The sequence below is a fragment of the Planomonospora parontospora genome, assembly GCA_014647935.1.
In the GTDB taxonomy this organism is placed as follows: Bacteria; Actinomycetota; Actinomycetes; order Streptosporangiales; family Streptosporangiaceae; genus Planomonospora; species Planomonospora parontospora.
Genome location: BMQD01000001.1, coordinates 56,057 through 283,455 on the forward strand (window position 1 = coordinate 56,057; position 227,399 = coordinate 283,455).

The 227,399-nt window shown below is 71.9% G+C and carries 196 protein-coding genes, 4 pseudogenes and 1 riboswitch; of the genes and pseudogenes, 103 read left to right on the top strand and 97 right to left on the bottom strand.

Annotated elements, in window-relative coordinates; genetic code table 11:
* Nucleotides 1–42: 42 nt before the first annotated feature.
* The 3 genes from IEZ07_RS00275 to IEZ07_RS00285 all read right to left on the bottom strand — a co-directional run bounded on the left by IEZ07_RS00275 (nucleotide 43) and on the right by IEZ07_RS00285 (nucleotide 2,741).
* A complete protein-coding gene (locus IEZ07_RS00275; protein ID WP_191892942.1) occupies nucleotides 43–855 on the bottom strand; it encodes an SAM-dependent methyltransferase in 813 nt (270 codons plus the stop codon).
* A gap of 134 nt (nucleotides 856–989) precedes the next feature.
* Nucleotides 990–1,625 (bottom strand): 5,6-dimethylbenzimidazole synthase, encoded by a 636-nt coding sequence (bluB, locus tag IEZ07_RS00280; protein ID WP_239319198.1) that lies wholly within the window; start codon nucleotides 1,623–1,625, stop codon nucleotides 990–992.
* A 35-nt stretch (nucleotides 1,626–1,660) separates the two neighbouring features.
* Nucleotides 1,661–1,859, bottom strand: a riboswitch (cobalamin riboswitch).
* 384 nt (nucleotides 1,860–2,243) lie between these two features.
* Complete coding sequence (locus tag IEZ07_RS00285) at nucleotides 2,244–2,741, bottom strand: ATP-binding protein (protein WP_191892943.1); 498 nt, start codon at nucleotides 2,739–2,741, stop codon at nucleotides 2,244–2,246.
* Between the two features lie 422 nt (nucleotides 2,742–3,163).
* On the opposite strand from IEZ07_RS00285, the gene IEZ07_RS00290 reads away from it, so the two are divergent.
* The 8 genes from IEZ07_RS00290 (at nucleotide 3,164) to IEZ07_RS00325 (ending at nucleotide 13,191) form a co-directional block, all read left to right on the top strand.
* The gene (locus IEZ07_RS00290) at nucleotides 3,164–4,519 is read left to right on the top strand and encodes a helix-turn-helix domain-containing protein (protein WP_204054186.1); all 1,356 of its coding nucleotides are present in this window, start codon (nucleotides 3,164–3,166) and stop codon (nucleotides 4,517–4,519) included.
* Nucleotides 4,516–5,424 (top strand): phosphotransferase enzyme family protein, encoded by a 909-nt coding sequence (locus IEZ07_RS00295; protein ID WP_191892944.1) that lies wholly within the window; start codon nucleotides 4,516–4,518, stop codon nucleotides 5,422–5,424. Before IEZ07_RS00290 ends, IEZ07_RS00295 begins: the two co-directional genes overlap by 4 nt.
* Nucleotides 5,425–5,824: 400 nt before the next feature.
* A complete protein-coding gene (locus IEZ07_RS00300) occupies nucleotides 5,825–6,808 on the top strand; it encodes a hypothetical protein (protein WP_191892945.1) in 984 nt (327 codons plus the stop codon).
* A gap of 167 nt (nucleotides 6,809–6,975) precedes the next feature.
* A complete protein-coding gene (locus tag IEZ07_RS00305; RefSeq protein WP_204054187.1) occupies nucleotides 6,976–8,955 on the top strand; it encodes a DEAD/DEAH box helicase family protein in 1,980 nt (659 codons plus the stop codon).
* Nucleotides 8,956–8,999: 44 nt separating this feature from the next.
* Nucleotides 9,000–9,164, top strand: a complete 165-nt coding sequence (locus IEZ07_RS00310) for a hypothetical protein (protein WP_191892947.1) — start codon at nucleotides 9,000–9,002, stop codon at nucleotides 9,162–9,164.
* Entirely contained in the window at nucleotides 9,161–11,218 is a 2,058-nt protein-coding gene (locus tag IEZ07_RS00315) for an AAA family ATPase (RefSeq protein ID WP_191892948.1), read from the top strand. The genes IEZ07_RS00310 and IEZ07_RS00315 overlap by 4 nt, the downstream gene beginning before the upstream one ends.
* Nucleotides 11,218–11,685 (top strand): DNA phosphorothioation-associated protein 4, encoded by a 468-nt coding sequence (locus IEZ07_RS00320; RefSeq protein WP_191892949.1) that lies wholly within the window; start codon nucleotides 11,218–11,220, stop codon nucleotides 11,683–11,685. Before IEZ07_RS00315 ends, IEZ07_RS00320 begins: the two co-directional genes overlap by 1 nt.
* A gap of 54 nt (nucleotides 11,686–11,739) precedes the next feature.
* Nucleotides 11,740–13,191: a DNA phosphorothioation-associated putative methyltransferase gene (locus IEZ07_RS00325; protein WP_239319203.1), complete on the top strand. Its 1,452-nt coding sequence runs from the start codon at nucleotides 11,740–11,742 to the stop codon at nucleotides 13,189–13,191.
* Here the strand turns inward: IEZ07_RS00325 and dndA are convergent.
* Nucleotides 13,178–14,326 (bottom strand): cysteine desulfurase DndA, encoded by a 1,149-nt coding sequence (gene dndA, locus IEZ07_RS00330; RefSeq protein ID WP_191892950.1) that lies wholly within the window; start codon nucleotides 14,324–14,326, stop codon nucleotides 13,178–13,180. The genes IEZ07_RS00325 and dndA overlap by 14 nt on opposite strands.
* An 82-nt stretch (nucleotides 14,327–14,408) precedes the next feature.
* Between dndA and dndB the strand changes: the two genes are divergently transcribed.
* Genes dndB through dndE form a run of 4 tightly spaced genes read left to right on the top strand, consistent with a single transcriptional unit; the run spans nucleotide 14,409 to nucleotide 19,416 of the window.
* Nucleotides 14,409–15,539, top strand: a complete 1,131-nt coding sequence (gene dndB / locus IEZ07_RS00335; protein ID WP_239319206.1) for a DNA sulfur modification protein DndB — start codon at nucleotides 14,409–14,411, stop codon at nucleotides 15,537–15,539.
* Nucleotides 15,536–17,059 (top strand): DNA phosphorothioation system sulfurtransferase DndC, encoded by a 1,524-nt coding sequence (gene dndC / locus IEZ07_RS00340; protein WP_239319208.1) that lies wholly within the window; start codon nucleotides 15,536–15,538, stop codon nucleotides 17,057–17,059. Before dndB ends, dndC begins: the two co-directional genes overlap by 4 nt.
* Nucleotides 17,046–19,034 carry a DNA sulfur modification protein DndD gene (gene dndD / locus IEZ07_RS00345; RefSeq protein ID WP_191892951.1) on the top strand — a complete coding sequence of 663 codons (1,989 nt, stop codon included), beginning with the start codon at nucleotides 17,046–17,048 and terminating at the stop codon, nucleotides 19,032–19,034. The genes dndC and dndD overlap by 14 nt, the downstream gene beginning before the upstream one ends.
* Complete coding sequence (dndE, locus tag IEZ07_RS00350) at nucleotides 19,024–19,416, top strand: DNA sulfur modification protein DndE (RefSeq protein WP_191892952.1); 393 nt, start codon at nucleotides 19,024–19,026, stop codon at nucleotides 19,414–19,416. The genes dndD and dndE overlap by 11 nt, the downstream gene beginning before the upstream one ends.
* Nucleotides 19,417–19,552: 136 nt before the next feature.
* Here dndE and IEZ07_RS00355 read toward each other — a convergent pair whose 3' ends face one another.
* Nucleotides 19,553–21,712: a ParB N-terminal domain-containing protein gene (locus IEZ07_RS00355; protein WP_239319220.1), complete on the bottom strand. Its 2,160-nt coding sequence runs from the start codon at nucleotides 21,710–21,712 to the stop codon at nucleotides 19,553–19,555.
* A gap of 1,113 nt (nucleotides 21,713–22,825) precedes the next feature.
* Here IEZ07_RS00355 and IEZ07_RS00360 point away from each other — a divergent pair.
* Nucleotides 22,826–24,198 (top strand): annotated as a pseudogene (locus IEZ07_RS00360) (IS1380 family transposase).
* 348 nt (nucleotides 24,199–24,546) lie between these two features.
* On the opposite strand, the gene IEZ07_RS35375 reads toward IEZ07_RS00360, so the two are convergent.
* The 5 genes from IEZ07_RS35375 to IEZ07_RS00380 form a co-directional block, all read right to left on the bottom strand.
* A complete protein-coding gene (locus IEZ07_RS35375) occupies nucleotides 24,547–24,921 on the bottom strand; it encodes a siderophore-interacting protein (protein ID WP_204054188.1) in 375 nt (124 codons plus the stop codon).
* A 48-nt stretch (nucleotides 24,922–24,969) separates the two neighbouring features.
* Nucleotides 24,970–25,380 (bottom strand): siderophore-interacting protein, encoded by a 411-nt coding sequence (locus IEZ07_RS35380; protein WP_204054189.1) that lies wholly within the window; start codon nucleotides 25,378–25,380, stop codon nucleotides 24,970–24,972.
* 82 nt (nucleotides 25,381–25,462) lie between these two features.
* Nucleotides 25,463–27,535: an iron ABC transporter permease gene (locus tag IEZ07_RS00370; protein ID WP_191892953.1), complete on the bottom strand. Its 2,073-nt coding sequence runs from the start codon at nucleotides 27,533–27,535 to the stop codon at nucleotides 25,463–25,465.
* Nucleotides 27,532–28,524 (bottom strand): ABC transporter substrate-binding protein, encoded by a 993-nt coding sequence (locus IEZ07_RS00375; protein WP_191892954.1) that lies wholly within the window; start codon nucleotides 28,522–28,524, stop codon nucleotides 27,532–27,534. Before IEZ07_RS00375 ends, IEZ07_RS00370 begins: the two co-directional genes overlap by 4 nt.
* A gap of 10 nt (nucleotides 28,525–28,534) precedes the next feature.
* Nucleotides 28,535–29,353 carry an ABC transporter ATP-binding protein gene (locus IEZ07_RS00380; protein ID WP_084008251.1) on the bottom strand — a complete coding sequence of 273 codons (819 nt, stop codon included), beginning with the start codon at nucleotides 29,351–29,353 and terminating at the stop codon, nucleotides 28,535–28,537.
* A gap of 120 nt (nucleotides 29,354–29,473) precedes the next feature.
* Here IEZ07_RS00380 and IEZ07_RS00385 point away from each other — a divergent pair, with 120 nt between their 5' ends.
* Complete coding sequence (locus tag IEZ07_RS00385) at nucleotides 29,474–29,824, top strand: zinc ribbon domain-containing protein YjdM (protein ID WP_191892955.1); 351 nt, start codon at nucleotides 29,474–29,476, stop codon at nucleotides 29,822–29,824.
* A 37-nt stretch (nucleotides 29,825–29,861) separates the two neighbouring features.
* On the opposite strand, the gene IEZ07_RS00390 is transcribed toward IEZ07_RS00385, so the two are convergent.
* The 4 genes from IEZ07_RS00390 to IEZ07_RS00405 form a co-directional block, all read right to left on the bottom strand.
* Nucleotides 29,862–32,792 (bottom strand): DUF7824 domain-containing protein, encoded by a 2,931-nt coding sequence (locus IEZ07_RS00390; protein WP_191892956.1) that lies wholly within the window; start codon nucleotides 32,790–32,792, stop codon nucleotides 29,862–29,864.
* Nucleotides 32,793–32,924: 132 nt separating this feature from the next.
* Nucleotides 32,925–34,088 (bottom strand): phospholipase D-like domain-containing protein, encoded by a 1,164-nt coding sequence (locus tag IEZ07_RS00395; protein ID WP_191892957.1) that lies wholly within the window; start codon nucleotides 34,086–34,088, stop codon nucleotides 32,925–32,927.
* A 50-nt stretch (nucleotides 34,089–34,138) separates the two neighbouring features.
* The gene (locus IEZ07_RS00400) at nucleotides 34,139–34,891 is read right to left on the bottom strand and encodes an MBL fold metallo-hydrolase (RefSeq protein WP_191892958.1); all 753 of its coding nucleotides are present in this window, start codon (nucleotides 34,889–34,891) and stop codon (nucleotides 34,139–34,141) included.
* 62 nt (nucleotides 34,892–34,953) lie between these two features.
* Entirely contained in the window at nucleotides 34,954–35,955 is a 1,002-nt protein-coding gene (locus tag IEZ07_RS00405) for a GlxA family transcriptional regulator (RefSeq protein WP_191892959.1), read from the bottom strand.
* A 290-nt stretch (nucleotides 35,956–36,245) separates the two neighbouring features.
* On the opposite strand from IEZ07_RS00405, the gene IEZ07_RS00410 reads away from it, so the two are divergent.
* Entirely contained in the window at nucleotides 36,246–37,847 is a 1,602-nt protein-coding gene (locus IEZ07_RS00410; RefSeq protein WP_239319221.1) for an RICIN domain-containing protein, read from the top strand.
* 191 nt (nucleotides 37,848–38,038) lie between these two features.
* On the top strand, nucleotides 38,039–39,178 hold the full coding sequence (locus IEZ07_RS00415) for an aromatic ring-hydroxylating oxygenase subunit alpha (protein WP_204054190.1): 1,140 nt from the start codon (nucleotides 38,039–38,041) through the stop codon (nucleotides 39,176–39,178).
* A gap of 101 nt (nucleotides 39,179–39,279) precedes the next feature.
* On the opposite strand, the gene IEZ07_RS00420 is transcribed toward IEZ07_RS00415, so the two are convergent.
* Nucleotides 39,280–40,119 carry an IclR family transcriptional regulator gene (locus tag IEZ07_RS00420; RefSeq protein ID WP_239319222.1) on the bottom strand — a complete coding sequence of 280 codons (840 nt, stop codon included), beginning with the start codon at nucleotides 40,117–40,119 and terminating at the stop codon, nucleotides 39,280–39,282.
* Between the two features lie 146 nt (nucleotides 40,120–40,265).
* On the opposite strand from IEZ07_RS00420, the gene IEZ07_RS00425 reads away from it, so the two are divergent.
* The 5 genes from IEZ07_RS00425 (at nucleotide 40,266) to IEZ07_RS35385 (ending at nucleotide 48,081) form a co-directional block, all read left to right on the top strand.
* Nucleotides 40,266–42,698 carry a GcvT family protein gene (locus IEZ07_RS00425; protein WP_204054191.1) on the top strand — a complete coding sequence of 811 codons (2,433 nt, stop codon included), beginning with the start codon at nucleotides 40,266–40,268 and terminating at the stop codon, nucleotides 42,696–42,698.
* 25 nt (nucleotides 42,699–42,723) lie between these two features.
* Nucleotides 42,724–43,938, top strand: coding sequence for a sarcosine oxidase subunit beta family protein (locus tag IEZ07_RS00430; RefSeq protein WP_301549294.1), 1,215 nt, complete (start codon nucleotides 42,724–42,726; stop codon nucleotides 43,936–43,938).
* 144 nt (nucleotides 43,939–44,082) lie between these two features.
* The gene (locus IEZ07_RS00435) at nucleotides 44,083–44,361 is read left to right on the top strand and encodes a sarcosine oxidase subunit delta (protein ID WP_191892962.1); all 279 of its coding nucleotides are present in this window, start codon (nucleotides 44,083–44,085) and stop codon (nucleotides 44,359–44,361) included.
* Nucleotides 44,358–47,318, top strand: a complete 2,961-nt coding sequence (locus tag IEZ07_RS00440; RefSeq protein WP_191892963.1) for a 2Fe-2S iron-sulfur cluster-binding protein — start codon at nucleotides 44,358–44,360, stop codon at nucleotides 47,316–47,318. Before IEZ07_RS00435 ends, IEZ07_RS00440 begins: the two co-directional genes overlap by 4 nt.
* Nucleotides 47,311–48,081 (top strand): sarcosine oxidase subunit gamma, encoded by a 771-nt coding sequence (locus tag IEZ07_RS35385; protein WP_239319224.1) that lies wholly within the window; start codon nucleotides 47,311–47,313, stop codon nucleotides 48,079–48,081. Before IEZ07_RS00440 ends, IEZ07_RS35385 begins: the two co-directional genes overlap by 8 nt.
* A 29-nt stretch (nucleotides 48,082–48,110) precedes the next feature.
* On the opposite strand, the gene IEZ07_RS00450 is transcribed toward IEZ07_RS35385, so the two are convergent.
* Nucleotides 48,111–48,641, bottom strand: coding sequence for an O-acetyl-ADP-ribose deacetylase (locus tag IEZ07_RS00450; protein ID WP_191892964.1), 531 nt, complete (start codon nucleotides 48,639–48,641; stop codon nucleotides 48,111–48,113).
* Nucleotides 48,642–48,892: 251 nt separating this feature from the next.
* On the opposite strand from IEZ07_RS00450, the gene chvE (IEZ07_RS00455) reads away from it, so the two are divergent.
* Nucleotides 48,893–49,984 (top strand): multiple monosaccharide ABC transporter substrate-binding protein, encoded by a 1,092-nt coding sequence (gene chvE / locus IEZ07_RS00455; RefSeq protein ID WP_239319225.1) that lies wholly within the window; start codon nucleotides 48,893–48,895, stop codon nucleotides 49,982–49,984.
* 94 nt (nucleotides 49,985–50,078) lie between these two features.
* Complete coding sequence (locus tag IEZ07_RS00460; protein ID WP_204054192.1) at nucleotides 50,079–51,692, top strand: methyl-accepting chemotaxis protein; 1,614 nt, start codon at nucleotides 50,079–50,081, stop codon at nucleotides 51,690–51,692.
* Nucleotides 51,693–51,791: 99 nt separating this feature from the next.
* Here the strand turns inward: IEZ07_RS00460 and IEZ07_RS00465 are convergent, their stop codons facing one another.
* Nucleotides 51,792–52,331 carry a GNAT family N-acetyltransferase gene (locus IEZ07_RS00465; protein WP_239319227.1) on the bottom strand — a complete coding sequence of 180 codons (540 nt, stop codon included), beginning with the start codon at nucleotides 52,329–52,331 and terminating at the stop codon, nucleotides 51,792–51,794.
* Nucleotides 52,332–52,465: 134 nt separating this feature from the next.
* On the opposite strand from IEZ07_RS00465, the gene IEZ07_RS00470 reads away from it, so the two are divergent.
* Nucleotides 52,466–53,113 carry a TetR/AcrR family transcriptional regulator gene (locus tag IEZ07_RS00470; RefSeq protein ID WP_191892965.1) on the top strand — a complete coding sequence of 216 codons (648 nt, stop codon included), beginning with the start codon at nucleotides 52,466–52,468 and terminating at the stop codon, nucleotides 53,111–53,113.
* Between the two features lie 187 nt (nucleotides 53,114–53,300).
* Nucleotides 53,301–55,076 carry an alpha/beta hydrolase gene (locus IEZ07_RS00475; protein WP_191892966.1) on the top strand — a complete coding sequence of 592 codons (1,776 nt, stop codon included), beginning with the start codon at nucleotides 53,301–53,303 and terminating at the stop codon, nucleotides 55,074–55,076.
* Between the two features lie 63 nt (nucleotides 55,077–55,139).
* Here the strand turns inward: IEZ07_RS00475 and IEZ07_RS00480 are convergent, their stop codons facing one another.
* Nucleotides 55,140–55,610, bottom strand: coding sequence for a nuclear transport factor 2 family protein (locus tag IEZ07_RS00480; RefSeq protein WP_239319229.1), 471 nt, complete (start codon nucleotides 55,608–55,610; stop codon nucleotides 55,140–55,142).
* A 60-nt stretch (nucleotides 55,611–55,670) separates the two neighbouring features.
* Between IEZ07_RS00480 and IEZ07_RS00485 the strand changes: the two genes are divergently transcribed.
* On the top strand, nucleotides 55,671–55,940 hold the full coding sequence (locus tag IEZ07_RS00485) for a TetR/AcrR family transcriptional regulator C-terminal domain-containing protein (protein WP_191892967.1): 270 nt from the start codon (nucleotides 55,671–55,673) through the stop codon (nucleotides 55,938–55,940).
* Nucleotides 55,941–56,160: 220 nt separating this feature from the next.
* Here IEZ07_RS00485 and IEZ07_RS00490 read toward each other — a convergent pair whose 3' ends face one another.
* Nucleotides 56,161–56,487: an ArsR/SmtB family transcription factor gene (locus IEZ07_RS00490; protein WP_204054193.1), complete on the bottom strand. Its 327-nt coding sequence runs from the start codon at nucleotides 56,485–56,487 to the stop codon at nucleotides 56,161–56,163.
* Between the two features lie 138 nt (nucleotides 56,488–56,625).
* Between IEZ07_RS00490 and IEZ07_RS00495 the strand changes: the two genes are divergently transcribed.
* The 3 genes from IEZ07_RS00495 to IEZ07_RS00505 are packed head-to-tail and all read left to right on the top strand — an operon-like array spanning nucleotide 56,626 to nucleotide 58,348.
* Nucleotides 56,626–57,717 (top strand): NADH:flavin oxidoreductase/NADH oxidase, encoded by a 1,092-nt coding sequence (locus IEZ07_RS00495; protein ID WP_191892969.1) that lies wholly within the window; start codon nucleotides 56,626–56,628, stop codon nucleotides 57,715–57,717.
* 35 nt (nucleotides 57,718–57,752) lie between these two features.
* Nucleotides 57,753–57,896, top strand: a complete 144-nt coding sequence (locus IEZ07_RS00500; RefSeq protein ID WP_191892970.1) for a hypothetical protein — start codon at nucleotides 57,753–57,755, stop codon at nucleotides 57,894–57,896.
* On the top strand, nucleotides 57,893–58,348 hold the full coding sequence (locus IEZ07_RS00505) for a carbon-nitrogen hydrolase family protein (RefSeq protein ID WP_191892971.1): 456 nt from the start codon (nucleotides 57,893–57,895) through the stop codon (nucleotides 58,346–58,348). The genes IEZ07_RS00500 and IEZ07_RS00505 overlap by 4 nt, the downstream gene beginning before the upstream one ends.
* On the opposite strand, the gene IEZ07_RS00510 is transcribed toward IEZ07_RS00505, so the two are convergent.
* The gene (locus IEZ07_RS00510) at nucleotides 58,313–59,107 is read right to left on the bottom strand and encodes a DUF2306 domain-containing protein (protein ID WP_191892972.1); all 795 of its coding nucleotides are present in this window, start codon (nucleotides 59,105–59,107) and stop codon (nucleotides 58,313–58,315) included. The genes IEZ07_RS00505 and IEZ07_RS00510 overlap by 36 nt on opposite strands.
* Nucleotides 59,108–59,184: 77 nt before the next feature.
* Between IEZ07_RS00510 and IEZ07_RS00515 the strand changes: the two genes are divergently transcribed.
* Nucleotides 59,185–59,784, top strand: a complete 600-nt coding sequence (locus IEZ07_RS00515) for a TetR/AcrR family transcriptional regulator (protein WP_191892973.1) — start codon at nucleotides 59,185–59,187, stop codon at nucleotides 59,782–59,784.
* 86 nt (nucleotides 59,785–59,870) lie between these two features.
* On the opposite strand, the gene mmsB is transcribed toward IEZ07_RS00515, so the two are convergent.
* The 3 genes from mmsB to chvE (IEZ07_RS00530) all read right to left on the bottom strand — a co-directional run bounded on the left by mmsB (nucleotide 59,871) and on the right by chvE (IEZ07_RS00530) (nucleotide 63,872).
* On the bottom strand, nucleotides 59,871–61,136 hold the full coding sequence (mmsB, locus tag IEZ07_RS00520; protein WP_191892974.1) for a multiple monosaccharide ABC transporter permease: 1,266 nt from the start codon (nucleotides 61,134–61,136) through the stop codon (nucleotides 59,871–59,873).
* A complete protein-coding gene (gene mmsA, locus IEZ07_RS00525) occupies nucleotides 61,136–62,665 on the bottom strand; it encodes a multiple monosaccharide ABC transporter ATP-binding protein (protein WP_191892975.1) in 1,530 nt (509 codons plus the stop codon). The genes mmsB and mmsA overlap by 1 nt, the downstream gene beginning before the upstream one ends.
* 76 nt (nucleotides 62,666–62,741) lie before the next feature.
* On the bottom strand, nucleotides 62,742–63,872 hold the full coding sequence (gene chvE, locus IEZ07_RS00530; protein WP_191892976.1) for a multiple monosaccharide ABC transporter substrate-binding protein: 1,131 nt from the start codon (nucleotides 63,870–63,872) through the stop codon (nucleotides 62,742–62,744).
* A 269-nt stretch (nucleotides 63,873–64,141) separates the two neighbouring features.
* Here chvE (IEZ07_RS00530) and IEZ07_RS00535 point away from each other — a divergent pair, with 269 nt between their 5' ends.
* Both IEZ07_RS00535 and IEZ07_RS00540 read left to right on the top strand, forming a co-directional pair.
* Nucleotides 64,142–65,554 carry an aldehyde dehydrogenase family protein gene (locus IEZ07_RS00535; protein ID WP_191892977.1) on the top strand — a complete coding sequence of 471 codons (1,413 nt, stop codon included), beginning with the start codon at nucleotides 64,142–64,144 and terminating at the stop codon, nucleotides 65,552–65,554.
* Nucleotides 65,555–65,695: 141 nt separating this feature from the next.
* Nucleotides 65,696–65,950, top strand: a complete 255-nt coding sequence (locus IEZ07_RS00540; RefSeq protein WP_191892978.1) for a hypothetical protein — start codon at nucleotides 65,696–65,698, stop codon at nucleotides 65,948–65,950.
* Between the two features lie 96 nt (nucleotides 65,951–66,046).
* Here IEZ07_RS00540 and IEZ07_RS00545 read toward each other — a convergent pair whose 3' ends face one another.
* Both IEZ07_RS00545 and IEZ07_RS00550 read right to left on the bottom strand, forming a co-directional pair.
* Nucleotides 66,047–67,042, bottom strand: a complete 996-nt coding sequence (locus IEZ07_RS00545) for a LacI family DNA-binding transcriptional regulator (protein WP_191892979.1) — start codon at nucleotides 67,040–67,042, stop codon at nucleotides 66,047–66,049.
* Nucleotides 67,039–68,478 carry a GH1 family beta-glucosidase gene (locus IEZ07_RS00550; protein WP_191892980.1) on the bottom strand — a complete coding sequence of 480 codons (1,440 nt, stop codon included), beginning with the start codon at nucleotides 68,476–68,478 and terminating at the stop codon, nucleotides 67,039–67,041. The genes IEZ07_RS00545 and IEZ07_RS00550 overlap by 4 nt, the downstream gene beginning before the upstream one ends.
* A 100-nt stretch (nucleotides 68,479–68,578) precedes the next feature.
* Here IEZ07_RS00550 and IEZ07_RS00555 point away from each other — a divergent pair.
* Nucleotides 68,579–68,812: pseudogene (locus IEZ07_RS00555) on the top strand (zinc ribbon domain-containing protein); the annotation flags it as partial.
* A 14-nt stretch (nucleotides 68,813–68,826) separates the two neighbouring features.
* Here the strand turns inward: IEZ07_RS00555 and IEZ07_RS00560 are convergent.
* From IEZ07_RS00560 to IEZ07_RS00570, 3 genes are read right to left on the bottom strand one after another with little or no spacing between them, the layout of a single operon-like run.
* Complete coding sequence (locus tag IEZ07_RS00560; RefSeq protein ID WP_231647290.1) at nucleotides 68,827–69,735, bottom strand: carbohydrate ABC transporter permease; 909 nt, start codon at nucleotides 69,733–69,735, stop codon at nucleotides 68,827–68,829.
* Nucleotides 69,732–70,703 (bottom strand): carbohydrate ABC transporter permease, encoded by a 972-nt coding sequence (locus IEZ07_RS00565; protein WP_191892981.1) that lies wholly within the window; start codon nucleotides 70,701–70,703, stop codon nucleotides 69,732–69,734. Before IEZ07_RS00565 ends, IEZ07_RS00560 begins: the two co-directional genes overlap by 4 nt.
* A gap of 30 nt (nucleotides 70,704–70,733) precedes the next feature.
* Nucleotides 70,734–72,026, bottom strand: coding sequence for an ABC transporter substrate-binding protein (locus IEZ07_RS00570; RefSeq protein ID WP_191892982.1), 1,293 nt, complete (start codon nucleotides 72,024–72,026; stop codon nucleotides 70,734–70,736).
* A gap of 555 nt (nucleotides 72,027–72,581) precedes the next feature.
* Between IEZ07_RS00570 and IEZ07_RS00575 the strand changes: the two genes are divergently transcribed.
* Together IEZ07_RS00575 and IEZ07_RS00580 are read left to right on the top strand one after the other, a co-directional pair.
* Nucleotides 72,582–73,319, top strand: coding sequence for a maleylpyruvate isomerase family mycothiol-dependent enzyme (locus IEZ07_RS00575; RefSeq protein WP_191892983.1), 738 nt, complete (start codon nucleotides 72,582–72,584; stop codon nucleotides 73,317–73,319).
* Nucleotides 73,320–73,437: 118 nt separating this feature from the next.
* A complete protein-coding gene (locus tag IEZ07_RS00580; RefSeq protein ID WP_191892984.1) occupies nucleotides 73,438–73,686 on the top strand; it encodes a hypothetical protein in 249 nt (82 codons plus the stop codon).
* Between the two features lie 126 nt (nucleotides 73,687–73,812).
* Here the strand turns inward: IEZ07_RS00580 and IEZ07_RS00585 are convergent, their stop codons facing one another.
* Nucleotides 73,813–75,006 carry an ROK family protein gene (locus IEZ07_RS00585; protein WP_191892985.1) on the bottom strand — a complete coding sequence of 398 codons (1,194 nt, stop codon included), beginning with the start codon at nucleotides 75,004–75,006 and terminating at the stop codon, nucleotides 73,813–73,815.
* Between the two features lie 274 nt (nucleotides 75,007–75,280).
* Here IEZ07_RS00585 and IEZ07_RS00590 point away from each other — a divergent pair, with 274 nt between their 5' ends.
* The 6 genes from IEZ07_RS00590 to IEZ07_RS00615 all read left to right on the top strand — a co-directional run bounded on the left by IEZ07_RS00590 (nucleotide 75,281) and on the right by IEZ07_RS00615 (nucleotide 82,276).
* Nucleotides 75,281–76,495: an ABC transporter substrate-binding protein gene (locus tag IEZ07_RS00590; RefSeq protein ID WP_191892986.1), complete on the top strand. Its 1,215-nt coding sequence runs from the start codon at nucleotides 75,281–75,283 to the stop codon at nucleotides 76,493–76,495.
* A 40-nt stretch (nucleotides 76,496–76,535) separates the two neighbouring features.
* On the top strand, nucleotides 76,536–77,504 hold the full coding sequence (locus IEZ07_RS00595; RefSeq protein ID WP_191892987.1) for a carbohydrate ABC transporter permease: 969 nt from the start codon (nucleotides 76,536–76,538) through the stop codon (nucleotides 77,502–77,504).
* 173 nt (nucleotides 77,505–77,677) lie between these two features.
* Nucleotides 77,678–78,478 (top strand): carbohydrate ABC transporter permease, encoded by an 801-nt coding sequence (locus tag IEZ07_RS00600; protein ID WP_191892988.1) that lies wholly within the window; start codon nucleotides 77,678–77,680, stop codon nucleotides 78,476–78,478.
* A 205-nt stretch (nucleotides 78,479–78,683) separates the two neighbouring features.
* A complete protein-coding gene (locus IEZ07_RS00605) occupies nucleotides 78,684–80,828 on the top strand; it encodes a beta-galactosidase (protein WP_191892989.1) in 2,145 nt (714 codons plus the stop codon).
* A gap of 103 nt (nucleotides 80,829–80,931) precedes the next feature.
* Nucleotides 80,932–81,531 (top strand): Ohr family peroxiredoxin, encoded by a 600-nt coding sequence (locus tag IEZ07_RS00610; protein ID WP_191892990.1) that lies wholly within the window; start codon nucleotides 80,932–80,934, stop codon nucleotides 81,529–81,531.
* A gap of 190 nt (nucleotides 81,532–81,721) precedes the next feature.
* The gene (locus IEZ07_RS00615; RefSeq protein WP_191892991.1) at nucleotides 81,722–82,276 is read left to right on the top strand and encodes a hypothetical protein; all 555 of its coding nucleotides are present in this window, start codon (nucleotides 81,722–81,724) and stop codon (nucleotides 82,274–82,276) included.
* A 191-nt stretch (nucleotides 82,277–82,467) separates the two neighbouring features.
* Here IEZ07_RS00615 and IEZ07_RS00620 read toward each other — a convergent pair whose 3' ends face one another.
* The 4 genes from IEZ07_RS00620 to ctaD all read right to left on the bottom strand — a co-directional run bounded on the left by IEZ07_RS00620 (nucleotide 82,468) and on the right by ctaD (nucleotide 86,153).
* Complete coding sequence (locus IEZ07_RS00620; RefSeq protein WP_068896788.1) at nucleotides 82,468–82,806, bottom strand: DUF3040 domain-containing protein; 339 nt, start codon at nucleotides 82,804–82,806, stop codon at nucleotides 82,468–82,470.
* Nucleotides 82,807–83,208: 402 nt separating this feature from the next.
* Nucleotides 83,209–83,769, bottom strand: a complete 561-nt coding sequence (locus tag IEZ07_RS00625; RefSeq protein WP_191892992.1) for a hypothetical protein — start codon at nucleotides 83,767–83,769, stop codon at nucleotides 83,209–83,211.
* A 23-nt stretch (nucleotides 83,770–83,792) separates the two neighbouring features.
* The gene (locus tag IEZ07_RS00630) at nucleotides 83,793–84,371 is read right to left on the bottom strand and encodes a DUF5709 domain-containing protein (RefSeq protein ID WP_191892993.1); all 579 of its coding nucleotides are present in this window, start codon (nucleotides 84,369–84,371) and stop codon (nucleotides 83,793–83,795) included.
* Between the two features lie 75 nt (nucleotides 84,372–84,446).
* On the bottom strand, nucleotides 84,447–86,153 hold the full coding sequence (gene ctaD / locus IEZ07_RS00635) for an aa3-type cytochrome oxidase subunit I (RefSeq protein ID WP_191892994.1): 1,707 nt from the start codon (nucleotides 86,151–86,153) through the stop codon (nucleotides 84,447–84,449).
* Between the two features lie 228 nt (nucleotides 86,154–86,381).
* Between ctaD and IEZ07_RS00640 the strand changes: the two genes are divergently transcribed.
* Entirely contained in the window at nucleotides 86,382–86,567 is a 186-nt protein-coding gene (locus IEZ07_RS00640) for a hypothetical protein (protein ID WP_191892995.1), read from the top strand.
* Between the two features lie 267 nt (nucleotides 86,568–86,834).
* Nucleotides 86,835–87,404, top strand: coding sequence for a hemerythrin domain-containing protein (locus IEZ07_RS00645; RefSeq protein ID WP_068896783.1), 570 nt, complete (start codon nucleotides 86,835–86,837; stop codon nucleotides 87,402–87,404).
* Nucleotides 87,405–87,491: 87 nt separating this feature from the next.
* Here IEZ07_RS00645 and IEZ07_RS00650 read toward each other — a convergent pair whose 3' ends face one another.
* The 3 genes from IEZ07_RS00650 to IEZ07_RS00660 form a co-directional block, all read right to left on the bottom strand.
* Nucleotides 87,492–87,695, bottom strand: coding sequence for a hypothetical protein (locus IEZ07_RS00650; protein WP_191892996.1), 204 nt, complete (start codon nucleotides 87,693–87,695; stop codon nucleotides 87,492–87,494).
* A 187-nt stretch (nucleotides 87,696–87,882) separates the two neighbouring features.
* Complete coding sequence (locus IEZ07_RS00655; RefSeq protein ID WP_191892997.1) at nucleotides 87,883–89,064, bottom strand: ROK family transcriptional regulator; 1,182 nt, start codon at nucleotides 89,062–89,064, stop codon at nucleotides 87,883–87,885.
* A 281-nt stretch (nucleotides 89,065–89,345) separates the two neighbouring features.
* Nucleotides 89,346–91,220 carry a sensor histidine kinase gene (locus IEZ07_RS00660; protein WP_191892998.1) on the bottom strand — a complete coding sequence of 625 codons (1,875 nt, stop codon included), beginning with the start codon at nucleotides 91,218–91,220 and terminating at the stop codon, nucleotides 89,346–89,348.
* Between the two features lie 118 nt (nucleotides 91,221–91,338).
* Between IEZ07_RS00660 and IEZ07_RS00665 the strand changes: the two genes are divergently transcribed.
* The gene (locus tag IEZ07_RS00665; RefSeq protein WP_239319231.1) at nucleotides 91,339–91,758 is read left to right on the top strand and encodes a hypothetical protein; all 420 of its coding nucleotides are present in this window, start codon (nucleotides 91,339–91,341) and stop codon (nucleotides 91,756–91,758) included.
* On the opposite strand, the gene IEZ07_RS00670 is transcribed toward IEZ07_RS00665, so the two are convergent.
* From IEZ07_RS00670 to IEZ07_RS00680, 3 genes are all read right to left on the bottom strand, one after another.
* Nucleotides 91,700–92,560, bottom strand: coding sequence for a hypothetical protein (locus tag IEZ07_RS00670; protein WP_191892999.1), 861 nt, complete (start codon nucleotides 92,558–92,560; stop codon nucleotides 91,700–91,702). The genes IEZ07_RS00665 and IEZ07_RS00670 overlap by 59 nt on opposite strands.
* 188 nt (nucleotides 92,561–92,748) lie before the next feature.
* On the bottom strand, nucleotides 92,749–94,284 hold the full coding sequence (locus IEZ07_RS00675; protein WP_191893000.1) for a S1 family peptidase: 1,536 nt from the start codon (nucleotides 94,282–94,284) through the stop codon (nucleotides 92,749–92,751).
* Nucleotides 94,285–94,362: 78 nt separating this feature from the next.
* Complete coding sequence (locus IEZ07_RS00680; protein ID WP_191893001.1) at nucleotides 94,363–95,382, bottom strand: LysR family transcriptional regulator; 1,020 nt, start codon at nucleotides 95,380–95,382, stop codon at nucleotides 94,363–94,365.
* Nucleotides 95,383–95,524: 142 nt separating this feature from the next.
* Here IEZ07_RS00680 and IEZ07_RS00685 point away from each other — a divergent pair, with 142 nt between their 5' ends.
* Complete coding sequence (locus IEZ07_RS00685) at nucleotides 95,525–95,740, top strand: DUF6158 family protein (protein ID WP_229797686.1); 216 nt, start codon at nucleotides 95,525–95,527, stop codon at nucleotides 95,738–95,740.
* A gap of 48 nt (nucleotides 95,741–95,788) precedes the next feature.
* On the top strand, nucleotides 95,789–96,028 hold the full coding sequence (locus IEZ07_RS00690; RefSeq protein ID WP_191893002.1) for a helix-turn-helix domain-containing protein: 240 nt from the start codon (nucleotides 95,789–95,791) through the stop codon (nucleotides 96,026–96,028).
* Nucleotides 96,029–96,146: 118 nt separating this feature from the next.
* Here IEZ07_RS00690 and IEZ07_RS00695 read toward each other — a convergent pair whose 3' ends face one another.
* The 5 genes from IEZ07_RS00695 to arfA all read right to left on the bottom strand — a co-directional run bounded on the left by IEZ07_RS00695 (nucleotide 96,147) and on the right by arfA (nucleotide 101,807).
* Nucleotides 96,147–96,968, bottom strand: a complete 822-nt coding sequence (locus IEZ07_RS00695; protein ID WP_191893003.1) for a patatin-like phospholipase family protein — start codon at nucleotides 96,966–96,968, stop codon at nucleotides 96,147–96,149.
* A 90-nt stretch (nucleotides 96,969–97,058) separates the two neighbouring features.
* Nucleotides 97,059–97,913 carry a carbohydrate ABC transporter permease gene (locus IEZ07_RS00700; protein WP_068896771.1) on the bottom strand — a complete coding sequence of 285 codons (855 nt, stop codon included), beginning with the start codon at nucleotides 97,911–97,913 and terminating at the stop codon, nucleotides 97,059–97,061.
* Nucleotides 97,914–97,962: 49 nt separating this feature from the next.
* On the bottom strand, nucleotides 97,963–98,898 hold the full coding sequence (locus IEZ07_RS00705; protein ID WP_204054194.1) for a carbohydrate ABC transporter permease: 936 nt from the start codon (nucleotides 98,896–98,898) through the stop codon (nucleotides 97,963–97,965).
* Between the two features lie 56 nt (nucleotides 98,899–98,954).
* Nucleotides 98,955–100,295, bottom strand: coding sequence for an ABC transporter substrate-binding protein (locus IEZ07_RS00710; RefSeq protein WP_191893004.1), 1,341 nt, complete (start codon nucleotides 100,293–100,295; stop codon nucleotides 98,955–98,957).
* 3 nt (nucleotides 100,296–100,298) lie between these two features.
* Nucleotides 100,299–101,807 carry an arabinosylfuranosidase ArfA gene (gene arfA / locus IEZ07_RS00715; RefSeq protein WP_191893005.1) on the bottom strand — a complete coding sequence of 503 codons (1,509 nt, stop codon included), beginning with the start codon at nucleotides 101,805–101,807 and terminating at the stop codon, nucleotides 100,299–100,301.
* A gap of 162 nt (nucleotides 101,808–101,969) precedes the next feature.
* Here arfA and IEZ07_RS00720 point away from each other — a divergent pair, with 162 nt between their 5' ends.
* Nucleotides 101,970–102,971 (top strand): LacI family DNA-binding transcriptional regulator, encoded by a 1,002-nt coding sequence (locus tag IEZ07_RS00720; RefSeq protein ID WP_191893006.1) that lies wholly within the window; start codon nucleotides 101,970–101,972, stop codon nucleotides 102,969–102,971.
* Between the two features lie 172 nt (nucleotides 102,972–103,143).
* On the opposite strand, the gene IEZ07_RS00725 is transcribed toward IEZ07_RS00720, so the two are convergent.
* Entirely contained in the window at nucleotides 103,144–103,566 is a 423-nt protein-coding gene (locus IEZ07_RS00725; RefSeq protein WP_068896767.1) for a PPOX class F420-dependent oxidoreductase, read from the bottom strand.
* Between the two features lie 51 nt (nucleotides 103,567–103,617).
* On the opposite strand from IEZ07_RS00725, the pseudogene soxR reads away from it, so the two are divergent.
* The 3 genes and pseudogenes from soxR to IEZ07_RS00740 form a co-directional block, all read left to right on the top strand.
* Nucleotides 103,618–104,061: pseudogene (gene soxR / locus IEZ07_RS00730) on the top strand (redox-sensitive transcriptional activator SoxR); the annotation flags it as partial.
* A gap of 372 nt (nucleotides 104,062–104,433) precedes the next feature.
* Entirely contained in the window at nucleotides 104,434–107,385 is a 2,952-nt protein-coding gene (locus IEZ07_RS00735; protein ID WP_191893008.1) for a cellulose binding domain-containing protein, read from the top strand.
* 230 nt (nucleotides 107,386–107,615) lie between these two features.
* Nucleotides 107,616–108,179 (top strand): TIGR02611 family protein, encoded by a 564-nt coding sequence (locus tag IEZ07_RS00740; protein WP_239319236.1) that lies wholly within the window; start codon nucleotides 107,616–107,618, stop codon nucleotides 108,177–108,179.
* Nucleotides 108,180–108,293: 114 nt separating this feature from the next.
* On the opposite strand, the gene IEZ07_RS00745 is transcribed toward IEZ07_RS00740, so the two are convergent.
* Nucleotides 108,294–108,809 (bottom strand): GNAT family N-acetyltransferase, encoded by a 516-nt coding sequence (locus IEZ07_RS00745; RefSeq protein ID WP_239319244.1) that lies wholly within the window; start codon nucleotides 108,807–108,809, stop codon nucleotides 108,294–108,296.
* A gap of 143 nt (nucleotides 108,810–108,952) precedes the next feature.
* Between IEZ07_RS00745 and IEZ07_RS00750 the strand changes: the two genes are divergently transcribed.
* A complete protein-coding gene (locus tag IEZ07_RS00750) occupies nucleotides 108,953–109,924 on the top strand; it encodes a WD40 repeat domain-containing protein (protein ID WP_191893010.1) in 972 nt (323 codons plus the stop codon).
* 34 nt (nucleotides 109,925–109,958) lie between these two features.
* On the opposite strand, the gene IEZ07_RS00755 is transcribed toward IEZ07_RS00750, so the two are convergent.
* A complete protein-coding gene (locus IEZ07_RS00755) occupies nucleotides 109,959–111,611 on the bottom strand; it encodes a methyl-accepting chemotaxis protein (RefSeq protein WP_191893011.1) in 1,653 nt (550 codons plus the stop codon).
* 237 nt (nucleotides 111,612–111,848) lie between these two features.
* On the opposite strand from IEZ07_RS00755, the gene IEZ07_RS00760 reads away from it, so the two are divergent.
* Nucleotides 111,849–113,153 carry an ABC transporter substrate-binding protein gene (locus tag IEZ07_RS00760; protein WP_191893012.1) on the top strand — a complete coding sequence of 435 codons (1,305 nt, stop codon included), beginning with the start codon at nucleotides 111,849–111,851 and terminating at the stop codon, nucleotides 113,151–113,153.
* Between the two features lie 69 nt (nucleotides 113,154–113,222).
* Here IEZ07_RS00760 and IEZ07_RS00765 read toward each other — a convergent pair whose 3' ends face one another.
* Nucleotides 113,223–113,543 (bottom strand): GroES family chaperonin, encoded by a 321-nt coding sequence (locus tag IEZ07_RS00765; protein WP_068896762.1) that lies wholly within the window; start codon nucleotides 113,541–113,543, stop codon nucleotides 113,223–113,225.
* A 129-nt stretch (nucleotides 113,544–113,672) separates the two neighbouring features.
* On the opposite strand from IEZ07_RS00765, the gene IEZ07_RS00770 reads away from it, so the two are divergent.
* Nucleotides 113,673–115,343, top strand: a complete 1,671-nt coding sequence (locus tag IEZ07_RS00770; protein ID WP_191893013.1) for a DUF885 domain-containing protein — start codon at nucleotides 113,673–113,675, stop codon at nucleotides 115,341–115,343.
* An 89-nt stretch (nucleotides 115,344–115,432) separates the two neighbouring features.
* Here IEZ07_RS00770 and IEZ07_RS00775 read toward each other — a convergent pair whose 3' ends face one another.
* Nucleotides 115,433–116,788: a pentapeptide repeat-containing protein gene (locus IEZ07_RS00775; protein ID WP_191893014.1), complete on the bottom strand. Its 1,356-nt coding sequence runs from the start codon at nucleotides 116,786–116,788 to the stop codon at nucleotides 115,433–115,435.
* Between the two features lie 226 nt (nucleotides 116,789–117,014).
* Here IEZ07_RS00775 and IEZ07_RS00780 point away from each other — a divergent pair, with 226 nt between their 5' ends.
* Complete coding sequence (locus IEZ07_RS00780) at nucleotides 117,015–119,537, top strand: penicillin acylase family protein (RefSeq protein ID WP_191893015.1); 2,523 nt, start codon at nucleotides 117,015–117,017, stop codon at nucleotides 119,535–119,537.
* Nucleotides 119,538–119,753: 216 nt separating this feature from the next.
* Entirely contained in the window at nucleotides 119,754–120,188 is a 435-nt protein-coding gene (locus IEZ07_RS00785; RefSeq protein WP_191893016.1) for a hypothetical protein, read from the top strand.
* Nucleotides 120,189–120,268: 80 nt separating this feature from the next.
* Here IEZ07_RS00785 and IEZ07_RS00790 read toward each other — a convergent pair whose 3' ends face one another.
* From IEZ07_RS00790 to IEZ07_RS00800, 3 genes are read right to left on the bottom strand one after another with little or no spacing between them, the layout of a single operon-like run.
* The gene (locus tag IEZ07_RS00790) at nucleotides 120,269–121,069 is read right to left on the bottom strand and encodes an ABC transporter ATP-binding protein (protein WP_191893017.1); all 801 of its coding nucleotides are present in this window, start codon (nucleotides 121,067–121,069) and stop codon (nucleotides 120,269–120,271) included.
* Nucleotides 121,066–122,076, bottom strand: coding sequence for a FecCD family ABC transporter permease (locus IEZ07_RS00795; protein ID WP_191893018.1), 1,011 nt, complete (start codon nucleotides 122,074–122,076; stop codon nucleotides 121,066–121,068). The genes IEZ07_RS00790 and IEZ07_RS00795 overlap by 4 nt, the downstream gene beginning before the upstream one ends.
* A gap of 35 nt (nucleotides 122,077–122,111) precedes the next feature.
* Nucleotides 122,112–123,167, bottom strand: coding sequence for a FecCD family ABC transporter permease (locus tag IEZ07_RS00800; protein ID WP_191893019.1), 1,056 nt, complete (start codon nucleotides 123,165–123,167; stop codon nucleotides 122,112–122,114).
* A gap of 84 nt (nucleotides 123,168–123,251) precedes the next feature.
* On the opposite strand from IEZ07_RS00800, the gene IEZ07_RS00805 reads away from it, so the two are divergent.
* Complete coding sequence (locus tag IEZ07_RS00805; protein WP_191893020.1) at nucleotides 123,252–124,280, top strand: ABC transporter substrate-binding protein; 1,029 nt, start codon at nucleotides 123,252–123,254, stop codon at nucleotides 124,278–124,280.
* Between the two features lie 137 nt (nucleotides 124,281–124,417).
* Here the strand turns inward: IEZ07_RS00805 and IEZ07_RS00810 are convergent, their stop codons facing one another.
* Nucleotides 124,418–126,817: a helicase-associated domain-containing protein gene (locus IEZ07_RS00810; protein WP_191893021.1), complete on the bottom strand. Its 2,400-nt coding sequence runs from the start codon at nucleotides 126,815–126,817 to the stop codon at nucleotides 124,418–124,420.
* 389 nt (nucleotides 126,818–127,206) lie between these two features.
* On the bottom strand, nucleotides 127,207–127,761 hold the full coding sequence (locus tag IEZ07_RS00815) for an ATP-binding protein (protein WP_191893022.1): 555 nt from the start codon (nucleotides 127,759–127,761) through the stop codon (nucleotides 127,207–127,209).
* A gap of 177 nt (nucleotides 127,762–127,938) precedes the next feature.
* Between IEZ07_RS00815 and IEZ07_RS00820 the strand changes: the two genes are divergently transcribed.
* The 3 genes from IEZ07_RS00820 (at nucleotide 127,939) to IEZ07_RS00830 (ending at nucleotide 129,422) form a co-directional block, all read left to right on the top strand.
* Nucleotides 127,939–128,805: a Sco1979 family transcriptional regulator gene (locus IEZ07_RS00820; protein ID WP_191893023.1), complete on the top strand. Its 867-nt coding sequence runs from the start codon at nucleotides 127,939–127,941 to the stop codon at nucleotides 128,803–128,805.
* A complete protein-coding gene (locus tag IEZ07_RS00825; RefSeq protein ID WP_191893024.1) occupies nucleotides 128,806–129,042 on the top strand; it encodes a DUF397 domain-containing protein in 237 nt (78 codons plus the stop codon).
* Between the two features lie 122 nt (nucleotides 129,043–129,164).
* Nucleotides 129,165–129,422, top strand: a complete 258-nt coding sequence (locus tag IEZ07_RS00830) for a hypothetical protein (protein ID WP_230880827.1) — start codon at nucleotides 129,165–129,167, stop codon at nucleotides 129,420–129,422.
* Nucleotides 129,423–129,474: 52 nt separating this feature from the next.
* Here the strand turns inward: IEZ07_RS00830 and IEZ07_RS00835 are convergent, their stop codons facing one another.
* Together IEZ07_RS00835 and IEZ07_RS00840 are read right to left on the bottom strand one after the other, a co-directional pair.
* Complete coding sequence (locus tag IEZ07_RS00835; protein WP_191893025.1) at nucleotides 129,475–129,906, bottom strand: hypothetical protein; 432 nt, start codon at nucleotides 129,904–129,906, stop codon at nucleotides 129,475–129,477.
* A 135-nt stretch (nucleotides 129,907–130,041) separates the two neighbouring features.
* Nucleotides 130,042–130,623 (bottom strand): histidine phosphatase family protein, encoded by a 582-nt coding sequence (locus tag IEZ07_RS00840; protein WP_068896751.1) that lies wholly within the window; start codon nucleotides 130,621–130,623, stop codon nucleotides 130,042–130,044.
* A 112-nt stretch (nucleotides 130,624–130,735) separates the two neighbouring features.
* Between IEZ07_RS00840 and IEZ07_RS00845 the strand changes: the two genes are divergently transcribed.
* The 5 genes from IEZ07_RS00845 to IEZ07_RS00865 all read left to right on the top strand — a co-directional run bounded on the left by IEZ07_RS00845 (nucleotide 130,736) and on the right by IEZ07_RS00865 (nucleotide 135,459).
* On the top strand, nucleotides 130,736–131,587 hold the full coding sequence (locus tag IEZ07_RS00845; protein ID WP_191893026.1) for a Gfo/Idh/MocA family protein: 852 nt from the start codon (nucleotides 130,736–130,738) through the stop codon (nucleotides 131,585–131,587).
* 278 nt (nucleotides 131,588–131,865) lie between these two features.
* Nucleotides 131,866–132,819, top strand: a complete 954-nt coding sequence (locus IEZ07_RS00850) for an ABC transporter substrate-binding protein (protein ID WP_068896749.1) — start codon at nucleotides 131,866–131,868, stop codon at nucleotides 132,817–132,819.
* On the top strand, nucleotides 132,820–133,851 hold the full coding sequence (locus IEZ07_RS00855; protein ID WP_068896748.1) for a FecCD family ABC transporter permease: 1,032 nt from the start codon (nucleotides 132,820–132,822) through the stop codon (nucleotides 133,849–133,851).
* Nucleotides 133,848–134,651: an ABC transporter ATP-binding protein gene (locus IEZ07_RS00860; protein WP_068896747.1), complete on the top strand. Its 804-nt coding sequence runs from the start codon at nucleotides 133,848–133,850 to the stop codon at nucleotides 134,649–134,651. The genes IEZ07_RS00855 and IEZ07_RS00860 overlap by 4 nt, the downstream gene beginning before the upstream one ends.
* The gene (locus IEZ07_RS00865) at nucleotides 134,620–135,459 is read left to right on the top strand and encodes an adenosylcobinamide amidohydrolase (protein WP_239319239.1); all 840 of its coding nucleotides are present in this window, start codon (nucleotides 134,620–134,622) and stop codon (nucleotides 135,457–135,459) included. The genes IEZ07_RS00860 and IEZ07_RS00865 overlap by 32 nt, the downstream gene beginning before the upstream one ends.
* Nucleotides 135,460–135,702: 243 nt before the next feature.
* On the opposite strand, the gene IEZ07_RS00870 is transcribed toward IEZ07_RS00865, so the two are convergent.
* Nucleotides 135,703–135,885 (bottom strand): type II toxin-antitoxin system Phd/YefM family antitoxin, encoded by a 183-nt coding sequence (locus tag IEZ07_RS00870; protein ID WP_191893027.1) that lies wholly within the window; start codon nucleotides 135,883–135,885, stop codon nucleotides 135,703–135,705.
* Nucleotides 135,886–135,909: 24 nt separating this feature from the next.
* Between IEZ07_RS00870 and IEZ07_RS00875 the strand changes: the two genes are divergently transcribed.
* From IEZ07_RS00875 to IEZ07_RS00890, 4 genes are all read left to right on the top strand, one after another.
* A complete protein-coding gene (locus IEZ07_RS00875; RefSeq protein ID WP_191893028.1) occupies nucleotides 135,910–136,875 on the top strand; it encodes an RNA-guided endonuclease InsQ/TnpB family protein in 966 nt (321 codons plus the stop codon).
* A gap of 121 nt (nucleotides 136,876–136,996) precedes the next feature.
* Nucleotides 136,997–137,404 carry a Uma2 family endonuclease gene (locus IEZ07_RS00880; RefSeq protein WP_275413734.1) on the top strand — a complete coding sequence of 136 codons (408 nt, stop codon included), beginning with the start codon at nucleotides 136,997–136,999 and terminating at the stop codon, nucleotides 137,402–137,404.
* 131 nt (nucleotides 137,405–137,535) lie between these two features.
* Nucleotides 137,536–139,218 carry a tetratricopeptide repeat protein gene (locus IEZ07_RS00885; protein ID WP_191893030.1) on the top strand — a complete coding sequence of 561 codons (1,683 nt, stop codon included), beginning with the start codon at nucleotides 137,536–137,538 and terminating at the stop codon, nucleotides 139,216–139,218.
* An 8-nt stretch (nucleotides 139,219–139,226) separates the two neighbouring features.
* Nucleotides 139,227–140,747 (top strand): serine/threonine-protein kinase, encoded by a 1,521-nt coding sequence (locus tag IEZ07_RS00890; protein WP_239319241.1) that lies wholly within the window; start codon nucleotides 139,227–139,229, stop codon nucleotides 140,745–140,747.
* 89 nt (nucleotides 140,748–140,836) lie between these two features.
* Here IEZ07_RS00890 and IEZ07_RS00895 read toward each other — a convergent pair whose 3' ends face one another.
* The 3 genes from IEZ07_RS00895 to IEZ07_RS00905 form a co-directional block, all read right to left on the bottom strand.
* Nucleotides 140,837–141,505 (bottom strand): response regulator, encoded by a 669-nt coding sequence (locus IEZ07_RS00895; protein WP_068894356.1) that lies wholly within the window; start codon nucleotides 141,503–141,505, stop codon nucleotides 140,837–140,839.
* On the bottom strand, nucleotides 141,502–142,665 hold the full coding sequence (locus tag IEZ07_RS00900) for a sensor histidine kinase (protein ID WP_191893032.1): 1,164 nt from the start codon (nucleotides 142,663–142,665) through the stop codon (nucleotides 141,502–141,504). The genes IEZ07_RS00895 and IEZ07_RS00900 overlap by 4 nt, the downstream gene beginning before the upstream one ends.
* 264 nt (nucleotides 142,666–142,929) lie before the next feature.
* Nucleotides 142,930–143,631, bottom strand: a complete 702-nt coding sequence (locus tag IEZ07_RS00905; protein WP_191893033.1) for a hypothetical protein — start codon at nucleotides 143,629–143,631, stop codon at nucleotides 142,930–142,932.
* Nucleotides 143,632–144,343: 712 nt separating this feature from the next.
* Between IEZ07_RS00905 and gdhA the strand changes: the two genes are divergently transcribed.
* On the top strand, nucleotides 144,344–145,687 hold the full coding sequence (gdhA, locus tag IEZ07_RS00910) for an NADP-specific glutamate dehydrogenase (protein ID WP_191893034.1): 1,344 nt from the start codon (nucleotides 144,344–144,346) through the stop codon (nucleotides 145,685–145,687).
* A gap of 29 nt (nucleotides 145,688–145,716) precedes the next feature.
* On the opposite strand, the gene IEZ07_RS00915 is transcribed toward gdhA, so the two are convergent.
* The 3 genes from IEZ07_RS00915 to IEZ07_RS00925 all read right to left on the bottom strand — a co-directional run bounded on the left by IEZ07_RS00915 (nucleotide 145,717) and on the right by IEZ07_RS00925 (nucleotide 148,955).
* A complete protein-coding gene (locus tag IEZ07_RS00915; protein ID WP_191893035.1) occupies nucleotides 145,717–146,706 on the bottom strand; it encodes a phosphotransferase in 990 nt (329 codons plus the stop codon).
* Nucleotides 146,707–146,925: 219 nt separating this feature from the next.
* Nucleotides 146,926–147,291, bottom strand: a complete 366-nt coding sequence (locus IEZ07_RS00920) for a DUF2267 domain-containing protein (protein ID WP_191893036.1) — start codon at nucleotides 147,289–147,291, stop codon at nucleotides 146,926–146,928.
* A 194-nt stretch (nucleotides 147,292–147,485) separates the two neighbouring features.
* On the bottom strand, nucleotides 147,486–148,955 hold the full coding sequence (locus IEZ07_RS00925) for a UvrD-helicase domain-containing protein (RefSeq protein ID WP_191893037.1): 1,470 nt from the start codon (nucleotides 148,953–148,955) through the stop codon (nucleotides 147,486–147,488).
* Nucleotides 148,956–149,116: 161 nt separating this feature from the next.
* Here IEZ07_RS00925 and IEZ07_RS00930 point away from each other — a divergent pair, with 161 nt between their 5' ends.
* From IEZ07_RS00930 to trpS, 4 genes are all read left to right on the top strand, one after another.
* On the top strand, nucleotides 149,117–151,288 hold the full coding sequence (locus IEZ07_RS00930; protein ID WP_191893038.1) for a DUF6421 family protein: 2,172 nt from the start codon (nucleotides 149,117–149,119) through the stop codon (nucleotides 151,286–151,288).
* Nucleotides 151,285–151,923 (top strand): SDR family NAD(P)-dependent oxidoreductase, encoded by a 639-nt coding sequence (locus tag IEZ07_RS00935; RefSeq protein ID WP_191893039.1) that lies wholly within the window; start codon nucleotides 151,285–151,287, stop codon nucleotides 151,921–151,923. Before IEZ07_RS00930 ends, IEZ07_RS00935 begins: the two co-directional genes overlap by 4 nt.
* On the top strand, nucleotides 151,920–153,122 hold the full coding sequence (locus IEZ07_RS00940) for a threonine aldolase family protein (protein WP_301549295.1): 1,203 nt from the start codon (nucleotides 151,920–151,922) through the stop codon (nucleotides 153,120–153,122). Before IEZ07_RS00935 ends, IEZ07_RS00940 begins: the two co-directional genes overlap by 4 nt.
* Nucleotides 153,123–153,280: 158 nt before the next feature.
* Nucleotides 153,281–154,246: a tryptophan--tRNA ligase gene (gene trpS / locus IEZ07_RS00945; RefSeq protein ID WP_191893040.1), complete on the top strand. Its 966-nt coding sequence runs from the start codon at nucleotides 153,281–153,283 to the stop codon at nucleotides 154,244–154,246.
* A 154-nt stretch (nucleotides 154,247–154,400) separates the two neighbouring features.
* Here the strand turns inward: trpS and IEZ07_RS00950 are convergent, their stop codons facing one another.
* Both IEZ07_RS00950 and IEZ07_RS00955 read right to left on the bottom strand, forming a co-directional pair.
* Complete coding sequence (locus tag IEZ07_RS00950) at nucleotides 154,401–154,700, bottom strand: DUF3467 domain-containing protein (protein WP_196452586.1); 300 nt, start codon at nucleotides 154,698–154,700, stop codon at nucleotides 154,401–154,403.
* Between the two features lie 97 nt (nucleotides 154,701–154,797).
* On the bottom strand, nucleotides 154,798–155,448 hold the full coding sequence (locus tag IEZ07_RS00955; RefSeq protein ID WP_191893041.1) for a DUF305 domain-containing protein: 651 nt from the start codon (nucleotides 155,446–155,448) through the stop codon (nucleotides 154,798–154,800).
* A 121-nt stretch (nucleotides 155,449–155,569) separates the two neighbouring features.
* Here IEZ07_RS00955 and IEZ07_RS00960 point away from each other — a divergent pair, with 121 nt between their 5' ends.
* Nucleotides 155,570–156,271, top strand: coding sequence for a thioredoxin-like domain-containing protein (locus tag IEZ07_RS00960; protein ID WP_191893042.1), 702 nt, complete (start codon nucleotides 155,570–155,572; stop codon nucleotides 156,269–156,271).
* A gap of 713 nt (nucleotides 156,272–156,984) precedes the next feature.
* Nucleotides 156,985–158,010 carry a TerC/Alx family metal homeostasis membrane protein gene (locus IEZ07_RS00965; protein WP_191893043.1) on the top strand — a complete coding sequence of 342 codons (1,026 nt, stop codon included), beginning with the start codon at nucleotides 156,985–156,987 and terminating at the stop codon, nucleotides 158,008–158,010.
* 54 nt (nucleotides 158,011–158,064) lie between these two features.
* Here IEZ07_RS00965 and ald read toward each other — a convergent pair whose 3' ends face one another.
* Nucleotides 158,065–159,183, bottom strand: coding sequence for an alanine dehydrogenase (gene ald / locus IEZ07_RS00970; protein ID WP_191893044.1), 1,119 nt, complete (start codon nucleotides 159,181–159,183; stop codon nucleotides 158,065–158,067).
* 481 nt (nucleotides 159,184–159,664) lie between these two features.
* On the opposite strand from ald, the gene IEZ07_RS00975 reads away from it, so the two are divergent.
* Nucleotides 159,665–160,615 carry an excalibur calcium-binding domain-containing protein gene (locus IEZ07_RS00975; RefSeq protein ID WP_191893045.1) on the top strand — a complete coding sequence of 317 codons (951 nt, stop codon included), beginning with the start codon at nucleotides 159,665–159,667 and terminating at the stop codon, nucleotides 160,613–160,615.
* Nucleotides 160,616–160,785: 170 nt separating this feature from the next.
* On the opposite strand, the gene IEZ07_RS00980 is transcribed toward IEZ07_RS00975, so the two are convergent.
* The 3 genes from IEZ07_RS00980 to IEZ07_RS00990 form a co-directional block, all read right to left on the bottom strand.
* Nucleotides 160,786–162,162: an NCS2 family permease gene (locus IEZ07_RS00980; protein ID WP_191893046.1), complete on the bottom strand. Its 1,377-nt coding sequence runs from the start codon at nucleotides 162,160–162,162 to the stop codon at nucleotides 160,786–160,788.
* Nucleotides 162,163–162,198: 36 nt separating this feature from the next.
* The gene (locus IEZ07_RS00985) at nucleotides 162,199–164,436 is read right to left on the bottom strand and encodes a molybdopterin cofactor-binding domain-containing protein (RefSeq protein WP_204054205.1); all 2,238 of its coding nucleotides are present in this window, start codon (nucleotides 164,434–164,436) and stop codon (nucleotides 162,199–162,201) included.
* Nucleotides 164,437–164,523: 87 nt separating this feature from the next.
* Complete coding sequence (locus IEZ07_RS00990) at nucleotides 164,524–167,418, bottom strand: AfsR/SARP family transcriptional regulator (RefSeq protein ID WP_191893047.1); 2,895 nt, start codon at nucleotides 167,416–167,418, stop codon at nucleotides 164,524–164,526.
* 865 nt (nucleotides 167,419–168,283) lie between these two features.
* On the opposite strand from IEZ07_RS00990, the gene IEZ07_RS00995 reads away from it, so the two are divergent.
* From IEZ07_RS00995 to IEZ07_RS01010, 4 genes are all read left to right on the top strand, one after another.
* On the top strand, nucleotides 168,284–169,576 hold the full coding sequence (locus IEZ07_RS00995; protein WP_191893048.1) for a helix-turn-helix domain-containing protein: 1,293 nt from the start codon (nucleotides 168,284–168,286) through the stop codon (nucleotides 169,574–169,576).
* Between the two features lie 53 nt (nucleotides 169,577–169,629).
* On the top strand, nucleotides 169,630–170,262 hold the full coding sequence (locus tag IEZ07_RS01000; RefSeq protein ID WP_191893049.1) for a copper resistance CopC family protein: 633 nt from the start codon (nucleotides 169,630–169,632) through the stop codon (nucleotides 170,260–170,262).
* Entirely contained in the window at nucleotides 170,259–172,301 is a 2,043-nt protein-coding gene (locus IEZ07_RS01005) for a bifunctional copper resistance protein CopD/cytochrome c oxidase assembly protein (protein WP_204054206.1), read from the top strand. The genes IEZ07_RS01000 and IEZ07_RS01005 overlap by 4 nt, the downstream gene beginning before the upstream one ends.
* Before the next feature lie 181 nt (nucleotides 172,302–172,482).
* Nucleotides 172,483–172,893, top strand: coding sequence for a sensor histidine kinase (locus IEZ07_RS01010; protein ID WP_191893050.1), 411 nt, complete (start codon nucleotides 172,483–172,485; stop codon nucleotides 172,891–172,893).
* A 183-nt stretch (nucleotides 172,894–173,076) separates the two neighbouring features.
* Here IEZ07_RS01010 and map read toward each other — a convergent pair whose 3' ends face one another.
* Nucleotides 173,077–173,925, bottom strand: a complete 849-nt coding sequence (gene map, locus IEZ07_RS01015) for a type I methionyl aminopeptidase (protein ID WP_191893051.1) — start codon at nucleotides 173,923–173,925, stop codon at nucleotides 173,077–173,079.
* 45 nt (nucleotides 173,926–173,970) lie between these two features.
* Here map and IEZ07_RS01020 point away from each other — a divergent pair, with 45 nt between their 5' ends.
* Nucleotides 173,971–174,150 (top strand): hypothetical protein, encoded by a 180-nt coding sequence (locus IEZ07_RS01020; RefSeq protein ID WP_068894333.1) that lies wholly within the window; start codon nucleotides 173,971–173,973, stop codon nucleotides 174,148–174,150.
* 126 nt (nucleotides 174,151–174,276) lie between these two features.
* Here IEZ07_RS01020 and IEZ07_RS01025 read toward each other — a convergent pair whose 3' ends face one another.
* Nucleotides 174,277–174,942 carry a cyclase family protein gene (locus tag IEZ07_RS01025; protein WP_068894332.1) on the bottom strand — a complete coding sequence of 222 codons (666 nt, stop codon included), beginning with the start codon at nucleotides 174,940–174,942 and terminating at the stop codon, nucleotides 174,277–174,279.
* Nucleotides 174,943–175,070: 128 nt separating this feature from the next.
* Between IEZ07_RS01025 and IEZ07_RS01030 the strand changes: the two genes are divergently transcribed.
* Nucleotides 175,071–176,096: a LysR family transcriptional regulator gene (locus IEZ07_RS01030; protein WP_191893052.1), complete on the top strand. Its 1,026-nt coding sequence runs from the start codon at nucleotides 175,071–175,073 to the stop codon at nucleotides 176,094–176,096.
* Between the two features lie 24 nt (nucleotides 176,097–176,120).
* Here the strand turns inward: IEZ07_RS01030 and IEZ07_RS01035 are convergent, their stop codons facing one another.
* Nucleotides 176,121–176,711 (bottom strand): hypothetical protein, encoded by a 591-nt coding sequence (locus IEZ07_RS01035; protein ID WP_191893053.1) that lies wholly within the window; start codon nucleotides 176,709–176,711, stop codon nucleotides 176,121–176,123.
* Nucleotides 176,712–176,887: 176 nt separating this feature from the next.
* Here IEZ07_RS01035 and npdG point away from each other — a divergent pair, with 176 nt between their 5' ends.
* Entirely contained in the window at nucleotides 176,888–177,553 is a 666-nt protein-coding gene (gene npdG / locus IEZ07_RS01040) for an NADPH-dependent F420 reductase (RefSeq protein WP_191893054.1), read from the top strand.
* Between the two features lie 4 nt (nucleotides 177,554–177,557).
* Here npdG and IEZ07_RS01045 read toward each other — a convergent pair whose 3' ends face one another.
* The 5 genes from IEZ07_RS01045 to IEZ07_RS01065 all read right to left on the bottom strand — a co-directional run bounded on the left by IEZ07_RS01045 (nucleotide 177,558) and on the right by IEZ07_RS01065 (nucleotide 181,337).
* Complete coding sequence (locus tag IEZ07_RS01045) at nucleotides 177,558–178,163, bottom strand: response regulator transcription factor (protein ID WP_191893055.1); 606 nt, start codon at nucleotides 178,161–178,163, stop codon at nucleotides 177,558–177,560.
* Nucleotides 178,160–179,380: a sensor histidine kinase gene (locus tag IEZ07_RS01050; protein ID WP_191893056.1), complete on the bottom strand. Its 1,221-nt coding sequence runs from the start codon at nucleotides 179,378–179,380 to the stop codon at nucleotides 178,160–178,162. The genes IEZ07_RS01045 and IEZ07_RS01050 overlap by 4 nt, the downstream gene beginning before the upstream one ends.
* Before the next feature lie 28 nt (nucleotides 179,381–179,408).
* Nucleotides 179,409–180,176, bottom strand: a complete 768-nt coding sequence (locus IEZ07_RS01055; protein WP_191893057.1) for an ABC transporter permease — start codon at nucleotides 180,174–180,176, stop codon at nucleotides 179,409–179,411.
* Nucleotides 180,177–180,178: 2 nt separating this feature from the next.
* On the bottom strand, nucleotides 180,179–181,093 hold the full coding sequence (locus IEZ07_RS01060) for an ABC transporter ATP-binding protein (protein WP_191893058.1): 915 nt from the start codon (nucleotides 181,091–181,093) through the stop codon (nucleotides 180,179–180,181).
* 103 nt (nucleotides 181,094–181,196) lie between these two features.
* Complete coding sequence (locus IEZ07_RS01065; protein ID WP_196468264.1) at nucleotides 181,197–181,337, bottom strand: FitA-like ribbon-helix-helix domain-containing protein; 141 nt, start codon at nucleotides 181,335–181,337, stop codon at nucleotides 181,197–181,199.
* 50 nt (nucleotides 181,338–181,387) lie between these two features.
* Between IEZ07_RS01065 and IEZ07_RS01070 the strand changes: the two genes are divergently transcribed.
* The 4 genes from IEZ07_RS01070 (at nucleotide 181,388) to IEZ07_RS01085 (ending at nucleotide 186,276) form a co-directional block, all read left to right on the top strand.
* Nucleotides 181,388–182,584: an RNA-guided endonuclease InsQ/TnpB family protein gene (locus tag IEZ07_RS01070; protein WP_191893059.1), complete on the top strand. Its 1,197-nt coding sequence runs from the start codon at nucleotides 181,388–181,390 to the stop codon at nucleotides 182,582–182,584.
* Nucleotides 182,585–182,897: 313 nt separating this feature from the next.
* Complete coding sequence (locus IEZ07_RS01075) at nucleotides 182,898–184,076, top strand: trans-sulfuration enzyme family protein (protein ID WP_191893060.1); 1,179 nt, start codon at nucleotides 182,898–182,900, stop codon at nucleotides 184,074–184,076.
* 236 nt (nucleotides 184,077–184,312) lie between these two features.
* On the top strand, nucleotides 184,313–185,320 hold the full coding sequence (locus IEZ07_RS01080) for a DUF2278 family protein (protein WP_191893061.1): 1,008 nt from the start codon (nucleotides 184,313–184,315) through the stop codon (nucleotides 185,318–185,320).
* 35 nt (nucleotides 185,321–185,355) lie between these two features.
* Nucleotides 185,356–186,276, top strand: a complete 921-nt coding sequence (locus IEZ07_RS01085) for a threonine/serine dehydratase (RefSeq protein ID WP_191893062.1) — start codon at nucleotides 185,356–185,358, stop codon at nucleotides 186,274–186,276.
* 159 nt (nucleotides 186,277–186,435) lie between these two features.
* Here IEZ07_RS01085 and panB read toward each other — a convergent pair whose 3' ends face one another.
* On the bottom strand, nucleotides 186,436–187,296 hold the full coding sequence (gene panB / locus IEZ07_RS01090; RefSeq protein ID WP_191893063.1) for a 3-methyl-2-oxobutanoate hydroxymethyltransferase: 861 nt from the start codon (nucleotides 187,294–187,296) through the stop codon (nucleotides 186,436–186,438).
* Nucleotides 187,297–187,457: 161 nt separating this feature from the next.
* On the opposite strand from panB, the gene IEZ07_RS01095 reads away from it, so the two are divergent.
* The 3 genes from IEZ07_RS01095 to IEZ07_RS01105 all read left to right on the top strand — a co-directional run bounded on the left by IEZ07_RS01095 (nucleotide 187,458) and on the right by IEZ07_RS01105 (nucleotide 190,969).
* Nucleotides 187,458–188,666 (top strand): MFS transporter, encoded by a 1,209-nt coding sequence (locus IEZ07_RS01095; RefSeq protein WP_191893064.1) that lies wholly within the window; start codon nucleotides 187,458–187,460, stop codon nucleotides 188,664–188,666.
* Between the two features lie 118 nt (nucleotides 188,667–188,784).
* The gene (locus IEZ07_RS01100) at nucleotides 188,785–190,344 is read left to right on the top strand and encodes an MFS transporter (RefSeq protein ID WP_191893065.1); all 1,560 of its coding nucleotides are present in this window, start codon (nucleotides 188,785–188,787) and stop codon (nucleotides 190,342–190,344) included.
* A gap of 7 nt (nucleotides 190,345–190,351) precedes the next feature.
* Entirely contained in the window at nucleotides 190,352–190,969 is a 618-nt protein-coding gene (locus tag IEZ07_RS01105) for a TetR/AcrR family transcriptional regulator (protein ID WP_191893066.1), read from the top strand.
* Nucleotides 190,970–191,047: 78 nt separating this feature from the next.
* On the opposite strand, the gene IEZ07_RS01110 is transcribed toward IEZ07_RS01105, so the two are convergent.
* From IEZ07_RS01110 to IEZ07_RS01140, 7 genes are all read right to left on the bottom strand, one after another.
* Complete coding sequence (locus IEZ07_RS01110; RefSeq protein ID WP_191893067.1) at nucleotides 191,048–191,314, bottom strand: PDDEXK family nuclease; 267 nt, start codon at nucleotides 191,312–191,314, stop codon at nucleotides 191,048–191,050.
* Between the two features lie 41 nt (nucleotides 191,315–191,355).
* On the bottom strand, nucleotides 191,356–193,140 hold the full coding sequence (locus IEZ07_RS01115; protein WP_191893068.1) for an NAD+ synthase: 1,785 nt from the start codon (nucleotides 193,138–193,140) through the stop codon (nucleotides 191,356–191,358).
* 204 nt (nucleotides 193,141–193,344) lie between these two features.
* Nucleotides 193,345–193,620, bottom strand: a complete 276-nt coding sequence (locus tag IEZ07_RS01120) for a hypothetical protein (RefSeq protein ID WP_068894317.1) — start codon at nucleotides 193,618–193,620, stop codon at nucleotides 193,345–193,347.
* A 282-nt stretch (nucleotides 193,621–193,902) separates the two neighbouring features.
* Nucleotides 193,903–196,077, bottom strand: coding sequence for a sensor histidine kinase (locus tag IEZ07_RS01125; protein WP_239319254.1), 2,175 nt, complete (start codon nucleotides 196,075–196,077; stop codon nucleotides 193,903–193,905).
* Nucleotides 196,078–196,079: 2 nt separating this feature from the next.
* Nucleotides 196,080–197,588, bottom strand: a complete 1,509-nt coding sequence (locus tag IEZ07_RS36160; protein WP_191893069.1) for a BTAD domain-containing putative transcriptional regulator — start codon at nucleotides 197,586–197,588, stop codon at nucleotides 196,080–196,082.
* Nucleotides 197,589–197,667: 79 nt separating this feature from the next.
* Entirely contained in the window at nucleotides 197,668–199,677 is a 2,010-nt protein-coding gene (locus tag IEZ07_RS01135) for a sensor histidine kinase (protein ID WP_191893070.1), read from the bottom strand.
* A gap of 94 nt (nucleotides 199,678–199,771) precedes the next feature.
* Complete coding sequence (locus IEZ07_RS01140; protein WP_191893071.1) at nucleotides 199,772–201,022, bottom strand: MDR family MFS transporter; 1,251 nt, start codon at nucleotides 201,020–201,022, stop codon at nucleotides 199,772–199,774.
* A gap of 47 nt (nucleotides 201,023–201,069) precedes the next feature.
* On the opposite strand from IEZ07_RS01140, the gene IEZ07_RS01145 reads away from it, so the two are divergent.
* The gene (locus IEZ07_RS01145) at nucleotides 201,070–202,068 is read left to right on the top strand and encodes an ArsR/SmtB family transcription factor (RefSeq protein ID WP_191893072.1); all 999 of its coding nucleotides are present in this window, start codon (nucleotides 201,070–201,072) and stop codon (nucleotides 202,066–202,068) included.
* Here IEZ07_RS01145 and IEZ07_RS01150 read toward each other — a convergent pair.
* The gene (locus tag IEZ07_RS01150; protein WP_191893073.1) at nucleotides 202,023–203,090 is read right to left on the bottom strand and encodes a terpene synthase family protein; all 1,068 of its coding nucleotides are present in this window, start codon (nucleotides 203,088–203,090) and stop codon (nucleotides 202,023–202,025) included. The genes IEZ07_RS01145 and IEZ07_RS01150 overlap by 46 nt on opposite strands.
* A 430-nt stretch (nucleotides 203,091–203,520) precedes the next feature.
* Between IEZ07_RS01150 and glnA2 the strand changes: the two genes are divergently transcribed.
* The 5 genes from glnA2 to IEZ07_RS01175 all read left to right on the top strand — a co-directional run bounded on the left by glnA2 (nucleotide 203,521) and on the right by IEZ07_RS01175 (nucleotide 211,462).
* Entirely contained in the window at nucleotides 203,521–204,882 is a 1,362-nt protein-coding gene (gene glnA2 / locus IEZ07_RS01155; protein ID WP_068894311.1) for a gamma-glutamylpolyamine synthetase GlnA2, read from the top strand.
* A 216-nt stretch (nucleotides 204,883–205,098) separates the two neighbouring features.
* A complete protein-coding gene (locus IEZ07_RS01160) occupies nucleotides 205,099–205,974 on the top strand; it encodes a serine/threonine-protein kinase (RefSeq protein WP_191893074.1) in 876 nt (291 codons plus the stop codon).
* A gap of 254 nt (nucleotides 205,975–206,228) precedes the next feature.
* A complete protein-coding gene (locus IEZ07_RS01165; protein WP_191893075.1) occupies nucleotides 206,229–206,954 on the top strand; it encodes a PaaI family thioesterase in 726 nt (241 codons plus the stop codon).
* A 193-nt stretch (nucleotides 206,955–207,147) separates the two neighbouring features.
* On the top strand, nucleotides 207,148–210,135 hold the full coding sequence (locus IEZ07_RS01170; protein WP_191893076.1) for a bifunctional [glutamine synthetase] adenylyltransferase/[glutamine synthetase]-adenylyl-L-tyrosine phosphorylase: 2,988 nt from the start codon (nucleotides 207,148–207,150) through the stop codon (nucleotides 210,133–210,135).
* 253 nt (nucleotides 210,136–210,388) lie between these two features.
* Complete coding sequence (locus IEZ07_RS01175; RefSeq protein WP_191893077.1) at nucleotides 210,389–211,462, top strand: hypothetical protein; 1,074 nt, start codon at nucleotides 210,389–210,391, stop codon at nucleotides 211,460–211,462.
* 41 nt (nucleotides 211,463–211,503) lie between these two features.
* Here IEZ07_RS01175 and IEZ07_RS01180 read toward each other — a convergent pair whose 3' ends face one another.
* The gene (locus IEZ07_RS01180; protein WP_191893078.1) at nucleotides 211,504–212,364 is read right to left on the bottom strand and encodes an LLM class flavin-dependent oxidoreductase; all 861 of its coding nucleotides are present in this window, start codon (nucleotides 212,362–212,364) and stop codon (nucleotides 211,504–211,506) included.
* 335 nt (nucleotides 212,365–212,699) lie between these two features.
* On the opposite strand from IEZ07_RS01180, the gene IEZ07_RS01185 reads away from it, so the two are divergent.
* On the top strand, nucleotides 212,700–213,236 hold the full coding sequence (locus IEZ07_RS01185) for a hypothetical protein (protein ID WP_191893079.1): 537 nt from the start codon (nucleotides 212,700–212,702) through the stop codon (nucleotides 213,234–213,236).
* Nucleotides 213,237–213,766: 530 nt separating this feature from the next.
* On the opposite strand, the gene IEZ07_RS01190 is transcribed toward IEZ07_RS01185, so the two are convergent.
* From IEZ07_RS01190 to IEZ07_RS01200, 3 genes are all read right to left on the bottom strand, one after another.
* On the bottom strand, nucleotides 213,767–214,504 hold the full coding sequence (locus tag IEZ07_RS01190; RefSeq protein ID WP_191893080.1) for a hypothetical protein: 738 nt from the start codon (nucleotides 214,502–214,504) through the stop codon (nucleotides 213,767–213,769).
* Between the two features lie 6 nt (nucleotides 214,505–214,510).
* The gene (locus tag IEZ07_RS01195) at nucleotides 214,511–215,086 is read right to left on the bottom strand and encodes a signal peptidase I (RefSeq protein WP_191893081.1); all 576 of its coding nucleotides are present in this window, start codon (nucleotides 215,084–215,086) and stop codon (nucleotides 214,511–214,513) included.
* 360 nt (nucleotides 215,087–215,446) lie between these two features.
* Nucleotides 215,447–216,865 carry an FG-GAP repeat domain-containing protein gene (locus IEZ07_RS01200; RefSeq protein WP_191893082.1) on the bottom strand — a complete coding sequence of 473 codons (1,419 nt, stop codon included), beginning with the start codon at nucleotides 216,863–216,865 and terminating at the stop codon, nucleotides 215,447–215,449.
* A 417-nt stretch (nucleotides 216,866–217,282) separates the two neighbouring features.
* Between IEZ07_RS01200 and IEZ07_RS01205 the strand changes: the two genes are divergently transcribed.
* Nucleotides 217,283–217,921, top strand: a complete 639-nt coding sequence (locus tag IEZ07_RS01205; RefSeq protein ID WP_239319257.1) for a class I SAM-dependent methyltransferase — start codon at nucleotides 217,283–217,285, stop codon at nucleotides 217,919–217,921.
* Nucleotides 217,922–218,370: 449 nt separating this feature from the next.
* On the opposite strand, the gene IEZ07_RS01210 is transcribed toward IEZ07_RS01205, so the two are convergent.
* Nucleotides 218,371–219,099, bottom strand: coding sequence for a PilZ domain-containing protein (locus IEZ07_RS01210; RefSeq protein ID WP_191893083.1), 729 nt, complete (start codon nucleotides 219,097–219,099; stop codon nucleotides 218,371–218,373).
* Between the two features lie 300 nt (nucleotides 219,100–219,399).
* Here IEZ07_RS01210 and IEZ07_RS01215 point away from each other — a divergent pair, with 300 nt between their 5' ends.
* Entirely contained in the window at nucleotides 219,400–220,239 is an 840-nt protein-coding gene (locus IEZ07_RS01215; RefSeq protein ID WP_191893084.1) for an ABC transporter substrate-binding protein, read from the top strand.
* A 151-nt stretch (nucleotides 220,240–220,390) separates the two neighbouring features.
* Here the strand turns inward: IEZ07_RS01215 and IEZ07_RS01220 are convergent, their stop codons facing one another.
* Nucleotides 220,391–220,798 carry an STAS domain-containing protein gene (locus tag IEZ07_RS01220; protein ID WP_191893085.1) on the bottom strand — a complete coding sequence of 136 codons (408 nt, stop codon included), beginning with the start codon at nucleotides 220,796–220,798 and terminating at the stop codon, nucleotides 220,391–220,393.
* A 244-nt stretch (nucleotides 220,799–221,042) separates the two neighbouring features.
* Between IEZ07_RS01220 and IEZ07_RS01225 the strand changes: the two genes are divergently transcribed.
* Nucleotides 221,043–221,432, top strand: coding sequence for a helix-turn-helix transcriptional regulator (locus IEZ07_RS01225; RefSeq protein ID WP_191893086.1), 390 nt, complete (start codon nucleotides 221,043–221,045; stop codon nucleotides 221,430–221,432).
* 166 nt (nucleotides 221,433–221,598) lie between these two features.
* On the opposite strand, the gene IEZ07_RS01230 is transcribed toward IEZ07_RS01225, so the two are convergent.
* Entirely contained in the window at nucleotides 221,599–222,819 is a 1,221-nt protein-coding gene (locus IEZ07_RS01230; protein ID WP_191893087.1) for an MFS transporter, read from the bottom strand.
* A 96-nt stretch (nucleotides 222,820–222,915) separates the two neighbouring features.
* On the opposite strand from IEZ07_RS01230, the gene IEZ07_RS01235 reads away from it, so the two are divergent.
* Together IEZ07_RS01235 and IEZ07_RS01240 are read left to right on the top strand one after the other, a co-directional pair.
* Nucleotides 222,916–223,752, top strand: a complete 837-nt coding sequence (locus IEZ07_RS01235; RefSeq protein ID WP_191893088.1) for a GAF domain-containing protein — start codon at nucleotides 222,916–222,918, stop codon at nucleotides 223,750–223,752.
* A gap of 55 nt (nucleotides 223,753–223,807) precedes the next feature.
* A pseudogene (locus IEZ07_RS01240) lies at nucleotides 223,808–223,963 on the top strand (recombinase family protein); the annotation flags it as partial.
* Nucleotides 223,964–224,014: 51 nt separating this feature from the next.
* Here the strand turns inward: IEZ07_RS01240 and IEZ07_RS01245 are convergent.
* The 3 genes from IEZ07_RS01245 to IEZ07_RS01255 all read right to left on the bottom strand — a co-directional run bounded on the left by IEZ07_RS01245 (nucleotide 224,015) and on the right by IEZ07_RS01255 (nucleotide 225,743).
* Complete coding sequence (locus tag IEZ07_RS01245; protein WP_191893089.1) at nucleotides 224,015–224,611, bottom strand: C40 family peptidase; 597 nt, start codon at nucleotides 224,609–224,611, stop codon at nucleotides 224,015–224,017.
* A gap of 155 nt (nucleotides 224,612–224,766) precedes the next feature.
* On the bottom strand, nucleotides 224,767–224,982 hold the full coding sequence (locus IEZ07_RS01250) for a hypothetical protein (RefSeq protein ID WP_191893090.1): 216 nt from the start codon (nucleotides 224,980–224,982) through the stop codon (nucleotides 224,767–224,769).
* A 191-nt stretch (nucleotides 224,983–225,173) separates the two neighbouring features.
* A complete protein-coding gene (locus tag IEZ07_RS01255) occupies nucleotides 225,174–225,743 on the bottom strand; it encodes a TetR/AcrR family transcriptional regulator (RefSeq protein WP_191893091.1) in 570 nt (189 codons plus the stop codon).
* 67 nt (nucleotides 225,744–225,810) lie between these two features.
* On the opposite strand from IEZ07_RS01255, the gene IEZ07_RS01260 reads away from it, so the two are divergent.
* A complete protein-coding gene (locus tag IEZ07_RS01260; RefSeq protein ID WP_191893092.1) occupies nucleotides 225,811–226,314 on the top strand; it encodes an FBP domain-containing protein in 504 nt (167 codons plus the stop codon).
* 81 nt (nucleotides 226,315–226,395) lie between these two features.
* On the opposite strand, the gene IEZ07_RS01265 is transcribed toward IEZ07_RS01260, so the two are convergent.
* The gene (locus tag IEZ07_RS01265) at nucleotides 226,396–226,680 is read right to left on the bottom strand and encodes a CPCC family cysteine-rich protein (RefSeq protein WP_191893375.1); all 285 of its coding nucleotides are present in this window, start codon (nucleotides 226,678–226,680) and stop codon (nucleotides 226,396–226,398) included.
* Nucleotides 226,681–227,399: the final 719 nt, after the last annotated feature.

Here is a 227,399-nt window from a genome sequence, read left to right on the forward strand (position 1 = left end):
CGGCGGTGACCCGTCGTGTCCGCACCTGGGAAGTGCGGGTCTTCACGGCTTGCGGGCGACCCCGCAGAACTGGGACACCTCTTCGGGCTCACCCCACGGGTCGGCCTCGGCGCGCCAGCGCGAACAGGACACCACGCCGGGTTCCAGGAGCTCCAGCCCGTCGAAGAACGTCGCGAGATGGCGGCGGTCGCGGGCCACGATCGGGGTGCCGCCCACCTCCATGAACCGCCGCATCGCCTCGTGCATGGCCTCACCGTGGACCTCGGCCGTGGCGTGCGCGATCGCCAGGTGACTGCCGGAGGGCAGGGCGTCGACCAGTTCCCGTACGACCTTCCCCGCCTCGGCGTCGTCGACGAGGTGGTGCAGGATGCCCAGCAGCATCAGCGCGACGGGCCGGGTGAAGTCGAGCGTCTGCGCGGCGACCCGCAGGATGTGCTGCGGGTCGCGCAGGTCGGCCTCGATGTACTGGGTGCGGCCCTCGGGCGTGCCGGCGAGCAGGGCGCGGGCGTGCGCCAGGACGATCGGGTCGTTGTCGACGTAGACGATCCGAGCCTCCGGGGCGATCCGCTGCGCGACCTCGTGGGTGTTGTCGGCGGTGGGCAGGCCCGTGCCGATGTCGAGGAACTGGCGGATGCCCGCCTCTCCCGCCAGGTGCCGTACGGCCCGGCCCAGGAACGCCCGGTCGGCGCGGGCCGCCTCGACGATGCCGGGGATGAGCTGCTTGACCATCTCCCCGGCCTCGCGGTCGGCCGGGTGGTGGTCCTTGCCGCCCAGCCAGTAGTTCCAGATGCGGGCCGAGTGCGGCCGGTCGAGGCCGAGGTCACGCGGGGCGCCGGATTCGCGGGGGGTGTCCATGGGCCAGGTCCATTCATGCGGGGGTTCGCGCCGAATACGACCGTCTCAGTTGATCATGTTCACGCGTGCCGCGGCAAGCCCCGTACGCCTTCCGCCTTCCGCCTTCCGCGCCCCGGGCCGGTCCGTGCCCCGCGTCACCACCGTTCGTGCCGGACCGCGGCGCTCAGCGGGGCGCGGCGGCGCCAGCCGTGCCGTTCCAGGTCGGGGGCCGGTTCGACGTGGGTGACCGGTCCCAGGCAGAGCCAGGCCACCGGGCGGATCCCGGACGGGATGCCGAGCAGGTGCCGGACGAACGGCTCGCGGTAGAACGAGACCCAGCCGACGCCCAGGTCCTCGGCGGTGGCCGCCAGCCACAGGTTCTGGATGGCCAGGCAGACCGAGTACAGACCGGTGTCGGCGATGGCGTGCCGGCCCAGGACCGCGGGGCCGGCGCGCTCGGCGTCGTAGGTGACGACCACCGAGAGGCTCGACTCCAGCACGCCGTCGACCTTGATCCGGGCGAACCGCTCGGCCTCGTCCCCGCTGAGGGACGCCGCGAAGACGGCGCGCTCCCGCTGGACGTGGTCGTGGAAGGCGTGGCGGGTACCGGGATCGCGCACGAGGACGAAGTCCCAGGGCTGGGAGAGCCCCACACTGGGCGCCGCGTGGGCGGCGGCCAGCACGCGGTCGAGGACGTCGCTGGGCACAGGTCCGCCGTTGAACTGGGACCGTACGTCGCGGCGGCGGTGGATGACGTCGTAGAGGCCGGTGTTCACAGGGACGTCGTTCACAGGGCAGGCTCCCGCTGCTCGTGCCGCCCCTCGGAGGCGGCGGGTGGAGCGAGGCCGGTCTTCGGACTCTCGGATCAACGCCTGCGCCGTCCGCCTTCCCAGCCTCAAGGCCAGTGGCCGCACACCTGTGCGTGGACGGCAGCTCCCCGATCACCGCGGCGGGCCCGTGCCGGAGTCACACCGGCTTCCCGATTCTCCTCCCCGCGGGGAGGCACCTCGCGTCAGTTCGTGCCGGACGCGACTGTAGCGCAGTCCGAGGACACGGGGGCGGGAGGGCCTGTTGGGCAGGGAGCGGGTGCCCCCGGTGTTGAGGCGGGCCGTCGTGATCACGCGGAATCCCGCCGTCCAGCTCGCCGACGCCGTTGTTGGCGACCAGGATGTCGCCGAGCGCGAATCCGCGCACGGCGTCGATCTCGTGGATGCGCCTGGCCGCTGGCGCCGAAGTATGGGTCGTACCCCCAACGCTAGGAAGCAGGCAGGTGGCGCACATCGAACTTCGGACGCGTGTCCCGCGACCAAAGTCGGTGCGCTCCGGGACGGATAGGAAGCTCCTTCACGTCTTTGGCGGCGCCCCGAAGGGACTGAGCTCTCTGGTCAGCCCAGGCAGTCACAGGGCTATCACCTTCGATCCATCTTCCGCGGGACCGGTAGGTCGAACCAGACGCTGGTTCCGGTCTGGCCGGTGCCGCACAGCCGGGTCCACTGGGCACCGCAGCGTCCGTAGGTGAGTTCGGTGACGATGCGCAGTCCACGCCCACCGAGTTCCAGCTCGTCGATGTGGTCCGGGACGACGACTGGGCGGTCGAGAAGATGTTCGATCAGCTCGGCTCCCGCACCGGTGTCGACCACTTCCACCCTGACCGGCACGCCATGGTCGTGCAGGATCCGCAGCTCGTAGGGCCCTGGAGCGTAGCTGACCGCGTTGGTGGCCAGCTCGGTGGTCACGACCTCCAGATCGGCCAGTACATCGGCGGTGGTGGAGAACCGGGATAGGTGGTCGCGCAGCAGTTCGCGGGCGCGGCGGGCCGCGCTATCAGGCGGCAGGCACCAGGCGATCATCCGGAAGCGTTCACCAGGTCTGCCGGGAGCCGGGGCGGGAGCGCGCTCGGTGAACATCGTTGTTCCTATCCGTAGAGGACGAGAGCGGTTCTGCGGCTCCGAGGGTGGCGGGGCCTGCTGGGACTGGTGCCAGGGCCGGTGGCGAAGACCCGTGCTTTTCGCCACTGGCCCTGGGCTGCGGAGGCCGGTGTCCGTGAGGAAGGAACCGAAGCCCGGACACCGGCCGCAGGAGTGTCCACGCCAGGCACGGGGGAGCGCTGGACGCGGACGGGCCAGCAGGGTGGGAACTGGCCTGGCTGCAATCCTGCGGCAGAAGGTCTATGTACGGAGAGTCGTGTAGCGCATACCCTCCGCATGTCGGATGGATGATCGGCTGAGCCGATCACTTTGACCGATGGGGCACGCCGATACCGCTTCGATCGCGGCGGGCCACTGGTTACCGTGGAGCCAACGGACACTCAGCCGTGGAGGGGGGCTGCATGAACGTCAGCCACGCCAATGAGCGGGCCATCGACCCCGTGGTCTGGGAAAGCCCGCAGATGCGCCAGGCCTTGTCCGTCCGGGACATGGCCACGGTCTACCGGCTGCTGCAGAGGATCGGGATCTCCCAGCACCGCATCGCCGCGCTCACCGCCCAGTCGCAGTCGGAGATCTCGGAGATCCTCAAGGGCCGTCAGGTGATGGCTTACGAGGTGCTGGCCCGCATTGCCGACGGATTGGGCATTCCCCGCGGCTTCATGGGTCTCGCCTACGACGCGTGTGCGGGCAGTCTCGCCGGGCCGGTGGCAGAGCCACCGGGTGATGGTGACGAGGACGAGAAGGTACGGCGCCTGCTCGCCCGTGCCGCGCAGGTGAGCATCGGTGCGGCGGTGGAGGACACCGAGGGGTGGACGCAGCCCCTGCCCCTGGTGCAGACGCCTGTGCCGCAAAAGATCGGCCTGGCTGATGTTGAGCAGATCGAGGCGGTGACCCGCACGCTTCGCGCGCTGGACTACCAGCACGGGGGCGGTATCTGCCGGGATGCGGTGGTGGCGCAGCTGGCCTGGTCACAACAGCTACTGCACGCCACCTGCTCACCACAGGTCGCTCTGCGGCTGCATCAGGCGCTGGCGGACCAGCACAACCTGGCGGGCTGGACCTCCTTCGACGTCGGCCTGTACGGCCCGGCTAGGAATCACCTGGCTCGCGCGCTGGAGCAGGCTAAGCACGCTGGAAACCCTTCCCTGGCGGCCAATGTCCTCTATCGGATGGGCCGTGTTCACCTGCACTGCGATCGTCTCCGGGACGCGCTGCGGTTCTTCCAGCTCGGCCAGATCTGTGCGCAGGACGCCAGCTGCGAGCGGACGGTGGCGATGCTGTGCGCCAACGAGGCATGGGCTTATGCGCTGCTGGGAGATGCCGAGCTCGCGCTGAAGTCACTCCACAGGGCACAGGATGAGTTCGCCCGCTCCTGCGACCACCCGTTCCCCGTCTGGGTGAGCTTTTTCGGCCCGGCCGACCTGGACGCTCTGAGCGGCATGGTCCATGCCGGCCTCACCGATGACCATCTCGATGTCGCCGTGGAGTTCCTCACCACCGCTCTTCGGCAGCGCGAGGCGAGCATGACGAGAAGCAGAGCCTTCGAGCTGACCGCCCTGGCGACAGTACAGCTACGCGCTGGCGAGATGGGCAGCGGAATCGGCAACGGCCACCACGCTGTCGTCCTGGCGACCCAGATCCGTTCGAAGAGGATCATCGATCGTCTCGCGCCTCTGCACGCAACCGCCACCAATCTGGTATCCGATTCCGATGCCCGGGACCTCGCCCAGCGCATCACGACGGTGCGCGCGGCATGACAACGACCACCGACGACGCGGGCGGCCTTACCCTCGATCGGCTCCGCACGCTGCTAGCAGCAGCCTGTGAGCAGGCAGCTCTACCGTCTAACGGTGCCGAGCTGATCAAGTTCACCAACAACGCCGTCTTCCGCCTCCACCAGGCCCCCGTCGTGGTGCGCATCGCCGGATCCACCGCCGCACGCGTCCGCGTGCCAACGGTGGTGCAGGTCGCCCGCTGGCTGGAGCAACATGACTTCCCGGCGGTACGGCTCCTGCCCGATGCCGAACAGCCGCTGCAGGTAGAGGGTCACCTGATCACCTTCTGGCAGTACGTACCGGAAGTGAGGCCGCGCCCCGGCGGTGCCGACCTGGCCGCACTGCTCCGGCGCCTGCACACCTTGCCCGATCCGTTGCAGAGCCTGCCACGGTGGCGGCCGATGACCGAGATTCGCCAGCGGCTGGCCGAACCCGAAGACCTTTCTTCCAGCGACCACGCCTTTCTCCTGGACGAGTGCGACACGCTCGAAGCGCAACTCGCCGCGCTCTGCTACGCGCTTGCGCCGGGGGTCATCCACGGGGACGCGTTCCTTGGCAACGTCATCGCTGGCCTCGAAGGCCCCGTACTGTGCGACTTCGACAGCACGACGATCGGCCCACGCGAATGGGACCTGGCCCCGGTAGCAGTCGGCAGCCTCCGGATGGACTACCCCGTGGGTGAGCACAGCGCACTCGCCGAGAGCTACGGCTTCGACGTGACTCAGTGGGAGGGATTCCCTGTCCTGCGGAGGCTCCGTGAGCTGAAGCTGGTGACCAGTGTCCTACCCGTCCTCCGGAGCAACCCACGGATACGGCCACAGTGGGAACACCGCATGCGCAGTTTCAAGGCTCGAGACATGATTGCCCGATGGCAGCCATATCGGTGATTACGCTGCCTCCGATAGCCTGATGTTTGCCCGGACAGCATCAGCTTGCACCAGTCGAAGCAACGACATCACTGACGGTAATCAACCGGAAGTGCTTGATCCATAGATCTTGACGATCTCTCGGCGAACAGGTTCGCCATCTGTAGAGCTTGTACTACCGAGCTTCTCCGCTGTCCGGAGGCCACCCATCACCTCGACACCCAGTATGAACTGGGAAGGTCGCTGGGACCGGACGCTGCCGCATGACTGTGGACATCACGGCTTAAAGATCAGCGGGTGTCTACATACGAACTTAGTGATCGTTTACCAGGCCACTAGACATAGCTGGTAGAACTGAGTTCACAGAAGAGTGCATGACCGGTGTCTCCAGGAGCCGGCTCTGTTCTGGAGGACCCTTGCCTTGAGGTACCGCTACGTAGTCGACGATGTAGCTTGCGGACGTGATCCGCAGCGGCGGAGAGAGACCGCCGTGATCTGGGCGCGTATAGTCGCGGCCTCCGAATCCGGAGATCCCCTCCGAGAACTTCTGGCCTGGTCTGGCGACGGGGTCTGTGATATCCGCGCCTACTACGCCAATGAAGGGTTCCTGGAACGCTTCAAGAGCCACAATGCTCTGGAGCTGCTGTCTGTGGTCATGGGATGGACGATCAGAGAGCTGCATGCTCAGGTGGGGGCAAGGTCCGAAGCTATCGAGATCATCCGGGCTGTTCTTCTGACGCTAGCGGATGAAAAGAGCGAGAGGCCCTCGAGGAGCGTAACGCGAGAAGCTGGAGTCTCAATATCGGGGGCGCCCTACCATGATCGTATTGGGAAGCCTCGAATGGAGATCATCTCGTTCGTCGATGTCCAGAGATCGGAAATCCTTAATATCGGCAATGTTGATCGCAGCCCGACGCGAAATCTGGAGTCGGAGGGAAACATCATGGACAGGATTGTCCGTGCCCTTGCAGACGCGGGATACCCGATGGGGATCTCATTGCTGGTAGAGAAAGTTGGCGGCGGAATTGACTCGGCGGACCTAAAGCGAAAAATCGGCATCGATGCAAGGTTCATCCGAAGTGATGTGGATATGTGGGCGTTGGCCGAATGGGGAATGCCAGCATATAAACCGATTAGAGATCTCATAGCCGATTTGGTGGATGGACATGGAGGGGCTATCTCCTCTAATGAGGTCGTAAGAGTGCTCACTCGAGACTTCTCCATAAAGGAATCGAGCCTGCGGCAAGCTATGTCGTCTCCGCCTTTTGGCGTGCGCGACGGAATGGTTAGACGCCTTTCCGACGTTGAAAATGGAAAATCCCACTACTCTCATGCCATACACGATGGCAGTGGCGACGAAGATGGGCCGTCCGCAGATGATCTCATCGGGTTGATGGGACTTTAATGCAGGGGAAGCAGGCTCTTCGAAATGCGGACCTTCGAGATGAGTATCGTAGCGACCGCGGTGATGTAGTCAGAGCGTTCTATATGCCGGCTCTAGCTGTAGCGCGGCAATACGATCGAGCGGTCGGGTACTTTACTGCTTCAAGTCTTGCTGTTCTCGGTAAAGGTATGGACGACTTCATTCAGCGCGGAGGTACGATGCGTATCGTTGCCTCACCTTACCTCGAACCAGACGACGTGGCTGATATTGAAGCCGGATACGAACTTCGTTCAGTGCTGGAACGCGCAGCTATCCGTGATCTGGAGCGTGCAGCAGAGAGCCGTCAAGCTGCGGTAGGTCTCGGCAAACTCGGCCGCCTGGTTAGTGAGGGCAGGCTTGATATCAAGCTGGCGTATGTATCATCCGGCAATCGCGTTGGAATGTATCACGAGAAAATCGGCATCTTCCGTGATGATAATGATCTTGTGGCCTTTAAAGGCAGCGCCAACGAGACTCTGTCTGGGATGGTCGGTAATTTTGAGTCCATAGAAGTATTTCGCAGCTGGGATGATCGGGACGCAGAGCGGGCGCTCCGTATCAGTAGAGATTTTGAGGCTCTATGGCAAGACAGAACCAACTTCCTTCGCGTTATCAACTTCACTGAGGCCGTCAGAGTTGTCACCGAGAGGTATCCCTCGGGTCTGGCGAGTGTCGGCGATATAGACGAGATTCCTGCCGATGGGGCCCCCATCTCTATTCCCAGGCAGGATGTCCCTGGGCTGTTGAGGATTCCCGAGAATTTGAACGTTCGGGACTATCAGAAGACGGCTGTAAGAAACTGGCTCAGCGAAAAAGGGCGCGGAATCTTCCGCATGGCAACGGGCACAGGTAAGACACTTACTGCGCTTACGGCAGCAGCCCAACTTGCGAAGGCTATGCAGAAAACCAATCAGTCGCTGCTCACTGTGGTAATCGTCCCCTACCAGCATCTAGTTGATCAATGGTCAAAGGACATCAGCTGGTTTGGAGTCGCACCGATCCGTGCGTATGAGTCAACGGCTGCTTGGTACCGTCATGCTTCGAACCTCCTCGACACCCTTATGCTCGGCTCTGCGAGCTGCGGGGTCATCGTCACAACGAACAAGACTTTTGGGGAAACGCACTTTCAGAACATCCTAGATCGCTACAGTGGGCAGCTACTAGTTATCGCGGATGAAGTACATAACCTTGGGGCAAAACACCTCCGGACGAAACTTCCCCTTCGGGCGAACTATCGCCTTGGCCTATCTGCCACGCCAGAGCGATGGTTTGACGATATGGGCAGCGCCGCGCTCACCGAATACTTCGGCAACATGGTATTCGAGATGGGGATAGGAGATGCGATCAAAGCTGGAGCACTGTGTCGTTACACCTATACGCCGGTTCTCGTAGAGCTGGATATTGAGGAAACCGAGCTATACGCCGACGTCACAGAGAAGATCGCAAAGATCCTTGCCTCGCAACAGTTTACTGAAGACGTAGATGATGACAGCCCGCTTGGTGCGCTACTCCGGAAACGTTCCAATATTCTTGGCCATGCGCGCGCAAAACTGCCGGCACTGAGAAGCCAGATTGAGAAGCGGCAGGATAGTTGGTATCAGCTGTTGTACTGCGCTGAAGGCCGACATCCGCTCGCGTACGAGGAGGGGGCACGGGAGGAGGATACGCAGCTAGACCAGGTGATGAATCTTCTGGGCAACGAACTCCGTATGCCAGCAGCGAGATACATTGCTGAAACTAAACGTGCGGAGCGGCAAGAGGTTTTGCGGCGATTCGGCGCGGGAGATGATCTCCAGATTTTAGCGTCCATGCGCTGTCTGGATGAGGGTGTCGATGTTCCCGCTGCGCGTACCGCTTACCTGCTTGCCAGTTCGTCCAACCCCCGCCAGTTCATTCAGCGCCGGGGACGTGTCCTCAGAAAAGCAGCAGGTAAGAGCATGGCTGATATCGTCGACTTCATTGTCATGCCGCCTGAAGGATCTGGCATCGTCCACTACGAGACCGAACGGCGCATGGTTGCTCGAGAGCTAACGAGGGTTACCGAGTTTGCGCACCTTGCGGAGAACGAAGCTGAAACGCTCGATATCCTACGGCCATTGCGGATCCGCTATGGGCTGCTTGATACTTAGGAAAAACCAACTGTTTGGTATGGCATCAGATATTAGGAGTTGCTATGGATGACGGTAAGACGGCTCAGGAGATCCTAGATGAGCTTTCGCCGGAGGCTAAGAAGCTTGCTCAACGCGTTCTAGAGCTTGAGCGAGAGTTTCTGCACATCAAGAATCCTACGATGATCGTTTCTAAGATCGCGGATGCTGCGAAGGAGCTGGTGAAGTGAAGCTGCTCAAGCTCACCCTAAACAACTTCCGTACCTTCTATGGACAGCAGGTCCTCGATCTGAGAGTGGATGACGACAAGCCTGCCATCCTCATCTTCGGTACTAACGGTGCTGGTAAAACAACACTGCTAAACGCCTTCACTTGGGCTCTTTATGGAGCTTACTCCCATGATGTGGAACAGCAGCAGCGTGTTATTCACGATCGCGCCTGGACAGACGCACCCTTTGGAACACCTGTCAGCGCGTCCGTGAAGCTGGAGTTCGAACATGAGGGCACGGTGTTCAGCGTATTGCGTGAAGTGGCGGTGGTAAAGGACTCCAGCGAGCAGAGCCTCGTGTCGGCTCGCCTTGTCGTTACCGAGATTCGGCACGGTGAAAGCGTCAAGGTCGAAAACGGTCAGGACCGGATCGAGAAGATCCTTCCTGAAGGTCTCCGCCGCTTCTTCTTCTTTAATGGTGAACGCATGGAGAAAATGTTCACCGACAATGAGAATAATAGTGAAGTTAAGCAGGCAATCAAGACTCTGCTGGGACTGGAGTCCATCGAACGCGCTATAGCTGACCACTTGCCTGCGGCAGTGAAGAGACTGGGCCGCGATATCAGCAAGGAGGGAGGCGGACGACTTAAGGCTCTTCACGATGAGAAGGAGAGCCTGGAGAAGAAGCAGATGGCAGCTCATGATGAGGCTCTTAAGCTCTCTAGTGATATAAGCAGCTATCAGGCTGAAGTCGATGCAGCTGAGCGGGCGCTACGCGCAAATAGTGAGACCGCGCCTATGCAGAAAGAGCGCCAAGAGATCGGCAAGCGGATCGACCTCGAGTTGCAGAAACTTCAGGAGCGGCAAAATCGTAAGCGAGATCTCATCTCTAAGAGCGGCTTCCTTGCCTTCACCGGCGGTATCGATGAAACCGTCATCGCTCTTGCGGAAGGAATGCGCCGCCGTCGAGAGCTTCCTGCTGGTATCCAGCGTGACTTCATTGATGCGCTTCTGGATGAGGGCGTCTGCATGTGCGGCACGCCTGTCTCAGTAGGTACGCCTGCCTACGATGAGCTGGAAAAGCGTCGTTATAACGCAGGTCTCGCCGATGTAGAGAGTCGGTGGATGTATGTCAGCGGTCAGGTAAAGCATCTATGTGACGAGCGCCATAACCTATCCGAGCAGCTGAAAGAGGTTACTCAGGATATTCAGGAGATTGAGAGCGCGATCACCCGACTTGATGAACAAAAGAGCGAGATCGACCGCAAGCTCGAAGGGGTCGACATTCTGGATGTCCAGCGCTTGGAGCGGCGCCGCAAGGAATTTGATGATAAACGAATCGATGCGCTCGCGGCACACCGGCGCAAGCAGGAGGAAATCGCGGAAATCGACAAAAGCATCGAGACCGTCAAGCGACGTTTTCACTCTGCCGAGGTCCAGGACGAGGCGTCACGTCGTGTTCAGCGCCAGATCAGACTCGTCAATGAGGTATTGGATTCCTTCCGCAAGATCCTCGAGCTCAAGACCGATGAGGTGCGCCGGCAACTTGATGCGAAAATCAAAGAGGTTTTCTCCCGCATTTTCTTTAAAACGTACACGCCGGAGCTCACCGACGGCTTTGAGCTACTGCTGAAGCAGTCTGACGCAGGTGACGCTATCCGTAGTACAGGGGAGAACCAGGTCCTTGGCCTCTCGTTCGTCGGTGCAGTCTCCGAGGTCGCAAAGCAAATGCACGATCGAAAAGCTAAGGGCGATAAGGAGAGCCTTACTGAGGGCGGCATTTACCCGGTCGTCATGGATGCACCATTTGGTAGCCTCGATCTGACCTACCAGGGGAAGGTTTCCGGTGCGCTGCCACGACTGACTTCGCAGATCGTCACTCTGCTCTCACAATCACAGTCTCGAGGCAAGGTCATGGAGAACCTCCAGGGCGCGGCAACTCGCCTGTATGTTCTCCGTGCGGTAACGCCGAATCGTGACGCCGCCGAGGAGACTATCGAGATTAACCATAGAGCCGTTCCATATGTAGTACATGGCGAATTCGAGCACACCGTTCTGGAAGAGGTAGCTATCTAATGGCGGCGGATGAGCGCTTCCGGAGGCCTGCCGAGCATGAGCGGCTGCTGAACGATCTCACGGCCAAGGATGGTCCTTTCCGTGCAATGGTTGACGCACTAATGTTCGCGGCGGCACTTGGCTGTCGAAAAGGTCGGCGAGAGCCTTTTGAGAAGGCTGGCGAAGCGATCCGGCTGTCCCTGATGGAAGGCCGCCAGTATGGTGATGTGCTTATAGACATGGTCGCGGCTTCCGAAGTCCAAGATGATCCGAAGATCCTCGCCGATGACCGGCTAAGTGAGCGCATTAAGATCTTTGAGGATTATGCCAACGGAGGCCTGTACTACCTCCAGGGTGAGATCAACGCGAGAGGTAGCAACGACCTCACCGCGATCGTCAGTAGCTTGGTAGTGGACGCTTTGGCCGCTCCGCCGAAACAAGAGATCACTGGCTCAGATCTGCTGGAGCTAGCTGAGCTCGATTACTGAACGCCATCGCGAGATTTCATGATCCACTGAGTGTGGCGGCATTATGGTGGATCGGTGACTCTGACGGGGCAGCAGACAGGCGGCGCTTGGGAGAGCGAGCGTCGCCTCACGGCGATTGGCAGGACAGCGCTCTCAGTGCCCGCCCGTCAGGCCGTGATTGACCAGCAGATCACTCCTGAGCACTCAGTTCTGGATTACGGGTGCGGGAGAGGGGATGACGTTCGAGCGCTCCAGGGCATGGACATCAGGGCGACCGGGTGGGACCCTCACTTTCATCCCGGTGGGTGCATCGGCCCTGCGGACGTGGTGCTTCTTACCTATGTCCTCAATGTCATCGAGGACCCGGAAGAGCGACGCCGTACTCTCATTGACGCGTGGCGACTCGCAAGCGAGACGCTCGTGGTGTCGACCCGTCTCACCTGGGAAAAGGCCAAGGTCAAAGGCGAGAGCTTCGGCGATGGAGTGATCACTAGCCGGCGAACATTCCAGCACCTGTTTAGCGCGAGTGAGCTTCGCAGCTACGTCGAAGCTGCGGCTGGTGTGCGGTGCGTTTCAGCCTCTCCCGGAGTCGTTTATGCCTTCAAACGAGACGAGGCGCGTCTCAGCTACCTGGCGCGTCGAATTGCTCCCGCAGCCACATGGCTCGCCTCCGATGACGCCGCCTCTGCGATCGCCTCGGTGGTCGACTACACCGAGCAGCGTGGGCGAGTACCGCGGATGGAGGAGATGCCAGCACAGATGGTGGAGCTCCTTGCCCACCTGAGCAGTTCGGAGCTCCATCGACTTGTACGTTCTTCCGCTGACCTCGACAAGGTAGCGGAAGGGGGAAGACGATCGACTCTGACGACGCTGCTCTTCCTTGGCGTGGAACTTTTCAATGGCCGGGGCCCTTTCAGCTGCCTTCCGCTCTCGGTGCAGCTTGATGTGAGAGCGTTCTTCAGCTCCTACAAGGAAGCATGTCAGCGTTCTGATCGGCTGCTGCTCAAACTCCGCGACGATGCCTACGTCCGTGGCGCTATGAACGGGTCCAGAGTTGGAAAGATCACCCCGACGGCTCTGTACGTTCACCGTCGTGCGGTCGATCACATGCCCGTTGTGCTGAGGCTGTACGAACACTGCGCCTCGATTGCGGCGGGCCGCCCCCAAGAGTGGACGATCGCAAAGCTCCGGCACCAGGGCAGAGGAGTGAGCTGGCTGGACTATCCGGAGTTCGACACGGATCCACATCCGCGGTTGCGATCCTCGTACATGGTCGATCTCGCTACGTTCAAGACCTCGTTCGCCTCTTATTGCGAGTCCGAGAACAGACCGCTGCTGCATCGCAAACACGAGTTCCTGCACCCGGATGACCCGAACGTACCGAAGTACCGGCGGCTCACAGAGAGCGAGCTCCGAGTCGGCCTCTACGCCAATCCTCACCTCATCGGAACCGAGCAGGGCTGGGAAGCCGAGCTTCTCCGATGCGGTCGGCAGCTCCGCGGCCACCGATTGATCATGCGGAAATGATGCCGGACTGGTAGTCGGCGATCACGCTCGTGAACTCATCGATGTCCAGCTCGTTCGCCTGGTCGGGAAACCATGAGAGCCGCAGGCCATTACTGGCCTGCTGCTCCGGGAGCCCCATCGCGGCCAGGACGTGGCTGGGGGTGTAGGACGCGCTCGTGCACGCAGACCCCGTGGCTACTGCAGCGTAGCTCTTCAGCTGGAGGATCAAGGCTTCGGTGTCCACATCGTCGAACGACAGGTTGAGGATGTGCGGCACCACGTGATCTTGATCGCCATGGAGATGGAACCGCGTCTTGCCGAGCCCGGTCAGCAGCCGCGAGCGAAACTCTTCGGCCGCCGCCAGCCACTTCGCGCGATCGGCTTCGAACACCTCAAGTGCCTTGGCCAGGCCCATGATGAGGGGGACAGGCAGAGTCCCGGGCCTGAGCTTGCGCTCCTGCCCGCCTCCGAACATCAGTGGAGTCAGCGGAACGGTATCCCGGCCCCGACGGCGGATCAGTAGGCCACCCACCCCCTTGGGTGCACCGACCTTGTGCCCACTGAAGCTGATGAGATCGATCGGGGCGCGGAGGCCGTCCGGTAGCTTCCCGAACCCCTGAGCCGCATCCACATGGAAGTAGGTAGGAGTGGACCGAAGATGCTCGGCGAGCGCGGCGACTGGCTGAATGATGCCGGTCTCGTTGTTCACCTGCATGATCGAGACAAGGAGAGTGTCTGGCCGCAAGCGCTCCAGTACGGCTTCCTCGCTTACTCGACCCGATGGTCCGGGCTCGATCAGCTCCACCTCGAACCCGCGGGACTGCAAGTGCTCGAGCGGCTCAAGAACGGCTTTGTGCTCGATGGCGCTGCTGATGATGTGGCGTCGCCCGTGCTTGCTCCCATGGGCTGCCAGACCGAGGATGGCGATGTTGTTGCTCTCGGTGGCGCCGCTGGTGAAAATCAGCTCATCTGGACGAGCAGCGAGGTGGGCGGCGATGCTTTCGCGGGCGCGGGCGACAGCCTTCTTGGCACGCGTGCCGTACCCATGGGTGCGGGAGCCGGCATTGCCGAAGTCTTCGCTCATCCAGTGCAGGACGACCTCAGCTACCTCGGGCAGCACCCTTGTCGTTGCAGCGGCGTCCAGGTAGGCGACCACGGTCCTCACCAGCTCCCAGGTTGTTGGGTCAGGTCACGTGTGTACGTTAAATCAGTGACGTACATACGCTACCGTGTATCGAGTGGCAACACACGCGCTGGCTCAGCATGGTGGGGAAGCGACCACCGCAGGCTTCGAGTACATCTTCCCGGCGATTCGGGGTGTACAGGCGGGGCGTGAGTATTACGTCTCGATGTGTCCTCTACGCCTGATACCCAAGATCTTTTTGTTCGATGAGGACGAGTTGGCACCGGAAGTCCGGGCACAGCGCATCCTGAACAAGGGACGGGTCCCTGCCCTTGCACGGTACATCCTTGAGAACCCTGATGATTACGTCTTCAGCGCGCTTACCGCCTCTGTCGACGGGGTGATGCGGTTCGTGGGTGTCTCGGCTCAGGGACCCGGCATGCGGGTCGGCCAGCTCCACATACCCATGGCATCACGCTTCCTGATCAACGATGGCCAGCACCGCCGCGCAGCCATCGAGGCCGCGTTGAAGGAGAACCAGGCGCTGGGTGATGAGACCATCGCCGTGGTGTTCTTCCACGATGCCGGGCTTGAGCGCAGCCAGCAGATGTTCGCGGACCTCAACCGCCACGCCGTACGGCCTGCTCGCTCCATCGGAGTCCTCTACGATCATCGAGACGAGTTGTCGCAGCTGACCCGGCTGCTCGCGCTGAAGAGCCCGGTGTTCCGCAACTTCGTTGAGATGGAGAGCAGCAACCTTTCTGCCCGGTCCCGAAAGCTGTTCACCCTCAGCGCTCTGTACTCCGCAACGAGCGCTCTGCTCCAAGGCCTGGAGCTCAACAGCAAAGATGCGGAGCGGCTGTCGTGGGGCTTCTGGGAGGCGGTAGACGAGCTGATCCCGGACTGGGGCGAGGTCCGAAGCCGATCTCTCTCCGCGGCGGAGGTCCGCAGACAGTACCTCCATACGCACGGGATCGCGCTCCACGCGCTAGGACTGCTCGGGAACACGCTGCTCCACGAATCGCCTGATCCGGAGGAGTGGAAGCCTCGTCTGGCGCCGCTCCGAGACGTCGACTGGTCTCGAACCAACCCCGACTGGGAGGGACGAGCGATCATCGGCGGCCGCGTCTCGAAGAATCATCAAAATGTCGTACTGACAGTGAATCATCTGCGGCAGCGACTCGGCCTCGAACTGAATGTCGAAGAGCGACAAGCAGAGGCCGCTTACCAGCGAGGAGAGCGATGAGCACCCCGACGCGCAGCGCCGTCATGCTGAACACGCCGGCTCGGCGAGTGATCCCGTTCGAGGCCCGGGGTGGGCTCGCCGCAGTCGTGAGCGAGCTCACCGCGGAGATTCAGGAGCTCTACCTCGCAGATCATGTGCCGTGGGTGGTGGGGTACAGCGGTGGTAAGGACTCGACCGCGGTGCTGCAGCTCGTCTGGATGGCCTTGCAAGGGCTGAGCGCCGAGCAGCGCACCAAGCCGGTATACGTCATCAGTACGGACACTCTTGTTGAGAACCCTGTCGTGGCCGCTTGGGTTACCCAATCCCTGAAGACCATGGGCAAGGCAGCGGAGGAGCAGCAGCTTCCGATGCAGCCGAACCGCTTGACGCCAGAAGTGAAGGACACGTTCTGGGTCGGGCTCATCGGGAAGGGATACCCAGCTCCTCGGCCTAAGTTCCGCTGGTGCACGGAGCGATTGAAGATCCGTCCGTCCAACTCCTTCATCCGTCGGGTCGTCCACGATCACGGCGAGGCGATCCTGGTGCTGGGCATCCGTAAGGCAGAGAGCCAAGCACGTGCTCGGGTGATGGAGAAGCATGAGAAGCGGCGGGTGCGGGACCGGCTTTCGCCCAACGGCAACCTTCCCAACTCCCTCGTCTACAGCCCCATTGAGGAGTGGAGCAACGACGAGGTCTGGACCTTCCTCATGCAGCAGCCCAACCCGTGGGGACATCCGAACAAGGATCTCCTCACCATGTACCAGGGCGCATCCAGCGATGGCGAGTGCCCGCTGGTCGTCGACAACACCACGCCTTCGTGTGGTGACAGCCGGTTCGGCTGCTGGACGTGCACTCTCGTCGACAAGGATAAATCCATGTCGGCAATGATCCAGAATGACGAGGAGAAGGAGTGGATGCTCCCTCTTCTGGAGCTGCGAGACGAGCTCGATGTCGCTGATGACAGCCATCTTCGTGACTTCCGCAAGATGAACGGAAGCATCCAGCTCTTCCACGACCGTGCGGTTCCCGGTCCGTATACCCAGAAGGCCCGTGAGGACTGGCTGAGCAAGTTGCTCAACGCTCAGACCTGGATCCGTCAGAACGCCCCGGACTATGTCCGCAACATCGAGCTTGTCACCATGGATGAGCTGCACGAGATCCGGCGGATCTGGGTCTTCGAGAAGCACGAGGTGGAAGACTCGCTTCCCCGGATCTACAAGAAGGAGACCGGAGAAGCGTTCCCCGGAGGACCGTTGGACCAGCACCTCGCGGTTGCGGCCGATGAAGTTGAGCTGCTCCGCGAAGTCTGCGATGGGGACGAACTTCACTTCAAGACGATGCGCGAACTGCTCGCGGTCGAGCGCAAGTTCCGCACGATGACCCGGCGCTCGGGGCTCTTCGAAGCGCTGGAGAGCACGATCAAGCGAGGGTACTACGTGGACGCGGACGATGCGTTGGAGCTCGCCCGTCGCAACCACCAGAACAAGATCGCCCCCGAACTCTCGCTCCTGGACGAAGAGAGCACCGATGCTCCTGCATGAGATCACCCTTGAGAACTTCGGCGCCTACAAGGGCAAGCAAGTACTCACTTTGAGTCCCAAGCCTGGTAGGCCGATCATTCTAATCGGGGGACTCAACGGGTGCGGTAAGACCACGCTGCTAGATGCCATCCAGCTGGTTCTTTATGGCTCGCGGGCGCGTTGCAGCAGTAGGGGGACTCGCTCCTACGAGGTGTTCCTTCGCGACAGCGTGAACCGGCAGGCCAGCCCCAAACAGGCGAGCGTCAAGCTCTGGTTCTCCACCACTGTTGAGGGAGAGCAACGCCACTATCGGATCGAGCGCTTCTGGCGGGTCAACGGTAAGAGCGTCCGTGAGTCGCTCATGGTCTTCGTCAACGGTGAGCACGACAAGGCCATCAGCGAGGCATGGGCGGACTATGTCGAGGATCTGCTGCCTCTCGAAGTCGCCTCCTTGTTCTTCTTCGATGGCGAGAAGATCGAGTCGCTCGCCGATCCCGAGCGCGCGGCCCCGGTCATCGAATCAGCAGTTCAGTCGCTCCTTGGGGTCAATACTGTCGAGCAGCTCCGTACGGATCTCCTCGCATTGCAGCGCCGGCAGAAGGTGAGCGATGAGGACAAGGCTGCTCTAGACCTGATCACTTCTATCGAGACTCAGCTCGAAGAGAATGAGGTGGCGAGAGCTGATGCCCACCAGCGGGTGGCATCGGCCAAAGCAACCCTCCTCCACGCTCGGAAAGATCTGAAGGACATCGAGGCGACCTTCGCGAAGGAAGGTGGTGATCTCTTCCGCCGCAGAGCTGAGCTACAGGCGCAGAAGGATCATGCCGAGAAGCGCCTCGTGAGTGTGAATGAGACTCTCTCCAACGTGACAGCAGCAGGTCCGCTTCCTCTTCTTCTGCTTAAGCCCCAACTGGACGCCTTGCAGGCCCAGGTCGCCCGTGAGGAGGAAGCAGCTCGCGAGGAGCAGATCCTCGATGCCCTGCAGGATAGGGACAAGGAGATCATCTCTCTGCTCAGTGACAAGGTCGCCCCTGGACCGCTAGAGCAGGTGATTCGTTTCCTTGATGAAGATCGTCAGAAGCGGGTAGCCAGCGCGGACACCCCCAGAGTGATCCAAATGTCTGTTACTGGGATCCAGCAGCTTCACTCCTTGGACCAGGTCCTCGACAGCGAGTGGCATCGTGCGCAGGAACTCCTCACAGAGGCCTCCGATCTCCGTGACCAGCTGGACTCACTTGATCGCCAGCTTGCCGGGGTCCCGGCGGAGGACGCGATCGCCGATCTCGTGGAGCAGCAAGACAACACACGCCGACGGGTACACGAGCTAGAGCGGGACCTGCACGCCCTCGAGGAAGTCCACGGCGCGCGTGTTCGTGAGCAGGAGAACCTAATGGCTGCCCGGGAGCGGGCGTATGCCAAGCGAGCGAACGACCTGGCGAAGATCGAGCATCGCTCACGCGTCATGTCCTACTCAGACCGCGCACGTAACACGCTCGAGAAGTTCGGCGATCTACTTCTGCGCCGCCATATCAGCCGTCTCGAAGTCGCAGTGCTGGATAGCTTCATGCGCTTGATGCGCAAGGAAGGGCTCATCGAGGACCTGCGCATCGACACGAACAAGTTCACGCTGACCCTAGTGGGCGTGGACGGGGAGGAACTCGACCCCGCACGGCTCAGTGCCGGCGAACGCCAGCTACTCGCAGTGTCCTTGCTCTGGGGCCTGGCTCGAGTGGCAGGCAGCCGGTTGCCTAGCGTGATCGACACCCCGCTCGGGCGCCTCGACAGCCGCCACCGGCAGAACCTGGTTGAGCGCTACTTCCCCCAGGCAAGCCACCAAGTCCTGCTGCTATCTACTGACGAGGAGATCGACGATGAGCTCCTGAACAGACTGATTCCAGCGATCGCTCAGACCTACACACTGGTTCACGACGACAGCACGTTCACAACCATGATCGAGCGCGGATACGGATGGGGGTCAACTAAGTATGTCGCTTGACACGATTCGGTTGTCACAGCCTGCGAAGGACCATCTCGTCAAGCTTAAGCGTGCCACTGGGATTAAGAACTGGAATGTCCTTTGTCGTTGGGCGCTCGCTTTCTCGCTAGCTGACCCGTCGACGCCGTTGGTGAAAGACATCGTGACGGATTCGAATATTGAGATGACATGGAAGACTCTTACCGGGACCTTTGGTGACGTCTATTTATCCCTACTGAAGCAACGCTGTGCGGTCGATGGTGAACCCCTTGCCGAAGAATCTGTTTCTAAAATCTTGAGCATCCATTTGCATCGTGGTATTGGCTATCTGGCCGGCCGTCGCGAGCTTGCAGATGTTAGCGATCTCGTGTCTATGTCTATGGCTGTAGTCAAAAAGAATTAAAAAACAATATTTTTGGTAGTATGCCTATCATGGCTCGATGATTAAATGTAATTGCCACAAAAGTTTAATTTTGCTTATTTAAATCACTGGCGGCGAGACGCCATTGAGAGATAAGTTCTCGCCGTCAGTGATCTGATTATTCGCCGAGTAGATCTTCCAGGCTTGCAGCTGGCACATTTTCGGATGTGCTGTCGTCGTCTTCGGTGATCACCGTGTCAGTATTATCGGAGGATTCCTCGACGGTAGTAAGGGCTTCCGGGGACTTGTCGAGCGAAGAAAGCCACTGCTCATATGAATCCTCGGGCAGATAAAACCAGTCCTTCAGTGCTCGCTTGATCGAGTTGCTTGCCGCCTGCTGAGCCTCCACGCGAAGCTTCGCCTCGGCGGAACCTGGCTTGCTTGTCTTTAGCGCCTTAAGTTGCTGGTCGGTACACAGCTTCAGGTATAGCTCTCGAGCAGAGCTAATCATCTGGTCGAAGCGGGACCGATCGGTGAACCACGACGAGATGTTCTCCCAGGCTGCCGGAGTGTCCAGCGCCTGCATCCAAAAGTATCGGAAGAAAACCGACTGAGCAGTATCCATGTTTGAAATCTGGTTCAACGGATGATTGACCTCAGTCTTGCTGAACGCGAGCCTGCGATCCTTTGCCTTACCTTGGTCTTGAGCGAAATAGGTGTTCCAGCCTTTCACCAACGCCTCAGCGAACGCAGGCAGGGCTTTGATATCCGCGCCGCCAGGCTGTTCTTTGCGAAGTTGCCACAGCGACCCTAGAACCAGCACCAGACCAAGCTGGCAGGCATGTGTGTTGAACACCGCGTAGGCGGCCTTTGACTTCTTAAGAGTTTCGGCTCTGCCGGATTCCAGGAATGCCTGGGCTCGGTAAGTCTCGAAGCTTTCCTCGCGAGCCCGTAGGGCTTCCCATGCCTTTATTACGTCCGACTTGGTTGCCCTTGTCCCGAGTGTCTTATTTTCCTGATAGTGCTCATAGCTGTCCCGTAGCGTCCAGAACACACCGACGCCGCCGAATAGTGCGTCATGGGCGAGGGTCAACCCAGTGTCGTCGACATGCCAGTCATCTTTCAAGAGTGTTAGTGCTTTGGCATGTGCGGCATATGGGGCTGTCTTCGATAGAACCGTTAAAATGCCGCGGCCCCAGGTCTCGGCGAACCGGTCGCTGATCGTATCTGCTTGGCCGATGGGGAATTCGGAGTTTCCGATCCTGTCCCGCTGGTAGGAGAAACCGCCGTCCTCAAACTGGGCTGGGAAGAGGCTGGTTAATTCTAGCTGCTCCCGCATGAAAGCGTCCTGCTCAGTAGGGCTTGGTCGACCCCCAAACCTCAAGGTTACGTCCTTAAGGTATTTCGGCGGACCGAATATGCAGCGGTCCACCGTCGATTTTAAGAGATTGATGTTCGTTAACACCGACCAGCGCGCAGGGCGGCTGGAGTTGACTTCAGGATTGTCGTATTCAACCGCGTACAGGGGCAGATAGGACTCGTCTTGTCCGTTTCGGAGCTCGCTAAGTAGTCGTCGCGTCAGTACATTGCTCAACTCGGCATCGGACAGCAGGATGATGCGAGACTCGGATGGAGGGCGAGCCTCCTTGTTGACGTCCACAAAGAGCTTGCGCGCGGCCTCGTGCGGCTTGGCGCCTTCCCCGGTTTGGTCGGGGAACCAGCAGACTGTCACCGGCACCTCGACCTTGCTCAGGTCCAGTTCGCCATGGTTGAAATCCTGCAGCGCTTGCCTGACCTGATTCTCGTAGAACGATCTGAACCTGGCCCCGGCGGAGTTCTGCCAGCTATTTGTCATTGTGCGCTCAACAGCGAGGAGCGCCATCGCACGGTGTTGTCCGTCCAAGACGACTAGCTGTGACTCAGTCTTGTTCCACCATAGTTTTCCGACACTCGCTGGGTGCAGCCGATCGTTACTACCGAGGAGCCGCTGCACCTGGAACGAGGTCCCCGCCTGTTCCTGTGCCCACCTTGCACCATCGTCCTCGACCACCGTCTGCATATCTAAGTCTGGAAAGTGTGATGGGCGCTTGTGGCGGAATGGAAGCAGCACCGCCACGATCGGAGGGAAGAACGCAGGACCAGTTGCCTGAGGTTTCAACAGATACGGAATAAGGCTGACTGCCACTCTATGGTCGTCTAGGTCACGCTGCAGAAGCTGATTGAAATCAAGATCTCCTGCCTCCATGATTTCCCGTACCGGAGACAAGCTCTTGGTCAGCTGACGTTCTGGGTCGTCAGAGTCCTCACCAAGCCGAGCTTTGGTCATGAGGTAGTCCACTCGGCCAGCTGGCGTAGAGAAGCTTCCCCACGTGCCCTGCACATAATCACGGAACGTAAGCTTGGTACCTGAGCCGAACATCACTATTGCCTTCCCAAAATCGGTGAGTACAGCCGATGTAGAAGCCACTCAGCTGACTCGGCCGTGTTCCGCAAATGCTTCTTCGTCACTTCGTCGTTCTCCTCGTCAGCCAGGTCGATAATCCAAGCTTCGAGGTGTTCCATTGCAATGCTCCGGGCAGCAGCACGCTGACCGAAGTTCTTCCCTCGAGCACGGATTATCTCCGCATCCTCAGGGTGCTCCCGCAGCCAGTCGTGGGTCCGAGTGTAATCCATGCGATGCTTACGAAGCCGCTCCTGTAAGTTCGTTGCAACGCCGATATACAGAGGAGACGAGAACACGGGAGAGGCTCTGTGGAGGATGCTCGACATCACTCGGCGCCTCTCTTCGGTGTCGAGTGATCCCACCAACGTCTCAAGTCGTTGTAGCAAGTCGTCATCCCCAGGTTGAGCACCTTCTGTAGGCTCACGAAGGGGATAGTCTAGCTCTAGAGAGCCCTCCCATTTTGCTCCGTACGATCCTCTGCCACTCAGGTTGATTGGCATTGGCTCATAGTATCCAGCGTACTTGCGTAACAGGTTCAAGAAGCTCCCAATTGCTTGATCGCCATCTGCGCTGGGCTTGGTCTTCCAGTCATGTGGGCCAGCACGAAAACTGACATACCAGGCATAAAGACCTGGTGACTCCGGGGCCTGATCGACATCGAGCATTGAAAAATGGCTGAGTTGGACACTGTCTGTCACTGTGTGCTGCCCTGTCCTTGCCTCGACTCCAGGATGATTTAGAGGTCATGTTCCGTACTCATACCCCACGGCGTTGATCTCCAGACTACGTGCAGACCGCGACAAATGTAGATCAAATCATGGTAGCGGGTGGCTTGTGGCGGCTCTTTGAACATGACGGGAGCGGAAGGCGCCCGCCGGGCCGTTAGCCTCGGACTTTCACGGTGAATTTCGCCGAGCTTGATCGTTTACATGAGAAAAGTGCCTGTGACCTGGAAGGATCGGACTTGTCTAAGGTCCCGTCCCCACCAGTCCACGAGGCACTTTTCACGTGAAGACCACCCCTTCCCACCGCAAGATCACCGTGTCCGCCGACGGCCCCGGCCTCATCTCCCACACCGGCGGCCTGCTCCTGCTCGAGACCCTGCGCACCACCGGCCTGGACCAGGCCCTCTCCGAGCACCTGCAGCCCTGGCGGACCGCCCGCGCGATCCACGACCCCGGCAAGACCATCACCGACCTCGCCCTCCCCTCGCCCTCGGCGGCGACTGCCTGGCCGACCTCGCCCTGCTGCGCACCCAACCGGAACTGTTCGGCCCCGTCGCCTCCGATCCCACCGTCTCCCGGCTCATCGACCGGCTCGCCGCCGACTCCACCCGGGCGTTGAAGGCCATCCGTGCCGCCCGCGCCACCGCTCGTGCCCGCGCCTGGCACCTGGCCGGACCCGCGGCTCCCGGCGCGGACGGCGAGCTGATCCCGATCGATCTGGACGCCACCATCGTCATCGCCCACTCCGACAAACAGCACGCGGCCCCGACCTGGAAGAAGACCTTCGGCTTCCACCCCTTGACCGTCTTCGCCGACCACGGCGCCGCCGGTTCCGGTGAACCCCTGGCCATCATGCTGCGGCCCGGCAACGCCGGCTCCAACACCGCCGCCGACCACATCACCGCCGTCCGCCTGGCCCAGGCCCAACTACCGCAACACCTCCGCCGCCAGGTATTGATCCGCACCGACGCCGGCGGTGGCACCCGCCCGTTCCTGTTCTGGCTGAGCAGGCCCGGCCGATGGCTGAAGTACTCGATCGGCTTCACCCTCACCGACGACATCGGCGCCGCGATCCTCCGCCTCCCGGCCACCGCATGGACACCGGCCTACGACGCAGACGGCCAGGTCCGGGCCGGCGCGTGGGTTGCCGAGATCACCGGCATGCTGGAGCTGGCCGACTGGCCGAAGGGCATGCGCGTCATCGTCCGCAAAGAACGCCCGCATCCAGGCGCGCAGCTGCGCTTCACCGATATCGACGGGCATCGCTTCACCTGCTTCGTCACCAACACCCGCGGCGGCCAGCTCGCCGACCTGGAACTGCGCCACCGCCGCCGGGCACGTTGCGAGGACCGCATCCGCTGCGCCAAGGACACCGGCCTGGCCAACCTGCCGCTGCACGACTTCGCCCAGAACGAGATCTGGTGCGAACTCGTCGCGCTGGCCTGCGAGCTGATCACGTGGATGCAGCTGCTCGCCCTGGACGGGCCGGCCCGCCGATACGAGCCCAAACGTCTGCGGCTGCGCCTGCTGGCGGTGGCCGGGCGGCTGGTCCGCGGGGGGCGCCGTGTCCGTCTGCGCCTCGCCGCACGCTGGCCCTGGGCTGATCAGATCGCCACTGCGGTCGCCCGCCTGCAAGCCTTGCCTGCACCGACCTGACCAGCGGAAACCCGTGTTCACGACGAGCAGGAGGAATCCAACGGGCCAGTAGAGCCCCACCCACCCGGCGCGACAGCCGAGTGATTGCGCTGGTCAGGTCGCGAAAACACACCGTAGCCGAACGCTTCAGCCGACCACACGAAGATCGTGAAAGATCAAGGCTAGTAGGCCTGGCTGGCTGCGGTGGACCGTGCGATCGGCGGGGCCGTCGGTATGAGCTCCGAGGACCTCATCGCCTTCGCTCGGCTCGCCGACGCCGTGATTACCGGCGAGGCGGACCATCAGGGGTCCAGTGGAGCCGGCTCCCGGAGTGACGCCCGCCACCGGTTCCGGTCCCAGGACCCGGGCTTACTTCGCGCCGCCCGCCCGCCAGTAGCCGCAGAACATGATGTGCTCCTTCGGCACGCCCGCGCCGACCCAGTGGCGGCGCAGGGCGACGGGCAGGGCCTGCTCGCCCACCACCCAGCCGAAGAACGGCTCGGCCGGCACCGGCAGCTCCCGGGCGGCGGCCAGCGCCGCCCGGCCGGGCACCTCGTGCGGGTCCTCGCGCGGCAGCCAGGTCACCTCCACCCCGGCGGGCGCGTCGAGGTCCTGCCGGTCCTCCGGGGAGGGCAGCTCGATGAGGGCCCGGCCTTCGGCGTCGCGGGGGAGTGAGCCGAGGATGGCGGCGGCGGCGGGCAGGCCGGTCTCGTCGGTCACCAGCATGACGCGGCGCGTCCCCACCGGGGGGTTGAAGGTGACGCCCTCGTCCAGGATCGCTACCTGATCGCCCTAGCGGCAGGTGAGCGCCCAGGTGGAGGCCGGACCTGCGGTCCCCTCCCCGGGCGAGCCGTGCAGCACGAAGTCCACGTCCAGCTCGGGGCCTCCGGCGCCTCCGGGACGGTAGGCGCGCACCGAGTAGTTGTGCAGGACGGGACGCGAGTGCTTGGGGATGGTGAGGTAGCGGGCGTAGGACAGCATGGTCAGCTTGCCGGGCAGCCGGGACAGGGAGCCGTCGGAGACCGGGAGGAACAGCCGGAACCACTGGTCGTAGCCCATCGGGGTGAAGCGGCCGATGTCCCCCTCCCCGAGGGTGACGCGCACGAAGTGGGGAGAGATCCGCTCGCTCCGCAGCACCCGCAGGGTGAGCAGCTCGGAGACCGCGGGCTTGACGCGCATCGCGTTCACGCTGGACTTCGCCATGGACACTCCTCGGCCTCGCGGAGGCGATCTCGGATAAGGACGATCTTGGTGGGAATCGTGGTCGGTGCCCGGAACCGGCCGGTCAGCCGTCCGCCTGCGCCCGGGAGCGCCACAGCAGCCAGACGAAGTACGGCGTGCCGAGCAGCGCGGTGACGAGCCCGGCGGGCACCTGGGCCGGGGCGATGACGGTGCGCCCGAGCGTGTCGGCCAGGCTCACCAGCAGGGCGCCGAGGAGCACGGCCACCGGGAGGACGCGGGCGTGGCCCGCGCCGACCAGGGCGCGGGCGGCGTGCGGGGCGATCAGGCCGACGAAGCCGACCACGCCCACGGCGGAGACCGCGGTGGCGGTCAGCAGCACCGAGCCGCCCAGGGCGGCCAGCCGTACCGGTTCCAGGGGGACGCCGAGGACGCGGGGGCTGTCCTCGTCCAGGGAGAGCAGGTCCAGGTCGCGGCGGAGCCAGACGATCAGCGGGAGCACCAGGGCCAGGGCCAGCGCGACCGGGATGAGCTGGGCGGGGACGCGGCCGTAGGTGGAACCGGACAGCCAGGTCAGCGCCATGGCGGTGTTCCAGGGGTCCGCCTTGACGATGATCAGCACGGTGACGGCGGTGCAGGCCGCCTGCACGCCGACGCCGATCAGCACCAGCCGGTCGGAGCTCAGCCCGCCGCGCCACGACAGCAGGTACACCGCGGCGGAGGCGGCCAGCGCCCCGGCGATGGCCGCCGCGAACATCGGCCAGATCCCGGCGAGCGGTGCGAGGGCCAGCAGCGAGACGGCGCCCACGCCCGCACCGGCGGTGACGCCGAGCATGCCCGGCTCGGCCAGCGGGTTGCGGCACACCGCCTGGACGGCCGTGCCCGCGGCGGCCAGCGCGGCGCCGGCGAGTACCGCGGCGAGCACCCGCGGATAGCGCTGGTCGAGCACGAAGGTGAGGCCGCGGCCGGTCCGGCCGTTCAGCCAGTTGACCAGGTCGCCGCCCAGGATCCAGGTGTCGCCGCCGAGCATGCCGAGGAAGACCGCTCCGGCGAGCAGGACCGCGCAGGCCGTCACCACGGTCAGGAAGGCGGCGCGCGAGCGGGCCGCGACCCGCACGATCGGCGGCTGGCGGGTCGGCCCGGCGTCCCGGTAGCGGCGGGCCAGCCACACCATCACCGCGGCGCCGAACAGCGAGGTGACCACGCCGGGCGGCACGTCCACGCCCGCCTGCCCGCCGAAGACGGCGCGCAGCCCGATGTCGGAGCCGAGGACGACGAGCACGCCGACGAGGCCCGCCAGCGGAACCGTCGTCCGGTGGCGGTGCACGCCCGGGAGCAGCCTGACGATCACCGGCGCGCACAGGCCCACGAACCCGATGGGGCCCGCGACGGTGACCGCGGCGGCGGCCAGCAGGACGGCCAGGAGCGTGAGCACCAGGCGCAGCCGCCCGACGTTGACGCCGAGCACCGTGGCGGTGTCGTCGCCCAGGGAGAGGATGTCGAGCCTCGGCCCGGCCAGCACGGCGGCGGCCATGGCCAGCAGGATCAGCGGGCCCAGCTGCGTGACGGCCTCGAGGTCGCTCTGCACGAGCGAGCCGCTGCCCCAGGCGAACAGCCCGTTGGTCTCCTCCTCGAAGAGGATCAGCAGCAGGTTGGTGAGCGAGTGGAGCGCCAGCGCGGTCGCCGAGCCCGCCAGGATCAGCCTGGTCGTGCCGGTCCGGCCGCCCGCGGCGAGCGCCATCACCAGGGCGGCCGCGGCCAGGCCGCCCAGCAGCGCGAGCAGGCCCGACATGAACAGCGGCAGCGTCAGGCCGAAGGCCGCCGCCGCGGCGACCGCGAAGTAGGCGCCGGCGCTGACCGCCAGCGTGTCGGGCGAGGCCATGGGGTTGCGGGAGACGGCCTGCAGCAGCGCGCCCGCCACGCCCAGGGCGACGCCGACGGTGATCCCGGCCAGCAGCCGGGGCAGCCGGGAGGCCAGCAGGATCCGGGCGGCCTCGCCGTCGGTGTCGCCGAACGGCAGCCGGATCAGGTCGAGCGCGCCGATCGACGACGTGCCCTGCGTCACGTGGACCGCGGCGGCCACGACGACCGCCGCCAGCGTCAGGAGGAGCACGCCGGCGCTCCCCAGCCGCCGCAGCGGGGTGGGGGGCGCCGGCGGGGCCTGGAGGGTGGTGCTCAACCGGTGTAGGCCTTCACGAGGGCCTCGGCGTACTGCTTGGAGGACAGCGGCCCGCCGAAGGTCCAGATGCCGTCGGGGAGCTTGACGACCTGCTTCTTCTCGACGAACGGCAGCTTCTTCCAGATGGCGTTCGAGGCCAGCCCGTCGGCGAAGACGTCGGTGCCGTCGGAGGCGTTGTAGAAGAAGCGGGTGTCGGGGTCCTTCAGCGCGGTCAGGCCCTCGACGTCGGTGGCGCCCAGGCCCCACACCGGGTCCACCTCGCCCGTCCAGGCGTTGACCAGGCCGAGCTCGGTGGCGACGTCGGAGACCAGCGCGCCCTTGCCGAACATGCGGATGGAGATCTTGCTGCCGTCCTTCCAGCCGTCGGCCATGGCGAACGGCTTGCCGGCGGCGCCCGCGGCGGCGAGCTTGCTCTTGCCGTCGGCCAGTGCGGCGTCGAAGTCGGCGAGGAGCTTGTCCGCCTCGGCGGTCTTGCCCAGCGCGGTGGCGATCAGCTTGAGGTCGCTCCGCATCCGGCCCAGGTTGTCGGTCGCGTCGCTGCCCTTGAAGGTGATGACGGGGACGAACTTCTCCAGCTGCGGCACCAGTGCGGAGTCGCGCTCGGCCTCCATGACGACCAGGTCGGGCTGGAGGGCGGCGATGGAGTCGACGCTCGGCTCCTGGCGGGTGCCGACGTCCTTGACCGAGGGGTCGAGCTTGGCCGCGGTCACCCAGGTGGCGTAGCCCTTGGTGTCGGCCACCCCGACCGGCATGACGCCGAGGCCGACCACCATCTCGGCCTCGCCCCACTCCAGGGCGACCACCTTGGTGGCGGGGCGGTCGAGGGTGACCTGCTTGCCGCGGCTGTCGGTCACCGTGACGGGGGCGGCGGAGGCGGGGGCCGTGCCGCCGGAGGCGGCCGGTTCGGGAGCGGCGGTCTCGGTGGTGCCGCAGGCGGCGAGCACGGCGGCGGCGGCCACGGCCACGAGGGCGGTGCGCAGGGGGTTCATGGTGTTCCTGTCAGGTTGTGGCGGGGACGCTTCTGGTGTGCCGGCCGATCGGCCGGGTGGACACCGTCCCCGTCCTCGGGTCGTGCGTGACCTCGATGCGGATGCCGTACACCTCGGTGAGCAGGTCCTCGGTGAGGACCTCGGCGGGCGGCCCGTCGGCCCGGACGCGGCCTCCGTGCAGCAGGACGACGTGGTCGGCCAGCTCGGCGGCCTGGTTCAGGTCGTGCAGGACGACGCCGACGGCCACGTCGTGGCCGTCGGCCAGGTCGCGCACCAGATCCAGCAGCTCGATCTGGTAGCGCAGGTCCAGGAAGGTGGTGGGCTCGTCCAGGAGCAGGACGCCGGTGTCCTGCGCCAGGCAGGTGGCCAGCCACACGCGCTGCAGCTCGCCGCCGGACAGCTCGTCCGCCGCGCGGTCGGCCATCGCGGTGACGCCGGTGAGCTCCATCGCCCTGGCGACCGCGGCGTCCCCCTCGGGGTCGCCCGCCCGCCACCGGCCCCGGTAGGGGTGCCTGCCGTACCCGATGACGTCCCGGACCCGCACGCCGGAGGGCGTGGGGCGGCTCTGCGCCAGCAGCGTGACCCGCTTGGCGAACTCCCGGGCCGACATGTCCAGCGCGGACACGTCGTCGGCCAGCGTCACCGTGCCCGCCTCCGGCCGGTGCAGCCGGGCCAGCGCCCGCAGCAGGGTGGACTTGCCGCTGCCGTTGGGGCCCACCAGGGCCGTCACGAGTCCGCGCCGCAGGGTGATGCGGCCGTTCTCGACGACGGTGGCGCCGTGGTAGCCCAGACGCAGGTCGGCTCCGCGCAGCGAGATCTTCTCGGTCACGGAGATTAGGTTAGGCTTACCTAGATAAATGTCAACTTTCAACTATTCGATCATGATTTGCCGGTCCGGCGCCGACCACCGACCCGCCGACCATGGGAAGGCCTCCTTTACACTTTTCCGGTGACCGAAACCCTGCCGCCGTGTCCCGAATGCTCCAGCGAGTACACCTATGAGATGGGCTCGCTCCTGGTCTGCCCGGAATGCGCGCACGAGTGGGACCCCGCGGCCGTGTCCGAGGGCACGACCGGTGACGGTGCGATCAGGGACGCGGTCGGCAACGTGCTGGCCGACGGGGACACGGTCACGGTGGTCAAGAGCCTCAAGGTCAAGGGCAGCGCCACCGGGATCAGGGCCGGCACCAAGGTGCGCAACATCCGCCTGGTGAACGGCGTGGACGGCCATGACATCGACTGCAGGATCGACGGCATCGGCGCCATGCAGCTCAAGTCCAGCGTGGTGAAGAAGGCCTGAGCCGGAGTGCTCCCGGTGACGGGAGGCACCCCGTCCCTCAGCGGTCCTCCTCGGCGTGTGCGGGGAAGGCGCCACCGGACACGGGCGGACCGGACTGTACGGAACCGTCGCCGGACGCCAGCAGGTCGCGCAGGGTCCTGGCGTGCGCGAGGATGCGGCTGGAGCCCTTGCGCGCCGCGAAGGCGGACAGGGCGGGGATCTCGCCCCGCGTCCGCGACCAGGGCGCGAGGCGGGCCGCCAGAGCGACCAGGTCGGTGTGGGCGTTGGTGGGGCGGCTGCCCTGGGCCGGCAGGAGCGAGGGCAGCGCCGTGTGGAGCACCGTCCACATGTGGTGGGCGGCCCCGTTCGCCGCCTCGCGTTCCACCCCGCTCACCAGGAGGCGCAGCGTGATCTCACCTCGGAGCACCCGCGCGGCGAGTTCCGCGCCGAGTTCCCCTGCGGGCAGCCCGTCGGAGGCGGCCAGGCTCCGGAGGGCACGGAGCGCGAGTCCGATGCCGTCGGGGAGGAGCGGCCCGGGGATGATCCGGTGCGCGAGCAGGACCGCGACGGCCTGTCCGGCGGGCCCCTCCGCGGCGGCGAGGTCGACCAGACGCAGCGAGTCCATCGCCGCGCTCCAGGCCGGCACCGGCTGGTGCGGCACGAGATGGGCGGCGACCACCTCCCGGTGGGAGGGCAGGACGGCGGCCCACCACTCCATGAGCCCGCCGAGGTGCCCGCCGGCCACCGGGTTGACGTGCCGGGGCTGATCGGCGAGCAGTTCGTCGATCAGCGGCAGGCCGGTGGGTTCGGCCCGCACGGTGGAGGTCATCCAGATCCGCGACCCGAGGCCGTCGTCCTCTCCGGACCGGGCCACCCGCACGACGGGATCGGGCAGTCCGCCGTCGGCCATCCAGCGGGCGGCCCGGCGGCCCTCCTCCGAGCCGAGCGCCGCGGCGCGGGCGGCCACCGCGGGGTCGATCCGCCGGGGCAGCCTGAGCAGCGCCTGCTGGAAGTCGGCGGGCAGCGGTACGGCGCCCGCCGCCTCCAGGGTCTCCAGCCTGGCCACCAGCTCGGCAGGGTCGAGCAGGCCGTTGGACAGGCTGGGTGTGGCGAGCAGCAACGGTGGCAGCGTCCCGGCTCTCAGCGCGGTGAGGACCTCCGCGTGGCGGAGCAGGACGAAACGGTGCAGCGGCGAGACGCGGCGACGCTCGGGCAGCCGATCGGCTGTCCCGGCCGGCACCGGCGGGAGCCCGTGCCCACGCCGGATCCGGTTGCGTTCCGCGGTGAAGGAGTTCTCGTAGGTGCGCCCGGGTCGCGCCAGCTCGGCGGCGAGAGCGGTCATCCAGTCGCCGGGATCCCGCCACTCGTCCGAGAGCAGCCGCTTCTCCCGGCTCTCGGGGATCGGGGCCAGCCGCGCGCGCAGCGACTCCCGGTCCCGTGCGGCGAGCCGGACGAAGGCGGCCAGGCTGCGTTCGGCCGCCTGCCAGTCTCTGCGCGGGTACAGGTCGGCGAGGTGCTCAGGGGTGTCCGGAGGCTCGGCCAGCGGAACCGGGCGGACCGGGGCGGGCAGCGTTCGCGGGACGAACGCCTCCTCCTCGGGAGCGGGTTCGGGACCGGCCTCGGGCTCCTCGACGCGCTCACCGCCGACCGCCGCGACCAGCCGGTTGCGCAGGCCGGGCGGGAGCGGTTCCAGCGCGTCGCGGATGACCTCGGCACCGAGCGGGGTGAAACGTCCGGCGTGCCGTACGGCGAGGCGGACGGCACGTTCCTGTACGGCCCGCGTCGGGTGGCCGAGAGCCATGACCAGCGCCGGAGCCAGCTCGTCGGCCCGGCCGGGCGCCTGCCGTACGGTCTCCTCCCACCAACTCAGCCCGGTGCGGACCAGACCGCCCTCGGGGCGGAAGAGCAGTCCTTCCAGCGCCTCCACCACGTCCACCGGGTCGAGGCCGGTCAGCCTCCGCAGATGCCTCAGGGCCGGTTCGGCCACGGGTCCGGGCGCGGCGGGCAGGAGCCGCAGGTAGTCGACGGCGTGCGGTTCGATCTCGGCGGGAGCGGGGGCGAGCAACTCGTGGAGGCGGGCGAAGAACCGCAGGTCGGGGCCTTCGCCGCCGCGCAGGAAGCGGCGCCGGCAGCCGTCGAGCAGAAGCGCGCGGTCCACCCGGCCCTCGGCCGCGAGCGCGTGGAGGGCGCCGAGCCAGGAGGTCGTGTCGGCCGGGTCCGGCCGCTCGCTCCGCAGCGCCCGGCCGACCCCCTCCGCTTCGAAGACGCGCGGCAGGAGGCGGTCGAGGAGCGGATCGGCCCGCAGTTCGCCGAGCCCGGCCTGCAGGGAGACCCAGCCGACCACGAGAGGATCGTGCTCGGGCGGGGCCGTGCCGGTACGGCGGAGCAGAGCGAGCGCCAGCGGCAGGTTCCCGTTACGGGAACGGCCCCACCGGCGGCCGCCGCGGACCCGGAGCGCGAGTCGCACGGCCAGGTCGGCCTGCCAGGGGACGGGCCGTGCGGTGATCACCTTGAGCAGCGGGTCGATCGCGCCGGTCGCCGGGTCTCCGGCCAGATCCCAGTCGCCGAGGTCCCTGCGATTGATCCAGGTCGCCACGGCCGCCGCGCCGCCGATCACACCCGCGCCCGCGACCCGCATCGCCCCGGTCCAGTTCCCGCCCCCGGGCCTGACCCTCCAGTCGTCGTGCCAGGTCGAGGCCCACGCATGCCGGTACTCCTCCTCGGAGGAGTACCGGCCGGCGGCGTGCAGCCGGTCCACCTCGGCCTGCCGGGCCCGGCGTTCCCGGTCGCGCCGGGCCTCGTGGTCCGCCGTCGCCCGCCACGCCCGATCCCGCGCCACCGCGATGTATCCGGGCAGTTCGCGTGCCGCCTCGCGCCGCCCGGCGTCGTCGAGCGCGGCCACCGCCGTGGCGATCCCGGGCACGTCACCGGTGTCGATGAGCTCTCGTACCCGGTCCCAGCCGGTCGGCTGGACGTCCTTCGGTCGCATGGCGCGGTTCTCCACGGTCAGAGGCTGAAGACGGATGGAGCCGTGATCCTCGCAGGAGCGGCCGACATTTACGGTTCGCCGCATCCCGGGATCTCCTTCCACCGCTCGCCATGACCGGTTCCGGCCGGCTCGCTAGGGCGGGGGAGGACCGCCCGTGAAGCGATCGCCCGCCGCCTCGATGCGGCGGATCTCGGCGCGGAAGAAGCGGGCGAGCTCGGCACAGGCGGCGGGGTCGACCGGGCCGCCCTCACGGGCGGGCAGGTCCGGGTAGGGGCTGCCGATGACGAAGATGTTCTCGTCGTTGTAGTTGTTGGCGGGCGCGGTGTAGTTGAAGGATCCGGCGACGACGACGGCCTCGTCGATGACCATGAGCTTGTGGTGGAGTTTGCCGAAGGCGGGGTCGCGCCTCGGGAAGTACAGCTCGATGCGGGCGCGGTCCAGGTCGTGGGTGGCCGCCCAGCTCTGCGCGCCCTGGCCGGGGTCCATCACGCCGGTGACGGTACGGCCGGCCGCCGCCAGGGCGATCATGGCGTCGTCGATGCCGGACGAGCCGGAGAAGGTGAAGATGGCGAAGTCGACGCGCGCGGTGGCCTTGAGCATCTGCTTCATGATCTCCAGCTCGGGCGCGTGGTCGGGGGCGAACAGCACCTTCACCGGCACGCCGCCGAGGCTGTAGGCGACGGGGACCTTGCCGTGGGCGCCCCGGCCGAACCGCCCCTCGCGCAGCTGGTCGAACTCGGCGGTGTACACCCGGCAGATCCGCGGGTCGTGGAAGACCACGACGTGGTTGAGGTTGCGGTGGCAGTCGGTGCGGGTGAAGTTCGCCGATCCCGACAGGATCGCCGACGTGGGCAGGGCGCGTTCGCGGTGGTCGCGGATGGCGAACTTCTGGTGGAAGATCGCCGGGTTGTAGTCCGCCTTCACGTCGACGTTGCAGCGCAGCAGCGCGGCCAGGATCCTCCGGTTCGGCTCCAGGCTGCGCGCCCCGTCCTCCTCGCCCCACTGGACCCGGCGGCGGGCCGCGGCCTCGTCCTCGCCGGGCCGTACGGTGACGGCCGGCGGCTTCGCGGAGACCAGGTAGTCCTGCTCCAGCACCATGCGGACGTCCACCCCGCGGAAGCGGGCGTCCAGGACGGCCTGGGCGATGGGCTCGGAGTCGAGCTCCTGCACGGCGATGTCCAGGGAGCGCCGGGCGCCGCCGATGAAATCGATGATCACCTGTTCGAGGTCGTCGGCCGCGCCCAGCTCGACCGGGCCGACGAAGGCTTCGATGGCGCCGCCGGCGAACGTCGTCATACTGCGAGCGTTTCACCATTAAAACCGACATACAAGATTAATCGCCTGGATCAGGCGAGGACCTCCGGGACGCCGGGGGTGAGCCAGTGCAGGCGGTCGGCGAGTCCCTCGGCCGCGAAGGCCGCGGTGACCTGGGCGGGGCCCTCGGTGAAGTGCTCCCAGGAGGCGTAGTGGATCGGGCAGACCCTGCGGGCCCCTAGCGAGCGGGTGAGCGCCGCGCCCTGCGCGCCGTCCATGCAGATCAGCTCGCCGCCGCCGAAGTTCTGGATGCGCGGGGCCCCCAGGTGCAGCAGCGCGGTGCCGACGGCGAACCGGCGGCCGATCTCGTCGAGCTCGTCGACGTAGACGGTGTCGCCGGAGATGTAGAGCGCCTCGTCCTCGCCGGGCTCCTCGACGACGAAGCCGGTGACGTCCCCGAAGGGGCCGTGCACGCCGGAGGTGCCGGTGACCCGCAGGGTCCTGCCGCCGGCGGTCAGCTCGCGGGTCTCCCAGGGCTCCAGTCCGGCGGCCCCGCCGCCGAGACGGCCGGCGCCGCTGACGGTGGTCAGCACCGGGCGCCCGTCGAGCAGCGTGCGGCCGACCGTGTCCAGGTTGTCGTAGTGCTCGTCGTGGCTGAGCAGGACGGCGTCCACCGGCGGCAGGTCGCGGGCCGCGATCGCCGGACCCTTGGTGCTGCGCAGGACGACGGGGCCGTAGTCGAACTCCGCCGGGGCGGGGTCGAAGACCGGGTCGGTGAGCAGGCGCAGCCCGCCGATCTCCAGCAGGACGGTCGCGGTGCCGATGTGCGTGACGGTGATCTTCATACGGGGTTCTCTCTCTTCGGTGGGCGCGCCTCGCCGGGGCGGGCGGGAGGCGCGGGGACGGGTCAGGCGGGGGCGGCGGTGCGGAACCTGCTCCGGTACTCGCCCGGAGTGATGCCCAGCCGGTCGCGGAAGACCCGGTGCAGGGTCTCCACCGAGCGGAACCCGCAGGCGCGGGCGATGTCGGACGGCAGGCGGGAGGTGCGCTCCAGCAGCCGGCGGGCGGCCTCCAGCCGCATGCCCTCGACGAACGCGCCCGGCGTGCTGCCGGTCTCGGCGCGGAAGACCCGGGCGAAGTTCCGCTCGCTCATCGCCATCCGCGCGGCCAGCGCGGGCACCGACAGGTCGGCGTCCAGGTGCTCGCCGATCCACAGCCGCAGGCCGCGGATGTCCTGCCTGCCGCCGGGGCGCTGCGCCAGGGGCACGCTGAACTGGCTCTGGCCGCCCGGCCGCTGCAGGTACATGACCATGGCGCGGGCCACCTCGAGCGCGAGCTCGTCGCCGTGGTCCTCGGCGACCAGCGCCAGGGCGAGGTCCATCGAGGAGGTGACGCCCGCGCTGGTCCACATCCGCCCCGAGCGGACGAAGATCGGATCAGGCTCGACCCGGATCCCGGGGTGGTCGGCGGCGAGCCGCCCGGCCGTCGCCCAGTGCGTGGTGGCGCGGTGCCCGTCCAGCAGGCCCGCGGCCGCGGTGACGTGCGCGCCCGCGCAGACCGACGCGACCCGGCCCGCCCGCGGGCCGGCCTCCCGCAGCCACGTCACCACGCCCGCGTCGACCTGCGGGACCGGCCCTTCCGGGCCGAGCAGCATCCGGCCCGGCACCAGCAGCGTGTCGATCGTCCCGCGCTGCTCGGAGAACAGCTCCTCCACGCAGAGCCGCACGCCGGAGAAGGTCGGCACGGGGCCGCGGCGCTCGCCGGCCAGCCGTACCTCGTAACCGGCGCGCCCGCCCAGGAACCGGTCGGCCATCGCGAAGACCTCGGCCGGACCGGTCACGTCCAGCGTGTCGACTCCGGGGAACATCGCGACCACGACCAGGTGGGGGACGGCGGAGGAAGGGCTCATGCCGTCAACTATCGGGGGACCGGCGGCCGTCCGCAATGACAGGTAATTGCAGGATCCCGCCATGATCGGCGGTTCGGGCGCCGCGCTCGTCCGGGATCCGACGGGCGGCAGGAGGTCCTCCGGCCCCGTTCATGAAAGTTTCACGGGCCATTGACGTTGGGAAAACGCTTTCCTACGGTGGGCTCTGTCCTTCACACGGACACGTGCACTCACGTGAGCGGCGCGTACTCGCTGGGGGGAATCCGCCATGCAGGCCGTCCCGGCCTGTCGGACCAGCAAGGAGTTCGGCTGTGAGAAGCAGATTCGACACCAAGGCCGCGGCCGTCGCCGTCATCGGCGCGCTCGCGGTCTCCGGCTGGGCGGCCGGCACCTCCGCCGCCGCCACCGCCCCGGCACCCGGCGCCTACACCCTCGTCAACGACGCCGGCGGTCTGTGCCTGACCGTCCCCGGAGCCAGTGGCTCCGACGGCGTCCAGCTCACCCACACCGGCTGCGGCGCCGCCAGCCAGACCTGGCAGCTGACCACCGCCGGCGGCGGCTTCCAGCTCAAGGCCGCCCACAGCGGCAAGTGCGCCGGCGTCAAGGACGCCTCCACCTCCGCCGGCAAGGCCGTCCAGCAGGAGGGCTGCACCGGCGCCGCCTCCCAGACCTGGAATCTCACCGCCTCCGGCTCCGCCTACCGGGTGGTCAACGCGGGCAGCGGCAAGTGCCTCAACACCAAGGACAACTCCACCGCCTCCGGCGCCCCCGTCCAGCAGAACTCCTGCGACTCGGCCGCCACCAAGCAGTGGCGCCTCGTCCCGGCGGGCGGCACCCCCACCGCCACCCCGACGGTCACCCCCACCGTGACCCCCACCGCCACCCCGACGGCGACTCCGACGGCGACTCCGACGGCGACTCCGACCAGCCCCGGGGGCAACGCGGGCGGCCTGGTCGGCTTCGCCACCCTGAGCAAGTACGGTCGGAACGGCACGAACGGCGGCGCGGGCGGCCAGACGGTGACCGTGACCACCTACGCGCAGCTGGCGGCCGCCGTCGCCGACGACACGCCCCGGATCGTCCGGGTGTCGGGCACGATCACCGGCACCGGCGCCAAGATGCTGGACGTCGGGTCGAACAAGACCGTCATCGGCGTCGGGTCGAACGCGACGATCAACGGCTTCGGCCTCGACGTCAACGGCTGGGGCCCCGAGGAGGTCGCCTGGGGCGGCGACCTCTGCGACCCCGCCGAGAAGGACAGGTTCACGCGCATCCAGAACGTGATCATCCGGAACCTGACCTTCCGGAACTCCGCCGACGACTCGGTCAACGTGCAGTGCTACTCGCACCACGTGTGGGTCGACCACAACACCTTCCACACGTCCGCCGACGGCTCGGTGGACGTCAAGCGCGGCTCCGACCTGGTGACCGTCTCCTACAACCGGTTCATCGGCACGGACAAGTCGATGCTGCTGGGCCACAGCGACAACAACGGCGCGCAGGACACGGGATACCTGAACGTCACCTACCACCACAACTGGTTCGACGGGTCGAACACCCGCCACCCGCGGGTGCGGTTCGGCTACGCCCACGTGTTCGCCAACTACGTGGAGGTCGACGACTACTTCCTCGGCCTGGGCGTCGGCGGCAGGATCTACGCCGAGAGCAACCACGTGAAGAGCGCCAAGACGATCACGCAGGACTTCGGCGACACGAAGCTCACCTGGACGGGCAGCAACTTCTACGACCCGGCCACGATCGGCCGGGCGCAGGACAGCGGCAAGACCGTCGACGACTGGCTGCGCGCCGACGGAAGCGTCGCGGCGCCGCCGTACGCCTACTCGGCCGGGACCGCCTCCGCCACCCCGCCCGCCGCGGGCGCGGGCGTCGCCGGCGCGGACTCGCTGCCGTAGCACCCCGCGGAAGCCGAGGAGCCCGGCCCCGTCGCGGGACCGGGCTCCCGGCGCGGAGGAGGCCTCCGTCTCCGGGACCGCCGACGGGTGCGCGTTCCCCCGAACGCGTCCTTGACACGGTCGGCGGGCGGACTCACCTTGTTGCGTACAGCGGTACCTGTCCCGCCCAGCGAAACGGAGGGCCGCGAACCGTGACGACGCACCTGCCGTCCAGCCCGCCACCGAGCCTGCCGCCGAGTCTGATCGCCACGCTCCCCGGCTCCTTCTACTCCGACGACGCCGTCTTCGCGCTGGAGCAGGAGCGCATCTTCGAGTCCATGTGGTTCTGCGCGGTGCGCGCCGCCGACCTCGCCGGACCGGGGGCGTTCAGGACGGTCCAGGTCGGCCGGGAGAGCGTGCTGGTCGCCAGGGCCGGGGACGGTTCGGTCCGGGCGTTCCTGAACGTCTGCCGCCACCGCGGCGCGCGGCTGTGCACGGAGGAGTCCGGGCGGGTACGGCGGGCCTTCTCCTGCCCCTACCACGCCTGGTCCTACGACCTGACCGGCAGGCTGGTCGCCGCGCCGAACCTGACGGAGATGCCCGACCTCGACCGCGTCGGGTACGGCCTGATCGACGTCCACGTGCGGGAGTGGCTCGGCTACGTGTGGGTCTGCCTGGCCGGCGAGCCGCCGTCGTTCGAGGCCTGCGTGGTCGGCGAGGTGACGGCCCGGCTCGGGGACGGCGACCCGATCGGCAACTACGGCGTCGACGGGCTGGAACTTGGCCGCAGGATCGTCTACGACGTCCGGGCCAACTGGAAGCTCATCGTCGAGAACTTCATGGAGTGCTACCACTGCGCCACGATCCATCCGGAGCTGGTCGGCGTGCTGCCCGAGTTCGCCGGGGGCTACGCGGCGCAGTACTACGTGGGCCACGGCGCGGAGTTCGGCCCGGACATCCGGGGGTTCACCGTCGACGGCTCCGAGGGCGTGGACCGCATCCCCGGTGTGACCGAGGAGCAGGACCGCCGTTACTACGCCGTCACGATCAAGCCGCAGGTCTTCGTCAACCTCGTCCCCGACCACGTGATCCTGCACCGGATGTTCCCCCTCGGCGCCGGGCGCACGGTCGTGGAGTGCGACTGGCTGTTCACCGGGGACGTCGTGGCCGGCGGGCGGGACATCGGACCCTCGGTGGAACTCTTCCACCGGGTCAACCTGCAGGACTTCGAGGCGTGCGAGCGGTGCCAGCCGTCGATGGGCTCGCGCGCGTACGCCCGGGGAGGCGTCCTGGTGCCGAGCGAGCACCACATCGGCGCGTTCCACGAGTGGGTGCGCGACAGGCTGGCCTGAGCGGGACTCCGATCGGTGCGTCCGGCCCGCACCCGCAGGCGGACGGGCCGCCCGGCACCGGCCGGTCGGCGACGCGACCGGGGTCGTTCCGGCAGGAGCCGTCAGCCCGGGTGGCCGAGGCGGTGGCCGATGTCCGCGGCACCGGCGACCAGGACGGGCGCGAGCTCGTGCAGGCGGTCCCCGCTGAACCGGTACGCCGGGCCGGAGGCGCTGACGGCGGCGACGACCTCGCCCTCGTAGGACCGGACGGGCGCGGCTATCGCGTTCAGCCCGATCTCGTACTCCTCGACGGTGACCGCGTAACCGCGTTCGCGCACCTCGCCGAGCTGCGCGTCGAGCGCGGCGGCCGAGGTGATCGTGTGCGGCGTGTACGCGTCGAGGCCCGCGGCGGCCAGCAGGCGCGCCCGGTGCCGGTCGTCGAGGTGGGCCAGGAGGACCTTCCCGCTCGACGTGGCGTGCAGCGGGGTGAGCTGCCCGACCCAGTTGTGCGCGGTGACCGCGGCGGGCCCGCGCACCTGGTCGAGGTTGACCGCGTAGTGGGAGCGGGCGACCGCGAGGTTGACGGTCTCGCCCAGCTCCTGCGCCAGGCGGCGGCAGACCGGGCGGCCCTGCTGGACCAGGTCGAGCCGGGCCGCGACGCCGCCGGCGAGCCGTACGACGCCGAACCCGAGACGGTACTTCCCGCGGTCCTCGGCCTGCTCGACCAGGCCGCGCGACTCGAGTGCGCCGAGCAGGCGGAAGGCGGTGGACCGGTGCACCCCGATCTCCGCGGCGAGCTCGCTCACGCCCGCCTCACCGCGCCGGGAGAGGATCTCCAGGATGCCGATGGCCCGGTCGACCGACTGCACCCCGCCGCCCCCGGTCCCGCCACCGCCCCCGGTCCCGCCGTCGTCCACCGAGTCGTCCACCGAGTCGTCCGCCGAGCCGCCCGCAACGTCCACAACCGCGCACTGTAGTACGGCTCCGCGCCCGGGACCCTTGACGGTCCGATCGGCAGAGGTGATTCTGTTTCTCGATGAGCATCCCGGTGCGTCATGCGCAACGGATCATCCAGCGGGCCGGAAGGCGGCGCTGACCGGAGGTGTGCGTGGCACGCATCGTCATCATCGGCGCCGGAGTGGTCGGAGCCGCCCTCGCCGACGAGCTCTCCGCCAGAGGCCGGAGCCGGTCCCCGGGCGACTCCGTCACCGTCGTCGACCAGGGACCGGTCCCGGCGACCGGCGGCTCCTCCTCCCACGCCCCCGGCCTGGTCTTCCAGACGAACCCGTCGAAGACCATGACCGAACTGGCCCGCTACACGGCCGGGAAGCTGACGGCGCTCGGCTGCTTCCTGCCGGTGGGCGGCCTGGAGGTGGCCACCACGCCCGAACGCCTCGCCGAGCTGCACCGCCGCCGGGGCTGGGCGGTCTCGTGGGGGCTCGACGCCCGCGTGCTGGCGCCCGCCGAATGCGTGGCGCTGCACCCGCTGCTCGACCCGGCCCGCGTGCTCGGCGGGCTGCACGTCCCCTCCGACGGGGTGGCGCAGGCCGTACGCGCGGTCGGGGTCCAGCTCGCGCGCGCCCGGGAGCGGGGGGTGCGCGTGCTGGACCGGCACGAGGTGCTCGACGTGCGGGTGCGGGGCGGCAGGGTGAGCGCCGTCGTCACCGACCGGGGGGACGTCCCCGCCGACGTCGTCGTGTGCTGCGCCGGGATCTGGGGGCCGAAGGTCGCGCGGATGGCCGGGATGGAGCTGCCGCTGACCCCGCTGGCGCACCAGCTCGCCTGGACCGGCCCGGTGCCCGCGCTCGCGGGCCAGGCGCGGGAGTGCGTCCGGCCGATCCTGCGCCACCAGGACGCCGACCTCTACTACCGCGACCGGTTCGACCGGCTCGGCGTCGGCTTCTACGGCCACCGCCCGATGCCGGTGGACCCCGGCGACATCCTCCCGTTCGGTGAGGCCCCGGTGATGCCGTCGGTCCTGGAGTTCACCCCGGAGGACTTCGCCCCGGCCTGGGAGGAGACGCGGTCGCTGCTGCCCGCGACGCGCGAGGCGGAGATCGCGGAGGGCGTGAACGGCCTGTTCTCCTTCACGACGGACAACCTGCCGCTGCTGGGGGAGTCGCCCGAGGTCGCGGGCTTCTGGGTGGCCGAGGCCGTCTGGGTCACCCACTCGGCGGGCGTCGCCAGGGCGGTGGCGGAGTGGCTGACCGACGGCCACTGCTCCTCGTTCGACCTGCACGAGTGCGACGTGAACAGGTTCGAGGCGCACCAGCTCGCTCCGGAGTACGTCCGCACCCGGAGCTGCCGGAACTTCGTCGAGGTCTACGACATCGTCCACCCGCGCCAGCCGCCGGAGGACCTCCGGCCGCTGCGCGTCAGCCCGTTCCACGCCCGGCAGCGCGAGCTCGGCGCGCACTTCCTGGAGGCGGCGGGCTGGGAGCGGCCCCAGTGGTACGACGCGAACGCCCCGCTGCTGGACGGCAGGGAGATCCACCGGCCGGGGGAGTGGGCGGCGCGCCACTGGTCGCCGATCGTCGGGGCGGAGGCCCGGGCGTCCCGCGAGTCGGTCGCGCTCTACGACATGACCCCGCTCAAGCGGATCGAGGTGAGCGGGCCCGGGGCCGCCGCCTTCCTGCGGCGCACGTCCACCGGCGACATCGGCAGGCCGGTCGGCGCGGTGACCTACTGCCTGCTGCTCGGCGAGGACGGCGGCATCCGCGGCGACATCACGGTCGCCAGGCTCGGCCCCGACCTCTTCCAGATCGGCGCGAACGGCGAGCTCGACCTCGACCGGCTGCGCCGGCACCTGCCCGCCGACGGCTCGGTGACCGTGCGCGACGTCACCGCGGGCACCTGCTGCGTCGGCGTCTGGGGGCCGCGCGCCCGCGACCTGGTGGCCCCGCTGGCGGGTCCCGCCTTCGACCGCGGCGGCTTCGGTTACTTCCGCGCCGCCCGCGGCTTCGTCGGCGCGGTCCCGGTCACCGCGCTCCGGCTCTCCTACATCGGGGAGCTCGGCTGGGAGCTCTACACCACGGCGGACCTGGGCGCCAAGCTGTGGGACACGCTCTGGGAGGCCGGGCGGCCGTACGGGATCGTCGCGGGCGGGCGGGGCGCGTTCGACAGCCTCCGGCTGGAGAAGGGCTACCGGTCGTTCGGCACGGACATGACCTTCGAGCACGACCCGTACGAGGCGGGCCTCGGCTTCGCCGTCCGGGAGGGCGGGGACGACTTCGTCGGGCGGGCGGCGCTGGAGGAGCGGCGGCGGGCCGTACGGCGCAGGCTCACCTGCCTGGTGACCGACGGGCCGGACGCGGTGGTGATGGGCGGGGAGCCCGTCCACGACGGGGACCGGCCGGTCGGATACGTCACCAGTGCCGCGTACGGCCACACGATCGGCAGGGGCATCGCCTACGCCTGGCTGCCCGCGGAGCTGGCCGTCCCCGGGCGGGAGATCGGGATCGGCTACTTCGACCGGCGCGTCCCCGCGGTGGTGGCGGACGAGCCGCTCTTCGACCCGGCGATGGAACGGCTGCGCGGGTGAGGCGCGGGTGAGAGGGGAGCACGCGGTGGACGACCTGCCGGACCCTCCCGGCGTGCTGTGGCGCGCTCCGGAGCCCCGCCGCTCGTACGACGTGGTGATCGTGGGAGCGGGCGGCCACGGCCTGGCGACGGCGTACTACCTGGCGAGGAACCACGGGATCACGGACGTCGCCGTCCTGGAGCGGGGGTGGCTCGCGGGCGGCAACATGGCCAGGAACACCGCGATCATCAGGTCCAACTACCTGTGGGACGAGAGCGCGGGCATCTACGAGCACGCGCTGAAGCTCTGGGAGGGGCTGGAGGAGGAGCTCGGCCACCCGCTGCTCTTCAGCCAGCGGGGCGTGCTCAACCTGGCGCACAGCCTCCAGGACGTGCGGGACGGCGTGCGCCGCGTCAACGCCAACCGGCTCAACGGCGTGGACGCCGAGTGGCTCGGCCCGGAGGAGGTCGGGGAGGTCTGCCCGATCGTCGACGTCTCACCGGACGTGCGCCATCCGGTGCTCGGGGCGACCTACCAGCCGCGCGCGGGCATCGCCAAGCACGACCACGTCGCCTGGGGGTTCGCCAGGGCGGCCGCGGAGCTGGGCGTCCACCTGGTCGAGCACTGCGAGGTCACCGGGATCGAGGTCGCGGGCGGGCGGGCCCGGGCCGTGCTGACGGCCGGGGGCCGCATCGCGGCCGGGACCGTCGCGCTCTGCGCGGCGGGGCGCACGTCCGTCGTCGCGGGCACGGCAGGCGTGGAGCTGCCGCTGCAGAGCCACACGCTCCAGGCGCTGGTGTCGGAGCTGCTCGAACCCGTGCATCCGACGGTCGTCATGTCCAACGCCGTGCACGTCTACGTCAGCCAGGCGCACAAGGGGGAGCTGGTCATGGGCGCGGGCATCGACGCGGCCAACTCCTACCGGCAGCGCGGCGCGTTCCACGTCGTCGAGCGGCAGATGGCGGCGGCGCTGGAGCTCTTCCCCGTCTTCGCCCGCGCGCACGTCCTGCGGACCTGGGCCGGCGTGGTCGACGTCAGCCCGGACGCCTCGCCGATCATCGGCCGCACCCCGGTCGACGGGCTGCTGGTCAACTGCGGCTGGGGGACCGGCGGGTTCAAGGCGACCCCGGGGGTGGGCTGGTGCTTCGCCCACACGATCGCGCACGGGGAGCCGCACCCGCTGGCCGCCCCCTTCTCGCTCGACCGCTTCACCACCGGTGCGCTCGTCGACGAGCACGGCGCGGCGGCGGTGGCGCACTAGGCGGGGCCGGGCGCAGGAGCGGTCGCGAGGTCGTGGACGGGACGTGCACAGACGCGGACGGAGGACAGGACGCGGACGGAGGACAGGACGCGGACGGGACCGGCCGCGTGGCCGGGCGCAGGAGCGGAGAGGAGTACCGGGCGGATGCTGCTGATCCCCTGCCCGTGGTGCGGGCCGCGGGACGAGACCGAGTTCCACTACGGCGGGCAGGCGCACGTGGCCTACCCCGCCGATCCGGGCGCGCTCACCGACGAGGAGTGGGCGCGCTACCTGTTCTTCCGCGACAACCCCGAAGGCGCCTTCGCCGAGCGGTGGAGTCACGCCGCCGGATGCCGCCGCTGGTTCAACGCCGTGCGGGACACCGCGACGAACCGGATCCACGCCGTCTACCGTCCCGGCGAGCCCCGGCCGGTGACGGGATGACGCGGGCGGCGGCGGGCGGGCGGATCGACCGGAGCCGGGTGCTGCGCTTCAGGTTCGACGGCCGCGACCTCACCGGCCACCCCGGCGACACCCTGGCCTCCGCGCTGCTCGCGGCGGGGGTCCGGCGGGTGGCGACCAGCGTCAGGTTCGGCCGTCCCCGCGGGATCTTCTCCGCGGGCCCGGAGGAGCCGAACGCGATCGTCCAGATCGAGGAGCCGTTCCCCGAGCCGATGCTGACCGCCACCACGGTCGAGCTGTACGACGGGCTGGTGGCGCGCGGGCTGTCCGGCCGGGGACGGCTGGCGGACAGGCCGGATCCGGCCCGCTACGACGCGGTGCACGCCCACTGCGACGTCCTCGTCGTGGGCGCGGGACCGGCCGGGCTCTCCGCGGCCCGCGCCGCCGCGGCGGACGGCGCCCGCGTCATCGTCGCGGACGAGCAGCCGGAGCCGGGCGGCGTCCTGCTCGGCCTGCCCGGAGGGGTCCCTCCCGGCTCCCTCGCCCCGCCCGGCGCGGTCCCCTCCGGCTCTCTCGGTCTGTCCGGTGCGCTCCCGCTCGTTTCCGGTGAATCGGCCGGCCCACCCGGCGCGGAATGGGCCGCCGCGACGGCGGCGGAGCTCTCGCGCCTCCCGGAGGTGCGGGTCCTGCCCAGGACCACGGTCGTCGGGCACTACGACGGCAACCACCTGGTGGCGGTGGAGCGGCGGACCGCCCATCTAGGCGCGGCGGCTCCGGCCTGGATGGCGCGGGAGCGGGTCTGGCGCATCCGGGCCCGCCGGGTCGTGCTGGCGACCGGTGCGCACGAGCGGCCGATCGCGTTCGCGGGCAACGACCTGCCCGGAGTGATGCTGGCCGGGGCGGCGCGTACCTACGCCAACCGCTACGCGGTGCTCCCGGGCCGCCGGGCCGTGGTCTTCACGACCGATGACGCCGCCTACGCCGCCGCGCTCGACCTCGCCGGCGCGGGCGTGCGGATCCTCGCCGTCGCCGACGCCCGTCCCGGGCCGAACGGGCGATGGCGGGAGCGGGTGCGGGAACACGGCATCGAGGTGCTCGCCGGCGGGGTGGTGGCCGAGGCGAGGGGGACGGGCGAGGTCACCTCCGTCGTCACCGGTGACGGCAGGGAGTTCGAGGCCGACCTGCTGCTGGTCTCCGGCGGCTGGAACCCCGTCGTCCACCTGTTCTGCCAGGTGGGCGGCACGGTCAGGTTCGACGACGGGCTGCAGGCGTTCGTGCCGGACACGCCGCCCCCGGCCGTGGAGGTCGCCGGAGCCGCCCGCGGTCTCACGTCCCTGCACGACTGCCTCGCCGACGGCGCGGCGGCGGGGACCAGGGCGGCCGAGGCGCTCGGCGGAGGGGGGAGCCGGGCGGGTACGGGGCGGCCGGGGACGGGGAGGGACCGTCAGGCGGGCGGCGGGAGCCCGGAGCGCAGAGGCGGGGTCCGGCGGGCGGCGGACGGGGCCCCGCAGGCGAACGGCCACGCGCTGTGGCTGGTGCCCGCCGACGACTGCTCCACGCACTTCGTCGACCTGCAGCGCGACGTGACCGTGGCCGACATCCGGCGGGCGACCGGAGCCGGGCTGCGCTCGGTCGAGCACGTCAAGCGCCACACCACGGCGGGCACGGCCCACGACCAGGGCAAGACCTCGGGGACGCTCGTGCCGGCGATCGTCGCGGGCGAGCTGGGCGTCCACGTGCGGGAGGTGGGCGTCACCTCGTTCCGCCCGCCGTACACGCCGGTGTCGTTCGCCGCGCTCGCCGGCCGCGACCGGGGTGCGCTGCACGACCCGGTACGGGTCACCCCGATGCACGGGTGGCACGTGGAGCGCGGCGCGGTCTTCGAGAACGCCGGGCAGTGGAAGCGGCCCCGCTACTACCCCCGCGAAGGCGAGGACATGGCGGCGGCGGTGCTGCGGGAGTGCCGCGCCGTGCGCGGGGGCGCCGGAGCGATGGACGTCTCCACCCTCGGCAAGATCGAGGTTCGGGGGCCGGACGCCGCCGGGTTCCTCGACAGGCTCTACACGAACCTGATGGGCACGCTGCGGCCCGGCTCGATCCGCTACGGCGTGATGTGCCGGGCCGACGGGATGGTGTTCGACGACGGGACGGTGATCCGCCTGGCGGAGGACCGGTTCCTGGCGACCACGACCACGGGCAACGCCGCCGCGGTGCTCGACTGGATGGAGGAGTGGCTGCAGACCGAGTGGCCGTCGCTGCGGGTGTACTGCACGTCGGTCACCGAGCAGTGGGCCACCGTGGCGCTCGCCGGTCCCGCCGCGCGCGACGTGCTGTCCGGCCTCGCCCCGCGGCTGGCCGCGGACGCGGCGGACTTCCCCTTCATGACCTGGCGGGACACCGAGGTGGCCGGGATGCCCGCCAGGGTGTGCAGGATCAGCTTCAGCGGCGAGCTGGCCTACGAGATCAACGTCGGCGCGTGGCACGGGCCCGCCCTCTGGAGCGCGGTCCTGGACACCGGCCGCGTCACGCCGTACGGGACCGAGGCCATGCACGTGCTGCGCGCGGAGAAGGGGTACCCGATCATCGGGCAGGACACCGACGGCACCGTCACCCCGGCCGATCTGGGCATGGAGTGGATGATCTCGAAGAAGAAGGCCGATTTCGTCGGCAGGCGCTCGCTCACCCGGGCCGACACCGTACGGCGGGACCGCAGGCACCTGGTCGGCCTGCTGCCGGAGGACCCGGGTCTGCTGATCCCCGAAGGGACCCAGCTGGTGGAGCACGAGCGGCTGCCCGCCCCGCCCGTCAGGTCGCTCGGCCACGTCACCTCCTCCTACCTCGGCGCCGGGCTCGGCCGTACCTTCGCGCTCGCGCTGGTGAGCGGCGGCCGGGACCGGATCGGCGACCGGATCTTCGCCGTCCTCGACGGCGGGCAGGCGCCCGTCGCCGTCGCCTCCCCCGTGCTGTACGACCCGGAAGGGGCACGCCGCGATGGCTGAGGGCGCGCCGGAGACGGGGCCGGAGACGGGGCCGGGAACGGTGGCGGGAGCCGGGAGGGCCGTCCGGCGCAGTCCGCTCGGCGGGTTCGCGCCGGTGGCGGGGGAGCGGGTCCGGATGGCGGAGACGCCGTTCCTGGCCCAGGTCGACGTCCGGGCCGACCCGCTGGGCGAGGCCGCGGCCGGGCTCGCCGCGGCCCTGGGCACGCCGCTCCCGGTACGGCCCGGCACGTACACGGGTCCCGTGACCGGTTACCCGCCCTGCTCGGTGTTCTGGCTGGGACCGGACAAGTGGCTGGTCGTCGGGGCGGAGGGCGGCACACCGCAGGAGGGCGGGCCGCCGGGAGGGGGTGCGGCGGCCGGGGGGAGCGGGCCGCCGGGAGGGAGCGGGACCCTGGGAGGGGGTGCCGCGGCCGGGGGGAGCGGGCCGTCCGGAGGGAGCGGGGCCCCGGGGGAGAGCGGGCTCGCCGCCCGGCTGCGGGCGGCCGCGGGCGACGGGCACGCCGCGGTCACCGACGTGTCCGCGCAGCGCACGGTGATCCGCCTGGCCGGACCGGCCGCCCGCGACGTGCTGGCCCACGGCTGCCCGCTCGACCTGCATCCCCGCGTCTTCGGGCCCGGGACGTGCGCCCGGAGCACGCTGGCCAGGGCCGATGTCCTGCTCGCCGCGGGGGAGGACGAGGAGTTCCAGATCTTCGTCCGGTCGTCGTTCGCCGCCTACCTGTGGGCCTGGCTGCTCGACGCGGCGACGGAGTACCTGCGCTGAGGGGCCGCGGGAGCGGTTCAGGGAAGGGGTCAGGAGGCGCCGGCGGGCCCGGTGCCGGCCAGGGCGTTTTCGAAGGCGGTGTACGCGTCCGGGGAGAACAGCACGAACCGCACGTCCGCCACCCGGGCCGGGGTGGCGCGCACGGTGCCGATCGCGATGCGGGCGGCGTCGTCCATCGGCCAGCCGTAGACCCCGGCGGAGACCGCGGGGAACGCGATGCTCGCCGCCCCCAGCTCGTCGGCGACCCTGAGCGACTCGCGGTAGCAGGAGGCGAGCAGCTCCGAGCGGTCCTCCTCGGCGGAGTGGACGGGACCGACGGTGTGGACGATCCAGCGGGCGGGGAGCTCCCCGGCCGTGGTCGCCACGGCCTGGCCGGTCGGCAGCCCTCCGCCGTAGTGCGAGGCGCGCAGTCTCCGGCACTCCGCGAGGATCGCCGGCCCTCCGCGCCGGTGGATCGCCCCGTCGACCCCGCCGCCGCCCAGCAGCGAGGAGTTGGCGGCGTTGACGACGACGTCGGCGTCCTGCTCGGTGATGTCCCCCTGGACCAGCGTGATCCGCATGGGAACGAGTCTGCCAGCGGACCGCGCATCGCGCGCCGTCCGGCGGCCGGGAAAGGGGACCGCCTGGAAGCACGCCCGCTGCGGCACCGCGCATGGCGCGCCGTCCGGCGGCCGTGAGGCCCGCCACCGGGTTTCGTTCAGCTCCCGATCCGGGACGCCGATCTGATGACGAGAGCGGCGGTCGCCGTTCCCCGCCGCCGGAGGACGCCTCCGGCGGGCGGACTCCCCGAACGACCTGCTGGAGGACGAGGGTGCGCAGCACGATTCCGAAGATCGCCGTCGCGATGGGCGCACTGGTGCTGACGGCGGCGGGCTGCGCCGTCGACGGCGCCTCCGCCTCCGAGCCGGCCGACCGCGGCACCGTCGGGATCACCCTGCCGACGACGGCCCGGCCGCGCTGGATCAAGGACGGCGGCAGCATGAGGAAGCAGCTGGAGCTGCTCGGCTACAAGACCGACCTGCGGTACGCCGAAGACGACGCCGCCACCCAGGCCGACCAGGTCGAGGAGATGGTGGACAACGGGGTCAAGGCCCTGGTCATCGGCGCCGTCGACGGTCCCGTCCTGAAGGACGTGCTGGAGAGGGCGGCCGCGGACGACATCCCGGTGATCTCCTACGACCGGCTGCTCCGGGGCACGCCGGACGTCGACTACTACGCCACCTTCGACAACTTCCGGGTCGGCGTGCTGCAGGGCAGGGCCATCGCCGACAGGCTCAAGCTCGCCACGGCCGAGGGACCCTTCAACCTCGAGTTGTTCGGCGGGTCGCCCACCGACAACAACGCCACGTTCTTCTTCAACGGCGCGATGAGCGTGCTGCAGCCCCACATCTCCTCCGGGAAGCTGGTGCTCAGGAGCGGCAAACGCGAGTTCGCCGACATCAGCACCGTCGGCTACGAGACGAAGCTGGCCCAGACCCGCATGACCGAGCTGCTGGAGAAGCACTACCGCTCGGCGTCCGTCCACGCGGTGCTCTCACCACTGGACCGGATGTCCCTGGGGATCGTCGCGGCCCTCCAGGCGGACGGGTACGGCACCGCCGCCAAGCCCATGCCGGTCGTGACCGGGCAGGACGTGGAGGTGGACTCGGTGAAGCTGATCGCCGCGGGCAAGCAGAGCGCGACGGTGTTCAAGGACACCCGCGAGCTGGCCAAGGTCGCGGTGCGGATGACCGACATGCTGCTGCGCGGTGAGACGCCCGAGGTCAACGACACCGAGCAGTACCACAACGGCGCGAAGACCATGTCCACCTTCCTGCTGCAGCCGGTGGACGTCGACGAGTCGAACTACGAGCGCATCCTCATCGACAGCGGCTACTACACCGCCGAGCAGATCAGCGGCTGACCGCCCCGCGGACCGGGGCCCGGCCCGCCCCGGTCGTCGCCCCTGCGGCCACCCCGATCATGACAGCGCCACCGGCGCGTAAGGAGCCCTTCCCGTGAACGTCCCGCCCGGCCACGCCCCCAAGCGCAGAGGAAAGCTGGCGACCGGCTTCCTCAACCGGCCCGTCGCCGTCAAACTCATGGCGCTGGTCGGCGCCAGCCTCCTGGCCCTGACGGCCTGCTTCGCCGTCACCGTCGTCAACAACCGTGCGGTCGACGCGGCGAACGAGCGCCTCAACCGGCTCAACGAGGCCAACGCCATCGTCCTGCAGCTGGACCGGATGGCCGCCGACCTGAAGGTCGGCGGACTGGAGTCGGTGGTCCGCGACGATCCCGCCCGGCAGCGGGAGACGCTCGACGCCCAGATCAAGAGCACCCGGGAGATGCTGGAGCGGCTGAAGGCCGTCGACGTCCCGGCCGGGCAGCGCGCCTCGGTGAGCCGCATCACGACGGTGTTCACCGAGTACATCGACGTCGTCGGGCACTTCGTCGACAACGCGGCGGCCGACCAGGCCCAGGCGCGGCGCAGCTGGCAGCAGGTCGGCGTCGACAACTACCTCACCGGCGCGGTGACCCGTAACGAGCGGGCCTTCTTCGCGCAGAGCATCGACCAGGCGAAGACGGACGCCGCCGCCAGCCGTGAGCGGGCGACGCAGCTGATCCTCGCCACCGTGGTGGTCACCGCCGTCATCCTGGTCCTGCTGGCCCGTGTCGTGGTGATCTCGATCACCCGCCCGCTGCTGCGGGTGCGCCGTTCCCTGGCGGCCATGGCCGACGGTGACATGACGGTCACCAGCGACGTCACCACCACCGACGAGGTGGGCCAGATGGCCCGCGCCATGGACCAGGCGCAGGCCAGCGTCCGGAACGTGGTGGCCTCGGTGTCGGCCTCGGCGCAGGCGGTGGCCGCGGCGGCCCAGGAGATGGCCTCGGCCACCGACGCGGTGGCGGAATCGGCCCGGCGCGCCGCGTCCGAGGCGCAGGCCGTCTCCGACACGGCGGCGTCGGTGTCGGAGAACGTCGAGATGGTCGCCACCGGCTCCGAGGAGATGGGCGCCTCGATCCAGGAGATCGCCGGCAGCGCCCTGGGGGCCGCCCGGGTGGCCGGGCAGGCGGTGGAGGTCGCCGGCCAGACGACCGCGCAGATCGGCAAGCTGGGGGAGTCGTCCAGGGAGATCGCCACCGTGGTGGCGCTCATCACCTCGATCGCCGAGCAGACGAACCTGCTCGCGCTCAACGCGACCATCGAGGCGGCGCGGGCGGGCGAGAGCGGCAAGGGGTTCGCCGTGGTCGCCAGCGAGGTCAAGGAACTGGCCCAGGAGACCGCCCGGGCCACCGAGGACATCTCCCGGCGGGTGCAGGCAATTCAGGACGACACCGCGGGGGCCGTCACCGCGATCGGCCGGATCAGTTCGGTGATCGGGCAGATCAACGACTCCCAGGGCGTCATCGCCAGCGCGGTGGAGGAGCAGACGGCCACCACCAACGAGATGAGCCGCAGTGTCACGGCGGTGGCGGAGGGCTCCCGTGACATCGCGGAGAACATCGCCGAGATCGCGAACGCGTCGCGGACGACCACCGAGAGCGTCGCCCGCTCCCAGCAGGCCGTCGGCGAGCTCAACGCGATGGCCCGCGAACTGCGGGACCTGGTGGCGCACTTCCGCTGCTGACGCGTCCCGGCGTCCGGGCCTCGACCGGTGGAGCTCGGACGTCGGGACGCGCCGCCCGGGCCCCGATCGGCCCGGACTCCGGGACGCGCCGTCCGGGCTCTACCGGTCGAGGCCGTCGCCGAGCGGGCGGGTGGCCGCCGCGAGGCCGTGCAGCACCTCCCCGTCGAGCCGCATGACCTCGATCTCGTCGAGCGCGCGGGCGCGCAGGCGGCGGTAGAAGCGCAGGGCGGGGTCGTTGGTGCGCAGCACCCACCACTCCAGGCGGCCGCAGCCGCGCTCCACCGCGAGCTGTGCGAGGTGGCCGAGCAGCGCCCGGCCCAGTCCGTCTCCCCGGTGCTCGGGGCGGACGTACAGGTCGTCGAGGTGGATGCCGGGCCGGCCGAGGATGGTGCTGTAGGTGGGATAGAACAGGGCGAAGCCGGCCGGTCGCCCGTCGACCGTCGCGACGACGGCCTCGGCCACCGGACGCGGACCGAACAGGGCCTCCGCCAGGTCCTGCGGCCGGGATGTGACCTCTCCTGGGAACTCCTCGACCTCGGCGAGTTCGACGACGAAGCGGTGCAGCACGTCGACGTCACCGGGCTCCGCCGGGCGGATGAGCGGCTTCGTGCGGATCTCGGGGGATTTCAGATCGTCCACCGGGGCATTCTGCCGCACCCTGCCGGAGTCCTCAGCGCCCCAGTCCTCAACGCCCGGATGTCCGGCCTCCACGGGGACCGGCGGCCGGGACCCATGGTCACGCCTCCCTCATTTACGCTACTGTAGTAGCGTAAATGAGGGAGGCAGGAATGAACCAGGCCCGGCGGGGACGGCCGCGTGACGCGCAGGTCGACGAGCGGGTGCTGCGAACGGCGGCCGGACTGCTCCTGGAGCGCGGCTACAACGGCTTGTCCATCGACGAGGTGGCCGAACGGGCCGGCGTCGCCAAGACCACGCTCTACCGCCGCTGGCCGACCAAGGACCACCTGGCCGTCGCGGTGGTGGCCCGGCTCCAGGACGACGACGGCATCGACGACACCGGTGACATCCGGCGGGACCTGACCGACTACATGGAGAAGATCGCCGACGCGCTCAACCGCATGCGCTCGGCCGGGAGGACAGCCGGACGCGACGACCGGTCGGCGGGGGTCGTGGCCGAACTCGTCGCCGCCGGTGCGCGCCACGACGACATCGGGGAGATGGGCCGCCAGGTCTACGCCCGGCGCAACGCGCTGGCCCTCGGGCTCATCGAGCGGGCGCGCCTGCGCGGGGAACTGCGGGCCGACCTCGACGCCGCCGTGCTCCTCGACCAGCTCGCCGGGGCCCTCTACTACCGCGTTCTGGTCACCGGAGCGCCGGTGGACCGCGCCTACGCCGAACGCCTCGTGGCCGCCGCGCTCGACGGCGCGATGAACCGGAAGGAAATCCCCCCGTGTCCGTGAAGGGTCTCGTCATCGGTTCCGTGTCCCTGGCTCTGGCCGCCCTCGCCGCCGGTGCACCGGTGCACCGGTGCCCGGCGCGCCGGCCGCCGCCCCGGCGCACGCCGGACCGCCTCCCCGCCCCGCCGGCGTTTCGTCCGCTGCGCCTTCCTCCGCGTCTTTCTCCCCGTTTTCCTCCGAGCCTTCCCCCGTGTCGTCCGCTGCGCCTTCCTCGGTGCGCGCCGCGCCGGTGCTGGAGGACCACCCGTGTCCCGTGCGGGTCCCGCCGGGCACCCGGTGCGGCTATCTGGTGGTCCCGCAGCGCCGCGACGTGCCGCAGGGGCCCACCGTCAAGGTGGGCTTCGCCGTACACCGCTCGACCGCGCCCGGCCGCGGCGCGGATCCGATCGTCTACACCAGCGGAGGTCCGGCGTCGGGCTCGATCCCCCTCACCGGCTACCTCGCCGACATGTTCCCCGACCGCGACGTGGTCGTGCTGGAGCAGCGCGGCAGCAGGTGGTCGCAGCCCCGGTTGGACTGCCCGGAGACGGTCCGCGCCGTGCTGGACACGCTCGCCACCCCCGGCCAGGCGGGGCAGGAGAGGGGCGTGATCGCCGTCGGAGCGACGGCGTGCCGCGACCGCCTCGGAGTGGACCTGAGGGGATTCCGAACCGGGGAGATCGCCGCCGACGTGGTGGATCTGCGGCAGGCTCTGGGATACGCGCGCTGGAATCTGTTCGGGGTCAGCTACTCGACCCGCTCCATGCTCGCGGCCGCCGCCGCGGACCCGCAGGGCACCCGCTCGGTGGTGCTGGACTCCTTCCTGCCTGCCGGCAAGGACTGGTACGACGACGCCGCCCGCGACCTGACCGAGGCGATCGGGAGGCTCGCCGGTCAGCGCTGGCCGGACCTGCCGGCGCGGTTCGAGCGGATGGTCGACCGGCTGAACCGCGACCCGGCGGTCGTGACGACCGACGACCCCCTGACCGGAAGGACGATCACCGTCCGGCTCACCGGCGACGACGTGGCGACGGTGATCGGCGAGGCCCTGCGCGAGGCCGAGGTGGTCCCGATCGTGCCCGTGCTGATCGACGGGCTGGCGGACGGCCGCGACGACCTGCTCCAGCCGCTGGCCGACGCGGCCGGCTCCGGGCTGACCAGCCACGAGTTCGGCCTCTACCACGCCGTCCAGTGCCAGGACGAGGCGCCCGACAACGCGTTCGCGCCCGCGCGGCCGCAGCTGTTCACCGTGGTGCACGACCAGGCGGTGTGCGACGCCTGGAAGCTGCCCGGCGCACCCGCCGCCGAGGCCGTCACCACGGCGCCCGTCCTGGTGGTGGGAGGCCGGTACGACCCGACGACGCCCACCCGCACCGCGGAGCCCGCCGCCCGGGCACTGCCGAACGCCCGGTTCGTGGAGTTCGCCGGGGTCGGGCACGCGGTGTTCCTGTCCAGCCGGTGCGGCCGGCAGACCATCGCCGCCTTCGTCGCCGATCCCGCGGCGGCCCCGCCCTGCGACCCCGCCCGGGCGGCCCACCGGGTGATCGGGCCGGAGCGGCTCCACCTCACCACGGCGGTGTACCGGGCGCAGCGGGAGCCCTGGACACTGCTGCCCTTCGGCTTGTTCGTCCTGACCGCGCTGGTGCAGCTCGGTGTGGGGCTGGCGCGCCCGCGCCGGCGCCTTCCCGCGCTGGTGGCGGGGGTGTGCGGCCTGACGCTGGCCGGGCTGACGGCCGACGCGCTGTACGGCGTGATCAAGGAGAACGAGGTCGTGCTGGGGATGGGGGTCCCCGCCGCCGTGCCGTGGTACGGCCTGTTGGCCTGGGCCGGTCTGGCCGTCACACTGGCGGCCGCCTGGCGGGCGCGGACCGCCCGCGCCTCCCGGCGGACGGGCGCGGGCGGGCTCCTCCGTGACCCGGCGGCGGCCCACCTCCTCGCCGCGGTGATCGCCGCCGGTTTCCTGGCCTGGTGGCACCTGCACCTGTGAAGGCGGTGGCGGGGCCAGGACGGGGGCGCGGCGTCGGCCGCGGGTGGCGGGCCGGGGACGGCGTCAGCCGCGGGTGGCGGGCGGCCAGCCGTGGCCCCAGCCGCCCTGCACCATGGTCTGGAACGCCCATCCGTCGGCGGTGCGCACCAGCAGATCGGCGTAGCGGGTCGACTGCCGGTTCCCCTCCTCATCGGTCATCGTCGTCTCCGTCTCGACGAGCACGAGGTTGGCGGTGAGGAAGCGCGGGGTCCGGACGGACTCCATCGCCAGGCCGGCCGTGCCGCCGCCCATGACCTCGGTCATCACCTCGACGAACTCCTCGCGGCTCCACTGCCGGACGGCGGCGGAGCCGCCGGGCACGTCGGTGGCCAGGTTGAGCGGGAAGACCGCCAGGCCGGCGATCTCCTCGACCGCGCCCCGCTCGGCCAGCGCGTCGTACCCGGCGAACCACGCCTCGATCGCCGCCACGTCCTCGGCACTCGGTGCGAACACCCCGTTCTCCGTGCCGTCCTGTCTCGCTGCGGTCTGCTCCACTGCCTTCTCCTTACGTCAGAACCTTCTCGTGCAGCGTACCGTACACCGTACGGAAATGGGGTGCGACTTTTCGGCGGGATCACCGTCGCCGGGATGGGGGGCGGCCGGCTCGGCCCGGCTCGCGTCAAGCGGCAGCTGGCCCTGCACCTCGCCGATCTCGACCGGCGCGGGCTGCTGCGGCTGGGCGATCCCGACGTCGCGGCCGTCCACTACTCCGCGCTCACCGGCTCGGCCTGGGGCTCCGCCCTCGAACCCGACCCGTCGGCGGAACGAGCCGCCGAACTCATGAACCTCGCGGTCGCCGCCTTCCTGCACGGATACGCGAGATGACCCCCCGTTCCCGTGCGGGTCGTCTCCTTCCCGCTCCTCCGTCCGCCCCGGCGTCCGCCGGTGTCCCCGGACCTGGTCCCGGCCGGTGCGCCGCCGCCTGACCGGGCGGATGCCGCCGCCTCGGGGGAGGTGGCGAGGCCGGCGGCCGGGCCCTGTCCGCGACCGTGCAGGGATCGCCGTACGGCAGGCCCGAGGTGAACGGAGTCCCCGGCCCGGAGGACTAGACCGCGGACCGTTTGCGGGCCGCGGCGACGACGCTGTCCAGGAGCCCGGGGAAGAGGGTGTCGAGGTCGTCGCGGCGCAGCGAGCTCAGTTTCGAGGTGCCGTGGTAGACCTGTCGGATGACCCCGGCCTCGCGCAGGACGCGGTAGTGGTGGGTGCCGGTGGACTTGCTGACGGCGAGCTCGATCTCCGAGCAGGGGACGCCCCGCCCGGACTCGGCGAGGAAGCGCACGATCCCCAGGCGCATGGGGTCGGCGAGGGCGTGCAGCACCGCCTCCAGCCGGATCTCCTCGATGCTCGGATGCTCCAGGATCCGTGCGGACATCGGCGACCCCCTTCTCCTCGTCCCGGCTCGATCGTACGACATCCATCGTAGTTTGACATTTATCGTAGTACGATGATTATCGTATAAAAGTCGGACTCCGGACGAGCCGTCCCCCCGAACGATCGAGAAGAGGTCCCCATGCTGTTCGAGCCCATCACCCTGCGGTCCCTGACGGTCCCCAACCGGATCTGGATGGCGCCGATGTGCCAGTACTCCGCCGCGACCGACGGCCCGGAGACCGGAGTGCCGCACGACTGGCACCTCTCCCACCTCGCCGCCCGGGCGGTGGGCGGCGCCGGGCTGATCCTCACCGAGGCCACGGCGGTCTCCCCGGAGGGCCGGATCAGCCCGGCCGACCTCGGGCTGTGGAACGGGCGGCAGGAGGAGGCGTTCACCCGGATCACCCGGCTCCTCAAGGAGCACGGAACGGTGCCCGGCATCCAGCTCGCGCACGCCGGGCGCAAGGCCTCCACCGGCCCGACCTGGCGCGGCGGAGGGCCGGTCGGCGAGGCCGACGGCGGCTGGCTGCCGGTCGCGCCGAGCCCGCTCCCGTTCGCGCCCGGCCACCCGGTCCCGCACGAGTTGACGGCGGACGAGATCCAGCGGGTCGTCGGCGACTTCGCCCGGGCGGCGGAGCGCGCGCTGCGGGCCGGCTTCCAGGTCGCGGAGGTGCACGGCGCGCACGGCTACCTGATCGGGGAGTTCCTCTCCCCGCACAGCAACCACCGCACCGACGGCTACGGCGGCTCGTTCGACGGCCGCGTCCGCCTCGCCCTCGAGGTCGTCGACGCCGTGCGGGCCGTCTGGCCCGAGGACCTGCCGGTGTTCTTCCGCGTCTCGGCCACCGACTGGCTCACCGAGAACCCCGAGGACGAGCGGGAGGGCTGGACCGCCGACGACACCGTCCGCCTGGCCAAGGAACTGCTCGCCCGCGGCGTGGACCTGCTCGACACCTCCACCGGCGGCAACGCCCCCGGCGCGCGGATCCCCACCGGCCCCGGCTACCAGGTGCCGTTCGCGGCCCGGGTCCGCGCCGAGACCGACCTGCCGGTCGCCGCCGTCGGCGAGATCACCGAGCCGCGCCAGGCCGAGGAGATCGTCGCCTCCGGCCAGGCCGACGCCGTACTGCTCGGCCGCGAGCTGCTGCGCAACCCCTACTGGCCGAACCTGGCCGCCCGCGAGCTGGGCGCGCAGCCCCGCTGGCCCGACCAGTACCACCGCGCGGTCTGACCCTCCGGGGCGTCCTCCATGGCGAGGCCGGTCCGGTGCCGGCCGACGTCGGCATCGCGGCCTACCGGATCGTGCAGGCGTCGCTGACGAACACCATCCGGCACGCGGGGGCCGCCACCGCGCGGGTACGGCTGCGGTGGTCGTCCGCGACCGGCGCCTGGACATCGTGGCCGGAGTGATCGTCACCGACGCCCGCCGGAACACGGCCGTCTGCCGGGACCTGGACTTCCCCGCCCTGGCGCGCGGATACCGCCGGGACGGCGCCGCGGTCATGTTCGTGCCCGCCCTGGACTTCGGCCGCGACGCCTGGCACCACTCCCGTCCGGCGGTGGTGCGCGGGGTGGAGAACGGCTTCTCGGTCGTGCGCAGCGCGGCGGACGGGCACCTGACGGTGAGCGACCAGTACGGCCGCGTGCTCGCCGAGCGGGCGGCGGGCGGCCGGGAGATCGCGACCGTCGTCACGTCCGTTCCGGTGGGCGGGAGCGCCACCCTCTACACCCGCTGGGGGGACTGGTTCGCCTGGCTCTGCCTCGCATCGGCCGCAGCCGTCGCGGGGCGGGCGGCCGTACGGCGGCGGACGCGGCCGGTGCGGAGGTCAGCGGACGGCCGGAGCCGGGACGGCGGGCCCTGAGCCGGCGGGCGCCGGAGAGGCCGCGGGCCGCCCGTCGCCCTGGAGCCGGTACGACGGCAGGCCGCGCCGCCTGATCAGCCACTCGGCGACGACGATGTTGGGCAGCCAGCACAGGAACGGCACCGCGTGGTAGGCATTGGCGAACACCGCGTCGAACTCGGCGTCCACGTCCGCGAACGGCGTCTGCACCATGATGAGGACGCCCAGCCAGGTCCGCAGGGTCACCGCGGCGTAGGTGAGCGCGTAGTTGCGGATCATCCAGGCCTGGTGGCCGGCCGGATCGCCGGCACGGATCGCCCGGTAGGCGCGCAGGGCGGTGTGCCCCCACAGCAGGGCCAGTGCGCCGAACCCGAAGAAGCCGACCATCCCGGCCGAGTTGAACGGCGCCATGACCAGGGAGGAGACGCTGCCCACCGCGATCGAGCCGAGGTAGATCCGGCCGATGACGCGGTGCGCGGTGCGGAACCGGCCGCGCAGCCGGCGGGAGAACTGCCAGGGCCCCAGCGCGAGGGCGATGGAGGCGCTGACGACGTGGATGTAGAAGGCCGCCTGCACCGCGGGCGGGGCGTCGGCGTAGGCGCTCGCCAGGCCCGCGTCGTCGGCGGCCAGGGTGCGGAGGCTGCCCTGCGCATAGAGGGCGAGCGAGTAGCCGGTGATCGCCAGTGCGGTCAGCAGGACCACGGTCCAGCCGAGGCGGGACCGGGGGCGGGTTCGCGGCCGCGGCGCCGGGCCGGGTGCCGTGGTGGTGACGCCGGGCATGCGTTCTCCCCATCGATGTTTAAAGCATTCACAATGTGAGCGTCTTAAACATAAAGGGCGATGTTAGAGTCGTCAACATGTCCGACGGCGATCGCACCCGAACCTCCTACCACCACGGTGCGCTCCGGCGGGCGCTGCTCGACGGCGCCCGCGACCTGCTCGCCGAGCGGGGCGCCGCCGCGTTCAGCCTCAGCGAGCTGGCCCGCCGGGTGGGGGTGAGCACCGCCGCGCCGTACCGGCACTTCACCGACAAGGACGCGCTGCTGGACGCCCTGGCGGAGGAGGGCTACATGGCCTTCCACGCCGGACTGGAGGCGGCCGCGCGCGCGGCCGCCGGCCCCGGGGACCGCATCGTCCGGCTGGGCGTGGTCTACCTGCGCTTCGCGGAGGAGACCCCCGCGCTCTTCGAGATCATGTTCCGGGACCGGCCGGGCCGCCCGTCCGGTCCCGCGACCTTCGAGCTGCTGGTCACCGCGGTGGGGCAGGCGCAGGACGCGGGCGCGCTGCGGTCCGGGCAGCCGCCGGTGGTCCTGGCCCGGACGATCTGGGCGCTGCTGCACGGGCTCGCGATCCTGGTCGGGCAGGGCGGCTTCGGCAAACTGGGCATCGACGAGCCCCGGGAGCGGCTCGTCGCCGAGAGCATGGCGGCGTTCCTGCGGGTCCGGCCGGAGGTCTGAGGGCGGCCCTTCCGTATACGCCGAGGGCCCGCCGCATCCGCCGGAGGAGACCCCGGCGGCGCGGCGGGCCCGGTGGGGGCGGCCGCTCAGCCGCCCGCGCCGGCGCGGCGCTTGGTCCAGACGTCGAAGGCGACGGCGATGAGCAGCACCAGCCCCTTGAAGAGCATCACCCGCTCGCTCGGCGCGCCGATGAGGGACATGCCGTTGTTGATCACGGCCATGATGAGGCCGCCGGTGATGGCGCCCACCACCTTGCCGACGCCGCCCTGCACGGCGGCGCCGCCGATGAACGCCGCCGCGATGGCGTCCAGCTCGAAGCTGTTGCCCGCGGTGGGACCGGCCTGGTTGAGCCGCCCGGCGAAGATGATGCCGGCCAGCGCCGAGAGCACGCCCATGTTGACGAAGAGCCAGAACGTGACGGACTTGACCTTGATGCCGGACAGGCTCGCGGCGTGCAGGTTGCCGCCGATGGCGTAGATGTGGCGGCCGAAGACGGCGCGGTTGGTCAGCAGCGTGTAGCCCAGCACGAGGACGGCGAGCAGCACCAGGACCCAGGGCAGGTTCTTGAACCGGGCCAGCTGCACGATGACCGTCATCACCACCGCGGCGGCGGCGATCATCTTGAGCGCGAACAGCGGCAGCGCGTCGACCTGCTGCCGGTAGCCGAGGCGCGCCTGGCGGGCCCGCCACTGGGTGCCGACGATCCCGGCCACGATGGCCAGCCCGACGATCAGGGTGAACAGGTCGGCGCCGCCGAGCGGGCCGAGGCCGACGTTGCCGAGGAAGCCGGGCAGGAAGCCGTTGGCCAGGGTCCGGACCTCGTCGGGGAAGGGGCCGATGCCCTGGTTGCCGAGCACGGTGAGGGTCAGCGCCCGGAAGATCAGCATTCCGGCCAGGGTGACGATGAACGCCGGGATGCCGAAGTAGGCGACCCAGTAGCCCTGCCAGGCCCCGATCAGCGCGCCGACCAGGAGCGTGATGAGGAGCGCCGGCGGCCACGGCATGCCCATGTCCACCATCAGCACCGCCGCGACGGCGCCGCTGACCGCCACCACCGAGCCCACCGACAGGTCGATGTGGCCGGCGATGATGATCAGGATCATGCCGATCGCGAGGATCAGGATGTAGGAGTTCTGCACCATGATGTTCGAGATGTTCTGCGGGCTGAGCAGACCACCGTCGGTCAGGATGGAGAACAGGACGATGATCAGCGCGAAGGCGACGTAGATGCCGCTCTCGCGCAGGTTGAAGGAGAACCGGCGGCCCGACGCCTTCGCGGGGGGCGGGCCGCCGCCCACGACCTCGGCCCCGGCGTCGGGGGCCGACGCCTTGCCGCTGCTCGTCTGTGTCATTACTCCTTCTCCCTGGTCATGAACTGCATGAGGCGCTCGGGGGTGGCCTCGGCTCGCGGCACCTCGCCGGTGATGCGCCCGGCCGACATCGCGTAGATGCGGTCGCAGAGACCGAGCAGCTCGGGAAGCTCCGAGGAGATCACGAGCACGGCCCGGCCCTGGTCGGCGAGCTGGTTGATGATGGCGTAGATCTCGTACTTGGCGCCCACGTCGATGCCGCGGGTGGGCTCGTCCAGGATCAGCACGTCGGGGTCAGTGAAGATCCACTTCGAGAGCACGACCTTCTGCTGGTTGCCGCCGCTGAGCTTCCCGGTGACCGCCAGCACGCTGGGAGCCTTGATGTTCATGTCGGCCCGGAAGCCGTCGGCGACCCTGTACTCCTCGTTGCCGTCGATCCAGCCGCGCCTGGCGAGCTTGCCCAGCGCGGCGGCCGAGACGTTGCGCTGGATGTCCTGGATGAGGTTGAGGCCGTACCGCTTGCGGTCCTCGGTGGCGTAGGCGATCTTGTGGGAGATGGCCTCGGTGACCGAGCGGAGCTGGATCTCCCTGCCGTCCTTGTAGACGCGCCCGGAGATGCCGACCCCGTAGCTGCGGCCGAACACGCTCATCGCCAGCTCGGTACGGCCGGCGCCCATGAGCCCGGCCAGGCCGACGATCTCGCCGCGGCGCAGCGTCAGGTTGGCGCCGGAGACGACGGCGCGCTCGGGCTGGGCCGGGCTGTGCACGGTCCAGTCCTCGATCCGCAGCACCTCCTCGCCGATCGTGGGCTCGTGCGGCGGGAACCGGTGCTCCAGGTCGCGGCCGACCATGCCGGAGATGATCCGGTCCTCGGTGACCTCGCCGCCCGACATGTCCAGCGTCTCGATGGTCCGGCCGTCGCGGATGATCGTGGTGGAGTCGGCGATGGCTTTGATCTCGTTCAGCTTGTGCGAGATGATCACCGAGGTGATGCCCTCGTCGCGCAGCCCGCGCAGCAGGTCGAGCAGGTGCGCGGAGTCCTCGTCGTTGAGCGCCGCGGTCGGCTCGTCGAGGATGAGCAGCCGGACCCGCTTCGACAGCGCCTTGGCGATCTCGACGAGCTGCTGCTTGCCCACCCCGATGTCCATCGCCCGCGTCACCGGGTTCTCCCGGAGCCCGACCCGCTCGAGGAGCGCGGCGGCCTCGGCGTTCGTGTGGTTCCAGTCGATCAGGCCGCGCCGGGTCCGCTCGTTGCCGAGGAAGATGTTCTCGGCGATCGACAGGTACGGGCTGAGCGCGAGCTCCTGGTGGATGATGACGATGCCGCGCCGCTCGCTGTCCCGGATGCCGGAGAACCGGCACGGCTCCCCGTCGAAGACGATCTCGCCGTCGTAGGAGCCGTGCGGGTACACCCCCGACAGGACCTTCATCAGCGTCGACTTGCCGGCGCCGTTCTCGCCGCAGACGGCGTGGATCTCGCCGCGCCGTACCGCCAGGTTGACGTCCTGGAGGGCCTTGACGCCCGGGAACGTCTTGGTGATGCCCCGCATCTGAAGTATGTGGTCGGTCATGCCGTCCGTCTCCCCCCTCGCGACCGGCGCCGGGCCGGCCCTTCGGGAGGAAGGACCGGCCCGGCGCCGCGCCGGTCTACTTGAGCTGGTCCTCGGTGTAGTAACCGGAGTCGACGAGGATCTGCTTGTAGTTGTCCTTGTAGACCACGACGGGCTCGAGCAGGTAGGACGGGACGACCTTGTTGCCGTTGTCGTAGTCGGTGGTGTTGTTCACCTCGGGCTTGCCGCCCTTGAGCACGGCGTCGGCCATCTTGACGGTGACCTCGGCGAGCTTGCGGGTGTCCTTGTAGATCGTCGCGTACTGCTCGTCGGCGATGATCGACTTCACCGAGGCGACCTCGGCGTCCTGGCCGGTGACGACCGGGTAGGGCTGGTCGGCGGTGCCGTACCCGCTGCTCTTCAGCGCGGACAGGATGCCGATGGACAGGCCGTCGTACGGCGAGAGCACGCCCTGGACCTTGGCGTCGGAGTAGGCCTTGGTGATCAGGTCCTCCATGCGCTTCTGCGCGGTGGCCGGGTCCCAGCGCAGGATGGCGACGGTCTTGAAGTCCGTCTCACCGCTCTTGACGACCAGGGTGCCCTTGTCGATGTACGGCTTGAGCACCTCCATGGCGCCGTTGTAGAAGAAGGTGGCGTTGTTGTCGTCGGGCGAGCCGGCGAAGATCTCGATGTTGAACGGGCCCTTGGCGTCGCCGTCGGAGCCGTCGGCCTTCTTCAGCCCGAGGCCCACCAGCAGCGAGGTCGCCTGCTGCACGCCGACCTTGTGGTTGTCGAAGGTGGCGTAGTAGTCGACGTTCGGGGTGTTGCGGATGAGCCGGTCGTAGGCGATCACCGGGATCTTGGCGTCGGCCGCCTGCTGCAGCTGCGTGGTGATCGCGGTGCCGTCGATCGAGGCGATGATCAGCAGCTTCGCGCCCTTGGTGATCTGGTTCTCGATCTGGTTGACCTGGGTGGGGATGTCGTTCTCCGCGTACTGCAGGTCGACCTTGTAACCCAGCTTCTCCAGGGAGCTCTTGACGTTGTCGCCGTCGTGGATCCACCGCTCGGACGACTTGGTGGGCATGGTGACGCCGACGAGGGCGCCCGTGGCCGACCCCGCGCTCGGCGCCGCCTCCTGGTCGACCGTCTTGGTGGCCGAGCCGCAGGCGGTCATCGCCAGGGCCATCGCCAGGCCGATCGGCACGGTGGCCAGCTTCGCGAGCCTCATGTTCTCTCCTTCAAGTGACGCGGACGCATTCACGGCCGCTGCGACCACGGCCCCTCCGCCGTGTCGCCCGGGTCTCTTGGTGCTCATCGGCGGTGTTAGCGTTCACATTCAGCGGCGGCGAACATACCGACGAATGTTTCAGGGGTGTGAACAGTTATCAAATGCCCAGGCAGGCCGCTAGTCAAGGTTTGTGACAGCACCGTGACATCACGGTCGGGCAGGGTGATCGGCGGGGGCATCCCGCCGGCCGCACCGGGTAGGGAGCCGCCATGAGGACGCTATGGCTCTTTGCGGACGGCGAGTGGCGGGCGAGCGCGAGCACCGGCACGATCGCCGTGGATGATCCGGCGACCGGCGAGCGCGTGGGCGAGTGCCCGCGCGGCTGCGCCGAGGACGTCGGGACCGCCGTGCGGTCGGCGCGCGCCGCCGCCCCCGGCTGGGCGCGCGTCGCCCCGGCCGAGCGCGGCGCGCGGCTGCGCCGCGCCGCCGCCCGGGTCAGGGAGCACGCCGACGAGCTGGCCCGGCTGGTGACGGCGGAGATGGGCAAGCCGCTGGCGGACGCGCGGGGCGGCGTGGAGGCCGGCGCCGGGACCCTGGAGCAGTACGCCGAGCTGGGGCCCCTGCGCGGCGGGCGCAGCCTCCAGGGCGGCTGGGGCGCGACCGACCTGATGGTCCGCGAGCCGCGCGGAGTGGTCGGCGTCATCACCCCCTGGAACGACCCGGTGGCGATCGCCTGCGGTCTGATCGGCGCCGCCCTGGTCACCGGGAACACCGTGGTGCACAAGCCCTCCGAGCGCACCCCGCACACCGGGGCCCGCCTGGTCGAACTGCTCGCCGACGACCTGCCGCCGGGTGTGCTCACCATGGTCGCGGGGGACCGGAGCGCCGGTGCGCCGCTCGCCGCCCACCCGGATCTGGACCTGCTCGCCCACGTGGGCTCCAGCGCCGCCGGGCGGGAGGTCGCCGCCGCGGCCCGGTGCCGGGTGCTGCGGGAGAACGGCGGCAAGGACCCGCTGATCGTGGACGCGGGGGTCGATCCGAAATGGGCCGCCGAGCAGGCCGCCCTGGGCTGCTTCGCCAACGCGGGCCAGATCTGCGTCTCCGTGGAGCGGATCTACGTCCACCGCTCCGTCGCCGAGCCGTTCACCACCTCCCTCGTCGCCGCGGCGGAGGCGCTGCGCACGGGCCCCGGCCTGGACGAGGCGACCACGCTCGGCCCGCTCGTCGACCGCAGGCAGCGCGAGACCGTGCACGGGCATGTGCGCGCGGCGGTCGCCGCGGGCGCGCGCCTGCTGGTCGGCGGCCGGATCCCCGACGGGCCCGGCGCCTTCTACCCGGCCACCGTGCTGGCCGACTGCACCGACGACATGGCGGTGCTGCGGGAGGAGACGTTCGGGCCGGTCGCGGCGGTCCGCGTGGTCGAGAGCTTCGACGAGGCGCTGGCCCTGGCCAACACGGGGGAGTACGGCCTGGCCGCCACGGTGCTCACCCCCTCGCTCGCCCACGTGCAGCGGGCCTGGCGCGAGCTGCGCGCGGGCACGGTGAAGGTCAACGCGGTCTTCGGAGGCGCGCCGGGCGGCGCGGCGCAGCCCCTCGGGGCGAGCGGGGAGGGCTTCGGGTACGGCCCCGAGCTGCTCGACGAGATGACCCACACCAAGGTCGTGCACATCGCCGTCCCTTGAGCCCTCCCTTGAACCGCCTCTTGAGCCGTCCTTGAACGGTCCGGGCCGTCCGCGGGTTGGGAGATTCCAGTAGCCGGAACGTGACCGCGGGCGTACGGTGAGTGCGCGAAAACCACGCCTCACTCCCCACAGGAGTCGCCCATGGGCACTTCGGACGGCCGGGTCCTCATCATCATCGTGATCGCGTCGATCGCGTTCTTCGTCGGGAGGCGCTTCCAGCGGACACGGGACACGTGGGCGGGCTGGGGGAGTGCGATCAAGGACGCGAAGACGGCGGCGGACAAGATCCCCAAGGCCAAGGCGGACGCCTGGGCCGCGGTCCGGGGCATGCTCGCGGTCGGCGTGGTCGTGCTGATCTTCTTCGCGGTGGTCGTGAACGCGCTGCGGTACGGCTGAGCGCCCCCGGCCCGCGCCGCGGCGAAACCGGCGCTCCGGTGCGGCCGGCCTCTCCGTCCGGGACCCGCCCCGGCCGAGCGCCCCGCCGGGAGCGGGTCAGGCCGACTCGCGCACCACCAGCTCCGCCGGGAGGATCACCGGATCGGCGGGACCGCCCTCCAGCAGGCGGAGCAGCAGGCGGGCGGAGGCCGCCGCCTGCTCGCCCATGGGGCTGCGCACCGTGGTGAGCGGGGGGTCGGTGTAGAGGGCGGCCTCGATGTCGTCGTAGCCCACGACGGCCACGTCGTCGGGGACCCGGCGGCCCGCCTCGCGCAGGGCCCGCAGGGCGCCGACGGCCATGAGGTCGTTGGCGGCGAACACCGCGTCCAGCGCCGGGTCGTCCTGCAGGAGCTGGCGCATGGCCGCCGCCCCGGAGGCCCGGGTGAAGTCGCCGATGGCGACGATCGACCGGCGGCCGGTGCCGCGCAGCGTGTCGCGGTAGGCGGTGAGCCTGTCCTGCGAGGCCGGCATGTCCAGCGGGCCGGAGATCGTGGCGATCCGGCGCCGCCCCCGGTCGAGCAGGTGCCGGATCGCCTGGGTGGCGCCGCCGAGGTTGTCGTTGTCGGCGAAGGGCACGTCCACCGGCGTGCCGAGCCTGCCCTGGGAGACCATCGGCAGCCCCAGCCGGGCCAGCGCGGCGGGCAGCGGGTCGGCGCCGTGCATCGACACGAGCATGACGCCGTCCACGTGCCCGGCCGAGACGAACCGCTGCACGCGCCGGTGGCTCTCGGCCGAGCCCGCGATCATCAGGACGACCTGCTTGCCCGCCGCCTCCAGCTCGCGGCTGGCGGCGCGGACGACCGCGGAGAACATCGGGTCGTCGGAGACGAGCCCGGCCGGCGGATCGGAGACGATCATGGCGATCGCGTCCGTGCGCTGGGTCACCAGGCTGCGGGCCGCGGGGTTGGGCACGTAGCCCAGCTCCTGCACGGCCCGCAGCACGAGCTCCCGGATCTCCGGGGTGACCGTGTCCTGGCCGTTGACGACCCGGGAGACGCTCGACTTGGACACTCCGGCCCGGGCGGCGACCGCCTCCAAGGTGGGTCGTTTCATGCCTTTTCGAGAACTCCGTTCCGCTGGATGACGTCGCGGTACCACAACGCGCTGTCCTTGAGGGTCCGCCGCTGGGTGCCGAAGTCGACGTGCACGATCCCGAACCTCCGGCGGTAGCCCTCGGCCCACTCGAAGTTGTCCAGCAACGACCACACGATATAGCCGCGCAGGTCCGCGCCGCCCTCGATCGCGGCGTGCACGGCGCGCAGGTGGCCGTCCAGGTAGGCGGTCCGGCGGGTGTCGCGGACCCTGCCGTCCTCCTCCACGGTGTCGTCGAAGGCCGCGCCGTTCTCGGTGACGATCAGCCCGACCCCGGGGTAGTCCGCCGAGAGCCGGAGCAGCAGCCGGGAGAGCCCGGTCGGCACGATCGGCCAGCCCATCGCGGTCAGCGGACCCTCGGCCGGGCAGAACCGCACGTCCTCGGTGCCCGGCCAGGCCGGGTTCGCCGGCTCGCCGGGGCCCGACTCCACCACGCAGGGGTTGTAGTAGTTGACCCCGACCAGGTCGATCGGCTGGCGGATGGTCTCCAGGTCGCCGTCGGCGAGATGTGCGAGCCCGCCGTGCCGTTCGACGATCTCCAGCACCTCGGCGGGGTACTCCCCGCGCAGCGCCGGGTCGAGGAACTGCCGGGTGAGCAGCGCGTCCACCCGGCGCACCGCCTCGGCGTCGGCCTCCGCGACCGGGGCCGAGGGGTCGGCCACCTGCGTGGGGGTCAGGACCGGTGCGGAGTTGACCACCAGGGAGATCTCCCGCGCTCCGGCCGCGCGCAGCGCCCGCGCCGCCAGGCCGTGGCCGAGCAGCAGGTGGTGGGCGGCGCGGAAGGCGGCCGCCGGGTCCCGCTCGCCCGGCGCGTGCACGCCGGAGGCGTAGCCCAGGAAGGCCGAGACCCACGGCTCGTTCAGCGTGGTCCAGTGCGCGACGCGGTCGCCCAGCCGGGCGTGCACGCGTTCGGCGTACTCGGCGAACCGGTGGGCGGTGTCGCGGTCGGCCCAGCCGCCGCGCTCCTGGAGGGCCTGCGGCAGGTCCCAGTGGTAGAGCGTCGTGTACGGGGTGATGCCCGCCGCGAGCAGCTCGTCGACGAGCCGGTCGTAGAAGGCGAGCCCCCGCGGATCGGCCGGGCCCGTGCCGTCGGCCTGGATCCGGGGCCAGGCCACCGAGAAGCGGTAGGCGTGCAGGCCCAGCTCGCCCATGAGCCGCACGTCCTCGGCGTAGCGGTGGTAGTGGTCGCAGGCTACGTCGCCGGTGTCGCCGCCGGCCACCTTGCCGGGCGTGTGGGAGAAGGCGTCCCAGATGGACCGGCCGCGGCCGTCCTCCTCCGCCGCCCCCTCGATCTGGTAGGACGCCGTCGCGGCGCCCCAGACGAAGCCTGCGGGGAAGTCCGCCCGCCCTTCGGTGAGGAGCGAAGGCGCGGTCCCCCGAGCGTTGACGACGGTCATCTTGACTCCTTCGTAGATGCCCCGGCCTTCAGGCCGGGACGAAAACGGAACTCCTGCCGAGCAGGGCAGGAAAAGCCGGTCCGCCGCCAGAGCGGACCGCGGAGCCTGCGGCACGGTCCGCGGGAAGCTGCCGTTGAACGTCCGGGAGTGGACGTGCGACTGCGGCGCGGTGCATGACCGTGACGTGAACGCGGCACGCAACATCCTGGCCGCCGGGCTGGCGGCGTCTGCCTGTGGAGATGGTGTGAGACCTCAACGGGAGTCCTCCCGGACGGGGCGGCCGTCGGTGAAGCAGGAACCCCAGCGGGCGACCGCTGGAACCCCCCGCCTTTAGGGCGGGGGAGGAAGTCAACCCTTGACGGCTCCTTGCATGATTCCTCCGATGATCTGCTTGCCGAGCAGGCCGAAGACGATGACCAGCGGCAGCGTGCCGAGCGCGGTGCCGGCCAGGCCGAGCACGTAGTCGTTGACGTAGCCGGCGGCCAGCGTGGACAGGGCGACCTGGACCGTCGGGTTCTCCGGGGTCAGGACGACCAGCGGCCAGAAGTAGTCGTTCCAGGCCGACATGAAGGTGAGCATGCCGAGGACGGCCGCGGCGGGGCGGGCGACGGGGAGCACCACGTGCCAGAACAGGCCCCAGGTGGTGCAGCCGTCGACCCGGCCGGCCTCCAGCAGCTCGGTCGGCAGGGCCCGCGACAGGTACTGCGTCATGAAGAAGACGCCGAACGCGTTGACCAGCGCGGGCACGATCAGCGCGTACAGCGTGCCGGTCCACTCCAGCTTCACCATGAGCATGTAGAGCGGGATGATGCCGAGCTGGGTCGGGACCATCATGGTCGCCACGGTGAGCAGCAGCAGCGCGTTCCTGCCGCGGAAGCGCAGCTTGGCGAAGGCGAACCCGGCCAGGGTGGAGAAGAACATCACCGCCAGGGCGATGGACCCGGCCACGATGACGGAGTTGGCCAGCGCCAGGGCGAAGGGCACGGTGTCGAAGACGCGGGCGACGTTGGCGAAGAAGTTCCCGCCGGGCACCAGCGGAGGCGGCACGTCCGCCAGCGCCGCGTTGTCGCGGGAGGCCACCACGACGCTGTAGTAGAGCGGGAGCGCGGAGAAGAACGCCACCGCCAGCAGGGTGAGGTAGGTGAGCCGGCGGGCGCCGTCGAAGCGGCGGCGGCCCGTTCCGGTCGCGGCGGGCGCCTTGGGCGGCCCGGGTGCCGGGGACGTCGGGGACGCGGGGGACATCGGCTGGGCGGTCACGTCAGACCTCCCTTCGCGCGGCGGGTGAGCAGGTAGTTGACGCCGGCGACCAGGATGATGAAGAGGAACATCATCCAGGAGATGGCCGAGGCGTAGCCGAAGTCGAGCCGGGTGAAGTTCTCGTAGATGAGCAGCGAGAGCGTCTGGTACTGCCGGTCCACGCCGCCGGTGACCATGTAGGAGCCGAACAGCAGCGGCTCGGCCAGGACCTGCATGGCGCCGATCGTCGAGGTGATGACGACGAAGACGATCGTCGGCTTGATCATCGGGATGGTGATCCTGCGCAGCTGGGTGAGCCCGCTCGCGCCGTCGAGGGTGGCGGCCTCGTACAGCTCGCGCGGTACGGCCTGCATCGCGGCCAGGAAGATCAGCGCGTTGTAGCCCGTCCACCGCCACATGATCATGACGGAGATGGCGGCGTGCGAGCTGGCCACGCCCTCGTTCCAGGCGACGCCCCCCACCCCGAACCAGGAGAGCATCCAGTTGATCATGCCGAAGTCCCGGCCGAACAGCTGGCTGAAGATCACCACCACCGCGACCACGCTGGTCACGTTGGGCAGCAGCAGCGTGATGCGCAGGAAGGTCTGCGCCCGCAGCGGCCGGTTGAGCAGGTGGGCCAGCCAGATGGCCAGCAGCAGCTGCGGGACCGTGGACAGCACCCCGATGGACAGGGTGTTGAAGGCGGCGTTCCAGAAGTAGTCGTCGGCGAGCAGCGTCCTGAAGTTCTCCAGGCCGACGAAGGCGTGCTCGTCCTCCAGCAGCGTCCACTCGTGCAGGCTCACCCAGGCGGTGTAGGCCAGGGGGAAGAGCCCGAAGGCGGAGAACAGCAGGAAGAAGGGGGCCACGTAGGCGTAGGGCGAGGCCCTGGTGTCGAGCTGGTGGACCAGGTGGCGGCGGAGGCCGCGGCGGGCCCGCACCGGTCTGCCCGGTGGGGCGGCCGCCGGGCGGTCCGGTGCGCGCGTGGCCATGGCGGCTCCTCTCGGAGACTCGGGTACGGGTTACTTGATCTTCTCGACGTCCCTGAGCGCCTGCGCCCAGGCCTCGTCGGGCTTCTGCTTGCCCTGCTCGATCCGCTGGAGGCCGTCGCCGAACGCCTTGAGGATGTCACCGGCCTTGGGGCCCACCTTCTGCGGCTTGAGCGCCTTGGCCGCGTCGGTGAAGATCTTCCCGATCGGGGCGTTGCCGAAGTACGGGTTGACGAACTCGGCGACGGCCGGGTCGTCGTACAGCTCGGGCAGCGAGGGCAGCGCGCTGGCCTCCTTGAAGAGCTTGATCTGGCTCTCCTTGCCGGTCAGCAGGTCGATCAGCTCGGCGGCCTCCTTGGGGTGCTTGCTCTGCTTGGGCACCATCAGGTGGGTGCCGCCCTGGTTGCCGCCGCCGCCGGGCACCGCGGCGATGTCCCAGGCGCCCTCACCGGGCTTCTGGTCCTTGATCGTGCCGGTCTTCCACGCGGGGCAGACCATGGTGGCGAAGCTGCCCTTGACGATGCCGGTGTTCCACGGCGGGGTGAAGGCGGGGAGCTTGGCGGACAGGCCCGCGTCGATCATCTTGACGGACAGGTCGAAGGCCTTCTTCACCTCCGGGTTGGTCCCGGCGATGACGTTGTACTGGTCGTCGTAGTAGCCGGTCGGGGCCTGGTCGACCATGGCGCGGAAGTGCTCGCCGGGGCCGTCGGTGAACTTGGCGCCGGGCACGTTCGCGGCGGTGAACTTCTTGCCCGCCTCGATGTACTGCTCCCAGGTCGGCCAGAGCGCCGAGACCTCGTCGCGGTCGGTGGGCAGGCCGGCCTTCTCGAACAGGTCGGGGCGGTAGCACATGGCCAGGCCGCCGACGTCGGTGCCCAGGCCCATGAGGGAGGAGCCGTCGTTGGAGACCCCCTGCTGCCACTTCCAGTCGAGGTACTCGCCCTGCCGCTTGTCCAGGCCGAACTGCTTGAGGTCGTGGAACTTGCCGGGGTTGGGGGTGAAGGCGCCGACGTAGCCGCCCTCGACGGCGACGACGTCCGCGGCTCCGGCCCCGGTGGCCAGCTGGGTGATGAGGTTGGTGTGGTGGTCGTTGAACTGCGCGCGCCGCTCCACGATCTCCACGTTGGGGTGGGTCTTCTTGAACTCCTCGTACAGCGGCGCGTAGTGGAAGTCGCTGAACAGCGCGACGGTCAGCTTGATCTTCTCGGCCGGCGCGCCGGAGCCGCCCGCGGAGGCGGTGCCGGTGTCGCCGCTGCCGCAGGCGGCCACGCTCACGGTCAGCGCGACCGCGGCGAGCATCGGGGCGAGGGGGCGGAGCTTGCCCATGGAACCCTCCCAGGGTCCTTATAAATGATCATGAAGAGAGCGCTCCCTGGAGAGGTTGTTCTCTCCCGAGCCCTCTGTCAACGGTCCGGCGCATAACGATCGCCGTTACCGAGCGGCTCCGGAGGGTTCTAGTTGAGAAAACGCTCCCTCGGATTTCTGTGGACAGTCCCAGTTCAAGAGGCGGTTTCGAAGCGGACGTGAGTTATGGGGGAGCGCTCCCACGAGTGCGTGGATCATTTCCAGTGGGAGCGCCGATCATCGCGGGGCGGCCGGCGGCGTACTTGACATCCCGGCGGCCGAGGGGGAACCTCTGCTGCGAGAGCGCTCCCTGATCTGCCGCCCGTCTGCGAGGAGGTGCCGTGCGGCCGCCTCGAGACTCCGGCCGCGTGTCGCTCCCGCTCATCACGTCGGCCTGAGCCGCCGCGCCGCTCCCGGCGCGGATGCCCGCCGGCCGCGTCCGCCGGTGACGGCTCCGGTGGCCGGGCCCTTCCCCGGGCCGCCGGTCCCGCCCCGGGGCGCCGTTCCGCGACGGTGTCCCGGGGTATCACCGTTGATATGACCAGAGAACCGGACGAATTAGCTCATTTCAACCCATTCGATCTACTCGATGCCGAGGCGGAGCGGCTGGACCGCCACTTCTCCCGGCTCGGGGCGGAGGCGTGGAACCTCCCCTCCCGGTGCGAGGGCTGGTCGGTGCGCGACGTCCTGGCCCACCTGGCCGGGGAGGAGCTGTACAACCACGCCTGCCTGGACGACGACGTCGGCGGGTTCTTCGCGATGCTCGCCCGCGAGGGCGTCGAGGGCGGCCTGGCGGGCTTCAACGACTGGTGCGTACGGCGCCGCCGCGGCCTGCCGGTGGAGGACGTGCTCACCGAGTGGCGGCACCGCAACGCGGAGACGCGCCGGCGGATGCGCGCGCTCGGCCGCGACGCGGTGCTGCCGACCGCGGCCGGGCCGTACCCGGTGGGCCTGCAGGCCTTCCACTACGCCTCCGAGTACGCCACCCACGCCGACGACGTGCGGGCGCCCGTGGGGGAGGACGAGACCGACCACCGGATCTGGTGGCGGACCGAGGTGGGCGTGTTCGCGCTCGCCGAACGGGACCCGGCGGTCCAGGTCGAGGTGACCGCCGAGCGCATCTGGGTGTGCGCGCACGGGGTGTGCGCCCAGGTGCCGGCGCCGGTCTTCGTCGAGGCCACGGTCGGCCGGCTGCCGGACGGCCTTCCGCTCGACCGGGGGCTGGGGGACGCGTTCGACCGCGAGCTCCGCTCCGAACTGCGTTGCCTGGCGTGATCGGAGGCGCTTTGCCGAGTCTTATCCGGTTTCGAAGGATCGTTCGGAGGTCGGCGGGAACGAGAACTGTCCGGCAACCGATCGCGCGGCGGGAGATCCCGCGGTGAGGAGGCGTCCCATGGCACTCATCGAACGAGAATGCGTCCGGCAGCTGCTGGAGTCGTCCGACCCGGAAGCGGCGCTGGTCTTCGTCCGCGGGGACTGCGTGGTCCTGCCGGAGGACCGGATCGACGACGAGCACCGCAGGCTGGTCGTCGCGCGCCGCCGCGACCTGGACCGCTTCCTCGGCGGCGGCACGATCACCGAGCAGCAGGTGGACCTGCTGGCCGAGCGGCTCGACAACGCCGTCCGGGACCTCGGCGCCTGAGGACGCCCGGATACGCCCGCGACGGCCGGTACGCCCGGAGGCGCCGGACGGCCGGAGGGCTGCGGAGCCGTTCCGGGGGAGCCGAGGGGGAACCGGCCCGGGCCGGGCGGCCGAGGCGCGGCCGGCTCAGCTCGCCGTGGGCTGCGAGGCGGCCGGGGAGGTGCGGCCGAGCAGGAACTCCTCCATCACGAGGGTGGCCGCCCCCAGCGCCACCGCGTCGGGGCCGAGGCGGCCCAGCACGATGGAGGCGGTCTCGTACGGCTGCGTCAGGGAGTTCTCGGCGGCGGCCTGCCTGATCCTCGTCATCCGGTGCTGCCCCAGCAGGAGCCCGGCCCACCCGCCGATGACGATGCGCTCGGGGTTGAACAGGTTGATCAGGTTGGCCAGGCCCGCTCCGAGGTAGTCGGCCGCCTCGTCGACGACGGGATGGCCCGAGGCGACCAGCTCGGCCAGGGCCGCCTGCTCGTCGACTGTCCCGGCGGGCATCCCGGCGCGCGACAGGATGCTCTCGGCCCCGATGTAGGCCTCCAGGCAGCCCCGGCCCCCGCAGCGGCAGGCCCGGCCCCGGAATTCGATCTTGGTGTGCCCCCACTCGCCGGCGCTGCTGTTGGCGCCGCGGTAGGTGATGCCGTCGGTGATGATGCTGGCCCCGGCCCCGGAGCCGATCAGCGCGACGATGGTGTGGCGGGTCCCGCGCCCGGCGCCGAACCAGAGCTCGGCCTGGCCCATCGTCTTGGCGCCGTTGTCGACGTAGAGGGGGAGCCGGGTGCCCGCGCGCAGGAGCGTGCCCAGGGGCACCGCGTCCCAGCCGAAGGTCTGCGCGTGGATGAGCGCCTCCGGCCCGCTCTCCACGATGCCGGGCACGCCGATGCCCACGCCCAGGACCCGGCCGGGGTCGACGCCGCTGCCGGCCAGGACGGTCTCGATGCCGGACAGGATGTGCTCGGCGACCAGACCGACGTCGTGCCGGGACGGGTGCAGGGGGTGGTCGGCCTTGGCGCGCTCGTTCATGTCGAGGTCGAACAGCTCGACGCGCACGTGGGTCTCGCCGACGTCCACCCCGATGGCGTAGCCGAACTCCGGGTCGACGCGGAGCAGCACCCGGGGGCGCCCGCCGTCGGACTCGACCAGGCCGGCCTCCACGACGACGCCGTCGGCGATGAGGTCGCCGGTCACGTTGCTGACCGAGGCGGCGCTCAGGCCGGTCAGCCGGGTGAGCTCGTGACGGCTGGTGGGCCCGGCGAAGTAGAGCGTCCGCAGCAGCACCGCCCGGTTCCCCTTGCGGAGGTCGCGTACCGTCCTGCGTTCGGGCCTGACCATGGTCTTCCTTCCCCCGGAGCTGCGGCCATGTTAGATCAGGCCGTGAAGTAAGTCATCCGGTGCCTGGCGCGGACGACGCCCCGCCGACTATGCCGGGTCCGGGCTCCCGGCGGCATGCCGCGCGCTGCGTTACCGAAGTGTTCCCAATCACATTCTATCTTTTTTTAAGGTTTGCACTATCTTGTGAGAGGTCTCCAGGAGCGCCTTGAGCTGTGGTGATACGCCACCGTGCGGGCGCGCAGCGCCGCCTCACACCCCCCGAAGGAGAATCACAATGGTCAGGAGAACACGCGGGGCCCTCGTGGCCGCGGCGATGGTGGCGGGGCTCGCCGCCTGCGGGAGCGGCGGCGCCGCGGAGCACGGCAGGACGCTGACGTTCTGGACGTTCCAGCCGCTCACCCCGCAGGGCGGGCAGATCCTGGAGAGGCTCCGGACGGACTTCGAGAAGGCCAACGGCGTCACGGTCAAGCTCGTCCAGATCCCCAAGGACGACTACAACACCAAGCTGGGCACCGCGATCGCCAGCAAGAACGTCCCCGACGGCGGCTACCTCGACCAGCCGCTGGTCTCCCGGTACGCGCTGGACGGCACGATCCTCCAGGTGCCCGCCGGGACGATCGACGAGAAGGAGTTCTACGCCGGAGGCCTGGAGACCAACAAGGTCGGTGGCAGGCTCTACGGCGTCCCCCTCGACATCACCACGGTCGGGCTCTACTACAACAAGAAGCTCGTGCCCACCCCGCCCAGGACCTGGGACGAGCTCAAGCAGGCCGCCGAGAGCGTGCACAGGGCGGACCCGAAGACCGCCGGCATCGTGGTGCCCAAGGGCGACGGCTACGGCGCCTGGATGTGGCCCGGCTTCGTGGCCGGCGCGGGCGGCACCCTCGTCGACGAGAAGGCGAAGAAGGTCACCTTCGACGAGCAGCCCGCCGTCGACGCCCTGCAGCTCTGGGTGGACCTGCTGAAGTCCTCCCCGCGGAGCATCACCGACGCCGACAAGGCGTTCGAGAACGGCCTGGCGGCCATGACGATCAGCGGCCCGTGGGACATCTCCACCATCCGGGACCAGTTCCCGGACCTGGACTTCGGCGTCGCGCCCCTGCCGTACAAGAATGAGCCCGCCAGCAACATCGGCGGCGAGAACGCCGTGGTCTTCACCGGCACGAAGAACGCCGACCTGGCCTGGAAGTGGCTCAAGCACCTGACCGCCCCCGACAGCAGCGTCGCGCTCGCCGAGGCGGTCGGCGGCTACCCGGCCAACATCGAGGGGGCCGGGATCGCGGCGGCCAAGATGGGACCCGAGCACGCGGTCTTCATCGAGGCGCTCAAGGCCACGCGCGCCCGGCCCGCCGTGCCGCAGTGGATCCAGATCAACGACGAGATCATCGCTCCGGCCCTGGAGTCGGCCCTCACCGGCAAGGTCGCGCCCAGGCAGGCGCTGAGCGAGGCGGGTGCCAAGGCCCGCACGCTGCTCGGCTGGAACGGCTGACCGGCCCGCCGGCGGACCCGACGCGAGAGAGGCAGATCCCGTGGCATCTCCGGTGCCGGCCGCAAGGCCCACCGCGGCGCCCGACCCCGGACGGCGCCGGCGCCGCCCGGGGACCGGGCGCCGCGACCATCTCGTCGGATGGCTCCTGGTCACTCCGGCGGTGGTGTACTTCGCCGTCTTCCTGCTCTATCCCGCGCTCTCGGCGCTGTACTACAGCTTCACCGACTGGGACTTGCGCAGCGAGGCGAACTGGGTGGGCCTGGCCAACTACGCCGACCTGTTCACCGACGACGTCAAGTACCCGCACTTCTGGAAGTCGGTGCGGGTCACCCTCCAGTACACGCTGATCGCGGTGCCGCTGACGCTGGGCACCGCCCTGGCACAGGCACTGCTGGTCAACGCGGTCCGCCGCGGCTCCAACGTGTTCCGGCTGCTGCTGTTCCTGCCGGTGGTCACCGCCGAGGCGGCGGTCGGAGCCATCTGGCGCTGGCTCTACGACCCGCAGTACGGCCTGATCAACAGTGTGCTGGGGCTGTTCGGGGTCCCGCCGCAGAACTGGCTCAACACCCCGGAACTGGTCATCCCGGCGCTCGCGTTCATCGCCGCCTGGCAGTGCGGCATCTCGATGATCATCTACCTGGCGGGGCTGAAGGGCATCCCCGCCTCGATCACCGAGGCGGCGACCATCGACGGCGCGGGACCGGTGCAGCGGTTCCGGAAGGTGGTGTTCCCGATGCTCCGGCCCACCACCTTCTACCTGCTGGTCACCGGGGTGATCGCGGCGCTGCAGGTGTTCGGCCTGGTCTACGTGATCTTCTCGGGCGGCGGCGGCAAGGGCGCCGCGGGCGGCCCTGAGCAGTCGGGCCTGGCCTACGTCCTGCACCTGTACCTGTTCGCGTTCCGCTACGACGCGATGGGTGCGGCCTGCGCCATGTCGTTCATCCTGCTCGTCTTCATCATGATCATCACCGCCGTGCAGTTCAGGTTCGTCAAGCAGGAGGCGGCGTGAACGCCGTTACATCAAGGACGCCGGGAACACCGGGAACACCGGGAACACCGGGAACGCCGGGAACGCCGGGGACACAGAGCGCACCGGGGAGGCCGGGACCGCCGGGGAGGTCCGGGACGCCGGCGGGGCCGGTCCGGTCCCGGCTGAGGCTCGCCCCCGTCTACGCGGCCCTCGTGGCGCTCGCGGCCGTCGCGGTCGTCCCGTTCGTCTGGATGCTCGCGACCTCCTTCAAGCACGGCCCGGACATCTACACCAAGGTGCCCAGCCTGCTGCCGCTGGACCGCAGGACGGGGGAGTGGTCCCCCACCCTGGAGAACTACTCCTACGTCCTCGACATCAGCGGCTTCGGCCAGGCGTTCCTCAACAGCCTCTGGGTCTGCCTCGTCCTGGTACCCGGCAAGCTGCTCCTGGACGCCTTCGCCGCCTACGCTTTCGCGCGCATTCCCTTCCCCGGGCGGGACAGGCTCTTCGTCGTCCTGCTCGCCGGGATGATGGTGCCCACGATCACGCTGCTGGTGCCCAGGGTCCACGTCACCCAGCAGCTCGGCATGTTCGACTCGCCCTGGGGCCTGATCGTGCCCAACCTGGTCTCGGTGCTGGACGTCTTCCTGCTCCGGCAGTTCTTCCGCTCCCTGCCGGCCGAGCTGGAGGAGGCCGCGCTCATCGACGGGGCCGGCCGGATGCAGATCTTCTGGCGGATCATCCTGCCGCTCTCCAAGCCGGTGCTCGCGGTCGTCACGATCACCAGCTTCATCTTCCACTGGAACGACCTGGTCTGGCCGCTGGTCGTGCTCAACAGCCCCGACCTGTACACGCTGCCGCTCGCGCTGCAGCAGCTCACCAGCCAGTGGGCGGGCCGCGCCTACTACATCATGGCCGGCGCCTCGCTGGCCGTCGTCCCCGTGGTCATCGTCCTGCTGGTCTTCCAGCGGCGCATCCTGGCCGGCATCGCGTTCACCGGCCTGAAGTCGTAGGCCCCGGTGCCGCCGGATCCGGCGGCACCGGCCCGGCCCGCCGTACCCGCCGGCCCGGGCCCGCCCGCCGACGCTCATCGGCACCCGTCCGCACCCGTTCGCGTCCGTCCGTATCCGCGGCAGACCCGTCCACACCTGTCCGTGTCCGTCCGTATCCGTGCGCACCCGCCGCAGGCCCGTGCGCGCTCGTCAGAAGGAGTCCTGCGTGACCATCGAGGTCCGCGACGGAGTCACCGTCCTCGACGGCGAGCCCCGGTTGCTCGTCACCGCCGACTACCCCTACTACCGCGACCGTCCCTCGGTCTGGGCGGACCGGATCACCGCGATCCGCGACGAACTGGGCATCACCATCGTCACCTGCTACATCCCCTGGCGGCACCACCAGCCGGAGGCCGGATCGCCGCCGGACTTCACCGGCTCCACCCACCCGAGCCGCGACGTCGTCGGCTTCCTCGCCCTGTGCCGCTCGCTCGGGGTCGAGGTCGTCGCCAAGCCGGGGCCGTTCATCCACGCCGAGACCGACTTCGGCGGCCTGCCCGACTGGGTCGACCCGGAGGCCGACGGTCTGATCGAGCCCCTGCTGGACGCGGCGGGAGCCCCCGCGCGCTGGGCCGGCCGGCAGCTGCCCGCCCCGCTCGGCGCGGTCTTCGACGCGCACGCGACCCGGTGGCTGGAGGCGGTCGGTGAGCAGGTCCTCGCGGGCGCCCGCCATCCGGACGGCCCCGTCGTCCTGGTGCAGATCGCCAACGAGGGCGTCTTCACCAACGGGGCGCTGCCCCTGTCGGCCTACGACTACAGCGCCTCGGGCCTGGCCTTCTTCCGGGCCGGGCTGGAGCGGCGGTACGGCACGCCGGAGGAGTACAACCGGGTCCACGCGACGGAGGTCCGCGGCTGGGACGAGATCGAGCCGCCCCGGGAGTGGACGGCGCCCGCGCGTCCGGAGGAGCAGCAGGCGTACGCCGACTGGGGCCGCTTCCACGCCGACTACCTCACCGAGGTCTACCACCGCTGGACCCGCGCGGTGGGCTGCGGCGTCCCGGTCGTGGTCAACCTGAACCCGCCCGCGGGCGACCACCACTCCTTCGACGACTGGCTGGCCCGGGTCCGCCCCGAGATGTGGAAAGGCGTCCACTACGGCTTCACCAACTGGATGGGCGTGGTCTCGGCGGATCCCGACGCGCAGGCCCGCTACGTGCTCGCCGCCAAGCGCGCGCCCGGCCCGAACCTGGAGGAGAACTGGGGGTTCTCCGAGCTCTACGACCGCGCCTACGCCGACGCGGCCACCAGCTTCCACCAGAGCCTGCTCGCCCTGGCCGCCGGGGCGACCGGTTTCAACGTCTACACCGCGGCGGGCACCTCGGGCTGGCCGCCCGGGCTCGACTCCGTGCACGCCGCGCCGTACCCCGACTGCGCGCCCATCGGCGCCGACGGCACGGCCGGTGCGAAGGCGCCCGCGGTGCGCGCGCTGGCGGAGTTCTTCGCCCGGCACGGAGCCGAGTTCCTGGAGTGCGCGCCGGTGCACGGCGGGGCGTTCGGGCTCTACCTGCCGTACGCGGGCATCGCCGCCTGGGCGCCGCCCGGCTCCGGCGCTCCGGAGTGCGGCCGCGCGCTGCGCGCCTTCCACGACCGCATGCGCGCCGCCGGGCTCGACTACCGGGTGCTGGACCTGGAGAGCGCGGACGCGCTGGAACCGGCCTCCTGCCCGCGCCTGACGGTCCCGGGCGGCCCGTTCATGCACCGCCGCGTCCAGCGGCTGCTGGCCGGGTACGTCGCGGGCGGCGGCCTCCTGGACGTCGACGGCGCCCTGCCCGAGCTGGACGAGGACCTGCGCCCGTGCCGGATCCTCGCCGATGCGCTCGGCGGGGCCGCGGTCCCGCAGGGCGGTACGGCGGACGCAGGCGGTGCGGCGGGCGTGGACGGCGTGGACGGCGTGGACGGCGCTCCTGGGACCGGCGGCACCGGGACCGGCGGCACCGAGGCCGGGGGGACGGCGCGCGGGCCCCGGGTGGTCGAGGGCGACGCCGACGCGTTCCTGCGGGTGCACCCGGACCGCGACGTCGCCTACCTGACGGTGCTGGCCATGAGCGGCCACGAAGGTCCCGTACGGATCGACCTGGACGGCCGGGAGACGGAGGTCGTCACCGCACGCGGCGGCGCGGCCGTCCTGCGCCTCGTCGCGGGCGCACTGGACGACTTCCTGGTCAAGGGCGTCAACGGCCACCTCGACTCGGCGGTCGCCGCCGCCGTCCGGACGGGAGGGGCGGTGTACGCGGCGGAGGAGCCCGCCGACCTGGTCCGGATCGAGGGGCCGGTGATCACGAGACCGTGTCAGCTCTCCCCGCTGGGGTAGGTAACCGGCGTTCCCCGCCGTGTCACGCGGATCCGGACCCGGGACGGCAGGACACGGCGGGCGTCGGGCCCGTCCCGGGCGGGGAGATTCGGGGGATCGATCCATGAGCCAGGACACGAGAACCGGCCGGGAGCGGCCGGGAACCGGCACGGCCGGCGCGCCGGGCCGGGTGACGGCCTCGGACTACTCGGGGCCGGGCGTCGAGGCCGAGCTCGGCCCGCACCGCACGGCGGCCGGGCACGACGGGTCCGCGCCCGGTGCGGGCGGCCCGGACGGCCATGGGGACTACGACACCCTCTACACCGCGCGGGCGTCGTCGGCGGGCGGCCGGGGCGGGCGGGTGACCACGGACGACGGGCTGCTCGATCTGGAGATGCGGGCCCCCCGCGAGCTCGGCGGGCCCGGAGGCGCCCCCAACCCGGAGCAGCTCCTGGCCGCGGCCTACGCGACCTGCTTCCACAGCTCCCTCGAACTGGTCGCCGGCCGGGGAGGCGCGGACACCGGCGGCGCCAGTGTCGACGCGGCCGTGGCGCTGCGCAAACGCGGCAAGAGCGACGACTACGCGATCGGCGTCGAGGTGACGGTCCGGATGCCCCGGGTTGACCGGGAGACCGCCGGGCGCCTCGCCGAGCAGGCGCACCGGCACTGCCCGTATTCCAAGGCGCTGCTGGGCTCCGCGGAGGTCGCGGTGCGCGTGGCCTGACCCCGGGTGGCGGGCCCGTGTCAATCTTGTCCCAGGAATCATCCCAGGAACGGGGACGGGCGGGAGCCCGCCGCCGGATCCGGGTAGTCAACCTCCGTCGCGACGACGCCGGCGGAGGTGCCCGCCGGGACGTCGTCGGAGTCCATACCGACGGCAGATCGACGGCAGATCGACGGCAGGGAGAAAGCCCATGCGGCAACGGAACACGGTCGTGCGCGCCGTGCACGACCTCGGGACGGCCATCTGGTTCGGGGGCGCGCTGATGGGCGCCGTCGGCCTCAACGGCGCCTCCTCCGAGGTGAGCGACAGGCGCGAGCGCACGCGGGTGGCGAACGCCGGATGGAACCGGTGGACGCCGGTCAACGCCGTGGGCATCGCGATGAACATCATCGGTTCGTTCGGCCTGCTGGCGGCGAACAAGGGACGGGTGGCCGCCCAGCGGGGCGTGGCCGCCAACTCCGTGGCCAAGGGGATCGTGACCGGTGCGGCGCTGGCCGCGACGGCCTACAGCAGGAAGCTCGGCGCCGAGCTCGACCGGGCCGGCGACGTGCCCGCGGAGGGCGGGGTGAAGCCGGACGAGGACACCCCGCTCGAGATCGCCACGGCGCAGCGGCGGCTGCGCGTCATGCAGTGGGTGGTCCCCGGCCTCACGGGCGTGCTGGTCGTCCTGACCTCCCTGCACGGCGAGCAGCAGCGGCCCGGGGAGGTCGTCCGGGGCGTGGTGCGCGGGGCCTTCTCCCGCTGACAGGGGCCGGCGGAACAGGAGCCACTCGACGAGGTGTCGAGTGGCTCCTGGTCGTCCGGCGGACCGCAGAGCCGTACCCGCTCAGCCCCGCCGGAGCGGTGGTGCCCCGGCGATCCGGGCACGGGCCTCGGCGCCGTCGGCGCCGTGGGACGCGGCGAACGGGGTGGGGACGAGCGGGGCCGAGGCGCCGCTCACGGGCGGCAGGCCGGCCTGCGGACCTCGGCGGGGAGTTCGGAGGAGGGCGGCTCGGAGGTGGTGGGCCCGGCGGAGGCGGGAGAGGAGCGCGGCGTACACGGGCGGTCGGGGAGCGCGAGGGTGAGGACCACCAGCACGGCCGTCAGGATGAACGTGGCGGCGACGACGCAGACGAGTTCCCGCCGGCTGGTGGTGTAGCCGAAGCGGTGGCACACGCCCCTGGCGGGCCGTGCCGCGTTCAGAGCGTCCATACGGCAGGCGAAGGCCCGGTCCTGCCTGCGGAGCGACTGCTCGATCTCCGCCAGGATCTGGCTCTCCCGCCGGGACAGGCTCACGACGTGCCGCCGGCGCGCGGAGGACCGGCTCGGCGGGGAGCCCGGGCGATCAGGTTGACACTGCTCAGAGGTGACATGGCCGTCCAAGAGAGGAGGGGGAGCACCTATCGGCTGTTTCATCCAGCCATCAGGACGAATTCCCCGTCGAGCCGTGATCACGCTGCGCCCGCGCGGAGATCGCAGAACTTTGGCACCGGAACGTCATCGGAGACCTGAATCTCACCTTTTCGTGGCTTTCATCTGGAACCATCCGCCCCGTCATGCGACCGCCCGCCCCGCCGTGCCGAAGGAACCGGCGCGATGGGGCGGGCGGCCGGACCGGCGGCCCGGAGAGTGAACGGCGGGTCACCGGCGGCTTGAAGAGCGGACAGCGGGTCGCCGGCGGCCCGGAGAGCGGGGGGCTCAACGGAAGGGCCGGCCCGTTCCCTCTCCCGGCAGGTAGCCTCCGTCGTCCTCCCCGGTCCGGCCGGACCCTCCGTCGGGATCGTCCTCGTCCCCGGAGACCCAGTCGAGGCCGGCCCCCACGTGCCCGCCCCCGGCCGCGGCCGTACGGTCCGGCCGCGGTCCGTCGTCGTCCGGACCGTCCTCCACCGGGCCCCTCGCCCGCCGGGCGGCGTCCTCCGGACGGTCGTACGGGCCGTCGGTGCCCTCCGGCATGGGGGAGGGGCTGGGCCCGGGGACCGTCTCGACGTGGTCGAGGTCGTCGGTGCGCGCGCCCACCGCCTTGGCGTCCGAGCCGGCCGTGCCCGGCTGCTCGTCGTCGGGGCCGGCCATGTATCCCATCGGTTCGGACCAGCCGCTCCTGGGCGCGGCGTCGTCGTTCGGATCACCGCCGGGCTTGGCGTTGGACCCGCGGATCGAGGCGGGGCCGACGTCGCCGCCCATGTCGTGCAGCTCGGGGTCGAAGGTCGTGCCCTTGAACTTCTCCCGCTCGGCCTCTCTGCGGCGCTCTTCCTCGCTCATCGCGTTCTCTCCTCCTGCCGCGCTCACTCGGGCTCCACCCGCATGGCGGCCTCCTCGGCCGTGTAGCCGCCGCCGTCCGGGCCCACCTCCTCGCCGATCAGATCGGCCTCGGTGTCGGAGCGCCCGCCCTGGTCGGGGTCGACCAGCCGGCCCGCGGGCCGGGGCTCGTCCCACACGGCGCCGGACGGCTCCTCCGGCTGCGCGGGGTAGCCGGCATCGACGCCGGTGTCCGGTTCGTACCCGGTGTCGAGATCGGAGCCCGGCCCCAGGCCGCTCTCGGCGCTCACCCCGCCGTCGAGGTCGTCCGGGATCTCCGGGTCCAGGCGCCGCTCCCCGGGGCCGGTCTCCTCGGACGGGTCGACCCCGAACACCGGCTGCTCCTCGGGCACCTCGCGGGCCAGGCGGCCCTCCAGCGGTTCGCCCTGGATCTGCTCGTCGACCGTGGTCCCGAAGTCGTCGACCGCGATGGGACGGTCGCCGGGAAGCGGCGCCTCCTGCGGATCCACCGCCCACTGCTGCTGCGGAGTGCCGTCCTGCAGGTCCGGGATGCCCTCGTCCTCGAACCGCGAATGCGGGTCGTGCTCCGGAATGTGCTCGCTCACAGCGACTCCTTCCTGCTGTTTCCCCTACCGTCCCCCGCTGCCCCCCGAGTCTCGGCGGTAACGGAGGCGGTGGAGTCAGATCTCCTCGGAGGGCTCGGTCGGGTCGAGCTGGCGCGGCTGGGACTCGGCGGCCACCTTGGGGTGGTGCAGGTCGAAGGCGGGCCGTTCGGAGCGGATGGTGGGGATGGAGGTGAAGTTGTGCCGCGGCGGCGGGCAGGAGGTGGCCCACTCCAGGGAGTTGCCGTACCCCCACGGATCGTCCACGGTCACCCGCGGCGCGTACTTGGCGGTGTGCCAGACGTTGTAGACGAACGGGAGCGTGGACAGGCCGAGGAGGAGGGCGCCGAGGGAGGAGACGATGTTCAGGTCGGTGAAGCCGTCGGCGGTGCTGTAGTCGGCGTAGCGGCGCGGGAAGCCCTCCACGCCGAGCCAGTGCTGGACCAGGAAGGTGGTGTGGAAGCCGATGAACAGCGTCCAGAAGTGCCACTTGCCGAGCGTGTCGTTGAGCATGCGGCCGGTCATCTTCGGCCACCAGAAGTAGAAACCGGCGAACATCGCGAAGACCACGGTGCCGAAGACGACGTAGTGGAAGTGCGCCACCACGAAGTAGGAGTCGTGGACGTGGAAGTCCAGCGGCGGGGAGGCCAGGATGATGCCGGTCAGGCCGCCGAACAGGAAGGTGACCAGGAAGCCGATGGCGAACAGCATCGGCGACTGCAGCACGATGTGCCCCCGCCACATGGTGCCGACCCAGTTGAAGAACTTCACCCCGGTCGGGACCGCGATGAGGAACGTCATGAACGAGAAGAACGGCAGCAGCACCTGGCCGGTCGGGAACATGTGGTGCGCCCAGACCGCCATGGACAGACCGGCGATGGCGATGGTCGCGCCGACCAGGCCGACGTAGCCGAAGATCGGCTTGCGGCTGAAGACCGGGATGACCTCGGTGATGATGCCGAAGAACGGCAGCGCGATGACGTAGACCTCGGGGTGGCCGAAGAACCAGAACAGATGCTGCCAGAGCAGCGGGCCGCCCGTCACCGGGTCGAAGATGTGCGTGCCGAGCTTGCGGTCGGCCAGCAGGCCCAGCAGGGCGGCGGCCAGCACCGGGAACGCCATCAGCACCAGCATCGAGGTGAGCAGCACGTTCCAGGTGAAGATCGGCATCCGGAACATGGTCAGTCCCGGCGCGCGCATGCAGATGATCGTGGTGATGAAGTTGACCGAGCCCAGGATGGTGCCCAGACCGGTCATCACCAGGCCCGAGATCCACAGGTCGCTGCCGGTCTGCGGGGAGAAGGTGTCGAGGGACAGCGTCGTGTAGGCCGTCCAGCCGAAGTCGGCGGCGCCGCCGTTGGTGAAGAAGCCGCTGACCGCGATCAACCCGCCGAACAGGAACAGCCAGTAGCTGACCATGTTCAGCCGGGGGAAGGCCACGTCCGGCGAGCCGATCTGCAGCGGCATGACCACGTTGGCGAACCCGGCGAAGAGGGGGGTGGCGAACAGCAGCAGCATGATCGCGCCGTGCATGGTGAACAGCTGGTTGTACAGCTGCTGGTGCACGATCTGCATGCCGGGCTGGGCGAGCTCGGCGCGGATGACGAGCGCCATGATCCCGCCGACCAGGAAGAATCCGAACGAGGTGATCAGGTAGAGGTAGCCGATCACCTTGTGGTCGGTGGAGGTCAGCCAGTGCACGACAACGGCGCCCCGGCGATGCCGGTGGACCGGGGCCAGCGGTGAGGTGAGCGGCTCCCCGGAGGGCTGTCTGTAGGTCGTCATCACTAGTCTCCACGTGGTCGGTGCCGCACCGGGGACCGGGGAACGCCGGCCCGCGGTCGCTCAGTGTGATCACCTAATTACCCCGCGGAGTCATGCCGAATCTGCTCCTTCCCTCATTCGGGGTGGTCTGTACGGTTTCGGCGGGCTCTCCGGAGGCGGGTGCGCCCGGCATGGACGGGCCGTCCGGGGGCAGACCTCCCGCATCGACGAGACCGACCGGGAGGGAACATGCCGCGATCCGATGAGGACAAGCCGCTCGCCGACCGCAGGGAGAACCCCGAGGTGCACGACGAGCCGGACATCGCCGGGGAGGCCGCGCCGTCCGAGACTGACCCGGCCAACCAGCCCGAGGGCGATCCGGACCGCCGGGTCTACGGACAGGACGAGGGGTACGAGAAGCCGACCGAGGTGTGACGCCGGAGCCCGGCAGGGCCGGGAGGCAGGCGCAAAGGCCGCTCGGAGGTGGATCTCCCGCTTAGGGGACCGAGGTAATCAAGCGGGCATCCCGCGGAAAAGCCTTGTTCGGCGCGGCCGCGTCGGCCGTGCGCGCACCGCTGCGTTTGCGACCTTGGCGGTGGGAGAGTCCCGCCGCGGCACCGGCCGGGGGCGCGGCGACCGGCGACGGCCCGTCGCCGGGCAGGCCCTCGGTGCCGGTCCGCGGGTGCAGAGAGGAAACCGCCGATGAGCACAGTCCAGGAGACCGACGTCGTCGCCGTGCTGACGCACGACCACCGCGAGGTCGAGCAGATGTTCACCGAGCTGGAGCGGCTGAGCCCGAGCGACATGGAGCGGCGCCGCCAGCTGACCGAGAAGGTCATCATCGAGCTGGTCCGCCACGCGGTCGCCGAGGAGGCCTACCTGTACCCGGCCGTCCGCAGGGTCGTGCCCGGTGGCGACCAGCTCGCCGACCGGGAACTGGCCGAGCACGCCGAGGCCGAGAAGACCATGAAGAGGTTGGAGCAGACCGACGTCGCCGATCCCGGCCACGCGGCCCTGCTCAAGCAGCTGATGATGGAGATCCGGACCCACATCCGGGAGGAGGAGGACGAGCTCTTCCCCCAGCTGCGCGCGCACAGCGACGTCTCCCAGCTCGCCGAGCTGGGGCGGAAGGTCCAGGCGATCAAGAAGATCGCCCCCACGCGACCGCACCCGGCCGCGCCGGACAAGCCTCCGGCCAACATGATGGTGGGGCCGCTGACCGGTCTGGTCGACCGGATGCGCGACGCGATCACCGGCCGCGGGAAGGACTAGCGCCCCCGGCCCGGCGCGGCCTCCGCACCGCTCGCGGTCGCCGCGCCCGGCCGCACCCGCCGGCTCCGGCCGCGCACACGGCCGGGCTCAGTCGTCGGAGGGCTCCTCCACGTCGTCGGGGGAGTCCGCTCCGGGCGGATGCGGGTCCACCCAGACCCCGCCCTCGGGGTCCCCTTCGGGCTGGGCGTCCGGCGACTGGGAGAGCGGGCTCTGCAGGTGCCGGGAGCCGCCGGGCGACAGGGTCTCCGGGCTCTCCCCGGTGTCCGGGCCGGACGTTCTCGGTTCCGCCATGGTGTTCCCCCCGTACGGGTCTGTCGGTACGGCCGGGCGCGCCCGGCCGCTGTCTCCCCACGTCAGGTTCTCAAAACCGGGCATACCCGGCAGTCGGGAGACCATGCGCCGCCCGGCCCGAGAAGATGATCAAGGGGATGGGGTCCCGCTCCGCCCCGGCGCGGACGCGAACCGGCGTGACGGCGGTTCAGTCCGGGGCGACGGACCGGTCGACGGTGCCGGGGGACAGCACGTGGTCGACGACCATGACGGCCGCGCCGATCACACCCGCCCGATCGCCCAGCTCGCTGGCGGTGATGGTCAGGTGCTGGGTGGCCAGGGGGAGCGACCTGCTGTAGATGACCTCGCGGAGCCCGGCCAGCACCTGCTCCCCGGCCTCGGAGAGGTCGCCGCCGATCACGATGACCGAGGGGTTGAAGAAGTTCACGATCGAGGCGAGGACGTCGCCGATCTCGCGTCCCGCCTGGCGGATGAGCTGGACGGCCTGGGTGTTGCCGCCCCGCACCAGGCGGACCACGTCACGGCTGTCCGCCGCCTCCACCCCCTGGGCGCGCAGCCGGGCGGCCATCGCGGCCCCCCCGGCGACGGCCTCCAGGCAGCCGGCGTTGCCGCACCGGCAGACGGTGTCGAGGGCCGAGGCGACCCGGATGTGCCCGATGTCCCCGGCCGCGCCCTGGGCGCCGCGGTGCAGGCGGCGGTCGCTGATGATGCCGCAGCCGATGCCGGTGCCGATCTTGACGAAGATGAGGTGGTCGGCCTCCGGGCGGGCGGCCCAGTGCTCGCCGAGGGCCATGATGTTCACGTCGTTGTCGGCGAGCACGGGCACGCCCAGCCGCCCGCCGAGCCACTCGGGGACGGGGAAGCCGTCCCAGCCCGGCATTATCGGCGGGTTGACCGGGCGTCCGGAGCCGTGCTCGACCGGGCCGGGCAGCCCGACGCCGATGCCGCACACCTCGGCCATCGAGTGGCCGGTCTCGGTGAGCATCTCCTCGAAGGTCCGCTGGAGCCAGGTGAGCGTCGGCTCGGGTCCCCGGTCTATCGGCATCTCGGCCGCACGCTCGGCCAGCACCTCGGTCGCCAGGTCGGTGACCGCGATCCTGGCGTGCGTGGCGCCGAGATCGGCGGCGAGGACGACGCGGGCGGAGCGGTTGAAGGTGAAGGCGACGGCGGGGCGCCCGCCCGAGGAGACCGCCTCCTCGGTGGGCACGATCCACTGCTGGCTGACGAGCGCGTCGAGCCGCTGGGCCAGGGTGGACCGGGCCAGACCGGTGAGCTGCACCAGCTCGGCCCGGGTGCGGGCCTGCCCGTCGCGCAGGATGCCCAGGAGCGTCCCCGCGCCGGAGATCGGACCGTCCCCCTCGCTCGGCATGCGCACAGTCAACACCCCTCGTTTCCGCCCGTCAAAGGGACTTGCGTCCGCGACACCCCTTCATTATGCCCATATCGGGGCTATCTTCGGCTGATCCCCGCCATAAGTGATGAGGCTCCCACCGTCCCGGTCCGCGCCCCGCCCGGCGGACCCGCAGACCCGGATGACCATGATCAAGCCGAGCGGTGAGGACCTCCCGGCGGCGGAGAACGGCGCCGCGGCCCGGCTGGACGCCACTGCGCGGCCAGACCCGCGGCCGCGCACCGGCCGGGCGATCCCGGTCACGGGAGCGCGGGGGTCTCCTCCTCGGCCAGCACCGAGGACGGGATCAGGGCGATCGCGCTGATCCCGCCGTAGGGGGAGGGGCGCAGGGTGACCTGGACGCCGTGCCGGGAGGCGAGCATGGCGACCACGAACAGGCCGAGCCGGTCGCTGTCGGCCAGGTCGAACTCCGGCCGCTCGGCCAGGCGGCGGTTGAGCTCGGCCAGCTCCGCGTCCGGGATGCCCAGACCGCGGTCCTCCACCTCGACGGCCAGCCCGGCCGCCGCCCACTCGGCCCGCACGATCACCCGGGTCTGCGGCGGGGAGAACACCGTCGCGTTCTCCACCAGCTCCGCGACCAGGTGGATGAGGTCGGCCACGGCCGCGCCGGTCAGCGAGGCCTGGGGCGCGGGCAGCACCCGCACCCGGGCGTACTCCTCGACCTCCGCCACGGCCGCGCGCAGCACGTCCACCACCGGGACCGGCTTGCGCCAGCCCCGGCCGGGCGCCGCGCCGGACAGGATGATCAGGTTCTCCGCGTGGCGGCGCATCCTGGTGGTCAGGTGGTCCAGGCGGTAGAGGTCGGAGAGCGTCTCCGGCTGCTCCTCCTTGCGCTGCATCGCCTCCAGCTGGGTGAGTTGGCGGTGCAGCAGCGACTGGTTGCGCCGGGCCAGGCTGACGAAGACCTGGCTGACGCCCCTGCGGAGCCTGGCCTGGTCCGCCGCCGCCTCGTAGGCGGTGTGCCGGACCGTGTCGAGCGCCTGCCCGATGTCGCGGATCTCCGGCGTGCCGCCGAGCGGGGGCAGCGCCTCCTCGGGGGCTTCCTGGCCCCGCCGGAGCCGCTCGACCAGCCGGGGCATCCGCACCTCCGCCAGCTGGATGGCCATGTCCCGCAGCTCGCCCAGCTCGGCGGCGAGCCGTGCGGCGAACCGGTGCGCCAGCACCACCGACAGGATCAGCATGATCAGGCCGAGTCCGCCCGCGACCGCGATCTGGACCAGGATGGCGACCGCGGCGGGGATGACCCGGGCCGTCAGCAGCGAGACCACCTCGACCTGCTGGCGCTCCACCTTGACCCAGAGCTGCTCCACCGGCGACAGGTCCGTCGGCAGCGTGCGGAAGGCCAGCGTCCGCGACTCCAGGTCGAGGAAGGCCCGGTAGGACGGGGAGGTGCCGAGCACGTCGTACGGCCCGCGCAGCTCGGTGTCGAGCCGGGCCAGGGCCTGCCGGTACACCAGCCGGCGGGCGGCGGCCATCTCGGCGAACGCGGCGTGCTCGGTGTCGGTCAGCCTCCCCCCGGCGCCCACGGCCGACAGCAGCGCCCGCTCCCTGGCCAGGAGCTCCTTGGCCTCGCCGAGTCCGGTGACCGACCGGGCCTGCTGGTAGATCGAGATGTCGGGGACCAGGATCATCCGGTCGTACATGCGGAACATCGAGTCGATGATGTTGTTGTAGGCGCGGATCACCCGGGTGGTGTCCGCACCGCGGGAGTCGACCAGGGCGCGGGCGGTGGGCAACTGGTCCAGCTCGGCGAAGAGCGTGGTGAGCCGGATGCGCATGTCGTCGCCGACCGCGTCCTGGGTCTCCGCCGACAGGGCGGTCCTGCGGAAGGCGGCGAGGGCCTGGTCGGACTCCAGCCGCTGCTGGACGACCGTCTCCTGGTCGGACCTGTCGCGCAGGTAGCGGGCCGAGTGCAGCCGCTCGTTCTGCAGCTCGACGACCGCCTTCTCCGAGGGCGTGGCCACCCTGTCGACCAGGGTGTTGATCTCCAGGAGCCGCATCCCGTCCCCGGCGGTCAGCGCCGCGGCGAAGCCCCAGAGCAGGACGAGGGAGACGATCGGCACCAGTAGCAGGGCGGTGATCCGGAAGCGGATCGGCCGGCCGGGATTGTCCATACGTCGCCTCGGGGGGAATTTCGTGATGAAATGCGCGATCAGAGATCGCTGCTGAGGCTACACCTCCTGCGGCCGGTCGGTCAGATCCCCCTCGCGTTCCCCACCTCGGAGGCACCCCGTGCGGCTACCGCGCACCCCGTCCGGCTGGACCATCGCCGTCTTCGGCCTGCTGGCCTTCCTCCTCGGCCTGCTCGGGCTCGTCTCACCCGGCACGACGCTGGAGATGCTCGGGTTCGAGGTGCTCCAGACGCGCGCCCCCGGCGACTACACCCTCGTCTACATGGCCGCCTCGTCGATGGCGGCGGTGAACATGGGCGTCTACTACATGCTCGCCTCGGCCGTGGACTTCCGCCCTTTCTTCCTCTGGACGGTCCCGTTCCGCCTGGTCACCTTCACCGTCTTCACCACCCTGGTGGTCACCGGCGAGGCGCCCGCGAAGTTCCTCGGCGTGGGCCTGTGGGAGGGCGCGGGCGCGCTGATCACCGGGGCGGCGCTGTGGTGGGAGAGCCGCCGGACGCCGGCCGTGCGGGCTGCCTGAAGAAGGCCGCGATCGCGGAAGGGTCCACCGGACCGGCGAGCAGGGCGAGCATCTCGTCCCTGCGCGCCGGGTCCACCTTGAACGGGTGGCCGAACACGCGCGGACCGGCCCCGTCGTGCAGCAGCCGGGTCAGCATCAGGTCGCCGGGCAGGGCCTGCTCGGGCAGGAGCTCGTCGGTCAGGGTCACCTCGCCGCCGTCGCCGTCGCCCAGGGTGATCTCCCGCCCGGTGACGCCGAGGACCTCCCAGAGCCGGAGCGGGGTCCGCCGCCACGACTCCAGCAGCGCGACCTCGTCCTTGCGCAGCCACTCGCCCCGCGCGTCCAGGAACTCGCCGACCACGTCGTACTCGAACAACGCCAGGTCGGCCAGGGCGTGCTCGGCCACCCGCACGCTCCGGGCCACCAGGTCGCCGACCAGGTGGCGGCGGGCCGGCCGGTAGAGGTAGGCGGTCAGCCGCCGGAACAGGTGCGCGGCCCGCGCGGGCAGCTCCTGGCCGGGATCGGTACGGCAGGCGGCGTACTCCTCCGCGTCCCGCAGGGCCGGTTCGAGACCGGCGTCGAGGGCGAGGGCCTCCTCGACGAGGCCGGCCGCCTCGAACGAGCGGCCCTCGCCCTCCGCGGACCGGGCGGCCAGCAGCAGCGCGACCGGCTCGGTCCGGGGCAGGGCCTTGACGAGGCCGGGAGGCAGCGGCTCCCGCTCCACCTCGTCGGCGACCCGGGCCAGGACCTCCGCCGACCGCGACAGGGAGGCGATCACCTCGGACAGGTCCGCGCCCTCGCTCAGGGATGGGAACTCGTTCATCCCTCCATTCTCGTACGGCCTCATCCCCTCATTCTCATACGGCCGCCGTACGAGAAGCGGCGCCGCCGCCCCAGCGGAGGGGACGGCGGCGCCGTTCGGGGGGTGCCGCGCCGTGCGCGGGACCGCGGCGGTGCCCGTGAGCAGCCCGGGCACCGCCGCGGAGGTGCTGCGACCGCGCCGCGGTCGTGCTACGGCGTCGTCACGCCGACGGTGAAGGCGCCGGTGCCGCTGTAGGCGTGGACCCGGACCCGGTAGGTGCCCGAGGTGCCGTTGTAGGTGAAGGACTCGTCAGGGCCGGAGCTCGTCCCGCTGGCCACGTTCACCCAGGAGGAGCCGCTCTGCTTCTGCAGGTAGAGGTCGAAGTCGGCGCCGTTCGGGCCGTCCAGGCAGAGCCGGTGGGTGCCCGAGCCGGCGGTGAAGCCGCTGCTGTAGAGGTTCTGGCCGGAGGACGTGGCCGAGCCGCTGAGCGTCCGGCCGTAGCCGGTGCAGCCGGTGGGCGGCGGCGGCTCGGTGCCGCCGTCCGTGGCCAGGGTCAGGCCGTACGCCGAGAGGATCTCGTTGACCGGCTGGTGGTAGGTGGTGCCGCCGGAGCTGCAGTTGCCGGAGCCGCCGGAGGTGACGCCCTGGGCCTGGTCGCCGGAGATGTAGGAGCCGCCGGAGTCGCCGGGCTCGGCGCACACGCTGGTGCGGGTCACGCCGGAGATGGTGCCCTCGGGGTAGGTGACGCTGGTGTTGTGCTGGCCGATGGTGCCGCAGTGGTATCCGGTGGTGGAGCCGGCCCGGCAGATGGAGGAGCCGACCGCCCGCTGCGTGGAGCCGCGGACCGGCAGGATGCCGGAGTTGTAGGCGTTCACGACGCCGGTCGGGGTCCACTGGCTGTTGACCTCGACCCAGGCGTAGTCGTTGCCCGGGAAGGACGAGCCGCGGAAGGTGCCCTGCGCGACCCGGTTGTGGCCCTGCGTGGCGGTGCCGACGTCGCCGCAGTGGCCGGCGGTGACGAAACCGCCCTGGCTGCCGGCCTTGGTCACGGAGAAGCCGACCGAGCAGCGGCCGCCCATGTAGTAGGCGTCGCCGCCGCGCACGTCGTAGAACGGCTGGGGCTGCTCGGCGGTCTGCCGGACGCGGACCAGGGAGGCGTCGGCGCCGCTGGCGTCCACGAAGGCCTGGGCCTCGGCGGTGTCGCGCGCCAGGACGACGACGCTGTTGTCCTGGACGTCGACGTACCAGGAGGCGATCGACCTGGGGGAGCCCTCGGCCTTGGCGTCGAGTGCGCCCTTGGCGGCGTCGAGCGTGGCGAGCGAGTGCCGGACCACCTTGGCCTGCGCCCCGGTCTTGAGGATGGCGGAGACCTTCGTGGAGTCGCTGGTCGCCACGACGAGCTCGGCGGTGGGCCCGGCCACCCAGGCTCCGCCGAACTGCTCGCCGAGCCGGGCGGCGAGCACCGGCTCGACCTTGGCGGCGGCGGCCTCGTTGACCAGACGGGTCTTCGCCTGGCCGGCGTCGATGCCGAGGTCGCGCACCAGGGCGTCGACCAGGCCGGGGGCGGGGGCGGGAGCCTTGGCGGCCATCGCCTTGGCCTCCGTGTACAGGGCGGCGGTCGTGTCGCCGGCGCCGGCCTTGCCCGGGGTGAGGGCGTCGTCCGGTCCGGCTTGGGCGAGGGCGGGGGTGGCCACCAGCGCGAGGGCGAGTGCGAAACCCGCCGTCGCGGCATTCCTGCGGAGCATGTGATCTCTCCTCATGTTCGGGGGGTGCGCCGTCAACGTAACGGCGGGCGCATGAGGCGCGGATCTACCAGTTCGCCCCTACCGCCGCGTTATGGGAGCGGGCGGAAGGGCGGAGGAGGGGGGATGGGCGTCGGGATCCTGCGGCGCGGTGCCGAAACGGGGGTCGCCGTCCAGCCAGGCCGCGTACCGCGCGCTCCGCCGGACGGCGTCGGCGTGGGCCGCCCGCGCGTGTTCGGCGATCACCGGCGCGACCCGGGCGACCGGCGACTCCGGGTGCCAGCCGAGCAGCTGCCGCCACCGCAGCGGGGCGCCCGCGAGCGGCAGCAGCCCCAGCCCGGCCGCGGGCTGGAAGGTCGCCTGGCACAGCGCGACGGCGCGGCCGACGGTGGCCAGGTGCATGCACGTGGCCACGTCGGTCTCGTAGACGGTCTTCGGGGTGAAACCCGCGCGGGCGCAGGCCGCCGCGAAGCAGTCGCTGAAGCAGCCGTCGCCGGGGGTGGCCGTCCACTGCTCGTCGGCCAGCTCGCCCAGCTCGACCTCCCTCCTTCCCGTCAGCCGGTGGTCCTCGCTGAGCAGCACGAAGACCGGATCCATCGCGATGGTCGTCCAGACGACCGGCCCGTCCACCGGCGGCGGGCTCTCCCCGCAGACGCCGATGATCGCGAAGTCCAGCCGCCCGGTGGTGAGCATCGCGTTCAGTTCCCTGGCCGACCAGGAGGTGTGGGTCGTCACCGGCGTCGACGGCCACGCCGTCGCGAGCCGGTCCACCAGCCCTCCGAGGATCGGTCCGTTGGTGGCGCCGAGCCGGTAGCGGGGGATCTCCCCGCACGCGTTGGCGAAGCGCACGGCCTCCTCCTGGAGCTCCCGGGCGGCGGGCAGCAGCACCCTCGCCCGGGCCAGCACCAGCTCTCCGAGAGGCGTGGGCCTGGCACCGTTGTGGTCGCGGTCGAAGAGAGATCCTCCCAGCACCCGCTCTATCCGTTTGAGCTGCGCGGTCAGCGCAGGCTGGGCCAGCCCGAGATGGGTGGCCGCCTTGGTGACGCTCCCGGCCTCGGCGACCGCGCGCACGATCCTGAGGTGTCGGAGCTCGAGATCCATACCGGGAAGGTAAGGCCCCGGCGGTATGGCCGCAATGAGAACAAGTCATGAAATCTGACTCATTTTCGTGGAATCGTTCCAATGGCGTATGCCGTACCGGAGGTGAGGACGGATCGTGACGGGGTAGGCGGATGCCATGACGATGGGAATCGATCCTAAGGACCTGTCAGAGGACGACCTGATCCGCGAGCTGCGCCAGCTGCACGCCACCCGGACGGACACGTTCCTGCACGGCTCGGCCGACGCGCTCGCCAACCACAGCACCCGGACCGAGGAGCTCGAGGAGGAGTACCTGCGCCGCCACCCCGAGCGCCAGGTCGATCCCGAACGGCTGCGCGAGGGCGCCCGGCAGCGCTGAGACCGGCCCGGCCGGGAGACCGGCGGGCCCCACCGAGGAGGTACGGCCATGCGAGACGATCCCCATGATGTCCAGACCCTGTCGACCGACGACATGACCGTCTACGAGGCCGTGGCCTACCTCGCCGTGGACGACCGCGTCGCCGAGACGGCGGACGTCGCCCACGTGGCGGCCCTGCCCGAGGAGACCGTGCGGCGGAGCCTCGCCGTCCTGGCTGAGAAGGGCTGGATCGAGGCCCGGGGCGGGGCCCACGTCCTCGGACCCCACGACTGGTCGGTGGAACGCTGAGTCCGGACGGCGCGGCGGTTCAGCCGCCGCGCCGGACGATCCGCCCGGCCTGCCCGCCGGTCTGCCCCGCCGACCGGGGCGGCGGCCGGCGGCCCGTTGACGATCCACACGTGCGCGTTCAGCACCAGGCCTTCCGTACGGCCTCGGCGACGGCCGGGGCCTGGGCGAGGCCGGCGTCGAAGGCCGGGCGCCACAGGGACGGGTCGAGGACGTTGGCGCCGAAGACGGCGGCGGACGCCTCGTCGGGGACGACGTGGGCGATCTCCGCGTCACCGAGCCGGGCGAGCTCGGCCGCGAAGCGGGCCCTGGGGGACAGGTGCGCCAGCGGTTCCAGGACCACCACGGCCGACGAGCCCTCCGCCAGGTTGGCGTTGGTCGCTGAGCGGACCCCGCCGTCCATGTAGCGGCGACCGCCGATCTCCACCGGCGGGAAGACGCACGGTACGGCGCAGCTGGAGGCGACCGCCGTGACCATGGGCACCCCGGAGCCGCGCTCCCAGACGACGAACTCCCCGGTGCCGCAGTCGACCGCGGTGATCATAAGCCGCCGCTCCGGCCACTCCTTCACCGGGAGCCGCTCGCCGACGGTCTCGATCCTGGCCCCGGTGTCCTCGACCGAGAGCGCCATCGCGCCCACCCGCCGCCGGGCCTCCCGCGGGTCGAGGGACGGGTCGTACAGGATGCCGAAGGCGGCCATCACCGCCTCCATGTCGACCGCCGGGACGGTCGCCCGGGTCTCCGATCCGGCCTGGGCCGCGACCGCGCCCTCCAGGTCCGCGCCGGTGGAGACGAGCGCCCCCACCACCGATCCGGCGGACGTGCCGACCACCAGGTCGGCCTCGCCCAGGTCCACCCCCGCCCGCCGGAGACCGGTGACGACCCCCGCCTCCCAGGCGATCCCCGCGACGCCTCCGCCGCCCAGCACCAGTGCTCTCGTCATGCGCCCATTCTTACCTGATCGCCCCTGGAAGTCCCGAAGGTTCCGCCGGGCGCCGGCCGTCCGCGGAGTCCTGTCCGTCCCGGTGCCCGGTCAGCCCTTGAGCCCGGAGCGCGAGATGCCCTCGATCACCCAGCGCTGGGCGACGAGGTAGAGCGCGATCACCGGCAGGCTGGCGATCACCGCCCCGGCCATCAGCAGGTCGTAGCGGATGCTGTTGGCGCCCTGGAAGTTGCCCAGGCCCGCGGGGAGGGTCAGCGAGTCGGGGCTGAGCAGGACGTAGATCGGCCACAGGAAGTCGTTCCAGTTGGTCAGGAAGGAGAGCAGGAACAGCGTCACCAGCGCCGGCCGGGCCAGGGGCAGGACGACGGCGGTGAAGATCTGCCAGCGGTTGCAGCCGTCCAGCTCGGCGGCCTCCTCCAGCTCACCGGGGAGGGTGAGGAAGAACTGCCGCAGGAAGAACACCCCGAACGCGCCCGCCGCGGCGGGGACGATCACCGCGGGCAGGCTGTCCACCCACGCGAGCTCGTTGACGATCAGGAAGTTGGGGATCAGGAGCACCACCGGCGGCACGAACAGCGTCGCCACGACCGTGGTGAAGATCGCGCCGCGCCCCCTGAACCGGAGCCGGGCCAGCGCGTACGCGGCGGGGGCCGCGGTGACCAGCACCAGCGCGGCGTGCCCGGTGGCGGCGATGAGGCTGTTGGCGAACCAGGTCAGGATCGGGCTGTCGGCGCTGGTGAGGATCTCACGGTAGGCGCCGGTGGAGAAGGGGTCCGGGATCCACTGCGGCTCGGTGGACCCGGAGCCCTCGCGGGTCTTGAAGGAAGTGGAGACCATGTAGACCAGTGGGCTGAGGTACAGCGCCGCCACCAGGGCGAGGACCAGGTGCAGCAGGGCCCGCCGCAGCCCGCGGGTGTCCCGGGGACCGGGGCTCCTGAGGTTCATCGGCTCTCCTTCGGGCGTGGAGGCCCCGCCTTCGGGCGCGGGGAGGGGGTCAACGCGCGCTCCTGTCCCGGAAGGCGCCGAACACCAGGGCGCTGGCCGCCATGAGGCAGGCGGCCAGGATGAAGCTCATGGCCGAGGCGGTGCCCATGTCGAACTGGCGCAGGCCGGTCTCGGCGATGAGGTAGATCGCGGTCTTGGTCTGGTCGGCGGGCGCGCCCGCCGTGATCAGGTAGGACTGCCCGAACATGTTGGCCGAGGCCAGGATGGTGGCGTTGACCACGAACACCGTGACCGGCCGCAGGCCCGGCAGGGTGACCGCGCGGAACCGCCGCCAGGCCGAGGCGCCGTCGACCATCGCGGCCTCGTGCAGCTCGCGCGGGATGTCCTGGAGCCCGGCCAGGAAGATGACCGCGTTCAGGCCCAGGGTCCACCACACGGTCACGCCGACCAGGGCGACCCAGGCGGGCGGCACGTCGGTGGTCCACTGCACGTCGAGGCCGAGGTAGTGGTTGACCAGGCCGATGTTCCCGTCGAGCAGGAACCTCCAGAGGAAGCCGACGACTGCGACCCCCAGCACGTAGGGGGCGAAGTAGACGGCGCGGTAGAGGTTGCGCCCGCGGAAGCGGCCGTTCATCAGCAGCGCCACCAGCAGCGGCAGCACGATCAGCAGCGGCACGGAGAACAGGGTGAAGATCCCGGTGGCCCGCATCGCCAGCCAGAAGCGCCCGCCGTCCACGCTGGACGGGTCGAACAGCTCGGTGTAGTTCTCCAGCCCGACGAACGGCTTGGCGGGCAGGTTGACGTCCCACTCGTGCAGGCTGGTCCAGAACCCGAAGCCGATCGGCAGGACCATGAAGACGGCGAAGAGGGCGAGGTAGGGCGCGAGGAAGGCGTACGGCGTCCACCACCGCATCCGGCGCGTGGCCCCGCCCGCGGCGGGCCCCGCCGCCCCGGACGGGCGCCCCGGCCGCTCCAGCACGGTCACCGGCCGCCCGTCCCCACCGGCCGGGGGCGCTCCCTCCTCCCGCGGCGCCGGGCCGGTCACCGGCCGTACTTCCGCTTGTTGTCGGCGAGCAGTTTGTCGGCCGTCGCCACGCCCTCCTTCAAGGCCTCGGCCGGGCTCGCCTGCTTCAGCACGGCCTTGGCCACCGCCAGCTCCAGCGCCTTGGACTGCACGTCGCCGACGCCGGGCAGGGCGGGCAGGAAGCGGAAGACGCCCACGTCCTTCGCCAGGCCCACCTGGGGCAGGTCCGCGACGGCGGGGTCCTCGCGGACGGAGTTGCGGGCCGGGATCATCCCGGCCTTGGCCCACTCGGTGGACCGGCGGCTGACGGAGTCGATGAAGGCCTTCGCGGCCTGCACCTTGTTCGGGTCCTTGCCCGCCTGGGAGGTGAGCACGAAGTTGTGCGAGGCACTCCACACCGCGGGGGTGCCGCCGATGTTCGGCACCGGGGACAGGCCCCACTGCAGCGACGGCGCGTTCGCCTTGAGGTCGTTGATCTGCCAGATGCCGTCCCAGGTGAGGCTGACCCTGCCGTTCTTGAAGGCGGCGTACTGGGTGTCGATCGCGACCTTGGGCGGGCTGAAGCCCTCGTCGATCTGCTCCACCATCCAGCTCAGCGCCCGGACCCCCTGCTCGGAGCCCCACAGGGCCTTCGCGCCGTCCTCGCTGTAGAGCTCCCCGCCGTGCTGCCAGAGCAGGGACATGAACATCAGGTGGGCCGGCCACTTGTTCGGCATCCAGAACGGGGTGGCGATCCCGGCCTTCTTGAGCTCCGCGAGGGCGTCGGCGTAGGAGGCCTTGTCCGCGGGCGCCTCGGACAGCCCGATCTTCTCCAGGTGCTCGCGGTTCCAGTAGTCGCCCAGGCCGTGCACGTCGAGCGGGACGCTGTAGCGCTTCCCGTCGAAGACCCCGGCGCTCCACACGGCGGGGATGAAGTCGGCCTCGGTCAGCTCCAGCGCCCCGACCACGTCGTCCAGCGGGATGAGGGTCCGCCGGGCGGCGAAGGTGCCGATCCAGTCGTTGTGGATGATCGCCACGTCCGGTCCCTTGCCGGCAGCGATGGCCGTGGGCATGGCCGGGTAGAGGTCCTCCCAGCGGCGGGTGATGTTGCGCACCTCGATCCGGCCGGAGAACTCCTTGTTGAACGCCTCCACCATGGCCCGCATGTGCGGCCCGTCGCCGCCGGTGAAGCCGTTCCAGTAGTCCAGGGTGACCTTGGGGCCGGTGTACTCGCCGCCGGAGAACGACGGAGCGGCCGAGGCGGGTGCGGAGGAGCCCGCGCCGATCTTGGTCCCGCCGCCGCAGGCGGCCAGGGCGGCGGTGAGGCCGGCGGCGCCGGTCAGGCCGAGGAAGGAGCGGCGGGAGAAGGAATCGCTCATGTCTTACTCCTGGGGGGCGAAGCGGACAATACTCCATGAAACTGGCGGGAGGGTGAGGGTGGCCCGGCGGCCGTCGAGGCGGAGCCCGGTGCCCGGGCGGGGGGCGACCCGGTCGGGGGCGGCGGCGGAGTTGACCGCCGAGAGGTCCGGGTCGGCGAGTTCCAGGTGCTCCACCGGGACCAGGCCGGCCGGGAGCGCCACCTCGAGCTCGCAGGGCCCGCGCCGGTCGCGGTTGACCACGAAGAGCGCCGTCTCGCCGGTGGCGTCGTCGAAGGTGGCGGTGGCCCAGACGGCGGGGGCCTCGCCGTACCTGGCGGTGGGGATCGCCGGGCACTCCGGCTCCACCCGGAGCACCTGGCCCCGGGCGTGCCGGGCGGTCAGCGCGAACGGGTGGAAGACGCTCTGCCGCCAGGCCGGGCCGCCCGGCTCCGTCCGGATCGGGGCGATCACGTTGGCCAGCTGGGCCTGGCAGGCGATGCCCACGCGGTCGGCGTTGCGCAGCAGCGTGATGAGCAGGCTGCCGACCACGACGGCGTCGGTGACGTCGTAGTCGTCCTCGATCAGGCGGGGGTGCTCGGCCCAGTCCAGCGCGGACTCGCCGGGGAAGCGGCTCTGGTACCAGACGTTCCACTCGTCGAAGGAGAGCTTGATCCGCCTGCGGCTGCGCAGCTTGGCGCCGACGTGGTCGGCGGTGGCGGCGATCGAGCGGATCATGTGGTCCATGTCGGCGGCGCTGGCCAGGAAGGAGTCGACGTCGCCGTCGGACGGGTCGTAGTAGGCGTGCAGCGAGATGTGGTCGACCATCTCGTAGGTCGCCTCCAGCACCTCGGCCTCCCACGCCCCGAACGTCGGCATGCCGCCGTTGGAGCTGCCGCAGGCCACCAGGGACAGGTCCGGGTCGAAGCGCTTGAGCGCCCGGGCGGTCTCGGCGGCGAGCCTGCCGTACTCGCGGGCGGTCTTGTGGCCCATCTGCCAGGGGCCGTCCAGCTCGTTGCCCAGGCACCACAGCCGCACGCCGTGCGGCTTGTCCACGCCGTGCGCGCGGCGCAGCTCCGACAGGCGGGTGCCGCCGGGGTAGTTGGCGTACTCCACCAGCTCCAGCGCCTCGGCCACGCCGCGGGTGCCCAGGTTGAGCGCCATCATCGGCTCCACCCCGGCCTTCGCCGCCCAGGCCATGAACTCGTTCAGCCCGAAGGCGTTGCCCTCCAGGCTCCGCCAGGCCAGGTCCAGCCGGGCGGGCCGGTCCTCCACCGGCCCGACGCCGTCCTCCCAGCGGTAGTTGGAGACGAAGTTCCCGCCGGGGTAGCGGACCAGGGTCACCCCGAGCTCGCGGGTCAGCTCCAGCACGTCGGTGCGGAAGCCGTCGGCGTCGGCCAGCGGGTGGCCGGGCTCGAAGACGCCGGTGTACACGCAGCGGCCCATGTGCTCGACGAACGAGCCGAACAGGCGGGGCTCCACCGGGGCGATCCGGAAGGCGGGATCCAGGGTGAGACGGGCGCTGGTCGTCGGCAAGACACGACCTCTCTGTCAACGCGGTGTTTCGGTGGTGCGTTTGTACAACGTTGTTCCAACGTTGTAAACAGGGGCGTAGGAGGTCGATACCGGGGCGTTACGATCGACCCCGTCGGATCGTGTACGGCTCGCGCAGCCGTACGGCCAGGGAGGTGGAAGCGGGTGGGGGTGAGCCTGCGCGACGTCGCGGATCTGGCGGGGGTGTCGGTGAAGACCGTCTCCAACGTGGTCAACGGGTACGCGCACGTCGCGCCCGCCACCCGCGCGAAGGTGGAGGAGGCGCTCTCCCGGCTCGACTACCGGCCCAACCTGTCGGCGCGCAACCTGCGGCGGGGGCGCACCGGCGTGATCGCCCTGGCGCTGCCCGAGCTCGACGCGCCCTACTTCGCGGAGCTGTCGAGGTTCGTCATCGACGCCGCGGCCGAGCAGCGGTGGCTGGTGGTCATCGAGCAGACCGACGGGAGCCTGGAGCGCGAGCGGCAGATCCTCGACGGGGTCCGCGACCACCGGGTGGACGGGCTGATCCTCAGCCCCATCGCGATCGGCGCCGACGAGCTCGCCGCCCGCACCGACGAGACGGCGCTGGTCCTGCTGGGCGAGCGCATCCACGACGGCCCGGCCGACCACGTGGCGATCGACAACGTCCGCGCCGCCCGCGACGTCACCGAGCACCTGATCGGCCTGGGCCGCACCCGCGTCGCCGCGCTGGGGGCCCAGGACAGCGCGGTCAGCGGTACGGCCCCGCTCCGGCTGGCCGGCTACCGGGAGGCGCTGGCCGCGCACGGCCTCCCGGAGACGGTGGTGCGGGTGGAGCGCTACCGGCGGGCGGACGGCGCGGCGGCGATGGCCGGGCTGCTCACCGGCGGCGACCGGCCCGACGCGGTCTTCTGCTTCAACGACCTGCTGGCGCTGGGGGCGCTGCGCGCGATCCTCTCCCGCGGCCTGCGGGTGCCCGAGGACATCGCGCTCGCCGGGCTCGACGACATCGAGGACGGCCGCTACAGCACCCCGACCCTGACCACGGTGGCCCCGGACAAGGCCGAACTGGCGCGGATCGCGGTGGACCTGCTGAGGCGGCGGATCGACGGGCGGTCCGGCCACGCGCCGCAGGAGGTCCGGGCCGGCTACCGCCTCATGGCCAGGGAGAGCACCCTGGGCCGTTGAGCCGGTTGAGCCGGTTGAGCCGGTTGAGCCGGTTGAGCCGGTTGAGCCGGTTGAGCCGGTTGAGCCGGTTGAGCCGGTTGAGCCCGTTGAGTGCGCCGGGTCCGCGGTCCGCTGAACGCCCTGGGGCGCCGAGCACCCTGAGCGCCCCGGGCTCGGCGATCCCGGTGAGGGCTCAGACGTCGCGGCCCCGCATCCCCCGCTGCGCCGGGTCGACGCCCCACGAGATGATCCGCTCCGGGCGGATGCGGATGACCTCCCGGCTGAGGTACGGCGAGGGCGGCTCGTGGTCCTCGACCGCCTCGGCCGTGCCCCGGATCTCCACGCCCCGGACGACCCAGGGGTCGGTCGAGGCGAGGTCGTCCACCACGAAGGCCACCCGGCCGTTCGCCCGGACGTTGCGGAACTTCCTGGTCGCGCCCATGGCGCGGCCGTAGATGTCGATCGTGCCCGTCGCGGGGTCGTAGTGGAAGCCGGTGGGGCTGTTCTGCACCGTGCCGTCGGGCGCCACGGTGGCCAGGCGGCCGAGCCGCTGCCCTCCGAGGTAGTCGAGCTCGGCCTGGGTGAACACGTGCGCGGAGGTCTCTGCGGTCGTCATGCGTCCAGGCTGCAACCTCAAGCTACCTTGAGGTCAACTTAGGATGGGCCCGTGTCCCAGACAACGGAACTCAGCGTCGGCCAGCTCTCCGCCCGCAGCGGGGTGGCGATCTCGGCCCTGCACTTCTACGAGGCCAAGGGCCTGATCCGCAGCCGCCGTACGGCGGGCAACCAGCGCCGCTACACCCGCGACACGCTGCGCAGGATCGCTTTCATCCGGGTCTCCCAGCGGGTCGGGATCCCGCTGAAGACGATCCAGCACGCGCTCTCCGCCCTGCCGGACGGGCGCACCCCGAACCGGGAGGACTGGGCCCGGCTCTCCGCGCTGTGGCGGACCGAGCTGGACGACCGGATCCGGCAGCTCCAGCGCCTGCGCGACGGGCTGACCGACTGCATCGGCTGCGGCTGCCTGTCCCTCGACCGCTGCGCGCTGGCCAACCCCGGCGACGTGCTGGCCGCCCGCGGCCCGGGATCGCGGCTGATGGTCGCCCCGGCGGCGGGCTGCGCCGTACCGGGGGAGGCGGCGGGCGCGGGGACGGCGGCCGGCGCCGGGGCGGGCGCCGTACCGGGGGAGGCGGGCACGGAGGCGGGCTTCGGGGTGTGCGCGGGGCCAGGCGGGGAGGCGGACTCCGGGGCGGGCGCGGGGCCGGGCACGGAGGCGGACTCCGGCGCCGCGTGAAAATTACATCGGAGCCGGAGTCTCACCTCGCCTTTGTTGGTTGGGAACTCAAACTAATTGACGATGCGTCCGCGGCCGTGTGAACCTCTGGGCGCTCATGCACGCGCATCACGGGCGGTCGGAGGTCAGGTTCCCGCTCTCTGATCGTGCATGGCGGTTCGTCCATTGCTCCGCGGAGGGAAACCGTACATGCGAAGAAGACTGGTCGGCGTGCTCGCCGCCTCGGCGCTGACATGCGCGGTGGCGGGCACCGCCGTCACGGGCGCGGCCGCGCAGACCGCCCCGGCCGGCGCCCTGTCGGCCGCCGCCACCGCCGTGGCCGCCGAGACCAACGAGTGGAAGAACGTCCGGATCGACGGCGGCGGGTTCGTCCCGGGCATCATCTTCAACCAGAAGGAGAAGAACCTCATCTACGCCCGCACCGACATCGGCGGGGCGTACCGGTGGGAGCAGTCCAGCAGGACCTGGGTCCCGCTGCTCGACTGGGTCGGCTGGGACAAGTGGGGCTACAACGGCGTGGTCAGCCTCGCCACCGACCCCGTGGAGACGAACCGCGTCTACGTCGCGGCCGGGATGTACACCAACGACTGGGACCCCAACAAGGGTGCGATCCTGCGCTCGGCGGACAAGGGGAAGACCTGGCAGGCCACCGAGCTGCCGTTCAAGCTCGGCGGCAACATGCCCGGCCGGGGGATGGGCGAGCGGCTGGTCGTGGACCCGAACGACAACCGCGTGATCTACCTCGGCGCGCCCGACGGCAACGGCCTGTGGCGCAGCACCGACAAGGGCGTCACCTGGGCCAAGGTCGCGAGCTTCCCCAACCCCGGGAACTACGCCGCCGACCCGGACGACCCCAACGGCTACCTGAGCCACCGGCCCGGCGTGGTCTGGGTGACCTTCGACCCGACCTCGGCGACGGCCGGCAAGACCACGCAGAAGATCTACGTCGGGGTGGCCGACAAGGAGAACACGGTCTACGGCTCCTCCGACGGCGGCGCCACCTGGACCCGCGTCGCCGGGCAGCCGACCGGCCACATCGCCCACAAGGGCGTGTTCGACCACACCAGCGGCACCCTGTACATCGCCACCAGCGACACCGGCGGGCCGTACGACGGGGCCAAGGGCGACGTGTGGAAGCTCGACACCAGGACCGGCGCGTGGACGCAGATCAGCCCGATCCCGTCCAGCTCCGCCGACGACTACTTCGGCTACAGCGGCCTGACCATCGACCGGCAGAACCCGAACACGATCATGGTCGCCACCCAGGTCTCCTGGTGGCCCGACGCGATCTTCTTCCGCTCGACCGACGCCGGCGCGACCTGGACCCGGATCTGGGACTGGGGCTCCTACCCCGAGCGGACCAAGCGCTACACGATGGACATCTCCTCCGCGCCGTGGCTGACCTTCGGGGCGAATCCGCAGCCGCCGGAGGAGGCGCCCAAGCTCGGCTGGATGAACGAGTCGGTGGAGATCGACCCGTTCGACTCCAACCGGATGATGTACGGCACCGGCGCCACGATCTACGGCACCGAGGACCTGAAGAAGTGGGACACCGGCGGCAAGTTCACCATCAAGCCCATGGTCGAGGGCCTGGAGGAGACCGCCGTCCTCGACCTGGTCAGCCCGCCCAGCGGCGCGCCCCTGGTCAGCGCGCTCGGTGACATCGGCGGCTTCCGCCACACCGACCTCACCAAGGTCCCGCCGATGATGTTCACCTCACCGACCTTCACCTCGGCCACCAGCCTCGACTACGCCGAGACCAGCCCGAACATCATGGTCCGCGCGGGCAACTTCACCGACGCCGACCGGCCGGGCGACAGCCACGTCGCCTTCTCCACCGACGGCGGCGCCAACTGGTTCCAGGGCACCGAGCCCGGCGGGATCAACGAGGGCGGCACCGTCGCCGCGGCCGCCGACGGCTCCCGGTTCGTCTGGGCGCCCAAGGGCGTGGCCGTCCACCACACGGTCGGTTACGGCAACGGCTGGACCGCCTCCACCGGCATCCCGACCGGCGCCGTGGTCGAGTCCGACCGGGTGAACGCCAAGAGGTTCTACGGCTTCAGCGCCGGGAGGTTCTACGTCAGCACCGACGGCGGCGCCACGTTCGCGGCCTCCGCGGCGACCGGCCTGCCCGCCGAGGGCAACGTCAAGTTCAAGGCCGTGCCCGGCCGCGAGGGCCACGTCTGGCTCGCAGGCGAGACCGGCCTGTTCCGCTCCACCGACGGCGGCGCCTCCTTCACCAAGCTGTCCGGCGTCACCTCAGCGGTGAACGTCGGCTTCGGCAAGGCCGCGGAGGGCCGGAACCACCCGGCGCTCTACGCGGTCGCCACGATCGGCGGCGTGACCGGTGTCTTCCGCTCCGACGACACCGGCGCCACCTGGGTCCGGGTCAACGACGACCAGCACCAGTACGGCAACATGGGCGAGGCCCTGACCGGCGACCCCCGGATCTACGGCCGCGTCTACCTGGGCACCAACGGCCGCGGCATCGTCTACGCCGACACCGGCGACGGCGGGACCACGCCCCCGGACGACGACACCACCGACCCGTCCAAGCCGGGCAGGCCGGCCGCCTCGGCGATCACCGCGACCGGCGCCACGCTGACCTGGACGGCCTCGACCGACGACGTCGGCGTCGAGGGCTACGACGTCTACCGCGAGGCCGGGGCCACGGACGTCAAGGTCGGCTCGCCCTCCTCGGCGTCGTTCGCCCTGACCGGGCTGACGGCCGACACCTCCTACACCTACTACGTCGTGGCCCGCGACGCGGCCGGCAACACCTCGGCCGCCTCCGACCCGGTGACCTTCAAGACCACCACCGGCGGATCCACCGAGGGCGGCTGCACCGCGGCCTACAGGGTGGCCAACTCCTGGCCCGGCGGCTTCCAGGGCGAGGTGACGGTCAAGAACACCGGCACCGCAGCCATCACCGGCTGGACCGTGAAGTGGACCTTCCCCGACGGCCAGAAGATCACCCAGCTCTGGAGCGGCGTGCACACCCAGACCGGGGCGGACGTCACCGTCAGGAACGCGGGCTGGAACGGCAACCTGAATGCGGGCGCCTCCACCTCGTTCGGCTTCGGGGCCGGCTGGACCGGCGCCAACGGCGTCCCCGCCGCCGTCACCTGCACCGCGGGCTGACCCGTGTGAACCGTTGAGGTGACCCGTGTGAGGTGACCCCGCGGGAGGCCCCGGCCGTACGGCGCGCCCGCCGTACGGCCGGTTCCGCCCGGCGGGACGGTCTTCCGGCCTCGCGCCCTCCGGGGGCACGAGGCCGGACTCGTCCGCGGGGAGGAGCGGAGCTCGGACGCGCGGGCCTATCCTGGAACGAAACCGACTGTCCGGGGGAACACGTGGCCATCTCAGACGGGGTGCGAGACACCCAGGACGGCGCCGGGCGACCGTCCGGGGCCGGTGACGCCGGTGACGCCGGAGCGGCGGAGGCGGAGGGCCCGGCCATGCGCGAGACCGGTGACGCGGAGAGTCCCTCCATGCGCGAGACCGGCGACGCCGAGGCGGTGAAGGCCGAGGCGGCCGAGCGCTCGCCCATCCGCTCGGGCCTGCACGGCCGGCTGGACGCGATCAGGTCCACCCGCGCCGGCCGCCTCACCCTGAAGATCGTCATCGGCACGCTCGGCGGCGTGCTGGTCGTCGCCGGGCTCATCATGGTGCCGTTCCCCGGCCCCGGCTGGGCGGTCGTCTTCGCCGGTCTCGCGGTGCTGGCCCTGGAGTTCCACTGGGCCCACCGGCTGCTGGAGTTCGGCAAGCGGACCCTGTCTGCCTGGATGGTCTGGCTCGGCCGGCAGCATCTCGCGGTCAAGGGCCTGGTCATCCTGGTCGCCGCCGCGACCGCCACCGCCATCGTCTACTTCGGCGTCAAGCTCAGCTTCGGCGTCGACCTGGTCCTCGAGGCCCAGAAGCTGCTCATCCGCTGACCCCGGGCAGGGACGGCCGGAGATCCGGCCCGGCCGCCTCGGCCGCCCGCGGCAGGCCGGTGAAGAGCGCCGGCAGGCCGGGCATCGCGGCGAGGGCGCGTCCCGGCGGGCGGATCAGGCAGGCGGGGCGAGCGTGTGCAGGTGCATCTCGACGAGCTCGTCCTCTCCGGCCGGCGACGGCTGGGCGAGCAGCCTGGCCAGCGCGAACCCGTTCCTCCTGGCGACCGCGCAGGAGGCGGGGTTGGCCACGGCGTGCCGCAGGTCCAGCCGGGACAGCCCCAGGCAGGCGAACGACCACCGGGCGACCGCGCCGAGCGCGTGACCGGCCACGCCGCGCCCGCGGGCGGCGGGCAGGACCCAGTAGCCGACCTCGCCGGTCCCGTCGCCGCGGGTCCGCACCCGGATGTGACCGAGCACCCCGCCGGTGGTCGAGTCCGCGACGGCGAAGGAGGCCGACGAGCCGTCGGCCCAGCCCCCGATCCGGTCGGCCAGCCAGGCATGCTCGTCGGGGATGTCGGGGGAGGCGGCCGTCCAGCGGCGGATCTCGGGGTCGCACAGGGCCGCGCCCACCACCCCGGCGTCCTCGGCGCGCCACGGCCGCAGGTGCAGCGTGCCCGCGGTGATCTCCATGGGTTCCACGCCGGGTGAGCCTACCGGGTCGGCGCTCCCCTCCCGCGAGGAGAGGCGGCGGCGGGCCGTGGCGCACCCTTGTTAGGCCAACCGATTCGTTATAGATCTCGAATCATGAGGATCTCCCGGCCTAGGCTGCGGCCGTGCCCCTGACCCACGGGATTCACCGACTGCTCCGCGGCGCCGCCATCGCGGTCGCGCTGACCGTGCCGGCCCCCACTGTCGCGCACACTGCCGCGCACGCCGGCGCGCACACGGCCGCGCCGGTGGACATCAAGCTGCCCGGCACCTCGGCGACCGTGCGGGAGGACTCCGCCGACCCCGCGCGGGTGACCTCCTACACGCTGAAGGGCGCCGCCTACCTGCGCCGGGGCACCGGGTTCGTGCGGAGGACCGGTGACGCGGAGGTCACCGTCGCGCCGAAGGGCGCCAGGGCGCTGGCGGTCCCGGCGGCCTACAGCTCCGGATACGACTCGGTGGTCCTCCTCGACGTCGCGTCGGGCAGGGGCACCCGGATCCGGACGGTGCGCAAGCCCCTGGTCACTAACTCCGCGCGCTGGTCCCGCGACGCGGGCAGGGCCGTCCTGACCGTCAGGAAGAAGTCCGGGTCGGCCTGGGCCACCACCGGGTTCGTGATCGTCGACGCGGCCGCCGGGTCGGCGCGGACGGTGACCGTGCCGGGGGTGGACGCCGCGGCGACCTTCCGGTGGAGCCCGGACGGCACCGAGCTCGTCGCGGGCCACCGGGGAGGCACCCGCTTCTACGGCCAGGACGGGTCGGTCCGGCGCACGCTGACCGGGACGGGCACGCCGGTCGGCGGCGAGGACGCCTTCTCGCCGTCGGGCCGCGCGCTGGCGACGTGGTGCCCGGCCTCCTACACCGAGCACGTCTGCGTCTGGAACCGCACCACGGGCAGGGTCGCCGCCCGGGTGGGCATCCGGCCGCAGAGCATCTGGGGCTGGTGGGACGAGAGGCACCTCATCGCGGTCGTGGCCTCCGGCGGGACCCGCCGCGTCGTGCTGAGCGACCTCACGGGCAGGACCGTCCGGACGCTGGCCGCCTTCTCCGCCGCCGACTGGGACAAGAAGCTCTATCTCGGCTACACCCGCAAATGACCCGGAGGGCTTCGCCGACCGCCGGCCGGGCGGGTCAGACGGTGAAGCCGGAGACCGCCTGACGGAGCTCACCCGACATGCGGGAGAGCTCGGCGGCGGCCCGTTGCGCCTGGTCGACGCCGGCCGCGGTGAGCTGTGCGGCGTGCGCCACCCCGCTGATGCTCTCGGTGATCTGGGACGAGCCGGTGGCGGCCTGGGTGACGTTGCGGCTGATCTCGTTGGTCGTCGCGGTCTGCTCCTCCACCGCGGAGGCGACCGCCGTGGAGAACGCGGTGATCTTCTCGATGACGCCGACGATCTGCTCGATGGCCTGGGTGGCGGTCCCGCTGTCGGTCTGGATGGCCTCGATCCGGCGGGAGATGTCGCTGGTGGCGCGAGCCGTCTCCTGCGCCAGGTCCTTGACCTCGCCGGCGACGACCGCGAAGCCCTTGCCGGCCTCGCCGGCACGGGCGGCCTCGATGGTGGCGTTGAGGGCCAGCAGATTGGTCTGCTCGGCGATCGAGGTGATCATGTTGATCACGTTCCCGATCTCCGAGCTGGAGACGCCCAGCTGCGCCACGGCCCGGTTGACCGCGTCGGCGATGGCGGTGGCCTCGTGCGCGACCCGGGCGGCCTCGGTGGCGCGCTCGGCGATCTCACCGATGGAGGCGTCCATCTCCTCGCTGCTGGCCGCCACGGTCTGGACGTTGGCGGAGACCTGCCCCGCGGTGGTGGACGCGATCTCGGCCCCGCGGCTGGTCTCCTGCGCGCCCACGGTGATCTGGTCGCTGATGGCCGACAGTTCGTCGGCGGCCTCACCGAGCGCGTTGCCGCTACGGCTGACCACGGTGACCGTTTCACGCAGGTGCCCGGTGGCCTTGTCCAGGGCCTGCGCCATGGTTCCGACCTCGTCGGTGCTGCGGACATCGGCGGAGACGGTCAGGTCCCCCTTCTCCAGCGCCGCGAGGACCCGGGCGACCCGGTCGATCGACCGGGTGACCAGGCGTGAGATCACCATGCCGAGGAGCAGTGAGGCGGCGAGGCCGCCGACCAGGACGATGATCGTGTTACGGCGGGTCTCGACGTACGCCGCCCGGGAGGCCTCGTTGTCGAGCCGGGCGGAGATGTTCTCGATCTCACCCAGGTTCTCCAGCGCGACGCTGACCTTCAGGAAGGCCGGGTTGGCCTCGCTGTCGCGGGCGAGGGCGAAGGCGGCGGAGTCGCCGGCCTCGGCGGCGGGCAGCAGCTTGGCGTCCCGGACGGCCCGGTACTCCTCGATGCCCTCCTCGAGCATGGCGATGCTCCTGTCCCGGCCGCCGCTCCGCTCCCGGGCGGTGTAGGCGGTGATCGCCTGGTCGAACCGCTCGTCTTCGGCGGACACACCGGCGACGAACTGCTCCCGGATGTTCGGTGAGGTCGACATCGCGCTGTCGAGCACGTTGGTGCGCATGCTCAGCGCCGCGTGCTCGAGAGCGCGGAGCTCGGTCAGGGCGCGCACGTTCTCCTGGTAGATCCGGTCGGAGTTGGCCTGCATCCCGGCCATGCTCATCAGCGAGGTGACGCCGATGCCGCCGGCGACGGCGGCGCCGAGCCCGACGATGATGAGGAACTTGCTCCGCAGCCGCCGATCGGCCAGCCAGCGCACGGCGAAGTTCCCCCGGGGCGGGGCGGGGACGCGGTCGAAGGGGGACCGGGCTTCCTGACTCATGGGTTCCTCGTACTCCGGTGTTTTCCGGTGGTGGACCGACAAGGGCGAACAGGCGACCCATCGGCCTGCTCCAGTTGTAACTGAGTGGTTATTCCGGGCGACCGGAATCCCACATTGCCCTCATGAAGCGCCGCGCGCGGCCGAACGAGGAGTGGGCCGGGAGGGACCACGCCGGCCGCCGGACAACACCTCGGTACCGCCGGCCGGTACCGACCCGAACGAGAATGACGGTGCTACATGCGTTCACGCCATCGGCTGCACAGGGCGTCCGCCTGCCTGCTCGGCGCGGCACTGATCGGCCTGACCGCCGCCTGCGGCACGGACGCCGCGGAAGGCGGCGCCGGTGCGGCCATGAAGGTCTGGGCACTGGAGGACCCGCAGAACGGCCCCATCATCCAGCTGGGCATCGACCAGTTCAACAAGGCGTCCGGGACGGACGCCGCACTCACGGCGTTCCCCAACGACCGGTACGGCCTGAAGCTCAAGTCGTCGCTCGGCGCCCTGAACTCCCCCGACGTCTTCTTCAACTGGGGCGGCGGCAACCTCGCCCAGTTCGTCAAGGAGAACACCGTGGCGGACCTGGACGCCGCCCTGCGCGACAACCCCGCGGTCGCCGAGGCGTTCATGCCCAGCGTGCTGGAGGTGGGCAAGGTGGGCGGGAAGCAGTACGGCCTGCCGATGAACGGAATCCAGCCCGTGGTGCTCTTCTACAACAAGAAGGTCTTCGCCGATGCGGGCCTGGAGCCTCCCCGGACCTACGACGACATGCTCAGGCTCGTCGACGCGTTCAAGGCGCGCGGCGTCATCCCGTTCGCGCTGCCCGGCACGCAGTCCTGGACGGAGCTGATGTGGCTGGAGTACCTGCTCGAGCGGGTCGGCGGCCCGGAGAAGTTCGCCGCGATCGCCGCCGGTGAGCGCGGCGCCTGGTCCGACCCGGCCGTGCTCCGGGCGCTGGAGATGTGCCGGGAGCTGGCGGAGCGGGGGGCGTTCGGTGAGGACTTCGCCTCGGTCAACTACGACAGCGCCGGTGCTCCGAAACTGCTCGCCACGGGCAGGGCCGCGATGTTCCTGATGGGCAGCTGGGAGTACTCCAGCCAGCTCAGCAACAACCCCGACTTCGTCACCGGCGGGGATCTCGGCTGGACGGCGTTCCCCGCGGTGTCCGACGGGGCCGGTGACCCGGCCGCCGTGGTGGGCAACCCCAGCAACTACTTCTCGGTGCGCTCCGGCACCCCGGCCACGGAGGAGGCCGTCGGCTTCCTGGTGAAGACGCTGACGTCGGACGCCTACCTCGACGCGCTCGTGGAGTCCGGCCAGGTGCCGGCGGTCAAGGGAGTGGACGAGAAGCTCGCCGGCAAGGCGAACGCCGACTTCACCACCTTCACCTACGGCCTCGTGGAGAACGCCCCGGCGTTCACCCAGTCATGGGACCAGGCCCTGCCCGCCTCGGTGAGCGCCGTGATGCTGGAGAACCTGAGGAAGCTGTTCCTCTCCCAGATCACACCCGAGGAGTACGTCAGTGCGATGGAGACGGCCGGCTGATCCCTCCCGGGACGGGGCGGCGTCATCGCCGCCCTGCTCCGGACCGGGACCGGCTCAGGGCGGCCGGGGTCAGAGGTAGAGGCCGGTGCCGTTGTCGGTCTGCGGGGTGGCGATGGCGTGCAGGTCGCGCTCGCGCATGACCAGGTAGGTCTGGCCGTGGACCTCGACCTCGTACTGGTCCTCGGGGTTGAACAGGACCTTGTCCCCGACCTTCACCGCGCGGGCGTTCGCGCCGACGCCGCAGACCTCGCCCCAGACGAGGCGGTTGGCGATCTTCACGGTCGCCGGGATCACTATGCCCGCGGTGCTGCGCCGCTCCTCGGACTCCTGCTCGACCTTGACCATGACGCGGTCGTGGAGCATCTGGATCTCGAACTTCGGGTCAGCCACAGCAGCAGTTTATGGGACGGGCGGAGCCGTACCGGCTGATCGGCGCCGCCCCGCCCGCGGGACCGCTGCGGCGGGACCGGACCGGAGCGGCCAGGGCATGCCCGGGAGCGCCGGGTAGGCTCACCGCGCATGACGGATCTCTCCCCCGATTCTGCCCGCCTGGTCGACGACTTCCTCGACTGGTACCTCGACGCGAACCCCGTCCGCGCCTCCCTCGCGGGTGCGCCGGGCCACGACCGCACCCTCGGCGACTTCACCGAGGCCGGCATCACCGCCCGGGAGGCGGAGGCGCGGCGCCGGCTGGCGCGGCTGGAGGCCGCCGGAGACGCGGACGGCGGGCAGGGCGAGGAGGGCGGCGGGTTCGAGGACCGGATCGACCGGGAGCTGGTCGTCTCCGCGCTCCGCGGGTCGGTCGCCCAGGAGGCCTGGCCGTCCTGGCGGCGCGACCCCTCCTTCTACGTCGGGCCGGTCTTCGCCTCGATGTTCAGCCCCTTCCTGCACCGGCTGGCCCCCGAGGCCGAGCTGGTGGACGCCGCCGTGGCGCGGCTGGCCGAGGTGCCGGGTGTGCTGGCGGCCTGCCGTACGAACCTGGACCGGGGGCTGGCGGCGCCGCTGCTGGTCGAGCGGGGGCTCGGCCAGGCGCGGACCGGCCGGCACTTCCTCACCGTGACCGTGCCCGGCCTGGTCGGCGACGAGCGGCTGCGCGCCCGGCTGGCGGAGGCGGCCGAGCCCGCGGCGGCGGCCTTCGACGCGCTGGTGGAGTTCCTCGGCGGCTTCGCGGCGGAGGGCGACTGGCGGATGGGCGAGGAGCTGTACTCCAGGCTGCTGCGCGAGCGGGAGATGCTCGACTACGGCGCGGCCGGGCTGCGCGAGCGCGGCAGGGCCGCCTACGACGAGCTCGACGCGGAGATGCGCGAGGTCGCCGCCAGGCTGCCGGGCGGGTCCGGCGACTGGCACGCGGCGATCGCCGCCCTCCAGGACGACCACGCGCCGACGCTGGAGGACATGCGCGCCGAGTACGAGGCCGAGACCGAGCGGGCCCGCCGGTTCGTGCGCGAGCGCGGCCTGGTGACCTTCGCCGAGGGCGAGGAGTGCCGGGTGGTGCCGTCGCCGGAGTTCCAGCGGCCCGTGCTGTCCGTCGCCTCCTACCTGTCGCCGCCGCCGCTGTCGGCCTCCCGGACCGGGCACTTCTTCGTACCGTTCACGCCGGACTCCTTCACCGCGGAGCAGGTCCGCCAGCGGCTGCGCACCAACGCCCGCGCGCAGATGCCCTCCATCGCGGTGCACGAGGCCTACCCCGGCCACCACTGGCACCTGTCGTGGGCGGCTGGCAACCCGCGCCGGGCCCGCAAGCTCTTCGGTACGCCGTACTTCGCCGAGGGCTGGGCCCTGTACGTGGAGAAGGCCATGCGCGAGCAGGGCTACTTCGCCGAGCCCGCCCAGGAGCTCGCCCACCTGGAGTTCCGGCTCTTCCGGGCGGCCCGCATCATCGTCGACACCTCGTTGCACTGCGGCGACATGAGCATCGAGGAGGCCGAGCTCTTCATGACGACGAAGTCCTCGCTCACCCCGGGCACCGCCAAGGGCGAGGTCGACCGCTACTGCGCGTGGCCCACGCAGGCGCCGTCCTACCTGACCGGGGCGCTGGAGATCGACCGGATCCGCGCCGACTACCTGGCCGCCGGGCGCGGTGACCTGCGCTCCTTCCACGACACCCTGGCCGGTTCCGGCAGCCTCCCCCTGGGCCTGGCCCGCCGGGTGGCGCTGGAAGGGCGGGCCGGGGCCGGCGGTACGGCGTGAGCCGCGCGGACGGCGCGGGCGCCGGACGTCCGGCGGGTCCCGGGTCCGGATCCGCGCCCGGGGCCGGGTGAGGCCCGGGTAGTTCAGTTCTACCGGGACGGGCGGACGGCGGGGACCGGGGCGCGGTGGGCGGCGTGGGAGGCCGAGCTGGCCAGCAGGCCCGCCGCGACCAGAGCCGTGACCACGGCCGACCAGACCAGGGCGCGGCCCATGCGCAGGCCGTACCCGCCGAGGGCCCAGGCCAGGCCGAGCAGCCAGCGCCGGGCGGGGCCGCTGGTGATCCGGCGCATCTCCAGGGCGGCGAAGTGGAAGTCGGCCGCGGTCGACTGGTCGTCCACGGCGGTGCGCAGGCGGGAGTACAGCACCGCCAGGCCGTGCGGAGTCGGCGGCGGTCCGTCTCCGGCCTGCGCCCAGCCCCGCCAGACGTGCTCGTCGGCCAGTGCCTGGCGCGGGGACCACCAGCGCAGCGGAGGCCACCGCCAGGCGAACCGCACCCCGTGCGGGGTGCGGGCGAACGTGCAGCCGGTCAGGCGCAGTCCCTCCGGGCGGCGCACGTCGGCCAGGCGGCAGGTGCTGAGGTCCACCCCGCTCAGGTGCAGCGACGCGGCGTCGACGCCGGACAGGGAGGTCACCCGGGACGAGCCCTGACCGGTGAGAGCGGCCGGGCCGCGCAGCGACGCCCCGTCCAGGGCGGCCTGGGCGTTCCTCAGGCGGACGGTCAGCGGACCGGCCACCGAGAGCCGGCGCAGGTCCACCGGGCAGCCCTCGGCCGACAGCACGAGGCGGGCGCCCACCTGGGCGTCGGTGAGGGCGAGGTGCCGCCGCGCCGCGGCCGGCGCCAGGTAGGCCGCGGCGGCGAACCGCGCCGCCTCGAACCCGGCCCGCCCGGCGAAACCCGTCCTGCGGAAGGAGGCGGCCCGGCCGAACCGGCAGCCGCGGAAGGCGGCGTCCCGGCCGAAGCGGGCGTCGTCGAAGGTGGTGAACCCCTGCAGGTCGGCGCTTTCGAAGGACGCGGTCCGGTCGAAGGCGGCGGAGCTGAACAGGGCGTCGCTGCCGACGGTCATCCGGTCGAAGGCGGCGTGCCCGCCCACGGCGACCTGGTGCAGGGAGAGCTCCCGGGCGAACCGGGCCTCGCGGAAGGAGGCGTTGCCGTCGAAGCGCGTGCCGAGAAACGAGGCCAGGTGGTGGAAGACGGAGCGGTCGAAGGTGGCGTCCGCGAGGAAGACGACGCCGTTGAAGAGGGCGGGACCGGAGAAGACGGCCCGGTCGAAGCGGGCCCGGCCGGGCCTGCGGCCGGTGGCCGCCAGGATCCGCTCCAGCAGCGCGTCCTCGACGAGCGTGCCCCGCAGGTCCACCGCCGAACCCGGGCGCAGGGCGCCGATGACCTCGTCGAGTCCACCGGAGTCGAGGTGGGCGAGGCAGCGTCCGCGGGACCGCTGCGCCACTCCTGCACAGTCCGGGAAAGCACAGGTGACCCAGCCCACGTCCAGAGTTCTCATAATCGAGTGATACGCCTTTTCCCGCCTGCGGGCGAGTGCCGTCACGCGAACGGGGGCGGTGCGGCCGACGGGTGCGGGCCGAGTCCGAAAAGCTACCTGCAGGTAACCGAAGTCACATGAGGGCCTCGCACAATCGGTGACGCGTCACTTGTGCGATGAAAGGTCGTTTTCCGTGCGGATCGCTCCGTTCGCCCGTCTGTCCCGCCCGTTCCGCTGGGCGGCCCGGGTCCTGTCCGTGCTCGTCGCCCTGGCGGTCGTCCTCGCCGGGGCGGCGACCTGGACGGTCCGCAGGTCCTTCCCGCAGCTGTCCGGCGAGCTCCGGCTCCCCGGCCTGGCCGCCCCGGTGACCGTGCACCGCGACGGGTACGGCATCCCGCACATCTACGCCGACACCGCCGCCGACCTGCTGAAGGCGCAGGGCTACGTGCACGCCCAGGACCGGTTCTGGGAGATGGACTTCCGCCGCAAGACGACCGCGGGCCGCCTGTCGGAGGTGTTCGGCGCCTCGACCCTGGAGATCGACAAGGTGGTCCGCACCCTCGGCTGGCGGCGCACCGCCGAGGCGGAGCTCCCCCTGCTGCTCCCGGAGACCCGCCAGGCCCTGGCGGACTACGCGGCGGGGGTGAACGCCTGGATGACCCGGCACGACGGCTTCGCCGCCAGGAGCCTCGAGTACGGCGTGCTCAAGCTCACCAACGGCGGCTACGAGCCCGAGCCCTGGACCCCGGCCGACTCCCTGGCCTGGCTCAAGGCCATGGCCTGGGACCTGCGCTCCAACATGGAGTCCGAGCTGGACCGGGCGCTGGTCGCCGCCCGGCTCCCCGCCGAGCGGGCCGCACAGCTGCACCCCGGCTACCCCTTCGACCGGCACCGGACGATCGTGACCGCCGCGCCCGCCGAGGAGTCCAAGGGCGGTCGGCCGGTCGAGGCGGTCGCCGCCGCCGGGGCGCTGGACCGGGTCGCGGCGCTGGTGGACGCCGCGCCCTCCCTCTTCGGGACCGCCGGCGGCGACCCCGCCGGGATCGGCTCCAACTCCTGGGTGGTGGGCGGGGCGCACACCGCCACCGGCAAGCCGCTGCTCGCCAACGACCCGCACCTCGGCCCCCGGATGCCGTCGATCTGGTACCAGGCCGGGCTGCACTGCCGTACCAAGAGCGCGGCCTGCCCCTACGACGTGGCCGGATACACCTTCGCGGGCCTGCCCGGCGTCGTCATCGGCCACAACGACAAGGTCGCCTGGGGCTTCACCAACCTCGGCCCCGACGTCACCGACCTGTACCTGGAGCGCACCCGGGGCGACACCGTCCTCGCCGGGAAGACCTGGGAGCCGATGCGGGTGCGCACCGAACGGATCGAGGTCGCCGGAGGTGAGCCGGTCGAGCTGAAGGTCCGCACGACCGGGCACGGCCCGATCGTCTCCGGCGTGCTCGGCGACGCCCGCGAGGCCGTGCCCGGGGCCGCGGCCCGCCTGGGCGAGCAGGCCGAGGGCCTGGAGGTGGCGCTGCGCTGGACCGCGCTCGACCCCGGCCGGACCGCCGACGCCATCCTGCTGATGAACCGCGCCGAGGACTTCGAGCAGTTCCGCAAGGGCGCGGCCTCCTTCGAGGCTCCCGCGCAGAACCTGATCTACGCCGACACCGCCGGGAACATCGGCTACCAGGCACCCGGAAAGATCCCGGTCCGCTCGAAGGGCGACGGCACCATGCCCGTGCCCGGCTGGACCGGGGAGCACGAGTGGACCGGCTTCATCCCGTTCGAGAAGCTGCCGTCCGTCTACAACCCGCCCGAGGGCTACATCGTCACCGCCAACAACGCGGTCGTGCGCCCGAGCGAGGAGCTGTTCCTGACCTCCGACTGGTCGCACGGCTACCGCTCCCAGCGGATCGTGGAGCGGATCGAGGAGGAGACCGCCAAGGGCGAGGTCACCGCCGAGACGATGCGCGCCCTGCTGATGGACGACCGCAACAACCTCGCCCCGGTCCTCGTCCCGCACCTGCTCCGGGTCGGTGCCCCCAACGACACGCTCGAGGGCTGGGACTTCGGCCAGGGCCGCGACTCGGCCGGGGCCGCCTACTTCAACGCCGTCTGGAGGCACCTGCTCGCCCGCACTTTCGAGGACGAGCTGACCGGCCCCACCCGGCCCGGCGGCGGCGACCGGTGGTACGAGGTGGTCCGCGCCCTCCTGGACAGGCCCGAAGACCCCTTCTGGGACGACGTGCGCACCAAGGGTGCGGCCGAGCGCCGCGACGACATGCTCAAGGCGGCCATGGCCGACGCCGACGCCGAGCTGCGCGAACGGCTGGGCGGCGACCCGGCCGAGTGGGCCTGGGGCGACCTGCACACCCTGGACCTGACCCACGAGACCTTCGGCACCAGCGGGATCGCGCCGGTCGAGTGGCTGTTCAACCGGGGACCGCTCCGCACGGCCGGCGGCAAGGACACCGTGAACGCCACCGGCTGGGACGCCACCGCCGGATACCAGGTCGACTGGGTGCCGTCGATGCGCATGGTGGCCGACCTGGCCGACCTGGACCGCTCGGAGTGGATCAACCTGACCGGCGCGTCCGGCCACGCCTTCCACGCCAACTACGACGACCAGGCCGAGCTCTGGGCCGACGGGAGGTTCACCCCGATGCGCTTCACCGAGCCCGCCGTACGGCAGGCCACCGAGAACACCCTCACGCTCATCCCGTGACCCCCTTCATCGGGGCGGGCCCCGCGTAGCCCCTGACCACCGTGTGGGTCCACGTGAACCCTGCGTGATCTCTGAGTGGGCCCCGCGCCGGTCCGCGTCCGGCGGACGCGGACCGGCGCGGAGGGCGCGTCGCCCGCCCACCGGCCGTCCCCGGCCGGGGAGTCGGCGGTGTGCCCGTGTCGGCAGCGTCCTGCCCGGGCCCTATGCTCTCCGCTCATGAATCCACTGAGCCGTTTCCTCCAGGTCTCCTTCATCCTGCTGGGATTCGTCTTTCTCGGTCTCGCCGTGCTGCGGGCGGGGGACTTCGGCGACTCCGACAACGTCGCGCTGGAGAGCTCGTCCGCTCTCATCTGGGACTGCAAGCCGAAGGGCGCCTCCGATCCCGGGGAGCAGAGGTGCGAGAGCGTCAAGCCCCTCGACATCCGGCTGATCGGGGAGGTGGACAACGAGGATTTCCAGTACGCGGTGGTGTTCGGCCTGATCGGCATCGGAATGCAGGCGGCGGCGGCCGCCGTCGCGGCGGGAGCCCGCCGGGCCCCCGGCCCGGGTACCGCCGCCGTCCCGGGCCCCGGCGCGCCGATGCCCACGGACCAGGGGCCGTACGGCCCGCCGCCGGGTCCGGTGCCGGGACCGGTGCCGTCCGGCCGGTGACCGAGGATCCCGGCCGGTGGTCGCGTGTCCCCGCCGGTGACCGCGTGTCCCGGTGGCGGACCGCGCGTCCGGGTCCGCGCTCAGCCCGAGGCCGTGGCGCGGGCGCGGCGGCGGACCTCCGGGACGATCAGCGGGGTGCCGCTCTGCGGGTCGGTGATGATCTCGCAGCGCAGGTCGTAGACGTCGCGGACCAGCTCGGCGGTGACGATCTCGGCGGGGTCGCCCTCGGCCACGATCCGGCCCTCGCGCATCACGATCAGGTGGGTGGCGTAGCGGCAGGCCTGGTTCAGGTCGTGCAGCACCGCGACCAGGGTGCGGCCCTGCTCGTGCAGGTCGGCGCAGAGGTCGAGGACCTCGATCTGGTGGGCGATGTCGAGGAAGGTCGTCGGCTCGTCGAGCAGCAGGATCGACGTCTCCTGGGCCAGCGCCATGGCCAGCCAGACGCGCTGGCGCTGGCCGCCGGAGAGCTCGTCCACGCACCGGTCGGCCAGGTCGGCCACGCCGGTCGCCTCCATGGCCGAGCCGACCGCGGTCTCGTCCTGCTTCGACCACTGCCGCATCAGCCGCTGGTGCGGGTAGCGGCCCCGGCCGACCAGGTCGGCGACGGTGATGCCGTCGGGCACGATCGAGCTCTGCGGCAGCAGGCCGAGCCGGCGGGCGACCTCCTTGGACGGCAGCGAGGTGATCAGGGAGCCGTCGAGGTGGACCGTCCCGGCCCGGGGCTTGAGCATGCGGGCCAGCGCCCGCAGCGTCGTGGACTTGCCGCACGCGTTCGGCCCGATGATCACGGTGAAGGAGCCGTCCGGGATCGCCACGTCCAGGCCGGAGGCGACCACGCGGTCGTCGTAGGAGAGCGTCAGTCCGGTGCCCTGCAGTCTCAACGTCGTTCCTTCCGGAGCATGTACACCAGGTACGTGCCGCCGATCGCGGCGGTCATGATCCCCACGGGCAGCTGGACCGGGGCCAGCAGGCGCTGCGCGGCCAGGTCGGCCGTCACCAGCAGGACCGCGCCCATCAGCGCGGAGGCGAGCATGGTGACGCCGGGGGAGCGGGTGAGCCGCCGCGCGAGCTGCGGGGCCGCCATCGCGACGAAGACCACCGGGCCGGTGGCGGCGGTGGCGACCCCGCACAGCAGCACGCCCACGGTGACCGCGGCCGCGCGCACCGGCTCGACGCGGATGCCGACGGCCTTGGCCGAGTCGTCGCCCATCTCCATCATCCGCAGCGGGCGGGAGACCAGAGCGCAGACCGGGAGCAGCAGCGCCAGGGCGCAGGCGACGGGGAGCGCGTGCTCCCAGCCGCGCCCGCCCAGGCTGCCGGTGAGCCAGGCCCCCGCGGTGGCGGCGTCGTTGATGTTGGCCCGGGTCAGCAGGTACCAGTCGGCGGAGGTGAGCAGCGCGCTGACCCCGATGCCGACGAGGATCAGCCGGTGGGCCTGCACGCCGTTGCGGAAGGAGAGCGCGTAGACCAGCAGCGCGCACGCCACGCAGCCGAGCAGCGAGCCGCCCGCGATCTGCCAGGAGGAGCCGCCCAGGACGACCGCGACGATGCCGCCGGTCGCCGCGCCCGCGGTGAACCCGATGAAGTCGGGGCTGCCGAGAGGGTTGCGGGTGATGCTCTGGAAGATCGCCCCGCTCAGCCCGAAGGCCGCGCCGACCAGCAGGCCGGTCACGACCCGGGGCGCGCGCAGCTTCCAGACGATGAGCTCGGCGGCCGGGGTGCCCCGGCCGAAGAGCGAGCCCACGATGTCGGGGACGGGCACGGTGAACTCGCCGGTCGACAGGGCGACCAGGCTGACGGCGACGCCCGCGGCGACGAGCAGGAGGCAGACGGCGAGGCCGCGCGGGGACAGGCGCAGCGACCAGGAGGCCAGGCGCAGGACGGTCATGGCGCGACGGACTCCGAGAGGGGGCGAGGTGGTCGTCATAGGGCGGCGAGCCTCCGGCGCCGGGCGAGGAGGATGAACACCGGCACCCCGACGACGGCCCACATGAGGCCGACCTGGATCTCGGCGGGGGAGGCGACGACCCGGCCGAGGACGTCGGCGCCGAGCAGGAGCACCGGGGTGAACACGACGGTGTACGGCAGCAGCCAGCGCTGGTCGGAGCCGGTGAGCAGGCGCACGCCGTGCGGCACGACCAGCCCGACGAACCAGATCGGCCCGGCCGCGGCGGTCGCCGACCCGCAGAGCAGGGTGACGGCGACGGCGGTCAGCGCGCGGGTGCGGCCGACGCCCACGCCCAGGGCGCGCCCCGCCTCGTCGCCGAGCGCCAGGGCGTTGAGCGGTCCGGCCAGGGCCAGGCCCAGGACCAGCCCGGCGGCCAGGAACGGCGCGAGCCGCACGGCGACGTCGGGGGTCGGCCCGGCCAGGGAGCCGGTCAGCCAGAACCGCATCCGGTCGAAGGTGGCGCTGTCGATCCGCAGGATCGCCGAGGACGCGGCGCCGAAGACCATGCCCAGGGCCACGCCGGCCAGCGCCAGCCGTACCGGGGTGGAGCCGGCGCGGCCCGCCGAGCCCAGCGCGTAGACCAGCACGGCGGCCGCGGCCGCCCCGGCGAAGGCGAACCAGACGTAGAGGGCGGGGTCGGAGATCCCCAGCAGGCCGAGGGCGGCGGCGACGCCGAGCGCGGCGCCGCTGTTGACGCCCAGCAGGCCGGGATCGGCCAGCGGGTTGCGGGTCAGGCTCTGCATGAGCGCCCCGGCCAGGCCGAGGGCCGCGCCGACGCCGAGGCCGAGGAAGGTGCGCGGCACGCGCAGCTCCCGGATCACGGTGTGGTCGGCCGAGCCGTCCGGGGCGGTCAGCGCGTCGACGACCGTGGAGAGCGGGACGGAGCGGGACCCCACCGCGATGCTGACCGCCGCCAGCAGCACCAGCGCTCCGACCCCGGCCAGCAGCCCCGCGGCCAGCAGGGCGGCACGCCGCGCCTGCCCGGCCCGTGCGTCGCCCGAGGCGACCGTGACCACATCGGCCGTGCTCACCGGGCCCCCTTTCACATCCTCGCTTAGGCAAGGCTAATCTAAACCCGAAGTAATAAGGTGAGCCTATCCTTTAGAGAGGGAAAAATGTCCCTGCCTGTCCTGTCCCGGCGAGGCGTCCTGGCCGTCGGCCTCGGTGCAGCCCTGTTCGCTCTCGCCGCCTGCGGAGGCCAGCCGGAGACCACCTCTCCCGCCGCGGGCGCCGCCTCCCCCGCCGCGGCGGAGGCCGGTCCGTGGACCTTCACCGACGACCGCGGCAAGAAGATCGACCTGCCCAAGCGGCCGACCCGGGTCGTCGCCCAGGTGGGCGCCGCCGCCGCGCTCTGGGACTTCGGCGTCCGGCCCATCGCGGTCTTCGGCCCGCACCGGCTGAAGGACGGCAGCAAGGACCCCCAGGTCGGCCCGGTCGACATCACCAAGGTCGAGTCGCTCGGCAACGTCTGGGACGAGTTCAACGTCGAGAAGTACATCTCGCTCCAGCCCGAACTGCTCGTCAGCGGCATGTACACCGCCGACAAGGACACGCTCTGGTACGTCCCGGAGAAGTCCGCCGCCACCATCGAGCAGGTCGCCCCCACGCTCGGCGTGCGGCTGGTCGGCAAGACCCTGCCCGAGGTGATCGGCCGGTACGGCGAGATCGCCGCCGCGCTCGGCGCCGACCTGAACGCCCCCGACGTGACGGCGGCCAAGGCGAAGTTCGAGGCGGCGGGCAAGGCGCTGCCCACGCCCGAGGCGAAGAAGCTGAAGATCATGGTCATGGCGGGCGGCCCCGACTCGCTGTGGGTCGCCGACCCGAAGGACCACGTGGACGTGCGCCACTTCAAGGAGCTGGGCCTGGACGTCGTCGTGCCGGAGAAGGTCGACGAGACGGGCTTCTGGCAGACGCTGAGCTGGGAGAACGCCGACACCTACGAGGCGGACGTGATCCTCGTCGACGCCCGCACCCAGTCGATGAAGGTCGAGGAGATGATGAAGAAGCCGACCTTCGCGAAGCTCCCCGCGGTCAAGGCCGGCCAGGTCTACCCCTGGCACGCCGAGGAGCGCTACAGCTACCAGGGCTACGCGTCGGTGCTGGAGGAGCTCGCCGCGAACCTCGCCAAGGCGAAGAAGCTGTGACACCGGCCGGGGCGGAGCGGCCCCGGCCATCCGGCCGGGCGCGGAGGTCCTGACCGGCGGAGCCGCCCCGGTGGGCCGATCGGGCGGGAGGTCCCGACCGGCGGAGCCCCGGGATCCGCGTGGATCCCGGGGCTCCGTTACGCGTAGGCGCCCCGGACCTCGACGATGTCCGACAGCGGGAACTCCAGGTAGTCCCCGGCCTCCTCGCACCACGCGTCGAGCACGCCGCTGCGCAGCTCACCGTGGCTGATGGTGGCGGTCAGGCCGTCGGCCAGCGTGATCGCCGCCCGTACGCCCCGGTCCACCACGAAGCCGAGCAGGGACTGCTGGGCGGTCGGCAGCCGGGAGGCCATGCGGCCGATGACCGCCCAGGTGCGACCCGGCGCCTGCCCGCCCTCGCAGCCGGTGGCGAGCAGCCGCCGGGCGTGCTCGCGGGGATCGGGCGCGGGCTCCGCCAGCGAATGGACCGGCTGGTCCAGCTCGGCCACCTGCCCGCCGGGCAGCAGGATCAGCCGGCCGCCGTCCTGCGGCTCCTCGATCCGGGTCCGGCGCACGGTGATCTCCCCGGTGTCGTCGACCGGCACCGGGGCGTAGCCGTTCTCGCGCAGCGCGGCCAGGGTCCGCTCGGCCGGCACCGAGCTGGCCAGCACGGTGGGCGCGAGCAGGCGCAGACCAAGCCGGGACAGCCGCCGGTGGGCGGCGATCTCGGCCAGCAGTGCCGGGTCGGAGGCCTGCACGATGCAGGCGACCGCGGTCACGGTGACCTCCCCGTGCCGCCTGGCCACGTCGCGCACGAGGTACTCCAGGGGCTGCGGAACCGTCCCCGCCTCGGCGAGGTCGGCCAGCAGCCCGTCGGCGGTGTGGCCGGCGTCGAGCGCGCCGCGCACGCTCGCCGGGGTGAACCGCCAGACCGAGGCCGTGCCGCGCGACTCGCGCTCGGCGGCGCGGTCCAGCAGCGCCGCCAGCTCCGTCGAGGGCGGGCCGGTCACCACCGCCGTCAGGTCCGCGCCGAACAGGGCGCTGCGCCGGACGCTGGCCATGGCGCGGGTGGAGCACTCCACCAGCCCCGGATCGTGCTCGACGGCCGGGCAGGAGTCGTCGCCCTCGTCCCCGGCGCCGGCGTCCAGGGCGGCCAGCGCGCGGCCCAGATCGGTGACGGCGCCGTGCACGACGAGCCCGAGCAGCCGGGCCTCCTCCAGCACCCCCGGAGTGCACTCGGCCAGCAGCGCCGGGTCCAGGAGCGGGGCGTGCCAGTGGACGAGGCGGACCAGGCCGCCGGTGTCGGTGCAGGCCGTACTCGCCGGGAGGCGGGCCAGCACGCCGAGCACCGCCCGGCGGATCCGGGCCACCGCGGCCCCGGCGGGGTCGTCGCCGAGCACCGTGCCGTACTTGCCGCGCGTCCGGCGCAGCGACGAGCGCTCCATCCGCCACCACGCCGCCAGCAGCACCCGGAGCCGGGCCGGCGCGTCGTCCAGCCGCCAGCGGTCGAACCGGTCGGTGGGCACCAGCCCGCCGGCCGGCTCGTCCCAGGCCAGCAGGCGGGCCACCGCGCACACCTCCAGCAGCAGCCGGGTCTCGTCCTCGTCGCAGCCGGTCTCCCTGGCGACCCGGCGGACCTCCCGCACGCCGACCCCGCCGGCCTTGAGCAGCGGCAGCGGCGTCTTGGCGGTGTTCTCCAGCATGGCGGCGCAGCGCTCGACCACGTGCGGGGCGGCCAGGGTCATCAGGTGGTCGACGGTCTCCGGGTCGACCGGCAGCGTGGCGAGGTCGGGGGGATCGGGCGTGAAGGGCGGCCGGTAGTCGGGACCGCGCAGCGCGAGCGCCACCTCCCGGGGCATCTCGGCCACGTTCCAGCTGGGCCGGAAGAGCAGGCCGTGGTCGGCGGCCCACTTCTCCGGGGAGCCGGGCACGACGAACCGGCCGCCGTCCACGTCGCTGACCGGCCCGTCCCAGGCGAAGCCCTCCAGCAACCGGGCGGTGCCCTCCGGGGCGCGGGTCAGGAGGGCGGTGACCCGGCCGGCGTCGGACAGCACCTCGGCGATCGCGGCGGCCGTGCGCCGCTTGGAACCGGCGGGCAGGCCGAGCGAGCGCGCGAGCGAACGCAGGGCGTCCGCGCTGACCGTCCAGGAGTCGAGGTAGCGGGCGAGCGGTTCGCCGAGCCCGCAGGGAGACGTCCACCAGCGGGCGAGCGCGCCGGCGATCCGGATGCGGCCCTCGTCGTCCTGCCAGGCCAGGGCGTGGTCGGACAGCAGGGCGAGCCAGGGGGCCGGTGCCTCCTCGGGCACCCGCAGGAAGCGGGCCAGCTCGGCGGAGCCGACCTGGTCGCCGAGGGCCAGCGCGGCCTCCACGACCTCCAGCGCGGGCAGCGGCAGCGCGCGCAGCGCCTCCATCACGGCGAAGCCGTTGCCCAGCCGCTGGGCCAGCGTGCCCAGGCGGCGCGGCCACGGGGGAGCGATGGCGTCCGGCCGGTTGGCCAGGATCCGGGCGAGCCGCTCCTCGTCGAGGGTCTTCAACCAGCCGAGCAGGTGATCGTCCATCTCGCAGCTCTCTTATGGAATCGTGCGTGGGGGACTCTCCGGGAGCCGTCGGGGAGAGCGGGAAGCCGCTCCCTTCAGGGAGTGCAGGAGTCACCAACGGTAATGCAGAGGGCATTCCCATAGGGGCTGCACCACGCAGAACGCGACAAGCTTGGCCGAACGAGCGCGGTGCGGCGCACGGCGGGGGAGTGGCCGGTCCCGGGTCCGGCGGCGGGGGAAGCGCCGGGCCCGGGACCGCCGGGCGCCAGGTGAGGGGAAGAGGCGGCGCCTTTTCCGGGGAGGGCTTCGGGGCGTCCCGGAGGACGCGGTGCTTCGGGGGGGGGGCGAGGTCGGGGGGCGAGGGGACGGAGTCGGTACGGAGGGCGGCCGGAGCGCCGGGTCCGGGGCCGTCAGGCCCGCAGGACCGCCCAGACGATTTTGCCGTACGGAGCGAGCGGTGCCCAGCCCCAGCGGACGCTCAGCGACTCCACGATGTGCAGTCCCAGTCCGCCGACCTCGAGCGGAGAGGGGTCGCGGAGGGTGGGGGATCCGGCACCCGGGTCGTTGAGCGCGCACACGACCATGCGGTCCCTGCGGATCAGTGACAGCCGGACCGGTTCCCTGGTGCGGTCCGCGGCCAGCCGGAGACCGTGCCTGATGGCGTTGGTGGCCAGCTCCGAGACGACGATCCCCATGTTCTCGCCGAGGTCGTCGAGCCGCCAACCGGAGAGCGTCCCGGTCGCGAAGCTGCGCGCGGAGTGCACCGACTCGGCGTGCGGAGGGAGCACGAAGGTGGCGCTGGCCGCCGAACCGGCCGCCGGGAGGCCGGACGGCGCCGGAGACGAGGAGGGCGCGGTCAGGAGGTCACGCGCCGGATCGGGCCACCAGCCGACGGGGGGCCACCAGTCGAGCGCCGTCCAGGCGGGGCGCGGGGGCGCGATGTGGGCGGACTGCACGCAGATCATGATGGCCTGAACTCCCGTGCATGTGCAAGAGCGAATGCACGTGCACGAGGTGGTTGCAACCGCTACGGTTACCCCTGTTTCGGTAATCCGGAAGGAAAGGGGATCTTGTCCGCGGTCGGGGATTCCCGGGCCGCGAAGTGACACACTGTCGATCAGGAAGCGAGCAAGGAGCACCACGTGTCCATCGATCCGCCGGGTACCGGTTCCACTGTTCGGCGCATCATGCTCGGCGCGAGCCTGCGCCGGCTGCGGGAGGAGAAGGGGCTCACCCGGGAGGTGGCCGGATTCCACATCCGCGCCTCCGAGTCCAAGATCAGCCGCATGGAACTGGGACGCGTCGGCTTCAAGACGCGCGACGTGGAGGACCTGCTCACCCTGTACGGCGTGCTCGACGACGCGGAGCGGCGCAGCCTGCTGGAGATGGTCCGCGAGGCGAACACCCCCGGGTGGTGGCACAAGTACGGCGACCTGCTGCCGAACTGGTTCGCCACCTACGTGGGACTGGAGGAGGCGGCGAACGTGATCCGCACCTACGAGGTGCAGTTCGTGCCCGGTCTCCTGCAGACGTCGGCCTACGCGCGCACCGTGATCCGGCTGGGCCACCCGGACGTGCCGGACGCCGAGATCGAGCGCCGCGTGCACATGCGCATGCAGCGGCAGGAGCGCCTGACGAAGAAGGACGGACCCCGCCTGTGGGCCGTCATCGACGAGGCGGCGCTGAAACGGCCGATCGGAGGCCGGGAGGTCATGTGCGAGCAGCTCCGGCACCTGCTGGAGGTGGCCACCCTCCCCAACATCACCATCCAGGTGATGCCCTTCCGGTTCGGCATGCACGCGGCCGAGGGCGGCGCGTTCAGCATCCTGCGATTCCCCCAGTCCGACCTGTCGGACGTCGTCTATGTCGAGCAGCTCTGGGGTGCCCTCTACCTGGACAAACGTGAGGACATCGACCCCTACCTCACGGCCATGGAGCAGCTGTGCGTGGAGAGCACCACGCCCGGGGGCACCGCCGAGATCCTCGGCGACCTTCTCAGAGAGATGTAAATGGAGCAGACCTACAACGGCATGCCGGCCACGGACCTGGCCGGGGCCCGCTGGCGCAAGAGCCGCCACAGCAACTCGCAGGGCAACTGCGTCGAGCTCGCCGAACTGCCGGACGGCAGCGTCGCGGTCCGTAACTCCCGGTTCCCCGACGGTCCCGCCCTGATCTACACCCGTGACGAGATCCGCGCGCTGGTGCTCGGGGTCAAGGACGGGGAGTTCGACGGCCTGGTGGTGTAACGCCGTTTTTACCTCCGCGCGCGCAGGTTAACCTGCGCGCGCCGGTGGCGTAACAGGCGGAGCCGGCCGCCCGGGCAGAGTTCGAGCCACACCGAACCTGGGGGCTCGAGATGATCGACCAGATGACCCTGTATCCCGTGGCCGACGACGTGCTGCTCGCGCCGGGCGGCCGCGTCGTGATCCGCACCTACGGCGTCGCCCCGGCGGCCGGGCGGGACGGCGAGCGCACTCCGGTGGCCTACCGCACCTGGGTCACCGGGGTGCGCGACCAGCCGCGCTACTGGCACTGGGGCCGCTTCGAGGACGCCTGCCACGGCCACCGGCAGGTCGTGGAGTGGCTGACCGGCCGGGGACCGCTGCCCGCCGCCGCGGCGGCCTGAGCGGCGCGCCGTACGGCGGACGGTGCGCGTACCGCGTGTCTGCGCGGCGGGATCAGGGCCGACCCGGGCAGGAGACGAGCTCCTCGATCACCAGGCCAGCGCCGATCCCGAGCAGCCAGACGTCCTTGGCGATGGCGTTGCCATCCGGAGTCGGGCGCAGGCTGCCCTCCTGCCGCAGGCCGGGCGTCTTCAGGTAGAGGCCGAGCAGCCCTCCGGCGAAGGCCGTGAGCGCGGCTCCGGCCAGCATCGACGGCACCACCGGGATCAGCAGCGCCGCACCCAGGGCGATCTCGGCCCGGGAGAGCAGCCGGGTGAACTCCTCGGGGTCCATGTCCTCGAGGAACGGGTAGGTCCCCGCCGCCATCCCGTGGAGTCCCGCGGCGGTCTGCTTGTCGGCGTCCTGCTTGCCGAGCCCCGAGTTGAGGATGATCGCCCCGGCGGCGAACCGGGCGGGGAGCTGGTGTGCGCGAGCCAGGAACCTCATGAGTCCTCCCAGCGGTGGTCGGGCCTGAATCCCGATCCCTACCCCCGTCTCCCCGCCCCCCGACGGCCGGGCCGGTAGTGCTTTGTTAGATCAGTGGCGCCGCCGGCGGGACGGCGCCCCGGTCCGGCCGGGGCGTCAGACCGGGGCGTTCCAGGTGAGGAGCACCGGCCTGCCGTGCTCGAAACCGAGGCGGGAGTAGGTGCCGGTGTCCAGGCGCAGGAAGCGGCCGTCCTCGGGCGGCCGGCCGAGCCAGCGGGCGGCCAGGATCCGCAGGTAGTGGCCGTGGGCGACCAGCGCCACCGCGCCCTCCGCCCGGCGGGCGCGGGCGATGACCCGGTCGGCGCGGGCGCCGACCTGGGCGATGCTCTCACCCGGGTGCGCGTCGTCGCCGGGGATCACGCCGTCATGCCACAGGTACCAGTCGGGACGGGTCTCGCGGATCGACGCGGTGGTGATGCCCTCGTAGCCGCCGTAGTCCCACTCCCACATGTCCGGGTCGGTCTCGTAGCGCTCCAGCCCGGCGAGCTCGGCCGTCCGCCGCGCCCGCAGGGCGGGGCTGACCAGCACCAGGCCGAAACCCCCGCCGGCGACCAGCGGGGCGAGCGCCCGCGCCTGGTCCTCGCCCCTGGCGGTGAGGGGCATGTCGGTGCGCCCGGTGTGCCGCCTGTCCCGGCTCCACTCGGTCTCGCCGTGCCGCAGCAGAATCATCTCGTCCATCGTGGAATCATCATGCCGGTACGGCCCGCGCCCGCTCGCTGCCGCCCCCGGCGGAGTCCCCGCGCCCCGCCGACGCCCCGTGGATTCCGGAGATCCGTGGCAAGCTGGATTCGTGACGATATCTGTGGGTCTGGTCGGTGCGGGGCCATGGGCGGAGATGGTGCACGCGCCGACGCTGGCGGCCGGGCCGCACACGAAGCTGGCGGGGGTGTGGGCGCGCAGGCCCGAGGTGGCCGCCCGGTTCGGCGCCCCGGTCTTCGACCGGATCGAGGAGCTGTTCGACGTCTGCGAGGCGGTGGTCTTCTCGGTGCCGCCGGCCGTGCAGGCCGAGCTCGGGGTGCTCGCCGCGAAGGCGGGCAAGGCGCTGCTGCTGGAGAAGCCGCTCGCGGCCGACCTGGACGGGGCGCGGCGGCTGGCCGACGCGGTCGGCGAGGCGGGGGTGGCCTCGCAGATGTGCCTGACCTGGCGCTACTCGGCGGCCACCCGCGCGTTCCTGGCCCGGGTGTCGGCCGTCGAGCCGTTCGGCGGGTACGCCGCCAACGTCTCCGGGGCTCTGCTCGGCGGGCACTTCGCCACCCCTTGGCGGCTGGAGCGCGGTGCGGTCCTCGACGTCGGCCCGCACATGATCGACATGCTGGACGCCGCCCTCGGCACGGTCACCGGGGTGCGCGCGCACGGCAATCCGACGGGCTGGGTCGGCCTGCTGCTGGAGCACGAGACCGGCGCGGTCAGCGAGGCCTCGCTCTGCATGAGCGTGCCGGGACCGACCCCGCCCTCCCGGGTGGAGGTGTACGGCAGGCTCGGCAGCGAGTCCCTCGACGGCGACGCGCTCGGTGCCGACGCCTTCCCCACGATGGTCGCCGAGTTCGCCGAGACCGTGCGCCGCGGCGGGCACCCCCTCGACGCCGCGCACGGCCTGCGCCTCCAGGAGATCATCGCCGAGGCCGAGGCCCAGCTCGGCTGAGCCCGCCGGGCGCCGCCCGGGGCGCCCCGCCGCCGTGCCCCGGGTTGGTGCGCGCACCCCGCGGCGCGGGAGCACGTGGGAGGATTGATACCGTTCGTCCGACGCGCGGTGTGGAGCGAAGTCCGGTGCGAGTCCGGCGCTGTCCCGCAACTGTCATGGCCCCCGCAGGGCCGAGCCAGGTCGCCTCCCGCCGCGCCGACGCCGTCAACCCTCGTGGAAAGGGGTGATCCGTCGTGGTTCTCGCGGGTCCTCGTTTCCAGTAAGCGAAAGGACCTCCCGTGAGGCCCGTACGTACCGCCTTCGCGGGCGCCCTCCTGAGCGCGCTGGCCCTGGCCGGCTGCGGTCAGAGCCCGGCCCCCACCACCGCCGCCTCCTCCGCGGGGGCCGCCACCCCCGCCCCCTCCGCGAAGGGCTTCCCCGCCACGGTCGAGGCGGGCAACGGCTCCGTCACCATCACCGCCCGGCCCGAGCGGATCGTCTCCCTGTCGCCCACCGCGACCGAGACCCTGTTCGCCGTCGGCGCCGGCCCCCAGGTGGTCGCGGTGGACGACCAGTCCAACCACCCGGCCGAGGCGCCCAGGACGGACCTGTCCGGATTCAAGCCGAACGCCGAGGCGATCATCGCGCAGAAGCCCGACCTGGTCGTCCTCGCCACCGACACCGACGGCATCGTCGCCAAGCTCGGCAAGGTCGGCGTCCCGGTGCTGCTGGAGCCGGCCGCCGCCGAGCTCGACGAGGCCTACGACCAGATCACCGACCTCGGCGCGGCCACCGGCAACCAGGCCAAGGCCGAGGAGGTCGTGGCCGGGATGAAGAAGAAGATCGAAGAGGTCGTGGCGGCGGCGCCCAAGGACAAGAAGCTCACCTACTACCACGAGCTGGACACCACGCCCTACTCGGTGACCTCCACCACCTTCGTGGGCCAGGTCTACGCCCTGTTCGGCCTGACCAACATCGCCGACAAGGCCCCCGACCTGGCCGGCGGCTACCCCAAGCTCTCCGCGGAGTTCGTCGCCCAGGCCGACCCCGACCTGATCTTCCTCGCCGACACCAAGTGCTGCGGCCAGTCCGGGGAGACCCTGGCCAAGCGCCCCGGCTGGTCGAAGCTCTCCGCCGTCACCGGCGACCGGGTCATCGCCCTCGACGACGACGTCGCCTCCCGCTGGGGCCCGCGGGTCGCCGACCTCGCCCAGCAGGTCGGCGAGGCCGTGAGCAAGGCCGCGTCCGAGTAGGTGACCGGCTCCTCCCGGCTGAGGCCCGGCGCGCTCGCCCTCGCGCTCGGCGCCCTGCTCGCCAGCATGGTCGCCGGGCTGCTGGCCGGGGCCGCGGACATCGCCCCCGGCGGGGTCGTGCTGCAGCTGCTCGACTGGCTCCCGCTGGTCTCCGCCGACTCCGGGCTCGCCCCCGTCGAGCGGAACCTGCTGCTGGAGCTGCGGCTGCCCCGGGTCCTGCTCGGGGCGCTCGTCGGCGGCCTGCTCGCCGTCGCCGGAGCCGCCTACCAGGGCGTGTTCCGCAACCCGCTCGCCGACCCCTACCTGCTGGGCGCCGCGGCCGGGGCCGGGCTCACCACCACGGCGGCGATCGTGTTCCTGAAGGGGAACGGCGAGGCCCTCGTCATCCCGGTCGCGGCCTTCACCGGAGCCGTCGGCGGCGTCCTGCTCGCCTACGCCCTGGGCAACGTCGCGGGCCGGGGCGGCGGAACCGCCACCCTGGTCCTCGCCGGGGTCGCCGTCTCGTCCTTCCTGACCGCGGTCCAGACGTTCGTCCAGCAGCTCGGCGTCGACGAGCTGGAGCGCATCTACGCCTGGATCCTCGGCGACGTCGGCGGCGGCTGGGGGCAGATCACCCTGGCCGCCCCCTACGCGGCCGTCTCGGTGGGGGTCCTGCTGCTGCACGGGCGGCTGCTCGACGTGCTCTCGGTCGGCGACGACGAGGCCGCCAGCCTCGGCCTGCGCGCCGCCCGGGTACGGCTGGCCGTCCTGCTCGCCGCCTCCCTGGCCACCGCCGCGGCCGTCGCCGTCAGCGGGCTGATCGGCTTCGTCGGCATCGTCGTCCCGCACGTCGTGCGCCGCCTGGCCGGAGGCTCCTACCGGATCGTGCTCCCGCTCTCCCTGCTCGGCGGCGCTGCCTTCCTGGTCCTGGCCGACGTGCTCGCCCGGACCGTCCTGGCCCCGGCGGAACTGCCCATCGGCGTGGTCACCGCCTTCGTCGGCGCGCCGTTCTTCGTCGCCGTCCTGCGCATGACCAGGCAGGCGGGCGCATGAGCCGGATCCTGGCGCGCGACCTGGAGGTCGTCCTCGACGGCAGGACCGTGCTGGCCGGTGTCGGCCTGGTGGTGAGCCGCGGCGACTGGCTCGCCGTGATCGGCGCCAACGGCGCGGGCAAGTCCACCCTGCTCAAGGCCTTGGCCGGGGTGCTGCCCTGCTCGGGGGAGGTGCTCGTCGACGACGTCCCCGTCCGGCGGCTCAAGCCCCGGGAGCGGGCCCGGCTGATCGCCTACGCTCCCCAGTCCCCGGCCCTGCCGGCCGACATGACCGTGTTCGACTACGCCCTGCTGGGCCGCACGCCGTACATCCCCTATCTGGGCAGGGAGGGCCGCGCCGACCGCGAGGTGACGGCGTCGGTGCTGGAGCGGCTCGACCTGGAGCCGTTCGCCTCCCGGCGGCTCGGCCGGCTGTCCGGCGGCGAGCGCCAGCGGGTGGTGCTGGCCAGGGCGCTGGTCCAGCAGGCGCCGGTCCTGCTGCTCGACGAGCCCACCACCGCCCTCGACCTGGGCCACCAGCAGCAGGTCCTGGAGCTGGTGGACCGGCTCCGGCTGGCCGACGGGCTGACCGTGGTCACGACCCTGCACGACCTGAGCGTGGCCGGGCAGTACGCCGACACGATGACGCTGGTCTCCCGCGGTAGGGTGGCGGCCTCGGGAGCCCCCGCGGACGTGCTCACCGAGAAGCTGATCGACGAGCACTTCGGCGCCCGCGTCCGGATCGAGACCGGTCCCGGCGGCAGGCCCGGAGTCCACCTGGAGCGCCCCGATGACACCGAGCCCCCCGCATCCGGTCCCTGAACCGCTCCTCGCGCCGCGGCCCCCTGAGCCGGCCGGACCCGGTTCCGGTTCCGGACGGGACGGCGCCGGACCCGGGGCCCCGCGGAGGGGCGGGCCGGACGGCGCCCGAGCGGAGGCCGCGGGGCGGGGCCGCCTCGCGGGGGGCTCCTTCGAGCTGAGCCACCGCCGCGAGGACGGCGTCCGGCTGGCCTCGCTGCTGTGGCGGCCCGGTCCCGGCTGGCGGGCGATCTCCTCGGCCATGGTCGGCGGCGGCATCGGGCCGGCCGAGTGGGTGCTGAACGCCCAGGTGCCCGGCGGCTACGCGCGCATGGACCCGGTGGACCACCTGCGGGAGATGGCCCCGGCCGGGCCCGGCGTCGGCATGCTCACCGCCGCCGCGGTGGACCGCTTCACCCGGGCGGCCGACGGGGGAGCGGAGGCCGTGGCCACGGTGGGCCTGCGCGTCCCCACCTGGGCCGCCGCCCCCGAGGGGGTCCCCGACCCCGAGCTCGCCCCCCTGCACCGGCCGGGGACGATCAACATCATCGTCGCCGTACCAGTCCCGGTGAGCGACGCCGCCCTGGTCAACCTGGTCATGACGGTGACCGAGGCCAAGACCCAGGCCCTGGTCGAGGAGGGCTTCGGCTGCACCGGCACCGCCTCCGACGCGGTCTGCGTCGCCGCACCCGAGGCCGGACCCGGTGACGCTCCCGGGGAACTGTTCGGCGGCCCCCGCTCCGTCTGGGGCGCCCGCGCCGCCCGCGCCGTGCACCGGGCCGTACGGCAGGGCGCCCGCGACTGGGCAGGGCGTGACGGGACGCGCACATGAAGTGAGGAAAGGATGGGAAGTGGCATGTCGGCGAGGACGGGAATCCGCATACTGGGCCGGTGACGATGATGGCAACGACGGAGCCTGCGACGGAGCCGAAGGGCGAGCGGACGGTTCTCCAGGGGAAGCCGCCATTCACTGTCGATGACCTGCTGCAGTTCCCCGACGACGGGAACCGCTACCAAGATGCGGGCCAGTGCTCCGGCCTTCAGGCCGGGGTGAAGGCCCGTGCGGGAGTGTCCGCTAGGGCGCGAGCGTGCCCTGACCGGACTGCTCTCGCTGTCCGGCCCACCAGGCGTAGGAGACGATGACGGCGCGGGGTTCACCGTGGCGTTCCACGATGGTCGCTTCGCCGGTGAAGTGGGCGACGTCGATGCGGCGGCCCAGGGTGTCGCGGAGTTCTCGAACACTCATACGCTCAGTCATGGCACCAATGGTACTATCAGTACCGTGCAGCTTCGATACCAGTACCGCCTCTACCCGACGCCCGCCCAGCGCCAAGCGCTGGCGCGGGCGTTCGGATGCGCGCGGACGGTGTACAACGACGCCCTGCGCGCACGGCGGCAAGCCCACGCGAACGGCCTGCCGTACGTCTCCGATGGGGATCTGTCGAAGCGGGTCATCACCGCGGCGAAGCGGACGCCGGAACGCTCCTGGCTGGGCGAGGTCTCCGCCGTGGTGCTCCAGCAGGCGCTGGCCGACCTGAACACCGCTTACCGGAACTTCTTCGCTTCCCTGACGGGTAAGCGCAAGGGGCCGAAGGCCGTCCCGCCCCGGTACCGGTCCCGCAAGGACCGGCGGCAGGCCATCCGCTTCACCAAGAACGCCCGGTTCTCGGTCACGGCGGGCGGGAAGCTGCGCCTGCCGAAGATCGGCGACGTACCCGTGCGCTGGTCGCGGAATCTGCCTGCCGAACCGTCGTCGGTGACGGTCATCAAGGACGCGGCCGGACGATACTTCGCCTCCTTCGTGGCCGAGGCGCGCCGGGACTTCGCGCACAAGCTCTCCACGCGACTCATCCGCGAGAACCAAGCGGTGTACGTGGAGGACCTGTGCGTCAACGGCCTGGCCCGCACGAAGCTGGCCAAATCCGTGCACGATGCGGGCTGGTCGCAGTTCACGGCGATGCTCACCTACAAGGCCGCCCGCCACGGGCGGCACCTCGGAAAGATCGACCGGTGGTTCCCGTCATCCAAGATGTGCGGGTCCTGCGGGGTCGTCGCCGAGTCCCTGCCGCTGAACGTCCGATCGTGGTCCTGCCCGTGCGGGGCGGTCCACGACCGGGACGTCAACGCCGCGAGGAACATCCTGGCCGCCGGACGGGCGGACAGGTTAAACGCCTGTGGAGACCAGGTGAGACCGGGGTCTGCCCCGGCGCAGGTCGGTGAAGCAGGAAGCCTCAGAGGCGCCGCATGACGCGGCACGGGCTGAATCCCCGGCCTTCAGGCCGGGGAGCGCGTCAAGAGCTCTTCAACGGGAGCCTGCTGGTGAGTCCCTCGCCTGTCCCCCTGCACCAGTACGCGATCCTGCGCCTCGTGTGGATTCTCGAAAACGCCGCGCCGCCGGAGCTGCAGCCGTTGCAGGAGGTCAACCTCCGGGTGGGGCCCGTGACTTCTCCATCCCCGACCTCGTCGTGGTGCCGGCGGAGACCGTCGAGGCGAACGAGCTGATGTTCCGGCCGGAGGACGTCCTGCCGGCGGTCGAGGTGGTCGGCCCCAGCACCCAGGGGAGGGACCGGCACCTGAAGCGGTCCGCCTACGCCGCCGCGGGCATCCCCGTCTACTGGCGGATCGAGCTCGACGACGGGCCGTCCCTGCACGTCCACGAGCTCGCCGGTGACGAGTACAAGCCCGCCGAGAAGCACGAGGCGGGGGAGACCGCCACCCTGGTCGTCCCGTTCGAGGTCTCCTTCGACCCCGCCGCGCTGCTCCGCCGCCGCGGCTGACGGGAACCGGAGAACCGGGCCGACGGGAGCCGGAGAGCCGATCGTTTCCCGATCGATCCGTCATCGGTGCGGCGCTCTATTGACTTCCGGCGATAGGTTGCCACCCTGGTCATATCCCCTAGGGAGTGGTGATGCGGCGGCTCGGAACGGCTCTGGCACTCCTCGGCGGCCTGGCGCTCGCGGTCGCCGCGATGCCCGCTGCCCTGGCACACGAACACCCCAGCGGGATCACCGACCTGGTGACCCCCGCGGTGGTGCGCGTCGAGGCGACGGCGAAGGTGGACATCACCCTGCTCGACCACCTCGGCGAGCTGGTCCACGTCGAGCGGAGCTACGAGGTGCCGATCGGCAGCGGCACCGGAACCGTGGTCAACCCCGACGGCGCGGTCGTCACCCTGACCCGCGTGGTGGAGACCGGCAAGGACGTCGCGGTGTACGCCGCGAACCGCATCTTCGCCGAGCACCACAAGGTGAAGATCCCCGACGACTTCGAGCGGCACAAGCTCTCCGACGACAGGCTCGACCACCACCTGCAGGAGTGCTACCCGCCGAAGAGCTCCACGGCGACCTGCATCGCCGACGTCAGCACCGAGATCCGGATCTTCCCCAACATCGCCCCCGCCGACGCCGAGGGGTTCCGGGCCGAGATCGCCCGCGCCGGGGACGGGCCCGACAGCCCGGCGGTGCTGGTGCCGGTCGGGCGCGCCGACGGCGGGGCGGGCATGCCCACCGCGCCGCTGGCCGCCAAGGTGCCCGACAAGGAGGGCTCGCCGGTCGCGGTCGCCGGGTTCACCGGGCGGCCCGCGGCCGACCGGCCGGAGACCGTGGAGATCGCGCACCTGCAGGCCGGGGGTGCCGGGGACGGCGGGAGGCGGTTCAAGGACCCCGAGGGCAAGGCCGACGAGCCGGTGAAGCTGGGCGCCCTCGTCGACAAGGGGCTGCTCGGAGGCCCGGTGATCGAGGACAAGAAGGGCGAGGTCGTCGGGCTGCTCGTGGGCGGCGGCAAGGAGGCCCGGATGATCGGCGTCCGGGAGATCACCACGGCGCTGGCCGAGGCGAAGGTGCCCGCGCGGCGCGGCCCGATCGACGCCGCGTTCGAGCAGGCGCTGACCCGCTTCCACACCGAGTACTACGGTGACGCCGTCCCGGCCTTCCAGCGCGTCCTGGAGCTGTATCCCGGCCACGTCGTGGCCGCCGCGCACCTGAAGACCGCGCAGGCCAAGCGCGGCACCGCCGAGGACGAGGGCACCAAGCGGGCCGCCGCCGCGGACGAGGACGCGGGTGGCGGAGGAGTGCCGCTCTGGCCGTTCCTGGCCGGCGGCGGCGTGCTGGTGGCCGCGGTGGCCGCCGGGGCGCTGCTGCTGTGGCGGCGCGGGGCCGCGCAGGACCCGGACCCCGCGGAGGCCGGGACCGTCGAGACGGGCGTGCCGGTCCCCGAGCCGCCCGTCGCCATCCCGCGCCGGCCCCCGGTCGACGAGGGGGCCAACCCCACGGTGGTGGTCGGGCGCTCCTTCCCCGCCCTGCCGAAGATCGCACCCGGAGACCCGCCCACCGGTCCCGGCGGGCCGTCCGCGGCTCCGGGCGGGCCGTCCACCGGCCCCGGCAGACCCGTGCTGGTCGCCCGCGACCCCGGGCGACCGGAGGGGACCGCGCCGAACGGCGGCGACACCGCCGCGGGAGCCGCGGGAGCCGGAGCGGGGGCCGCCGGGACGAACCCGGGCGCGGCCGTCCAGAAGTACTGCACCGCCTGCGGGATGCGGCTGGGCCACGCCCACCGGTTCTGCGGCTTCTGCGGCCACCCGGCCGAGGCGTGACGGCGCCGGTGAACGAGAGAGCGCTCATCGGCCAGGAAGTGGCCGGCTACTACGTCGAGGACGTCATCGGCAAGGGCGGCATGGCCGTGGTCTACCTCGCGGTGGACTCGCGGCTCAACCGCCGGGTCGCGCTGAAGGTCCTCAACCCGCTGCTCGGCGAGGACGACCGGTTCCGCCAGCGCTTCATCCTGGAGTCGCGGACGGTCGCCAGCATCGACCACCCCAACATCATCCCGATCTACGAGGCGGACGCCGCGGCCGACGGCACCCTCTACATCGCGATGCGCTACGTCGACGGCCCCGACCTGCGCCGCCTGTTCTACGACCGGGGACCGCTCCCGGTCAGCCAGGTCAGCCGGATCTTCACGCAGGTCGCCGCCGCGCTGGACACCTCGCACGCGCACGACCTGATCCACCGTGACGTCAAGCCCGCCAACATCCTGATCGCCGGGCACACCGAGGGCGAGCACGTCTACCTCACCGACTTCGGCATCACCAAGCACCGCACCTCCATCTCCGGGCTGACCCAGACCGACCAGTTCATCGGCACCCCCCGCTACATGTCGCCCGAGCAGATCAACAAGGAGACCATCGACGGACGCTGCGACCAGTACGGCCTGGCCTGCGTGGTCTACGAGGCGCTGGCGGGACGGTTGCCGTTCCAGCGCGACAACGAGATCGCGCTGCTCTGGGCGCACCTGGCCGAGCCGCCGACGCCGCTCAGCACCCTCCGGCCCGAGCTGCCGCCGGAGGTCGACGGGGTGATGGCACGGGCGCTGGCCAAGGCGCCGGAGCAGCGCTACGACAGCTGCGCCGAGTTCGTCACCGCGCTGCGCGACGCGATCAGCGGCCAGTCCTACCAGCTGCAGCAGACCCGGCCGGCCGCCGGGCGCCCGGCAAGGCCGCGCGCCCGCGCCGGCGGGCGGCGCATCCTCCTCGGGGCCGGGGCGGCGATCGCCGCGGTCATCGCGCTGGTGGCGGTGCTCGCCGTGATCCTGCGGGGCGATGACGCGTGGGCCGCCTACCGGGGCTCGGCCGCGGTGCCGGTCGCGTTCGAGCACCCGGCCGGCTGGACGACGATCCAGCACGCGGACGTGTTCACGGTCTCCGCTCCCCGCGCCGAGGAGTTCCGGACCCTGTTCAGCACGCCGGTCACCGCCGACTGGGCGGCGGTCAACGAGATCATCAAGACCGACCCGGAGGAGGCCACCGGCGTCTACGCGCAGACGCTGGACACGCTCGACCCGCGCGGCGGCGCCCAGCAGCTCCAGGAGACGCTGCAGTCCTCGCTGCCCGGCACGGTGAGCGTCTTCTCCGAGGTGGTGCAGGTCCGGGTCGGCGGGCGGCCCGCCGTACGGCTGGAGGGGGCGATCGCCGACCCGCAGCAGGGCGGCCGGCTCGACTTCGTCGGCTACGCCGTGGAGCGGCCGGATGAACCCGCCCTGATGATCTACTTCTGCGCGTCGGGCCGCTGCGACGACACGCTGGCGGGCCGGCTCGTGCGGAGCGTGACCTTCCCGGAGTCATGAGGGCGGCCGAGGCCGGCGCCGGAGACTCAGCGACGCCGGCGGCAGGGAGGCGTCGGGCTCGGCGGCGCCGGCGGCCCGGAGGTCGCGTCTCAGCCGACCGCCGCGCCCGGCCGCACCACCCCGGACTCGTAGGCGAACACCACCGCCTGGGCGCGGTCGCGCAGGTGCAGCTTCATGAGCACCCGCGCCACGTGCGTCTTGACGGTCGCCTCGCCGACGAAGAGCTCCTTGGCGATCTCGGCGTTGGTCAGGCCACGGGCCAGGAACCGCAGCACCTCCAGCTCCCGCGGCGTCAGCTCGCCGAGCCGGGGCGGGGGCGCGGGCTCGTGGCGGCCGGCGAAGGAGGCGATGACCCGCGTGGTCACCGCCGGGTCCAGCAGGGCGTCACCGCCGACCACGACGCGGACGGCCTCGACGAGCTGCTCGGGCGGGGAGACCTTGAGCAGGAAGCCGCTGGTCCCCGCCCGCAGCGCGGCGTAGAGGTTCTCGTCGGTGTCGAAGGTGGTCAGCATGACGACCCGGGGCGGGTCCGGCTGGTCGAGCAGCTGCCGGGCCGCGGTGAGGCCGTCCATGCGGGGCATGGAGATGTCCATCAGGACGATGTCCGGCCGGGTGCGGCGGGCCACCGCGACGGCCTCCAGCCCGTCGGCGGCCTCCCCGACGACCTCCATGCCGGGCTCGCTCTCCACCACGAGCTTCAGGCCCGCGCGGACCATCGCCTGGTCGTCGGCGATCACGATGCGGATGACGTCACTCATACCAGGACCTCCAGGGAGAGCGGGAGCCGTGCATGGACCCGGAACCCGCCCTCGGCGCGCGGGCCGGCCTCGAACGTGCCGCCGAACAGGGTGGCGCGCTCGCGCATGCCGATGAGGCCGTTGCCGGTCGACAGCTCCGGAGCCGAGCCCGCACCGCCGGTGTCGAGGACCTCCACCTCCACGGAGTCGTCCAGGTAGGCGACGCGGACGGAGATCTCGGACTCGTCCGCGTGCTTGACCGCGTTGGTGAGCGCCTCCTGCGCGATGCGGTAGGCGGACAGGTCCAGACCCGGTGCGAGCCGTACGGGCTCGCCGGTGACGGACAGCGTGATGCGCAGGCCCGAGGAGGCGAGCGAGGCGACGGTGGTGGCGAGCATGTCCAGTCCCGGCTGCGGGATGGCCTCGTCCAGCGGCATGCGCAGCGCGCCGAGCATGACGCGCAGTTCCTCGACCGCCTCGCGGCCCGAGCGCTCGATGCCGAGCAGCGCGTCGGCGTCGCCGCCGCCCCTCCGGCGCAGCACCCCGGCCTGCATGACCATCATGCTCACGCTGTGCGCGACGACGTCGTGCAGCTCGCGGGCGATGCGGGTGCGCTCCTCGGCGACGGCCTCGGCGGCCCGGCGCTCCCGGTCGCGTTCCAGCCGTACGGCGTGCTCGGCCAGGCGGCGGGCCCGGGTGGCGTAGGCGTTGACCGCCAGGCCGGTGAGGTAGGCGGAGCCGAAGACGACGGTCAGGAAGATGACCTCCTCCGCCGGGAGCCACCGGTGGTCCACCGCGCCGGAGTCGAAGACGAGGACGCCGGTCACGGCCCAGGCCAGGCCGGGCCTGAACGGCAGTTCCGCGCCGACGGTGTGGAAGACGAGCAGCAGGGAGAACAGCTGCCAGACCTGGCAGTGCTCGTAGCCCTGCCGGTGCCAGGCGTACTGGACGAGGATCATCAGGATGAAGACCGCGACCGGGGCCTTGCGGCGGAACCAGACGAGCACGCCGGTGACGAGCGCCTGGCCGATCCACCACAGTTCGGGGGTCTCGGCCGCGCCGTACTCGGTCGCGACGGTGAACGCCTCGAGCGTGCCGAGGGCGATGATCGCGGCGCCGATCAGCAGATCGACTCTCGGCACCGTGCGGAGGTGCCGGGAGAGGGGGAGGGGAAGCGCCATGCGGGGAGACTAAACCCTCGCGTCGCTATTGCATATAGGACAAAACCCCTGCCCAAGTGGCTTGCAAGTGGGCCACAAGTCCCCCCGGAGGGGCCATCGGCCCTCCGGGGGGACGGTATCCCCGGTTCCGCCGGGATCCCGGCTCCCTCGGGGGCGGTGTGCCGCCCCTCACCGGTGTCCCGGCCCCACCGGGTCCCGGCCTCATCGGCGCCCCGCCTCCACCGGGAGCCGGCTCCACCGGTGAAGCGGCGGAGCCGGTGGGACTCAGGCCCCGACGCCCGCGGCCGGCGCGGACGCGACGGCGGTGGAGGCGGTGGGGTAGTAGGAGATCCACTCGTCGCGGCTCATCCGGAGCATCCTGACGCCGAGGGCGCCCAGCGCGGCCACCGGGATGCCCCAGAGCACGACGGTCGCCGGGCCGTACCCGACGAACATCGAGCCGCCGTAGCCGACCGCGAGGACGAGCGGGATCCACCAGTGGGCGAAGCCGGCCCGCCAGGCGCCGACGGCCAGGACCGGCATGCCGAAGATGGCGAAGAAGATCCACGGCATCTGGAAGCCGAAAATGACGCCGGGCAGGTTCACCATCTCGTCCATGATGCGGGTGGCCTCCTCGGGGCTGTGGTGCCGGCCGAGCCACCACTCCACCGGATCGGCCATCAGCAGGCCCGACAGGTTGATGTAGCCGAGGATGACGAGCGGGCCGGCGATGTGCCCGAACACCGCCGCGCGGCGGCGCATCACGTGCAGCAGGCCGAGGGCGGCCAGCGCCATCAGCAGGTACGCCCAGTGGTAGAGCACCGACTGGACCTGGGCGAGGACGGGGTCGTCGCCGAAGCTGACCGCCTCGCGCTCGTCGCCCCAGGTCCCGGGGTCGAGGATGACGGCGATCGCCTGGAGGAGCGGGGCGACGATCAGCAGCACGCCGGAGGCGACGCGCCTGAAGTCTGCGGAGTCCTTGAACACGGGGTTTCCCTGCCTGTGCGGAGTCACGGTGCGCAGGCGCCGGGGTGGACGCGGGTGCGGATCCCGCCGCCTCCGGTACGGATCCCGTGGGGAGCCGCCTGCGTGGAACTGTCGCCAGGAAGGTATTCCGCCGCCCGCCGCGGGGGCGTCCGCCGCGGGGCTGATCCGGCGTCCTCCTGGCGGGGTAAGAGGCGTCCCCCGGGGTCCCCTCCGGAGCCATGGCCTGAGCCCGCGATCCCCGATCCGTGATCCCTGGCCCCCGATCCGCAGCCCGTGGTCCGCAACCCGTGGTCCGTGGTCCGCGATCCCCGGTCCGTGCTCCCTGCTTCGCAGTCCTCGGTTCGCAATCCGCGATCCGGAGCGGGTCGGCGTCACTCCGCTGCCGCCTGTGCCCGGCCGGGGCTTCGGCGCCTGGACGGCGTCTCAGAATATGGACGACACTTCCGGCATCCGGTCGGAACTCCGGAGTCCGGCCGGTGCTCCGAGGATCACCGAAGATGAAGGTTTCCTTACCCGTGCCGGGGGTCTGAGCTGGTGTTCCGTGCTGGACGATGGTTCCCCGGCCCCTTCCTGCCGTCCATCGCCCGGGGATCCGGAAGTCCTGCCGGCGGGCAGGACGCGCGCATCTTCCAGGGTCGGTAAACGGCGTGTTACGGGCATCTCATAAGGTCTAGACCAAAGCTGTGAGATCCGACAATCAGGAAGACAAGTGATGTTGCACGAGAAACTGGCATCCATCTACGACAGCGTCCTGCGCCGGAACCCGGGGGAGACCGAGTTCCACCAGGCCGTCCGGGAAGTGCTGGAGAGCATCGGGCCGGTCCTCGGGAAGCATCCCGAATACGCCGAGTCGAAGATCATCGAGCGGATCTGCGAGCCCGAGCGGCAGATCATCTTCCGGGTGCCGTGGGAGGACGACCAGGGCGAGGTGCACATCAACCGGGGCTTCCGGGTCGAGTTCAACAGCGCGCTGGGCCCGTACAAGGGCGGTCTGCGCTTCCACCCCTCGGTCTACCTCGGCATCGTGAAGTTCCTCGGCTTCGAGCAGATCTTCAAGAACAGCCTCACCGGCCTGCCCATCGGCGGCGGCAAGGGCGGCTCGGACTTCGACCCCAAGGGCCGGTCCCAGCGCGAGATCATGCGCTTCTGCCAGAGCTTCATGACCGAGCTCTACCGCCACATCGGCGAGTACACCGACGTCCCCGCCGGTGACATCGGCGTCGGCGGGCGCGAGGTCGGCTACCTGTTCGGCCAGTACAAGCGCATCACCAACCGCTACGAGTCCGGCGTGATCACCGGCAAGGGCCTCAGCTACGGCGGCGCCCAGGTGCGCACCGAGGCCACCGGGTACGGCTGCGCGTTCTTCGTCGAGGAGATGCTCAAGGCCCGGGGCACGTCCTTCGACGGCAAGCGCGTCGTGGTCTCCGGCTCCGGCAACGTCGCGATCTACACGACCGAGAAGGTCCAGCAGCTCGGCGGCACCGTCATCGCCTGCTCCGACTCCTCCGGCTACGTCGTCGACGAGAAGGGCATCGACCTCGACCTGCTCAAGCAGGTCAAGGAGGTCGAGCGGCTGCGCGTGGACGTCTACGCCAAGCGCCGCGGCGGCGAAGCCAGGTTCGTGGCGGGCCGGAGCATCTGGGAGGTGCCGTGCGAGGTGGCGATGCCGTCCGCCACCCAGAACGAGCTCACCGGCCGCGACGCCGAGACGCTGGTGCGCAACGGCTGCGTCGCGGTCGGCGAGGGCGCCAACATGCCCACCATGCCGGAGGGCATCCGGGTCTTCCGGGAGGCCGGCGTGGCCTTCGGCCTGGGCAAGGCCGCCAACGCGGGCGGCGTGGCCACCAGCGCGCTGGAGATGCAGCAGAACGCCAGCCGTGACTCGTGGAGCTTCGAGTTCTCCGAGCGCCGCCTCCAGGAGATCATGCGCGACATCCACGCCCGCTGCCTGAAGACGGCCGACGAGTACGGCATGCCGGGCGACTACGTGGCCGGCGCCAACATCGACGGTTTCAAGCGGGTCGCCGACGCCATGCTCTCCCTCGGCCTGATCTGACCTCCTCCGGCCCGCCGGGCGGCGGCGCGTCAGTCGCCGACGGCGCGGCGGAGGCCGGTGAGGGAGGCGGCCAGCAGCCGGGCGCGGCCGGTGGACTCGGCGTAGTCGGCCAGCACCGCGCACAGGCACACCGCGAGCACGCGCGCCGCCAGCTCGCGCCCGGGACCGACGGGCCGCCCGTAGGCCGAGAGCAGAGCCGTACGGGCGGCCCCGTCGAAACCGGCGTAGGCGAGTGAGAGGTCGACCGCCGGGTCGGCCCGGCACAGGTCGCCCCAGTCGATGACGCCGGTCGCCCGCCCGTCCGGGCCGACCAGCAGGTGCCGCAGGTGCAGGTCGCCGTGGGAGACGACCGCGGGGCCGGGAGGCGGGCCCGCCTTCTCGCCGTCGGCGAGGAGCCGGTCGACGGCCGGGTCCGGGGTCCACACGCCGCGCCGCACCAGCCGGCCCAGCCGCTCCCGGGCCATCGGCGCCCGGACGCCCGGGTCGCCCCGGCGCATCGGGTCGACGGGCAGGCCGCCGCCCGCCGCGACGGCCAGCTCCGGATCGTGCAGGGCGCGCAGGAACGCGCCAAGGCCGGCGGCGGCCCGCACCCGCCCGTCGGCGGAGAGCTCCGCTTCGGCCAGTTCCTCGCCGGGGATCAGCTCCGCGCCCCAGAACGGCCACGGATAGGCGCCGGACGGCCGCCCGACCCGGGCCGGCACCGGCAGGGCCAGCGGCAGCCGTTCCGCCAGGGCGGGCAGCGTCGCGATCTCCCGCTCGACACCGGGCAGCGCGACGGCCCGGCGCGGGAACCGGAACGCCCAGCGCTCGCCGACGAGGTGGACGGTGTTGTCCCAACCGGTGGCCAGCAGCCGGACCGGCGCCCCGCGCAGGTCGGGGAACTGCGCGCCGACCAGCGCCGCCGCGTCGCCCTCCCGGACGTCCTGCTCGGCCGCCCACTCCGGCGCCGCGCCCGTCACCGACGCCCCCGCCGGGCCGCCGCCCGCCCCGGATGTGCTCCCCGGACCACTGATCGCCATGGCCGTCACGCTATCGGGTGGCGGGGCGCCGCCGCCCCCTCGGCCGCGGCCGAGGGGGCGGCGGGGGAGGCCGCTTGTCCGTGATCCGGGAGCGCTCACGGGCCGGAGGGGGCGATGGCCGGCGGATCTCCGGGCGCCGAAGATGTCCTGCGCCCGCTGGAGCCGGCCGTCGGAGCGCTCTTCTCCGTGAGAAGTGGCCGGGACCGTCCGCGCGGCTCCTCAGAGCACCTCCGCGAACTCCCTCGGCAGCTGGGAGAGCACGTCGTCGAGCTCTCCGGGCGCGGTGGCCAGGCGCAGCGCGGAGAAGACCGAGTGCACGTCCTCCCTGATCTCGGAGACGTCCGCTCCCGAGCGTTCGCTGACCCGCCGGACGAATTCGTCGAGCCCGAAGTCGTCGGGGGTCTCGCGGTCCGAGAGCAGCAGGTCCTGCATCGACTCGGGCAGCTGGGACGCCAGGTCGTCGGCCTCCTCGGGGGTCAGGCGCTCGGCCAGTGTCTCCAGCGTGGCCTGGGTCAGGATCTCCGCCTGGTCCTGGGTGAGCCCTGACTCGTTGCACACCACTCTGATGAATTCGCCCTCGTTCATGGCGTTTCCTCCCCTCCTATCCGGTTCGGAGGCGTGCCCGGTCCCCACGGCGCCAAACGATCCTTGACCAAGCCGTGAACCGGCCGCCGCCCGTCCGGCGTCCGGGCCCCGCGCATCCGCCTCCGCGCCCCGGCGTGCGGGCTCCACGTGTCCGGGCTCCGCGGGTCCGGCCCCCGCGCCCCGGTGCCCGGTCGCTATGGAACGGCGGCTGACAGGAAGGGGCTCGGGTCGCCGGTGTAGGAGACGTACAGGCGGTCGCGGGCCCGGGTGCAGGCGACGAAGAGCAGGCTGCGCTCCCGCTGCAGGTCCAGCGCGCGGGTGACCGGGTCCTCGTCCTCGGCGGTCAGCACGGACGGGTGCGGGACCAGCCCGGCCGAGGCGCCGATGACCGCGACGCAGCGGAACTCCAGGCCCTTGGCCTTGTGCATCAGGCCGACCTGCACGGTGTCGCGCTCGTCGCCGCCGCCCAGGAACGCCGTGGGCACGCCCGCGGCGGTCAGCGTCTCCCGCGCCGCCCTGGCCATGCCGAAGAACCGGGTGATCACGGCGATCGCGGAGGGCTCCACGCCGGAGTCCAGCCAGACGCGGACCTGGCCGGCCAGCGCGGCCATCTCGGTGGCGGCGTCGGCGGCCCGCAGCACCGCCGGCCGGTCGCCCCGGACGGGGGAGCGGTAGCCCTCCAGGTCGTCGTCGGCCCCGTCCAGGCCCGCCGCGGACGTGCCGCCCAGGATCGGCACGGCCCAGTCGAGGATCTCCTGCGTGGTCCGGTAGCTGATCCGCACCCGGTGGCTGCGCCCCCGCACCTCGATGCCCAGCGACGACAGCGAGACCCGGTGGTCGTGGATCCGCTGGTGCGGGTCGCCGGTCAGGAACAGGTCGTCGGGACCGGGCGCCACCGCCGCGCGCAGCAGCCGCCACTGCGCCGGGTGCAGGTCCTGCGCCTCGTCGACCACCACGTGCCGGTACGGCGGCGCCGCCCGTTCCCGCAGCAGCCGGGCGGCCTCGTCGGCCAGTTGCAGGTAGGTCCAGCGCCCCGCCGCCCGGAGCCGGCCGGTCTCCTCGGCGATCACCCGCCAGACGGCCGCCCGGCGGCCGCGGGGCAGCCGGGTCCCCCGGCCGGGACGCGCGCAGGCGAGGTACGCCTCCTCGTCGCGGATGTCCTGCGCCAGGACGACCTGCTCCCACTCGCGCAGCAGGAAGCCTCCGCCGTACGGCAGGCCGGAGCGCCGCGCGGCCGCGTCCCAGGCCCGTTCGAGGTCGGGCCGGGAGACCGTCTGCGGGTAGAGGCCGAGCGCGCCGCGGACGGTGCGCATGGCCAGCCGGTCGATCCCGGAGACCTCGACGCGCCGGTAGGCCCGCTCGTCGCCGACGAGCAGGGCGAGCTGGCGGTCGAGCGCCTCGGCGAGGTTGCGGGCGTAGGTGGTCAGCAGCACCGTCCCGCCGGGACCGTGCGCGGCGAGCCGGTGCGCGAGGTGGGCGGCCCGGTGCAGGGCGATGGTCGTCTTGCCGGTCCCGGGACCGCCCGAGACCTGGGCCGGGCCGGAGTACGACCCGCGGTAGGCGATCCGGTGCTGCTCGGGGTGGAGGAAGGTCCGCCAGACCACGAACGGGCGGGAGCGCGCGTCACCCAGCTCGTCCGGTCCGGCCGCGGCGGAGGTGCTCACGCGCGGATGCACTCCTCCGTGTCGCCGGTCCGTGTCACCGGGCGGGTCCCGACCGGGTCCGCATCCCCGCGGATCCCATGCAGAGGATAAGGGGTGTGTCGATATTCGGGCAAGATGTGTATATTTTCCCTCAATGAGACCGGATGGCAGGAGGATTTTTCGTGAGGGCATTCCCGCGGGTGCTGTTCGATGAGGCACACAGTGAGTCGTGGACCATCCGGCGGGAGGTGGCCGAGGCCATGAACCCGGGCCATCCGGACGACAACAGCTACGCCCGCGCCGCCGAGCTGCTCCGCCGCCTGGGCCACACCGTCACCGCGCACACCGGGGACACCGTCGGAAGCACCGTCGGAAGCGCTGCCGGGAACGCCGCCGAGGGTGCGGACGGGAGCGCGGCGGGAGGCGCCGCCGGAGGCGGGGGCGCGATCACCCCGGCCGTCCTCGACGGCGCCGACGTGCTCGTGATCGCCCACCCCTCGGCCGGCCGCTGGGAGCGCACCACCGGCCTGGGCAGCCCGGTCTTCCCCGCCGAGGAGCTCGACGCGATCGAGACCTACGTCGCCGGGGGCGGCGGCCTCGTCGTGCTGGCCGAGTGCGAGCAGGACAAGTACGGCAGCAACCTCGCCGACCTCCTCGACGTCTTCGGCGTCCGCGTCGAGCACACCACCGTGCAGGACCCCCGCAACGCCCACAACGGCGTGGCCTCCTGGGTGATGGGCGTGCCCGGCGAGACCGGGGCGGAGGACCTCCTGGCCGGGGCCCACCGCGCCTGCTTCTACCGGGCGGGCGTCCTGTCCGCCGACCCCGGGCTCGCCCCCGGGGACGTCACCGTGCTCTTCTCGACCTCCCCGACCGCCGATCCGGCCGGCCGGCCGCTCGCGCTGGCCGTACGGCACGGCAGGGGGCGCGTCGTCGTGGTCGCCGACTCCGACCTGTTCGGCGACGACTCGATCGGCGAGTACGACCACGCCGCGCTCTGGGGCAACCTCGTCACCTGGGCCGCCCGGGTCCCCGAGCGGGCCGAGCGGATCGGCGGCGACGCCCGGGCCGCCTTCGCCGGGCTCAAGGACGCGGTGGAGCGGCTCCAGCCGCTGCAGGCCAAGGACGGCTCGATCGAGGGGGACCGCGACCTGGCCGTCGCGCTGATCTCCGAGATCGTCGACCGGATCACCGAGCTGGCGCCGCGCTTCCCGCACGACGCGGCCTACCTCGACGCGGTCGTCGCGGACTTCGGCAAGTGGGTCGCGCAGGGCCTCGGCGTCCCCGACTTCCTCGACTCGCTCGACGCCTTCCACCCCGACGCCCAGCGGATCGACGGCCTGGAGCACCTCGTCGTCTTCCCGATGTACACGCAGAACGGCAGCACCCGCCGGCACGTCGAGGCCGTCTGGATCCGGACCGTCTGGCCGCAGTGGCTCGCCGAGCTGGAGGGCGCCCGCTACGACAACCCGATGTTCGTGCCGATCGCCTTCGAGGACTTCACCTCCGGCTACGACACCGACTCCGCGGTGCTCTTCCCCGAGACCGTCGCGGTCCGCGAGACCCCGGCCCGCTTCACCTGGGGCGGCATCTTCTGCGACCGCGAGGCCGCCCGCTTCCGCCGGGTCGGCCGGGCCGCGGCCGACACGCTCAAGCTGGCCCTGCCGCCGGACGCGGCCCGGCTGCTGGAGTCGCAGGAGCTGGCCCAGGACACCTTCGTGCTCTGGGACCTGATCCACGACCGCACCCACAGCCACGGCGACCTGCCGTTCGACCCGTTCATGATCAAGCAGCGCATGCCGTACTGGCTCTACTCCCTGGAGGAGCTGCGCTGCGACCTGACCGCGTTCGGCGAGGCGGTGCGGCTGGAGGCCGAGGGCGTGCCGCACGCCCGGTACGTCCAGCACGCGATCCTGTTCGACCGGCTGTTCCGCTTCCCGATCACCGGCGGGCGGGTCCGCAACTACGACGGCCTCGGCGGCCAGCTGCTCTTCGCCTACCTGCACCGCAACGACGTCGTCCGGTGGACCGACAACCGGCTCAGCGTCGACTGGTCCCGGCTCGCCGACACCGTCGCCGACCTGCGCGGCGAGGTGGAGAAGCTCTACCGCGACGGCATCGACCGCTCCAAGCTCGCCCACTGGCTGGCCGCGCACGAGCTCGTCGCGGCCTACGTCGAGCCGCACCCGGCCTCGGTCTGGGCGAGGGGAGTGGACGCCCTGCCCACGGACGGTTTCCCGAAGGCGGTGGTGGACGCGGTGCTGCCCGACGAGTTCCCGCTGAGCATGTTCTACGAGGCGCTGCGCCGTAAGCTCGGCGAGGTCGTCGACTCCACGAAGGGGATCCGAGCATGATCATCGTCGTCGCGGGCGCGGCGGGCCCGGCGGGCCAGGCCGCCGTCCGCCGCTTCACCGCCCAGGGCCACACCGTCATCGGCGTCGACAAGTCCGGCGCCGACGGCACACTCGCGGTCGACCTGCTCGACTTCGAGGCCGTGCGCGGGCTCGCCGCGGACATCCGGGCCGAGCACGGCCGCGTCGACGGCCTGGTGCACCTGGTCGGCGGCTGGCGCGGGTCGAAGACCTTCGCCGAGACGAGGCTGGAGGACTGGGCGCTCCTGCACGACCTGCTGGTGCGCACCCTCCAGCACGTCACCCTGGCCTTCGAACCGCTGCTCAAGGAGAGCGCGCGCGGCCGGTTCGCGATCGTCTCCGCCAAGGCCGCCGAGCGGCCCACCCAGGGCAACGCGGCGTACGGCACCGCCAAGGCCGCCGCCGAGGCGTGGACCCTGGCCTTCGCCGACGCCCTGGAGGGGACCGGCGCGACCGCGAACATCCTGGTCGTCAAGGCGCTCGTGCACGAGGGCATGCGCGCCGCGGACCCCGACAGGAGGTTCCCCGGCTTCACCGACGTCGACGACCTCGCCGCGGCGATCGAGGGCCTGTGGGACACCGAGGCCAACGGCACCCGAATGGACCTGACGAAGTGACGGACGCGATAACGGGCGGAGCGGCGGGCGCGATGACGGACGCGATGACGGACGCGATGACGGACGCGATGACGGGCGCAACGGCCGGAACCGCGGACACCGCGGGAACCGCGCCGACCGGCCCGGAAGGCGCGCCGACCGGCGCCGTCCGCAGGCACGATCCGGCGGTGAAGGGCTTCGCCAGCGACAACTACGCCGGCGTGCACCCGGAGATCCTCGCCGCGATCGCGCTCGCCAACGGCGGGCACCAGACCGCCTACGGCGACGACGTCTACACCGAGGCGCTGCAGGAGGTCTTCCGCGCCCACTTCGGCCCGGCCGCCCAGGCCTGGCCGGTGTTCAACGGCACCGGCGCCAACGTGGTCGCGCTGCGCGCGATGACCGCGCACTGGGAGGCCGTGGTCTGCGCCGAGTCGGCGCACATCCACACCGACGAGGGCGGCGCGCCGGAGCGTACGGCCGGGCTCAAGCTGCTGCCCGTGGCCACCCCGGACGGCAAGCTCACCCCCGAGCTGATCGACCGGCAGGCCTGGGGCTTCGGCGACGAGCACCGCGCCCAGCCGAAGGTCGTCTCGATCACGCAGACGACCGAGCTGGGCACGCTCTACACGCCGGAGGAGATCAGGGCGATCTGCGAGCACGCCCACGGGCTCGGCATGCTCGTCCACCTCGACGGCGCCCGGATCACCAACGCCGCCGCCGCGCTGGACGTGCCGCTGCGCGCGTTCACCGCGGACGCCGGGGTGGACGTGCTCTCCTTCGGCGGCACCAAGGCCGGGATGATGTTCGGCGAGGCCGTCGTGGTGCTGAACCCGGACGCCGTGCGCGGTCTGCGCTACCTGCGCAAGACCGCGATGCAGCTGGCCTCCAAGATGCGGTTCGTCTCGGTGCAGTTCGAGGCGCTGCTCGCCGGGGACCTGTGGCTGCGCAACGCCCGCAACGCCAACGCGATGGCCCGGCGGCTCGCCGACGCGGTCCGGGACGTGCCCGGCGTGGAGATCCCGCGCCCGGTCGAGGCCAACGCGGTCTTCGCGATCCTGCCGCGGGACGCCACCGAGCGGCTGCAGAAGCGCTTCCGCTTCTACACCTGGAACGAGGCCACCGGCGAGGTCCGCTGGATGACCGCGTTCGACACCACCGAGGCCGACGTCGACGCCTTCGCCGCCGCCGTCGCCGAGGAGGTAGGATTCCCGGCATGAACCACCGCAGCCTGGGTCTGTGGCGGGCCGCCCTCCGGCGGACCCGCTAGCCAGCCCCGACTGCGCACACGAAAACGGCCGCCGTTCACCGGCGGCCTTTTCCTTTCCCTCCCCGCGGCCGGTGGTCCGGCGGTCCCTCACCGAGAAGGGGACCAACCATGACCAAGCGCGTCTTCTCCGCGTTCAAGCCGACCGGCCGGCTGACGCTCGGCAACTACCTCGGCGCGATCCTGCCCGCCGTACGGCTCCAGGACGAGGCCGACTGCGTCTACGCCGTCGCCGACCTGCACGCCCTGACGATCAGGCACGACCCCGGACGGCTGCGCGCCCGCACCCGCGAGGCGGCGACCCTGCTGCTCGCCTGCGGCCTGGACCGCTCCGGGGTCTACGTGCAGTCGCGGGTGCCCGCCCACACGGAGCTGGCCTACCTGCTGGAGAGCACCGCCCACTACGGCGAGATGCGCCGGATGATCCAGTTCAAGGAGAAGTCGGCGGGTCAGCGGGAGGTGCGCCTGTCCCTGCTGACCTACCCCGCGCTGATGGCCGCCGACATCCTGCTGCACCGGGCGGACCTCGTCCCGGTGGGGGAGGACCAGCGCCAGCACGTCGAGCTCACCCGGGACCTGGCCCTGCGCTTCAACCACCTGTACGGCGAGACCTTCACGGTCCCCGAGGCGGTGCACCCGCGCCTGGCCGCCCGCGTCATGGACCTGGCCGAGCCCACCGCCAAGATGGGCAAGTCCGACGGCTCCGACGCGGGGACGGTCCACCTGCTGGACGAGCCGGCCGAGGTCCGGCGCAAGATCATGCGTGCGGTCACCGACTCCGGCACGGAGGTCCGCCACGACCCGGAGGCGAAGCCGGGGGTGTCGAACCTGCTGACCCTGCTCGCCGCCTGCACCGGGCGGCCGGTCGAGTCGCTCTCCTACGCCTCGTACGGCGCGCTCAAGAAGGACGCGGCCGAGGCGGTCACCGAGACGCTGGCCCCGGTCCGGCGGCGCTTCGGCGAGCTCTCGGCCGACCCGGCGGAACTCGACCGGCTGCTGGAGGGGCACGCCGCCCGGGCGGCCGGGCGCGCCTCGGAGGTCGTGGCGGCCGCCCGCCGGGCGATGGGCCTGGCCTGAGAGAGGTCTCCGGCGGCCGCGTCCGGGCCCGCCCGGAGACCGGACGGCCGACCCGGCCCCGGGTACGGCCGCGGGCCCGTCCCGGGCGCGGCCGCACCCGGGACGGGACCGGCCCGAGGACCGGAGCGGGCCCCCGAGCGGGTGGGGCGCGTGGTCAGTGCTTGTGGCCCGTCTCCTGCTCGTACTGGGTGAGCTGCTGCTCCAGAGCCTTCATGAGCTCGAAGACCTGGCTCGGAGGGATGCGGATCCGGCTGACGATCCGGGTCGGCACGCTGACGAAGTGCTGGCCCGACGAGGGGTCGTTGGCCAGCTGGGGCGGTCTGGTGATCACCGCGAAGTCCAGGACGAAACCATCCTGGGTGTGCCACACCGAGGCGAAGTTGGCGTACTGCCCCATCTCGACCTCGGCGGAGATGCTCACCTCCAGGCGGTTCTCCGGCTCGTCGTTCACCACTTAAGTCTCCTCCGGCCAGATCGGTTCCGCCATGCCGCCCCGGCCGGAATCCGGCCGCGCAGGGAACGCGCTGACACTATTCACATGTACGCCTGACTCATTGCCGTATGGACGGCAGCGGCTGGGCACCCCGCTGCTTCAGCATGTCCTTCATCAGTTTGATCTCTCCGTCCTGCGTGTTCACGATGTGCCGCGCCATCGTGACCACCTCGTCACGATCGGAGAGCCTGATCAGGGCCTCCGCCATCTGCACGCCGCCCTCGTGGTGGCGGATCATGAGCTGGAGGAAGAGGATCTCCTGCTCCCTGCCGGCCGCCTTGCGGAGCCGGTCGAGCTCCGCCGCGCTCGCCATGCCGGGCATGGCGGCGGGGGCGCCGGCCGTACCGCCGTGCCCGTGACCGGCCATCCAGGCCATCGAGGGCCGCTCGGTCGCCTGGCCGAGCTCCCACTGCTGCAGCCAGCCCATGAACATGCCGCGCTGGGCGGTCTGCGTGACGATGATGTCGTAGGCGAGCAGGCGGAGCGCGTCGTCGGAACTGCCGTCCCTGGCGATGAACGACATCTCCACCGCCTGGGCGTGGTGGGAGGCCATGTCGCGGGCGAACCCGGCCTCGGCGGAGGCGTCGGTCGGCTCGCCGGTCCGGCCCAGGACGAGCACCGCGACGGCGAGCGCGACGAGGCAGGCCAGAGCCGCGGCGACGACCAGGCGCCGCCGGGGGTGCGGAGTGCTGCCGACGGGATTTTCCATTGCCCGCCAAGCCTACTCATCCCGGTCGGCCCTGCGTCCTCGCGTCCCTCGCATCCCTTATTCTCCACATACGCCACTAGGGCATAAGGTGACCCGGAGCTGGTTGCCGGGTGGAGGACTGATGTCAAAGGACAAGGCGCAGGCGCGGCGGGAGACGCTCGCCAGGATGCGCGCGGAGCAGAAGGCCAAGGAGCGCAAGACCGCTCTGATGATGTGGGGCGGCGGAGGCCTCGTCATCCTCCTGCTCGTCGGGCTGGTCGGCTTCTACCTGGTCGACCAGGCGGGCAAGACCTCGCTGGACGCGGTCACCAGCGCCAAGTACCCCGGCAGCCTCCACGTCCAGACCAAGGTCTCCTACAAGGAGAACCCGCCGATGGGCGGGGAGCACCATCCCGCCTGGCAGAACTGCGGGATCTACGACGCGCCGATCAACAACGAGAACGCCGTGCACTCGATGGAGCACGGCGCCGTGTGGATCACCTACCAGCCGGACCTGCCCAAGGACCAGGTGGACGTCCTCAAGGAGCTGGCCTCCAAGGACTACATGCTGCTGAGCCCGTACCCCGGCCTGCCCGCCAAGGTCGTGGTCAGCGCCTGGAACAAGCAGCTCAAGCTGGAGGGCGCGGACGACCCGCGCCTGCCCAAGTTCATCGCCAAGTTCAAGCAGGGACCCGAGACGCCCGAGCTGGGCGCCTCCTGCGACAGCGATGTGACCACCACGACCGCCGAGCAGCCGATCCCGACGGCCTCCCCGAGCCCGTCCGACCCGCCGCACGCGACCCCGACCGCGATCCCGTCGCCGAGCGCCACGCCCACGTCCTGACCCCGGCGGTCCCGGGCGGGATCAGGACCCCGGCCGGGAGCCCGCCCCGCCCCTCACCCTGCGCGACCGGCGGCCCCCTCGCGGGGCCGGCCGCCGGCCGCCCCTCCGGCGGCGGTCCGCCGCGGGCCGGAGCCGTCCGCCGGTGACCGGGGGACGGCAGGCGGGGGGCGGGTCGAGGAAGGAAGGGGGCCGGGGCGGAGGCGGTCCCCCCGGCCACAGGACGGCCACGGTGACGATCGCGGAGACCGTCAGCAGCGCGCCCGGCAGGACCTCCAGGAGCACGGCGAGCAACATGGGAACCTCCGGGTCTCGCCGTGCGCGGACGGGCACGGCGGTGTGGACGGAGGTCTTCCCGCACCCTCCCCGGAGGGGAGGGCCGCCCCGCCGGGTCTTCCCGGATCGGCGGGGACCGTGGTGACGGTCGGGGCGTCGGACGGCGGGTACTCCCCTCCGAGCTGTGCTTCCACTATCCGCCTCCCGGCGTACCTGGTCAAACACCCCGTGCGGAGGGACGGCCCCGAGGACCCCGGCCGCCGCCGGACGACCGGCCCCCGCGTTGACAACCTTCCGGCGTGCTCTAGCCTGGTGGCGAGGGGAGTACTTCCCAAGCGCCGGTCCGGTCAGTACGGACGCCCCAGAGCGTCCTCGGACGGCCGCCCGCTCCACGCGGGTGAAGGAGACCTCGAACGATCACGCACGTTCGAGGAGACCCCATGCCCGCTGAGGCACGCCTGCTCTCGGCCGACCTCGAGACGATCGGCACGCCGGGGATGTGGACGATCAGCGTCGTCGTCCTGCTGCTGCTGCTCGTCCTCGACTCCCTGCTGACCCGGCGCCCGCACGAGGTGCGGATGCGCGAGGCGGTGGGCTGGTCGGTCTTCTACCTGGTGCTGCCCCTCGTCTTCGGTGTCTACCTCTGGGTGGACCACGGCTCCACCGTGTCGGTGGAGTTCTTCACCGGCTACGTGGTGGAGAAGTCGCTGTCGGTGGACAACCTGTTCGTCTTCATGCTGCTGCTGGCCGCCTTCGCGGTCCCGGCTGCCCTGGCCCAGCGGGTCCTGCTGTACGGCATCGTCGGGGCGCTGGTGCTGCGCGTGATCTTCATCGCGCTCGGGGCGGCCGTCCTGCAGAGCGGCACCTGGGCGTTCCTGCTCTTCGGCGGGGTGCTGATCGTCACCGCCGTGAAGATCCTCAGAGACGCGCTGGGCGGGCACGAGCAGGAGGTAGACATCTCCTCCATGCGCACGGTCCGGCTGCTGCGCCGCTTCATGCCGGTCACCAGCGACTACCGGGGCTTCCGGATGGTGGTCCGGGAGGGAGGCCGCCGTGCCCTCACCCCGCTCGCACTGGCCGTCGTGGCCGTCTTCGCCACCGACATCGTCTTCGCCGTCGACTCGGTGCCCGCGGTGTACGGCGTGACGGAGGATCCGTACATCGTCTTCGCCACGAACGCCTTCGCCCTGCTGGGCCTGCGGGCGCTCTACTTCGTCCTGCAGGGCGTCCTGACGAAGCTGCGGCACCTCAACCACGGGCTCAGCATCATCCTGGCCTTCATCGGGGTCAAGCTCATCCTGCACTGGGCGCACGGCATCTGGACGTGGCTCCCGGAGATCCCCACCCTGGTCTCGCTGGGGGTCATCATCGGTGTCCTGGCCACGGTCACGGCCACGAGCGTGTACGCCAACCGCCGCGACGACCGCCGCGACCCGGACTCGGTGTCCTCGCCCGCCGGGCGCTGACCGCGCGGCGGCGGCCCGCAGGGGGCCGCCGGAACCGTCAGGGCAGACGGGGTGTCAAGGGAGGAGGATCCGCTCCAGAGGCACCGCCTCCAGCCCGTGCGCCTCGGCCACGGGGCGGTTGGTCAGGTGCCCCTCGTGCGTGTTCAGGCCCAGCGCCAGCGACGGGTCGCGGCGCAGGGCCTCCCGCCAGCCCAGCTCCGCGATGGACAGGGCGTAGGGCAGGGTCACGTTGGTCAGCGCGTGGGTCGAGGTGTGCGGGACCGCGCCGGGCATGTTGGCCACGCAGTAGAACACCGAGTCGTGCACGTGGTAGGTGGGGTCGGCGTGGGTCGTCGGCCGGGAGTCCTCGAAGCAGCCGCCCTGGTCGATGGAGATGTCCACCAGGACCGAGCCGGGCCTCATCCGGCTGACGAGGTCGTTGCTGACCAGGGTGGGGGCCTTCGCGCCGGGCACCAGCACGGCGCCGATGACCAGGTCGGCGTCCAGGACGGCGCGCTCGATCTCGTACATGTTCGAGGCGACCGTACGGCAGTGCCCCCGGTAGACGGCGTCGGCCTGGCGGAGCCGGTCGATGCTCCTGTCCAGCAGCACCACCTCGGCGTGCATGCCCAGCGCGATGACGGCGGCGTTCATGCCGGACACCCCCGCGCCGATCACCACCACCCTGGCCGCGTGCACGCCCGGCACCCCGCCCATGAGCACGCCGCGCCCGCCGCCCTGCCGCATCAGGTGGTAGGCCCCGACCTGCGGGGCGAGCCGGCCCGCCACCTCCGACATCGGCGCCAGCAGCGGCAGGCGGCCGTCGGGGGTCTGCACGGTCTCGTAGGCGACGCCCGTGACCCCGGCGTCCAGCATGGCGCGGGTGCAGCCCTCGGAGGCCGCCAGGTGCAGGTAGGTGAACAGCACCTGTCCCTTGCGCATCCGGTGGTACTCCTCGGGGACGGGCTCCTTCACCTTCAGGACGAGCTCGCCCTCCGCCCACACCTCGTCGGCCGAGTCCAGGATGGTCGCGCCGGCGCGCTCGAAGGAGGAGTCCGGGATGGACGACCCGGCCCCGGCGTCCTTCTCCACGAAGACCCGGTGGCCCTGCCGGACGAACTCATGGGCTCCGGCCGGGGTGAGCGCCACGCGGTACTCGTGGTTCTTGACCTCTCGGGGAACTGCGATCCTCACGACTCCTCCAGGGGTTCGCCGCCTGCGGTCCTCCTTCACTTTGCGTTCCCGGGGAAAAGGCCACCATGCCCATGATGGAAGGAATCAACCGGTGTTGACGACAATCTGTCAGCGGCCGCAGCTCATCGTGTTTCTCGAACCGGCCTTTACCGGTTGATTACGCACTCGCTGTGGAGATCGGTAGGCTCACGCCAGCACACGTGGAGAACGCGGGGATATGACGATGGGGAAGCACTCGGGACCCGGCGCGACGCCGGAGCCGCAGGGACCTCCACCGGCTCCGTCCGGCCCGCCGGCCCCCGGAGCCGGGCCGGCCTCCGGAACGGCCCCCGGCCCGGCGCGGACCGGGGCGTTCCCCGGCGGCGGCGCGTTCCCCGGTCCGAACTCCGGCCCGCCGCAGCCGGGCGCGGCTCCCGGGCGGACTCCCGGAGCGGCCTCCGGGGGCGCCGGGCCCGGAACGGTCCCCGGACGGGCGCCCGGAGTGCCGGGCGGGCCGAGGGCCAGCCGGGCCACCACCGCCGTCCTCGTCGTCGCGCTGGTCCTCGTGGTGCTGACCACCGGCGTGCTCGCCACCATCGCGGTGCTCATGACCCGCAACCCCGGTGTGCCGCTGGGCGCCCCGCCGCCGCAGCGGCTGCCGGCGCCCATCCACTTCGCCCCGGTCACCGCCGCGCAGTCGGGACCGTGCACGACCCCCGAGGGCGTCCCCGACGAGGCCGGGCAGGTCTGCTACGAGGTCGCCGCAGGGGTCGACGTGACCGCCGTCCGGGGGATCGACGCGGTCCGGGGGGGCGACGGCTTCTACGCGGTCCGGATCACCTTCGCGCCCGCGTTCCGCGACCGGATCAACAGCCTGACCGAGGAGGCGGTCGACCAGCAGATCGCCATCGTCGTCGGCGGGAGGGTCCTGGCGGCCCCCCGGGTCGGCGAGGTGATCACCGAGGACAGCATGCAGATCGCCGGCTCCTTCACCAGGGAGCAGGCCGAGGCGATGGTCGCCCGGCTGCGCGGCACCCCGGCGGGCACGTCCCCGCCGCCCGCCACCCCGCCGACGACCGCGCCGACCGGCGCACCGGCCACCACCCCGCCCCCCACCGGTCCCACCGGGACGAATCCGACCGGCTTCGGGCCGACCGGTGCCCCGGCCGCGACGAACCCGGCGGCCACCGCGCCCGCCACCCCTCCGGCCAGCGCGCCCGCCACCGGCACGACGGCCCCGGCCGGCCGGGCCACCACGGCTCCCGCCGCCGCCCCCTCCGGCCGGACCGGGGCGGACCGGGCGGGAGCGGGCGGCACGGACCGCAGGTTCGGCACCTGCCGGGAGGCGACCGAGGCCGGCTACGGTCCGTACTTCAAGGAGAGCGACCCGGAGTACGCCTGGTACGCCGACGGGGACGGGGACGGCGTCGCCTGCGACAGCGACCGCCCCTGACAGCCCGTCCACCGTCGGGCGGCGGCCCGCCGCAAGACGTCGGCCGCCGCGCTCACCGCCCACCACAAGACGTCCACCGCAAGACGTCCACCGCAAGACGCCCGCCGTCCTCGGCCACCGTCTTCGGCCGTCGTCTTCGGCCGCCGCCGGTCCGCCGGCCCCGGCCTCGGTCAGGCGATGACCTGCTCGACGGCGCCGATGCCGAAATACACCGTGAAGACCAGCGTGACCACCCAGAGCAGCCACGGGATCTCCCGGCCCCGGCCGAGCGCCGCCTGGATCACCGTGTAGGAGATCACGCCCGCGCCGACGCCGTTGGTGATGCCGTAGGTGAACGGCATGATGGCGATCGTCAGGAAGGCCGGGATCGCCAGGGACAGGTCGTCCCAGGGCACGTTCTTGGCCTGGGTCATCATCAGCGCCCCGACCAGCACGAGCGCGGGCGCCGCCGCCGCGGCCGGGACGACCGTCGCGAGCGGGGTGAACAGCAGCGACAGCGTGAACAGGCCGCCGGTGGCCAGGGCGGCCAGACCGGTCCTGGCGCCTTCGCCGACCCCGGCCGCCGACTCGACGAAGACCGTCCCGGCCGAGGCCCCGGCGAGCCCGCCGATCGCGCCGGACACGCCGTCCACCGTCAGGATGGCGCCCAGCCGGGGGACGCGGCCCCGCTCGTCCACCAGCCCGGCCTCGTCGCTGACGCCGATGATGGTCCCCATCGCGTCGAAGAAACCGGACAGCACGAGCGTGAACAGCACGACCGTGGCGGTCACCGCCCCGGCCCGGGCGAACCCGCCGAACAGGTCCACCTGCCCGAGGAGCCCGAAGTCCGGGGCCGAGACCACCGCCTCCGGCAACCGGGGCACCACGACGCCCCAGCTCGCCGGGTCGACCCTCGCCACCGAGTCCACCGCGACCGCGGCCAGCGCGGTGACCACGATGGCGATCAGGATGGCCGCCGGGACCCGGCGCACGTAGAGCACGACCATCAGCAGCAACCCCAGGCAGAACAGCGCCACCGGCCAGCCCGACAGGTGCCCGGCCGTGCCCAGCTGCACGGGCGTGCCGGTGCCGGGAGCGACGAACCCGGCGTCGACCAGGCCGATCAGCGCGATGAACATGCCGATGCCCACGCTGATCGCGTGCTTGAGCGCGAGCGGGATGGCGTTCATGATGAGCTGCCGGAGCCCCGAGACGGCCAGCAGCACGATCACCAGGCCCTCCAGCACGACCAGCCCCATGGCCTGCGCCCAGGTCATGTGCGGCGCGGCCTGGTAGGCGACCACCGCGTTCAGCCCCAGCCCCGTCGCCAGGCCGAACGGCGCGTTGCCGGCCACGGCCATCAGCAGGGTGCTCACCGCCGCGGTCAGGATGGTGGCCGTGGTGAGCTGCGGCACCGACAGGCGCGCCCCCGTGACGTCGGCGGCGCCGCCCAGGATGATCGGGTTGAGCAGGACGATGTAGGCCATCGCCATGAACGTGGTGACACCGCCCCGGACCTCCCGGCCGACCGTCGTCCCGCGCGCCGACAGCTCGAAGAAGCGATCCACCGGTCCCCCCTCTCAACGGCGGGGGACGCCCGCTTCCTACCCGCTCAGCGCGATGTCATGGGGGCGGATCGGCACCCGGGGCAGGTCCAGCCCGGTCGCGGCCCGCACGGCCGCGGCCACCGCCGGGGTCGACGAGAGCGTGGGCGGCTCGCCCGCGCCCCGCAGGCCGTACGGCGCGTGCGGGTCGGGGTTCTCCAGGATCGAGACCCGCATCGGCGGCATGTCCAGGACGGTGGGGATCAGGTAGTCGGTGAACGACGGGTTCAGCACCCGCCCGCCCGCGACCTGGATCTCCTCCATCAGCGCCAGGCCGAGCCCCTGCGCCGAACCGCCGTGGATCTGCCCCTCCAGCGCGAGCCGGTTCAGCACCCGGCCCACGTCCTGCACGGCCGCCAGTTCCACCACCTTGACCAGGCCGAGCTCGGTGTCGACGTCGACGACCGCCCGGTGCACGCACAGTGCGAGCTGCGTGTGGGAGTCGCCCTGCCCGGTGACCGGGTCCATCGGGAACGTCGGCCGGTGGCGGTACTCGCGCGTCTCCTCCACCGGGCCGTGCCGCTCCAGCGCCTCGGCGAGCGGGACCCCGCCGGCGCACAGCTCCTCCAGCCGGTCCCGCACGGCCCGGCAGGCCGCCCTGACCGCGCCCCCGGTGACGTAGGACTGCCGGGAGGCCGACGACGACCCCGCGGAGCCGACCGAGGTGTCGGCCCCGGCGACCGTCACCCGGCCGACGCCCAGACCGCCCAGCTCGGTGCGGGCGACCTGCTCCTGGACCATGACCAGCCCCTGGCCGACCTCCGCCGCCGCGGTGTGCACCAGCGCGTGCGGCTCGCCGCCGAGCAGCTCCACCCGGACCCGGGCGGTGGAGTGGTCGTCGAAGCCCTCGGAGAAGCAGATGTTCTTGATGCCGACGCCGTACCCGACGCCGCGCCGCACCCCCTCGCCGCGGGTGGTCCGCCCCGCGCCGCCCGGCAGGTCCAGCAGGCCGCCCGCCGGCTCCGGGGGCAGCGGCATCGCGGCGAGCTCGCGGAGCATCCCGGCGAGCGGCGCGGGGGAGTCGACGACCTGCCCGGTGGCCAGCCGCGACCCCTGGGAGACGGCGTTGCGGACCCTGATCTCCACCGGGTCGAGGCCGCACGCCTCGGCCAGCCGGTCCATCTGCGACTCGTAGGCGTAGCAGGCCTGCACCGCGCCGAAGCCGCGCATCGCCCCGCAGGGCGGGTTGTTGGTGTAGACGCCGTAGGCGTCGAGGCGGACGTTCGGCACCTCGTACGGCCCGACCCCGAGCGAGGCGGCGTTGCCCACCACGGCGCGGGAGGAGGAGCAGTACGCGCCGCCGTCGAGCAGGATCTCCGCCTTCACGTAGAGCAGCCTCCCGTCGCGGGTCGCGCCGTGCTCGTAGCGCATCCGGGCCGGGTGCCGGTGCACGTGGCCGAAGAACGACTCCTCGCGGTGGTAGACCATCTTGACGGGCCGGCCGGTGCGCAGCGCCAGCATGCACGCGTGGATCTGCATGGACAGGTCCTCCCGGGCGCCGAACGCGCCGCCCACGCCGGCCAGCGAGAGCCGTACCCTCTCCGGCGGCAGCCCCAGGCACGGCGCGATCTGGTCGCGGTCCGCGTGCAGCCACTGGGTCGCGACGAACAGGTCCACCCCGCCGTCCTCGGCGGGCACGGCCAGGCCGGACTCGGGGCCGAGGAAGGCCTGGTCCTGCATGCCCACCTCGTACTCGCCGGCGACCACGACGGGGGCGGTGAGGTCCGCGGCGTCGTCGAGCCCGGCGCCGACCCGGACCGGCTGGTGGCGGAGCACGTTGCCCTGCTCGTGAACCTTCGGGCAGTCCGGGTCGAAGGCGGCCCGGCGCGGGTCGGTCACCGCCTCGCGGACCTCGTACTCCACGACGATCGCCGCGGCGGCCCGCCGGGCCCGCTCGGGGTGGTCGGCGGCCACCAGCGCGACCGGCTCGCCCTGGTAGCGGACCCGGTCGATCGCGAGCACCGGCTGGTCCCGGTGCTCCAGGCCGTAGTACTTCTCGCCCGGCACGTCCTCGCAGGTGAGCACGGCCAGCACGCCCGGCATGGCCAGGGCGGGACCGACGTCGACCGACCGGATCCACGCCGACGGGTGCGGGCTGCGCAGGGTCACACCCCAGACCATGTCCGCCAGGTACAGGTCGGAGGAGTAGGCGAACTCACCGGTCACCTTCAGCGTCCCGTCGGGCCGCAGCAGGCTCTCCCCGATGCCCGGGCTCTGCCGTGTCTCGATCTCGCTCACGACCTCAGTACATCAGCGCAGCTCAGAGCCGGTCCATGGCAGATAACGCGGAACGCGGGGCCCCGCGGCTGGCGACTGTTGCGGTCGTCACCGGGCGAGGCGCAGCCGCTCCGGGTCCCCGGCCTGCGGCGGCCCGGCCCGCCGGGGGGAGGACCTCCGGGCCTCCTCGATGGCCGCGTGCTCGGCCAGCGCCTTCTTCTCGGTGTTGGAGTCCCGCAGCCCTCGGGAGGTCTCCACGGCCTGCCACGCGTGAGCTGCCGCCTGGTCGAGCTCACCGAGGAGGCGGCAGGAACGGGCGAGCCCGAGCAGGAGGTAGGACTCCATCGCCACCATCCTGATCGTGCGGACGCAGTCCAGGGCGTCGGTGAAGGCCGACTTGGCCAGGGCCGGTTCGCCCCGGCTGAGGTGGAGCTCGCCGAGCGCCTCCAGCTCGGAGCCCTGCTGGTAGACGTTGCCGTCCCGCCGGGACAGGGACAGGGACTTCTCCAGTACGGCCAGCGCCTGGTCGAAGCGGCCCAGCCGGTGGTAGGCCTCGCCGATGATGCCCAGCGCGTAGTACTCGCCCGACGAGTGGCCGATCCTCCTGGCGATCACGCGCTGCGCCTCGGCGTGGCCGACGGCCTCCTCGTAGCGCCCCATCTCGAAGCAGGACCTGGCGAGGCCGCCGAGCGCGCGCTGCTCGCCGTGGGCGTTGCCCAGCTCGCGGCTGATCGCCAGATGCCGCTCGAAGTGGGCGACGGACTCCGGTAGCTGGAGCCGCGCGCAGAGCGCGACACCCGTGTGATTGTGCGCGAGCGCTTCGATGGAGCGGTCGCCCAGCCTCCTCGCGGCCTCCAGCATCCGCTGGTTCACCGTGAGCATGTACGACACGTGATGGCCGTAGAGCAGATGCCAGTGGAGCCTGATGGCCAGGGCGGCCCCCAGGCGCACGGTCCGCTCACCCGGGGACGCCATGGCCTGGGAGGCGGCGGACAGGAGGTTGGCCCGTTCCTCCTCCATCCATTCGTAGGCCTGCTCACGCGAGGTGAGGGGAGCGGGAACGGCGTGGAGGTCGATCTCCGGCAGCCCGTGGGAGGGATAGCGGAGCAGGGTCCCGGCCAGGACCGCCGTCGCGGTGTAGAAGTCGAGGACCCGGTTCAGCGCGGCGGTGGTCTCCTCCGGGTCCTGCAGGGCGGCCCGCTCGCGGGCGAAGAGCCGCACCAGGTCGTGCAGACGGTATCTCCCCGGCTCGTCGCACTCGGCCAGATGCGCGTCCACCAGCCGCTCCATCGCCCGCTCCGCCTCTTCGGCGGGTCCGCCGAGCAGAGCCGCGACCATGAGGGGGGTCACGTCGGCCACCTGCAGCACGCCGAGCATGCGCAGGGTCCGCGCGGCCAGCCGGTCGAGCGGGTGCGCACCGCCCGCCAGCAGGTCGTAACTGACCGCCAGGCTGGAGCGGACCGCCAGGTCGCCCGCCTCCAGCTCGTGCAGCCGCCGCCGCTCGTCCTCCAGGCGCTCCACCAGGTCGGCCACCGTCCAGCGCGGCCGGTTCGCCAGCCGGGCCCCCGCGATGCCCACGGCCAGGGGCAGCCGCCCGCAGAGCTCGATCAGCCGTCCCGTCGCCCGGACGTCCTCGGCGGCCCGCCCGGCACCGATCAGCTTCGCGAACATGGCCGAGGCCTCGGTCCGGAGCAGCTCGCCGATCCGCACCCGCGCGCAGTCGTCGACCAGGGCGAAGCTCTCCCGGCTGGTGACCAGGATCGCGCTCCCCACCGGGACCGAGAGCAACGGGCGGATCTGGGCCAGGTCGGCGGCGTCGTCCAGCACCACGAGGACCCTCCGCCCGTCGAGCCTGGTCCGCCAGAGGGCCGCCGCCCCGTCCACGTCGTCGGGTACGGCCTGCGGGGAGACCCCCAGGTCGCGGAGGAACCGGCCGAGCACCTCCAGCGGCTCCAGCCGTCGGAGGCCGGGCGTGGCCCCGTGCAGGTTGGTGTAGAGCCACCCGTCGGGGAAGTCGCGGCCGACCGCGTGCGCGGCCCGGACGGCCAGCGCCGACTTGCCCGACCCGGGTGGCCCGGTGATCGCGACCACGTGGTGCGGCGGGCCGCCGTCCCAGGGGGCGAGCAGGGAGCGCAGCCGGACGAGCTCCTCGGCGCGCCCGACGAAACCGGCGAGATCACGCGGTAGCTGCCGCGGTGGCGCCGGACGGGGCTCGGCCGGCCGCGAGGCGCGGTCCGAGGCGGGCGGGGCCGGGCCGGAGCCGGAGGTGAGGATGCGCCGGTGGAGCTCCTGGATGTCCCGGCCCGGGTCCAGGCCGGTCTCCGTCACGAGCGCCTTCCTGAACCGCTGGTAGGCGTCGAGCGCACCGGCCCGGTCCCCCGACCGGTGCAGGCCCAGCATGAGCTGCCGCTGGAGCCGCTCCCGGAGCGGATGGCCGGCGGCCGCCGCGCGCAGCCGGGAGACGGCCTCCGCGTTCCTGCCGAGATGGAGCTGGAGCTCCGCGAGCTCCTCGAGGACGGAGAGCCGCTCCTCCGTGAGGTGATCGGCGGCCCGGTCCAGCACACGGCTCCCCCCGGCGTCCTGGAGGGCGTCGCCCCGCCACAGGCCGAGAGCCTGCTCGAAGCACCGGCACGCGGTCTCCAGGTCCCCTTCACGGGCCGCTCGCCTGCCGCGCCGTACGAGGTCCTGGAAGACGAGGACGTCGAGCTCGTCCGGCCGGAGCGTGATGAGGTATCCCGCGCCGTGCGTCGTGATCGGCGCGGAGCGCGGATCGTCGGGGGAGAGCAGCTTGCGCAGCGTGTGGACGTAGGTCTTGAGGTTCTGCTCGGCCGACGGCGGAGGGGCCGCATCCCACAGGGACTCCGTGAGGTGGCCGCCGGAGACGGGGGTGTTGGCCCTGAGCAGGAGCGCCGCCAGGAGTTGCCGGTGCTTGCGGCGCCGGACGGGGACGAACCCCCCGTCGGCGTGGCGCACCGTCAGGACGCCCAGTACCGAAAATCTCACCGACGAGTCCCCATCCCATTGGCGCCCGGGCCGTCCCCGGTGTTCCCATGAGCTTCAGGCGGAGGATGATATTTGATCGTCCGCTTAATTCACCAGGTTGGCCAATTGCATCGGTCTGTAATGTACCGGTGGTGTACCGGCGGTTAATTGAATGGCTTTCCGGTCCGTGATCCGCGCTCGGACGCGTCTCCGTCGCCGGCCGCGCTCATTGTCCGTTCGCCCCGCGCCCCGGACGGCTCTGTCACCGGCTTTCCGCAGGATGATGCGCCGGACGTCCCCCGGAAGCAGTGCGGGGAATTCCTCGGAGAAGACGCGGGGTCCGCGGAAAGAGGGCTCCGCGACACATCGTCCCGATGGTGCGGCGGGAAAATCCGGCCGTCCGGAGGATTTCAGCGGGCGAATGGCGTCACGCTCTTGTACCGGACCGCGAAGTGTGATTTTCTCGCGCCATGCCGCTGTCGTCGCGGGGCGACGACGGGCGGATCGGGCGACAACGGGGGTGGATCATCTATGTGGGGTGGACGCTCGGCGCGTCCCGGTTTGGGGGTGCGGAACGCATATGCCGAGCGTCCGGGCGCACACGTCGGCGCGCACCGACGTGTGCCGCTACGACGGGTCATCGCGGTCGACCTGTCGTTATGAACGAGCTGCGGCCTGCTACTCGGCGTGCGGAGCCGGGCCGTACTGGACTACGATTTTCTTCTCCGCGGGGGCGGACGAGGCGGCGCCTGCGGCCGTAGCATTAACCGAAACGGCGAATAGGGCCGTGACCAAGGCGGCGAGGGCAGAGATGGCGAGACGTCGACGCACGGGGGGACTCCTGTCGTAGGTTCTGCTGCTCGACCAACATCTTTCAAGGAGCAACGTGGCTGGTCAAGACTTGGTCGGACAGCGTATCAAGACCATGCGTCGTCAGCGTGGCCTATCTCAGGCGCAGCTTGCGCATCCCGAACTGTCCGACAGCTATGTCTCCCTCATCGAGAGCGGTAAGCGCACCCCGACCCCGGCCGTGCTGGAGTTGCTGGCGCAGAAACTCGACTGCTCGCTCACTTATCTGATCAACGGTGTGACGACCGAGCAGATGCGGGAGATCGAGCTGGGGCTGGGTTACGCCAGGCTCGCCATGGAGAACGGCGAGGTCGTCGAGGCGCGCACCCGCTACGCCGAACTCCTCGCCGACGAGGGCCTCGCCGGGCTGCCGCAGCTGCGCCAGGAGACCGAGTACGGCCTGGCGCTCGCCTCCCGGGCCTGCGGCGACCTCGACGCGGCGATCTCCCTGCTGATCGGACTGCGTGAGCGCGACGGGTCGGAGATCTCCCCGGAGCGGCACATCGACATCGTGACCCAGCTCTCCATCTGCTACCGCGAGCAGGGCAGGCTCGCGCAGGCGGTGCAGGTCGTGGAGGAGATCCTGGGCGGAGCCGTCCGGCCCGCCTGGACCGACGGGCTGATCAGACTGGGGGTGCAGGCGCTCGCCGCCTACATCGAGCGGGGAGACCTGCTGCGCGCCCGTCACTTCTCCGCGGAGCTCGTCGCCGCGGCCGAGACGCTGGGCACCCCCACGGCGCTCACGCTCGCGTACTGGGAGGCGGCGATCCTGGCGTTCGAGACCGGGTGCGGTGAGGAGGCCGCCGCCTACTTCGGGCGGGCGGTGGCGATCCAGTCCGAGCACGGGGAGGCCCAGCGGTACGCCCGGCTCCGCGTCGCCCATGCGGTGATCATGATCGAGACGCGCCCGGAGGAGGCCGCGTCCTGGCGGGACCTGCTGATGAAGGTGGAGAAGGACCTCGGGGAGAGCCCCGTCAACCCGATGGACAAGATGCGCTGCGCGGTGGGTCTCGCCCGGGCCGAGCTCCTGCTCGGTTCTCCGCAGAAGGCCGAACTGCACATCCGGTCGGTCCTGGACATGCTCGACGGCATGCCGGAGGACCTGCAGGCCGATGCGCACCTCGTGGCCGGCCAGACCTTCGCCGAGCTCGGCAGGGCGGAGGAGGGCACGCGGGAGCTGGCGGCGGCGGCCGCGCTGCTGGAGCCGCTGCCCGTCACGCGCTACACCTCCCACTCCTGGCTGACCGCCGCGCGGATCCTGGAGCGCATCGACGAGACCGACCGGAGCGTGGAGGCCTACCAGCGGGCCCTGGCCTGCGCGGGCCTGTAGAGCACACACGGAGGTGGGGACCGCGCGTCGGCGTCGGTAGCCTTGGGGGTGCCATGAAGACTTCCCCTTTCGCGGCCGCCCTCGCACTTCTCGCGGTCCTCGTCCTCGGTACGGCCCTCGCCTCGCCGGCCCTCGCCCACGACGCGCTCAAGAGCAGCGACCCTGCCGCGAACGCGAAGGTGGAGAGCCTGGAGGAGGTGAAGCTGACGTTCACCGCCCGGGTGCGCTTCCCCAACGTCGTCGTGCGCGACGGGGACGACACGCCCCGCCAGGCCGGCAAGGCCGCGGTGGACGGCACGGTGGTGACGCAGAAGGTCGAGGCCGGGCTCCCGCCGGGCAGATACGTCATCGCCTACCGGGTGGTCTCCTCCGACGGCCACCCGATCGAGGGGGAGATCCCGTTCACCCTGACCGGTTCCCCGGACGCCTCCCCGGCCCCGGCCGAGAGCGCGGCCCCGGCGGAGAGCCCGGCGCCTGACGAGAGCGACTCCGCCGGGAGCGCCGCCCCGAGCGGGAGCGCGGCCCCGGCCGAGACCGCCCCGACCGCGCCCCCGGCGGCCGCCACCCCGGCCGCCGGCACGGAGGACTCCGGCGGAGTGCCCGGCTGGGCGTGGCTCGTCTTCGGCGGCGTGACCGGCATCGGCATCGGCCTGTTCCTCAGCATGCGCAACAGGAAGCAGCCGTGAGCGGGCGGGCCGGGAGCAACGGTGGCGGGGAGCCCGAGCCGGGCGGGAACGGCCGGACGGTGCGCCTCGCGCTGGCCGGGGCGGGCGCGGCCGTCGCCGCCCTGGTGATCGCCATGGTCGCGGGCGGCGCCGCGACCCCCCGCATCATCCCGGGCCTGCCCGACCAGGGCATGCTCACCCGCTGGGGACTGCCGCTGTCCAAGCTGGTGATGGACGTGACGGGCGTGCTCACCGTGGGCGCGCTGCTGGCCGCTGCGATCCTCCTGCCCAGCGACAAGGGCCTGCTCGGCAGGCCCGCCCTCGTCTACGTGAAGGCCGCCTCGTGGCTCGGCCTCGTCTGGGCCGCCGCCGCGGCGGCGACGATGGTCTTCAGCCTGTCCGAGGCGCTCGGCATGCCCGTCGCCGACGTGCTCGGCGGCGACGAGCTGACCAGCTACGCCAGCCAGGTCTCGCAGGGCATCGCGCTCACCCTGGTGGTGCTCTTCGCGGTGGCCATCGCCCTGTTCGCCCGCGGGGCGATCACCGTCGGCTCGGCCGGCGGCCTGCTCGTGCTCGCCCTGATCACCCTGCTCCCGCCCGCGCTGACCGGTCACTCCGCCTCCTCGCCCAACCACGACCTGGCCACCACCGGCGTCGCCGTGCACCTGGTGGTCCTCGCACTCTGGGTGGGCGGGCTCGGCGTGCTCTGCGCCCACGCGGTGCGCCGGCAGCCGCACTTGGAGGTCGCCGCCGCCCGCTTCTCCGCGCTGGCGCTGTGGTGCTTCCTCGGCACCGGGCTGTCGGGCCTGTTCAGCGTGCTGGCCCGGCTCACCTCGGTCTCGGAGCTGTTCACCTCCGCCTACGGAGCGCTGCTGCTGGCCAAGACGGCGGCGTTCGCGCTGCTGGGCGCGGCCGGCTGGTGGCACCGCAGGCGCACCCTGCCGGGTCTGGCCTCGGGCGGGAGCCGTACGTTCGTCCGGTTCGCCACCGGGGAGATCGTGGTGATGTTCGCGGCGGTCGGGCTGGCCGTGGCGCTCTCCCGTACCGCGCCGCCCCCGGCGATCCTCCCGGTCGACCGGGCCTTCGAGCTCCTCGGCTACACCATGCCGCCGGAGATCTCCCTGGCGAACCTGGCCTCGCTGTGGTGGTTCGACCTGTTCTCCGGCACGCTGGCCGCCCTGCTCGGCGGACTCTACCTCGCCGGGGTCGTACGGCTCGCCCGGCGCGGCGACGCCTGGCCGTGGGGCCGCACCGCCGCGTGGTCCACCGGGGTGCTGATCCTGGTCCTCGCGACCCAGAGCGGAGTGGCCCGCTACGCCAAGGTGCTGTTCAGCGTGCACATGGCCGAGCACATGACGCTCTCCATGCTGATCCCGATCTTCCTGGTCCTCGGCGCCCCGGTCACCCTGGCGCTGCGGGCGCTCAAGCCCGCCGTGCGCCGCGGTGACCGGGGACCCCGCGAGTGGCTGACCACGATCCTGCACAGCAGGTTCGTCCGCTTCGCCGGCCACCCGGCGATCGCGACCGCGATCTTCATCGTCTCCACCTACGCGCTGTACTTCACCCCGCTGTTCGCCGAGGCGATGGAGGAGCACCTCGGCCACATCGCGATGACGGTGCACTTCCTGGTCAGCGGCTGCCTGTTCTTCTGGGTGATCATCGGCGTGGACCCGGCCCCGCACAAGCTGCCGCACGTCGCCCGGCTGGTCGTGCTGTTCGTCACCATGCCCTTCCACGCGTTCTTCGGCATCGCGCTGATGAGCATGGGCACCGTGCTGGCCGCCGGCTGGTACGACCAGCTCGGCCGGACCTGGGGCGAGTCCTCGCTCGCCGACCAGCGGACCGGCGGCGCCATCGCCTGGGGCTTCGGCGAGATCCCGACGCTGATCGTGCTGCTCGCGCTGGCCTTCCAGTGGTGGCGCGACGACGACCGCAGGGCCCGGCGTGCCGACCGCCGGGCGGACGCCGTCGCCGCCCGCACCGGAGGCAGCGGCGACGCCGAACTCGACGCCTACAACGATTTTCTGGCAAAGCTCGACAAGCGTGATCGCGCCGAGTAGCCCTGCGGCTACGGCCTTCTATCCCCTCACCGCTGCCTTACGCGTCGAGAGGTAGCCTTTCGATCAGGGGGAATGGGTAGACATCCCAGCGGGTGCGGCGTCCGACTGTCGCGCACCATGCTCATTCACGTGCCCGGTCGGGGGACCGGCGGTAGCCGTGCGCGTCAGGAGGAGTTGGCGTATGTCCGAGGAGCTTCGCATGCGCGGGGGACAGAGCCTCGCGCAGGCGCTGGAGGAGCGTCTCGCCGACTGGTCGGCGCGCACGGGGATCACTGTGGAGATCTGGGCGCTCCCCTCCCGCGACGCCTCCCACCTGGTCGTCCGGGCCGTCCTGGCCGCGCTCGCCGAGGCGCTGTCGAACGTGGAACGGCACAGCCTGGCCAAGACCGTCTCGGTCGCGGTGACGACGGGGGACCGGGGGCTGCGGATGACCGTGAGCGACCACGGGATCGGGTTCGACGGCGCGGCCGTCGGGCGGGGCATCACCGCCATGCGGGCCCAGCTGAAGGAGGTCGGCGGCGCGCTCACCGTCAACGGGGTGCCCGGCGGCGGCACCACGGTCACCGCGACGGTGCCGCGCGGGAGGGTCTGAGCGGCCGCGGCGGCCGAGGCCGTACGCGGCGATGCCCCCGGCGCGGGCCCGGAACGGCCGTCGGCCCGCAGGGGTCGCCTGCGGGCCCGGAACGGCCTGGGCCCGCGGAGACTCGCCTGCGGGCCTGCGGGAGTAGTCCGGGGCCGGGCCGGCCGGGGCGCGCGGACCGGCGCGCCCGGACGGCTACGGCAGCGTCAGGATCTCGTGGCCCGTGTCGGTGACGAGGACGGTGTGCTCGAACTGGGCGGTCCGCTTGCGGTCCCTGGTGACGGCGGTCCAGCCGTCGGGCCAGATGTCGTAGTCGATGGTGCCGAGCGTCAGCATGGGCTCGATGGTGAACGTCATGCCGGGCTCCAGGGTGACCGCCAGCGACGGGTCGTCGTAGTGCGGGACGACCAGGCCGGAGTGGAAGGTCGTGCCGATGCCGTGGCCGGTGAAGTCGCGCACGACGCCGTAGCCGAACCGCTTGGCGTAGGCCTCGATGATCCGGCCGACCACGTTGAGCTGGCGGCCCGGCGCGACGGCCTTGATGGCCCGGTTGGTGGCCTCCAGCGTGCGCTCGACCAGCAGGCGCGACTCCTCGTCCACGTCGCCGACCAGGAAGGTGGCGTCGGTGTCGCCGTGCACGCCGCCGATGAAGGCCGTGATGTCGACGTTGACGATGTCGCCGTCGCGCAGCACCGTGTCGTCCGGGATGCCGTGGCAGATGACCTCGTTGATCGAGGTGCACAGCGACTTGGGGTAGCCCCGGTAGCCGAGGGTGCTGGGGTAGGCGCCGTGGTCGAGCAGGAACTCGTGGCCGATCCGGTCGAGCTCGTCGGTGGTCACCCCCGGCGCCACGTGCCGGCCCACCTCCTGGAGCGCCTGGGCGGCGATCCGGCCGGCGACCCGCATCCTCTCGATGATCTCCGGAGTCTTGACGTCGGGTTCGCCGGTCTTCGGGGTTTTCTTCCCGACGTACTCCGGCCGCTGGATGTGGGCGGGAACCTTGCGCAGGGGCGAGACCCGCCCGGGCTGGAGCACTGTCGTCATGGTTGCACAGTCTAATTGCCGTTCGCACCGGGCAGGATTGCCGCTATGAGTGATCAGTGGTGGTTCTGCCTGAAGCACATGGCGGTCGAGCCCGAGCAGGGCTGCCCGAACAAGGACCGCATGGGCCCGTACGAGACCCGCCAGGCCGCGGCCGACGCCCTCAGGACCGCGGCCGACCGCAACGAGAGGTGGAAGGACGAGGACGAGGCCTGGGAGAAGGACTGAACGACCGGACGGCGGGGGCCGGCCTGCTTCCCCCGGGCGGCCGGGACCATCAGGACCGCACCGGGTTCGCGGCCTGTGCCGCGGGCAGGACCGGTCCCCGAGGGGGCAGGACCGGTCCCCGAGCGGCTAGGGCCGGTCTCCGACGACCGCGTACGCCCGCACGGGGAAGGTGCCCATGCCCGCGACCATCGGCGGGGCGGCGTGGAGGCGGAACCCCGTGTCGGGCAGCGCGGCCAGGCCGGTCAGGTGCTCCACGATCGGGATCCCCGCGCCCAGCAGCAGCGTGTGCGCGGGGCGCTCGCCGCGCGGCGGGGTGTCGTCGATGTTCAGCGAGTCGATCCCGACGAGCGCCGGGCCCCGGTCGGCGAGCCACTTCGCCGCCTCCGGCTCGAGGTAGGGGTGGTCGCGGAAGTAGGCCTCGGTGCCGAAGTGGCGGTCCCAGCCGGTCTGCAGGAGGACGGCCCTGCCCCGCACGTCGAGGCCCTCCAGCAGGCCGACGCCGACCGAGCGCAGGCCCTCGGCCCGCACCACCAGGCCGGGCAGGTCGGCGAGCGCCTCCAGCGGCACCTCCGACAGGTCCGGGCCGTCCGGGTAGCGGTGGTGCGGGGTGTCGAGGTAGGTGCCGGTGTTGGCGACCAGCTCGATGCTGCCGATGTGGAACTCGGTGCCCGGCGCGTAGACCTCGCGAGAGGCCTCCCGGCTCAGGTGCGCGCCGAGCCGGGGTCCGGGGACGCCCGGGTAGGTGACCATCCCCTCGGTGATCCGGTGGCTCAGCTCGATCAGTCGGGTCACGGGACGTTCACCGCTTTCTTCTCGGATCGGTCCGGCGCGGGTCGCGCGACGGCATCGAGGAGATGGTCCCGGCAACGGTCCTTGTAGCGCAAGTTAAGTGTCCTAAACCTCATCGTAAGCTGAGCTGCATGGAGATCGACCCCCGCCGCCTCCGGGTCCTGCACGAGGTCGCCCGGCGCGGCGGCGTCATGCTGGCGGCCGAGGCGCTGCACGTCACCCCCTCCGCCGTCTCCCAGCAACTGGCCCTGCTGGAACGGGAGGTGGGACTCGCGCTGATCGACCGCTCCCAGCGCCGGGCCGTGCTGACCCCCGCCGGCGCCGTCCTCGCCCGGTACGCCGAGCGGGTGGAGGAGGAGCTGGCCGAGGCCAGGCGGGAGCTCATCCGCTTCACCGAGCGGCTGTCCGGCCCGGTCTCCGTCGCGGCGTTCCCCACCGCCATCCGGCACCTGCTGGTGCCCGCCCTGGCCGCGCTGGCGGAACGCCACCCGCGGGTCGAGCCCCGCGTCGTCGAGCTGTACGGCCCCGCCGCGCTGCGGGAGCTCCGGCTCGGCGGGGTGGACGTGGCCATCGTCGAGCACGACGCCGACCGGCCCGCCCCGATGCCCGCGTCACTGGTCGCCCACCGGCTCCACGTGGACGAGTACCGCATCGTCGTGCCGTCCGGCTGGGGGGAGGCCCCCCGCGACGTGGCCGCCCTGGCGGACCTGCCCTGGGTGGCCGGCCATCCCGACCAGGCCTGCGGCCACGCGCTGGAGCGGCTCGCCGCCCTGCACGGCTTCACCCCGCGCCGGGCGCACGTGATCGAGGAGTTCCCGCCCGCGCTCGCCCTGGTCGCGGCGGGGCACGGGGCGGCGATCGTGCCGTCCCTGGCCCTGCTGGAGACCCCCGGCGGCGAGGTCGTGGTCACCGGCATCACCGGGGTGGGCGCACGGCGGCTGGACGCGGTCACCCGGGCCGGCCGTACCGGGTCGAGGAGGCCGGACCCCGTGCAGGCCGTGGTCGTCGACGCGCTGCGGGAGGCCGCGGCCGGCCTGGCGGAGCGGATCGGGAGCGGGGGAGGACGCGCCGGTGACCGCAGGACCGACCGCGCCGCCCGGAGGGCGGGTCGAGGCCGCGGGGGCGGGGACGGGGACGGGGGCGGTCCGCAGCGGTGAGCGCGGGGCCCGCCGCCCGGCGGGTCAGTCCGGGACGTGCGGGCCGCTGAGCCGCTCCAGCAGCCGGGCGAGGCGGGCGCGGAGACCGGCCTGGTGCCCGGCGGGGCGGGGCTCCTCGCCCGCGGCCATGCTCACCAGGTGCTGGGCCCCGTCGAAGGAGAGGGGGGCGCGGGCGGGGACCGCCAGCGCGTCGTGGGCCAGGCCCTCGAGGTCGGGGTCGCCGCCGTCCAGGGCGAGGATCGTCGCCCCGGTACGGCGGGCGTCGCTCACCCGCTCCAGCAGCGGGTCGGGCGCCCGCTCCTCGGCCACCACGAACAGCGTCTCCCCCCGCCGGGCCCTCTCGATCCGCTCCAGGCCGATCCGCAGGTGGGCGGGGGCGTCCGGGGGCGGGGACCAGCGGACCAGCGTCGGAGTGAGCTGGGGCAGGCCGGAGAGCCGGGCCTCGTCGCCGAGGTGCGCGGCCAGGTGCCAGGGCTCCCCGGCCGGGGTGCCGACCACCAGCAGGCCGCCGGGGGAGCGCGTCGTGCGCAGGGCGCGTCCCAGCTCGCGGGTGCGCTCCACCCACCCGGTCGACTCCAGGACCTCGCGCAGCAGGGCCACCGATCCACCGTCCATGCGGACAATCGTGCCCCAGCCGCCCCGGGGCCGTCCGCGGAACGCGGGCCTGGCATCATCTGGCGTGGAGGCGGGACGGACCCGGGGACGGGCCGGTCACCGCCGGCGGAGCGGACCGCACGCGCCGAGGCCGACGGGCCCGGTCCGCGGCGGCCGAGGACGACGAGGAGCGACGAGTGAGCACTGACCTTCCGGACGTGAGCGGGCTGTCCATCGGGATCCTGGGCGGCACCGGCGACCAGGGCAAGGGACTGGCCAGGCGGTTCGCCCTCGCCGGGCACACCGTGCTGATCGGGTCGCGCAGCGAGGAGCGGGCCCGGGAGGCGGCGGAGGCCGTCGGTGCGCGGGCGCGCGGGGCGGACAACGCGACCGTGGCCGCCGAGGCCGACATCGTGATCGTGGCGGTGCCGTGGGACGGCCACAAGGCCACCCTGGAGTCGCTCCGTGCCGAGCTGGCCGGGAAGATCGTCGTCGACTGCGTCAACCCGCTGGGCTTCGACAAGCAGGGTGCCTACGCCCTGCCCGTGGAGGAGGGCAGCGCCGCCCAGCAGGCCGCCGCGGTCCTGCCCGACAGCCGCGTGGTCGCGGCCTTCCACCACGTCTCGGCCGTCCTGCTGCTGGACCCCGAGGTCGACGAGGTCGAGCTGGACGTGCTGGTCCTGGGCGACGACCGCGAGGCCACCGACACCGTGCAGGCGCTGGCCGGGCGGATCGCCGGCGTCCGTGGCGTGTACGGCGGCCGCCTGCGCAACGCCCACCAGGTGGAGGCGCTGACCGCCAACCTGATCTCGGTCAACCGCCGCTACAAGGCCCACGCCGGCCTCCGCCTCACCGACGTCTGACCGGTCAGATCCAGCCCGCGTCCTGCGCGATGCGGATGGCGTCGACCTTGTTGCGGGCGCCGGTCTTGCCGACGGCGCCGGTCAGGTAGTTGCGCACGGTCCCGGCGGACAGGTGCAGCCGGGCGGCGATCTCCTCGGCCGGGGCGCCGCGCGCGGCCTCGGCGAGCACCTCCCGTTCCCGGGCGGTGAGCGGGCTGGCGCCGTACTCCATGGCGGCGGTGACCAGCTCCGGGTCGAGCACCCGGAGCCCCTGGGCGGTGCGCCGGATCGCGTCGGCGAGGCGGTCGCCGGGGGCGTCCTTGACCAGGAACGCCTCGATGCCGCCCGCCAGCGCCCGGCGCACCTCGCCGGGCCGGCCCAGCGCGGTGAGGATCAGGACCCGGCAGCCGGGCAGCCTCTCCCGCAGTTCCGACGCGGCGGTGATGCCGTCGAGCGCGGGCAGGTCGATGTCCAGGACCGCCACGTCCGGCCGGGTCCGCAGGGCCGCCGGGACGATCTCGTCGCCCCGGACGACCTCGACGACCACCTCGATGTCGGACTCCAGCCGGAGCAGCGCGACGAGGGCCGAGCGGATCATGTGCATGTCCTCGGCGAGGAGCACCCGGATCACGCGGGCACCTCCACCGCGAGCCGGAACCCGCCGCCCGGGGTCCGCTCGGCGCGCAGGGAGCCGCCGAGGCCGCCCGCCCGCTCCCGCAGCCCGGCCAGCCCGGCGCCGTCGCCCGCCCGCTCCCGCAGTCCGGTCGGCCCGGCGCCGTCGCCCGCCCGCTCCCGCAGTCCGGTCGGCCCGGCGCCGTCGCCCGCCCGCTCCCCCGGCACGGAACCGCCGGCCGGCCGCTCGGGGGCGCCGTCGTTGACCACCTCCAGCCGCACGGTCCCCGCGGTCCGCGAGGTGCTGATCGAGCAGGTCGTCGCCCGGCTGTGCCGGACCAGGTTGGTGATCCCCTCGCGCACCGCCCAGGCCAGGGCCTCGTCGACCGGCCGGGCCAGGTCCAGGTCGGCGAGGTTGGCCTGGACCTCGACTCCGGAGGCCGCCAGCAGCGCCGTGCCCCGCCGCACCTCCTCGCGCAGGGACATCTCCCGGTAGCCGCGCGCGACCTGCCGCACGTCCTGCGCCGCGTCCCTGGCCACCTGGACCAGGTCGGCGAGTTCGCGGCCGGCCGCGTCGGGGTCGCGCCCGGCGAGCCTGCGGGCCAGGTCGCCCTTGAGTGCGATCGCGGTCAGGCTGCTGCCCAGCCCGTCGTGCAGGTCCCGGGAGATGCGCAGCCGCTCGCGCAGCACCGCCGCCTCCGCCAGCTGGGTCCTGGCCTGCTCCAGTTCCCGGCTCACCACCACCAGCCGGGTCACCCCGTAGATCACGAATCCGGTGACGATGAGGGTGACGACCTGGTAGAAGGCGTGCTGCAGCTGCGCGGGCTGCGTGGCGTAGCGCCAGCCCAGGGCGAACTGGGCCGCCGTCATCGGGACCAGGCAGCCCAGGGCCGCCGGCGGGCGCAGGCGCAGGAGCACCGAGCCGAGCAGGATGGTCGGCGTCCCGGTCCACCAGTAGCCCAGGTACTCGAGGTGGGCGTCGAGGACCGGGATGGGCGCGTAGGCCGCGACCGCCTCCACCGCGAGCAGGACCGTGGGGGCACCGGGCTCCGCGCCGCGCAGCGCGGAGCGCAGGTGCAGGAAGAACGGCACGAAGAAGCCGGGCAGGCAGGTCGCGAGCACCACGAGCCCGGGCGTCCCGCCGAGCCGGGCGATCGTGATGACCGGGAAGACCGTGAAGCCCACGGCGATCAGCACGACCAGGCCCACGGCCAGGCGCTGGGGGGTGATTCTCATGTCCGGAAACATATGCTTTCGTCAGGACTTATGACCTGCGGGGCTCCCACCGGAACCAGCGGCCGATCGCGAACACCCCGAGCAGCGCCCACCCGGCGAGGACCAGGAGGGGGGCGGCCGCCGCCTGCAGATCCCCGGCGAGGGTCCCGTCGGCGGCATAGGCCGTACGGGCCAGGTCGACCACCGCCCCGGTGGGCAGGAACCCCAGCACCGTGCCGACCCAGCCGGGGAGCATCTCCAGGAGCGGGCCGAACCCGCCCGAGGCGGCCCCGGCGAGGAAGAAGAACGGCAGGGTCATCACACCGGCGACCTCGGTGCGCGGGACGGCCGCGGTGAACGCGGTGCCGAGCAGGCACAGGACGGTGGCCCCGGCGACCACGGCCACCAGGTACAGCAGCGGGTCGCGGGGGACCGGCAGGCCCGTCGTCGCGTACAGCGCCACCGAGACCACGGCGGTCAGCAGCGTGGTCTGCACGACCAGGTTGCCGATCTCACCGCCGAGGACGTCCCGGTCGCTCAGCCCGGTGGACCGCATCCGCTTGAGCAGGAGCTGGTCGCGGCGGGCGGTGAGCGTCACCGCGATCTGGTTGAACGTCGCGATGACGACGATCATCGCGAGCACCCCCAGGTGCGCGTCGAGCACGGCCTCCGCGCCGCCCCGGAGCCGGTCCGTCAGCAGCGGCATGCCGATGCCCAGCCCCAGGGAGAGGGTCACGGACGTGCTCAGCGCGACCTTGTCGCGCCAGTAGAGCCGGCCGCCGAAACGGGCCACCACCGCCAGATCACGTGCGGACACGCTCACGCCACCTCCGCCTTCGGGGAAGTCCCCTCGCCCGCGGCGAGGTCCAGGAACAGGTCTTCGAGGGTCGCCGTGCGGACCTCCAGGCCGCGCAGGCGCAGGCCCCGCTCGCCCGCCCAGCCCAGCAGGGTCTGCGCGGCCAGGTCGGGGTCCTCCACCCGGCAGACCGCGGTGCGGCCCTCCACCGAGGCGACCGGGACCGGCAGGTCCTCCGGCGCGACGCCGGCGGGCAGCTCGAAGGCGACCCGGCCCGCCCGGGCGGCCAGCGTCTCGGCCATGCCGCCGGAGGCGACCACCCGGCCCCCGTCCATGATCGCCATGTTGGCGGCCAGCCGCTGGGCCTCGTCCAGGTAGTGGGTGGTCAGCAGGATCGCGGTGCCCTGCCCGGCGAGGCCCCGGATGACCTCCCAGGTGTTCTTCCGGGCCTCGGGGTCCATCCCGGTGGTCGGCTCGTCGAGGAAGAGCACGTCGGGACGGCTCAGCACGGCCAGCGCCAGGTCCAGGCGACGTTTCTCGCCACCGGAGAGCTGGCGCACCCTCGTGCCCGCCTTGGCGTCCAGCCCGGCCAGGCCGAGCGCCTCGTCGCGCGGCCGGGGCGCGGCGACGAAGTCCCGCCAGGCGTCCACGGTCTGCGCCACGGTCAGGTCGGGGAAGAAGCCCGCCTCCTGGAGCATGATGCCGGTGCGCCTGCGCACCCGGACCCGGTCCCGGGCCGGGTCCAGCCCGAGGACCCGCACCGTCCCGGAGTCGGCCCGCCGGAACCCGGCCAGCACCTCGACCGTCGTGGTCTTGCCCGCGCCGTTCCGCCCGAGCAGGGCGAAGACCTCCCCTTCCCCGACGGAGAACGAGACGTCTCTCACCGCCTCGAACCCCCCGTAGCCCTTCACCAGCCCGTCCACCTCGATCGCTGTCATGCCGACGATCCTCCAGGGCGGCACGACCCGGGAACAGTGAGGAATTCACCTCAGTCCGCCCAGGATGCCTCGGCCTTCAGGCCGGGGAGGAATGGGCGCCCCGTCAGGGATGGTCCGGCGGAGCCGGGACGGCCTGCTGCACGATGTGCAGCACCTGCGCGTGCAGGGATCGGTGCTCATGTTCGGCCAACTCCTTGAGCCGTGCGTGAAGGTCGTCGGGAAGCCGCAACGTGATCTGTTTCATGTCGGCAGAATACCCGCCGGACCCCATCTCTCCGATGGTAAATTGATGGCATGTCCCGGTACCGGCTCTCCCCCACCCCCGCCCAGGAGGCGGCGCTGGCGGAGCACTGCGCGCACGCCAGGTTCGTGTGGAACCTCGCCGTCGAGCAGCACGCGCACTGGAAGCCGGGCCGCAAGGGCGCGCCGGGCTTCGCCGAGCAGTGCCGCCAGCTCACCGAAGCGCGAGCGGCCTTCGGCTGGCTGGCCGCCGGGTCGATCGTCGTGCAGCAGCAGGCGCTGAAGGATTTCGCCCAGGCCATGGCGAACTTCTTCGGCGGCACCCACCGCAAGCCGACCTGGCGCAGACGCGGCCGGAGTGAGGGGTTCCGGATCGTCGCCGTCAAAGCCGACCATGTGCGACGCCTGTCGCGCAACACCGGCGAGGTGAAGATCCCGAAAGTCGGCTGGGTGCGGTTCCGCTGGTCCCGCGCCGTGCCCGGCGGCGCGAAGTCCTACCGGATCACCCGGGATGCGGCCGGGCGCTGGCATGTCGCGTTCGCCGCCGTCCCGCAGCCGGTGCCCGCGCCCGCAACGGGTGAGGCCGTCGGCGTGGACCGGGGTGTGGCCGCCTCGGCGGCGCTGTCGACCGGCCAACTGCTGACCGCTCCCGGGCTGCGCGAGCCCGAGGCCAGGCGGCTGCTGCGGCTTGAGCGGAAACTCGCCCGCGCCCGCCGCGGTTCCCACCGGCGGGCGAAGGTCAAGGCCGCCCTCGCGAAGCTGAAGGCCCGCCAGAGCGACCGGCGCAGGGACTGGGTGGAGAAGACCTCCACCGACCTGGCGCGCCGGTTCGACGTCATCGCCGTCGAAGACCTGAAGATCCGGAACATGACCCGGTCGGCGAAGGGCACCGTCGAGCAGCCGGGAACGAACGTCCGCCAGAAAGCAGGGCTGAACCGGGCCATCCTCGCCGCCGGGTGGGGGCGGCTCGTGACCCGTCTGGAGGACAAGGCCCCCGGCCGCGTCGTCAAGATCAACCCCGCGTACACGTCGCAGACCTGCAACACCTGCGGGCACCGCGCCCCGGACAACCGCGAGAGCCAAGCGGTCTTCCGGTGCGTCGCCTGCGGGCATCGGGCCGACGCCGATGTGAACGCGGCCTGCAACCTCCGGGACACCGCCGTGGGGCGCACGGTGGCTGAGCGGGGAGGCTCGCCGTTGGGCGGGCCGGTGAACCGCGAACCTCAACGCGACCTCCTCCTTGTGGGGTAGTCGCCGTTGGAATCCCCCGTCTTCAGACGGGGGAGGACGTCAAGACTCGGCGGTCACGACCCGCCGGGCGGGGCGGCGGTGACCGGGGCGGGAGCCGGCACGGCGGCCGGGACGCGGACCGGGGGTCCGGCCGAGGGCGGTGCGGGGCCGGCGGGGCGGCCGCCGGGCGGACTCCCGAGGTGATCGCGAGGAGTGGGTCGTGACGACCCCTGGACGGGGCGAGATGAGCTGTTCGTCTACATTGAAGCGGACAGTGGACTAATCGTCCTTATTGGACCTGGCCATCATCTCGTTGAGCGGACATCTTTGACACATGAGTGAGCTTCGCCCGGAGACCCGTACCGTCCACCTTCCCCAGCCGCCGCTGGAGGGCAGCCGCCCGATCACGGTGCCGCTCTACCAGACCTCCGGCTTCGTCTTCGACGACCCGGCGGTCTTCGCCGACGGGATGAACCGCCCCGACGGGCCGTTCGTCTACGGCCGGCTGTCGAACCCGACGGTCCGCTCCCTGGAGGAGGCCGTCGCGGACCTGGAGGGCGGCGTCGGCGCCGTGGCCACCGGCTCGGGCATGGGCGCGATCAACTCGGTGCTGCTCGGCCTGCTCCGGCCGGGCGACCACGTGATCGCGCAGAAGGCCCTCTACGGCGGCACCGCCGGGGCGCTCAACGACCTGGTCGCGCGGTTCGGCGTCGAGGTCTCCTACGTCCCCGAGGACGACCCCGCCGCGCTGCGCGCCGCCGTACGGCCGTCCACGAAGCTGGTCTACCTGGAGACGATCGCCAACCCGGTGACCCAGGTGGCCGACCTGCCGGGGATGTGCGCCGCGGCGCGCGAGGCCGGGCTGGTCTCGGTGGTGGACAACACCTTCGCCTCGCCGATCCTGTGCCGCCCGATCGAGCACGGCGCCGACATCGTGGTGCACTCCACCACCAAGTACCTGGGCGGCCACACCGACGTGCTCGGCGGCATCGCGGTCTTCGCCTCCGACGAGCTGCACCGTACGGTGTGGAAGTACGCCACCGGCCTGGGCGCGACCGCCGACCCGTTCGCCGCCTGGCTGACCCTGCGCGGCATCCAGACGCTGCCGCTGCGCATGGAGCGCCACTGCGCCAACGCCCACGAGCTGGCGCTGCGGCTGGACGCCCACCCGGCGGTCGCGGCCGTGCACTGGCCCGGCCTGCCCTCGCACCCCTCGCACGCGCTGGCCGCCAAGCTGCTGCCGGGCTTCGGCGGGGTCTTCTCCTTCGACCTCGTCGGCGGGCGCGCCGCCGGGGAGCGGTTCATGAGCGCGGTACGGCTGGCGCTGCTGGCCCCCTCGCTCGGCGGCGTGGAGACGCTGATCCTGCACCCGGCGACCACCTCCCACAAGTCGCTGACGGCCGAGGAACTGGCCCGGCACGGGATCGGCGAGGGGACCGTCCGGGTGGCGGTCGGAATCGAGCACGTCGAGGACCTGTGGGCCGACTTCGAGCAGGCGCTCTCCCGGTCCTGAACCGGTCCTGAACCGGCCCTGAACCGGCCCTGGAACGGCCCGCTGGACCGGCCCTGGACCGACGGACCGCCCCTGAGAAGCGGGCGCTCTTTCGGTCCTGAGTCCTGAGCCTGCCCCGGAAAGGGACTGTGACCTGCGGTCATGACCTGGGTTCCCGAGCCGGGGCGCGGTAGCATCGGGGCGGGCGGTCCGCTTTCCGGGCCGCCCTTCCGTGAGCGTCCTGCGGGGGTGGCGCGATGCCGCTGAAGAGCTACGGGGTCCTGGCCGGCCGGGCCGTCGAGCGGCGGCGGGAGGGGTCGACCGACACCCCCCACTACCAGCTCCACCTGACCGACGACGCGGGGGTCTCATACCGGGTCGCGGTCAACGTCCTGTCCCAGCAGGCCCCCTCCGAGCTGCTCTACCACGCCGACGAGGACTTCCGGCACCCGCTGACCGCGCTGCTGCCGCGGACCGCCGGGGGCTGGACCGCCCTGGCGTCCGCCCCCGGCGGGGCCGCGCTGGACTTCGTCCGGGGCAACCTGTTCGACCCGGCCGCGATGCGAGCGCTCCCGCCCGACGTGCCCGGGGTGGACAACGACCTGGCGGACAAGTTCGACCACTACGTCGAGCGGGCCGTCGCCGACCCCGCCGCGATCGTCTACGCCTTCGGCGAGCGGTGGGGTCCCGAACCCCGCACCCGGGACAAGGTCTTCGGCTTCCTGCCCGGCAACGGCGTGCACGACATCCACATGAACCAGGGCAATTCGCGGCGCTTCCGCGGCGACGACGGCGTCTGGCAGGACGGCGGGCTACTGCTGTCCTTCCCGGGCGAGTCGCGGTGGGTGGCGATCTTCCTGGCCTTCCAGTCCCAGTCCTGGCACACCGACGACGTCACCGGGCACGCCCTGGACGAGGTCCCGTCCCGGCCCGGCCCCGGCGAGGAGCCCGTCCGGATCGTGGCCGCGCTGGTCAACCCCGCCGGACCCGGGCCGGGAGGTGAGACCGTCACCCTGCTGAACGCCTCGCCCGCCCCGGTGGACCTCGACGGCTGGCGGCTCGCCGACCGGCGGGGGAACGCCCTCCCGCTCCCGGCGGGGGCGCTGGCCCCCGGCGCGGTCCTCGCCGTGCCGGTCGGGGAGCCGTTCGCGCTGGACGACGGCGGCGGCACGATCACCCTGCTGGACGCGGCCGGACTCAGGGTCCACGGGGTCTCCTACACTTCGGCGCAGGGCCGGCGCGAGGGCTGGACGCTGACCTTCTGAGGTGTGATCCGGGATATGGGCGAGGGGTACCGCGGGTGAGCGTGTCGACGGAGGACGTGGAGCGGGCGGCGGTGCGCATCGCGGGGCATGCCCGCCGTACCCCGCTGCTGGAGGCGGAGCCGGGGCTGCTGCTGAAGCTGGAGACCGTGCAGCACTCCGGGTCGTTCAAGGCCAGGGGCGGCTTCAACCGCGCCCTGGCCGCGCGGGAGGCGGGAGACCTGCCCGAGGCGGGACTGATCGCGGCCAGCGGCGGCAACCACGGCCTGGCGGTGGCGCACGTCGCGCGGGCGCTGGGGCTGCGGGCCGAGATCTTCGTCCCGACGGTGTCCAGCCCGGTGAAGGTGGCCGGGCTGCGGGCGCTGGAGGCGGAGGTGACCCAGACCGGTGCGATCTACGCCGAGGCCTACGAGGCCTCCGTCAAGCGGGCCGCGGAGACCGGAGCACTGGAGATCCACGCCTACGACCAGCCCGACGTGGTCGCCGGTCAGGGCACGGTCGGGCTGGAGGTGCTGGAGCAGAGCGGGGGGGTCGACACCGTGCTCGTCGCCGTCGGCGGCGGCGGGCTGGTCGCGGGGGTGACGGCCGCGCTCGGCGGCCGGGCCCGGGTCGTGGCGGTGGAGCCCGAGCGGATCCCGACCCTGAACCGCGCCCTGGCCGCCGGAGGGCCGGTCCGGGTGGAGGTGAGCGGGGTGGGCGCCGACGCGCTCGGCGCCAGCCTGATCGGCCGGATCGCCTACGACGTCACCAGCGCCGCCGGGGTGGAGAGCGTCCTGGTGCCCGACGAGGCCATCGTCGAGGCCCGCCACGAGCTGTGGCGGTCCTACCGGGTCGCCGCCGAGCACGCCGGAGCCGCGGCCCTGGCCGCCCTGCGCTGCGGCGCCTACACGCCCGCCCCCGGGGAGCGGGTCGCCGTCATCGTCTGCGGCGCCAACACCGACCCCGCCACACTCGCCTGACGGGAACCGGCGGGCCGGCATCGGGCAGGCCTCTGCGGGCAGGCCCGGCGCCGGGTGGCCGCCGGTGGGTGAGTGCTTCCACGGCCCGGACCCGATGCCCGACGCGGACCGGCGCCGCCCGCCGTACCGGCCTGGTGGTACGGCGGGCGGCCGGTGGGATCAGCGGTAGCTGTGCTCGGCGGTGGGGAAGGCCCCGCTGGTCACCTCGTCGGCGAAGGCGCGGACCGCGCGGTCCATCTCCTCGGCCAGGTTGAAGTACTTCTTGACGAACTTGGCCGGGCGGGCGGTGAGGCCCATCAGGTCCTGCCAGACGAGGACCTGGGCGTCGGTGGCCGGACCGGCGCCGATGCCGATCGTGGGGATCGGCAGGGAGGCCGTGACCCGCTCGGCCAGGTCGGCGGGGACGCACTCCAGGACGACGGAGAAGGCCCCGGCCGCCGCCAGGTCCTTGGCGTCGGCCATCAGCTCGTCGCCCGACTGGCCGCGGCCCTGCACCCGGTAGCCGCCGAAGGCGTTGACCGACTGCGGGGTCAGGCCGAGGTGGGCCATGACCGGGATGCCGGCCGCGACCAGGGCCTCGACCTGGGGGAGGACCCTGCGCCCGCCCTCCAGCTTGACCGCGTGGGCGCCCGCCTCCTTCATGAACCGCACGGCCGTCTCCAGCGCCTGCTGGGTGGAGGCCTGGTAGGAGCCGAACGGCAGGTCGGCGACGACCAGCGCCCGGGAGGAGCCGCGCACCACGGCCGCGGTCAGCGGCATCAGGTCGTCGACGGAGACGGGCAGCGTCGAGTCGTGGCCGTAGACGACCATGGCGGCCGAGTCGCCGACGAGCAGCACCGGGATGCCGGCCTCGTCGAAGACCCGGGCGGTCATCGCGTCGTACGCGGTGACCATCGGCCACTTCTCGCCGCGCTCCTTGGCGGCGGCGATGTCGCGCACGGTGATCCTTCGCCCGGACTGCCCGCCGTACAGGGCGGTGGTCTGCGGGACGGAGACGGAAGAGGGCACGGAAGAGGACACGGAAAGCCTCCTGAGAGTCTCGAGGCGCCCCTGTGGCGTCCCCGGACGGTTCCGATGATGACATGCGTCCGATGGGTTAAACACCCCTTGACTCGCCGGTAATCCGGTGGCGGGGGTGTCGGCCGGGTGCGGCACAATGCAGGCGGAGGTAAGCAATAAAAATGGCAATGGAACCTTACCGTCGTCTGCTGGCGCTGCCCGGGGTGCGGACGCTGCTGCTCGTGGGCCTGCTCGCGCGCATCCCGTCCACCGCGGTGAACATCACCCTCGTCCTGCACGTGGCCGAGGGACTCGGTCTCGGCTATACCTGGGCGGGCGTGGTGACCGCGGCCTGCACGGCGGGCATGGCGGTGGGGGCGCCGCTGGCCGGGCGGTTCGTCGACTCCTACGGCCTGCGCCCCGTCCTGCTGACGACCACCGCCGCCCAGGCGCTCTTCTGGGCCACGGCGTGGGCGATGCCGTTCCCCGTGCTGGTCGTCGCCTCCGCGCTGGCGGGCCTGCTGGCGCTGCCGGTGTTCAGCGTGATCCGGCAGTGCCTGGCGGCCATGGTCCCCGAGGACCAGCGCAGGATCGGCTTCTCCGCGGACTCGATCCTGGTGGAGCTGTCCTACATGGCCGGGCCCGCGCTCGGGGTGGCCGGGATGACCGCGCTCGGCGGCAGGTGGACGATGTGCGCCATCGCGGCCGGTCTGGTCGGCTCCGGGACGGCGCTGGTCATGCTGAACCCGCCGGTCCGCTCCGCCGAGGAACTGGCCGCTCCGGCGGAGAAGGTCTCCCGGCGCCGGTGGCTGACCCCGGGACTGGTCACCCTGCTAGGCACCGCCTCGGCGGCCACCTTCGTGCTGACCGCCACCGAGCTGTCGCTGGTCGCGACGATGAACCGGGCGGGCGACACGGCCTGGACGGGGTTGGCGATCGGGATCTGGTGCCTCTACTCGCTGCTGGGCGGCCTCGTCTACGGCGGGCTGCCCCGGGGTTTCTCCCCCCTGGTCCTGATCGGCGCCATGGGCCTGCTCACCGTCCCGGTCGGCCTGGTGGGGGACGACTGGCGCTGGGTGCTCATCGCGCTCGTCCCGGCCGGGGTGCTGTGCGCGCCCGGCATCTCCTCCACCGTCGAGGCGGTCACCCGCATGGTGCCGGCCGGGGCCCGGGGCGAGGCGATGGGCCTGCACGGCACGGCGCTCCTGCTGGGCGGGGCGGTCTCCGCGCCGGTCGCAGGCGCGGTCATCGACGGCCCCGGCCCGGGCTGGGCCTTCGCGGCCGCCGGTCTGGTGAGCGTGGCGATGGTGCTGGTCGCCCTGCCGTTCCGCGCGGGGTCGCGCCCTCCGACGGGGGAGCCCGGACCGGTCACCGCGAAGACGACCGCCTGACCCCGGGCGCACGGGGGAGGTGAACGCGGGGTTAATACGAAACGGTGCTGTTGCGTATCGAAATAGATAGCGATACGCTCTCGTTGCGAAACTAGAGCGTATCGAAACAGGGGTTCCCGTGGACCAGAAGCTCGGTCATCCGAGACGTTGGCAGATCCTCGGAGTGCTGGTCTTCAGCCTCCTGGCGGTCGTGCTCGACAACACCATCCTCAACGTCGCACTGAAGACGATCGCCGACCCGGCCGAAGGGCTGGGCGCCACCCAGAGCGAGCTCGAGTGGGCGATCAACTCCTACACCCTCGTCTTCGCCGGACTGCTGTTCACCTTCGGGGTGATCGGCGACCGGACCGGCCGCAAGCGCATGCTGCTGATCGGCATGGTCCTGTTCGGTCTGTCCTCGCTGGCCAGCGCCTACGCCCAGGACCCGATGCAGCTGATCGTCGCCCGCGCGTTCATGGGCGTGGGCGGAGCCGCGATCATGCCCGCCACGCTGGCGATCATCTCCAACGTCTTCCCGCCGGCCGAGCGCGGCAAGGCGATCGGCGTCTGGGCCGGCGGCGTCGGCCTGGCCGTGGCGATCGGCCCCATCACCGGAGGGCTGCTCATTGAGCACTTCTGGTGGGGCTCGGTCTTCCTGATCAACCTGCCGATCGTGCTGGTCAGCATGGTGCTGATCGGACTGGTCGTGCCCGAGTCGCGCGACCCCCGGCCGTCCAGGCTCGACCCGGTCGGCGTGCTGCTGTCCATCGTGGGCCTCGTCGCCGTCACCTACGGCATCATCCGCGGAGGCGAGCTCGCCACGGTCGCCAGCGCCGAGGTCCTCGTCCCGACGATTCTGGGCCTGGCCGTCCTGGCCGCCTTCGTCTGGTACGAGCGCCGCATCGACCACCCGGCCTTCGACGTCACCTACTTCCGCGACCCGCGCTTCTCCACCGCGATCGCCATGGTCGGCATCGTGTTCTTCGCGATGATGGGCGCGATGTTCTTCCTGGTCTTCTACCTGCAGATCGTGCTGGGCTTCAGCGCGCTGCAGGCCGGGGCCCTGATGATCCCGTTCGCCGCGGCGCAGCTCATCTTCGCCCCGCTCAGCCAGCGGATGGCCGGGCGCTTCGGCGCCAAGCCGACGGCGACCGTCAGCATGGTGATCGTGGCCGCCGCGCTGGCCGCCTACGCGCTGATGGACCGGCACACCCCGATCCTCTTCATCGAGGTCGTCTTCTTCGTCCAGGGCGCGGCGATGGCCAACATCATGCCCCCGGCGACCACCGCCATCATGGAGGCGCTGCCCCGCGAGAAGGCCGGTGTCGGCTCGGCCATGAGCAACACCGTCCGCCAGGTCGCCGGCGCGCTCGGCGTCGCCCTGCTCGGCTCGCTGCTCTCGGCCGCCTACCGCGACGGGATCACCCCGGCTCTGGCCGGTCTGCCGGAGGACGCCCGGCACCTCGCCGGCGAGTCCCTGCCCGGCACCCTCGCCGTCGCCCAAGGGCTCGGCGAGCGCGGCGCCGCGCTGATGGAGCCCGCCTTCCGGGCCTTCCTGGACGGCATGCACCTCACCGCCCTGGTCTCGGCCGGCATCGCCCTGGCCGGAGCGCTGGTGGTGCTGAAGTGGCTGCCCGGCAAGCACGCCCCCGCCGCGGAACCGGACAGGGAGCACGGCAAGGAACCAGCGGTAGTGTAGGCGCGCTATGACGACCACGGACGAGACCCGGCCCGCCCGCCCCGCGGGCCGTCCCCGCAGCGCCAGGGCGGAGAAGGCGATCATCGAGGCGACCCTCGACCTGATCAGTGAGAGCGTGAGCCTCTCCGAGCTCTCCATCGAGGCCGTCGCCGCCCGCGCGGGCGTCGGCAAGACCACGATCTACCGGCGCTGGTCCAGCAAGGAGGACCTGGTCGTCGACGCGCTGGCCACGCTCAAGGCGCCGATCCCTCCGCTGGAGGGCCGGACCGTCCGCGAGGACCTCGCCGTCTACCTGGAGGTCATCGGCCGGGAGGCGTGCGACGTGCGGAGCCGGTGCGTGATGAACATCGCGATGAACGAGGCGGGCCGCCACCCCCAGCTGGTGGAGCGGATCCGGCAGGCGGTGATCAAGCCCCGCCGGGAGGCGCTGGGGGCGCTGCTGCGCCGGGGGATCGAGACGGGCGAGCTCCGGCCCGACCTCGACCTCCCGGTCGCGATGGCGACGGTGGTCGGCAGCATGATGTGGTACGTCAAGTCGGCCGGGTTCGGCGGGGTCGAGGAGCACCCCGAGGATCTCGTCGAGCGCATGGTCGACCACCTCATGGCCGGTCTCGCGCCCCGCTGAGCGCCCGTACGGCCCGTCGGCGACGCGGCCGGGTGAGGACGCTGCCGGCCGGCGGCGCGGTCCGACCGGGACGGCCGGTCAGCGGCGGCGCGGTCCGGCCAGGACGGCCGGGTCGAAGGTGATCTCGTACGGCTCGGCCAGGGAGAGCGTCTGCCCGGCCCGCGCCGCCGCGACCTTGACGTACTCGCCCTCCTCGGCGGTGAACACCTCCACCAGGGGCACCGCGCCCTCCTCGCCGTGCAGCTCCACCCGCATGAACACCGGGACGCCGGCGGCGGCGTAGGAGGAGGGCTTGACGATGAAAAGGAGGGATCGGTCCGTGCCCGGGCGCGGCTCCGTCGTCACCCGGGCACGGACCGATCTCAGGGAGGGCCGGAGGCCGGCCGTCAGGGGGCGGTCTCGCGCCAGCGGTTGGTGATGGGCAGGCGGCGGTCGCGGCCGAAGTTCTTCGGGGTGATCTTCGGGCCCGGCGGGTACTGCCGCCGCTTGTACTCGGCCAGGTCGACCAGGCGGATGACCCGGGCGACCAGGTCGGGGTCGTGCCCGGCGGCGACCAGGGAGGCCGAGCCCATGTCCTTCTCCACGTAGTCGTCCAGGAGCCGGTCCAGCACGTCGTACTCCGGCAGGGAGTCGGTGTCGCGCTGGCCGGGGCGGAGCTCGGCGCTGGGCTCCTTGGTGATGGAGTTCTCCGGGATCGGCGGGACCGCGAAGCCGTGCAGGAACTCGCTCTCGAGGCCCGCCTGGGCGTTGCGCCAGCGGGCCAGCTCCCACACCAGGGTCTTGAGCACGTCCTTGATGGGGGCGAAGCCGCCCGCGGAGTCGCCGTAGAGCGTCGAGTAGCCGGTGGCCAGCTCGCTCTTGTTGCCGGTGGTCAGGACCAGGTGGCCGTGCTCGTTGGACAGGCCCATCAGGATCATGCCGCGCACCCGGGCCTGGAGGTTCTCCTCCGACAGGCCGGTCAGCGAGAGCTCCTTCTCGAAGGCCTCCACCATGGCGGCGATCGGCACGACCCGGGCGTTGACCCCCTGCCGGTCGACGAGCTCCTGGGCGTCGCCGAGGGAGTGGTCGGAGGAGTAGCGCGAGGGCATCAGCACCACGTGGACCCGGTCGGGGCCGATCGCGTCGGAGGCGATGGTGGCCGTCAGCGCCGAGTCGATGCCGCCGGACAAGCCGAGGATGACCGACCGGAAGCCGTTCTTGGCGACGTAGTCGCGCACGGCCAGCACCAGCGCGCTGTAGACCTCGGCGGTGTCGTCCAGGTGCCCGGCGACCGACGGGGGCTCGGGGTCGTACGGCTCCAGCGGGCGGGCCGACAGCTCCAGCCGCTCCACCGTGATGACGGTCCCGTCCCCGGCGTCCACCTCGAAGGAGCCGAGCCCGCCGTACGTGGCCTCGGGCAGGTCCAGGTCGGTCACCAGCAGCTCCTCGGTGAACCGCGCGGCCCGCGCGACCAGCTCGCCCGAGGCGGAGACGACGATCGAGTCGCCGTCGAAGACCAGCTCGTCCTGCCCGCCGACCTGGTTGGCGTAGGCGAGCGCGCATCCGGCCTCCCGCGCCCGCCGGGAGACGAGCTCCAGGCGCACGTCGTCCTTCTCCCGCTCGTACGGCGAGGCGTTCGGCACCACCAGCAGCCCGGCTCCGGCCTCGGCCGCCACCGCGACCGGGCCGCCGTCCTGCCAGAGGTCCTCGCAGACCGCGATCGCCACGTCGACGCCGTGCAGCCGGAAGATCGGCAACCGGTCGCCGCGCACGAAGTAGCGGTACTCGTCGAAGACGCCGTAGTTCGGCAGGTGGTGCTTGGCGGTCCTGGCGACCACCTGCCCCCGGTACAGGAGCGCCGCCGCGTCCAGCGGGGCGCCCTTGGGCTGCCCCACGCGCGGGGCGCGGTCGGCGCGGTCGACGTAGCCGACGACCACGGGGATCTCGCCGAGCCCCTCCTCGGCCAGCCGCCGGGCCGCGGCCTCGACCGCCGCGATGGACGCCTCCACGAACGAGTTCCGCAGCACCAGGTCCTCGACCGGGTAGCCGGTGAGGAACATCTCGGTGAAGACCGCCAGATGCGCGCCGCGGTCGGCGGCGCGGCGGGTCCACTCGACGAGCTTGTCGGCGTTGGCGGTCAGGTCGCCGACCGCGGGGTTGGTCTGGGCAAGTGCGATTCGGAGTTGAGCCACGCTCCCACCCTATTCCCGGGCGGCGGAGGGCCGGTCCCGTGGATCCCGCAGGACTCCCCGCCGGCGGGAACCCCCGCCGGCGGGGAACCGCCACCGCTCCGGACCGCGGGCGCGGGCGGTCCGGAGGTCCCCGGCGGAGCCGCCGGGGAGGTGCCGGTCAGAGCCGGTCAGAGCCGGTCAGAGCCGGTCAGAGCCGGTCAGGGCTCAGTTGGCGGCGCTGGTGGTGGAGTTGCTGCTGGCGCCGCCGGGACCGGCCTGGCTGTAGGACTGCTTGAAGAAGACGCCGCTGCCGTGACCGCCGTGGCCTCCACCGGTGCCGGACAGGACGCTGCTGTTGAAGGCGCCGAACTTGCCGGCGCTGCTGGAGTTCTGCTCGAAGCTCGTGCCGCCGCCGGCCAGGGCGGCGGTCTGGAAGGCCAGTCCCAGGGCCGAGGCGGCTCCCGCGATCACCAGGGCACGCCGCAACTTCGTCATGGTCATGGTGGATGTTTCCTCTCTGTTCCGCCGGCCTCCGCCGGCGCATGGGATGGAGCACCCTAAAGGGCCCTGTGCGACGGCCCGGACGAGCCGGGAACCGCCGTACGCCAGCTGTGCTTCCCTGGCCTCCTCCGGCCGAAAACACGAAGTGTAACGATCTAACTACTGATGGACATGATCGATAAACACATTGATCAACCCTTGCGAGACGCCCGGCGCGTCTTCTCCCGGCCGGGAGGAGCCGGGGGGCGGCCGGGCCCGCACGCCCGGCCGGGCGTGCGGCGGTCAGCCGGGCAGGGGGAGGACGGCCTCCACGGCCGTGCCGCCGCCGGGGGCGCCGACGATCACACAGCTCCCGCCGAGCTCGGTGGCGCGCTCGCGCATCGAGACCAGGCCGATCCCCGACCGGGACGCCTCGGGCAGGCCGCGCCCGTCGTCGGTGATCCGGACCGTGAGCGAGGAGCCCTCGTGCCGCAGGCAGACCGTCGCGGTGCGCGCCCGGGCGTGCTTGCGCACGTTGGTCAGGGCCTCCTGGGCGATCCGGTAGGCCGCCACCTCCACCGCCGCCGGGAGGTCGGACAGTTCGCCCGAGGTCTCCACCGTCACCGGCGGCTCCCCCTCGGACGCCAGGGCCCGCACGGCGCCGGCCAGCCCGAGCTCGTCCAGGGTCGGCGGGCGCAGGCCGTACACCAGCTCCCTGATCTCCTGGCTGACCGAGTCCATCCCGCTGCGCAGGTCGAGCAGGAGCCGGTCGGCGGAGGCCGGGGCGGCGCGCAGGCTGATCCTGGCCATGTTGATCGACATGGCCATGTCGGTCAGCGCGTGGCCCAGCCCGTCGTGCAGGTCCCGGCGGAGACGGCGGCGCTCCTCCTCCCGGGCGGTCAGGATGCGCTCGCGGGAGCGCTGCAGGTCGGCGGTCATCCGTACGGCGTGCGCCACGTCGGCCACGTACGGCGTCGCCGCGGCGATCAGCCGCTCGTTGTGGGCCGCGGCGAACCTGCGCGGCCCCGGTGAGCCGATCAGCAGGCGGCCGACCGGCTCGCCGTGCCAGACCAGCGGCACCGCGCGCGGCGCGGGCCCCGGCAGGCCGAGCGTCACCCGCCGGGAGCCCGGGCCGCGCACCTCGATCGTGACGCCGGTGACGCAGAGCCCGTCGCGGATCACGGCGGCGACGGCCGCCAGCGCGCCCGCGGGCTCGGCCTCCCCGACCTCCCGGGCCAGCCGGGCGGCCAGGACCGCCGGGTCGCCGTGCGTGCCGTACATGAGCCGGTCGACCAGGCGCCGGAGCAGGTGGCGGAGCGGGTGGAAGAAGGCGCCCGCGAACAGCGCGGCGACCAGGCCGCCGACCCGGTCGTAGTCCGACAGGGCCATCCCGGCGAGGGCGCCCGCGCCGAAGTAGACGACGCTGACCGCGGCGACCAGCCCGGCGGCCACGAAGGCCCGGCTGATCACGGTGTCGATGCCGTACAGCCGGTAGCGCAGCACGGAGAAGGCGATGGCCACCGGGATCAGGCCGGTCCAGATCGTGGCGGCCAGCCACCAGTCCGGTCCGGCGATCAGGCAGACGCTGTAGACCGCGAAGGCCGACAGCGGCCAGGCGATCTGCCGGCGGACGACGGGATCGGCCCGGCGCAGGCGCAGGACCAGGGAGAGCACGGCCGTGACCACGAGCGCCGAGACCAGGGTGCTGAGGACCAGCAGCGACGGCCGGTGGTAGGGGGCCAGCGCCTCCACCGCGAGCGGGTTGGGGATCACCCGCGGGTAGGGGTAGACCTCCGGGCGGGGCGTCGGGCGGAGGATCTGCACGGTGGCCTGCACGACCAGCACGGCGACGCCCAGCGCCGCGACCGGCCGCCAGCGCGGCGACGGCAGGCGGCCGTCGGGGGAGTGCAGCGGGAGGACGACGGCGAGCAGCATGCCGCCGGTGCCCCAGCCCACGACGCTGAGCCAGCGCAGGTAGCCGGCGGCGGTGAGGTCCCCGGAGGAGGCGGCGGCGAACATGGCCGAGTCCGCGAAGACGTGGACCGCGCAGCCCAGGCCGCCGGCGCACATCAGCCAGCCCGTGATCGGGCGGACGCCGTGCGCCAGCAGGAACGCGCCCACCACGGGGAAGATCAGCCCCGCCGCGTGGTCGGGGGAGGCGGGCACGTCGAGGGACCACTCGGGCGGCAGGCCCAGGCCCGCGGCGGACCCGGTGACGGTGAGCGCCACGGCCAGCACGGCGACCACGACGGGGGCGAGCCGCCGCGGCGAGGCCAGCAGCGCGGCCACCGGGCCCCGGCGCGGGACGTCGAGGCTGACGGCGTCCACGACGCGGCGCGGCACGCCCCCGGCGCCGGTCACGACGCGGCGCGGCACATCCCGGGCACCGGTCACGACGCGGCGCGGCACATCCCGGGCACCGGTCGCGACGCCGTCGCGCGACCCCGTGCCCGAGGTGCCCCCCGCCTCCACGTACACCGCTACCTGCTCACGTCACCGGGGTTGACCAGGCCGGATTCGTACGCCGCGACGACGAGCTGCGCGCGGTCGAACAGCCCCAGGTGCGCCAGGAGCTTGCCCACCGACTCGGCCACGGACGGCTCGGAGACCGACAGGGTCGCGGCGATCTGCCGGTTGGTGAGCCCGCGGGCGATCAGTTTCAGCAGATCCAGCTCGGCGTCGCCGAGGCCGGCGAGCGCGGGCGGGGCCGCGGGGTCGGAGTGCCCGGCGAAGGCCGCGATCAGCCGGGTGGTGACGGCCGGGTCGATCAGCGCGTCCCCGGCCTGCGCGGCGCGCATCGCGGTGATGAGCTGCTCGGGGGCCGAGGTCTTGAGGACGAAGCCGCTCACCCCGGCTCGCAGGGCGGAGTAGAGGTTGTCGTCGGTGCCGAACGTGGTCATCATGATCACCTTGGGCGGGTCCTCGTCGGCGAGGATGCGGCGGGCGGCGGTCAGGCCGTCCAGCCGGGGCATCTGGATGTCCATCAGCACCAGGTCGGGACGGGTCTCGCGGACCAGCGCGATCGCCTGCTCGCCGTTCTCGGCCTCCCCGGCGAGTTCGAAGCCCGGTTCGCTGTCCAGCACCACCCGCAGGCCGGTGCGGACCAGCGCCTGGTCGTCGACCACGACGACGCGGAGGGTCTCGGTCGCCGTTCCCAGGGGCGTCCCCGGGGGTGTCCCCGCCTCCCCGGGCGCCTCCGGGGCCGCGACCCGGACGGTCTGGGCGGCCCGGGGGGCGGGCGGGTCCAGATGGGGGGCCTGGGCGAGCATGTCCGACTCCAGGCGCTGCAGCGTGGCGCCCAGGTCCAGCCCGAGCTCGTCGCGGAGCACGGCCCTGGCCCGCCGGAGCGCGCCGAGGGCGTCCCCCTGCCGGCCGCCCCGGTAGAGGGCCAGGGCGAGCAGCCGCCAGGCCTCCTCCCGGAGCGGGTGGGCCGAGACGTGCGCCTCCAGGTCCGCGACCAGGGCGGCGGAGTGGCCGAGGGCCAGCCCGGCGTCGGCCCGGCGCTCGACCGCGGTCAGCCGGAGCTCCTCCAGCCGCCCCGCCTCGGTCACCGCCCAGGCCAGGTCGGAGAACTCGGCCAGCGCCGGTCCCCGCCAGAGCGCGAGCGCCTCCTCCGTGCGCGCCCACACCGCGGCCGGGTCGCCGTCGAGTTTGACGGCGCCCTCGAAACGCCAGGAGTCCACCTGCTCGGCGGTGGCGCGCAGCGCGTAGCCCGGCGGGGCCGAGACCAGGACCCCGGCCTCCTTGCGGGGGGCGCGGTCCGGCTCCAGCGCGCGCCGCAGCCGCGAGACGTATCCCTGGATGGTGGACAGGGCCTGGGCGGGGGGTTCGCCCGGCCAGAGCTCGTCGATGAGCACGCTCACCGGGACGGCGCGGCCACCGGCCACGAGCAGCCGGGCAAGCACCGCCATCTGGCGTTGACCGCCGAGGTCGAGCACCACGTCGCCGTGGCGCGCCTGGAACGGTCCGAGGGCACGGAAAGTCAGCATCGCAGTGGTAAGGGTACGACCACCTGGACTATGGCAATACGGCAAAATTCACCATCGTTCGCATCCTGTAAGGAATCGGTTATCCGGTCGGGCCCGTCTCGACGGCCGTGCCGCTGGCCAGCGGAAGCACCGCCTCAACCACGGTGCCGCCCTCCGGCGGAGAGGTGATCATGCAGGTTCCGCCGAGTTCCGCGGCCCTCTCGCGCATCGACGCCAGCCCGACCCCCGAGCGCCGGCCCGCGGGCACGCCCACGCCGTCGTCGCTCACCCGGACGCTCAGCTGCCCGCCCCGCTCCAGCGAGACCCGGACCGTGCGGGCGCGGGCGTGCCGGCGCGCGTTGGTCAGGGCCTCCTGCACGATCCGGTAGGCCGCGACCTCGACGGCGGCCGACAGCCCGGTGAGGTCGCCGCGCACCTCGACCGCGACCTCCGGCCCGGCCATCTCCCCGATGGCGCCGGCCAGGCCGAGGTCGTCCAGGGCCGGCGGGCGCAGGCCGTACACCAGGTGCCTGATGTCGCTGGTGACGCTGTCCATGCCGGAGCGCAGGCCGTCGAGCAGCCGCTCGGCGCTCTCGGGGGAGGTGTGCAGGGAGAGCCGGGCCGCGTTGATGGACATGGCCATGCCGCTGAGCGACTGGCCGAGGCCGTCGTGCAGGTCGCGGCGGAGGCGGCGGCGCTCCTCCTCGCGTGTGGCGATGATCCGCTCACGCGAGCGCCGCAGCGTGTCGACCAGCAGGACCGCGTGGGCGGCGTCCGCGATGTACGGCGTGAGCGCGGAGACGACCCGCTCGTTGTGCGCCGCGGGCAGCCGCCGGGCTCCGGGGCGGCCGATGAGCAGCCGGCCGACCGGCTCGCCGTGCCAGACCAGCGGGACCCGCCGGGCCACCTCGCCGAGCTCACCCGAGACCTCGTCGGTCGGCCCGGCGTGGGGTCCGGCGGTCCCGGCGGTCCCGGTGGCGGGCCGGGGCGAGAAGCGCACGGCCACGCCGGTGACGGAGAGCCCCTCGCGCAGCACCTCCAGGGCCGCCTGCAGCCCTCCGGCCGGGTCGGCCCGCTGCAGCCGGGACCGCACCTCCGCGGCCAGTGCCACCGGATCGCCCCTGCTGCCGTAGAGCAGGCGGTCGGCGCCGCGCTGGAGCACCCCACGGAGCGGGTGGAAGAACGCCCCCGCGCAGAGCGCGGCGAGCAGGCCGCCGATCCGGTCCACGTCGGACAGCAGCAGGCTCGAGGCGGTGCCCACCGCCACGTAGACGCCGCCGATGACGCCCACCAGGCCGGCGCCGACCAGCGCGCGGGTGATCAGCGTGTCGATGCCGTAGAGCCGGTGCCGCAGGATGGCGAACGCGATCGCGGCGGGGACGAGCGGGATGGTGAACGAGGCCAGCCACCAGACCGGGTCGCCGACCACCCAGGGGACGACCACGGTCGTCGTCGCCACCAGCGGGCAGAGGATCCGCCGCCGGTCGAGCGGATCCGCCCCGCGCAGGCGCCCGGCGAGGGAGGCGACCGCCAGCACCATGGACGCGGCCGACAGCCAGTGCAGGACCTCTCTGAGGACCGGCTGCGCGGGGACCGCCCGGAGGAGGACCGCCGCCTGGAGCAGACCGTCCAGCGCCATGACCGCGCCCGCGAAGACGATCAGGGGGCGCCACCGGCGCGAGGGCGGCCGGCCGGTCGGATGCACCAGCGGCAGCAGCACGCCCAGCAGGAACGAGGCCAGCGCCCAGCTCTGGCCGACGATCACCCACAGCAGCACGGGCGCGTCCGGGGAGTACGGGGTCGGGGCGTGCAGCCGGGCGACGTTGGCCGCCAGGATGTTGGCGGCGCAGGCCAGCCCGCCCACCGCCAGCAGCCAGCCGACGAGCAGCCGCGGGCGCTGGAAGACCAGCAGGGCTCCGAAGATCGGGAAGGCGGTCCCCGCCACGTCCTCGGGGGCGAACGGCAGCGGAGTGTAGGGGGACTGCGGGAGCCGGGCGGTCACCCAGATGTCGGCGAGTTCCATGGCGACGGCCGCCGCGGCGATCGCCGCCGCCGCGGCCCGCGCCCGCCCGGGGCCCACCACGGCGGACAGCCTGTCCAGCCCGCGCATACGGTCGGTCCTTTCACGAAACACGATGTGAGAGGACCCTAACCGGCGCGGACAGCAATCCAATCAAACCGGATCGGATCGGATCAACGGACGATCAACGCGCCGGTCCGGCCTCCGCCGCCGCGGACTCCTCCGCCGCCGCCGCGCGTGCCCGGCGGCGCAGCGCCGGGCCGATCGCGAGCAGGCCCGCGGCGGCCACCAGCTCGATCGCCCCGACGACCGGCCAGAGGACGGCGGGACCGGCCGCCAGCAGCCGGGTGCCGAGCAGCGGGGCGAGCATAGTCCCGGCCGACCAGGCGAAGCCGTACATCCCGGAGTAGCGCCCGCGCAGGTGGGCGGGGGCGAGCGCGGCCACGACCGCCCCGGGGACGCCCGCCGTGATGATCTCCCCCAGCGTCCAGACGACCACCGTGGCGGCGTACCCGGCGACGCCTGAGACGAAGGCGGTCAGCGCGAAGCCCCCGCCGATGACCGCGAACCCGGCGGCCAGCACGGTGCTGTGGTCCCGCCTGCCGAGCCAGTCGCCGGTCAGCGGCTGGACCAGCACGATCAGGATGCCGTTGACCGCCATGACCAGGCCGTAGGCCGAGGGGGACAGGCCCGCGCCGGTCATCGCCAGCGGCAGGGTGGTGAACGCCTGGGCGTAGACCAGGGTGGAGAGCACGGAGATCACGATGAAGGCGACCATCAGGCGATCGGCGAAGACGGCGCCGTAGCCGCCGCCCGCCGCCCGCCCGCCCGGCGCGGGCCGGGTCTCCGGCACCGCCCGCCACACCAGCAGCCCGAAGAGCACCGAGGTGGTCGCGTTGAAGGCGAACATCCAGCCGTACCCGGCCTCGGCGAACCAGCCGCCGGCGACCATGGCGACCGCGAAGCCGAGGTTCAGCGCCCAGAAGAGCAGGCCGTAGGCGCGGGGCCGGTCCTCCGGCGCGACCAGGTCGGCCACCAGGGCGTTGGCCGCGGGCCGGTAGGCGTCGATCGTCACGCCGAGCACGAACATCAGCGCCACGATCGCGGGCAGCGAGGCGGCGGCCCCCAGCGCCCCCATGGTGGCGGCGGTGGCGACCATGCCGCCGGTCAGCGTGACCCGCCGCCCGAACCGGTCGGCCAGCCAGCCCGCCAGCGGCTGCGAGATCAGCGAGCCCGCCCCGAAGACCGCCATCACCGCGCCCGCGGCGGCCAGGGACATGCCGCGGGCCTGCGTCAGGTACACGCCGATGAACGGCTCGACCATCATGCCCACCCGGTTGACCAGGGTCCCGGTCCACAGCGCCCAGAAGGCGCGGGGGAGGCCGCCGATCTTCGATCGCAGGAACGAGGGGCTGGTGAGGGTCGTGCTCGTCATGGGACCAGGTTTGGACAGCCGGTCGTGCGGATGCGAACCTTTTAGCCGTGCCTGAACAGTCGTGCGGTTCCCGGAAGGCCTCCTGCCACGTCGAGTGGATCTTCGCTCCCGACGACGTGGCCCGGATCCGCTTCGCCTTCTCGCCCATCTGGGAGCTGGTCGCCAGCCTGCGCACGCTCCGCGACCCGGCCCGGCACTCCCTCCACCTGCCCTGGCTGCGCGCCGTACGGCCCCGCCTGGCGGGCCTGGACCTGTCGGAGCTGTTCGCGCTGGTCCCGCAGCGCGGCTACCTCGTGGACTTCGTCACCCCCACACCCGACACGCCGATGCCCGACTTCGCCGCCGAGCTGGAACGGGTACGGCGCACGCCGCCCGACCGGGCCGCCGCGGAGGCCGGCTGGGTGGCCGGGGCCGACCCCCGCGTCATCGAGCGGTTCCGGGCGGACCCGGCGGCCGGGGTGGCGCGGGTCGCCGACACCCTGCAGCGCTACTGGGAGACGGCCTTCGCCGACTTCTGGCCCCGGGTCCACGCGCTGCTGGAGGGCGAGGTGATGCGCCGCTCCCGGCAGCTCGCCGCCGGCGGCGCCCGGGAGCTCTTCGCCGACCTGCACCCGAACGTCAGCTGGCGCGGCGACCGGCTCGCGGTGGTGCGGAACTGGTCCTACTCCGCGCCGCTGGGCGGCGACGGGCTGGTGCTGGTGCCCACCGCCTTCTGGTGGCCGGACACGGCCGCGGTGGTCGAGCCGTACCAGCCGATGCTCGTCTACCCGGCGAACGGGGTCGGCACCCTCTGGGCGGTGAGCCCGCCGCCCGCCCCCGGCGCGCTCGCCGCGCTGATCGGCCGGACCCGCGCGCAGATCCTCACCGCCCTCGCCGACCCGTCGACCACCACGGCCCTGGCGCGCCGCATGGAGCTCACCCCGGGCGCGGTCAGCCAGCACCTGACCGTCCTGGCCGGAGGCGGGCTGGTCACCCGCCACCGCCTCGGCCGCGAGGTCGTCTACCGGCGCACGCCGGTGGGCGACTCCCTGGTCTGCGCCTCCTGAACGTCCCTGGTCTGCGCCTTCTGAACGGCGGGGGCGGGGGAGGCGGCGGGGGTGCGGCAGGAGTCCAGGAGATGCTCCAGGTGGGCCCGGGAGACGGTCAGGAACGCGCAGGCCACCCGCGTCACGTCGCGGCCCGCGGCCGGCCCGAGGCCGTGCCGCTCCACGAGCACGGGGACCGTCCAGGCCGCCGTCCACAACTCCTCCATCCGGGCCACCAGCCGCTCGACGATCCGCTCCGCGGCCGCCTCGCCGCGGTGCCCGGTCGTACGGTGCCCGGCTGTACGGTGCCCGGCCGTGAAGTCGCCGCACCAGGCGACGACGTCGCCGCCCGCCTCGACGAGCGCCCGCCACCGGCGGTCGGCGGCCACCCGGGCCGGCACCTCCACCCCCAGGCACGGCTCCACCAGATCGAACAGGTAGGGACCGGAGACGGCCCTGCCCCGCGCGGAGCGGTCCGCCGTCCAGAGCGGGAGCGGAGGGGCGGCCGGGGGAGCGGGCGGCGGGGACGCGGGTGAATGCCGGGAAGCGGGTGGCGGCGGCGGGGACGCGGGTGAATGCCGGGAAGCGGGTGGCGCGGCGTCGAGCAGGGCCGCGCGCTGGGCGGTCAGCCCCGCCAGGAACCGCTCCCGCCACTCCGGGCCCATGTCCGCGGCGGACTCGCGCCACAGCCCGGCGAAGGCCCGCTCCACCGGCCGCGGCCCCGGCTCGGCGCCCTCCGCCACCATGAGCACCCCGGCGTAGGCGTCGGACTCCTCACGGAACCGGCGGGCCCAGGCCAGCCAGCGCGCGAACAGGGCGGCCGCGCCGGTGTCGCACCGGGCGAGCGCCCGCCCCGCCACGCGGTGGAGGGCCGCCGCCCGGTCGACCTCCAGGCCGGTCAGGCGGGACCACTCGATGAGCGCGGCCTCGATCCGGTGGACCGACGGATGCATGGGGCACGGCGCCGACATCGCCGCGAGCCGCTCGGTGAGCGGGGCCAGCAGCGCGGCCGTGCGGGGCGGGGTGCGGAGTTGGGTGCGCATCGTCGTCTTCCCCCCGGATCGGAACATCACGTCTTTTCCCGATCGCTCACTGTAGTGAGGCGGTCACCCGGGTTCCGCGGAGGCGCGACGGGGAGAACGGAGGGGAATGCCGGGCGGAGGACCGAGGAGCACCGACGAGGACGGAGGCGGGCGGAGCGGTGCCGCGGACGGTCCCGATGCCGCACGCCACCGTGATTCCTCGTAACGTGTGCGAAACACGCAGCGGGCAGACTGGTAGGCGACCAGGAGTGTCGCACCACGTCGGCGGTGACTCCTCCGCTCCCTGAAGGGAGCGGCTTCTCGCTCTCCTCTGCCGAGGTAGGCGACGGACAAGCCCTGCCCGTTTCAAGCAAAAAGACTGTAACAGGGAAGCGATTCCCCTGCCGGTTGAACCTGGCAGCCCTCTCGCTAGATCTGATGGAGGAAAGCATTGGACCGTCAGCAGGAGTTCGTCCTCCGCACTCTCGAGGAGCGCGACATCCGGTTCATCCGGCTGTGGTTCACCGACGTGCTCGGGTTCCTCAAGTCGGTGGCCATCGCCCCGGCCGAGCTCGAAGGGGCCTTCGCCGAGGGCATCGGGTTCGACGGCTCGGCGATCGAGGGGTTCGCCCGGGTCTACGAGTCGGACATGCTGGCCAAGCCAGACCCCTCCACCTTCCAGATCCTGCCCTGGCGCAGCGAGAACCCGGCCGCGGCCCGGATGTTCTGCGACATCCTCATGCCGGACGGCTCCCCCTCGCACGCCGACCCGCGCTGGGTGCTCAAGCGGGCCCTGGCCAAGGCCTCCGACATGGGCTTCAGCTTCTACACCCACCCCGAGGTCGAGTTCTTCCTGCTGAAGAACCGGCCCGAGCGCGGCACGCGCCCGGAGCCGATCGACGAGGGCGGCTACTTCGACCACACCCCGCACAGCTCCGGCCACGACTTCCGGCGCAACGCGATCATGATGCTGGAGTCGATGGGCATCTCGGTGGAGTTCAGCCACCACGAGGGCGCCCCCGGCCAGCAGGAGATCGACCTGCGCTACGCCGACGCGCTCACCACCGCCGACAACATCATGACCTTCCGGCTGGTGATGAAGGAGGTCGCGCTGGAGCAGGGCATCTGGGCGAGCTTCATGCCCAAGCCCTTCACCGAGCACCCCGGCTCCGGCATGCACACCCACATGTCGCTGTTCGAGGGCGACCGCAACGCCTTCTACGAGCCCGGCGCCGACTACCAGCTCTCCAAGATCGGCCGGTCCTTCATCGGCGGCCTGCTCACCCACGCCGCGGAGATCACCGCGGTCTGCAACCAGTGGGTCAACTCCTACAAGCGCCTGTGGGGCGGGGCCGAGGCCATCGCCGGGCAGGGCGGTGAGGCCCCCAGCTACATCTCCTGGGGCCACAACAACCGCTCGGCCCTGGTGCGCGTTCCGATGTACAAGCCGCACAAGAGCGGCTCCACCCGCATTGAGTTCCGCTCCCTCGACTCGGCCTGCAACCCCTACCTGGCCTTCGCGCTGATCCTCGCGGCCGGGCTGAAGGGCATCGAGGAGGGCTACGAGATGCCGCCGGGCGCCGAGGACGACGTCTGGGCGCTGACCAGCGCCGAGCGCCGGGCCCTGGGCATCGCGCCGCTCCCGCAGTCGCTGGACGAGGCCATCGCCGTCATGGAGCGCAGCGAACTGGTCGCCGAGACCCTCGGCGAGCACGTCTTCGACTACTTCCTGCGCAACAAGCGCGCCGAGTGGAACGACTACCGCCGCCAGGTCACCGAGTTCGAACTGGGCCGCTACCTGCCGGTCCTGTAGGGCCAGGTCAGGCCGCTTCTCACTTCGTAAAGGTCGTGGGGCCGGACGGTGGCGAACCGTCCGGCCCCTGGCTTTCGCGCAGGTCCGGGACCGGGGGACGACCACCGGCGCGCTCGGCGGCGGAGGCTCGTCGGCGCCGGTAGCCGCCCTCGATCCCGAACAATCTTGTCATCCGGTGCGTCCAAGACAGCTGGGACACGTCACGGAGGTGCACGGGTGGGGCGGACGGGGCTGGCGCCGGAGGATCCGGAGCGGCTGGGCGGCTACCGGCTGGCCGCGAGGCTCGGGGCCGGAGGCCAGGGGGTCGTCTACGAGGCCTGCGACGAGGCCGGCGTCAGGGTCGCGGTCAAGGTGCTGCACGGCGACGTGGTGGCCGACCCGGTGCTGCGGGCGCGCTTCGCCGGGGAGGCGGCCGCGGCGCAGCGGGTCGTCTCGCGCTGCACCGCCCGGCTGATCGCGGCGGAGAAGGACGGGCCGGAGCCGTACATCGTCAGCGAGTACGTCGACGGACCCAGTCTGCGCGAGGCCGTGCGGGCGGACGGGGTGCTGTCGGGCGACCGGCTGGTCGGGCTCGCCGCCGCGGTCGCGACCGCGCTGGCCGCCATCCACGAGGCCGGCGTCGTCCACCGCGACCTCAAACCGGACGACGTGCTGCTCGGTCCCGACGGCCCCCGCGTCGTCGACTTCGGCATCGCCCGGACCAGGCGGACGTCGTCCGCCTTCCCCGCCCGGGTGGTCGGCTCCCCTCCGTACACGGCCCCGGAGGTGCTGACCGCGGCCCGGATCGGTCCCGCCGCGGACGTGTTCGCCTGGGGCGCGGTGGTGCTGTTCGCGGCGACCGGGCGCAGCCCGTTCGAGGCGGGCAGCGTGGGTGCGATCCTGCACCGGGTCCTCACCGGTGAGCCGTCGACGGACGCGCTGCCCGAGCCCTTGCGGTCGCTGGCCGCCGCCGCGCTGGACAAGGACCCCGGCGCCCGTCCCTCCTCCCGCGACCTGCTGCTCGGCCTGCCCGGCTGGAGCGGTGGCGGCCGGGGCGGAGCGTCGCCGGGACTCGCCGGGATCGTCCTACCGGAGGATTTTCGGGTGTTCTGAGCGGATTCGTCCCGCGGTTGGTGGGCAGTGTGCGCTCCATGGGGCGGTCATGGGATCCTCTGGTGCGAAAGTGCCTGCTGAGACGTGTGCTCCATGGCGCCTCCAGCGGCGTCATACCCCCGTCACCGATGGTCCGCAAGGCGTCACCGACCCCTGGTCGGCTGTACACGCAACCACTTCGGTAAAATCGGTTGGTCCTTTTCTTGTTGAAACTTGACACTTAATCGCCATGCAAGGCGACAAGGAGGTGCGGCATGACGACGGCTGCCGGTCTGCAGACCGTGGTGACCGTTCCGGCACGTTTCCGCGGACCCGAGGGCACCGCGAACGGCGGATGGATCGCGGGCACGGTCTCCGAGGCGCTGAACGGCGCCCGGCACGGCTCGGCCGTCGAGGTGACGCTGCACGCGCCCACCCCGCTGGAGACCCCGCTGGACCTGCGCCAGCTCGCCAACACCGCCACCCTCACGCGGGGCGACGAGCTCCTCGTGGAGGCGATCGACGTCGCCGAGCCGCTCGACGCCCCGGCGTTCGTGCCCTTCGGCGACGCGGCCCACGCCGAGCGGGGCTTCCCGGGCCTGGCCGGGCACGCCTTCCCCGGCTGCTTCGTCTGCGGGCTGCGCGCCCCCGGCGACGGCCTGCGGATCTTCCCCGGCCCGGTGGAGGGCACCGACCTGGTCGCGGCGGGCTGGCGTGTGCCGATGACCGTCACCGACGAGGACGGCGTCGTCCCCGACGCGGTCATCTGGGCCGCGCTCGACTGCGCCACCGGCTGGGCCCACTTCGCGCCCGGCGAGTTCGCGCTCCTCGGCCGCCTGACCGCGCGGGTCCACCGCCGTGTCTACCCCGGCGGCACCTACTCCGTGGTCGCCCGCGCCACCGGCCGCGAGGGCCGCAAGCTCTTCGGCGAGAGCGCGATCTACGAGGTGGACGGCACCCTGGTGGCCGCCGCCAAGGCGACCTGGATCATGCCGGCCTGAGCGTCGCCGTGCAGCTGCCCGTACGGCCGGCCGTACGGGCAGACCCGCCCGCGGGCCGTACGGCGGGGGCGGGGGCGGGGCAGGACACCCGGGCGCGCCCGGGGCCCCGGCGGCACGGCGTGTGCCCGCGATCCCCTGATGCGAAGATGGGGAGGCGTCGGCTGTGCCCGTGACCGGAGACGAGGGAGGGGCGGTGAGCACCGTGCCCCGGATCCAGACGACCGCCGGACGACTGGCCCGGCTCGGATTCGTCGACGGGGCCAGGGCCGAGCGCCTGCTCGGCGAGCTGGGCCCCGAGACGGCCGGAGACCTCGGTCTGCTGGACTCCCTGGTCGCCACCGCCGATCCCGACCTGGCGCTCACCTCGCTCACCCGGCTGGCCGAGCGGGACCCGGGCGTCCTCGGGGCGCTCCGCGCGGATCCCGGCGTGCGGGCCAGGCTGCTGCGCGTCCTCGGCGTCAGCGCCGCCCTGGGAGAGCACGTCGTCCGGCACCCGGAGCACCGGCGGCTGCTCGAAGGCGAGCGGGCCGCGGACCGGCCGTCCGGCGGCGAGCTCCGCGCCGGGCTGCTCCTGTCCGTCGGAGCCGACCCCGACGAGGCCGAACCGCGCGCCGCGGGCTCCGGTACGGAGGTCCTGTCCGCGCTGCGCGTCGCCTACCGGGGCCGCCTGCTCCACCTGGCCGCGCGCGACCTGGCCGGGGAGATGACGCTCGCCGAGGTCACCGCGGAGCTGTCCGCCCTGGCCGGCGCCGCGCTGGAGGCGGGGCTCGCCGTCGCGCGCTCCCAGCACCCCGAGTGCGACGGGGTACGGCTGGCCGTCATCGGCATGGGCAAGTGCGGCGCCCGGGAGCTCAACTACATCAGCGACGTCGACGTGATCTTCGTCGCCGAGCCCGGCGAGGGGATGGACGAGACGCAGGCAGTCCGGCTCGCCACCCGCCTGGCCCAGGGGATGATGCGCGCCTGCTCGACCGCCACCCCCGAAGGCTCCCTGTGGGAGGTGGACGCCGCGCTGCGCCCCGAGGGCAAGGCCGGGCCGCTGGTGCGGACCCTCGCCAGCCACCGGGCCTACTACCGGCGCTGGGCCAAGACGTGGGAGTTCCAGGCGCTGCTGAAGGCCCGCCCGGTCGCGGGCGACCCGGAGCTCGGCGGCCGCTACGCCGACACCGTCGACGAGCTGGTCTGGCAGGCCGTGGGCAGGGAGGGGTTCGTCGAGGACGTGCAGGCGATGCGCCGCCGCGTGGAGGCCCATGTCCGGGCCGAGGAGGCCGGGCGGCAGATCAAGCTCGGCCCCGGAGGCCTGCGCGACATCGAGTTCGCCGTCCAGCTCCTCCAGCTCGTGCACGGCCGCGCCGACCCGCTGCTGCGCCGCCGCGCCACGCTCTCCGCGCTGGCGGCCCTGTCCCGGGGCGGCTACGTCGGGCGGGAGGACGCCAGGGCGCTCGCCGAGGCCTACACGTTCCTGCGCCAGATCGAGCACCTGCTCCAGCTCCACCGGCTCCGCCGTACGCACGTGGTGCCCGAGTCCGAGGCCGACCTGCGGCGGCTCGGGCGGGCGCTGGGCATGAGCGCCGACCCGGTGGGGGAGTTCACCACCCGGTGGAAGCGGCACGCGAACCAGGCCCGCCGCCTGCACGAGAAGCTGTTCTACCGGCCGCTGCTGGCGGCCGTGGCCCGGCTGCCCGAGTCCGAGGTGCGCCTGTCCGCCGCCGCCGCGCAGGCCCGGCTGGAGGCGCTCGGCTACGCCGACCCCGCCGGGGCGCTGCGCCACATCGGCGCACTGACCAGCGGGGTCTCCCGGAGGGCGGCGATCCAGCGCACGCTGCTGCCGGTCATGCTCGGCTGGTTCGCCGACGCCCCCGACCCTGACGCGGGCCTGCTCGGCTTCCGCCAGATCTCCGACCGGCTGGGCACCACCCCGTGGTACCTCCGGCTGCTGCGCGACGAGACCGCGGTGGCCGAACGGCTGGCACGGCTCCTGGGCACCGGCCGGTACGTCACCGGGCTGCTGCTGCACGCCCCCGAGGCCGTCGCGATGCTCGGCTCCGACAGCCAGCTGGACCCCCGGCCCGCGCGGGCACTGCTGGCGGAGGCCCGGGCCACGGTCGGCCGCTACCCCGGGGACGCCGAGACCGGGGTCGTCGCGGCGCGGGCCCTGCGCCGCCGGGAACTGCTGCGCACCGCGGTGGCGGACCTGACCGGGCGCCTCGACGTCGAGCAGGTCGGCCAGGCGCTGTCCGCGCTCAACGACGTGACGGTCCAGGCCGCCCTGGACGCCGCGATCGGCAAGATCGAGATGGAGCGGCGGACCCCGCTGGGCACCAGGTTCGCGGTGATCGCCATGGGCCGCCTCGGCGGGCTGGAGTGCTCCTACGGCAGCGACGCCGACGTGATGTTCGTGCACGCGCCGCTGCCCGGCACGGCCGAGAAGGAGGCCGCCGGCGTCGCCCACGCGGTGGCCAACGAGCTGCGCCGCCTGCTGGCTCTGCCCGCCCCCGACCCGCCGCTGCTCGTCGACGCCGGGCTGCGTCCCGAGGGCAAGGCCGGGCCGCTGGTCCGCACGCTCGCCTCCTACGCCGCCTACTACGGGCGCTGGTCGGCCCCCTGGGAGTCCCAGGCGCTGCTGCGCGCCCGCTTCTGCGCCGGGGACGCGGACCTGGGCGGGGAGTTCCTGGCGCTGGCCGACCCGCTGCGCTATCCGGCCGGGGGCGTCCCCGACGAGGCCGTACGGGAGATCCGCAGGCTGAAGGCGCGGATGGAGGCCGAGCGGCTGCCGCGCGGGGCCGACCCGGCCCTGCACACCAAGCTCGGCCGGGGCGGGCTGTCGGATGTGGAGTGGGTGGCCCAGCTCGTCCAGCTCCGCCACGCCTGGGAGCTGCCGTCACTGCGGACCACCCGCACCCTGGAGGCGCTGCGCGCGGCGGTCGCCGAAGGGCTGCTGTCCGCCGAGGACGAGGCCGTGCTCGCCGAGGCCTGGCGGCTCGCCTCCCGCATCCGCGACGCGATCATGCTGGTCCGGGGCCGCGCCGCCGACTCCATCCCCGCGGACGTGCGCGAGCGCACGCTCCTGTCCCGGGCGCTCGGCTACCCGCCGGAGGCCAGTGAGGACTTCCTGGACGACTACCGCCGCGTCACCCGGCGGGCCCGCCAGGTCGTGGAGCGCGTCTTCTACGAGAACTGACCGTGCCGGGGCCGGGATCCGGCGTCGCCGGGGACCGTTCGCCGCGAGGGCGCGAGGGCGCGAGGGCGCGAGGGCGCGAGGGCGCGAGGGCGCGAGGGCGCGAGGCGTGAGGGTCGGCGTCCGCGAGGATCGGCTTCCACGGGGCCCGGTCCTCGCGAGAGTCGGCCGCTGCGAGGGCCGGTTTTTACCGAAACCGAAGAGTCGCCTTGCACCGGTAGTGCCGTGCGTGTAGTAACGGTGCGGGTGATCTCTTGTGATATCGGTCTACGTCGATCTGGCCATCGGGCTGGTGCTGGCCTTCCTGCTGCTCTCGCTCCTGGTGAGCGGGGTCAACGAGGCCTTCGTCCGGCTGCTCGGCATCCGGAGCAAGTTCCTCTGGGCCTACCTCCGCGACACCATGGACGGAGGAGCCGCTGACGGGACGTCGTGGATCCCGTCCAAGATCGCCGACGTCTTCGCCAAGCTGCCCTTCTCCAAGAACGATCCGCGGCCCGAGCACAGCCCCGACCCTGCCCCTCCCGTGGTCGCGCCTATGCCGGTCGACCCCACCGCCGTGCTGGCGGCCGAGGAACCCGTCCCCGACGTGGACATGACCGCGCGGCTCTACCGGCGGCTGCAGGAGATCGACCACCCCAAGGGGGCGCGGACCACCATCGCCGACATCCCGCCCGAGCGCTTCTCCGGCGCGGTCATGGAGCTGGTCTCCGCCGAGGAGGGTGGGGTGGACGGCCTGCTGACCAAGCTGGAGGCCGTCGGCAGTCCGCTGGCGGGGCACCTCAAGGGCGTCTGGGAGGGCGCCCAGCGCGATCTGGACAAGTTCCGCAAGGGCGTCGAGAACTGGTTCGACGGCGAGATGCAGCGCCTGTCCACGCTGTACCGCCGCTACGTCAAGTGGGTGCTGTTCGCGCTCGGCGCGGCGCTGACCCTGCTGCTGGGCATGGACGCGCTGGAGTACGGCAAGACCCTGCTGCGCGACAACGCCTACCGGGCCGCGGTGGCGGCCGTGGCGGAGGGCGGCCAGGAGGCGCTCGCCGGCCTGCGGGAGCGGTGCGATCCCACGGTCTCGACCGACGCCCTCGGCTGCGTGACCGAGTCCTTCAGCTCGCCGGCCCTCGTCAAGATCTTCGACCACTCCATCGTGAGCGTCTCCCTCCCGCCGGACGGCGGCGACCCGTCCTTCAACTGGAACGGCGCCGTCTGGTGGGACCGCCTCATCACCCCCGGCCACTGGCCCGGCTACGTCCTGACCATGATCGCCCTGCTGTTCGGCGCCCCCTTCTGGTGGGACGTGCTGCGCCGCCTCACCGGCTTCCGGCACCGCTCGTAGCCGCCCGGACGGCGCGGCCGCACCGTCCGGGCGGCCCGGGGCTAACGCAGCGCCGCGAGGACCCTGTCGACGTGCTCCAGCGGCTCGGAACCGACCGGGCGGAGCACCACGGTGTCGGCACCGGCCTCCCACAGCGACCGCACGACGTCGGCCGCCTCCCCGGCGGAACCCGCCGCCATCGGCACGTCCTCCGGCGCGACGCCCAAAAAGCCCGCCTGCTCCACCGCGGCGGGCCGTACGGCCTCGCGGACCCGCTCCGGGTCGTCGCCGACGTACAGGTGGACGAAGACCACCAGCTCGTGGTCGTCCTTCCCGCCGCCCGCGGAGATCATCTCACGGGCCTCCCCGACCCGCTGGGGACCGAACCCCTCGGGCAGGATCGTGCCCTGCGCCACCCGTCCGGACAGCTCCAGCGACCGGGGGCGCACCACCCCGGCGAGCACCGGCGGCGGCACGGCGGGCGGATGCACCAGGCTCACCCCGTCGAGCCGTACGGCCCGGCCCTCGAGGGTGACCGTCTCCCCGCGCAGGAGCGCCCGCACGGCCACGACGGTCTCCTCCAGCAGGGCCAGGGGCGACGGCGCGAGGGCCCCCACCCGGCGCATCCAGTCCTGTACGCCGTGGCCGATCCCGGCGGCCAGCCGGTGGGGGTGCACACGCGCCAGGTTGCCGAGCTCCATGGCCAGCAGGGCCGGATTGCGCAGCGGGGCGGGGGTGATCCCGATGCCGACGCGGAGCCGCTCGGTGACGGCGAGCGCGGTGGCCGCCGACGAGATCGATCCGGTCCAGCCCAGGTCCTCCACCACCCACAGGTCCTCGACCTGGGTGTCGTCCAGGCTGCGGGCGAAGGGGATGAGGGACTCGGGGGGAAGGTCGCGTTCGAACATCACGCCCAGGCGCATGTCTCTCCTCTGGATCGGCCGGTGGTCACAGGTATCGGAAGTATCCGGCGAAATCCTCGATCCGGGTGACGGGATCGGTGCGGACCTCGGTGCCGGTTCTCAATGCACTGATCATCATGCCCTGGCCGACGTGGACCCCGCCCCGTTGTCCATATGCCGTCCGGGGTGATCGGCTCGGCGAGCGGGCGCCCGGTCCGCCGAACGGCCTATGGGAGCGGATGAGACCCGGCGGCAAGGTTGACGTGACAGCACGGCACGCCTTCCGGGGCCGCCGAGCACGTCTTGCCCGTACAACCTGAGGAGCTGTTGACATGAGATCCAGAGTGATCCGGCCAGTGGTCGCCGCCATCGCCCTGTCGTTGGCCGCGACCATGACGATCGGCACATCGGCCTCGGCCGCATCGTCCCTCACGGGTCAAGACGCCCAGTGGCGCGTGTCCGGCACGGCGAAGATCCACTTCGAGCCGGCGGCCACCGATGACATCACCTTCGCCATCGTCGCGCGCGGCGTCTTCACCGAGGCGAAGGGCACCATCAAGGTCGGCCACCACCGCTCTGACGGCAACGGCGGAGGATTCGAGGCGGACGTGGACTGCCTCGTGGCGGGAGGTCCGGTGGCGACGGTGACCGCTGTCGTCAGCACCTCCACCTCGCTTCCGGTCGGTGAGAGGATCGCGGTCAGCGTCTATGACGGCGGGACGGACGGGTTCGGCGGCAGCCGCGATCGGATCGGCTGGAGCTGGTCGGTACCGACCGGCAAGGTGCAGCCCTGCATGGCGCCCGCGACGTTCGCCACTGTTGAGAGGGGCGGGTTCACCGTCGCCGGCAAGGGCTGGCCCGAACCTCCCGCACAGCCGGCTACCGGGAAGTAGCGCCACTGTCGGCTCATCCGCATGCCGTTGCCTTTCAGGGAGACCGGTGCCGGAATCAGCGGTAGCACGCTCTGCCATGGGAATGGCAGAGCGTGACGATCGCGGCCTGAGCCGGCCGCTGCGGTCGTACGGCGAGTACCGGCAGACCCCCGGCCGCGGCATCGGTCAGACGGCCGCCTCGTCCCCGAGGGACGCTGGCGCTGACCCAGGCGGTCAGCGCCGTCTCCGCCGTCTCGGGCGCGGCGCGCAGTCGTCGGCGGATCTCCGTGCCCGGCAGACCGGGCAGCCGCCAGTCCACCACCAAGTCCGCTGTCGGGCCACTCGGTCTGTTCCTGCACCGGGCCGAGGAAGGGGCCGGACGCGGCCGGTGGCCTTCATGCCTCAGGGTTTCGCGGGAACCGGATCCGGCACGCCTGGAACGGGAGAACGCGAGAGCCCCTGACCGGTGGAAACGGAGGTCAAAGGCTCTGTCGGTATATGCGTGGTGTGCGGTCGGCGGGTGACTGCGATCAATCGTGGCTCCCCACCGGTCAGAGCGCCTGGGCCTCCCAGACGTACCTGACCTGCGCGGTCTTGCCCTGAGCGTCGTTGCTCTCCGGAACGGCCGGCAGCAGCCAGGACACCCGGTACCACCGGGTGTCACCCTGCTGGGCGGTCCACACGTCGCTGTTGCTGTCCGCGTAGTTGCGGGGCAGGTCGGTCATGTGGAAGTCGGCGTTGTTCGCGCTGCCGAACACATACGGCGCCTCGCTGTTGCGGACGTAGTTCTCGCACTCGGGATCGGCGACGGCCCAGCCCTGGTCGGTCTCGACGCTGTTGGTGCCGTGGTCGACGCTCGTCAGCAGGTACGGGGCCAGATCGCCGTTGACCTCGGCGTGCAGCTTGATGTTGGCGGTCATGGTCCCGGTGTAGACGACCTTGATGCAGGTCGATCCGCCCGAGTTCGGCCGGTCGGTCGCGGCCACGCCGGTGTCGGCCAGCTGCAGCGCCGGGTAGGTGTCGGAGGAGTTGACGTTGAAGACGCTGAACGCCGCCGCGCCGTCCCGGTCACTGTTGATCTCGACGCTGCCGGCGTTCCAGTTGCTGTCGCGGTTGTCGGTCTGGGCGGTGAACGCCGCCTGGGAAGCGTTCCAGATGAGGCCGGCGCCCCCCACCAGGCCCACGATGGTCACGAGGCTCCCGATCGGGAGGGTCTTGCGGCGGCGGCGAGGGCGGGGACGGCGGTGGCTGGCCGGTGTCCGGGTCTCTGAGTCGATGGTGATGGTCATGACCTTCTATCGGCGGCGCCGGCCCCTTCTGTAAGAGTCCGGGCGGTCGTTCTTCGTCACGGAGGGCACGAACATCAGAGCCAGTCCCGCAAGCCCGGTCAGGGCCAGCAGGCCGTACCGGTGCTCGTGCAGCCAGAGGGCGGGCAGCCCGATGTAGGGGACCAGCAGTCGGGGCAGGCCGATGACCGAGGACTCCGGCACCGGGGTGGAGTCGATGTCCTTGTTGGCGTCGCCCTTGGTGATGAGAGCCTTGCCGGGTGCGTGCTCGACCACCCGGTGGATCAGCGTGGAATCGGGACGGGCCGGGTTGTCCACCAGCACCATCACCCCGGGCACGGCCTGGTCGGCGCCGGTCGGCTCGACGATCACCACGTCGCCGGGACGCAGCGCCGGCATCATCGAGCCCGACATGACCACCTGGCTCTGCCAGCCGAACAGCACCGGCGCCAAAGAGGCCACCAGGAAGAACACGACCAGCCCGCGCATCAGGCGGGCGGCGATGTCGGTCACCCACCAGGCTGCTCGGCCCAGCCTGCGCAGGCCGGTAGGGACTATTGCGACGGGCAGGGAGTGGGTTGTCACGACTGAAACCATTCTTGTGGGGGTGGACGATGCCGTCCTATCGGCCGCCGCGGCACTGATCTGAAGCAAGGACCTCACCAGGTGACCCCTCGTCCGGCAGCGACGGCCGGAAAACAGCCGTTCGATCACGCCCGAGGGCGTTGTGGGCCCTTCCGCGGAGCTGGACAGGTCGGCGACGGACAGCTAGTCCGCTGCCTCCATGGCATCGGCGTGGCGGCGGTGGATGCGAGCGTCCAAGTCTGGGGACCGCGGTGTGGCGACGCGGGTGGACAGGCCGCCACCGGGCCGGCGCAAAAGGACGCGCTCTTCCTCCCCGCGCGGGGAAGAAGAGCGCGTGTCATGCGGGCGCGGACGCGAGTCTCAGCCCGCGCCGGGGCCCCGCCGCTTCTTGGCCTTCGTCACCTTCTTCTTCGCCTTGGCCGCAGCCTTCGCCTTCGCGGCGGCCTTCGCCTTTGCGGCGGCCTTCGCGGCGGCCTTGGCCTTGTCCGCGGCGGTCGGCTTGGCCGCAGGCTTGGGCTTGGCAGCGGGAGCCGGCTTCGGCAGGGTGGGGTTCGTCGGCAGCGTGGGCAGGGTCGGCGCGATGGAGACGGGCGTGCAGGTGTTCAGCAGCACCGAGACCGAGTCGGTGTCGTAGCTCGTCGTCACCAGATCGGGCTTGCCGTCACCGTTGAAGTCGCCCGTCATGGGCTCGGACGGGGCGTAGCCGACCGGATAGGCGACACCCGCGGCGAAGGTGCCGTCGCCGTTGCCCGCCAGCACGGAGATCGAACCGTCCCAGTCGGACACCAGCAGGTCGGCCTTGCCGTCGCCGTTGACGTCGGCGACCGTGGTGCCGCCGGGTTCTCCGGCCTCCTGGACGAGAGGGGGCTGGAAACCCCCGCCGGCGGCGCCCAGCAGCACCGCGATCTGGGTGCCCGGGTACGACGCCGCGACCAGGTCGGTGCGGCCGTCGCCGTTGAACTCGCCGGTGACGACGAGGGCGGGGTTGACCCCGGCGGGGATCGGGCCGGCCGGAGTGAAGGTGCCGTCGCCGTCACCGGTCAGCAGCTCGACGGTGGAGCTGCCGCTGTCGAGGTAGACGACGTCGAGGCGGCCGTCGTTGTCGAAGTCACCGGGTACGGCCGTGTACACCTCCCCGGGGGTGGTGTGGGCCGCGGCCGGGGTGAGGGCGCCGTCGCCGTCGTTGAGCAGCACCCTGACGCTGCCGTCGCCGACGTTGCCGGAGGCGGTGAACAGCACGTCCGGGGCGCCGTCGTCGTTGAAGTCGCCCACGGCGACGCGGTGGACCCGGTAGCCCAGGCCGTTGTAGGCGACGGGCGCGGCGAAGGTGCCGTCGCCGTTGCCGCGCAGGGTCGCCACCCCGCCGGAGCTGTTGTTGGCCACGACCAGGTCGATGTCGCCGTCGCCGTCGAGGTCGGCCGATTGGATGTGGATGGGGAATTCACCCCCGGCGGGGATGTGTGCGGCGGCGGCGAAGGTGCCGTCGCCGTTGCCCCGCAGGACCGACAGCGTGTCGGCCTCGGAGTTGGCCGCGACCACGTCCGGCCTGCCGTCGTCGTCGAGGTCGGCCACCGTCACCGACTGAGGCATGTCACCGACGGGGTGGCCGACGTAGGGGGCGAAGTTCGCGCCCATGCAGAAGGGGCCGCTGGGGGCGGCGGCCTGGGCGGGTGCGGCCACGACGGCCAGGCCGCCGCTGGTCAGGGCGACCGCGGCCAGCAGGGCGGCACTGCGGCGGCGGACGGCCGGGCCGGTCAAAGCGCGATGGGGCGCGTTCACGAGAGCTCCTCCATGAGCCGATGGGGACACCTGGCGCGGGCCCTTCCTGGGCACAACGGGCGCAGCAGGCGCAGATGAACCTCCCATCGGAGGCAACAGACGCTTTATGAGAAGTCAGAGCGAGGTAATGTCTTTGGGGCCCGGTGCTTGTGGGACCAAAGGCACCTCCCGCCACCGACGAGCGGTGCGGACCCGTCGAGCGCCAGCCCGACAGCGATGCGGGAACAGCCGCCGCCGACCCCGGCGCCTCGGCCCGCCGAACCGGCCTGCGAGGAGGATCGGTACAGGAATCAGCGGTAGCGGACTGAGCCCGGTGTCGGTTCGGTGGCGAGCCCGGTCAGGCCGGCTGGCCGGGCAGGCAGGCAGGAGGCCGGCCCCGGGCGGCGCGCCACCCCTCGGCCCGAAGAGGAGGACCCCGTGTCCCATTCCGTGCGACATCCGCTGTTCGCCCGCTACTACGCCCGTGCCAGTCTCTCCATGGAGCGCGGCCTCGCCCGCCACCGCACCGCTCTGCTCGCAGGCCTGTCCGGGACCGTCATCGAGATCGGCGCGGGCAACGGTCTGAACTTCACCCACTACCCCGCCACCGTCATCCACGTCCTGGCCGTCGAGCCCGAACCGCACCTGCGCGGCATCGCCGAGCGCAACGCCGCCCGCGCGCCCGTCCCCATCACCGTCGTCGACGGCCTCGCCGACGACCTGCCCGCCGCCGACGCCTCCTTCGACGCGGCCGTCGCATCTCTGGTGCTGTGCACCGTTGCGGATGCGGGAGCCGCGCTCGCCGAGATCACCCGCATCCTGGTGCCCGGCGGCCAGTTGCGCTTCCTGGAGCATGTCCGCTCCCCACGTTCCGGGACGGCCCGCATCCAGCGCCTGCTGGACGCCGCCTTCTGGCCGCGGATCGGCGGCGGCTGCCACTGCGCCCGCGACACCGCCGCAGCCCTGCGGGAGGCCGGGTTCACCATCGACCGGCTCACTCGCCTGACCAGCGAAGACACCGCGATACCGTTTCCCGCATCCCCCCAGATCCTCGGTACCGCCACCCGCCCCCGCTGACCGGCGGGAGCGAGCATGCCCCGGTCACGGCGCGGCGGCCGGGTCGCGGAACGGTCGCAGTCCGGCATGCGCGACCCCTCCCTTTGCGGGGGGCATTCGGCACGGGCAGGACTTCGGCGCTGAGCAGTGGCCCGGCCTGAGCAGGGCGGTGATCGCCCACCCCGTGCAGGTGAGTCCGGTCGCGCCTTGCCCGGCTCCAGGCGGATGCGGAGCCGGGCAAGGCGCGTCATCGGCTCAGGGCAGCTGAGGAGAAGCCGCGAATCCTTCCCCGCCTGCTCGATGCGAATGGAACCGCGGCTTCCGAAGCCGTCACATGGCGCCCTGCTGTGCCCTTCCGTTCCCCCGGGTTTCGGCCTCCGCCCCCACCGGCCGAGCCGCCATGCGGAGCGGTTCCTCTGCAGTTCACCGTGGTTCCGGAAGCCTGGGACTCATCTCTCACCGCTGGGAGATCACAGACGCGCAGGTGCTGCCGTACGTCCAGACTGAGGTCTGGACTGAGGGGCCTGCGAAGCAGGGTCGGCGTCCGCACCTGCGGTGTCCGGGGTCGTCGCGGGCTCGGGCTGCCGTGCCTGGCGGCTGCTCCAGACGAACAGGTAGCGGCGGATGATCTGCACGGTGGGCGCGGGCAGGGAGTGGAAGCTCACCACGATGTGCTGGCCGATGCCGTCGGGGGCTTCGCGCACGATGGTGACCTTCCCGATGTGGCTGACGACCCCGGTGCTGAGCATGACCTGGACGTGCAGTTCCTCGCCTACGGCGATGTCGGAGGCCGGCGCCCAGCAGCGCAGCGCTTTTTCGCTCAGGTCCAGCAGGGTGCTGTTGAAGGTGACGGCGGGCTGGGCGGTCAGGGTGGAGATGCGCATCTTCTCCCCGCCGCCGCCGCGTTCGTGTCGGCGGCGGCCGGCCTGGCGCGGCTCGCCCAGCGGGCGCAGGTGCCAGCGCTCTGCCGGGCCGGTGGTGATTCTCTCCAGCAGGACCGGCAGCACGACGCGGCCGTCCTCGTTGATCCAGGACACGGTCAGGTGGCTGCCGACCTCGGCGGCCACCAGTTTCTTGGCGTCGGCGGGCGCGGCGATGACGATCGTGTCGGCGGTGATCGCCTCCAGCCGGGAGCGGTGCCCGGTGTCGTCGTCGACGCAGACGTACAGAGCGCTTTTCGGCAGGGGGAGGTGACTCATGGGACCACATCCTTGTGATCACGGGAAACGGTGGACGGGAACGGTCTGCCTCAGGCGGCACGGTGGCGGCCCTTGCCGACGTGCGCGCCACCGCCGTCGGGAAAGCCCGTCCGTCGGTGCGCTCCTGCAGAGTAGGCAAGCACGTTACGTGCTTTATCCATTACTTCTCGCATCCGTTTGAGAGGTTTCTCACCCGGTGGTCGAGCCGATTCCACCCTGGCCGCACGCGAGCGAGGATGTGCTGGATCCGCGGATGAGGCGAGGTCTGGCCGATCTCCAGGACGCGGAGGCCGGGGATCCATGAGGAGACCGCGGCCGTGCTGCGCGGCGAAGGGCCGGACGGCCGCACGCGGTGAAATCCGCAGGCGGCGGGCCGACCGCGTTCCGCCGCAGCCGGGAGGCCTCTGTTGCCTGTGGAACGACGACCTGCAGGGCCGGTTGCTGCGCCACGACCGCGACGGGTTCGCGCCCGTGGCCGCAGGACGCGGCCACACCCTGATCGATCCCGGCGGTTACCGGGAGCCCGTCGCCGACCTGTGCGCGCACATCGACCGTCTGCGCCGCCACGGCGCCCAGATCGTCACCCGTGCGGCCACCGCGGCCGACCTGGCGCTGTTCCACGGCCAGGCCCGCTCATCCGGGCTGCGTCCGCGGCTGATCACCTGCTCACGGTGGCTGGCCTACCCCCACGCCGGAGCCGCCGGTTCGTGCGCCGGAGGCGGGGAACTGGCCCGGGCGCGGGTGGCCACCCTGGTCTACTGGGCGCCGGACCACCCCTACCGCTCCAGTATGGACGGCGCCACCGCCGCCGACCTGGCCGCGGCCTACCAGCAGGGCACCGGCAACCCCTGGCTGCAGCCTCTCGGGCTGGCCCACGCCCTCATCGAGGTCGCCTGCCACGCCCTGGCCGAGGCCGCCGATCCCACCGACCGCGGCGCCATCGCCCAGGCGATCGCCCGCACCCGCACCGAGACCATGGCCGGACCGCTGGACTGGACGAACGGTCCCACCCCGAACATCGCCCTCGTGCCGCTGGCCGGCGGCCAGTGGCAGGAAACCCGTCACGGGCACGACCTCGCGGTGGTCACCAGCACCGCGCTGCCGGACCTGCCCGTCACCGCGGACCTGCTGACGGCATGATGGCCCGGGTGTCCGAGCAGGACGGCCTCCTCCCCACTGCTCCCTCCCCGCGGCTCCCTGACCCGGCCGATCCGCAGCGGCCCCGAACCGCCCGGCCGGTCCGGGGCTCTGCGCGCTTCGCCCGTCTCCTCCTCGACCGGAGGCGATGGTGTTATGCGGCACCGTCCACGGCATCGCCGCACAACGGCAGGTCCAGCAGACCCGCCAGGCGGCGCAGGAAAGGCGGCACGTTGATCATACGGGCCGCGCCCGTGCGGCACAGCTCGGCCAGCAGGCACATCCCGCCGGTGTCGATGAACCGCAGCTGCCCGGCATCGATCAGGAGATGATCGCCGCCGTGCCCGGCGCAGGTCAGCGTCTGCTCCAGTGCGGTGCGGTTGGTGGCGTCGATCTCGCCGATCAGTCGGACGAGAGTCCCGCTGGGCGCGGGGCGGCAGGTCAGGCGCAGCTGATGGTCGACATACAGGAGCGCGTCGACGGTGTCGTGAGCCACGACGGCATGGGCTACGGTGACGCCGGATGCGGAGACGCCGGAGACTTCGCTGTGCTGGTTGATCACGGCGTGGCAGGCGAGGACGGGACCTGGACGGCGGTGCCGCCGGGCAGGGCGCAGGCGCGGACGAGCTGGCAGGCACGCATGGGGACCCCGCTCAGAAAGGGAGACCGGTTGACTGACATCATCTCACCCGCAGCCTGTTTCTAGAAGACACTTACCGGAAAAGAACTTCGGATAAGATCTTAGGGCAGAGACCTATCCGCCTCGTCCCCGGCCTACCGGACCGATCCGTCCCGAAAGAGATGACATGGCTCCACCCAGCCCTGGCGAACCCGCCTCCACCTGGACGTTCCTGACTCATCACGCCCGGGTGCTGCTGGAGATCGCCCGCGATCCGCAGGTGCGCCTGCGCGACATCGCCGATCGCATCGGCATCACCGAACGCGCCGTGCAAGGCATCGTGTCCGACCTGCACCGGGAGGGTTACCTGACCCGCGGCAAGGTCGGCCGCCGCAACCACTACACCCTCAACCTCGAACGCGGCTTTCGCTATCCGACCGAGGCCGGCCTGCCCGTCGGCCTGCTCATCGACCTGTTCACCCAGCGCGACCTGCCCCCCGGCCACGCACCCGCCGGTGCCGCGACGGTCCCGGGCGACGCTGCCGCGCATCGATCGGGCGCCGCTGCTTCCCGCTGACGCCTTCGATCCGCGGCAGGCGTAGATGCCTGCCGAGGTGACGCCCATGGCAGTGGAGGGGCGTCTGACGACCACCCGACGAGCCGCGAGTCCAGGCGAAGGCCCTCCGGGAGCCTTCTGCGGGAGCCGCTCGTCAACGCCGAACTACGCCGTCGCCCTCCACGGCTCAGCGCGTGCTCGGTCGCGGCCGTGACGTCCGCCTGCCGACCAGCAGCAACGCGCCGACGGCCGTCACGATCCCGACGGCGATGAGCGGCACCAGCGCCGGAAAACCCCACCCGGTGGCCACCAGACCGAACAGCGGCGGGCCGAGCAACGAGCCGAGACTGCCCGCCTGGGCGACCACGCCGTTGCCGACATCCGCATGGTCGAGCCGCTCCAGCACCATCGGAAGGGCGGCGAAGACCAGGGCGCCCAGGAACCCGTTCTCGATCGAGATGACCGCGGCACCGCCTTGCACGGCCGCCGGCGAGTCCGGGCCGCTGAACATGACCCAGGCCGCGGGTACGGCGCCCAGCCCGGCCAGTGCCAGCACCCTCACCGGTGTGCCCCGGCGCAGCAGCATCCCCACGGCCAGTCCGCCCAGGACGCTCAGCAGCGAGATCACCGAGGTGACGGCGCCGGCGGCGGAGGCCGAGTGGCCGTGCTGCTCGATGAGCAGCGTGGGCAGCAGCACGATGACCGGAACCGTCACCAGGGCGGCCAGGCAGAACGCCGCAGCCAGCATCCCCGGCCACACCAGCGCCCCGGCCCGCGGCACGGGACCGGCCGCCACCTGCCGCCCCGGACCACTCGGCAGCTTCACTCGCACCACGAGCGCCATCACGAGCGTCAGCGCGGCGATCACGCCGATCCAGCCGCGCCAGCCCAGAGCCGAACCGATCGCACCTCCGGCGAGCGTGCTCGCGCCGAGGCCCATCGGCACGAACGTGGCCCAGATCGACAAGGCCGTACCCCGGTCCCGCTCGGTGGCCAGCCGCAGGACCAGCGCCGGGCAGGCGATGGTGACCAGGAGGTATCCGACACCCTCCGCGCCGCGGGCGACCAGCAGCCAGGCGAAGTCACCGGCGGCCACGCCGGCCGCACCCACCGCCGCGATCAATACCAGGCCGGTGACCAGCGACCGCTCCGCGCCGAAGCGGCGCACCAGGTATCCGCCGGGCAGGCCGGCGGCCGCGCCGACACCGACGACCGCCGAGATCACCCAGCCCAGTTGCGACAGCGACAATCCGAGCTGGGCCGCCACCGCGGGCCCGACCGAGGCGAATTTGCCGAAGCTCATCGCCGCGACGACCCCGCCCAGGTAGACGATGGCGATCGTCGACCAGGCAGAGCGTCGCGGGTGTTCTGCCGACTGCGGAGGTGTGCCCGGTGCCAGGGGCTCCATGGGTCTCCCTTCGTGTGCCGTTCCAGGCTTCGATCATGGTCTTGCCCCCGTGCCGTTTCAATGCGGTGGCGCTGCCGGCGGGCGCCCGTCGGCCCGGTGCGGCCCGGTGCGGCCCGTTCCGCGCTCGTCACACCGCCGCGCCCCGAGCCGCCTCCGGTCCGCCGATCCGCCGGCCGCCTGGCCGAGCTGCACGCCCTGGACGTGCTTCCCGAGCCGTCCTTCACCGCCATCGTCGCCCTGGCGGCCTTCGCCTGCGGCGCCCCGATCACCCTGGTCAACCTGATCAACGCCACCGGCCAGCACTTCAAGGGCCGCTACGGCACCGCCGCACCGGGCATGGACCTGCGCATCGCTTTCTGCCCGCATGCCATCTGCGGGCGTTCCCTGCTGGAGGTGCCCGACGCGCCGGCCGACCCCCGCTTCCGCGACGATCCGCTGGTGAGCGGTGAGCCGTACGTGCGCCTCTACGCCGGCGTCCCCGTCCTCAGCCATGACCACGCGCTCGGCACGGTGCGCGTGATGGACCACCGGCCCCGCCGCCTGAGCGACGCCCAGCGCCAAGCCCTGGCCACGCTGGCCAACGACGCCGCCGGCCTGCTGCAACTGCACCACTACGCCGCCCGGACCGACCAGGCTCTGGTACGGCTGCGCCGCATCGACGCGGTCAAGAACCAGTCCCTGCGCACCGTCAACCACGAGCTGCTCACCCCGCTGGCCTCGATCCGCTCCTCGGTGCAGCTTGTGCGCGACGGTGACCTGGACGCCGCCACCCAGGAGCGGTTCCTGGAATCGAACACGATCGCGCCGCGGGCGGTGACCACCTGCGGGCGGGTCAGCCAGGTGGTACGGCATGTCCTTTCGGTGCATCGGCCCGGGATCGGATGGGGGGCAGGTCCCCTACCGCGGGCGCGGCCCAGCGCGGGCCGTCAATGACTGGTAAAGAGATGCTTGACTCCATCTCGCCCGGATTCCGCGATCGCAGGCGCAGCTGGATGCGCTCACCGCAGCCGGGTGCCGACGCATCTTCGCCGACAAGAAGTCCGGCAGAACCGCTGAGCGGCCCGAGGCGGTCGCCTGCCACGCCTTCCCGACCGCCGGGGACACGCTGGCGGTGCCGTCGCCGGATCGCTACGGCCGCTCGCCGGCCGCCCGCCTGCAGGTGGCCACGGCCTCCGGCCTCTGGATCGGCCGGTGGTCACAGGTATCGGAAATATCCGGCGAAATCCTCGATCCGGGTGACGGGATCGGTGCGGACCTCGGTGCCGGTTCTCAACGCATTGATCATCATGCCCTGGCCGACATAGATCCCGACATGGTGGGTCCGCACTCTGCGCCTGCTCACCTCGCCGTAGAAGACAAGGTCGCCGGGGCGGGCGTGCGCGGCCGGGACCCTGGTGAGCCGCCGGAGGTGGTCGTCGGTGTTCCCCGGGCCCAGGACATCGCGGCCGTAGGCCAGGTGGTAGACCCACCGGGCCAGGCCGGAGCAGTCGAGGCCGAGGGTCCCGGCGGCCGGGCACGGCCTGATCGACCCCCGGTACCCCCGGCACGTCCCCAGGGAGGGGCCGGGCCGCTCGCCGTGGCCGCCGCCCCAGGAGTAGGGGATCGCGCCGCCCTCCCAGCCCTGCCGGGCGTGTCCCGCCTGGATCGCGCGGGCGACGGCGACCAGCCGGTCCGGCGCGACGGAGGGCCGTACCGGGACCGAGGCGCTCGCGAACGGCAGGAGCAGCGCGAGCACGACCGCGGCCGCCGGTCGCCGGTGGCGCGCGGGAGCCCTCCCGGAGGCCTCGGTCATCCTGGTGAATCCTGTCCTATCGCGATAAGTCAAGATTCATTCTGTCGGACGGCCCGCCGTTCCGCGTGGGCACCGAAGAGACCGGTGCCGGTGCCGGTGCCGGTGTCGGCACCGGGCGAAGGCGGGGAGGCCGTGGCGGCCGGTGACCGGCCTGCTCAGTCGCAGTCATCGATGTCGATGTCGACCTTCTTCTTCGTCTTCTTCGGCTTCGGCTTCTGGTCCGCCGTGGAACCGGTGGAGGCCTGGACGAACCGGGTGGTCGCCGTGATGCCGGCCGAGGCGGCGCACGCCTCGTCGTCCACGCTGCAGGCGACGAGCGAGGACAGGGCGATGACGATGACGCCGACGGTGGTGGCGACGGTGCGGAACACGGTTTTCTCCTGAATGTGCGGTTCTGTGCCCTCAATGAATACCGATGACCGCTTGCAAAGCGCTGGGACGCCACTTGCGTCCCGGGAGTTTCGGGTCCGGTACGGCCGGAGCCGCTGCAGCGGCGGTGCGGAACGTACCGGCCGCGGGGGCCGGTGAGACGGGGAGGGCGGTCCCCGTAGCGCGGCGACCGTCAGGCCGGCGGCCAGTTCCCGAGGACGGCGTCGAGGGCGTCCAGGGTCCTGGACCAGGAGGCGTCCGCCTCCCGGGGAGTGCGGCGGAACCCGCCCGCCATCTCCAGGCTGACGTAGCCGTGGAACGTGCTGTGCAGCATCCGCACCGCATCCGTCTGGTCGGGCTCCGGCAGGCGGTATCCGCGCAGTATCGCCCTCGTCATCTCCGCGTGCCGGATCGCCGGGCCGATGTCCAGCGCCTCCGAGTCGAGTTCGATCTGCATCGCGGCGTACCTGCCCGGATGCTCTTTGGCGTAGTCTCGGTAGGCGTTCGCGAAGGCCACCAGCGCGTCCTTGCCCGCGCGGCCCGCCAGAGCGGCGGCGGCCCTGTCGGCGAGCTCCGCCAGAGCGAGCAGCGCCACCCTGACTCTCAGCTCCTGTGCGTCTTTGACGTGCGAGTACAGCGCCGCGGGCTTGACGCCGAACCCGCGTGCGAGCACCGAGACGGTCACGTTCTGGAAACCGATCTCGTCGGCCAGATCCGCCGCCGCCCGGGTCAGACGTTCCGCGGTCAGCCCTGCTCGTGCCATGCCCCATCCTTCTTAAAGGTTTTAAGTATTTGCCTATCTGCTTTAAGAAAGACTAGCCTCCCCGCTCATGAGACCCGTCACCGAACACGACATCCGCACCTCGTTCGTCAACTGCTCCAAGGGCGAGGCCAAGCGCCTCGGCCTCCCCAAGGATCTCGCCGACCAGCCCTGGGAAGACCTCGACTTCCTCGGCTGGCGAGATTCGGGCGCGCCCGAACGCGCCTACCTGGTCACCGAACGCGACGGCCGCCTCGTCGGCATCTCCCTCCGGGCGACGACCGGCGGGTCGCGCGGATTCACCTCGCGCAGCATGTGCTCGCTGTGCCTGACCACGCACCCCGGCGGCGGCGTGGCGCTGATGACCGCGCGCCGGACCGGCGAGCCCGGCCGCCAGGGCAACTCGGTCGGGCAGTACCTCTGCACCGACCTCGCCTGTTCGCTCTACACGCGGGGGAGGAAGCAGGCCGCGGGGGACGGGGTGATCGTCGTGGAGGAGTCCCTCACCCCGGAGGAGAAGGCCGTCCGTACCCGGGCCAACCTGCACTCCTTCCTGGACAAGGTGACCGGATGACCGTACGGGTGAGCGGGCGGGCACGCCGCCTCACCGGGGTCGCCTCGGGCGCGGGATGCGGAAAGCCCCCGGTAAGGCCCCTCAGACGGGTGGCTGTTCCTCGGGAAGCGACGGCCGGACGTGATCACGCATGGCTTCCTCGCACGCGCCGGATGTGAGGAAGTTGCGGCGCGCCTGGGTCAAGCTCAGGCGACCGTTCGGGCCACCCAGTACGACATCGGCGTCCGGGTCGTCCTGGCCGTCGTCCTCCCAGAAGCACACCGGGCAGATCTCGAAACCGCCCCTCTCGTCCAAGGTCACGTACCCGCAGCATGGACACGCGTACGGTCCATCCTCCGCACCTCGAAGCACTGGGTAGTTGCGCATTTCAGGGCCCACGGCGGCCAGCGTAATCGCTGAGATCGCGAGTCCCGGGGACGTTTACCAAGCCCCTTGACCCCAGGACGTTGGAATATGCGTTTCCGCAGCTCAATGGCCTCGGGCAGGACATGGAGAGCGTCGGGGGCGTGATACTCGTTCGATTGCATGGCGTGTGGTTCCCGCCTGGTCCCCGTCCGGGATAGGCCGGGATCCGGACGACCGGTTCCTACGGGGCCGGGGAGCCGTACCCGACCACGCGCCGAGCACCCGCCACCGCCTCCTTCAATGCCGTCCGATCCACATCCCCACCCCACCCCACCGGACACCCTCGATCATGAATGATGAGTGAGTGCGACCTGCGCGCGTGCTTCTTCTACGGGTAGTCCGGTTGAGGTGCCCCATGACTTCCGGACACGGACCCAAGTAGGGTTCACCATGAGTCCGGAAGTCATGGGGCATCCCACACCCCGACGGCCAGACATGATCACCGTCCGGCCGCCTCGCTCGAGCGTTTTCGCCCTGGAAACCTTTGGTGAAAGTCGCCGCACCGAACTCGGATTTAGCCATGCGGCAGTGCTGGAGGTCGAGGTCGATGAGGGTGGCGCCGGTCAAGTCGAGGCGCATGCCGTCCCAGGAGTGAGCATCGGCAGGGTGGCCGCCGCGGCCGGAGCCGGATCGGGGGAGGAAGAGCGGCACATCCATGCAGGCAGGCCCATACCGGCCAT

What these genes read in the sequence shown, in the direction of transcription:
- IEZ07_RS00735 (WP_191893008.1), top strand. Translation starts at nt 104,434, where the DNA reads ATGCGAAGAAGACTGGTCGGCGTGCTCGCCGCCTCGGCGCTGACATGC.
- IEZ07_RS01080 (WP_191893061.1), top strand. Translation starts at nt 184,313, where the DNA reads ATGCCGCTGAAGAGCTACGGGGTCCTGGCCGGCCGGGCCGTCGAGCGG.
- IEZ07_RS01000 (WP_191893049.1), top strand. Translation starts at nt 169,630, where the DNA reads ATGAAGACTTCCCCTTTCGCGGCCGCCCTCGCACTTCTCGCGGTCCTC.
- IEZ07_RS00680 (WP_191893001.1), bottom strand. Translation starts at nt 95,382, where the DNA reads ATGGATCTCGAGCTCCGACACCTCAGGATCGTGCGCGCGGTCGCCGAG.
- IEZ07_RS01050 (WP_191893056.1), bottom strand. Translation starts at nt 179,380, where the DNA reads ATGAGAATCACCCCCCAGCGCCTGGCCGTGGGCCTGGTCGTGCTGATC.
- IEZ07_RS01035 (WP_191893053.1), bottom strand. Translation starts at nt 176,711, where the DNA reads ATGGACGGTGGATCGGTGGCCCTGCTGCGCGAGGTCCTGGAGTCGACC.
- map (WP_191893051.1), bottom strand. Translation starts at nt 173,925, where the DNA reads ATGACGACAGTGCTCCAGCCCGGGCGGGTCTCGCCCCTGCGCAAGGTT.
- IEZ07_RS00810 (WP_191893021.1), bottom strand. Translation starts at nt 126,817, where the DNA reads ATGGACGATCACCTGCTCGGCTGGTTGAAGACCCTCGACGAGGAGCGG.
- IEZ07_RS00935 (WP_191893039.1), top strand. Translation starts at nt 151,285, where the DNA reads ATGATCATCGTCGTCGCGGGCGCGGCGGGCCCGGCGGGCCAGGCCGCC.
- IEZ07_RS00570 (WP_191892982.1), bottom strand. Translation starts at nt 72,026, where the DNA reads ATGGGCAAGCTCCGCCCCCTCGCCCCGATGCTCGCCGCGGTCGCGCTG.
- IEZ07_RS00955 (WP_191893041.1), bottom strand. Translation starts at nt 155,448, where the DNA reads ATGGAAAATCCCGTCGGCAGCACTCCGCACCCCCGGCGGCGCCTGGTC.
- IEZ07_RS00915 (WP_191893035.1), bottom strand. Translation starts at nt 146,706, where the DNA reads ATGGCGATCAGTGGTCCGGGGAGCACATCCGGGGCGGGCGGCGGCCCG.
- IEZ07_RS00625 (WP_191892992.1), bottom strand. Translation starts at nt 83,769, where the DNA reads ATGAGCGAGGAAGAGCGCCGCAGAGAGGCCGAGCGGGAGAAGTTCAAG.
- IEZ07_RS00565 (WP_191892981.1), bottom strand. Translation starts at nt 70,703, where the DNA reads ATGGCCACGCGCGCACCGGACCGCCCGGCGGCCGCCCCACCGGGCAGA.
- IEZ07_RS00870 (WP_191893027.1), bottom strand. Translation starts at nt 135,885, where the DNA reads ATGACTGAGCGTATGAGTGTTCGAGAACTCCGCGACACCCTGGGCCGC.
- IEZ07_RS00305 (WP_204054187.1), top strand. Translation starts at nt 6,976, where the DNA reads ATGGACGACTTCATTCAGCGCGGAGGTACGATGCGTATCGTTGCCTCA.
- IEZ07_RS00470 (WP_191892965.1), top strand. Translation starts at nt 52,466, where the DNA reads ATGAGGGAGGCAGGAATGAACCAGGCCCGGCGGGGACGGCCGCGTGAC.
- IEZ07_RS00795 (WP_191893018.1), bottom strand. Translation starts at nt 122,076, where the DNA reads ATGACCGTCCTGCGCCTGGCCTCCTGGTCGCTGCGCCTGTCCCCGCGC.
- IEZ07_RS00815 (WP_191893022.1), bottom strand. Translation starts at nt 127,761, where the DNA reads ATGATCTGCGTGCAGTCCGCCCACATCGCGCCCCCGCGCCCCGCCTGG.
- IEZ07_RS00580 (WP_191892984.1), top strand. Translation starts at nt 73,438, where the DNA reads ATGGCACTCATCGAACGAGAATGCGTCCGGCAGCTGCTGGAGTCGTCC.
- IEZ07_RS01140 (WP_191893071.1), bottom strand. Translation starts at nt 201,022, where the DNA reads ATGACGAGCACGACCCTCACCAGCCCCTCGTTCCTGCGATCGAAGATC.
- IEZ07_RS00745 (WP_239319244.1), bottom strand. Translation starts at nt 108,809, where the DNA reads ATGGAGATCACCGCGGGCACGCTGCACCTGCGGCCGTGGCGCGCCGAG.
- IEZ07_RS01210 (WP_191893083.1), bottom strand. Translation starts at nt 219,099, where the DNA reads ATGAGTCACCTCCCCCTGCCGAAAAGCGCTCTGTACGTCTGCGTCGAC.
- IEZ07_RS00755 (WP_191893011.1), bottom strand. Translation starts at nt 111,611, where the DNA reads ATGAGTCAGGAAGCCCGGTCCCCCTTCGACCGCGTCCCCGCCCCGCCC.
- IEZ07_RS35380 (WP_204054189.1), bottom strand. Translation starts at nt 25,380, where the DNA reads ATGGCGAAGTCCAGCGTGAACGCGATGCGCGTCAAGCCCGCGGTCTCC.
- IEZ07_RS35385 (WP_239319224.1), top strand. Translation starts at nt 47,311, where the DNA reads ATGGCTGAGGGCGCGCCGGAGACGGGGCCGGAGACGGGGCCGGGAACG.
- IEZ07_RS01030 (WP_191893052.1), top strand. Translation starts at nt 175,071, where the DNA reads ATGGAGATCGACCCCCGCCGCCTCCGGGTCCTGCACGAGGTCGCCCGG.
- IEZ07_RS01260 (WP_191893092.1), top strand. Translation starts at nt 225,811, where the DNA reads ATGAGACCCGTCACCGAACACGACATCCGCACCTCGTTCGTCAACTGC.
- IEZ07_RS00760 (WP_191893012.1), top strand. Translation starts at nt 111,849, where the DNA reads ATGCGTTCACGCCATCGGCTGCACAGGGCGTCCGCCTGCCTGCTCGGC.
- IEZ07_RS00575 (WP_191892983.1), top strand. Translation starts at nt 72,582, where the DNA reads ATGACCAGAGAACCGGACGAATTAGCTCATTTCAACCCATTCGATCTA.
- gdhA (WP_191893034.1), top strand. Translation starts at nt 144,344, where the DNA reads ATGTTGCACGAGAAACTGGCATCCATCTACGACAGCGTCCTGCGCCGG.
- IEZ07_RS00275 (WP_191892942.1), bottom strand. Translation starts at nt 855, where the DNA reads ATGGACACCCCCCGCGAATCCGGCGCCCCGCGTGACCTCGGCCTCGAC.
- IEZ07_RS01165 (WP_191893075.1), top strand. Translation starts at nt 206,229, where the DNA reads ATGACGACGGCTGCCGGTCTGCAGACCGTGGTGACCGTTCCGGCACGT.
- IEZ07_RS00535 (WP_191892977.1), top strand. Translation starts at nt 64,142, where the DNA reads ATGAGGACGCTATGGCTCTTTGCGGACGGCGAGTGGCGGGCGAGCGCG.
- IEZ07_RS00295 (WP_191892944.1), top strand. Translation starts at nt 4,516, where the DNA reads ATGACAACGACCACCGACGACGCGGGCGGCCTTACCCTCGATCGGCTC.
- IEZ07_RS00670 (WP_191892999.1), bottom strand. Translation starts at nt 92,560, where the DNA reads ATGAACGAGTTCCCATCCCTGAGCGAGGGCGCGGACCTGTCCGAGGTG.
- IEZ07_RS00835 (WP_191893025.1), bottom strand. Translation starts at nt 129,906, where the DNA reads ATGAGGTTCCTGGCTCGCGCACACCAGCTCCCCGCCCGGTTCGCCGCC.
- IEZ07_RS01135 (WP_191893070.1), bottom strand. Translation starts at nt 199,677, where the DNA reads ATGCGCGGGCTGGACAGGCTGTCCGCCGTGGTGGGCCCCGGGCGGGCG.
- IEZ07_RS00395 (WP_191892957.1), bottom strand. Translation starts at nt 34,088, where the DNA reads ATGACGACGTTCGCCGGCGGCGCCATCGAAGCCTTCGTCGGCCCGGTC.
- IEZ07_RS01105 (WP_191893066.1), top strand. Translation starts at nt 190,352, where the DNA reads ATGACGACCACGGACGAGACCCGGCCCGCCCGCCCCGCGGGCCGTCCC.
- IEZ07_RS00895 (WP_068894356.1), bottom strand. Translation starts at nt 141,505, where the DNA reads ATGAGTGACGTCATCCGCATCGTGATCGCCGACGACCAGGCGATGGTC.
- IEZ07_RS01070 (WP_191893059.1), top strand. Translation starts at nt 181,388, where the DNA reads ATGTCCCGGTACCGGCTCTCCCCCACCCCCGCCCAGGAGGCGGCGCTG.
- IEZ07_RS00435 (WP_191892962.1), top strand. Translation starts at nt 44,083, where the DNA reads ATGCTGCTGATCCCCTGCCCGTGGTGCGGGCCGCGGGACGAGACCGAG.
- IEZ07_RS00285 (WP_191892943.1), bottom strand. Translation starts at nt 2,741, where the DNA reads ATGTTCACCGAGCGCGCTCCCGCCCCGGCTCCCGGCAGACCTGGTGAA.
- IEZ07_RS00540 (WP_191892978.1), top strand. Translation starts at nt 65,696, where the DNA reads ATGGGCACTTCGGACGGCCGGGTCCTCATCATCATCGTGATCGCGTCG.
- IEZ07_RS00320 (WP_191892949.1), top strand. Translation starts at nt 11,218, where the DNA reads ATGGCGGCGGATGAGCGCTTCCGGAGGCCTGCCGAGCATGAGCGGCTG.
- IEZ07_RS01180 (WP_191893078.1), bottom strand. Translation starts at nt 212,364, where the DNA reads ATGCGCCTGGGCGTGATGTTCGAACGCGACCTTCCCCCCGAGTCCCTC.
- IEZ07_RS00690 (WP_191893002.1), top strand. Translation starts at nt 95,789, where the DNA reads ATGCGAGACGATCCCCATGATGTCCAGACCCTGTCGACCGACGACATG.
- IEZ07_RS00610 (WP_191892990.1), top strand. Translation starts at nt 80,932, where the DNA reads ATGAGCCAGGACACGAGAACCGGCCGGGAGCGGCCGGGAACCGGCACG.
- IEZ07_RS01075 (WP_191893060.1), top strand. Translation starts at nt 182,898, where the DNA reads ATGAGTGAGCTTCGCCCGGAGACCCGTACCGTCCACCTTCCCCAGCCG.
- IEZ07_RS00860 (WP_068896747.1), top strand. Translation starts at nt 133,848, where the DNA reads ATGAGCCGGATCCTGGCGCGCGACCTGGAGGTCGTCCTCGACGGCAGG.
- IEZ07_RS00645 (WP_068896783.1), top strand. Translation starts at nt 86,835, where the DNA reads ATGAGCACAGTCCAGGAGACCGACGTCGTCGCCGTGCTGACGCACGAC.
- IEZ07_RS00710 (WP_191893004.1), bottom strand. Translation starts at nt 100,295, where the DNA reads ATGAGCGATTCCTTCTCCCGCCGCTCCTTCCTCGGCCTGACCGGCGCC.
- mmsA (WP_191892975.1), bottom strand. Translation starts at nt 62,665, where the DNA reads ATGACCGACCACATACTTCAGATGCGGGGCATCACCAAGACGTTCCCG.
- IEZ07_RS00585 (WP_191892985.1), bottom strand. Translation starts at nt 75,006, where the DNA reads ATGGTCAGGCCCGAACGCAGGACGGTACGCGACCTCCGCAAGGGGAAC.
- IEZ07_RS01065 (WP_196468264.1), bottom strand. Translation starts at nt 181,337, where the DNA reads ATGAAACAGATCACGTTGCGGCTTCCCGACGACCTTCACGCACGGCTC.
- IEZ07_RS00965 (WP_191893043.1), top strand. Translation starts at nt 156,985, where the DNA reads ATGCCCGCTGAGGCACGCCTGCTCTCGGCCGACCTCGAGACGATCGGC.
- dndC (WP_239319208.1), top strand. Translation starts at nt 15,536, where the DNA reads ATGAGCACCCCGACGCGCAGCGCCGTCATGCTGAACACGCCGGCTCGG.
- IEZ07_RS00590 (WP_191892986.1), top strand. Translation starts at nt 75,281, where the DNA reads ATGGTCAGGAGAACACGCGGGGCCCTCGTGGCCGCGGCGATGGTGGCG.
- IEZ07_RS00440 (WP_191892963.1), top strand. Translation starts at nt 44,358, where the DNA reads ATGACGCGGGCGGCGGCGGGCGGGCGGATCGACCGGAGCCGGGTGCTG.
- IEZ07_RS00920 (WP_191893036.1), bottom strand. Translation starts at nt 147,291, where the DNA reads ATGAACGAGGGCGAATTCATCAGAGTGGTGTGCAACGAGTCAGGGCTC.
- IEZ07_RS01190 (WP_191893080.1), bottom strand. Translation starts at nt 214,504, where the DNA reads ATGACCATCACCATCGACTCAGAGACCCGGACACCGGCCAGCCACCGC.
- IEZ07_RS01215 (WP_191893084.1), top strand. Translation starts at nt 219,400, where the DNA reads ATGAGGAGACCGCGGCCGTGCTGCGCGGCGAAGGGCCGGACGGCCGCA.
- IEZ07_RS00865 (WP_239319239.1), top strand. Translation starts at nt 134,620, where the DNA reads ATGACACCGAGCCCCCCGCATCCGGTCCCTGAACCGCTCCTCGCGCCG.
- IEZ07_RS00615 (WP_191892991.1), top strand. Translation starts at nt 81,722, where the DNA reads ATGCGGCAACGGAACACGGTCGTGCGCGCCGTGCACGACCTCGGGACG.
- IEZ07_RS00310 (WP_191892947.1), top strand. Translation starts at nt 9,000, where the DNA reads ATGGATGACGGTAAGACGGCTCAGGAGATCCTAGATGAGCTTTCGCCG.
- IEZ07_RS00650 (WP_191892996.1), bottom strand. Translation starts at nt 87,695, where the DNA reads ATGGCGGAACCGAGAACGTCCGGCCCGGACACCGGGGAGAGCCCGGAG.
- IEZ07_RS00550 (WP_191892980.1), bottom strand. Translation starts at nt 68,478, where the DNA reads ATGACCGTCGTCAACGCTCGGGGGACCGCGCCTTCGCTCCTCACCGAA.
- IEZ07_RS00495 (WP_191892969.1), top strand. Translation starts at nt 56,626, where the DNA reads ATGCTGTTCGAGCCCATCACCCTGCGGTCCCTGACGGTCCCCAACCGG.
- IEZ07_RS00400 (WP_191892958.1), bottom strand. Translation starts at nt 34,891, where the DNA reads ATGAAGATCACCGTCACGCACATCGGCACCGCGACCGTCCTGCTGGAG.
- IEZ07_RS00660 (WP_191892998.1), bottom strand. Translation starts at nt 91,220, where the DNA reads ATGGACAATCCCGGCCGGCCGATCCGCTTCCGGATCACCGCCCTGCTA.
- IEZ07_RS00830 (WP_230880827.1), top strand. Translation starts at nt 129,165, where the DNA reads ATGACCCTGTATCCCGTGGCCGACGACGTGCTGCTCGCGCCGGGCGGC.
- trpS (WP_191893040.1), top strand. Translation starts at nt 153,281, where the DNA reads ATGACCAAGCGCGTCTTCTCCGCGTTCAAGCCGACCGGCCGGCTGACG.
- IEZ07_RS00785 (WP_191893016.1), top strand. Translation starts at nt 119,754, where the DNA reads ATGAATCCACTGAGCCGTTTCCTCCAGGTCTCCTTCATCCTGCTGGGA.
- IEZ07_RS00900 (WP_191893032.1), bottom strand. Translation starts at nt 142,665, where the DNA reads ATGGCGCTTCCCCTCCCCCTCTCCCGGCACCTCCGCACGGTGCCGAGA.
- IEZ07_RS01245 (WP_191893089.1), bottom strand. Translation starts at nt 224,611, where the DNA reads ATGACCGAGGCCTCCGGGAGGGCTCCCGCGCGCCACCGGCGACCGGCG.
- IEZ07_RS00840 (WP_068896751.1), bottom strand. Translation starts at nt 130,623, where the DNA reads ATGGACGAGATGATTCTGCTGCGGCACGGCGAGACCGAGTGGAGCCGG.
- IEZ07_RS01095 (WP_191893064.1), top strand. Translation starts at nt 187,458, where the DNA reads ATGGCAATGGAACCTTACCGTCGTCTGCTGGCGCTGCCCGGGGTGCGG.
- IEZ07_RS01120 (WP_068894317.1), bottom strand. Translation starts at nt 193,620, where the DNA reads ATGACCATGACGAAGTTGCGGCGTGCCCTGGTGATCGCGGGAGCCGCC.
- IEZ07_RS00450 (WP_191892964.1), bottom strand. Translation starts at nt 48,641, where the DNA reads ATGCGGATCACGCTGGTCCAGGGGGACATCACCGAGCAGGACGCCGAC.
- dndD (WP_191892951.1), top strand. Translation starts at nt 17,046, where the DNA reads ATGCTCCTGCATGAGATCACCCTTGAGAACTTCGGCGCCTACAAGGGC.
- mmsB (WP_191892974.1), bottom strand. Translation starts at nt 61,136, where the DNA reads ATGACACAGACGAGCAGCGGCAAGGCGTCGGCCCCCGACGCCGGGGCC.
- IEZ07_RS00885 (WP_191893030.1), top strand. Translation starts at nt 137,536, where the DNA reads ATGCGGCGGCTCGGAACGGCTCTGGCACTCCTCGGCGGCCTGGCGCTC.
- IEZ07_RS00675 (WP_191893000.1), bottom strand. Translation starts at nt 94,284, where the DNA reads ATGCTCCGCAGGAATGCCGCGACGGCGGGTTTCGCACTCGCCCTCGCG.
- IEZ07_RS00655 (WP_191892997.1), bottom strand. Translation starts at nt 89,064, where the DNA reads ATGCCGAGCGAGGGGGACGGTCCGATCTCCGGCGCGGGGACGCTCCTG.
- IEZ07_RS00825 (WP_191893024.1), top strand. Translation starts at nt 128,806, where the DNA reads ATGGAGCAGACCTACAACGGCATGCCGGCCACGGACCTGGCCGGGGCC.
- IEZ07_RS36160 (WP_191893069.1), bottom strand. Translation starts at nt 197,588, where the DNA reads ATGCTGACTTTCCGTGCCCTCGGACCGTTCCAGGCGCGCCACGGCGAC.
- IEZ07_RS00805 (WP_191893020.1), top strand. Translation starts at nt 123,252, where the DNA reads ATGTCCCTGCCTGTCCTGTCCCGGCGAGGCGTCCTGGCCGTCGGCCTC.
- IEZ07_RS00490 (WP_204054193.1), bottom strand. Translation starts at nt 56,487, where the DNA reads ATGTCCGCACGGATCCTGGAGCATCCGAGCATCGAGGAGATCCGGCTG.
- IEZ07_RS00515 (WP_191892973.1), top strand. Translation starts at nt 59,185, where the DNA reads ATGTCCGACGGCGATCGCACCCGAACCTCCTACCACCACGGTGCGCTC.
- IEZ07_RS01265 (WP_191893375.1), bottom strand. Translation starts at nt 226,680, where the DNA reads ATGCGCAACTACCCAGTGCTTCGAGGTGCGGAGGATGGACCGTACGCG.
- IEZ07_RS01230 (WP_191893087.1), bottom strand. Translation starts at nt 222,819, where the DNA reads ATGGAGCCCCTGGCACCGGGCACACCTCCGCAGTCGGCAGAACACCCG.
- dndE (WP_191892952.1), top strand. Translation starts at nt 19,024, where the DNA reads ATGTCGCTTGACACGATTCGGTTGTCACAGCCTGCGAAGGACCATCTC.
- IEZ07_RS01255 (WP_191893091.1), bottom strand. Translation starts at nt 225,743, where the DNA reads ATGGCACGAGCAGGGCTGACCGCGGAACGTCTGACCCGGGCGGCGGCG.
- IEZ07_RS00695 (WP_191893003.1), bottom strand. Translation starts at nt 96,968, where the DNA reads ATGACGAGAGCACTGGTGCTGGGCGGCGGAGGCGTCGCGGGGATCGCC.
- ctaD (WP_191892994.1), bottom strand. Translation starts at nt 86,153, where the DNA reads ATGACGACCTACAGACAGCCCTCCGGGGAGCCGCTCACCTCACCGCTG.
- IEZ07_RS00510 (WP_191892972.1), bottom strand. Translation starts at nt 59,107, where the DNA reads ATGCCCGGCGTCACCACCACGGCACCCGGCCCGGCGCCGCGGCCGCGA.
- IEZ07_RS00640 (WP_191892995.1), top strand. Translation starts at nt 86,382, where the DNA reads ATGCCGCGATCCGATGAGGACAAGCCGCTCGCCGACCGCAGGGAGAAC.
- IEZ07_RS01060 (WP_191893058.1), bottom strand. Translation starts at nt 181,093, where the DNA reads ATGACAGCGATCGAGGTGGACGGGCTGGTGAAGGGCTACGGGGGGTTC.
- IEZ07_RS00545 (WP_191892979.1), bottom strand. Translation starts at nt 67,042, where the DNA reads ATGAAACGACCCACCTTGGAGGCGGTCGCCGCCCGGGCCGGAGTGTCC.
- IEZ07_RS00405 (WP_191892959.1), bottom strand. Translation starts at nt 35,955, where the DNA reads ATGAGCCCTTCCTCCGCCGTCCCCCACCTGGTCGTGGTCGCGATGTTC.
- IEZ07_RS01010 (WP_191893050.1), top strand. Translation starts at nt 172,483, where the DNA reads ATGTCCGAGGAGCTTCGCATGCGCGGGGGACAGAGCCTCGCGCAGGCG.
- IEZ07_RS00960 (WP_191893042.1), top strand. Translation starts at nt 155,570, where the DNA reads ATGTCAAAGGACAAGGCGCAGGCGCGGCGGGAGACGCTCGCCAGGATG.
- IEZ07_RS00290 (WP_204054186.1), top strand. Translation starts at nt 3,164, where the DNA reads ATGAACGTCAGCCACGCCAATGAGCGGGCCATCGACCCCGTGGTCTGG.
- IEZ07_RS01020 (WP_068894333.1), top strand. Translation starts at nt 173,971, where the DNA reads ATGAGTGATCAGTGGTGGTTCTGCCTGAAGCACATGGCGGTCGAGCCC.
- IEZ07_RS00700 (WP_068896771.1), bottom strand. Translation starts at nt 97,913, where the DNA reads ATGAACCTCAGGAGCCCCGGTCCCCGGGACACCCGCGGGCTGCGGCGG.
- IEZ07_RS00725 (WP_068896767.1), bottom strand. Translation starts at nt 103,566, where the DNA reads ATGACGACCGCAGAGACCTCCGCGCACGTGTTCACCCAGGCCGAGCTC.
- IEZ07_RS00770 (WP_191893013.1), top strand. Translation starts at nt 113,673, where the DNA reads ATGACGGATCTCTCCCCCGATTCTGCCCGCCTGGTCGACGACTTCCTC.
- IEZ07_RS01225 (WP_191893086.1), top strand. Translation starts at nt 221,043, where the DNA reads ATGGCTCCACCCAGCCCTGGCGAACCCGCCTCCACCTGGACGTTCCTG.
- IEZ07_RS00375 (WP_191892954.1), bottom strand. Translation starts at nt 28,524, where the DNA reads ATGAACCCCCTGCGCACCGCCCTCGTGGCCGTGGCCGCCGCCGCCGTG.
- IEZ07_RS01150 (WP_191893073.1), bottom strand. Translation starts at nt 203,090, where the DNA reads ATGCGCACCCAACTCCGCACCCCGCCCCGCACGGCCGCGCTGCTGGCC.
- IEZ07_RS00685 (WP_229797686.1), top strand. Translation starts at nt 95,525, where the DNA reads ATGGGAATCGATCCTAAGGACCTGTCAGAGGACGACCTGATCCGCGAG.
- chvE (WP_191892976.1), bottom strand. Translation starts at nt 63,872, where the DNA reads ATGAGGCTCGCGAAGCTGGCCACCGTGCCGATCGGCCTGGCGATGGCC.
- IEZ07_RS00390 (WP_191892956.1), bottom strand. Translation starts at nt 32,792, where the DNA reads ATGCGACCGAAGGACGTCCAGCCGACCGGCTGGGACCGGGTACGAGAG.